Genomic DNA, 218,233 nt, shown 5'->3' on the forward strand with positions numbered 1-218,233 from the left:
GCTGCTGCAGAACCGCTATCGCTTCGGCTACATGGCCGTCAGCCTGGGCTATTTCGATACGCTGATGTCGTGCTCGGGGGCTTCAACCTCCAGCGAGCTGTCGGCCGAGGCTCGCGACCGCGCTGGCATCAGTCCAGGTCTGGTGCGGCTGTCGATCGGCATCACCGGGGGGCTGGAGCAGCGCTGGGCGCAGCTAGATGCGGCGCTCAGCGATGTCGGTCTGATCGTTCGTTCGACGTGATCCGGCGCGCTGCATGAACCGGCATGAATACCCGCTAGCCGCACAAGCGCAGCTTGGGCCGGCGTCGCTGCATCAGTCCGGAGACGAACTCGCTGAGCTCGGCCAGTTCCTGCAGCGACAGAAAATGCATTTCAAAGCTGCCCAGCGCGGCGTCGGGCTGCAAGGTCACGGTGACCGTGCTGCTGCTGGGCATGCGGGTCTCGGTTTGATCCAGCGCGTCCCACGGCCGACGCGCCTGCAGCGTGCGGCCGGCTCGATGCACTTCCTGCGTCGAGAAGCCGCAGCGATCGAAACAGTCGACCACGTCACTCAACAGCTCACGGTAGGCCGCGGCATCACGGCGCGCGGCGTTCAGCGCCACGCGGTATGGCTCGACCACGCGCCGCTGCAGATCGTGCGCGGCAGAGCGGACGTCGCGCAGCATCGAGAGGCGCGAGTGAATGGCCTGGCTGTAACTGCGCCGCTCGCCAAAGGCTTCAACCACCGGCCAGTCGCTGGCCTGGACAATCATGTCGCTGCCACGCCGGCTCGCCGTCAGGCAGCCGCGTTCCGGGGTCCAGAGGTGAATCAGGTCGATGCCGTCGTCGGCACGCCGGGCGCTGTAACCGTCGCCCAGTTCCATGCAGATCAAGCGGCAATAGGTTTCCAGATCAGGCTCGGCTGCCAGCCGCACCACGGTCGCATTCGTCGCATCCATGATCTGACCCTCGCAGGGACCCTTGCGGGTCGACGCAGATCAGTCTGGCGTGAGGCCGTTGGGCAGCAAGAGCGGTTTGGACCAGCGGGCGCTATTGGGGTGGCAACGGCGCGTCAGCCGACCAGCGGCAGCGGGCGCCGAGCACCCGGTCAGGACAGGGTGATGCCGTTGCTGCGGTGTCAGTGCACTTTGCGCGACTTGCCGGCGCGACGTTCGGCGTCCGGCTGCACCCTGCCACCGCCGTTGACATTGCCGCGGCCGTTACGGCCTCCGAAGCTCCAGGGCTCGGGTTTGCGCAATTTCTGTTTGAATGCGCCTTTGGTTTCATCCGGCGCGCCGGCTTCCGTGTCGGCTTCCGGCGCAGGAACTTTGGACTCAGGCTTTTTCGTGGACGTCATGGCTGTCTTGAACCGCTATGGGGTCGTCGCGCGGCGACGAATGCCCGGCATTCTAGGGCCTGTCGAGCCGCAATACATCGTATCCAGCGAGGATCAGGGATGAGGGTTACCACACCAGTCGTTCACCATACTGTTGACACAGTTGTGGACGAGATTCTGCGCCGCATCGGCAAGGACATCCGCCTGGGTCTTTCGCTGGGTCTGGGCAAGCCGGTCGAGCTGGTCAATGCGCTGTATCGTCGGGCCTGCGCCGATCCTTCGATCAAGCTGACGATTCTGAGTGCGCTGTCGCTGGAAAAACCCAGCGGGGCCAGTCCGCTGGAGCGCGCCTTTCTGCAGCCGTTCGTGGACCGCGTGTTCGCCGGCGTGCCGGACCTCGAATACGTGCGCGCGCAGCGCGACGGCAGCCTGCCGGCGAATGTCGAAGTCTGCGAATTCTTCTTCCGTCCCGGCAGCATGCTCGGCAACGCGCGCGCGCAGCAGAACTACATCAGCACCAACTACACCTTCGCCGCACGCGATGTGTTCGACCGCGGCTGCAATGTGGTGACGCAGATCGTATGCAAACGCGTGGTCGACGGCCGCACTTTCTTTAGCCTGTCGTGCAATCCGGACACCTCGCTGGAGCTGGCGCAACGGCTTGAGGAATCCGGGCGCCCTTACCTTGCGATCGCGGAGATCAACCAGAATCTGCCGTACATGGCCAACGACGCCGAAGTGCCGGACACGCTGTTTGATCTGGTGATCGACGATCCCAGCTGCACCACGCCTTTGTTCTCGACACCGAAGATGCCGGTGACGACGCCCGACGTCATGATCGGACTCGCGGCGAGCGCGCTGGTGCGTGACGGGGGCACGTTGCAGATCGGTATCGGTTCACTCGGCGACGCGATCGTCGATGCGTTGAAGCTGCGGGACGCAGATACGGCAAGTTATCGCGATGCACTGGCAGCCTCCGGCGTCGCCCGCGACAGCGCCGAGCTGATTGAGGCCATTGGTGGAACCGGGCCGTTCGAGCAGGGCCTGTACGGTGCGACCGAGATGTTTGTTGACGGGTTCTGGCATCTGCTGCGTGCCGGCATCCTGCGCCGGCGAGTCTACGATTTCTGGGCGCTGCAGCAGTTGATCAACGACGGCCGCTGCAAGCCCGAGGCACTGGACCCCGTGGTGCTGGAGCACATGGAGTCGCTGGGCGTGCGCGTGATCCGCACGCAGGACTTCGAGTGCCTGCAGCATCACGGCTTCTTCACCGACGACACACGCTACCAACATGGCTACATCGTCGCGCCGGACGGCGAACGCGCGGTGGCCAATGTGGCCGACCCGACGGCGCGTGCGCTGATGGCGCGCTGCATGGGTACGGCGCTGCGTCGCGGCATCGTGTTGCACGGGGGTTTCTTCCTCGGTCCGCGTGCGTTTTACGACGGCCTCAACGCGATGACGCAGGCCGAGCGCGACGCCATCTGCATGACCGGGGTGAACAAGATCAATCAGCTCGACGTCAATCCGCGGCTGTACCAGCACCAGCGGCGTGACGCGCGCTTCATCAACACCGGCATGATGGCAATGCTGTCCGGCGCGGTGGTGTCGGACGGTCTGGACGATCTGCGCGTGGTCTCCGGCGTTGGCGGTCAGTACAACTTCGTTGCGATGGCGCATCAGCTGCGCGACGGTCGTTCGATTCTGCTGGTGCGTGCGGTGCGCGACACCAATGGCGACAGCAACATCGTCTTCAACTACGGCCACACCACGATCCCGCGTCACCTGCGCGATATCGTCATCACCGAATACGGCATTGCGCAGCTGCGTGGGCGCAGTGACAGCGAAGTCGCGAAGGCGCTGATCAACATCGCGGACTCACGTCATCAGCCGTCACTGCTGGCACGCGCGCAACAGGCCGGCAAGATCGAACGCGGTTATCAGGTCCCCGAACGCCATCGCAACAACACGCCGGAGCGACTTGAGGCAGCGCTGGCACCGTTCCGGGCACGCGGCCTGTTTCCGGCCTTTCCGCTGGGCTGCGACTTCACCGACGAAGAGTTGATGCTGGCCAAGGCACTGAAGGCCGTGAAGGCACGTGCCGAGTCCACGCCGAAGTGGAAGCTGTTGCTGACGCATCTGCTGCACGGCCGCAGGGAAGCGCCAACCGAGATGCGCCATCACTTGCGCAGACTGAATCTGGAAGCACCGAAGACCTTGCAGGACGGCATCGCCCGCACGCTGCTGCTGCAGGCGCTAGCTGGCACCGCGTGATCGCAGCTCAGCTGCGTGTGGGCAGTTCCATCGGCTGCGGATCATGGCCTTGTGCGAGCAACCAGTCGCGCAAGGCCAGTCCGGTTGCCGCAGGCCAATAGCGCGCGCTTGCCGGCGCGATCCGCTTGAACTCGGAGAGTTCTTCGTTCAGCACGATCTCGCCTTCACCGATGACGTGGTAGGCGATGATCAGCTGGTTCATGCGCTCGAAGGTGTAATGGCCGATGAAGCTCGGGCTGTGCGCCTGCAAGCCCAGCTCTTCGTTGACCTCGCGCAGCACCGCTTCGGCCGGGTCTTCGTTGCGTTCCAGAAAGCCGGTGATCAGGCCAAAGAACCGTGTCGGCCACAGGGCGTTGCGCGCCAGCACGATGGCACCGTCGTGTTCCACCACCGCGGCAACCACCGGTGTCGGATTGTCCCAGTGCACATACCCGCAGGCCTGGTTGGGGCAGCTGTGGCGGACGAAGCCGCCCTGTTCGCGCGGGATCAGCGCCGTGGCGCAGCGGGGACAGAACTGGAACGCAGACGACATGGCATCACCGACAGAAGCGTACGGCCGCCATCGTAGCAGCCCGGCAAATTCAGGCCGACACAGTGTCGCCCGCAGCCTTCGGCGTGGCGACATAGACCCCGCGCACTTGCACCGCGTCGCCGCCGTCACTGTAGACGCGGCTGTCGATCTCGAGACGCGCGCGCTGGCCGTTGCGCAGCTGTTCGATGAATGCCTGCCATTGCGGCAACGGCAATCGGCTCTCCGCGTGCAGCTCGCCATTGCCGGGGCGCAGATAATCGAGCGTGCTGCGCCGCACGACCAGCGTGACATCGAGTGCCTGCTCGGCCAGGCCATGATGGACCACACACCAGCCGGCCAGAATGCCCAGCGCCGCGAGACTGCCACCAAATGCGGTGCCGTGATGATTCAGGTTCGGCGCCAGCGGCGCCGCCAGCCGGATCTGCGTTGCGTCCAGTTCGGCCACACGCACCTGTAGCGCCCGCGTCAGCGGGATGTTGTCGTGCAGGAACGCGGTGAATTCTTCTGCGGTCATGCGGCGGCGTTATTTGCCGATGCAGAAGCGGGAAAAGATCTCGCCGAGAAGATCGTCGCTGCTGATCTTGCCGGTGATCTCGCCGAGCGCGTCCTGCGCAAGACGGAGTTCTTCAGCCGCGAGTTCGACATCGGCGCCTTCGCGCAAACGCTGTTCGGCGTCCTGCACGAACGCCAGCGTGCGACGTAGCGCGTCAACATGACGGGTGCGCGCGGAAAAACTGCCCTCACGCGTTTCGCTGATGCCGGCCACGCGATGCAGCTCGTGAATCAAGCTGTCGATGCCACGCCCGTCCGCTGCGGACAGCGACAGATGCACCACGCCGCCTTCAACCCAGCGCTGTGGTGCGGTGTCGTTCAGCAAATCACTCTTGTTGTGCAGCACGATACGTTGCAGCGTTTGCGGCAGGCTGGCCAACAGCGCCGCATCTTCCGACGTCAGCCCCTGCGGGGCCTCGAGCAGAAACAGTGCGACCTCGGCGTGTTCCAGTGCGCGGCGTGCGCGACGCACGCCTTCCTGTTCGACCACGTCACTGGATTCACGCAGCCCGGCGGTGTCGACCACCGTCAGCGGCAGGCCGCCCAGATCGAGATTTTCGCGCAGCACGTCGCGGGTGGTGCCGGGAATGTCCGTGACAATGGCAACGTCGGCACCAGCCAGACGATTGAGCAAAGTCGATTTGCCAACGTTGGGACGACCCGTCAGCGCGACGGTCAGACCATCACGCAGCCGGCGACCCTGATCGGCTTCCTTGAGCAATTGCGCGATCTGTTGTCGCAGCGCTTCGACGCGTGCGCGCAGCCCGGCGTCGGCGAGCCAGTCGATGTCTTCGTCGGAAAAATCCAGAGCGCCTTCGACAAACACCCGCAGTGAAACCAGTTCCGCGGTCAGTTGTCCGACGCGGCGTGACAGTTCTCCGTCCAGCGAACGCATCGCGGCGCGCGCGGCATCGCGGGTGCCGGCGTCGATCAGATCAGCGATGGCTTCGGCCTGGGCGAGATCGAGGCGGTCGTTCAGAAAGGCGCGCTCGGAGAACTCTCCGGGCCGTGCGATGCGGGCGCCGGCAGCGCAGGTCGCTCGCAGCAGTGTGTCGAGCACGACCGGGCCGCCGTGGCTTTGCAGCTCGACGACGTCTTCGCCGGTAAACGAATGCGGTGCCGGAAAGTACAGTACCAGACCGCGGTCGATGGTGTTGCCATCAGCGTCACGAAACGAACGCAGGGCCGCCACGCGGGGTGACGGCAATGCACCGCAGAGGGTGTGCGCGATCTGCGCTGCGTCGGGTCCGGACAGGCGGACAACGCCGATCGCGCCCCTTCCGCTCGGGGTCGCGATCGCGGTGATGGTATCGGTCGTCGGGTTCGGGCTCACGCCCGCACTCTAGCGCTTGACCGCGGCCTTCGCGGCATCCGCACTTTCCAGCCGGCGCGTGATGATCCACTGCTGGGCGATACCGATCAGGTTGCTGACGAACCAGTACAGCACCAGACCCGACTGGAAGAAGGTGAAGAACGCCGTCAGCATGATCGGCATCAGCTGCATGATCTTCTGCTGTGTCGGATCGGCCACCTGCTGACCGGACAGCTTTTGCTGGATGAACATGCTGACGCCGAACAGCACCGGCAGCACGTAATAGGGGTCCGGCGAGGTCAGATCGTTGAGCCAGAAGATGAACGACGCCTGGCGCAGTTCAACCGATTCCAGCAGCACCCAGTACAGCGAAATGAAGACCGGGAACTGCACCAGCAGCGGCCAGCAACCGGCCAGCGGATTGAAACCCTCTTTCTTGTAGAGCTCCATCATCGCTTTCTGCATGCGCTCGCGATCGTCGCCGAAGCGTTCCTTCAGCTCCTGGATCTTCGGCGCGAACTTCTTCATCTTGGCCATCGAGCGGTACTGCGCTTCCGACAGCTTGTACATCATGACCTTGACCAGCAGGGTCAGCAGGATGATCGCGAAGCCCCAGTTGCCGGTCCAGCCATGCAGGTGCGACAGCAGCCAGAACAGCGGCTCGGAGATCGGCGTCAGGATGCCGTAGTCCAGGGTCAACTCGAAGCCCGGAACGATGTCGTCCAATCCGTCCTGCAACTTCGGACCGAGGTACAGCGGCGTATCGAAGCTGACCTGGGTCCCGGCGGCAATGGTCTGGGTCTGACCAACGTATTGCGCCATGTATGCCTGGCCCTGGGTCGGCTTGGCGGTATAGCTCGCGGTCTGATCCGGCGGCGGCAGAATCGCGGCAACGAAGTAGTGCTGCAGCATGGCGATCCAGCCGCCCGTCTGATTCGCCTCGTAGGCATCCTTGTTCAGCTTGTCGAGCTTGGTCTTCTTGTAGCGGTAGCCGTCACCGCCTTCCTTCTGCTCGTAAAAACCGACGCCGGTGAAGGTACTGGCGAAGCGGGGTTCGCCGCCCGCCTGGTAGTTGGTGCGCACCAATCGTGCGTAGGGGCTGGCAACGATGTCGGCGGCGCTGCTGTTGTCGAGTTCGTGAATCAGATCGATCTTGTAGCTGCCGCGCGTGAAACGGTAGATCTTGCGCGCGGAATAGCCGCTCGGATCGGTATAGCTGAGCACGACATCCAGCTGATCCTGCCCGGCAGCCATGTGGTACTCGGTCTGCGTGGCGGTGTAACGGGTCTTGTGCGTGATCAGCTGGGCCGTCGTGCCGGCAAGACCGCTCTGCAGTACAAAGTAATGTCCGTCGCGATCGTCCAGCAGCGCGAACTTTTCGTCCGGATTCTTCTTGGTCACCGAGTAGTCCTTCAGCGCCAGGCGCCGCAACTCGCCGCCCTCGGTGCTGATTTCCGCGGTCACCAGGTCGGTGTCGACAATGATGCGACTCTCAGGCGCTGTTCCAAGTCCGGCGTCCGGGGTCGGCGCAATGGCGGGAGTCTGTCCCGGCGTCGCGACGGGGACATCGACGTCGGCGACGGTTGCCGTGGCCGGCGCGGCACCGGTGGAGACGGCGGGCTGCGCCTGCGGACCGTAGTCCTGTTGCCAGGCCTGATAGGTGAAGAACAGGACAACGCCGATCAAGGCAATAAGAAAGAAGCGGCGGTTTTCCATGACGGATCGTTGACTAGGGTCGGTGGGTCGATTCGGGCACGGGATCATACCCGCCTGGGTTCAACGGGTGACAGCGCAGAATGCGTCTGATCGCGAGCCAGCTGCCACGCAGTGCGCCGTGCAGCCGCAAAGCGTCAATGGCGTAGTGCGAACAACTGGGATAGAAACGGCAACGCGGGCCGAGCAGAGGGCTCAGCACCAGCTGATACGCGCGGATCAGCAGGACGAGGCCGCGGCCTGGGACGCTGAGATGCGTCGCCACAGCGACTGCAGATTCGCGCGCAACTCCAGACTGCTCGCCTTCGTCGCGCCCGCTTTCGACAGGATCACAATGTCCACAGCAGGCAGTAGCTCCGCGCTGTTGCGGAACTGTTCGCGAATCTGCCGTTTGATGCGATTGCGTTCCACGGCCAGAGGAACCGTCTTCTTCGCAATCGCCAGACCTACACGCGGACAATCCAGCGTGTTGGCCGCATACACCGCCGTGAACCAGCGCTCGTGGATCCGCTTCCCCTTCGCAAAGGCGTTGCGGAACTCCGGAGGCTTGAGCAGGCGGGCGCGCCGCGGGAAGCGCGCCATGGGTCACTGCGCCGCCCGGCTCAGGCCGACAGCCGCTTGCGCCCCTTGGCGCGACGACGCGACAGCACCAGACGACCACCCTTGGTGGCCATGCGGGCGCGGAAACCGTGAGTACGCTTACGGCTCAGCTTTTTGGGTTGATATGTGCGCTTGGACATGACATCCCCCGAAAGGGTCTTTAAGCAAAAAGGGCGCGGAGTTTAGCGGCTGAAGCTTTTGTGTTCAAGCGGATAGATGGATCGCCTGTGGATAAGTGTGACGCGAAGCCGTAGACTGGCACACCGACGCGGTCGGGGGCCCGTCACCGAATCACCAAAAGAACTCCATGTATCAAAAGGAACTCTGGGCGCAATCCGTGCGCTGGCTGGAAGGCGAGCTATCGGATCGCGACATCAACACCTGGATTCGCCCGCTGCACCCGATTGCTACCGAGGGTCGTCTGCTGCTGCTGGCGCCCAATCGACTCGTGGTCGAGCGTGTGCGAGAAAACTTTCTCGCGCTGATCGAACGCGCGCTGCACGCGGTGGGAGGCGATGATGCGCCGGCCGTCGATGTCGGCGTCGGCTCGGCCGAGTCAGCCTCCGCGACAGCGACCACCCCGATGTCGGCGCCGCTTGCCGCGGTCGAGGAACCGAGCAGCGCAGTTATCACCGGCAAGCTCAATCCCGACTACACCTTCGTCAACTTTATTGAGGGGCGCTCGAATTCCCACGCGCGTGCCGCTGCCGAACATGTGGTCGAGACGCCGGGGCAGGAATACAACCCGCTGCTGATTTATGGGAGCTCCGGCCTGGGCAAGACCCATCTGATGCATGCCGTCGGCAATGCAATCCTCAACAGCAATCCGCGCGCGCGCATCGCCTACATGGGTGCTGAGCAGTGGATGAATCACTTCACCTCGGCGATCCGTCACGGCCGCACCGAAGAATTCAAGAACCTGTATCGCTCGGTCGATGCGCTGCTGATCGATGACGTGCATTTCTTTGCTCACAAGGAACGCACCCAGGAAGAGTTCTTCCATACGTTCAACGCGCTGATCGACGCGCATAAACAGATTGTGCTGACGTCCGATCGCTATCCCAAGGACGTCGATGGGATCGACGAGCGCCTGAAGTCCCGTTTCGCCTGGGGTCTGTCGGTGGCGGTCGAGCCCCCGGAGCTGGAAACCCGCATGGCGATCCTGATTGCCAAGGCCGAGGCCAACAATGTCCGGCTTCCGAAAGAAGTGGCTTTGTTTGTGGCACAGCGCGTGCGGTCCAACGTGCGTGAACTTGAAGGGGCTTTGCTGCGACTGACGGCCAGCTCGCGGCTGCGCGGTGAACCGCTGACGGTCGACTTTGCGCGCACCACGTTGAAGGATCTGCTGGCCGCTTATGAGCGCATGGTGACGATCGAGAACATCAAGCGCACGGTGGCCAACTACTACAACATCCGCGTAGCGGATCTGAGCTCGGCCCGGCGCACGCGTTCGTTGGCGCGCCCGCGCCAGATCGCGATGTCGCTGGCCAAGGAACTGACCCAGCACAGCTTGCCGGAAATCGGCGACGCGTTCGGCAAGGACCACACGACGGTATTGCACGCTTGCCGCAAGGTGACGGAGCTGCGTGGTGAAGACCTGAAAATTCGCGAGGATTATGAGAATCTGCAGCGACAACTGGGGGTCTGAAACCTTGTTGGCAGATACCCGGGTAAATCAGGGTGTATCGACACGAACAACATGTGGATAACAACTGTCATGAGGTTATCCACAGGAAAAGCGGGCTCAACTGCGGTGCTGAGTTAAGCTGGTTTTTTCGTCTAATTATTTGTTTTTTAAATAGTTTTAAAAGTTATTCAGTGCCAGGGCGACAGCTTACTACTGTTACTTATTTAAACATCTATACAGATATTGGAATCTGGTGACGTCATGAAACTGCAAGTGGGGAGAAACGAGCTGTTGTCCGCGCTGTCGGCCGTGATCGGTGTGGTCGAGCGTCGACAGACCTTGCCGGTGCTGTCGAACTTCCTGCTCGAACTCAAGGATGACGAACTGATCGTCACCGGAACCGATCTCGAGATCGAGCTTGAAGCGCGTGCCCGCGTCCAGAACCTGGCACCCGGTCGAGCCACGATCCCGGCACGCAAGTTGTTCGACATCTGCCGCGGTTTGCCGGAGGGTGCAGAGATCAGTCTGGAGCTCGGCGCCGAGAAAGCGCAGCTCAAGTCGGGTCGCAGTCGCTACTCGCTCGCCTGTCTGCGTGCCGAAGAGTTTCCGGCGATGGGACGTGTCGCGGAGGGCGTCAGCCTGACCTTGCAGCAGGGGCAGCTCAAACGCCTGATCGAGAAGACCCAGTTTGCGATGGCGCAGCAGGACGTGCGTTACTACCTCAACGGCATGCTGCTTGAGGTCAACAGCCAGCGTGTGCGGTCCGTTGCGACCGATGGTCATCGACTCGCGCTGAGCGAAGTCGCCATCGCAACTGGTTTCTCAGAAGTCAGTCAGGTCATTGTTCCGCGCAAGGCGGTGCTTGAACTGCAACGTCTGCTCGATGCCACTGAAGAGTCCGTGACGGTGAAGATCGGCGCGGGACAGATCGAAGTGGATCTCGACGTGGTTCGGATGACTTCAAAGCTGATCGATGGTCGCTTCCCGGATTACGAGCGCGTGGTTCCGGATTCAGGTGACAAGCAGGTCAATGCCGACCGCGAGATGGTCAAGCGTGCTTTGGCGCGCACCGCGATTCTGTCCAACGAGAAATTCCGCGGCGTGCGTCTGAGCCTGGACGGCGACAAGCTGAGCCTGCAGACGCATAACCCGGAGCACGAGGAAGCCGAAGAGGATCTTGAGGTCTCCTATGACGGCACACCGATGGAAATCGGCTTCAACGTGAACTATCTGCTGGATGCATTGAGTGCGCTGGATGGCGAGCGGTTCGTGATGCTGTTGAAGAACTCTGATTCGAGCGGTTTGATTCACGGTGCGGATGACGACTCCAGCAAGTACGTCGTCATGCCCATGCGGCTCTGATGGCGGAGCTGTGACAGCCAGACCGTTCCTGATCACGGCGGTCGTCGATGACGCTCGACGAACTTCGTAGCGACAACTTCCGGATGTTCGACAACTTGAGCCTGCAACCCCATTGCAGGCTCAACGTCGTTCTGGGGGTCAATGCTGCAGGCAAGTCCAGCCTGCTGGAATCGATCTATCTGCTGGGCCGCGGCAAGAGTTTCCGCGGCAGCTCGTTGCAGGAGTTGGCTGGACCTCGTGAGCGCCGATGGACGGTGTTTGGTCGGCTGTCAGAGTCACGGAACGGTCCGACCAGTACGCATGGTCTGGGCTGGGACGCGGAAAACGGATTGCAGATTCGCTGCGATGGATCGGCGGCGAATGTTCTGGATCTGGTCCAGCGGCTGCCTGTGCAGATACTTGATCCGGGTTTGCATCGGGTGCTTCAGGAGGGACCGACCTATCGGCGCAGCTTTCTTGACTGGGGAGTGTTCCACGTGGAACCTCTGTTTCTGCCCACCTGGCGTCGATACCGCCGTGCATTGCGTCAGCGCAACCACGCGTTGAGGTCCGGACAGTCCGAGCGCGAGGTCGCAGCGTGGGAGCCCGAGCTGGCTCAGAGTGGAGAGGCCTTACAGGCTTTTCGCTTGCGGCATCTGGAAGGGGTTCAACGGCTCGTCAGCGACTATCTTCGCGTGCTGTTGGGCGAAGGTGAGTGGAGCTTTGACCTGTCCAGTGGTTGGTCACGAACACAATCGCTGGCGGAGGCCCTGTTAGCGCATCGTGCTCAGGACATGCGGCTGGGCATGACTCATCAAGGCCCGCACCGCGCCGAATTGCGGATACGGGTGGGTAGTCATGCCGCGAAGAATCGAATCAGTCGTGGTCAGCAAAAGTTGCTGATCTCGGCTTTGGTTCTGGCTCAGTGCCACGAGATTGGGGAGGTCACCGAACGGTGGCCGATCGTGTTGGTGGATGATTTTGGCGCGGAGTTGGCCGAGCGCTATCAGTGCGCATTGATGGACGTTCTGGGCGAGTACCGCGGGCAGCTGTTCGTAACAGCGTTTGAATCGGCGAACGCTTTCGAGCGGGTTGCGGACAAGCGCATGTTCCACGTGGAACATGGGCGCGTGTCGTTATTGAGTTGATTTGAGGTCTCTGCGGGTGTTCCACGTGGAACATCGGGAGAGAGGGGATCAGTGTTAAAATTACGGACTTTTTGCAGGCTTCGAGCATGACACCAGACCAGAACGCCGCCGCATACGACGAATCCAGCATCCAGCAGCTCGAAGGGCTTGAGGCCGTACGAAAGCGGCCGGGCATGTACATCGGAGACACCTCCGATGGCACCGGTTTGCATCACATGGTTTTCGAGGTGGTCGACAACGCGATCGACGAAGCGCTGGCTGGGCATTGCGACGATATCGTTGTGACGATCCACAGCGACAACTCGATTTCGGTGACCGATAACGGTCGCGGTATTCCGGTCGGCATCAAGTTTGACGACAAGCACGAGCCCAAGCGCACTGCCGCCGAAATCGTCATGTGCGTGCTGCACGCTGGCGGCAAGTTCAACCAGAACAGCTACAAGGTGTCTGGTGGTCTGCACGGCGTCGGCGTGTCCTGCGTCAACGCGCTGTCCAAGTGGCTGAAGCTGACGATCCGTCGCGACGGCAAGAAATACATGATGGAGTTTCACCAGGGCAAGCCAGTCGATCGCCTGGTGGAAATTCAGAAAGGTGTCGAAGTTTCTCCGCTGAAAATCGTTGGCGACACCGATGCACGCGGAACCGAGGTGCACTTTCATGCCGACGAAGAAATTTTCGGCAATGTCGAATATCACTACGACATTCTGGCCAAGCGCCTGCGCGAACTGTCGTTCCTGAACAACGGCGTGCGTATCCGCCTGATCGACGAGCGCATCGGCAAGGAAGAGGATTTTGCATTCGCTGGTGGCGTGCAGGGTTTCGTCGAGTACATCAATCGCGCCAAGTCCGTGCTGCATCCAACGGTGTTTCATTCCACCGGTGTGGCCATGGTCAACACCGGTGGGCCGGAACTGATTCCGGTCACAGTGGAAGTGGCGATGCAGTGGAACGACAGCTACCAGGAACAGGTGCTGTGCTTCACCAACAATATTCCGCAGTCCGATGGCGGCACGCATCTGACCGGTTTGCGCGCCGCGATGACGCGCATCATCAACAAGTACATCGACGAGCATGAGTTCGCCAAGCGCGCGAAGGTCGACATCGCCGGTGATGACATGCGCGAAGGTCTGGCCTGCGTGCTGTCGGTCAAGATGCCGGACCCGAAGTTTTCCTCGCAAACCAAAATGAAACTGGTGTCCAGCGAGGCCCGCCCGGCAGTCGAAGAAGTGGTGGCGGACAAACTCGCGGAGTTCCTGCTGGAGCGTCCGAACGAAGCCAAGACCATCTGCAGCAAGATTGTTGAAGCTGCGGCAGCACGCGAGGCTGCGCGCCGTGCGCGCGAAATGACCCGGCGCAAAGGCGTCATGGATGGCATTGGCCTGCCGGGCAAACTTGCGGACTGCCAGGAAAAGGATCCGGCCAAATCCGAACTGTTTCTGGTCGAGGGTGATTCGGCAGGCGGTTCAGCCAAGCAGGGTCGCGATCGCCAATTCCAGGCGATCCTGCCGCTGAAGGGCAAGATCCTCAACGTCGAACGCGCGCGCCTGGAAAAGATGCTGTCGTCGCAGGAAGTCGCGACGCTGATTACTGCGCTGGGCTGCGGTATCGGCAAAGACGACTTCAAGCCGGAAAAGCTGCGTTACCACCGCATCATCATCATGACCGACGCCGATGTCGACGGCTCACATATTCGTACCTTGTTGCTGACCTTGTTCTATCGGCACATGTACGAGCTGGTCGAACGCGGACACATCTACATCGCGCAGCCGCCGCTGTACAAGCTGAAAGCGGGCAAGACCGAAACCTACGTCAAGGATGATGCCGAGCTGCGGAACTGGCTGATCTCGGCTGCGCTGGAGCAGGCGGTGCTGACGCCCGCCAATGCCGAGCCGCTGGAAGCCGGCGTATTGGAAGCGCTAATCCGCGAGTTTGCTTCGATTGAGGAGCTGGTTGAACGACTGGCCCGGCGCTATGACCTCAACGTGCTGAAGACCCTGGCTCGCCTTGCGCCGTTGGGTTACGACGAGAGTTCGCTGACGCAGTGGGCAGAGGGTTTCACACTGGCTCTCAATGGCGAGGGCCTGCACGGCACTTACACGGTGGAAGCCAAACTGGGTTCCGAAGGTCCGTTGCTGAAGGTTACTCGCGCGCTTCATGGAAACACGCAAGTGTTTAATTTCAGTAGTGATTTCTTTGCTGGGCCTGAATATCAGCGGATCGCGGCACTTCGCAAACAGGTGAACGATCTGGCAGGCAACGGCGTTCAAGTCAGCCGTGGTGAACGTAGTCAGACGGTAGATTCCTTCGACGCCGCCTACACCTGGCTGCTCAATGAAGCGCGCCGTGGACTGCACATTCAGCGCTACAAAGGTCTGGGTGAAATGAACCCGGAGCAGCTGCGTGAAACCACGCTGGATCCGAAGAACCGTCGCTTGGTTAAAGTTGATGTCGAAGACGTCGTTGCCGCCGATCAGATTTTTACGACCCTGATGGGTGAGCATGTTGAGCCGCGGCGCGAGTTCATTGAAAAGAACGCGCTACTGGTGGGCAACCTCGATCTCTGAGCCACCGCGGGTCGCCGCGGGCTCAGGCCGCCGGCTGTTCCGTCGTATCGGCGGCCGGCAGTTTGGCCCACGGTTCGCGCGCGGCTTCGTCGATCAGCCAGTTGCGGAATGCGACGATGGCAGGGTTGTTCAACGCGGCCGGGCGACAGACTGCGAAATACGACGTTCCCATCGTCAGACCGAGCTTGAAGGGCATCACCAGACGCCCGGCGGCGATATCGGCACCGGCGACGATCGGAATGCCCAGAATCACGCCGACACCGTCGACCGCAGCTTCCATCGCCGGGACCACGTGATTGAAAGTGATTCCGCGCGACACCTTGATGTCACGGAGCCCGGCGGCGCGTAGCCAGCTGCTCCAGGTCGGTCGACCGACATCCAGCGACGCGATATCGCTCTGGTAGTGCAGCAGCGTGTGAAAGCTCAGGTCCTCGGGCGTACGCAGTGGGTGCTCGCCCTGTAACAGACGCGGACTGCACATCGGCAGTGCCGTGGGCCGGAACAGTTCGTGAACCACCATGCCGTCATAATCGCCATCGCCGAGGCGGATCGCGATGTCGGCATCCTCGAGTAGACCCGGTGCCCCCGGCTCGCCATCCAGCGCCTTGTCGACCATCGACTGATGAACGGCAATGCGCAGCTCGATCTCGGGATGTCCCGCGGTAAATCCAGGCAAGCGCCCGACCAGCCACTTGGTGCCCAGCGCGGGCGGCACGCTGACGACAACTTTCCCGGCGCCGCGAAATTCATCGACTGCAGCGACGGCGTCCGCCAGCTGAGCGAAGGCGGCAGTGAGCTTGGGCAGGCAGGCCTGACCGGCGGGTGTCAGCTGGATGCGCCGTGGGAGCCGTGTGAACAGCGGCACGCCCAGATGCGTTTCGAGCATCTTGATCTGGTGACTGATGGCGGCCGAGGTGACGTGCAGCTCCTGTGCTGCCTTGGCAACACTGGCATGGCGTGCAGCGGCCTCAAAGGCACGCAGGCTATTCAGTGGGGGGAGTCTCACAGCGACAGTTTAGCTTTTCTAATCCGAAACCGGAAAATAAATCATTTGTTGCGCCGCAACATCCGGCGTATAAATATCACCGTCGGATCAAGGAACAGAGCGCAAGGCGCCTGACCAGGGTCCAAAAGGTCTCCTCCAGTCCCGCATTGCCGGGACCGCACTTTAGCCGCCCTCCCCCGGGCGGTTTTTTTATGGGCGAGAAAAAGGCAGTGTCCTGCGAAGCGCGTCCCGGAGCGGCTAAGCTCGCAGCTGAATTCCTGCCTGAATGCCTCAATGCCTGCTTCGACTCCAAATGTTCTGATCACCGGGTGCTCAACGGGTATTGGCCGTGCGCTGGCGCTGGCCTTTCACGCCCGCGGGTGTACCGTCTATGCAACCGCGCGACGGCCTGAACAGCTGGATGACCTAGCCCGACAAGGTATGCGCACGGCGGCGCTCGACGTCAATGATGCCGACAGTATCGGTTGCCTGAATGAACGGCTGCAGGCGGATGGGGCTGAAATCGATGTGCTGATCAACAATGCCGGCTACGGACAGATGGGGCCGCTTGCCGATACCGCCACCACCGCGCTGCGCCAGCAGTTTGAAACCAACGTCTTTGGCCTGATGGCGGTGACGCGGGCGTTGCTTCCGGGCATGGTGGCCCGCCGGCATGGCTGTGTCGTCAACATCGGCAGCGTATCCGGCGTGCTGGTGACCCCATTCGCGGGCGCCTACTGTGCGAGCAAGGCTGCCGTCCACGCATTGTCGGACGCGTTGCGAATGGAGCTCGCGCCCTTGGGCGTACACGTCATGACGGTGCAGCCTGGCGCCATACGTTCGCAGTTCGGTGCGACCGCACAAAGCGAGGTCGAACTGGTGCCGGACTCCTGGTATCGCGCGATTGCCGACCACGTCGCCGCACGTGCCGGTGCTTCGCAGCAGCATGCGACGGACGCAGCAGATTTTGCCGAAGCATTGGTCGCTGCTGTGCTGTCAACCCATCCGCCTGCGCTGCTGCGTATCGGCAACGGCAGTCGTGCGTTGCCGTTGATTGCGCGCTGGCTGCCACAACGGTTGCGGGATCGCATGCTGATGCGTCGCTTCGGCCTGCAGAAGCTCGCGAGCGGATGAGTGCCGAGTGATACACCCTGTGCCGTGTGCACGGGCCCGCACTGCGCTGGGCATAATACGCAGAGCGCCGTCGGCGCGAGGAGAACACTATGAGAATCGGCGTCGTAACCGACGCAAGCTGCGACCTGCCTGCGGAATTTCTGCGTCAGTATGACGTCGACGTTTTGCCCGTCACGATCCGGCTCGGCGACGAGCAGTTGATCGATGCGCGTGATCCTGAGCTCACACTCAAGTTCTATGCGCAGCAGCTCGCCGAAAAAGGCCTGGATGCGGAAACCCAGCCCTGTTCTGCAGAACAGATCCGCGACCGTTTTCTCGAAAGCATGGTCAGCCGCTACGACTACGTTTTCTGCATTACCGTCACCGCAACACGCAGCACGATATTCGAGAACGCAACCAAGGCGTCGTTTGCAATTCTCGGCGAGTACAAGGCAACCCGGGAAGCCGCTGGCGTCTCCGGTAGTTTCGCGCTGCGCGTTGTCGACTCCAAGAACATGTTCTGCGGCACGGGCGTCCTGGTGGCCGAAGCGGCCAAGCTGGCACGCAGCGGTGTTGCGCCCAACGAGGTCCGCAAGCGCATTGACGATCTGCGTGAGCACATCTGTGCCTACATGGTGCCGAGCGATCTCTACTACATCCGCAACCGCGGCATCAAGAAGGGTGAAAAAAGCGTCGGCTTCGTCGCCTATGCGCTGGGTTCGGCGCTCGACATCAAGCCGGTCATCCTGTCGTTCCGAGGGGAAACGCAGCCGGTGGCCAAAATCCGCTCGTATGAACGCGCGGTCGAGAAGATGTTCGAACACGTCGCACATCAGATCGAGGCCGGTATCGATACCCGCCATGTCTGCATCAGTTACGGCGGTGATCCGGCAGTGATCGAAACCCTTCCCGGTTATGCGCGACTGGCTGCGGCTGCCGAACGGACCGGGGTGGAGGTACTATCCAGCTTCATGTCCGCAACCGCGGCCGTCAACGTCGGCAGCGGTTGTGTTGCGGTGGCCTATGGCGGCGAGCTGCGCGCGTTCGGTCAATAGTCCGGAGCACGCGGCACCGCCCGTGCGAACAGCAGACCCGGGAGTACCCGATGAAGACGCTTGCGCTGCACAACCTCAAGGGGGGTGTTGGAAAATCCGCCGCCGCCGTGAATCTGGCCTATCTGGCCGCATCCAACGACGTGCCCACGTTGCTGTGGGACCTCGATTCGCAGGGCGCAGCCAGCTGGTATTTCCATGGTGAACCGGCCGCCGAAAAAACCAAGAGCGTGCTGTCGGGCAGCACGCCGGTGGGGCGCCTGGTCAAGCCCTCGCCGTACCGCAATCTCGATCTGATCCCGGCGGATTTCACCTACCGCTATCTCGACATCATGCTGAAGAAGGTCGAGCCGCCGCGCGAAGCCCTGGCACGACTGCTGAAGCCGTTTTCGGAACAGTATGCGCTGACGATTCTGGATTGCCCGCCGAGCCTGTCGTATCTGGCCGACAATATCTTTACTGCCGCGGATATCGTGGCCGCTCCGGTGGTGCCGACGTTCCTGTCACTGCGTGCGCTGGAGCAGGTGCAGGACTACCTGCGCGCGGAGAAACTCGAACCGCGCAAGCTGCGGCCGTTTTACTCGATGGCGGATCGGCGACGCTCGCTGCATCGCGAATTGATCGAGCAACCCCCGCCGGTGATGGCGCGTGGATTCGCGGCTGTGGTGCCGTACTCGTCGATGGTCGAGCGCATGGGCGAGCGTCGAGCGCCAATGGCGGTGTACGCCCCGTCGGAAGACCCTGCGCTGCTGGCCTATGCGGAGCTGTGGCTGGAGATCAAGGCGGCCTTGAAGCTCTAGGCACCGCAAGCCCCCTAGCCTTCTTCGGCGGTCCGGATCAGCGCCTGCAATGTCTGCAGGCGGCTCGCAAGCTCGTCGGCGTCCGCAGCGGTCACGGTGGCGTGACCCACCTTGCGCAGCGGCTTCGGTGTCTTGCCGTAGTGATGAATGTGCACGCCCGGCAGCGTCGCAAGCGCAGCGTTGTCGGGCGCGTCACCGATGAAGTTGACCATCGCGCTGGCGCCGCGCAATGCGGTCGACCCCAACGGCAGGCCGGCAATCGCACGCAGATGGTTCTCGAACTGCGAAACCTCGGCGCCTTCGATGCTCCAGTGTCCTGAGTTATGGACGCGCGGCGCGATCTCGTTGGCCAGCAGCTGGCCGTTGGCGACAAAAAACTCGAACGCCAGTACGCCGACATAACCCAGGTGCTCGGCGACGCGGCGCGCATAGTCCTCGGCCTGTGCCTGCAACGGGTCGGCCGCCTTCGGCGTCGCCACACGAAGGATGCCGTCACGATGGACATTCTCGACCACGGGATAGAACACCATCTGACCGTCCTGGCCGCGCACCGCCAGACAGGACAGCTCACGCTGGAATGGCACGAAGGCTTCCAAGATCAGCTTGGCCGGCCGGTCCGGTGTACCGCCCAGACGCTGCCACGCGGTATCCAGGTCCCCGGGGCTGCGCAGCACCGCCTGACCTTTGCCGTCGTAGCCCAGACGGCGCGTCTTCAGCACGGCGGGCAAGCCGATCGAACGCACGGCCAGATCCAGCGCCTCGCGCGTGGCCACCGGCATATACCGCGGGACCGCAATGCCGAGCTGGTCGAACAGCGTCTTTTCCGACAGCCGATCCTGCCCGACCGTCAGTGCCACCGGTGCCGGCAGCAGCGGAATGCGTTGTGCCACGTATTCTGCGGTCTTGGCCGGAACGTTCTCGAATTCATAAGTGGCGACATCGACGCTGACGCAGAACTCCGCCAGTGCGTGTTCGTCCTCGTATTCCGCGTGGATGTGTTCGCCCAGCGGTGCGGCGCAGGCTTCCGTCGCCGGATCGAGGAACACGAAGTCGAAATCCAGCGGAAAGCCCGCCAGTGCCAGCATGCGACCCAGCTGGCCTGCTCCAAGAATGCCGATCTTCATTTGAGGGAGAGGGGCTCGTCCTGCAGAACCTTTTCAGTCTGCTTGCGGCGGAATGTGGCCAGACGGCGACCGATTGCGGCATCGCCAAGCGCGACGATCGCCGCCGCCATCAGTGCCGCGTTGGTGGCACCGGCTTTGCCGATGGCCAGAGTCCCCACGGGAATGCCCGCCGGCATCTGCACGATCGACAGCAGCGAGTCGAGGCCGTTCAAGGCCTTTGACTGCACTGGCACGCCCAGAACCGGAACCGCGGTCTTTGCTGCGCACATGCCCGGCAGATGTGCCGCGCCGCCGGCGCCGGCAATGATGACCTTGAGCCCGCGCTTCTGCGCGGTTTCGGCGTATTCGAACAGCAGGTCGGGTGTGCGATGCGCGGAAACCACGCGCGCCTCATACGGCACGCCAAGATCTTCCAGCGTCTGCACGGCATGACTCATGGTGTCCCAATCGGAGCGGGACCCCATGATGACGCCAACCAAGGGAATGACTTTCTTGACCACGGCTTTGGTCTCATTAGGCCGGGGGAAAGCGGCGGATTATCTCACCGCCGCATGGCAAGTGCATGCCCGGACACGGGTTTTTCGTCTCTGGGAAGGCTAGGCGGAACATTGATTGTGATAATTTATACAACGAAAGTACAGACACAGCATAAAAATCTCAACTTCAGTTTGCTGCATCAAGAAACGCGCAAACACTCAGGGCAGCAGATCGAATTCCACATCGACCGCGGCCGGCACGCGGATTTCGCCGGTGGAGACGCCCATTTCCTGATTGCCGCTGTCGAACGACGCCTCGACGCGCATCGCCGCCGCTTTGTACATCACGGGTGCAGGCATCTGCTGCGCGGCACGCACCGAGCGGGCCGGCCCCAGCCGGGCGCCGAGCGTGGTCGCCAGCACCTTGGCCTTGGCTTCTGCATCCTTGGCGGCCTTGGCCAGTGCCTCGCGCTCGAGCTCGTCGGCACGGCTGGATTCCAGCACCGGCGCGCGGACCTGATTGACGCCAGCCGCCGTTGCTGAAAGGACGTAGTCACCCAGCTTGTCGAGATCGGTGATCAGGATCTGGATGTCACGGCGCACACGGTAGCCAACCAGTTTCTGCTGACGCAGCTTTTCGTCCCAGACGTATTCCGGCTGGATCGAGATCCCGGTGGTGCTGATCTGTTCCGCTTTGGCCCCAAGCTGTTTCGCCTCGACCAGATAGTCGCGCACCACCCGATTGACCACCGTCTCGGCCTTCTTCACTTCCAGATCCAGCGCATCCACCGCAAGACTCAGCCGTGCGCGGTCGGGCATGACACTCACTTCACCGCTGCCGCTGACCGCGACGGTGCGCGGGGGTGGTGCCTGCTCTTCGGCGGCACACAACGGGGCCTGCAGCAGCAACAGGGCGAACAGCGCGGCACTCAGGGCAAAGGTCTTCATACGGGACGGGATCCGACAATCTGCACGGGGTCCCCATGATGCAGGGTTTCGGCGCCGCGTACGACCACCCGGTCGTGTTCAGCCAGGGCGCCCGTCACCGCAATCCAGGCGCCGTCGGCGACGCCGGTGGTGACCGGCACGCGCTCGGCGGTCTGGTCGGCGTTGATCCGGTAGACCGCAGAGCCGTCGGCGCGGATCACCACGGCGTCGCGCGGGACGGCGAGCGCCTGCCGCGGGGCGTCCAGCGGCAGCACGACTTTGACGTCATGCCCGACGGTCAGCGCCGGGGCCGTTTGCGGCGCTTCGATCAGGGCTTCGAATGACTGCGAGCGCGCATCGCCGACCGGCACGATCGCACGCACGCGCGCCGGCACGTAAGAATCGCCGACAGAGATCTGAACAATGCCGCCCGGCCGGATTGCGCGCACGTGACGCAGCGGCAGGAACAGGCGGATTTCCAGTTCCTCGGTGTTGTACAGGCGCACGACCGGGGTGCCGCGGGTCAGCTCCTCGCCAGCGTTATGGACACGCTCTGCGATGACCCCCGCGAACGGCGCACGGATCTCGGCTTTTGACAGGCGCTCGTCGGTCTGACTCAAGGTGGCGCGATAAATCTGCACGTCGGCCGCGGCCAGATCGCGCGTGTTCTGCGCTTGATCCAACTGGAACCGACTGACCGCATTGCCCGAGGCCTGCAGGCGCTCGAGTTCACGCTGCGCCTGTTTCAGCGCGACCTGGCTGCGGGTCAGTCGCGCCGCCTGTTCGGTGCGTTGCAGTCGCAAGGCGTCGGTCTGCATGCGCGCGACGACCTCGCCGGCGACGACGAAAGTCCCGGGCTCCGCGATCCACTGCAGCTGACCCTCGACCGCAGTGGCAATGTCGGCCCCGGCGCGCGACTGTACGACGCCGGTTGCGGTCACTGTGGGTGACAGCTCCCGCAGTTGCGCTGCGGTGACTTCGACCGCGGCGGCTGGCGGGGGCTGGGACTGGGCGTAGCCGGAGGTGCATATCAGCAGGCTCAATCCCGCGGTCCCGAACAGGCGCAGAAATTTCATGGTCCGGACTCTCATTTGATGATTCATGTGACGGGCGCGCAGCATTGTGGCGGTCATTTCGCGGCCTCCGTTGCCGGTTCTGCGACGTTCATCGCGTGCGGCGAGACCGTCGCACCCAGGCGCAGCAGCGCCGGCATCAGGAACCAGGTGAATGCGGTCCCCAGCACCATGCCGCCGGCGACTACCGAGGCCAAACCGCGATAGATCTCGGCGCCGAGGCCCGGCATCACGATCAGCGGCAGCATGCCGAGCACCGCGGTCAGGGTTGACAGCACGATCGGACGCGCGCGTGTTTCCAGCGCCTGACGCACGGCTTGGTCGCGCGGTACACCGTCCCGCTCACGCGCTCGCGTCTGGTCCACCAGCAGAATCGCCGCATTGACGACCAGGCCAAGCAGGATGATGAAGCCGATCATCGTCAGCAGATCCAGCGCCTGAAAGCCGAACAGACCGATCACACGCAGCGCGACGATACCTCCGGCAATCGACACCGGCAGAATCAGCATGACCAGGAAGCTGTCCCAGATCGAACGGAACAGCGCGGCCATCAGCGCGAACAGAATCACCAGCGCGAGCACGAAGTTCTGCGCCATCGACTGCAGTGCTTCGTGCAGTTTGTTGGCCGAACCCGCATAGGTCATCTGCGCGCTGGCCGGCATCACTTCGCGAATCTTCGGTTCGACCTGGGTCTCGACCCGCTCGATCGCCTCGTCCAGCGACATGTCGGCCGGCGGCTCGAAATTGACCTGGACGGTGCGACGGCCATTGATGCGTGCGAGCTGCGAGGGCCCCACCGTCAGATCGATGCGGGTCAGATCGCCGACGGTCTGGATGCCGGCGCCCGGGGTCATCAATGGCAGCTCCGCAAGTTCCTCCGGCGAGTGCCAGTCATTGCCCTTCAGAATGATGTCGAGACGTTCATTCCCGTCGAAGTACTCGCCGGCCCAGAGCCCGCCGGTATAGGCGCGCAGTGCCGTCGCCAGCGCACCGCGGTCGAGGCCGGCGCGCGAGATGCGCCATTCGTCCGGCTGCAGCCGCATCTCCGGCTGGTTCAGCTCCAGCGACGGAAACGCCTGCGGGTAGGTGCCCGGAATCGCGGTCTCGATCGCGCCGATTGCGACCTGTGCGGTCTTCATCAGGCTGTCCAGGTCCGGCCCCTGGAAATTGAGCTGGACCTCGCGCTGGTTTTCCCCCTCCACGCTGAGCAGCGAGCCGCGCTGCACATAGATGCGGGTATCGGGAAAGCCGACCATGATCTCGTTGCGCAGCACGTCGACCATCGCGTCCATGTCGCGGGGGTCCTGCGGATAGATCACCGCGACACCCTCCTGGCCGGCCCACGACGACAGGTTGTAGTACTTCACCGCCGGTTTCTTGCTGCCATCCAGATACGGCCGCAGGCGTTCGATCACTGCCGGCGCGAACTCGTCGCGCACGGTTTCCAGATTGCCGCCCGGCGGCAGACGGAAGTTGTTCCAGATCAGATCGGTCTGCGCCACCGGCAGATAGTCGACCTTGGGCGCCAGCGCCCAGCTCAGCACGCAGGCGCCGGGCACCAGCACGGCGATCAGCGCCCAGCGCAGTGCCGGCAGGTGCGTCATGCGCATCGCCGCGGTGCTCATGCCCGTCCACCAGATCTGATGCGGGTCGTCGGGAATCGTCCGCGCCAGCGCCCAGCGATTGGCTGCGGGAATCACCGTCATCGCGACCAGCAGCGAGGCCGCATAGGACACTGACATCGTGATCGCCAGATCCTTGAACAGTTGCCCTTCGATCCCCTCCATGAACAGCACCGGCAGAAAGATCGCCACGCTGGTCAACATCGACGCCACTAGCGCCGGCATGACTTCCTGAGTGCCTTCAAGGGTCGCGCGCAGCGCGTCCTTGCCCTCCTGCACGTAACGAATGATGTTGCCCTGCACGATCAAGGCGGCGTCGATGACGATTCCGGTGGAGAACGCCAGACCGGCCAGCGAGATCACGTTCAAGGTGCGTCCCAGCGCCTGCAGGGTGATCACCGCAAAGCACAGCGACAGCGGAATCGACAGCCCCAGCACCAGCAGCGCGCGAGGGCCGCGCAGGAAATACCAGAGGCCGATCACGGCCAGGAAAATGCCGATGACCAGGCTTTCCTGCACAAAACTGATGGCGCGTTTGACGTAGATGCTGGCGTCCCACGACAGCTCGGCGAACAGCTGCTCCTTGGCCAGCGGTCCGGCGTTGAGTTCGGCCAATGCCTGCTTGACGCCCTCGATCAGGCTCACGGTGTTGGAATCGTTGGAGCGTTGCAGCGTGATGTAGTACCCGGGCACGCCGTTGCGGAACGAAAACCACTGCGCATCCTGGAAGGCGACGCCGATGTCCGCGACTTCACGCAGGTACAGCGGACGCTCATTGCTCCAGCCCACGATCAGATCGCCCAGCTGCGCGACCGCTTCCTTGCCGGCCAGGCGCACGGTGAACTGGCGGCGGCCAACGTTGACGAACCCGGCCGACGCATCCCGCGCCGAGATCACGGTCTGGGCGAGCTGCTGCGGCGTCAGTCCCAGTGCCGCCAGACGGTAGGCATCGAAACGGATCTGTACTTCACGTGGCCGCCCGCCTTCGAGATTGACCCGCGACACGCCGGGGACGCGTGACAGTCGCGGCTCCACTACTTCTTCCATCAGCTTCTGGTAGCGCGCCGCCAGATCTGCGGTGGTGTTGCCCGGCAGCGGCCGCACCAGCAGCGAACCGGCGTTGCTGCCCTGCCAGTTGTCGCCGGAGAACACCTGCGGTTCGTCGGCGTCGGGCGGCAGGGTCGGCAGGGTATTCAGGCGTGAGACGACGTCCAGCATCACCCGCGTCAGATCGGTGCCCACCTCGAACGTCAGTCCGACACCGCCCCCGCCGCGGCGCGACTGCGAGCGCATCTCCACCAGGCCGGGCAGTCCACGCATGGCGTCCTCGACCGGTTCGATCAGGGCTTCCTCGATTTCGGACGGCGCCGCTTCGCGCCAGCCGACATTGACCCACAGCTGCGGGCGCTTGGTATCCGGCAGCAGCTGGATCGGCAGCTTGGCCATCGACAGCAGACCGAACAGCACCAGAATCAACGCTGTAGCGGCAATAGCGGCCGGATTCGATTGGGAAAACTGGGTGATACGCATGCCTGGACTCCCCCGTGCGGCACGGCGAAAACAACGCCGCAGCACCGCCTCCACAGCGGCACTGCGATTGATTTGATGCGGCGCAGACCCCGGATGTTTAAACTTTGGGTCTTAGCCTCAAGATGCGCCGGAGACCGAAACCGTCGCATCTTCTCAAGATCGATCCCATGAGTGCGACCTACGAACCCGTTACCCTGACCCGGGATGTCATCGGCATCCTGATCCCGCAGGGCACCAAAGTCGAGCTGCCCGAAGGTGCGCAGGCGGCGATTACGCAGGCGCTGGGCGGCAGTTTCACCGTGCAGGTGGAGGGCCATCTGTTTCGTATCGATGGCCGTGACGCCGATGCCATCGGCAAGGAAGTGGTCAAGGGTCCGGACATCCCTGCCGACGCGGATGACGCGACGCTGGAAAAGGCCGTATGGGATCAGCTGCGCACCTGCTACGACCCCGAGATCCCGGTCGACATCGTCGAGCTCGGCTTGATTTACGAGTGCAAGGTCGAGCCGCTGGCCAATGGAGGCCGCAAGGCCAGCGTGACCATGACGCTGACCGCGCCCGGGTGCGGAATGGGCGACATCCTGGTCGAGGACGTCAAGAGCAAGGTGCTGGCGTTGCCGACGATTACCGAAGCTGATGTCGAGCTGGTGTTCGATCCGCCGTGGAATCAGTCGATGATGTCCGAGGCCGCGCAGCTTGCAACCGGCATGTTCTGACGCGGACGAACGCCACCATGTCTGACACGGTCACGCGCGGTATCCGCATCACCGTCAAGCCGCGGTATGTGGCCGAGCAGTCTGATCCTGACGCCCGGCAGTATCTGTTCGCCTATCACATCACCATTCGCAATCAGAGTGACGACACCGTTCAGCTGCTGTCGCGGCACTGGGTCATCACCAACGGCGAAGGACAGGTCGAGGAAGTGCGCGGTCCCGGTGTTGTCGGCTACCAGCCCGTGCTGGAACCGGGTGCCGACTTCGAGTACACCAGCGGGTGTCCGCTGACGACCCCGGTCGGCACCATGCACGGTGAATTCAATATGGTGGTGAAGGCCAGCGGCGTGCACTTCGATGCGCAGATCGAACCGTTCCGTCTGGCGATCCCGCGGGTGCTGAACTAGACCCCCGCTGTGCGGCGGAGTGGTTGCGCCCCTGCTGTGCCATCGCGCCGAACGACTGCCTGCTGGCACGCGGATGGCGTGACCCAGGTGCCAGCAGGGCGACACAATCAGATCGTGCGCTTAGCCATTGGGAGGCACGACGCCGGCATCGAGCTGACGTCGGGCCTTGCGCATGCGCGCGGCGGTGGTCAACTCGTCCCAGAAATACAGCACCAGGGCCTTGAGCGTGCCGCGGCCTTCGTCGGGCGCGAGGCCGTGGCCGAGGCGCATGATCTGCTGGTAATACCAACCCTGCTGGCCGAGCAGGTTCATGATTTTGATGAAGAAGATCGGCGAGGCGCCGGACAGCCAGCGGCTTTGCCCCAGCTTGACGGTCTTTTCGAAGCGCGGGGCTTCATTGATTTCGTGCGCCAGCAGGCGTTTGGCGAAATCGGTCTGCGTGCAGAACGGCCGGCCCAGGCCGATGACGTCGCAGGCGTTGTCGCGCAGGGCTTCTTCCATGCCCTCGCGAGTGCGAAAGCCGCCGGTGACCATCAGTGGCATCTTCGCGACCTTGCGGATCTTTTCGGCATAGTCGAGGAAGTAGGCCTCACGCTTGCGCGTGGTCTGGCGCTGAGGCTCGGCGGACGAGCCGCGGCCCTCGAATCCGAGCAGCTTCGGCTGTTCGTAGGTGCCGCCCGAGATCTCCAGCAGATCGACGCCTTCAGTGTTCAGCAGCTGCACCACCTGCAGGCAGTCCTCATTGGAGAAGCCGCCTTTGCGGAAGTCATCGGAGTTGAGTTTCACGCTGATCGGGAAGTCCGCGCCGACCGCCTTGCGTGTTGCCCGCAAGGTTTCGATCAGGAAGCGTGCGCGGTTCTGCACGCTGCCGCCCCAGGCGTCGCGGCGCATGTTGGTGACCGGCGAAAGGAACGAACTCAGCAGATAGCCGTGTGCGGAGTGGATCTGCACCCCGGTGAATCCGGTGGCGCGTGCGGTGGCAGCAGCGTGGGCGAAGCGCTGGATGAAGTCGAGAATCTCGTCCTCACGCAGTTCGCGCGGCGTCGCATAGTTGCCCAGCAGCGGCAGACGCACCGACGAGGGCGCGAGCGTGTGGTTGGTGATGTAGCGTGGCGACTGTCGTCCGGCGTGCGAGATCTGCATCCACAGATGATTGCCGGCCACAGTACCGGCCTTGGCCCAGGCTTTCAGCTGCTTGATGCCGTCATTGCGGTCGATAGCGACATTGCCCGGGCGCTCCAGCACGTTGCGGTCGATCTGCACGTTGCCGGTGAGCAGCAGCCCGGCGCCGCCTTCGCTCCAGCGACGGTACAAGGTCGCCAGCTCGGGTGTGGCGCGCAGCCAGGAATCGGCCAGGCCTTCCGTCATCGCGGCCTTGCACAGGCGGTTGGGCAGCGTTGCGCCGCAGGGCAGCGTAAATGGCTGGGCCAGTAGATCGGTCATCGTGAACTCCCCCTCATCGTTACATACCGTTCAGTATGTACGATGCGGCAGACGCTCACAATCGAGGCATGGACCAGCGTCGGATCACGGTGGGAACCAGAATCGCCAGCAACGCTGCGGCGTCCAGCGCCACCGCAGCGATCCAGCCGTGCTGCCAACACAGGGCCGCGTCCAGCGGTGCCCACACCAGCACGCCGATGATCAGCGCATCGGCGGCCCAGCGCTGGTTCTGACGCAGTCCGAACTGCACCAGGAAAAACATCAGCGCCCCCCAGCTCGCCACGGTCGGCCCGAACAGGGCGAGCGCCAGCCGCGCATCGGTGCTGCCCAGCGGCAGCCACGCATCCAGCCATGCCGTGCGCATCAGCATCAGTGGCAGCGCAAGGCCGACCGTCACGTGCAGCAGGGACAACCAAGTCAGCCAGCGATCGATCTTTGAGCTTGTCATGCCGGCACCTTAGCGGCATTGCCGCATCAGCGGCCAGCCGGGCGTTGCAGGATGGGCATCGCGGTTCGCGAGACCGCGGCGTATCGCGAGCAACGTGAACTCAGTGCGCACGGCGGCGTGTCAGGAATATTCAGATCCTGCTGATGGATGTTTTCGGGTGCGCGTATCCGGAAGACACCGCGTGGAATGTCGATCGCGACACGGCCCTGCGCTGCAAGCAGCGCGTCGCGGCCAACGTTGATCGCCTTGCCGCGGATCGGCCTTAAAGCCTGGGATCTTGATTCTGTTGCACCAGCATCGGGGAAAGCAGGCTGCGCCCTAGCGCTGGCACTGCGGGCAGTAAAACGATGAGCGCTGTCCGATCACCATGCATTTAATCGGCGTGGCGCAGACCCGGCACGGCTCACCGCTGCGGCCGTAGACGAACAACTGCTGCTGGAAATAGCCCGAGCCACCGTCGGCCCCGGCAAAATCGCGCAGTGTGGTGCCGCCCTGTTGGATCGCTTCAGCCAGGACATCGCGGATGGTCTGCGCCAGCCGCACGTACTGCGGTTGTGTCACGCGGCCGGCCGGTCTGGTGGGGCGGATGCCGGCACGGAACAGACTCTCTGCGGCATAGATGTTGCCGGCGCCGACGACCACGTGGCCATCCATGATGAAGTTCTTCACCGCAGCGCTGCGGCCGCGCGACAGCGCGTACAGATACTCGCCGTCGAATGCTTCACTGAAAGGCTCCGGTCCCATCTGCGCCAGCAGCGGATGTTCGGGTTCTCCTGCCGGCCACAGCAGCAACGCGCCAAAACGACGCGGGTCGTTGAAGCGGATCAACTTGCCATTGTCGAGTTCGAAGTCGATGTGATCGTGCTTCTTCAGCGGGGTGGATGGATCCAGCACGAACAGGCGTCCGGACATGCCCAGATGCAGGATCAGCCGGTCTCCCGAATCCAGGGTCACGATCAGATACTTGCCGCGCCGTTCCAGCTGGTCGACGCGCCGGCCGCGGGCGAGCGCCGGCAGCTCCGGCGGCACCGGCCAGCGCATCCGAGGCTCACGTACCTTGACCTGCGTGATGCGCCGATGCAGCCAATACGGTTCCAGACCGCGACGGACGGTTTCGACTTCGGGTAGTTCCGGCATGTGAGATGGCGGTCGGAGGGCGTGCTTGAATATGGGCGGCCACTGTAGCCGGCGCTTCGTGACATGCACAGCGCGCGATCGACTGGCGTGCAAAAGGCAACATGCGGACAGCGGTGCGCTGAAAATACTGACGTCGTGTCATCGAACCGACAATGCTGGTGGCGAGAATCTCGCGCCCCAGCAAACCGCTGTATCCGTCTGCATTAACACCGTGATCAAATTTCTATCGACCGTGCTACTCGGGGTCGGTGTGGCCGCTTGCGGTCAGCCAACGCCCGCTCCCATCAACGAACCTGCGCAAGTTCCCCCGAAAAACCCGACGGCCTGGACCGGCGTTGATCAAACCCTCGATGCATATCTGAAGAATGCAGGGGGTCCGCTCAGCGGTTACGGCTTCGCGGTATTCGACCGTAGCGGCATCCTGCATGACCGCTATGGCGGCGACTACGATCGCGACACCCGCGTCTGGCTCGCATCCGCAACCAAAGTGCCTTCGGCGGCGGCAATTCTGACCCTGGTCGACGCCGGCCTGCTGGATCTAGACGAGCCGATTGCGACCTATATCGAACAGGCCGGCAACCCGATCCTGTGGCCAGCCAACAAGCGCATGGTCACGATGCGCATGCTGCTGGCGCATACCTCGGGTTTGTCGGGCAACGGTCCGGCCCAGGCCAAGTGTCTGCTCAATGTGCTGACGATCACGCTGCAGCAATGCGCGCAGTTGATCGCACTGGCGCCGACCCTCCATGATCCAGGCAGTGCATTCAACTACGGTGGCGCCGACTATCAGCTGGCGGGCTATGTTGCGACCCTGATTGCGGGCGTGAGCTGGCAGGAGTTCTTCGACCAGGCGATTGCCCTGCCGTTGCAGCTGCGCAGCTTCAGCTACGGCGATCCCGAGCGGGTGCACAATCCACGAATCGCTGGCGGCGCAACGGCCAATCTGACCGACTATGTGCGGATCATGCAGATGCTGCAGAACGACGGGGAGTGGAACGGCGTGCGCGTGCTGTCGCACGCCGCCGTGGCGATGCTTCAGGCCAATCAGATCGTCGGCATGCCGGTGGTCTATGAACCGTTTTCATCCGAAGACCAGGCCAAGTTCGACGGCTATACGCTGGGCTTCTGGATCACCGATCCGCTGCAATATCCGGGTAGCCCCGGGCCGGAGTTCAGCGATCCGGGTTTGTTCGGAACAACGGCGTGGATCGACGCCGGCCTTGGCTATGGCGCGGTGATCTTGATAGAACACTCGATGCAGACCGGTTTGCAGATGTGGTCGGCGGTGCGTCCGTTGCTGATCAGCCAATTGCACTGACAATTCGCGAGACTTGAGGCGTGCGCCGCCCCAGCGTGTGATTTCCCCGGCGCAACCCGGATCGAAGGGCACCGTTTTGACGCAGTGTGGTGTTGCCAGGCGCTAGCCAGAAGTCAGCGTCACGTCTGCCGTCGTGTACGCATGATGTGCCGATGCTGCCCATCCGGTTCCAGACCGCGACGGACGGTTTCGACTTGTGGAAGTTCCGGCAAATCGGTTTATGCGTCCAGGGTCGGGCACTGTGGCCAGCGTAACGTGAGCTGCTCAACGGACTATCGGCTGGCACTCAAAACAGTCGATCGCACAGCCGGACGCGGAGATATCGGAGGCCTTGCTACAGAGCCGAGTCGGCAGTTGGCGAGGATTTTGCGCTGTAAAGACGAATTCGTCTCAATTCGTCTAAAACTTCCAATGAAATTTCTATCGGCCATGCTATTTGCGGTCGTGCTCACCGCGTGCGGCCAGCAGGCTCCCAATGCGCCCAACGAACCGGACCAAGTGGTTCCGGCCGATCCGGCCCGATGGTCGGCCGTCGATCAGACGCTGGATGCGTATCTGTTGAGCTCTGGTGGCCCGCTGGATGGCTACGGCTTTGCCGTATTCAACCGCGACGGCCTGCTGCACACCCGGTACGGGGGGCGCTATTCCGGCGAGACCGTGGTCATGCTGGCGTCCGCCAGCAAGGGACCGGCAGCCGCGGCGGTACTGACCCTGGTTGATGCAGGACTGCTGGATCTTGATGCACCGGTTGCACGCTACATTGAACAGGCTGGTGCGCCGATCATCTGGCCGGCCGACAAACAGGCGATCACGATGCGCATGTTGCTGGCGCATACTTCAGGCCTGGCGGGCAATGAGTTGGTGCAGGCGCCGTGCCTGTACGTCAGCGTCACAATAACGCTGCAGCAGTGCGCGCAGCAGATTGCGCAGGTGCCGATCCAACATGAGCCGGGGACCACATTCAGCTACGGCGGTGCGGATTATCAAGTTGCGGGCTACGTCGCCACGCTGATCGCCGGGATGGACTGGATCCCGTTTTTTGACCAAGCGATTGCTGCACCGCTGAATCTGGATACTTTCACCTACGGTGACCCCAAGAATGTGACGAATCCAAGGATCGCGGGGGGCGCTCGGTCCAATCTGGCGGACTATGCGCGGATCATGCAGATGCTGCACAACGACGGCGAACTCGACGGCATCCGCGTGATGTCACCTGCAACGGTGGCGATGCTGAAGGTCGATCAAATTGACGAAGCGACGTTTGCCTACGGACCGTTCTCGACCGAGGATCAGGCAAAGTTCAACGGCTATTCGCTGGGCTTCTGGATCAGCGATCCGCATCAACATCCCGGCAGCCGGGGTCCCGAGCTCAGCGATCCAGGCCTCTTCGGGACGACAGGGTGGATCGACGCGGATCCGGATTACGGCGCCGTGATTCTGATCGAGAGCAACACCAGCACAGGACTTGAAATGTGGTCGGCGGTGCGCCCGCAGCTGATCAGCCTGCTGCGCTGAAGCCTCCCGGCGGACGCATGGCCGCACTTTCCGGGCACGATCATTGCGGTGTTGGGTCACCAGGGTCGCGATGTGCACGACGGCGGTGCACAATGCGTCCCGGTGCTCCCCCCGCACTGCGCGCAAACAAGGATGTGAGCTGATGAGATACCTCCCGACTCTGCTGCTGACGCTGGGACTTGCGGCTTGTGCCCCATCCAGCGATCCCGCATCCAGCACCAGCAATCCGGCAACGCCCAAGTCTCCCAGTACCGCAGGGTCGTGGGCGGCGGTGGATCAGACCCTCGACAGCTACCTGCAGAGTGCGGGCGGCTCGCTGAGCGGCTACGGTTTCGCGGCGTTCGACCGCTCCGGTGTTCTGCACACCCGTTTCGCCGGGGATTACACCGCCGATACGGCAATCCGCATCGCATCGGCGACCAAGGTGCCTTCCGCAGCGGCGATTCTGACCCTGGTGGACGATGGGCTGCTGGATCTGGACGAACCGGTCGCCACCTACATCAAGCAGGCGGGTAATCCCATCGTCTGGTCGATCGACAAACGCAAGATCACGATGCGCATGCTGCTCGCGCATACCTCCGGCTTGCCCGGCAGCGGCAAAAGTGAACCGAACTGTCTCGACCAGGTGCTGTCGGTGACCTTGCAGCAATGCGCCGCACTGATCGCTGCGGTGCCGGTGGTGTCTCCGCCGGGTCGTTACTTCAACTACGGCGGCGCGGACTATCAGGTGGCCGGATACATCGCGACCCTGATCGCCGGGACCGACTGGCAGACATTCTTTAATGAAGCGATTGCCGCTCCGCTGAGTCTCCAACACTTCACGTACGGTGATCCGGCAGTGGTGACGAACCCGCGTATCGCCGGGGGTGCCAACACCGATGTCGGCGATTACGTCCGTATCATGCAGATGCTGCAGAACAACGGCAGGGTCGGCAGCACGCAGGTGCTGTCGCCGGCGTCGGTCGCCGTGCTGAAACAGAACCAGATCGAAGGTCTGCCAATCCTGTTTGCGCCGTTCACCATGAGCGCCCGCAGCAACTTTGACGGCTATACCCTGGGCTTCTGGATTTCGGATGCCAGCCAGTATCCCGGAAGCCCTGGCCCCGAGTTCAGCGATCCGGGCCTGTTCGGCACCACGCCGTGGATAGACGACGGCCTCGGCTACGGCGCCGTGATCCTGATTGATGACCGCACACAGACCGGTCTCGACATGTGGGCTGCCGTCCGGCCGCTGATCATCAGCATCATGCGGCAGTAAGCGGAACGGATACACAGACTACAGCGACCCTGGCAGGCTCCGGTGAGTCTCTTGAAGGCAGACCGGGGCCATATGGGCCGTCGTATCGGAGTTTCGATATTGTTCTGGCTCTTTTCGGCGGGTAGCGCGGCAGCCCAGGTGGACGTGAATACCTGCTCTCTGCAGTCAGATGTCGTCAGCCTGACTTTCTGTGAGGTGACGCCAGAGGTGTTGTGGCGTGGCGCGCAGCCGGATTCAGACGGCGCAGCTTGGCTGCTCAAAAATCAGGTCAGGACCATCGTGAATCTCGAGCTTGTACACGATGACCTGCCCGTGTTCGAGCAGCTTGAAATCGACGATGACCTCAATCAACGGATCGGCTATTTCCGCATTCGTGAGTGGGAACCGCTGCCATTGCTGGCGCCATTCATCGTCGACGCTCACGTTGCACACTTTCTGGCGGTTGTTGCGACGCAGCCGCCGCCGATCTTTGTCCACTGCCGCGCCGGCAGAAACCGAACCGGCGTCATGGTGGCGGCCTATCGAATACTGATCGAAGGACTGCCGGTTGAAGACGCCATTGCCGAATTGAAGCGCTTCCATGGCGCTTGGTCGAATGTCGGCGCCCATTACCTGCGCGGACTGAACCTGCAACGCCGCACCGCAATCCTGCGCGAGGTTGCGGAATGGAAAGTGAAGTTGGAACCGACCGCGTACATCACCTGTGTGAACGGCGGCTGTACGGTCACGCCGGACTGATACGACGGACTGAAGGCCGGCTGGATCAAGACAATGGGCGGACTCGTCCGCTGTGCCTGCGGAGTTTCAGAGGATCTCCACTACAATCGGCCCCTGATCGTTCTCCATTGTTTCGCATGTCGCCTGTGATCGTCGCCGCGCTCTACCACTTCGCCCGCTTGCCGGACTTTGCGCAGCTGCGTGAACCCTTGCACAGCGTGTGCGAGCAGTCGGGCATCAGGGGTTCGCTGCTACTGGCGTCGGAAGGCATCAACGGTACGATCGCGGGATCGCGCACCGGCATTGATGCGGTGTTGGCGTTTCTGCGTGCAGACCCGCGCTTTGCGAGCCTGGAGCACAAGGAATCGTTGGCGTCGCAGATGCCGTTCGCGCGTCTGAAGATCAAGCTCAAGCACGAGATCGTGACCATGGGCGTGCCGGGAGTCGATCCCGAGCATCTGGTAGGGACCTACGTTGACCCGCAGGACTGGAACGCCTTGATCGCCGACCCGAACGTGCTCGTCGTCGACACCCGCAATGCCTACGAGGTGAAAGTCGGCAGCTTCCGCAACGCCGTCTCTCCGGACACCGAAAGCTTCCGCCAGTTTCCCGATTACGTCGCCCGCGAGCTGCGTGGCCAGGAGCAGCGGCCGATCGCGATGTTCTGCACCGGCGGTATCCGCTGCGAAAAGGCTACGTCCTATCTGCGCGCCCAGGGCTTCGAAAAGGTCTATCACTTGCGCGGGGGCATCCTGAAGTACCTGGAGCAGGTGCCGGAGGAACAGAGCCTGTGGGATGGCGAATGCTATGTGTTCGACGAACGCGTCGCCGTCGGTCATGGCCTCAAGCCCGGACAGACGCGGCAATGCGATGCCTGCGGTCAGCCGCTGTCACCTGCAGAGCAGGCTTCACCGGATTTCGATCCCGGCATCAGTTGCCCGCACTGCATCGCGCAGCTGACGCCGCAGCGGCGCGCCGTGCTGGAAATGCGTCGGGCACAGCAGGCCGCGCAACACGGATCTGCCCCCGATTGCGATGACTGAAATGACAGCCGCCGGCGGTTTGCCGGTGCTGTATTCGTTCCGTCGCTGCCCCTATGCCCTGCGCGCACGCATGGCGCTGGCCGCGAGCCAAACCCCGGTGGAGCTGCGCGAAGTGCTGTTGCGTGACAAGCCGGCGGAGATGCTGGCTGTTTCGCCCAAGGGCACGGTGCCGGTACTGCAGCTCACCGACGGTCGCGTGCTCGATGAAAGTCTGGCGATCATGCTGTGGGCACTGCAGCGCATTGATCCGGATGCTTGGCTGGGCGGTGATCAGGCGGAGGGCGCAGCGCTGATCCAGCACAACGACACCGTCTTCAAGACGCAGCTGGATCGATACAAATATTTCGTGCGCTTTCCGGCGCAATCGCAGGCGCACTATCGCGCGCAGGCGGAAGACACGCTGCGGGACTGGGAACAGCGGATTGTCCGCACGGGTGGCGGGCTGGTCGATACGCAGCTGCGGCTGGCAGACGCCGCGGTGTTTCCATTTGTGCGCCAATTCGCAGGTGTCGAGCCGCAGTGGTGGGTGTCGGCACCGTATCCGGCGTTGCGGCAGTGGCTGAATCAGTGGACTGATTCGACGCGGTACCTTGCAGCGATGCTGCGCGTCGCCGGGTGGCAGCCCGGTGCGGGTTCGGTAGTGGTGGACTGGCGCTGAACGCTGCGTACCACCCTGGGGTCGCTATCCTTTAACAGACACGGCCCGCATCTGCGGGCCGTGTCTGTTGTGAAGTCGGGCGGGACGCTCAGTGGCGATAGCCCTTGACCCGCACCTTGAAGTCCATCGCCGGACCCGGCGTCGGCGCCGTCTTGGTCTTGAGAACATAGCCTGGGGGATCCAGCTCCAGATCCAGGCGATAGAAGAGACAGGCCATCGTCAGCGGCAACAGAATCTCCGCCGCGCTCTTGCCCAGACAGGTATGGGGGCCGCGCCCAAAGGGTGAGTAGGCACCGGACTGCATGTGCTCCGCGCGCTCCTTGCTGTAGCGGTCGATGTCGAAGGTCTTCGGATTCGGGAAATATTCCTCCATGAAGTGCGGCACCGAGGTGGCGATGTAGACCATCTCGCCCTTGTGGATCTGATGCCCCTCGAACACGAAGTCCTTGGTTGCGGTGCGCATCTGCGCCACGGCGATTGGATACATCCGCATGGTTTCCATCACCGCACCATGCAGCGAAGGAATGCGCTTGAGCAGGTCGCCGCCTTCCAGATTGCCCTCGGCAAACAGGGCATCGACCTCCTTGAGCACGCGCGCCTTGACCTCGGGATGCTTCAGCACGGTGTACAGGATGGCGGCGGTCGTGTTGGCGACGGTGTCGAGCCCGGCGACATAGGGGCCGGTCAGTGCAACGATCAGATCGGACGCCGGCATGATGTGGGGCGTCTTCAGATGGGCTTCGTAGATGTCGTCGACCAGAATCTTCTGGTCTTCCGGAATCTTGCCGGCGCGCGCCGCGACGTCACGGATCATCTTCTCGCCGAGTTCGAAGACACGCGCTTTGGCCTTTTTGTAGCGGGGGTCTTTCAGCAGAACCATCGGCCTCTGGCGCGTGACCAGCACGTTGAGGATGTACAGGATCATCGTGCGGATGTCCTTGATGTACTCCAGCGGCGCCGAGCCGGTGACGATGGTGCCGAGTTGCTCGGTCACCATGTACTGCATCGCTTCGACAACCGGCACGCTGCGTCCGACCGGCCAGTCACGCTCGATCGCATGATTGGTGAGCCCTACGAGTTCCTCGTATCGGCCCTTGAGCGCTTCCTTGGAATAGCCGTGGCGCATGATGTCGCGCAGCTCCTTGTGCGACTCGCCGTCCTCACCGGTGAGGATGCGAGTGGCGCCATATTCCTTGACCAGTCCTTCCCAGAACTCCTTCGAGCGCAGGCAGTCCTTGCCGGCGCGAGTGCCGAGAAAATTCGCCGCTTCAATGCCGGCGATGGTCACATAGGGTTTTCCGAGCACGCTGAGGCGGAACACCGGGCCGTACTTGCGGTAGCAGTCCACGAAGAATTGCGCGGGGTCCTTGGCGATGGCCGGCAGGCTGCCGATCAATGGCCAGCCAGGGACCTTCGGCGTCCGGTGGATGGCGTGATGCGGCGGTACGGTGTGGGCGGCGGTGTTCATGTGAAGTCCTCTCCAGGGAACGGCATCAAATTATGAGAAGCAGGTTCGCAAATTAAGGCGCGACAAACCCTTAAACGTGGGCGATGTCGCGGGGCTAAAGACGAAGAATGACGTGCGTGCGCAAATGCACTGCACGCGTAACAAGGCGAATGCGGAGGAATTGCATCGCAGGGATCAGCCGAAGCCGACCGAGAAATCGTGGCCCCACTGACTGACCGCGGTGGCCTCGAACACGTTGTGCCGGTCCCAGTCGATCACGGCGCCGCCGGTGCCAAACTCCAGTGCGAAGTTCGACGGTGTCAGCATGTAGAACGAGATCACCTGATCGTTGACGTGTCGTCCCAGCGTCGCCATCAGCTTGATGTCGTGTTTGAGCATGCGGTCGTAGGCGCGACCGACTTCGTCCATCGACGGCACCTCGACCATCGCGTGCACGCAGCCGCTCGGCACCTCGCCTTCGTACAGCGCGAGACTGTGATGGCGGCCGTTGGCACAGTGCGTGAAGTAGATCCGCTTCAGCGGTTCGGCCGGATCGCTGGTGTAACGATGGCGGTACAGATCGGCCAGGCCGAAGCCGAGCACGTCCTGGAAGAAGGCCCAGGTCGCGTCGAAGTGTGGCGCCGGTAGCACGGTGTGGCCCACGCCCAGGGTGCCGGTGACGAAGGCGGGCACGCCAACCGGCGATACGAAGCGTGTGAAGTCGGACTGATGCCCCCAGAATAGTTCGTGCTGATTGCCGGAGGGGTCGCGCAGCAACAGCAATGCTTGCACCTTGCGCGCATCGCACAGCTCGGCCGAGCCGCGCTCGAAGGCGGTACCGCTGCGCTGAAGAAATTCAGCCGCAGACTCGAAAGCATCTTCGTCGGCCAGCTGCCAGCCGGACGCGCGATAACGGTTTTCCGGTCCGCGTTGCACGGCGATGCGGTGACAGCGTTCGTCCATCTTGAGATACAGACCGCCGTCCGGCGCGTCGTGTGCAGACAGGCCGACGACGTCCTCGGCAAAGCGGCGCCAGCGTTCGGGTTCGTCGCACTCGGCGACGATGTAGGCGAGTTGCTTGATGCGGATCATTGGCGCGACCTCCTGCTCAGATGAAGAAGTCGGTGTTGTCGTGGCCCAGCAACACGCCGCCATAGTTGCGCGCGAACAGATCGGGATTGTTGGCGTAGTGCGTGCGGCCGGCGTGAATGTCGAGGAAGTGCCGGACCAGCGGGTTGTCGTTGAACAACCCGCGTGCCCCGGAGGTCACGAACAGGCGATAGACCAGTTGCGCGCAACGCTCGACCACCATCGCGGCCTGGTAGCGGTAGTGCAGGCGCGTCTCGATATCCAGTGAGATGCGCGCCTCGGCGGCGGCCATCAGGGACGCGAAGTTGCGCTGGAGCACCAGCTTCATTTCGTCGATCGCGACCGAGGCTTCCGCAACCGCCGTTTGGACCGGCGCCTGTTCCGCGGTGCGCGTGCCCATGTCACCGACACGGGTGGATGCGAAATCGCGGAATGACAGCAGCGCGCCCTGCAGTGCCCCGATCGCCGAAGACGACACCGCCCGCACGAAGATCTGCCCGAACGGCAGCCGATACAGCGGCGCAGTGTTGATCGCCAGCCCCGGGCTGGTGCCGGCGAAACCATCCGCCGACTTGTGCGTGCGGTGTTCGGGCACGAACGCATCCTTGACCACGACGTCGTGACTGCCGGTCGCGCGCAGGCCCATCGTGTCCCAGGTATCGAGCACTTCAATGTCCGCACGCGGCAGCAGGAAGGTGCGGTATTCCGGTGCGCCGCCCTCCTGTGCGGGCGGTACCAGCCCGCCAAGCAATACCCACTGGCAATGGTCGATGCCGCTGGAGTAGCCCCAGCGTCCGCTGAAGCGGAAGCCCCCCTCGACTTTCTGCACCTGTCCCTTGGGCATGTAGCTGGATGCAATCAGCACCGAGGTGTCGTCACCCCAGACGTCCTGACTGGCGCGGTCGTCGAGCAGCGCCATCTGCCAGTTGTGCACGGCGATTACGCCGTAGATCCAGGCGGTCGACATGCAGGCCTGTGCCAGGGCCATCTGGATTTCGTAAAACACATCCGGCGACATTTCGTAGCCGCCATAGCGGCGGGCCTGCAGTACACGGAACAGTCCGGCTTCCTGCATCTCGCGCACGGTCTGTTCCGGTACACGGCGCTGCTGTGCGGCGAGTGCCGCGCGTTCACGCAACACCGGCTGCAGTCTCTGCGCGCGGCGAATCAATTCCTGCGCCGTGGGTATTTCACGCGCGCTGGCGGAGTGCGTTGAAGGCACGGTCTGGGTGGCGGTCTGACTGTTCACGTGAAAACTCCGTCGGCAATTAAGGCGGGTTACTTATCGCTTTCAGTCTGACCGACGAACTCGTCCGAAGTGACTACCGCCGATTCATGCCCCGGCGCCGCTCCGGCGCCGCGACAAAGACTTAACATACTGAAAAACATGAAGTTTCATGGAGCATCGCGGGCGTGCGCGCTGATACTCCTGATGCACTGTACGGGTCATTGATCTGGATCAATCGCCAGAAGGCCCAACTCATTCGAACAGATGAGGTTTACCCCCAAGCGACGCCCGACAGTGCGAGCACGTCATCACCGGAGCCGCACATGTCCACCGTCATCAACTCGTCGCGAGCCACACAGACCGCCCAGCAAGCTGCGTATGAAATCCAGGCGGCCCCGCTGCCGGATCGCTACGCCCGTGGATGGCATTGCCTCGGTCTGGCCAGCACCTTCCGCGACGGCGAGCCGCACAGTGTCAGTGCCTTCGGCACGCGCATCGTTGTGTTCAAGGGTGAGGACGAGCAGCTGCGCGCGCTCAACGCCTGGTGCCCGCACATGGGTGCCGATCTCGGCATCGGCAAGGTCGAAGGCAACCGCGTCGTCTGCCGTTTTCACGGCTGGGCCTTCGGTGGCAACGGTTCCTGCGAGGACATTCCCTACAGCAAGACGATTCCGCCCAAGGCGCGCGTGCGCAGCTGGCCACTGCAGGAGCGCAACCAGCTGCTGTTCATCTGGAACGATGTCGAGGGCAATCCGCCGCCGCCGGAGCAGGACATTCCGCAGCTGCCGCAGGTCGGTTCACCCGAGTGGTCGGACTGGTCGTTGTCGCAGTGGGTGATCGACAACAACTGCCGCGAACTGGTCGACAACCTGTCGGACCTCGCGCACTTCGGTCCGGTACACGGCTCGTCCAACGTCAAGTACTTCGCCAACATCTTCGAAGGCTCGCGGGCAACGCAGGTGATGGTCGGGATCAATGAGCGCCTGGGCGGAACGCGCAATCACCTGACCACGGTCGCGACTTACTTCGGCCCCGCGACGCTGCTGTGCAAGATGACCGGAGAGTCCGACGGCATGCCGATCGAATCGATTCTGCTGGTGACGAATCTGCCGATTGACCAGATGCACTTCCAGCTCGGTTTCGGCGTGATGGTCAAACGCATTCCCGGTCTGAGCGAAGAACAGAATCAGGCCATGATCAAGCACTACGTCGACCTGACGATCCAAGCCTTCACCGAGGATGTTGCGGTCTGGCACAACAAGGTGCGCGTCGACAACCCACTGCTGTGTGCAGGCGACGGTCCGATCCTGCAGCTGCGCAACTGGTACTCGCAGTTTTACACCGATGCCGATGCGGTGCCGGCTGATCTGGCGCAGCGGCGTGTGGTCGAGATCAATCTCGGGCTCGATGCCCATCCCGAATTGCAGCACGCCTTTCAACACTGAAGCCTGAGTTCAGGCCCATCCGAATTTTCACAAACTAAGCATGACGCTGGAGGTAGCAACGATGTCCGCAATGACTGCTGAACACGATCGCCTGGTCTCGGTCGATTCCCATGTGCATTTCACCGACGAGTGGATCAAGGCGCGTTTGCGCAAGGAGCTGCATGCAGTCTGGGATGACGCCAACCAGAAAGCCGAGGAATACGCGGCCAAGGTGCTGCGTGGCGGCCAGAAGAATCTGGAGCTGGAGGATTTCGTCGATCCCGAGGCGTCGAAGGATCCCGGGCACTTCAATCCGAAAGGCAAGCTCGAGGCGATGGATCGCGACGGCGTCTTCGCCGAAGTGATCTTTCCGGAGCTGGCCGGCGCCAAGATCGTCAATCCCAGCCTGATGGGCAATGACTGGAAGGAAGTGTTCCAGGGCTACAACAACGCCATGGCAGACTTCGCCGCCTATGATCCGGTCCGCCTGATGACGGCGTACCAGCTGCCCCTGTATGACATCGACTTCGCGGTCAAGGAAGTCGAACGGCTGGCCAAGGAAAAGAAGGCGCGCTGCGTGCAGCTGACGCCGTTCCCCTCCGACTACGGTCTGCCGGACTTCTATCACGAGCGCTACGTGCCGCTGTGGAAGACGATTGAGGAAACCGGGCTGACGATCCTGAACCACCTGGATCTCAAGCTCAGCCTCTGGGATGTGTTCCGTCGCGATCCGACTCCTCAGAAGGGCATCTTCACCGGCCTCGCCTGGGCACCGCTGGCCGAGACCATCGCCATGTGGATCCTGACCGGAACGCTGGAGAAGTATCCGAAGATGAAGGTGTTGTTCGTTGAGCCGGGCCTGGGCTGGCTGCCGTGGTTCTTCGAGACGCTGCTCGATCCGCGTATGCATCAGCACTACGAGTTCCCCGGCGTGAAGCGTCCGCCGTCGGAAACCTTCAAGGCGCAGTGCGGCGCGACCTTCATGTACGAGCCGCTGGGCCTGAAAGCAGCGTACGACTACTTCGGCGCCGACTGCCTGTACTGGTCCACCGACTTCCCGCACCCGGCGACGTGCTGGCCGAACTCGCGCGAACAGGTGATCAGCCAGTTCAAGGAAGCCGGCATTCCCGACGCTGACCGTCGCAAGATCACGTCGGAGAACGGACTGAACGTATTCGGCTTGAAGTAGCCGAAGCGAGCTGCTTCACACAAACGGCCCGCATCAAGCGGGCCGTTTGTTGTTGAGGTGCAGCGTTCCGAACCCGTCACGGATCAGTGGGTTCCTCGGCGTCGGACGCCGGTGTCGCCGCTGGCGCGTTTTCAGCAGTGGGCGCCGCGATGCTGTAAGGAGCGGCACCGGGAGGCGGTGTTGGCGCCGGTTTCGGCAACGCCAGCAACTTGTCGGCATCCGCCTTCGACAGCGTGTAGCGCACGCCGTAAGCGGGACTGTCGATCACCAGCTGCGGGTCGATTTCGATCAGGCGCAGATCAAGCTCACCGTCGGCGAGCACGAGGCGGATCGGTTTGCCGGCGTCACCGGCGTCAGCCGGCCGCGCCGCGTTCCACATCGCATGTGCGCTGGTCCATGCGTTGACGAACTGGCTCAGTTGATCGGTGCTGGCGTCGCTGTGACCTTCGGCAACCCAGGCGCCGCTGCTGCGGTCGACGTCGAGCCCCGGCACTTCGATGCGCTGGATCCTGGCGTCCTTCGGCAGCAAGTCCTTGGAAACCAGGTCCGAATAGTCGGCGTCGAGCGCTGCGCTGGGCGGATCGGAAACCAGTGCGACCGTATCGCCATGCTTGATGTAGCGACGGAACTTGATCGGCTCGGCGTCGCCGAAGGCCAGCACCTGATCGTTCAGTGTGATCGTGTATTGCGGCGGATCAAGCTTGAGTTCCTTCTGGTCCACGTCAGTCAGCGCCAGACTGCGTTCGACGTCGAGTTCTGCCAGCCCCACCAAGCTGCTGACTTCGAACGGATCGGTCGGCGCGTCGACCGGTGCGGTGAGGCGCCAGTTGCCGTCCTGCCTGGCCAGCTTGATCTCGGGCGCGCCGGGATGCGCGATGCTGATCGATGTCACCGCGTCCTGTGCCAGCGGCGTCAGCGGCGGCAGCTTCTCCGGCTTGTCGCGTCCGACCCAGACCGCAACCGCAAGGCCGATCACGGCAGCGAACAGTCCGATGTTGAGTTGCATGCGTTTCATGGCGTGCTCCTCTATTTACGCCGACGGATCGCCCAGCGGGTGACGCCGAAGCCGATCAGCAACAGCGGCAGCACGCCGATGAAGCCCGCCCAGATCATGATCGAAGCCCAACCCGGCAGATACAGCTGCGTGTCGGGTGCCTTCTTGATGTCGATGTTGAGCTGGGCGTCGCGGCTGGCCAGCCACTGCACGATGTTCAGACCGAGCTGCTGGTTGCCGAGCTCGCCGATGTAGGCGTCGGACAGGAAGTCGGCGTCGCCGATCAGTGCAACGCGTTGCGGATGGCTCTTGTCGTCGACCGCCGGGGTGTTCTCGTCGCCACTTTTCGGCGCGTCGCCTTTGCCGGCATAGGTGCGGGTCAGCGTCATGCCGATGTTCAGCGGGCCCGGGATGTCAGTCGGATCCAGTTGCACGCGACCGGACTCGATGTCTCCGGTTTCCAGCCACGCCGACTCGGACGTCTGCAACATCGGTTGCGCGGTCCAGCCTGCAACGGCGCCGGTACTGATCAGCGAACGCACCAGCGGGAACAAGGTGACCATGTCCAGGCCCTGCGTCACCGGATTGGGCGGATAGCCGACCGCGGCGAAGAAGCCCGGGTGACCGGTACCGAGAATCTGGTATTCCGGCAGGATCGCGTAGCCGTTCTGCCACTCGATACCCAGATCCTTGGCGAGGTCGTCCATGCCGGCCGGAAAGTCCGGATCGGCCAGCCACAGCAGGTTGCCGCCGTTCTTGACGTAGTCGCGGATGATCTGGATCTCGCCGTCGAGCAGCTTGGAGCTGGGCGAGGCAATGACCAGTTCGCTGGTGTTGTCCGGAATGCTCGGATTCGACACCAGATTCAGGCCCTGCACTTTCAGACCTTTGTCCTTCAGTGCCTGCGCAAACCGCGCGTACGTGGTCGGGCCTTCACCGGTGATGGGACGTTCGCCATGCCCTTCGAGGAACACGACGTACTGATCGCCGGAATACGCCAGTCGCTGCAGCGCGGTGGTGATTGCCTGCTCGGTCGTCTGGCGCAGGTTCTCGCGCCGTCCCTGATATTCGACGACGACTTCACCGACGAAGTTGATGTTGAATTCGCGGACTTTCTGCGGCGAAGCGCTGGGGTCGACGAACTGGATCCCGATGTCGGACTTTTCCTTCTTGTACTTGCCGAGATCTTCCTCGACCACGCGGCGTGAGTCCGCGCCGCTGGGCTCGAACACATAGAAGGTGACCGGGTCCTTCATCGAGTCGAGCAGTTGCACGCTCGCTGCGGTCAGGGTGTTGCGCTTGTTGGCCGTCCAGTCCAGTTCGGTCTTGAAGCGGACCGACAGCACGCCGAGCAGCACGATCACGGCGAGGAACAGCGCGCCGCCGACCAGCTGTTGAATCAGAGTTTGTTTCTTGTTCATGTGTATTGGCCCCTGATCAATTGCGTTCCATGTCCAGCCGCAGTACCGCGAGCCATAGGAACAGCGCGGAGAACAGGACGTAGTAGATCGCGTCGGCGGTGTCGAAGACGCCGCGGCGCAGGCTTTCGTAGTGATCGATCAGCGACAGATACGAGAACACTTCCTTGAACGGGATGCTGTCGTTGTAGCCGAGGATGTTGATCAGCCAGACCACCAGCAGCAGGCCGAAGCTGCCGACCGCGGCGATGGTCGGTTCACGGGTCAGCGACGACACGAACAGGCCGGCGGCACCAAAGGCCATCATCAGCAGGAACAGCCCGAACAGCCCGGCGGCGATGCGGCCCCAGTCCAGATCGGTCGACCAGTTCAGTGACAGCGGCATCAAGGCCATCAGCACCACGATCGCGGCGATGAAGCCGAGCAGGCCGACGAACTTGCCGAGCACGATTTCGGTCAGCGACACCGGCGCCGAGAACAGCAAGGTGATCGAGCCGGATTTCCGTTCTTCCGAGAACAGCCGCATCGTCATCAGCGGCATGATCAGCAGCAGCAGGATCGTGGCAAAGCCATAGAGCGAGCCGCCGATGTAGTCGGAGACGCCGAACTCTTCCCCACTGCCCGGATTGTTGGCGAATTCGACCAGCAGGTTGATGAAGACGAAACCCATGATGAACTGCACGATCGCCAGCACCGACCAAGCTAGCGGCGACAGGAAGATGCGGCGCATCTCGTAGCGTGCAATGTTGAAAATGTTGCTCATGCGGCGCTCCTGACGTCGTCGCCGGAAGTCAGCTCGACGAAGATTTCTTCCAGGGTGTGGGTTTCGGCGCTGAGCTCGTACAGGCCCCAGTTGCCCTGCGTGGCGGCTTCGGCGATCGCATCACGCGGATCGGCCTCGGCGGCACAGCTGCAGCGGAAGAGCCCATCACCGAGGGCAGTCACCGACTTGATGCCGGCGATCCCGGCGAGGGCGCTCTGTTCCGGTGCCCGGCGCAATCCGACCCGCACATTGCGGAAGCGGTCCGAGCGGGTGGCTTCGAGCGAGTCGTTATAGACCACGCGGCCGCGCGCGATGATGATCACGCGTCCGCACACCGCCTGCACTTCCGGCAGGATGTGGCTGGACAGGATCACGCTGTGATTCTGGCCGAGCTGGGTGATCAGGCTGCGGATTTCGCGGATCTGGATCGGGTCCAGGCCGACGGTGGGTTCGTCGAGCACCACCACCGGCGGTCGGTGAATGATGGCCTGCGCGATGCCGACGCGCTGCTGGAAACCCTTGGACAGGTTGCCGACCAGACGACTGCCGACTTCCGTCAGTCCGCAGTCGCGCTTGGCCGAGTCGACCGCCGCTTCCCGGTTGGCCTTGGCGACGCCGTGCAGCGTGGCGCAGTAGCGCAGGTACTCGTCGACGGTCAGCTCCGGATACACCGGCGGCTGTTCCGGCAGATAGCCCAGCGAGCGCTTGGCCGCCTTGGCGTCATCGTGCATCGACTTGCCGCCGATCAGCACCTCGCCTTCCGTGGGCGCCAGGTTGCCGGTCAGCATTTTCATCGTGGTGGATTTGCCGGCGCCGTTCGGCCCCAGCAATCCCAGAATCTCCCCCTTCCGCAGCGTCAGACTCAGATTGTCGACAGCTACGGTCGGTCCATACCGGCGCGTCAGTCCGCGCGCCTCGATCAGGACTTCGCTTTCCATGATTTCCTTATTCTTGAGGTGAAGGAAAAAGACAGCGCAGCCTGTGACAGGCTGCGGATTGATGAGTTCCGACGGCCGGCGATTCTATGCTGTACCGCTACCGGACGTACGTTTGCTCCCCCAATGCCCCCTCATTCAGTAGAAGCGCGGCTGATCGGGCGGGCGCCGGCGATAGCGCTTGTAGCTCCACCAATATTGCTGTGGCCAGCGCCGGATCACGTCCTCGACGCCGCGATTGAGCGCAGCGACACCGGTTTCCGGGTCGCCGACGTCGGCCGGCGCCGGGATCAGGTGCAGTGCGTAGCCGCGACCGCGCGGTCTGCGCTCGGCAATGCAGAACCAGACCGGTGCACCGCTGCGTGCCGCGAGCTTGCTGACCAGCTCGGTGGTATGTGCCGGTATGCCGAACAGCGGCGCGAACTCGCCGGAACCGGGCGGTGGATCATGGTCCGGCAGGATGCCGATCATCTCCTTGTTCTTCAGCGCTGCGAGCAGGCTTTTCACGCCGGCCCCGGTCGTCGGCACCAAGGCCGCGCCGAGGCGACTGCGGCCCTCGCGCACCAGCGCATCAAATGCGCCCTTCTGCGGTTTGTACAGCGAGGTCATCGGACCGTTTGCTGAACAGAACAGGCCGGCGAGCTCCCAGGCTCCGATATGCGGACACAGCCAGATCACGCCCTTGTCCTGCGCGCGCAGTGCCTCGAGCTGGCGGCGCGCATCCGCGTCTTCGAGCCACGCCCGCAGCTGCGATTCGGGGCCGAACCACAGCACCGGTGCCTCGATGATGGCCTGCAGCATGTGCACCAGACTGCGTCGCTCGATCTGGCGCCGCTGCATGGCATCGAGATCCGGCAGGCAGCGTTCGAGATGCAGTCGCGTGATCTGCCGCTGTCGGTTGGGCAGCCATCCCAGCAGCGTGCCGAAGACCGCGGCGACGCCGTGCAACCCAGGCAGCGGCACGTGGCCGAGCAGTGTCAGCAAGCGGCGCAGCGCCGCCCGGGTCCGGTCTGAGTTCATGGCGCGCGATTTTGGCCGGGGCGCCGGGCAAAAAAAAGCCCGGCAAATGCCAGGCCTGAATTTAGGGAGGAAAAACCATGTGTATTGCCGCTGCGATACGATGGCAACGCCTCGACAACACGGCGCCAGTGTGCGGACTGAGCGGGGCGCTGGATGTCGGCGCAGTCACCACCGCCCACGTAAGAAATTTCTGATATTGAATGATCGGTATGTTGCAGCGGGTGACCTGGGCCGAGGTGCGGATCCAGGATGAGATCGTCGGGCGGATCGGGCCGGGCTTGCTGGTGCTGGTCGGCGTTCAGCGCGGCGACGGCACCGCGCAGGTGGAGCGGCTGCTGGAGCGGTTGCTGAGCTATCGGGTGTTTGCAGACGATGCCGGACGCATGAATCGCAGTCTGCGCGATACCGGGGGTGGTCTGCTGCTCGTCCCGCAGTTCACCTTGGCCGCGGATACTGACAAGGGCACGCGCGCAGGGTTCTCACGCGCGGCCGAACCGGCGCAGGCGCAGGCACTGTTCGAGGCTTTGGTCGACCGGGCCCGGCACCAGCATGCCGAGGTGGCGGCAGGCCGGTTCGGCGCGGATATGCAGGTTGGCCTGGTCAACGACGGTCCGGTGACCTTCTGGCTGGAGGCGCGTTAGCGTCGATAGCGCCAGCTGATGCGAGGGCCGCGCGTGCAGGTTCTGTCCCGCCGTTGCGGTGATGCTGGAACCCCGAATCCCGGCGGTCCGGGCGAGAAGCCTGAGCGGTGGTTCAAATCCGCGCAGGCCGGGAGTACCATTGGCGCCCCTTTTGCCCGGGCCGGCCATGCCAGCACGCACTGCCAGCGTCGAACGCGTCACTCAGGAGACGCAGATCCGCGTCGAGGTCAACCTCGACGGGACCGGCGTTGCGCGTTTCGAAACCGGCATTCCGTTCCTCGACCACATGCTGGATCAGGTGGCGCGGCATGGTCTGATCGACATCACGGTCGAGTGCAAGGGTGATCGCCACATCGATGACCACCACTCGGTCGAAGATATCGGCATCACGCTGGGCATGGCGATCGACAAGGCGGTCGGTGACAAGAAGGGGCTGGTCCGTTACGGCCATAGTTATGTGCCGCTGGACGAGGCGTTGTCGCGGGTGGTGATCGACCTGTCGGGTCGGCCGGGGCTGGAGTACACCCTCGAATTCCCGCGTGCGCGTATCGGTGAATTTGACGTCGACCTGTTCCGCGAATTTTTCCAGGGTTTCGTCAATCACTCGAAAACCACCCTGCACATCGACAATCTGCGCGGGCGCAATGCCCACCACATCATTGAAACCGTGTTCAAGGCGTTCGGCCGTGCCCTGCGCATGGCCGTGACGGTCGACCCGCGCATGGGCGACCGCACGCCGTCGACCAAGGGCAGCCTCTAGTTCGGCCGCTTCCGGTCGACGATCCACCTGCGACACCACTCCTTATGGCAGCAGCAATCGGCGTCATCGACTACGGCATGGGCAACCTGCACTCGCTCGGCAAGGCGCTTGAGCGCGTGTCGTCGTCGACCCGCGTGGTGATCAGCTACGACCCTGAAGAATTGCTGGCCTGCGATCGCATCGTGCTGCCGGGTGTCGGTGGCGTGCGTGAGTGCATGAACGAGCTGCGCCGGCTCGAACTCAATGAGATGGTGGTCGAAGCCGCGCGGACCAAGCCGATGCTGGGCATCTGCCTGGGCATGCAGGTGATGCTGGAGTGGAGCGACGAGAACGAAGGCGTACCGGCGCTGGGACTGTTCCCCGGCAAGGTGCAGCGCTTCCCCGAGCCGCCGGCCGACGCCCCCGAGCGGCTGAAAGTACCGCACATGGGCTGGAATCAGGTCAAACAGTCGCGCCCGCACCCGATCTGGGCCGGGGTGCCGGATGAGTCCTGGTTCTATTTCGTGCACAGCTATTACGCCAAGCCGGTCAATCCGGACCATGTACTGGGCACATCCGAGTACACGCATGAGTTTGCTGCTGCCATTGCGCGCGACAACATCGTGGCGTTCCAGTTTCACCCGGAAAAGTCTCAAAACCTGGGCATGATGCTGTTGGCCAACTTTTCCCATTGGGCCCCGTAGATCGCGTATATCGTTAAAATTGCCCGACAACGGCCCTTCCCGGGGTACGGCGGCTTGCCAGCGCCGCACCAATTGAGGCAGAGTTCAGCCCAGTCAGGAAACCGACGAAACGCTTCTTCCCAAGCACGGGCCGACATCCAGTTCACTACCGCCTCCACCTGACCATAGCCGCAGTCCGATGCTGTTGATTCCCGCGATTGATCTCAAGGGTGGCCAGTGCGTACGTCTACGCCAGGGCCGCATGGATGATGTGACCATTTTCTCCGGTGATCCGGTGACGATGGCCAAGAAATGGGCCGACGAGGGGGCGGAACGGCTGCATGTCGTTGACCTTGACGGTGCGGTCAAAGGCCAGCCGATGAACATCAAGGTGGTCGAGGAAATCGTTGCGGCCATCGATATCCCGGTCCAGGTCGGCGGCGGTATCCGCGACGAAGAAACCGTGCAGCGCTACCTGAATTCGGGCGTGCAGTACGTGATCATCGGCACCAAGGCCGTCAACGCCCCGCATTTCCTGCACGACCTCTGCCTGGAATTCCCGCGCCACATCATCGTCAGCCTGGACGCCAAGGATGGGCGCGTCGCTCTCAATGGCTGGGCCAAGCTGACCGGGCATGACGTCATCGAGACCGCAATTCACTGTGAGCGTGATGGTGTCGAGGCGATTGTCTACACCGATATCGCGCGCGATGGCATGCTGCAGGGCTTCAACGTTGAAGCCACGCGCAACCTGGCGCGCTCGCTGAAGACGCCGGTGCTGGCGTCCGGTGGTGTCAGCAGCCTCGACGATATCCGCGCGCTGGCCGAGCTGGAGCCCGATGGCGTCGCCGGTGCCGTGATCGGCCGTGCGATCTATGAAGGCCGGCTCGATTTCAAAGAAGCGATGAAGATCGCCCGCGGCGGCTGATTCGTCGTCGAGCTGCGTCCGCCGAACCTTACGCTGCGACTGCGCTCGCTCCTTTCCTTATCGCTGGGTTCCCATGCTCGCCAAACGCATTATTCCCTGCCTGGACATTGACCGCGGTCGCGTGGTCAAGGGCGTCAAGTTCGAGGATATCCAGGATGCCGGGGATCCGGTCGAGGTTGCGCGCAAGTACGACTACCAGGGTGCCGACGAGCTGGTGTTTCTCGACATCACCGCCAGCCACGAAGACCGGCCGACGCTGTTCCACACGGTTGAGCAGGTTGCTCGGGAAATCTACATTCCGCTGACCGTGGGTGGCGGTGTACGCAGCTGCGCCGATGTCCGCGCGCTGCTGTCTGCCGGGGCCGACAAGGTCAGCATCAATACCGCCGCGGTCGAGCGCCCCGAGCTGGTGACCGAAGCCGGCAGTCGCTACGGCGTCCAGTGCATTGTTGTGGCGATCGATGCCAAGCGGGTCAACAAGAAGAAAGAGCCGCTGCGCTGGGAGGTGTTCACTCATGGCGGCCGCCGCGCTACCGGACTCGATGCGATCGAGTGGGCCGCAAAGATGGTCAAGTACGGCGCCGGTGAACTGCTGGTGACGAGCATGGACCGCGACGGCACCAAGGCTGGTTATGACAATGAGCTGCTCAAGGCGATATCCGATGCCGTGTCGGTACCGCTGATCGCGTCCGGCGGCGTCGGTACGCTCGAGCACCTGTATCAGGGATTCAGCGTAGGTTGCGCCGACGCGGTCCTGGCCGCCAGCATCTTCCATCAGGGCACGCACACCGTCGGCGAAGCCAAGGCGTATCTGGAAAACAAGGGTATCCGCGTCCGTCGCTGAAGCGTCACGAGGACTGGCGTACACTGAGCGACCGCCAGTCATTCGAAACCATGAGCCCCGAGACCCAGACCACCGACGTACTCGCCGCGCTGTATAGCGTGCTGCAGTCGCGCAAAGCGGCCGATCCGGCGGCGTCGTACGTTTCCAGTCTGTATGCCAAGGGGACTGATGCGATCCTGAAGAAGATCGGCGAAGAAGCTGCGGAGACGCTGATCGCAGCCAAGAATGGCGACGACACCCCGCTGATGCATGAATTGGCGGATTTGTGGTTTCACACGCTGGTGCTGATGGCCCATCGGGATCTGCCGTTGTCGCGGCTGACCGACGAACTGCAGCGCCGCTTCGGTACTTCGGGCCACGCTGAAAAGGCTGCCCGATCGAAATCGTGAGGTTAGGACTATGGGTTCTCTGAGCATTGGACACTGGCTGATCGTATTGGTCATTGTGCTGTTGATCTTCGGCACCAAGAAGCTGCGCAACCTTGGTGGCGATCTCGGTGGTGCGATCAAGAACTTCAAGCAGTCGATGCGGGAAGGCGAAGGCGAAGCCGAGCAGTCCATCAATCAGCTGTCGTCGAACGCCGACGCGACCAAGAAGGTCGAACCGCAGACCCAAAGTCAGAACGACAAGGTCTGAGCGCCTACCCGGACGCGATCTGACGGTCGCGGGTGCCTATGTTCGATATCGGCTTCTCCGAACTGCTGATCTGCTTCATCATCGCGCTGGTGGTGCTGGGGCCAGAAAAGATGCCGGGCCTCGCGCGCACGATCGGGCGCTGGACGGGGCAGGCACGTGGCTATCTGCGCAATCTCACGGCGGAGCTGGACCGTGAGGCCAAACTGGCCGATCTGAAGCAGCAGCTGGAAGACGCCAAGCGCGCCGTGCGTGGCGAAACGCAGTCACTGCAGGACACGGTCAAGAACGTCGTTGCCGATGTGCAGAAGGCGGCGCCGTCAAAAGCAACGGAACCGTCGACACCGGCGCAATCGCCGCCCACTCCGCCCTCGCCCCCACCAGAAGCCTGATCCATGTCCGGCACCGAAGAATCTTCCGCCGAACAGCCGCTGATCGCGCATCTGCTGGAGTTGCGTGATCGCCTGCTGAAGATCCTCTACGGCGTCGGCCTGGTGTTCCTGCCGCTGATGTTCTTCGCCAAGGAACTCTACGCATGGCTGGCGCAGCCGCTGCTGAGCCTGATGCCTGTCGGCACCTCCATGATCGCGACGGAAGTCGCCTCACCGTTCTTCACGCCGATCAAGCTGGCCGCGATGGTGTCCCTGGTCATCGCAATGCCGTGGGTGCTGTACCAGATATGGGCCTTTGTTGCGCCGGGCTTGTACAAGAGTGAAAAGCGGCTGGTGATGCCATTGATGTTGTCCAGCACCATCCTGTTCTATTGCGGGATCGCCTTTGCGTATTTCCTGGTGATGCCGACGGTGTTTCATTTCGTCATCAAGGTCGCACCGGAAGGCGTGTCGGTGATGACGGACATCAGCAAGTATCTGGATTTCGTGCTCGGCATCTTCATCGCCTTCGGCCTCGCGTTCGAAACCCCGGTGGCGCAGGTGCTGTTGGTCAAGACCGGATTCGTCACGCCTGCCAAACTCGCGCAGAACCGGCAGTACGTCGTGGTCGGTGTGTTTGTGATCGCGGCGGTGGTGACGCCGCCGGATGTCGTGTCCCAGATCATGCTGGCCGTGCCCATGTATCTGCTGTTCGAGCTTGGCATCATCGCAGCCCGCATCATGGTGCCGGAAAGTCGCGAGGTCGAACGCCAGCAGGAGCAGTCCTGATGCGGATCCTGGTGGTCGAGGATCACGCCGATCTCGCGGCGACGGTTGGCGACTACCTGGCGGCACGCGGCCACACGGTCGATTTTGCCTACGACGGACGCAGTGCCTACACGACGGCCAGCGAAGCGCAATTTGATGTGATCGTGCTCGACCGTGTGATGCCGGCGATGGATGGCGCGACGGTGTGCCGCAAGCTGCGCGGTGAAGCCGGCGTGACCACGCCGGTGCTGATGCTGACCGCGCTCGACACCGTGACCAACCGGATCGAAGGCCTTGAAGCCGGCGCCGATGACTATCTGGTCAAGCCGTTTGCGATGGCTGAGCTGGAAGCGCGCCTGCAGGCGCTGCACCGTCGGGCCAGTGGCAGTGTTGTCAGCCGCAAGCTGGTCGTCGGCGATCTTGAATACGATCCGCAGACGCGCGAGGCCCACCGTGCCGGACAGCTAGTTACGCTGAACCCGACCACGCGCAAACTGCTGGAATTCCTGATGCGGCAGACGCATCGGGTGGTCAGTCGCGAGGAGCTTGAGCATCTGCTGTGGGGTGACGATCTGCCCGACGGCGATGTATTGCGTGCACACCTGCATGTGTTGCGTGCCGCCGTTGACCGGCCATTCACGCACAAGTTGCTACATACCGTGCGGGGTGCAGGCTATCGCCTTGCCGACGACGGGGAAACTGCAGAGACATGATTCGACAGCCGAGTGCGCTGCGCCGAAGGCTGACGTGGGCACTGACCGGGTTGACGATCGCCAGCGCGATGCTGGTGGGGCTCGCGCTGTGGAGCAGTGACACCTACATTGAAGACGCCGCCGTACGCGACCTGATGGAGCGGGAGCTGACTTCACTGGTTGGAGTCGATCCGAGTGGCACGGTTGAAGGCAGTTCGCACGACACCCTGCGTTACTATCGCGGCGATCAGATTCCGCCCGAACTGATCGGCCTGGGACCGGGGTTCCACGAGGAAGTCGCCATCGACGAGCGCGAATTCCACGTGCTGGTGCGCGAAATCGGTCCGAATAATCTGGCCTATCTGGCTTACGACATTTCCTTTGTCGAACATCGGGAATTTGCGCTTGGCCTGGCAACGACGCTGGTACTGCTGATTGTGGCACTCGGCGCCGCGGCACTGGCCGGACGCATCGCCGATCGCACCTTGCGACCGCTGGATGCCCTGGCGGCGCAGGTCCTGAATCTTGATCCCGAGCGGCGTGGCGTGCGTTTGAAGCTCGACAATCTGGACAATGAGCTGGGGGTGTTCGTCAACGCGATAAACACCTACATGCAGGAGCTCGACGCACTGGTCGAACGTGAGCGCGCGTTTGCTGCCGCCGCGAGTCATGAGCTACGGACGCCGCTTGCGGTGATCCAGGGTGCGGCCGAAACGCTGCAGCTGAGCACCGATACGCCGGCACTTGCACGGATCCGACGCGCGGTCGGCGATGCCCGGCATGAACTCGACGCGTTGCTTGCCTTGTCGCGGGTGCGCGAAACGCCGGTACATGAAAGCCTGGAGCTGGTGACTTTTCTGAAGTCGGTGGCCGAACCGTACATCACCGGTGGTACTGCGGTGCGCGTGCAGTGGGATACGCCGGAGGCGATGCAGATCGAGGCGCCGCAAGGCGCGGTCTCGGTCATTTTTTCCAATCTTCTGCGCAACGCGCTGCGCGCCTCGCGCGACGGCACGGTGCGTGTGCGCGTGCGGGAGCGCTGCATTGCCGTCATCGACGACGGCCCGGGCATTCCTGACGACGAACTGCAGCATGTTTTCGAGCCGCGTTTCCGCGGGCGTGATGGGGGGTCGGGCATGGGTCTGTATATCGCCCGGGTCCTGGCTCAGCGCCTGGGCTGGCGTCTTGAGCTCAGCAATCGCGCCGATGGGCGTGGCGCCTGCGCACGCATGCACTTGTCGCCCGACGTCCACCGTTTGACCGGTACAGCCGGAGATTTGACCCCGCGTTGACGCGGCGCTCGCTACAACCGCTTCATCCTTGGCGACAGCCGCTATGGACGGAGAGATCGGCCCGCATGCCTCGCAACACCCGCCATTCAGCCAGCCCGGCGATCGTCGCGTGTGAGGATGCGGATGCCGATCCGGCGTGCGCCGGACGCTACTGGTGTGCGAATGATCCGTTTCGTACGCGCTTCTATCAGACGATGTCGTTGATGGCGCCTGAGGCCGAACGCTTCTTCATCGCCAGCATTCGCGCCTACCTTGACGACATCGACGATCCCGGGCTGCGTGAACAATGCTGCCGTTTCATTCGCGAGGAGGCGCAGCACTCCCGGGTGCATCACGGACTCAACAGGCAGATTCACGCAGGCCTTGCCGATGCGACCGAATTGCTGCGGCCGGCGCGAGGCCTGCTGGACTGGGTGCAGCGCCACGGCTCGCGTCAGTTCAGGCTGGCGTTGACGGTGGCGGGCGAACATCTGTCGGCGATCATGTCGGAGCTGTTTCTGTGCGGCGGCCGCGCGCAGGAAATCAACAACGCGAGAATCCGCGAAGTCTATCTGTGGCACGCACGCGAAGAGATGGGCCACCGTGCGGTCGCGTTCGATCTGCTGAAACAGCGTGCCCATGCCAGCTACCTGCAGCGTGCAGCGGCATTGCTGCTGGTCAGTCTGGTTGCGCCGCTGGTTCTGGTGCCGCTGTTCGTGCGCCTGATGCGGGGAGACCGCGCCGGACGCCAGCCCGACACCTGGCGTCGTGGCCTGGGGTGGTTGCTCGGATGGCGGCAACCGGGTCCCGGGCCGGCACATCTGCTGCGCAACTACCTGCGCTACTTCAGGCCCGGCTTTCACCCGCGACAGATCGCGACACCCGCCTGAGCCGCACGCCGTGTCTACGGCATGTCGAATTCCGCGCCGATCAGCTGCACCCGACTGACACTGCCGCGCTGTGGATGCTCCACATCGAACACACGCACCGCCCAGCGTTGGCCGATACGTGTCAGCGCCAGCGCGCGATAGCGCCGGATCACGCCGCCATTCGCATCCAGCTGTTCGCTCAACAGGGGCAGGCCGATGTCGGCGGCGACGCACGCGCGCAGGCGTCGCGTTCCCGGAGTCGCCTCGCTCAGCTGCACAATCTGGCACTCGTGCTGCAGCAACGTCTGGCTGCCGAGCAGCCCGGTCACTGGCCACAGCCATTGTGGTCCGAGGAAATCCGCCAGTTCCAGATCGGTATCGAACAGCGGCGCCTCGAGTGCCGTTGCGGCCAGCGCCTGCTCGGCGCTCTTGTCATGCTGAGCGGTGATGATCAGCGGCTCACCGCCGGACGCGACGACGCGCAGGCGCTGGCCGCGCAATTCTGACGGTGCGGTCGCCAGTACATCGAAGCGATGCAGGGTACTCGTGCGCGAGCCCTTGATCAGCAGGCCGAGCGGCGTCGCTGCGGTGCTGGTTTCGACCAGCATGCGCACGCGGTAGTCCCCGTTCGGTTGTTGCTGCCGAACCAGAGCGACCAGTGCCTCGGCTTGCGCAATGGACGCGTCCGCGGTTGCTGCAGGAGGAATGCCTTCAGCGTCGGCGGTGGCGGCGTGCGCGGCAGTCAGTGCAGCCAGCAATGCGAGCGCTATTCCGCATGCAAGGCCGACGCGGGCTTGAGTCCGGATGCGCGAACCGCTGGATAGACACCGCCGACCAGGCCCAACGCCAGGGCCACGCCCAGCGCGTACCACACCAGACCCGCGGTGATCTGTGCGTCGATACGCCCACGAATCATGTCGCTCCATAGCAGCACCTCGACCGCGAGACTGCCGAGCACGACGCCAATGACGCCACCGGCCAGTCCCAACACCAGGGATTCGAGCAGAATCATGCGGATCACGCGATCACGGCGCCAGCCGACCGCAAGCAGAATCGCAATCTCTCGCGTGCGTTCGAAAACGCTCATCAGCATCGTGTTGAACACCCCCGCACCGCCGATCAGCACGGCCAGCACCGTCACCGCCCAGCTCATTGCCCGCGCCAGACGCACCATCACGTTCTGCTGAACCAGGTCACCCGAGGTGATCGCGAGATACCCCGGCAGCGCCTGCGCAACCGCTGCACGGAACTGTGTCAGCGTGGTCTCGTCACTGGCGTCGTTCAGGCGGACGTTGATCAGATTGACCCGGTTCAGGTGATCGGTGATGCGTTGCATCTGCGTCAGAGTCATCAGGGCTGCCCCGGTTTCAACCAGGGCCGGGCTGTCGAAGATGCCAACCAGCGCAAAGGGTTCGGCGTCGATGTAGACGGTGGCGCCGACGTGCTTGCCGAGCATGTCCGCGGCCAGACGCCCGAGTGCGACTTCGGCATGGCCGTTCTCGATCGGAAAACGCCCGGAAATCAATTTCAGATGGCGCCACAGAAAGCTGTCGGCCTGCCAGCCGAACACGAACATCGGCGGTGCGTCATCAACCGACATCAGTTCGCTCAACAGACCGGCGACTTCATAGACCTGCGGCAAGGTGCGTACGGTGTCGGCCACACGGGCGTCGAACGGCGACGGCAACGCGTTCTGGCTGGCGGTGCGGGTGACGACCGCGTCGGTGCCGCGCACTTCCGCCGCACGCTGCCAGCTGGCCTCGAAGCCCCAGGCCAGCGCGGTCAGCGCGACCACTGCGGCGACTGACAATGCGATCCCGATCAGGGTCAGCGCGCTGCGTGACGGGCGCGCCTGCAGGTTGCGCCAGGCGATGCCTGCGAGCGTCATGCCGCATGCTCCACTTCGGTGATGATGCGGCCATCCTGCATCCGCACCACGCGCTGCGCGTGACCGGCCACCTCGGCAGCATGGGTGACCACCACCAGGGTGGTGCCGAGTTCAGCATGCAGTTGTTCGAACAACTGCATCACCCGCGCCGCGTTGACGCTGTCGAGGCTGCCGGTGGGCTCGTCCGCCAGCAGCAGGGTCGGCTGATTGGCCAGCGCACGGGCGATCGCTACGCGCTGGCGCTCACCACCGGACAGCATCGACGGGCGGTCGTTACTGCGGTGATCCAGGCCGACCAGATGCAACAGCATGCGGGCGCGTTCGCGCCGCTGGCGCGACGAGCGCGTGGACTCGAACATCGGTACTTCGACGTTCTCGGCGGCACTCAGGGTCGGCAGCAGATGAAAGCTCTGGAATACGAAGCCGATGTGCTCGGCGCGGAACGCCGAAGCGCGGTGCGGCGGCGGAAACGGCTCGCCGTCGAATGACAGCGTGCCGGTCTGCGGCGCTTCCAGCGCGCCCAGCATCGCCAGCAAGGTGGATTTGCCGCAGCCGCTCGGGCCGACGATCGCGATGAACTCTCCGGCGGCGATCGACAGGTCGAGCCCACGCAGCGCGGCGATGCGGCCACCGTCATAGCTGCGCGTGAGCCCCTGTGCTTCGATGCGCGGGGTTTGACCCATCATTCACAGTCGCTCTGTTGGACTAAGCTGGTCACTGCACCCTCGACAAGAGCTCATGATGGACTCCAGCCTAGATCGATCGATGTCAGTACCGCGTCAAGTTTCACCGGCATCGCTGCGGGGCGTTCTGGTGCTGTCGCTCTTGCTGCTGGCGTCGGCCTGCGCGACGGTGACGCCGCCACGGACTGCGCAGACGGCGCAGTGTCGGACGTTTTTCACACAGATCGACAGCGCGGTCGCAAAGGCTGGCGTGAGCGATGGTGGTGCGGCCCGCGTCCCCGGCTATCCGTACCTGCGCGCCGACCGCGTGCTGGCGTCGTTCGCCGATGACAGCCTTACGGCCGAAGGTTTTGGTGCCTGGGTCGAACGGATGCGGCAACTGGATCTGGCGGCGCGTCGCAGTGAGCTGCGCAATCTGGACGCCGGCTCCGCCGATGCGCAGTGGCAGCGCGCAGAGCAGTGTGGTCGAACGCTGCGGTCGCTGGAACTGACGGATGACGCTGCGCGCAGCGCCTTGCGCGATCACGTGCGGGTCAGGGACGACTACTCGCTCGCGGCCCGCGGTTTCGGCCTGTATCCGCTGGCGGTGCCGTTTCTGAATCTGGGGATCAAGGGGTATCACCGCGAAGTGCGCGCCGATTACGCGCGCCCGCTGGCACAACTCGACAGTCCGGGCCCGTTGCTGCGCTGGACGCCGGCGCCGCCGACATCCGAGATCGCAGCGCTACCGACCGTTCCCCTGGCGCGCGATGCCTTGGGCGTGCCGCTGCTCAGCGACGCGCAATGGGCTGCGCTGGGCGCGCGTTATGCGCCGCAATGGTGGATCGAAACCGGCGGTGACTACGATCGGCCCGGTGCGCCGGTGCTGGGCGCCGACGGCACACCGTCGGTCGATCCGGCCGAACCCGTGGTTTACACCCTGCACGAGTTCACACGTTTCGGCGATCAGGTGTTGCCGGTACTGGTCTACGTCATCTGGTTCTCCGAGCGGCCATCCCAGAAGGCCATCGATTCCTATGCAGGCGCCCTGGATGGTCTGGTGTGGCGGGTGGTGCTCGATCCGCAGCTGCAGCCGTTGGTCTACGACACCATCCACCCGTGCGGCTGCTATCGCTACACCTTTCCGGTGCAGGCGTTGACGCAGATTCTGCGTGGTGGCTTCTGGCAGGAACCGGTGCTGTTTCCGCAGGGCGAGGTTCCGGCCGATGCGGTGGCGCTGCGCATCCAGTCCGAGACGCACTATCTGCGGCGCGTGGTTGCACCGGCGCTGGCCACCGGAGACGTGCATCACTACACACTGCGGCCCTATGCCGACCTGCTGAGCCTGCCAGCCGCCGACGGCGCGCGCCGCAGCCTCTTCGACACGGACGGCATCGTCGCCGGCACCCAGCGCGGTGAGCGCTGGTGGCTGTGGATCACCGGTGTGCCGGATCCGGGCGCGATGCGCCAATGGGGTCGCCACGCCACCAGCTTTGTCGGTCGCAGCCATTTCGACGACGCACGCTTTCTCGAACAGAATTTCTCTGTGCCGGACTGGGCAAAAACCCCCTAGTCGCCTGCCACGGCGGCACAGTCCTTGCTCCATCCCCGCGGGCTGTACACAAAACACGCTGGGGGCATGGGGATGCTGGGGAATCAGAGGACATGGGCGGCCGCGCTGTGCGTTGGCCTCGGGATGGTCTGTGGGTCGTCGGCGTTGGCACACACCAGTGGGCATGTGACGACGACGGCTAAGCTGGCCGCCGTGCGCGAAACCGCACACGCCGACGGCGTGCTGGAGCGCGACGAGGCCTGGTTCTGGGACGGCGAGACGCTCGACGGCCAGGTGCCGAGTGCCGCGCTGTGCGACACGATCGAACGCTGTCCGGTCTATACGCTGACGTTGGCCGAGGGCGGTGTGCGCCTGCGTGTCGGAATCGACACGCCGGAGCGCACCGATACCTTCGTCGTTGATGTGATCGATCCGGACGGCAACGTTGCCGGATCGGACAGCACGTCGAATCAGTTCAATTCCGAGGTGCTGGTCGAGCAGCCGGTGGCCGGAGACTGGACGGTGCGAGTCCGGCCCGACAATGTCAGTGCCGCATCATTCCGGTTGCGAGCGAAGCTGGAGACAGTGCGGCCGGAAGATCTGGCGAACCAGGGCGAACGCCATGTGCTGCTGCCGAATTTGCGCACGGTGCCGCCGTACGAGTTCACCTTCGTCGCGCCGGCCAACCCGCTGAACGGCCTGTATCCGCCGGACACGGTCAACCCACCGTTGGAAGTCGCCGGCATTGCGCCGCTGTCGTGCACCGCGGATGAAATGGCACCGGTGGAACTGGGCGGCGGCGGCGCCGTGCGCTGCCTGCGTTTCACCTCGGGGCCGATCAATCTCGGGCCGGGCATTTACGACATGCGCTTCAGCCTGCTCGAGGACGCCATTGCCGGCAACGCCTACCTGAATCCGCAGGAAGCGCTGTCGCGCACTGTGGTGGGGCCGAAGCTGCAGGCCTTGCATTACTCCGATGGATCGGTCGAGTTCGTCCCGGCGGGGACCTATTCGTTTCATCCGATCCATTTTCACTTCCACGACGACTATGTGCTGAGCTTCGAGCTCTATGCGGTGACCGATCCGGCACGGGGTGGTCTGCAGCGTGTCGGCGTCGGCTCCAAATCCGGTTTTTGTCCGGCCGACCAGTTGTTCGGGGACTGGTCCGCATTCATGCAGGGTTACGAAACGCCCGGCGGTGATACCCCGCTGGACAGCTGTTTCTCGCCCAGCAACGGCGTGATCGGGCTGTCGGTCGGCTGGGGCGATGTCTACCGCTGGCAGCGCCCTGGCATGTACGTCGAATTCGGCGGACAGCCGAATGGGCGCTACGTGGTGCGGTCGATCGTCGATGCCGAGAATCGCGCACTGGAGACCAACGACGGCGACAACCTCTCTTACGCCTACATCGAGGTCCAGGGCGACACCATCCAGCTGCTGGAACGTGGCTGGGGCCGTGATCCCTGGGATCCGGACAAGGTGGTGTTCTCTGGCCCCGGTCCGGCGCAGCGCGCCGACAAATCCGGTAGCGGCGCGGCTGACGATGCCGCAAGCACGACGGTGACCGTGGACGGCGGCGGTGCCTTCGACGCGCGCAGCCTGGTGCTTCTGGCGGCCTTGCCGTGGTGGTTGCGTCGCCGCCGGGGAGCGACCGTCGGCGGATGACACGGCGCTGTTCCCGCCGGCGAGATTGCCGGCGGGTAACACCGCATACCGGCAACGCGTCCTATCATGCCGTCCTCAGACCGGGGACAAGGCATGTACTCACTCAAGAACAAGGTTGCAGTCATTACCGGCGCCGGCTCCGGCATCGGCCGTGCGCTGGCGGTCGAACTGGCAGACAAGGGGTGCCGGCTGGCGCTGTCGGACGTCAATGCCGCGGGTCTGGCGGCAACCGCCGAGCTGCTGCCGGTCAAGCCGTTCACGCAGATTCTGGACGTGTCGGACCGCGACGCGGTCTATGCGCACGCCGATGCGGTCAAGCGCGAGTTCGGCACCGCGCACGTGGTCATCAACAATGCCGGCGTGGCACTGTCGCAGACCATTGAAGATCTCAGCTATGAAGACTTCGAATGGCTGATGGGCATCAATTTCTGGGGCGTGGTCTACGGCACCAAGGCGTTCCTGCCGATGCTGCGTGCGCAGAACGACGGTGTCATCGTCAACCTGTCGAGCATTTTCGGCATCGTCACGCTGCCGACCCAGGGCGCGTATCACGCCGCCAAGTTCGCCGTGCGCGGCTTCACCGAAACCCTGCGCCAGGAACTGGCCGGCACCGGAGTCTCCGCCGTGTGCGTGCATCCGGGCGGGATCAAGACCAACATCGCGCGCGCCGCGCGCTTCTATGTCAGCGCGACCGGCGACAGTGATCGCGACAAGGCTGCGCGCGACTTCGACAAGCTGGCACGAACCACGCCGGAGCAGGCTGCGCGCACCATCATCGAGGGCATCGAGAAGCGCAGTCCGCGGGTATTGATCGGTGCCGATGCGCGCCTGCTCGATCGTCTGCAGCGCTGGTTGCCGGTGGCCTATCCGAAGGTTCTGGCCAAGGTCGTATCGCTCAGCCGCCGCTGAGGTTCAGATCGCGCCTTCGTGCTCGATTTCGGGCTTCTTGGTCTGTGCTGCTTTGCGCTGTTTCTTGATCGCATACATCCGCTGATCGGCATCGCGCATCGCGGTTTCCAGCGCGCCCTCCTGCATTGGATCGACTGCCGCCGCGCCGATGCTGAAACGGACTTCGAACGGCAGCTGACGCAGTTCGCGAATGCCGCGTGCGCGTTGGCGCAATCGCTGGATCGTGTCTTCGCTGCTGCGCATCGAGCCGCTGACCAGCACACAGAACTCGTCGCCGCCAATGCGGCCGATGACGTCGCTGTCGCGGAATTCCGAACGCAGCACATCGGCGACGGTTCGGATCAGCGCGGACCCGGCTTCATGGCCCTGGCGGTCGTTGACGGTCTTGAGTCCGTCGATGTCGATGAAATACAGCGTCGCGGCGCCGGCATTGCGGCGTTCGCCACGCAGCATCTGTTCCGCCAGCACGGTAAATCCACGGCGGTTGCTGATGCCGGTGAGTTCGTCGGTCAGCGATGCGGTGCGCAATTCCGCTTCAAGATCGTTGATCCGGTGCGCCATCCACAGCACCAGCAGCAGGATCAGCATCGAAAGGATCGCCGCACGCAGCGCCGCGGCGTAGGCCGGATCCAGCCAGCCGCGTGCGACCACATAGGTCTGCGCGATGGCCAGCAGGACCGGCGTCAGCAGGCCCACCGGCAGTAACAGGCGCGCGATGCGGCTGCCGATGCCGATGCCGACCAGCACGTCGGAATAGCCCTGGCGCGCACGGCGCACGCCAAAGACAAACGCCATGCAGGCGAATCCGATCAGGGTTTGCGGTGACATCCGCGTCAGTGCATCTGTGCCGAACAGATGCGTGGCGTCGAACAGATAGCCTGCGGCGACGACGGAGACCAGACCCAGCACCAGGATCGACAGCGCATCGGATACCAGACCGCAGACGCCCTTCTCGAAGCGGATGCAGCCCAGCGTGATGCCAACCAGCAGAAAGCCGAAGCTGGTCTGAATCGACATCCGGCCCGGCCGCGTTGCGTAGGGATCGCGCACGGCCCACTGATCGATCGAAACCGGTAGCTGGGTGAACCATTCGGCTAGCGTTGCCGCCGAGAGCAACACGATTATCAAGGCCAGCAATCGTCCGATGTGGCCTTGCCGAGTGCTGGCGTCGGGGGATTGCAGTGCGGCGCTGGCCGCGCCGAGCAGCAGACAGGCGGCCGTGTTGAACTTCATCAGCTCCCAGCCCGGTGGCGCCCAGGTGCGCAGCACCGGGAACAGCCACAGCAATGCGGTGCCGCCGCCGAGCAGCGCGGCGCAGACCAGCACCGCGTGATCGGCGCGCCGCAGCTGCGCGATCAGCGCAAAGTCGGGACGATTGGACAGGGCTTTGGCAAGCATCCCATTAGTGTCTGCGCCCTCGGGGCAAACGGCAAAAGGCAGCGATGACAGGTGTCGGCCGCCTGCCGAACGCAAGGGGCCGCGTGCTGTGTAGGCTAGCCCTGCCGCAAGGCGGCGATCACCGGCGCCGTGTCCGGGCGCACTCCACGCCACAATTCGAACGCCGCGGCCGCTTGCCCCACCAGCATGCCGAGGCCGTCCGCGATGCGCGCCGCGCCCTGGCTTTCAGCCCAGGCGCGAAATGGCGCAAAGGCCTTGCCGTACGACAGGTCATAACAATCGCCGCCGTCAGCCAGCAGTTGTCCCGGCAGGCGTGGCGCTTCACCGCCGTGGCCGGCGGAAGTGGCGTTGATGATCAGATCGAAGCGGTCACCCTTCAGGGCCAGATGCGTGCTGGGCCGAATGGTGCCCAGCGGCCGGAACTGCTCGGCCAGGGCTTCTGGTTTCCAGGGGCTGCGACCGGAGACGACCAGCTCTGCCGGTGCGGCTGCAAGCAGCGGTTCGAGGATGCCGCGGACCGCGCCGCCGGCGCCCAGCACCAGCACGCGCCGACCGCTGACACCGTAGTCGAGGCGGTGCAGATCGCTGATGAAGCCTTCGCCGTCAGTGTTGTCGCCGCGCCAGCTGCTGTCGGTGCGGATCAGCGTGTTGACCGCACCGGCGCGTTGCGCGCGCTCGGAGACCGCTTCGCACAGCGCCATCACCGCGACCTTATGCGGCAGGGTTGCGTTGAGGCCGCGATATCCCTGCTCGTGCAGGGCCTGCAGCGCCACCGGCAGCACATCGGGCTCAACCTCGACCGCGTCGTAGCTCAGTGCCTGGCCGGTCTGGCGCGCGAACTGCGCATGGATGCGGGGCGACAGGCTGTGCGCGACCGGGTCGCCGATGACGGCATAACGATCGGTCATTGCGGGGTCCGGCGGTCGGTCGGTCGCTGTCCTCGGCCCGCCATCCTTACTCCGCCATCCACTGGGCAGCGTCTTTGGCGAAATAGGTCAGGATCGAGTCGGCACCGGCGCGGCGCAGGCACATCAGCGTTTCGAGCACGATCTTGCGTTCGTCGACCCAGCCGTTCATCGCGGCGCCCTTGATCATGCTGTACTCGCCGCTGACGTGGTACGCCGACACTGGGACGCCGAAGCGGTCCTTGATGCGGCGAATGATGTCCAGATACGGCACGCCGGGCTTGACCATGACGATGTCGGCGCCCTCCGCGAGATCCAGTGCGACCTCACGCAGCGCTTCGTCGCTGTTGGCCGGATCCATCTGGTAGGTCTCCTTGCCGCCCTTGCCGAGATTGGCGGACGAACCCACGGCATCGCGGAACGGGCCGTAGTAGGCCGATGCGTACTTGGCGGCATACGACAGGATGATGGTGTTGCGAAAGCCGTCGCGTTCCAGCACCTGACGGATCTGGCCGACGCGTCCGTCCATCATGTCCGAGGGCGCAACGACGTCGACGCCCGCGCGTGCGTACAACAGGGCCTGACGTCGCAGCACTTCGCACGTGGCGTCGTTGATGACGTATCCCTGCGCGTCCAGCAGGCCGTCCTGGCCGTGACTGGTGTACGGATCCAGCGCGACATCGGCGATCACGCCCAGGCCAGGAACCGCGGCCTTGATCGCCTTGATCGAGCGCACCATCAGGCTTTCGGGATTCAGTGCTTCGTCGCCGTTGGGCGTCTTCAGCTCGGCCGGGGTGACCGGGAACAGCGCGACCGCGCGGATGCCCAGTGCATACAAGGTCTCGCATTCGCGGACCAGCTCTTCCAGATCTAGCCGCGAAATGCCGGGCATGGCCCCGACGGGACCCTTGAGCTCGCCTTCAGCGACGAACAGTGGCTGGATCAGCTGCGACGGTGCCAGCTGGGTTTCGCGCACGAGGTCGCGCACGAACGGAGCCTGGCGTGTGCGGCGCAGGCGGGTGTTGGGAAAACTACCGATGGTCACGACGTCACTTCCGGGGGGAGAATGGAGCTACGTCATTATAAGCCTGCGCACGCCCGTCTCCGCGGTGCACCTGCGCTGTTTCCGAGGATGTCCATGATTGATTCGCTGCAGACGCCGACGGCCATCCGCCTGATGATTTTCATCGGGCTGATTGTCGTGTTGCTGCTGGCAGAGTCGCGGTGGCCGCGACGCGGTGGCGAGCGCCTGCGTGGACTGCGCTGGCCGGCCAACCTCGGTCTGGTGGTGATCGATTCGATCGCCGTGCGTTTGTTGCTCGGTGCCGGTGCGGTTGGGGTGGCGCTGTGGGCCGAGGCGCGACCGTTCGGCCTGTTTCCGCTGCTGGCGCTGCCGGCCTGGATCAGCGGCTTGCTCGGCATCGTTCTGCTGGATCTGCTGATCTATTTCCAGCATCGCGTCTTCCACGCGGTGCCGCCGCTGTGGCGCCTGCACCGGGTGCACCATAGCGATATCGAGTTCGACGTCACCACGGCGGTGCGCTTTCATCCGCTGGAGATCCTGGCGTCGATGCTGATCAAGATGGCGGCCGTCGCGCTGCTCGGGGTCCCGGCCTGGGCCGTGGTGGCGTTCGAGGCGCTGCTCAACGGCACGGCGATGTTCAATCACGCCAATCTGGCCTTGCCGTCATGGCTGGATCGCGGCCTGCGCTGGGTGGTGGTCACGCCGGACGTGCATCGCGTGCATCACTCGGTGCACCGGGACGAGACCGACTCCAATTTCGGCTTCAATGTGCCGTGGTGGGATCGCCTGTTCGGCACGTACCGGGAGCAGCCGCGTGACGGCCATGCGGCGATGCAGATCGGCCTTGAACGTTTCCGTGAGCCGCAGCGGCAACGCTTGCGGGCGCTGCTGGAACAGCCGCTGCGACCGGGCAGCTGAGCTAGGGGGCGACACCCGCCCGATTCCCGCTACACTGGCATCCAGGCCAATAACTCAAAAAATTCCATGGTTGATGCCGAACAGCTCGTGCGGCTGCTGCAGGCTACCGCGGGGGGAGACCAGAAAGCGTTTGCCGAGCTGTATACGGCGAGCAGCTCGCATCTGTTCGGGCTGTTGCTGCGTATTCTGAAAAGACGTGACTGGGCCGAGGAGGCATTGCAGGACTGCTACGTCAAGATCTGGCAGAAAGCGGACACCTACGCACCCGACAAGGGCGCGCCGCTGACCTGGATGATGACGGTCGCTCGATACCGCGCGCTGGACCTGTTGCGGGTCAAGCGTCCGGAAGTCGAAATGCCGGAAGACGAGGACGGTGTGGAAATCGGTTTTGCCGACGAAAGCAGCGGCATCGATCCGGAGGCGCGGGCGGTGGAAGGTGAAGGTCTGGGGCGGCTGGAAGGCTGCCTCGAAGGTTTGCAGGAAGAGCAGCGCAGGAGCGTATTGCTGGCGTACTACGAAGGCTATACCCACCAGGAACTGGCGTCGGTGCTGGATGCGCCGCTGGGAACGGTGAAAAGCTGGGTGCGTCGGGGATTGCAGCGATTGCGGGAGTGTCTAGGCGAATGAAGTATCAGGACGCGACAGTGAAACGGATGCTGGCAGCCGAGTATGTTCTCGGCACGCTGCATGGCCGTGCGCGCCGGCGCTTCGAACGTCTGGCCCGCGAGCGTGCCGATGTGCAGGCTGAAGTCCGTTATTGGGAAGACCGCCTCGCGCGGCTGCAGCACCGCTTCAAGCCGGTGACGCCGCGCGCCGTGGTCTGGGCGGCGATCGAACGCGAGATCGGCGTCGACAAGGTGGTGTCGCTGGACAGTCGGCGCGCCCCGGCGGCAGAAGCGTCGACCGCGCGCAGTCCGCGCTGGCTGCAGGCCTGGGCCGGCATGGCCACGGCCGCGTCGGTGGTGCTGTCGTTCGCCTTGTACCGCGAGGTCAATCGACCGCTGCCTCCGCCGCAGCTGGTGCGTGTCGAAGTGCCGGTGCCGCAGCCGCTGCCCTATGTGGCGATGCTGCATCCGCAGGGCGTCGACGCCGAGTGGCTGGTCACGGTGTCGCCCGAACGCAAGCTGATCCGCGTGTCGGCCAGCGGCAAGTATCCGATCAACCGCGCCAGCGAGTGCCTCGAGCTGTGGGTGCTGGGCGAGGACGGCAAGCCGCGCTCGCTGGGCGTACTGCCCAACGACGGCAGTTCCGATCTGCCAATGCCGCGTGGCGTGTCGATGCCCAAGGACCCGACCCTGGCGGTGTCGAAGGAACCGATCGGCGGCTCCCCGACCGGATCCCCGACCGGGCCGGTGATTCTGGCGACGCCGGCGCAGCGCGTCAGCTGAGTCCGGAGTGCCGGCGCACGCTTCAGCGTGCGTCGTTCAGCGACCAGTTGTACTCGTCGTTCTCGATCTTCTCGATGCCGCCCAGCTTCATGCGCAGGCCTTCGTTGGCGTAACGGCGCAGATGTTCGATGACGCCGGCATCGGTTCCGCCGAAATCGTCCTTGAACCACACGTAGATGCTGGAGACGATCAGATCGCAATCGTCGAAATGGGCGCCGCGGTGGTGATTGACGTAGGCCTTGGCCGCTGCGTCGAGCAGACGCTCCATGTTGTCGGCTGTGAACGCTTCGGCCTGCAGATTGGGACAGCCGAGCGAGGCGCAATTGACCGCGTAATGCGTGCGCGGATCGCGCCAGATCGGCCGCAGGATGCGGTGTTCGATATCGTCCAGCGAGACGGCCCGGCCTTCGATCTTCAGCAGCTTGGCGCCCCAGGGTCCGCGCGTGAACAGACCCGGTGAGATGCCGATTTTCAAAATACTGTCGACCGGATAATGCGTGAGGACCGTATTGATCGTGGTTGCGTTGTAGAGGTTGATCCAGTACGTCCGCTGCTGCGCGCGCGACAGCTTGGTCACCGTGATGCGCTGCAGGCCGTCGAGGTAGTTTTGCAGCTTTGCGCGATCGTCCGCGGTCACCGCGCCGTAGGCGACACGGTTGATGCCGTCGACCGAAGGCTTCACATAGGTTTTCAGCAGCGCATCCCAGGCCGCGTGATCAACAACCTGGGTTGCGCTTTCGTTGTGCGCGTTCCAGTACGGCCACAGCTCGGCCTTGGGTGCGGCCAAGGCCAGTCCGGGCAGGCACAGCAGCAGGGTGATCCACAGTTTGCGCATCAGAGTCTCCGACGCGCCGACGTCATCAAAACGCAGGCGCGCCTCAGGCGGGTTGCGGTGCAGCGCTTGGCGGTAACTGTGCTTCAAGCCAAGCGCACAGATCGGCACTGACTTCATCGCGACAGAGGTCGTTCAGCAGCTCGTGACGGCCCTGTGCGTAGAGCTTCAGCGTCACGTCGCTCAGACCGGCTTCGCGGTAGTTTCGTTCCAGGCTGCGCGCGCCCTGCGCGCCGCGGCAGGCCGGATCGTCGGTGCCGTTGATGGCAAGAATCGGCAGCGTCTTCGGGATGCGCGCCAGCCGTTGCGGATCGCGCAGGTGTCCGGCTGCGGACAGCAGATCGATCCACATCGCCACTGAACAACGGAAGCCGCACAGTGGATCGCTGATGTAACGATCCACTTCTTCGGTGTCGCGGGACAGCCAGTCGAAGCCGGTTCGGTTCGGTTTGAATTCGCGATTGAAGCTCTTGAAGCTCAGTGCTTCGGCCAGTGCGCTGCGATGCGCGCGTCCGGCCCACAGCGCTTCGAGTCGAAGCAGTCCCAGACCCACCGCGCGCAGGGGTCCGAGATCGGCACAGCCGGCCGAGAAGATGACACCGGCCAGTCCGTGGCCGTGCTCGACCACGTAGTCCTGCAACAGAAACGAGCCGCGACTGTGTCCGAGCATGAACAATGGCCGTCCGGGGTGTTCTTTTTCGATATGACCGCGTACGCCGTTGATGGCGGATAGCGTGATCGGCCAGCCATCCCACTCCGCGATATGGCCGAGTGTGTCGTCACGGTCGATGCTGCGCCCGTGGCCGGGAAGGTCCTGTGCATAGACGGCAAAGCCGGCTTCCGCCAGCTGTGCGCCGATACGCGCATAGCGGCCGGCATGTTCGGCCATGCCATGAATGATCTGCACGCAGCCCCGTGGTTCGGCGTCGGGCAGCCACGCATTGACGTGCGCGCGTTGGCCGCGGCCCCAGCCATGCTGGAATTGAATGCTGCGCATGTGTAACGTCCCCTGAGTATCGATGCAGACTTTAGATATTTGTACGTGCCGTCGCTGTTCGATGCCGCGACGGCCAAAGTGTGTCACATCAGGAGGAATCGGCTTATGACAATGCTGCTGGCGATTGACCAGGGCACCACCAGCACGCGCGCGATCGTGTTCGATCGCCACGGCAACAAGCATGCGGTGGCGCAGCGCGAACTGCCGCAGCATTTTCCGCAGCCCGGCTGGGTCGAGCACGACGCCGAGCAGATCTGGCAGGACACGGTCGCCTGTGTTCGCGATGCGCTGACCAGCGCCGGACTCGCGGCCGACGGCGTGGCCGCGATCGGCATCACCAATCAGCGCGAGACCACGGTGGTATGGGACCGCGCCACCGGCACGCCGATTCACCGGGCGATTGTGTGGCAGGACCGCCGCACCAGCGCGTTCTGCCAGCAGCATCAGGACCGTGGGACCTGGCTCAACGAAAAGACCGGCCTGCTGCTGGACCCGTATTTCTCCGCGACCAAGATCGCATGGATACTCGATGCGGTGCCGGGCGCGCGCGAACGCGCGGAAAAAGGCGAGCTGGCATTCGGCACCATCGACAGCTGGCTGCTGTGGAAGCTGACCGGCGGCACCGTGCACGCCACCGATGCGACCAATGCCTGCCGCACCGCGCTGTTCAATCTGCACACGCAGGACTGGGATGACGAACTGCTGGCGTTCTTCCAGGTCCCGCGCGCGTTGATGCCCCAGATCCGCGATTCAGCCAGCGACTTCGGCCGGACCGATCCTGCCCTGTTCGGCGCGCCGATCCAGATCGGCGGCATCGCCGGCGACCAGCAGGCCGCGACGGTCGGCCAGGCCTGCTTCTCGCCGGGCATGATCAAGTCCACCTACGGCACCGGCTGCTTCATGGTGCTGAACACCGGCGACGAGATCCGGCTGTCGAAGAATCGCCTGCTGACGACGGTGGCGTACCGGCTCGGAGGCAAGCCGACCTTCGCGCTCGAAGGCAGCATCTTCGTCGCTGGCGCCGCGGTGCAATGGCTGCGCGACGCGGTGCATCTGATCAAGGCCGCCGGTGACACCGAGGGTCTGGCCAAGTCGATCGACGACACCCAGGGCGTGTATCTGGTGCCGGCGTTCACCGGCCTCGGCGCGCCGTACTGGGACCCGGAAGCGCGTGGCGCGATCTTTGGTCTGACCCGCGATACCGGCATCGCGCACATCGTGCGCGCGGCGCTGGAGTCGGTCTGCTATCAGACCCGCGATCTGCTGATGGCGATGAACAATGACGCGGTGGCGCCGACCGAGCTGCGCGTCGACGGCGGCATGGTCGTCAACGACTGGCTGACGCAGGCGATGGCCGACATCCTGCAGATTCCGGTGGTGCGGCCGCAGACTGTCGAGACCACCGCGCTGGGTGCGGCCTTCCTCGCCGGCCTGCAGGCCGGGGTATATCAGTCGCTCGATGAGATTTCGGCGCTGTGGCAGGAGGAGCGCCAGTTCGCGCCGGCAATGCCGGCGCAGCGGGCCGACACGCTGTACGCGGGCTGGCAGGACGCGGTCGCGCGGGTGCGCAGCGCCAACGCGACCTAGGATCTGATCAAGCGCAACATCCGGGTCCGCTCGGACGCCAGGGCGATCTTGCGACCCGGCAGCACTCAGCCGTTGAGTTGATAGACCCGCTGCGCGTTGCCGTGCAGAAACGCGGCGCGCGTGTCGGCATCGAGGCCCAGCGTATCCAGATCCTTCAGCGCGTGCGCCGGCATGATCATCGGGTAGTTGCTGCCGAACAGCACCTTGTCGCGGCCATGGCTGCGCATGAACTCGACCAGCGCCGGCGGGTAGCGCTTGCAGGTGTAGGCCGAGGTGTCGATGTAGACGTTCTCGTGCTTGGTCGCGATGGCGATCGCCTCGTCGGTCCACGGATAGCCGATATGGCCGCCGACGAGGGTCAGTTCGGGGAAATCCAGCGCGACCTGATCGAGGTAGATCGGCCGGCCGACTTCGGACGGCATCAGCGGGCCGGTGTGACCGATCTGCGTGCAGAACGGCACGTTCATTTCGCAGCACGCGGTGTAGACCGGGTAATAGCGGCGGTCGGTCGGCGGTGCTTCCCACAGCCACGGCAGCAGTCGGATCGCCTTGAAGCCGAGCTGCTCGACGCAGCGCCGCACTTCGCGCACCGCCTGCATTGGCCTGGACAGATCCACCGAGCCGACGCCGATCAGGCGATCCGGTGCTTCGGCCACGAAGCCGGCGACTTCGTCGTTGGAGATCATCACGTTGCGCGGGGCGTACCACGCGCAGATCAGACTGCGGTCGATCCCGGCCAGGTCCATCATCGCGACGGTCATCGCCACCGGCGGTGCGACGCTCAGCGGCGGCGTCTTGGTCCAGCGCCGCAGCGAGTCGAAGATCGGGTCCTGCATCTGCCGCAGCGTCGGATGTTGCGCCCAGGCATCGATGATCATCGGCGGCTCCGTTTCAGGGTTCGACGAACTGCATGCCGGTCGGACCGGTGCCGGATTCCTGCACGACGGCGCCGTCTCGACCGCCCTCACTGAAATGGGGCGTCCCTGCCGGGATCACCAGGACGACGCCGGGGCCGTAATCCTGCAGCGCGGTGGAGTCGAAGGTCGAGCCGGCGCCGAAGCGGTAGATGCCTTCGAGCACGGTGACGATACGGGTGTCGGGATGCGTGTGCGGTGGCGTGCGTGCGCCAGGATCGAAGCGTGCACGCAGCAGATACGGCCCCTGTGTCGGGTCGCCATGAACCCGCGCCAGCCCGGTGCCCGGCAGTCGCGGGTCTTCGCGATAGTCGAGGGCGTCCGGCGTGATCGTCAGCACGGAGTCCGCGGCCGGTGCTGCGGTGACGGGCGCCACCAGTCCCAGCAGCAGCGATGCCAGCAGAGTGCACAGCTGATTCGAAGTCTGTCTTTGCATCGACGCTCCTTCACGGCGTGTCCGGCGTGATGCCGGATTCCGCCGCTGTTTTAGGGCATGCGGCGGAAGATCAGCGCGGTATTGATGCCGCCAAAGGCGAAGTTGTTGTTGACCACATACTCGGTTTCGAGCGGGCGGATCGTGTCAGTGACGAAATCCAGTTCGCCGCAGCGCGGATCGAGGTTGTGCAGGTTCAGCGTCGGCGCGAACCAGCCGCGGTTCATCATCTCGATCGCCCACCAGCTTTCGATCGCGCCACAGGCGCCGAGCGTGTGGCCAAGATGACCCTTCCACGACGCTGCCGGGATGGCGCGATTGAAATAGCGCCGCGTCATGTTGGATTCGGCGATGTCGCCCTGCTCGGTCGCAGTGCCGTGACAGGAAACAAAGCCGATCGCGTCCGGTGACAGGCCGGCATCGGCAAACGCACGGTCCATTGCGCCGCCCATCGTTTCCTGGTTCGGATGCGTGGCGTGATCGCCGTCGGAATTGCAGCCGTAGCCGACGATCTCGGCGTAGATCCTGGCGCCGCGCGCCTTGGCGTGTTCGTACTCTTCCAGTACCAGTGAACCCGCACCCTCGCCGATCACCAGGCCGTCGCGATCGCGATCGAACGGCGCCGGTGTGGTTTTCGGGGCGTCGTTCTTCACGCTGGCGGCGAACAGGGCGTCGAACACCGCGGCCTCGGACGGGCACAGTTCCTCGGCGCCACCGGCCAGCATCATCGGCTGCATGCCGTACTTGATCGCCTCGTAGGCGTAGCCGATGCCCTGGCTGCCGGAAGTGCAGGCCGAACAGGTGGGGATCACGCGTCCCTTCAGGCCGAAGAACAGGCCGACGTTGACGGCGGTGGTGTGGCTCATCATGCGCAGATAGGTCGTCGCATTGAACTTGCCGTGCTTGCCGGTCATCAGCAGGCTGCCGAATTCGCAGATCGCGTCGGTGCTGCCGGTGCAGGAGCCGTAGGACACCCCCATGGCGCCGCTGCTGATTTCCGGATCGTCGAGCAGGCCGGCCTGTTCCAGCGCCAGCTCGGATGCGCGCACCGAAAGTAGCGACACGCGGCCCATCGTGCGGGTCTTGCGCCGGGTGTAATGCGCTGGCAGCGTGAAATCTTTGACCGGGCCGCCGAGGCGCGTGTTGACCTCTTCGAATCGATCCCAGTCGGGCATGCGTTCGATGCCGCTGACATTGGCACGCAGATTGGCTTCGACCGTTGCCCAGTCCGATCCGAGCGCGGTAATGCCGGCCATGCCGGTGACAACGACTCGCTTCAAAACATCCCCCCGTTGACCGAAATCACCTGGCGCGTGACGTAGGCGGCGGCCGGCGACATCAGGAATGTCACTACCGCAGCAACCTCTTCGGGTTCCCCAACCCGACCCGCCGGCACCAGCTTCAAAGCCTGTTCGAGCGGCACCTCGTCGATCATGTCGGTCCGGATCAAGCCGGGGGCGACGCAATTGACGGTGATCCGCCGGCTGGCCAGTTCCACTGCCAGCGCCTTGGTCGCGCCAATGATACCTGCCTTGGCCGCCGAGTAATTGACCTGCCCGCGGTTGCCCATCAGGCCGGAAACCGAGGCAATGGTGACGATGCGGCCGGGCTGGCGCGTGCGGATCATCGGCATCGACAGCGGCTGCAGCACGTTGTAGAAACCGTCGAGATTGGTCCGCAGCACGCTGTCCCAATCCTCGCCGGACAGCGCCGGAAACGCTCCGTCGCGAGCGATCCCGGCGTTGCAGACCACGCCGTAATAGGCGCCGTGCTGCTCGATATCTGCGCCCAGGACCTCGGCGCACTGCGCGCGGTCGCTGACGTCGAAGCGCAGCACGCGTGCGCTGCGGCCGGCCGCTTCAACCCGGGCCAGCGTCTGATCGGCGTCGCGTCGGCAATGCACCACCAGATCGTAGCCGGCCTCCGCCAGGGCCACGGCGATCGCCTGGCCGATGCCGCGGTTGGCGCCGGTCACCAGCACGGTCTGTGTCATGCGCGCCGCTCCTGTGGCGTCGGACTTGCGTACAGCTGGTCGAGAAAACTCTGCATGTCGTCTGGTTGAAAGGCCTTGATGTCGGCGGTGGCGTAGACGGTCGCGCCGTCGTCGATGGTGCAGCGATAAACGCCAACGCCGCTGGCGTCGGTGACCAAAAGCTCGGCGACGACGTTCAGCCGGGTTCCCGGCGCAAAGTACGCCGCTTCGCAGTCGTAACTGCGGGTGCCCAGCAGCAGCCCCGGAACGATGTCGAGCCCGCGCTGCAGCCGCAGCCAGCCCGCGTGGACGCCAATCGTTTGTGCCATGTATTCGACGCCAACCCAGCCGGGAACGCCGGCGTCTGCCTCATAGAACGGGATTCCGGGCCGGATCTCGACAAGGCAGCGTGCGGTTTCCGCATCGCAGGCACTCAGGTGATCCAGCAGCATGAAGCCGGGACCATGGGCCAGCAGATCGGCAGGACGCAGTTTCGACGGATCGGACATCAGGATGCGGGGGCTTCGGCAGTCGTGGCAGCGGGTTGGATACGAGACGGGATACCGGACCGGGTACGGATATCGAGACTGTAGCCTGCGACAAAATTCGAAAGCCAGAGCCGTCCGTTCCACGGATCGGCGTCGGCGTAGTGCACCTCGGCGATGATGCGGCCGTTGCCGCTGACCCGGCGCAATCCGGCGCGCGGTTCGCTGACCTGCCATCCGCGCTTTTCCGCCGCGGCCGCCACCGCGTCCAGCGGCCAGAACGCGAGCTGGATGTCGGCCAGGATGTGCTGCGGATCGATCTGTTCCGGTGCGAAGGTCGAGCGCTCGCCGTCGATCTGCTCACCGTCATAGCGCAGGCTGAACACGCGTTGCCCGCTGGCGGTCAGGCCGACGACCTGCAGTGCATCGGCGTCGACGGTGACGATGCATCGCAGCGTCGACTCGCGTGCGCCATAGGCCGCGCTGAGCAGCTGTTCGGCGTCGACGCTGTAACCCAGCGTCGATGGCGCCAGCGGTGCAAACAGCGTTGGATCCGGCGCCGGGCTGCCGGCCGGCGGCGCCGCAGGCCCGGCGCCGGGGCTGACGCAGCCGGCCAGCGCGGCGCTCAGTGCCGCGACCCGCAGTGCGCGGCTAGAGCGCATGCGCATGCGCGGGCGCATCGCCTCGACACAGCTGCGCCAGCGTGTGCAGACGCTGCTTGGCGCGGCCGACGTAAGGGTTGGCGCTGTCCCAGGCATAGCCGGCGAGGATCGAGCAGATATAGCGCCGGATCTTCGGGTCCTGGCGCTCGAAATAGATCACGTCCTGCAGCGAACCGTCGTACCAGCCGTCGACGAAACCGCGGAAAGTTTCGACCCCGACGCGCAGCGGCGCTTCGAACTCGCTCGGCCAGTCCACCGCCTCACCGGCCAGCTGGCGGCCCAGCAGGGCTGCGGCCATGTGGGCAGACTTCAATGCGATGGTGACTCCGGACGAGAACACCGGATCGAGAAATTCGGCGGCATTGCCCAGCAGCGCAAAGCCCGGCCCGGTCATGGTCTTGACGTTGGCCGAATAGCCGCGCAGCAGGCCGGCCGGGAACACCGGTTCGGCATCCTTGAGCAATACGGCCAGTTCGGGATCTTCGCGCTGCAGCGTCCACAGCTTGTCGTCGTTGCTGCCGGCGTAGCTGTCGATGAAGGCCTCGCTGCCGACGACGCCGATTGACGCCTTGCCGTTGGAGAACGGAATCAGCCAGTACCAGACGTCGCGATGCCGCGGGTGCGTGGTGACCCGTATCTTCTGACGGTCGAAGGCCCCGGACGGAATGCGGTCGTGAATCTGGGTGTACAGCGCGTTGCGCACCGGCAGATGAGACGGCGTCTCCAGATCCAGCAGTCGCGGCAGCACGCGCCCGAAGCCGCTGGCGTCGAGCACGAAGCGTGGGGTGTAGACCTGCTCGCTGCCATCCAGCGCGCGCGCGGTAACCCGTGGCTGCGTGCCACTGAAGTCGGCGGCGATGATCTCGACTTCGAAACGCACCTCGGCACCCATGCGGATGGCTTCGTTGATCAGGATCTGATCGAATTCCGCGCGCGGTACCTGGTAGGTGAAGCCGGGACCCGGTGACGACTTCTCGGCGAAGTTGAACTGGGCATAGCGGCCGTTGCAGGCGAAAGCTGCGCCGTTCTTGTACTGGAAGCCCGCGGCCTGCACCGCCTCGAGCATGCCGGCCTGGTCCAGCAATTCGAGACTCTGCGCCAGCAGGCTTTCGCCGATCGAGAAGCGCGGAAACTTCTGCTTCTCCAGCACCAGTACCTTGAAGCCGCGCTGCACCAGCAGCGCTGCAGCCACCGCGCCGGAGGGGCCGGCACCAATGATGACGACGTCGATCACAGTGTTCTCCTGAAGAAACTCATTGTGGCACGCGCGGTTGTGGCGCGGCGCTCAGTGCGATGGCAATCAGCCAGGTGTAGGCGACGCCCAGCAGCGCGGCCAGCCCGAGGCTGCGGATGAAAGGTGTCGCCGACGCCGACAGGGTTCCAAAGGCCAGCACGGTGGTCACCGCGGCAGCGGAGATCGCCATGATCGTGACCTGCCGGCTTGCGGCGCCTTCGCGCAGGAACACCGTGTAGTCGACGCCCAGGCCGAGCACCAGCAACAGCGCCAGCACCGTGAACAGATTGCCGGGAATGCCGAGCAATCCGAGGGTCGCAAGCGTCAGCACGCAGCCGCCGACCGGCGCCAGCAGCAGGCGCGGACAGGCGCGCAGGCCGTAGCGCAGCGCCACGACCACGGCAATCGCCAGCAGTGCGGCCGCCAGGCCAAACAGTGCGATGCGTCGATAGTGCGCCAGCACCGTCGAGATATCGGCGACGCGATCAATCAGCCGCGCGGAATCCAGCCCCGCGGCGGTGGCGCGCAGGGTGTCGAGGTCGCGCACCCCGATCAGCGCGACCACGCTGGCGACACCGCGATCAGTGGTGCCGACCCAGAGGCCGCGATACGGTCCGGCCAGCGCGCTGTCCAGCCACTGCGGCAAGCTCAGGATGCGGTCATCGGCCGCGGCAAAATCCGCTTGCAGACGTTGATAGCTGTCGTCGGCGTAGCCGAGCCCGGCCAGCAGCGGGCGCAGCACGCCGTTGTCGCCGTAAACCTCGGTTGCGAGCAGGGCGCGATTCTGGCGCTGGCGCGCCGCTGACGGCACCGCGCGCGACAGTGCCAGATAGCCGGCCAGCTGCTGATCGGCGACCAGGCGATCCAGCCGCGTCCGCAGTTGCTCCTCGTGTTGCAATAACGCTTCGGTATCGCTGCCTTCGACCAGAAAGAAGCGTGTGTCGGTGCCGCCGCCCAGGCGTTGCTGCACCGCCGCTTCCTGCGCCAGCAGCGGCGCGGGTGAGGACTGCAGCGCGCGTACATCGTCGACGAAGCTGAGGCGGCTGAGGCCGAACGCGGCGGCGCCGATCAGCAGCAGCGCCGCGAGCGCGGCACTGCGTCCCTGCGGCGGCCGTCGCAGCGACAGCCAGCGCGCCGCGGCGGCCAGCGCGACCGGGGGCGGGCGTACGCTGTGTCCGGCCAGCAGCGGGAATGCCAGCAAGGCCGTCAATCCGGCGCTGAGCACGCCGACGACGCTGAATACAGCCATCTGCCGCAGCCCCGGAAACGGCGGCACGATCAGCGCCAGATAGCCCAGCGAGGTCGTCAGCATGCCCACCAGGATTGCGGTGCCGACATGGTCGACGGCTATCTGGCCGGACCAGGGGCGCACGCCACGAAAGCGGTCGCTGAAAAAATGAATCGCGTAGTCGACTGCGACCCCGATCAGGCTGGAGCCGAACACCAGCGCCAGCAGATGGATTTGGCCGAACAGCCACTGCACGGCGCTGATCGAAGCCAGCGTGCCGACGGCCAGCGTCATCAGCACCAGTGCCAGCGGACGCAATGAGCCGAAGCAGTACAGGCACACCAGGATCACGCCAAGCAAAGAGAGACTGCCGAAAACACTGATCTCGCGTTTGGCGCGTTCGCTGTTGGCGACGGCATGCTGCAATACGCCCGAGTTGTAGACCCGCACCTCCGCCGCGGCAGATCTTGCCGCCGCGCTGGCCGCGGCGACTGCGGCGCTGGCGCCGGTCTGGGCGCCGAGTGCAAACGGGCTGTCCTTGAGCGTGGCGGTGACCATCACACTGACACGGCCGTCTAGGGTGCTGGCCAGAACGCCGTCGCGCAGCTGCAGGGCCCCGGGGGCGGCGACCAGACTCTGCAGATAGTCGCCGTAGAGATTCAGGGGATCCTCGCCGAACGGGCGTGCGCGCATCAGCCCGGCCGGGGAATACAGCGCGCGCAGTGCTGTATCGGCCAGGGCCTGCGCATGGCCGGAGGCCAGCGCCGCGCGATCGGCGTCGGCCAGCAGGGTATGCCGATACGGGCCCAGCACGGCATCCAGCGCTTTGGCGTCGAGGCCGCGTTCGAACTCGACCTCGACAAAGGCGGGGGACTGGCGCAGCGCCGCGGTAAACGCAGCGGCGGCGGCGCGTGCCGATGCAAACGCATCGGCTTCGATCAGATAGACGTTGCGCCGTCCGGCGGCGGCAGCAAAGCGGTCCAGGGACTGTTCGACCACGGCATCCGGCGCGGTCTGCGGCAGCATCGCGGTGATGTCGGTTTCAATGCGCAGCTGCGGCAGCAGCCAGATTCCAGAACTGGCGAGCAACGCCAGCACCGCCGTCAGCCACAGCCCGAAGCGCAGCATCGGAGCGGACGGCTTGCTCATTAGGGGTGCTTGGGTGGGCTTGAGAACAGCGCGCGATCGGCTGCGTCCGGTGCATCCTGCGAGATCTGCACCTGCTGCAGGTCGATCCGCGTAAGGTCGCCGCTGGACTCGGTCAGCAGCACCTGTTCGACCTGTGCCGCCCCGTTGATCTGAATGCCGACAACACTGCCGGCGGCCTGCTTCGGCCGCAGGCCCAGAGACCAGCTGCCGTCGGCGTTGGCGCCGCCGTAGAGATCGAACAGGGATTCGAGCGTGTCGAAATCCAGTGAGAACACGGCGAAGAAGATCTCGGCAACCATCTGCAGCGCCGGCTGCTGCGCCGCCGAAACCAGGACTTCGTTGTCGCCTTCGCGCTGAATCAGGTGTTCGCGCGTGATCACCAGTTCCGATGCAAACGGTTCGATGGTGGTCCAGGCGATGCCGGTGTCACGCAGAAACAGAAAACGTCCCGAGGACGACAGCGGTCTGGGCAGTTCGTGCAGCTGCTTCTGCTGCCGATAGGCGCCGCGGATCGATTGCGCGCCCTGCAGCGGGCGCGTTGCCGGCGTGAGCGCAACCCGCAATGCCGTGATCGTGGCCGGATGCGCGAACACGTCGGCAGCCGGTTCCGGTGCAGCGCTGTGCGCCGGCATCTGCAGCAGCAGACACCCGATCAACGCCAGTGAGCGAAGCAGACGTTTCATCGAATGCCGAGCTTCTGCACCAGGATGTCCGGCGAGTTCAGCTGCATCTCGAACTCCGGCATCGTCACCGCGACCTGGATCGTGTGTCCTTTCGACAGGCGCTCGCCGCTGTCGGCGTCGGTGACTTCGTAGACCACCTTCAACCGGTACTCCCATTCGCTGATGCTGGCACGGACGCAAATGCGCTGGCCGCAACGAATCGCCTTGACGTAACGCACGTGCAGATCAATCACCGGCCAGGCGTAGCCGGAGTCCAGCATCTGCTGATAGCTGTAGTCGATCGTCTCCATCAGCTCGGCGCGGGCGACTTCGAAATAGCGCGCGTAGTTGCCGTGCCAGACCACACCCAGCGGGTCGCAGTCGTTGAATGGAATGCGCAGTGCGATCACGTGGCTGGGCAGCGGCGGGGTGGCGTCTATCGGGAGGACTCCAGCGGGCGGGCGGCAAAGCCCAGGCGCCGCAACAACAGCCGCGGCAGGCGCCACAGCATGCCGACGAACAAGCGCGCGTGCATCTGCGAGATGCGCAGGTTGTCGCGCCACAGATCGAAATGCGAAACGCCATCGAGCGGATAGGTCACCCGTGTCGGCAGCGAGATCACATCGACGCCGTCCCAGAACATCCGCACCATGATTTCGGTATCGAAGTCCATGCGGCGGCCGACATGCTGGCTGCGCCAGACCTGCAGCGCAGGCGCCAGCGGGTAAACCCGAAAGCCGAGCATGGAGTCACGGATGCGCAGCGACAGGGTGTTGATCCAGACCCAGACGTGGGTGACATAGCGGCCATACAGACGCGAGCGTGGAACGCTGGCGTCGTAGATCGGGATGCCGGTGATCAGCGCCTGCGGATGGCTCCGCGCCAGATCCAGCAGCGCGGGGATTGCTTCCGGATCGTGCTGGCCGTCGGCATCGATCTGCAGTGCGTGACTGTAGCCGGCGGCGCTCGCCGCTTCGAAGCCGGCCATGACCGCAGCGCCCTTGCCCTGATTCGGGCTCAGCCGGATCAGGGTGACCCAGTCGGCCTCGGCGGCGGCAACGGCATCCAGTGCCTGCGCGCAGGCGGCATGCGAGCCGTCATCGACCAGATAGGCCGGCACGCCATGCGGTTTGAGGCCGGCGACGGCCGTTGCGATGGCATCGGCGTGGTCGTAGACAGGAACGACGATGCAGGGCTTAAACACCGGAGGCATCGGTTCCGCACGCGCCGAACTGCAGGCGACCGCTGGAACAGCCGGTGTCGCCGCAGCGATAGCTGAAGCGGATTTCTCCGGGGGCCATGCGTTCCAGGCGCAGCGCGATGTCGGCACCGGGCCGGATCGGCTGCATGAATTTCAGCCCGACGATGCGGCGGGCGGCTCCGCTCACCGCGAATTCACGTCGCGCGGCATCGACCGCCCAGCCGATCTGCAAGACCCCGGGCAGCATCGGATAGTTGGGAAAGTGATCGGGGAAACACGCCAGGCTGGCGGGCACATTCAACGCAAGCTCGACCGCGCCGTCGACGCGCTCGACAGAGATCACCCGCGGTTCGAGCGCAGGCATCGGCTGGCGGGCTTTACTGCGGACTCGACGGCGTGGCCGGCACAGCCGCGAACAGCGATTCGACGGCCACCACCACATCGTTGACGCTGCGCACGTGCTTGAAATCTTCCGGACGCACCTTCTTGCCGGTGTAATCTTTCAGCTTCAGGATCAGGTCAATCGCATCGATGCTGTCGATTTCCAGATCCTCGTACAGCTTGGCTTCGAGCGTAATCTTGGCGGGATCGGTCTCGAACAGCTCGACCAGCAGAACTTTGATCTGCTCGAAAATTTCCGCTTGGGTGGGTGTGGACATGGTGTTCAATCTGGCCCTGACGGACTCTCGTAGACGGCGATCCCCGGAAGCCGGCCGTTGCGGCTCCCCCTGAAACGCCAATTGTCGCGGTCCGCACTACTGCGTCGCAAGTGCCGCAGCGGGTTCAGTGCTCGATTTTGCCGCTGAAAGCGTGCGTCCAGTCACGCGTCAGCCGCCGCGCCGCGATCGCCATGCCGGTGCCGTTGTCGAGATAGTGCGTTGCGGTATAGGGCTCGCCGACGGTGATGCAGAAATGCCCCGGCCGCGGCGGCACCCGGTACCACGGCGTGTTCTTGGTCAGCATGATGGGTTCGCAAGTGATCGTCACCGGCAGGATCGGTGCACCGGACTCCAGAGCAATGCGCGCGGTGCCGTGCGGGATCTGCAGCGGCCGGCCGGGGACCGAGCGCGTGCCTTCCGGAAAAATCAGCAGTGAGTTGCCGGCTTTCAGCGTGGCGGTGCAGTCGTCAATCAGCTGGGTCGGCGATGCGCCGTTGCCGCCACCATTGCTGATATAGCCGGCCCATTGGATCGGCAGGCGCGTGAACGGGTTGCGGAACAGCGCCTGCTTGACGATGCAATCGACCTGCGGGATGTAGCCGATCAGCAGCACCACGTCGATCAGCGTCGGGTGGTTGGCGATGATCATCTGTCCGCGCGTCCGCAGCTTTTCCGCCCCATGGATTTCCCAGGAGATCACGCCGACCGCGCGCATCAACTGCGAAAACAGGCGGAACCAGCGATGCACGATCCACTGTGCACGGCGTTTCGCGGTCTCGCGATTGCGTGCCGGCAGGCACACCAGCGGAAACAGCGTCAGGCCGAACACGATACCGCCGAGGCCGAACACCGTGAAACAGAAACCGGTGGCGAACTGGCGCCAGCGCGTGTCGAGCCAGCCGCCCGCGCTCACATTCGGGGCGGCGTCGACGCTCATGCGCGTGCGCCGGTGTAACGGTACAGCGCTTCGATCTCCAGGCTCAGATCGCTGCGACAGACGTCGCCATGCAGCGCCGTCACTGCAACCGCAGGCGGAAACGCGCGTTCGATCTGTGGCCAGACCGCGTCCAGCAGCTGCGGATCGCGCAGATACAGCTTGATTTGCTGCGGTTGCCACAGGCGAGCGTCGGCCAGACCCTGCGGCGCCGTGGCCTGCTGCAGCAGACTGTCGATATTGGCCAGGGTTTCGTCGAGCTGGCGCGCCGGATGGCCCGTGTGCAGCGTCCGGTGTCCGACGACGCTGGCCGTTCCGGACACCAGCAGCTCGGGGCCGTCTGCCCACGGCAGATACATCGCCCGCGAGAAGCTGGGGCTCTTCGGTCCGTATTCGCGCGGATAGTGGAAGGCGCTGACCTGCCGCGGATTCTCGATCTGCGTACCCGGTGTGCGCGCGGCCAGGAAATAGATCGTCAGACCATCGCCATGGGTGCCGATCGCGGTCGCTGCCGGCAGTTCACGTTCGAATCCCGGTTTCAGTGCCAGTGCCTTGTAGCGGCCGAGCACGAACTGACGATAACGCTCCTGATCGGCGTCGCCCTCACGGGCTTGGGCATGGATCTGCGCCATAAAATTCCACACCCGCAGCCACGCCGGATAGCCGTGGCGCTGCAGGAAACCGTCGAGCAGCGCATAGGTGTGAAATACCTCGCGATCGATGTCCGCGAGTTGGGCTTCGTTCAGGTGAATCTGTCCGAACAGCACCTGGCCGTTTTCGGCAAAGCGGATGTTCTGATCAACGCCATGGCGTACTGGCGTGGGGCTGGTCCATAGCTCGACCGCGGGGCCGCGCAGGGCGTCGAGCTGCACCTGAACATAGCGTGGGTCGGTCCCGGTCGGCGCGGGGCCGTGGCTGACACAGAACAGCACGTCGTCGCCGAGCGACTCCGGCAGGTGCTCGACAACACGTAGCCCATAGGGGCGCGGCGGCAGGCCGATGTCGGCGCGCGCGCTGGAATCCTGGGCACGATGTTCGGTGTGCTGCTGCATGGAATTTGTTCTAATACCGCGATGGCGCTTGCCGCGTTGGATGGGCGGCCCTGCCCGCACATTCTAGACCGCTTTGCAGCGCCCATTGCGTGCGCTGCTTGGCATCTGCGGCGCAAGGCACTCGGTGCAGGGAGCACCGGCGGCAGCATGCAGTCGACGATTCTTGGGGGATGACATGGCGGGACAAACCGACGCGGAACGCGAGCTGGCGGTTTTGCTGGTGCAGGCGCTGAATCTTGAAGACCGTGCGCCGGAATCCATCGATCCCGAAGCGCCGCTGTTCGGCGATCACGCCGCCGGCTGGGGGCTGGATTCGATCGACGCGCTGGAAATCGCGCTCGCGGTGCAGCAGAAGTATGGCGTTGAACTGAAGGCCGACAGCGAAGACACCAAGCGCGCGTTTGCATCGCTGCGCACTTTGTCCGCATACGTCGACGCCCAGCGTTCGTCGGCCGTGCACTGAACGATTCCGATCGATCAATCCTGATGGCTCCGCGGCGCGTGCTGATGCTGGCGCTGTTCCTGAGCTATCCGCTGCTGGTCCATCTCGGCGTGCTGTTCGAACAGCGCCCGCTGCAGTGGCTGGCCCTGCAGGCGCTGTTTGCCGCGATATTTTTCAATCTTTTGTCACAACTCCGCATCGCGATCTGGGTGCTGTGGCTGCTGTTTGCAGCGGTCACTGCCGCACTGATGGCCAGCGGCGGCGGCATCTACGCACTGTACGTGCCGCCGCTGGCCCTGCTGGCGCTGGCGTTCAGCGGTTTCGCGCAGTCGCTGGCGTCCGGGCGCACGCCGCTGGTGACGCAGATGGCGGTAGCCATACACGGCGAACTGTCACCCCCGCTGCTGCGGCACACGCGTCAGGTGACGCAGCTGTGGGCGATGAATCTGGCGGCCATGTTCGTCATCGCGCTGGTGCTGAGTGTGACCGGACCCCGTACGGTATGGTCCCTGTTCACCAACCTGATCAACTACCTGTGGATGGGCGCAATCTTCGCCGGAGAATATGCCTACCGCCGCTGGCGTTTTCCCGAGCATGACCGCGACGGCTTCATCGGCTACCTGCGCAAGCTGATTGGACAGGCGCATCGCTTCCGGAGCATGCGGTAATGCCGGTGTCGCTGCCGCTGTCGAGTGCCGAACGTCTGTTCGCGGTCGGGTCCGGCGCGGGCGATCGTGCAGATTTTCATGCGGCCGCCCGACAGTTCGCACAGCAGCTGCCGGCCACCGGTCCAATCGTCAATCTGTGTGCGGCGCGCCGCAGTTTTGCGCTGACGCTGGTGGCCGGCGCGATCTGCGGCCGGCCGTCGCTGCTGCCGTGGAGCCCCAGCGCCAATGTCGTACGCGACGTGGCCGCGGCACACGTCGCCGCGGTCGTGGTCGCGGACGAGACCTTGCCAGACCTCGGCGCGCTGCAGTGCTGCCGAGCGCCTGACCCGGGTGCCATCACTGACAACACCGGTTCAGCCGCCCCGGTCACGCTGGATCCCGCGCAGGTCGCGGTGGTGGCGTTCACTTCCGGCAGCACCGGCGCACCGCAGGCCCATGCCAAGACCTGGGGCACGCTGGCGGCAAGCTCGCAGCGTCTGGCGCAGCGCGTGCTCGACGGTCTGGTTGCCGCGCAGCTGGTGGCCACGGTGCCGCCACAGCATGTGTTCGGCCTGGAAACCACGATCCTGCTGCCCCTGTTCAGCGACTGCGCCTGTCTCGATGCGCGGCCGCTGTTCCCCGCCGACGTGCGCGCGGCGCTGGAATCGGTGGCGGCCCCACGTGTGCTGGTGACCACGCCGGTGCATTTGCGCGCATTGCTGGCGGCGGATGTGCAGCTGCCGCCGCTGGCGCGGATCGTATCGGCCACTGCACCGCTGGCGCCGCCTCTGGCCGCTGCCGCCGAAGCCCGCTTTGCCGCGCCGGTGCTGGAGATCTACGGCAGCACCGAAAGCGGTGCGATTGCCAGCCGGCGCACCGCCGAGGACACCGCATGGACGCCATTGCCGGACGTGCGTTTTGCCAGCGTGGAGGATGGCGCTGAAGTCAGTGCGCCGTATCTGCCGCAGCCGATTCGCCTGTCCGACCGCATCGAATGCATGGCCGATGGTCGCATCCGGTTGCTCGGGCGCAGCGCCGATCTGATCAAGGTTGCGGGCCGTCGCATCTCCGCCGCTGATCTGACCCAGCGTCTGCTGGCGGTTCCGGGGGTGGAAGACGCGATCGTGATCGTGCCCGAACCGGACCAGATCGACGGGCGTCCGGCGGCACTGGTGGTGGCGCCGGACATGGACGAGGCCGCCATCCTGGCGGCGCTGGCGACCCAGGTCGACGCCGTGTTTCTGCCGCGCCCGCTGCGCAAGGTTGCGGCGCTGCCGCGCAATGCAGTCGGCAAGCTGCCGCGTTCCGCCCTGCTGGAGTTGCTGCGTGGCTGAGATGCGCATCAGCGACCGTATCGGCGCGGACCACCCGAGTCTGCCGGGGCATTTTCCGGGGCATCCGATCGTGCCCGGCGTGGTGCTGCTGGACGCAGTGCGCGTGGCGGCGCAGCAGGCCCTGGCACCGGGCGTGCTGCTGGCGCTGCCGATGATCAAGTTCCTGCAGCCTGTCATGCCGGAACAGCCGTTCGAGATCGTGCTGCAGCCCGGTGCGGGCGGACGCATCGCGTTCCGGATCGAAATCGACGGCGCGATCGCAGTCCAGGGCAGTCTGCAGTTCGCATCGCCATGAGCGCCGACTGGGAGCGCCAGAATGAGCGCGCCAGCGGGTTCATGCTGCAGCTGCTGGTGACGATCGCGCGCTATCTCGGACGTTCGGTCGCCCGCCTGATCCTGTGGCCCAGCGTGGCCTACTTCCTGTTGACCGCGCGCGAGCAGCGGCGTGCCTCGCGTGCCTACCTGCGTCGGGTGCTGGGCCGCGCCCCGAGCCTGCGTGATCTGTGGCGGCACTTTCATACCTTCGGCATCTGCGCACTCGATCGCGTGTTCCTGCTTGCCGGTGTGTCCAATGCGATACGCGTGCAGGTTCATCGCGATGCCGCAGGCTATGCCTTGACCCGTGGCAGCGGCGGCTGCGTGGTGTTGCTGGCGCATGTCGGCAGCTTTGAAACGATCCGGGTCGAGGGCTCGGTCGAGCATCGCCTGCCGCTGAGCGTGGTGATGGATCGTGCGCATGGACGCATGTACTCCACCCTGCTGGAGCGGCTGAACCCGGAGATTGCCGCGCGCATCATCGACGCTTCGGCGCGCGGCCCGGACCTGGTGCTGAAGATGAAGGCTGCGCTGGAGCGCGGCGATCTGGTCTGCCTGATGGCCGACCGTGCGCGCGCGGGTGAACCCACGGTCGGCGTCGAACTGTTCGGTGCCACCGCGCAGCTGCCGCTGGCGCCGTGGGTCATCGCCAGTGCCCTGAAGGTGCCGGTGGTGATGGGGCTGGGTCTGTACCGCGGCAACGGTCAGTACGATGCCTACATTGAGGGACTGGCCGAGCGGGTCAGCCTTGATCGGCGCGACCGTGCCGCCTCGGCACAGGCGTATGCGCAGGCCTACGCCAATCGGCTGCAGGCCCATCTGCAATCGGCGCCGTACAATTGGGCCAACTTCTACGACTTCTGGGGAGAACAGTCGCAATGATGGCGCCGGTGCCGATCCGCGCGTATACCGCCACGACCGCACTGGGTGCCGGTCGTGCGGCACAGCTGGATGCGCTGCGCGCGCAGCGCACGGGTCTGCGGCGGCAGCGTTTCGACGCGTCGACCCTGGACTGCTGGATCGGCGCCGTCGACGGGCTGGATACGCCGTTGCCGCCACAATGGGCCGAGTGGGAATGCCGCAACAACCGGCTGTCAGCGCTGGCGCTGGCGCAGGATGGTTTCCGCGAGGCGGTTGCTGCGGCAGTGGCGCGGCATGGCGCCGATCGCATCGGCGTCTTCATCGGCACCAGTACCTCGGGCGTGCACAGCACCGAACTGGCGTACCGGCACCAGCAAGGTGACCCGCCGCATCTGCCGGCCAGCTTCATTCATCGCACCACGCACAATCCCCAGGCCGCCGCCGAATTCGTGCGCCTGTGCCTAGGACTGGACAGCCTGGCGATGGCGATCTGTACCGCGTGTTCGTCCAGCGCCAAGGTCTTCGCCGCGGCACAACGCGCGATGAGTGCCGGCATTTGCGATGCCGCCGTCATCGGCGGCGCCGACAGCCTGTGCCTGACCACCCTGCATGGCTTCAACTCACTGCAGCTGGTGTCCGCCGACATCTGCCGTCCGGCTGATGCCCAGCGCAACGGCATTTCGATCGGCGAGGCCGCGGGCTTCGCGCTGCTGGATGCCGGCGAACCCGGTGCTGACCTCGCGTTGCTCGGCTACGGTGAATCGTCCGATGCGTATCACATGTCCACGCCCGATCCGCAGGGCCACGGTGCCGCGCAGGCGATGCGCGATGCTCTGACCCGCGCGGGCCTGCAGCCGGCGCAGATCGACTACGTCAATCTGCATGGCACCGGAACCCAGGCCAACGACGCCTCCGAGGACCAGGCGCTGTGCGCGGTGCTCGGCACCGGGACGCCGGCCAGCTCGACCAAGGGATATACCGGGCACACGCTTGGCGCGGCCGGCATCGTCGAGGCGGTGTTCAGCCTGCTGGCGATCGAACACGGCTTTCGTCCGCCGAGCTTGAACACGCGGCAGCTCGATCCGGCGCTGCGTGGCAAGGTGCTGCTGGACGGTATCGAAGGACCGGTCGCCACCGTGCTGTCCAATTCTTTCGGCTTCGGTGGCAACAACGCCAGCCTGCTGTTCGGGCGCCGCGCATGATTTCGGTCCACCTGACCGCCATTGGCCTGGCTGCGCCGGGCCTGCCGGACTGGGTCCATGGGCGCGAAGTGCTGGCCGGGCGCGCCGCCTTCGTTCCCGCCGAATTGCCGCCGTATGCGCCGCGCCTGCTGCCGCCGAACGAGCGTCGCCGTGCGACCCCGGCGGTGCGTCAGGCCTTCCGTGCGGCCGAGGATGCCGTTGGCGAACGCGATCCGTCACAGCTGGCCACGGTGTTCGCCGGCTCGGACGGCGACATGGCCATCCTGCACCGCATCTGCGCCGCGCTGGCGCAACCGAACAAGGCGGTGTCGCCCACCGACTTCCACAACTCGGTGCACAACGCCGCCGCCGGCTACTGGGGCATCGCCACCGGCTGCCGCGCACCGTCAACGACGCTGGCCGGGTATGACGGCTCGTTTGCGCTGGGCCTGCTGGAGGCCGCCGTACAGACGGTGACGCAGAATCATCCGACCCTGCTGGTCAGCTTCGATGTGCCGGCGCCGCAACCGCTGTATGCCGCGCGCCCGCTGGGCGCCGCCGCCAGCTGCGCGCTGCTGCTGTCACCGGACGGCGTCAGCGGTTCCGTGGCGCGGCTGGGCATCGTGCAGAGCGAGGACGCGGAGACCCAACTCGACGACGCTGCGCTGGAGGTTCACCGGCGCGGCAATCCCGCCTTGCGCGCACTGCCGCTGCTGCGGCTGCTGGCCGCAGGCCAGTCCGGGCGCGTGGTGCTGCCGGGCTCGGGCGGGCGCAATCTGCAGGTCGAGGTCTTTACGTGACGCCGCTGCTCGATCGGGCGGCCATTGCATCGTTGATTCCGCACGCCGGCAGCATGTGCCTGTGGCATGCACTGTGGGAGGCTGACGACCAGCGTGTGCGGCTGACGACCGACAGCCACCGCGATCCGCAGAATCCCTTGCGCCGCGAGGGTCGCCTGGCGGCGCTGCATCTGCTCGAGTACGGCGCGCAGGCCATGGCGGTGCACGGCGGCTGGATGGCCCGCAGCGCCGGTGGTGGTGCGCAGCCGGGTGTGCTGGCCGCGGTGCGCGATCTGCAGCTGAAGGTCGAATGGCTGGAGAACCTGCCCGACCTGCTGACCTGCGAGGCGCAGCGGCTGGTCGCCAACGCCGGCGGCTGGATGTACAGCTTCGTTCTGCGGTGCGGGGAACGCGAGATCGCCAGCGGTCGCGCCTCCGTGATTCATCTGCCGACCTGATGCCGCCGGGACCATGAACGCAATCGACCAGATGCAGCTGCAGTTCAGTCCCGGCGCGGTGCTGGGCTTGCAGCTCATCCTGGCGATCATCGTGTTCGGCGTCGCGCTGGAACTGTCGTTCGCCGATTTCCGCCATCTGCTGCGCAAGCCGCGCGCGGTGTTCATCGGTCTGCTGTCACAGATGGTGGCGCTGCCGCTGCTGACCTTCGCGCTGGTGCAGATCGCCGATCCGACGCCGAGCATCGCACTGGGTCTGATGATGACCGCGGCCTGCCCCGGCGGAAACATGTCCAACGTACTGACGCACTGGGCACATGGCCGCACCGTGCTGTCGATGGCGATGACCACGGCGTCGAGTCTGGTGTCACCGCTGACCACCCCGCTGGTGTTCGGCGTGCTGGGCGGCTTGAATCCGGAAACGCGTTCGGCGCTGCGTCAGGTGCAGGTGCCGTACAGCGAGCTGGCATTGACCATCGGCCTCGCGCTGTTGCTGCCGTTGATCTGCGGCATGGGTCTGAAAAGCGCACGGCCGGCACTGGCCGCGCGTCTGCGTCATCCGCTGAAACAGTTCGGTCTGGTCGCGTTCTTCATGTTCGTGGTGCTCGCGGTCGCCGCCAACTACGCGCTGTTCTGGCAGGCGCTGACCACGATCTTCCTGCTGGTGCTGGTGCACAACTTGCTGGCGCTGGGGACCGGCGCGACGATTTCGCGACTGGCGCGCACCACGCCGCGCGATGGCCGCGCGATCGTGTTCGAGACCGGCATCCACAACACCGCGCTGGGGCTGACCCTGATCTTCACCTACTTCCAGCAGCTCGGCGGCATGGCGCTGGTGGTCGCGTGGTGGGGCGTGTGGCAGCTACTGACTGGTGGCCTGCTGGCACGCTACTGGGCCCGGCGCGTCCCGCCGCCGGTGCATTGACGCGCGGCGGTCTCGCGCCGCCGGGGAATCTCAGCCGTGTGCGGGCCGCTGCGCCTGCAATGCCGGGCGCGTGTTGTGCATGCGCTCGAGCCGCGCATCCTTGCGCAGCCAGATGCTGTTGATCCATTGCTGGAAGCGATGCCGGTATTCGGGATCGGTCTCGTAGTCGCCGCTCAGCAGTTCCTGCGGGATCGGCAGGACGTCGATATGCACCGACAGCTGATCCTGCTCACCGCAGCAGAAGCTCCACAGCAGCGGCTTGTTGGTCGCCCGGTAGCCGATGGTGACGTCAATGACGCCGGCAAACTGATCGCCCATCGCATTCAGCGTAAAGCTCATGCCGCCGGCCTTGGGCCGCAGCAGATGCCGGAACGGCGACTGCCGAGCGACGCGCTTGGCTTCGCTGAAGCGCGTGCCTTCGAGGAAGTTCACCACCGTCACCGGCTCGGTCCGGTACAGCTCGCAGGCGCGGCGCGTGGTGTCGAGATCCTGCGTGCGCAGTTCCGGATGCTCCGCGAGCGCCTGCTGGCTGTGCCGGCGCATGAACGGAAAGTCCATCGCCCAGCACGCCAGGCCGATGATCGGCACATAGATCAGTTCCCACTTCAGGAAGAAGCGCGGAAACGGTGTGCGCCCGTGAAACACGTCGAACAGCAGCAGGATGTCGGCCCAGGACTGGTGATTGGCGATCAGCAGATAGTTGCGATTGGCCTGCAGCGGCGTGCGCACGTCGATCTCCCATTGCACCGCGTGCAGCAGGCGGAAGATCAGCTTCAGGTAGGCGACCCAGTTGGTCGCGATCCACACGCAGTAGCGGCTGCAGGCGCGCTGCAGCGACGGCAGTGGAATCGGCTTGAGCGCAATGCCCGGCAGCAGCAGCAGGAACGCGGCAATCGTGATCGCCAGCACTGCGAGCGCAGTGATGGCGCCGACGACGATCGGAGGGAAGATGACGGAAAACATCGCCTGACCTCTTCATGCCCGCGCTGCGGGCCGCTGGATTATTCGTTGTGGTACTTCGGACTCAATGCTCTGACCGCTTCAATCATCACCGCCGCGTGCTCCGGCGGCGTCTGCTGCAGGATGCCATGTCCCAGATTGAACACGTGCCCGTTGCCGGGCCCGTATGACTCCAGTACGCGAGAAACCGCCGCTTCGATGCGCGCCGGCTCCGCCAGCAGGATCGTCGGGTCCAGATTGCCCTGCAATGCCACGCGATCACCGACGCGCGCCCGTGCGGTGGCGAGATCAATGGTCCAGTCGACGCCCAGCGCGTCGCAGCCGGTTTCGGCCATCGCTTCCAGATGCTGGCCGCCATTCTTGGTGAACAGGATCACCGGGACGTCTGGCGCAACACGCTTCAGGTGCTGGACGATGCGCGACATCGGCTCCAGCGAAAACTGCATGTAGTCGGCCGGCGCCAGCACGCCGCCCCAGGTGTCGAACACCATCAGTGCGTCGGCGCCGGCGGCGACCTGCGCTTCCAGATACAGGCTGACCGAGGCCGAGAGTTTCGCCAGCAGGCTGTCGAGCATTTCCGGCGCGTCGTAGGCCATGCGCTTGATCAGCGTGAAGTCCGAGCCGCCGGCGCCTTCGACCATGTAGGTCGCCAGCGTCCACGGGCTGCCGGAGAAACCGATCAGCGGCAGCCGCGAGCCCAGCGCGGAACGGATGGTGCGCACCGCGTCCATCACGTAGCGCAGTTCGCCTTCGGGGTCCGGCACGCCCAGGGCCTCGATCGCGTGCGCGTCGCGTACCGGGCGATCGAACACCGGACCTTCACCTTCGACGAAGCGCAGGCCCAGGCCCATCGCGTCGGGGATCGTCAGGATGTCGGAGAACAGGATCGCGGTATCCAGGCCGTAGCGATCCAGCGGCTGCAGGGTCACTTCGCAGCACAGTTCCGGATTGCGGCACAGCGACATGAAGTCGCCGGCCTTGGCACGCGAGGCGCGGTATTCGGGCAGGTAGCGGCCGGCCTGACGCATCATCCACACCGGAGTGCGTTCAACGCGCTGACGCTTCAGCGCGCGCAGAAACAGATCGTTGTCGAGAGCCATGGGCGTACCTTAATCCTTGTGACCGGCGCGGATCTGAACCGCGGCGGCAATCTCAGCCTGGATCGTCTGCGCCATCGCGCGCGGGTCGGCCGCGTCGCGAATCGGCCGGCCGATCACCAGATAGTCGGCACCGGCGGCAATTGCGGCCGTCGGCGTCATGATGCGTTTCTGATCCGCTTCGACGCGGTTTTCCACCGGGCGGATGCCCGGTGTCACGCAAATCAGTTCGCGCGGCGCCTCGCGCCGCAGGCGCTCGACTTCGAGCCCCGACGACACCACGCCATCGCAGCCGGCCTGCAAAGCGCGGCGTGCGCGCGACAGCACCAGCTCGGCGACATCGCACTGAAAACCGAGGTCTTCGATGTCGCCCTGGTCCAGGCTGGTCAGCGCGGTGACCGCGAGCACTTTCAGCGAGCCGGACTTGGCCGCGGCGGCGGCTTCCATGATCGACTGGTTGCCGTGCACGGTGCAGAAATCGGCGCCGCGCTCGGCGAGGTTACGTACCGCGCGCGCCACCGTTTCGGGAATGTCGAAGAACTTCAGGTCCACGAACACTTTTTTCTGTTCGCCGCGCAGCCACTCGAGCAGCTCGAAGAAGCCCGGCGCCATCAGCAGTTCCATGCCGATCTTGTAGAAGCTCACGCCGTCGCCGATGCGTCCGACCAATGCACGCGCGGCATCGGCGGTCGGTACGTCCAGGGCGGCAATCAGGCGGTCTTCGGTACGAATCATCAGGGGGCTCAGATCGGGCGTTCGGAAATTGTCGGCGGCGCGGCGGCGGCGGGCAACCGCTCAAGCGGACAGCGCGGCCTCAACCTTGGCCGCGGACGGCCCGTTTTGCGCACGCAATTCCTGTGCGAACAGCGCGATGCGCCATTCTTCGACGATCCAGCGCGCCGCATGAAAGGGGTCAGGCAGGCGCGCAACCCAGGGTGCGATTTGCCGTGTCAGGTCCTCATCGCGCGCGGGTTTGTTGCTCAGGCGTTCCAGCCGCACGTCGATCGCGCGCAGGTACAGCGCCATGCGCGACCACTGCGGCTCCGGAATGGCGCCGACAAAACCTTCGGCAAATAGCGTGTCGAGCTGATTGCGCAGATCGCCGGTGGACAATGGCCAGCGCTCGCCCAGTGCCTTGATGCGGGCGCGCAGCTCGCGTGCGCGGGCCAGCCAGCCGCTGAGGTCGTCGAGGCGTTGCTGTGCGTCGATCGACAATGCACCGCGCTTTTCCAGCGCCGCCTGGAAATCCGCGCGGGTACGGATCATGGCCGGCTGCATCACCGCATCGACGCAGCGCAGCGCCAGCGCCAGGCTGACAGCCTCGACATCCAGCCCGAACGCCGGCGCCAGCAGCGCCAGCTTGCTGCGCGTGCTCTTGGCCAGATCGCGCAGCCGTTCCGGCAGCTTCGCCAGCAGCAGTGCACGCACGCCGGCGCCGTGTGCTGCGGCAGCGGCGGCGGCGGATTCGAACAGGCGTAGATCGATGCGACCGTCGCGTACGGTCAGGGCCGGCCAGGCGCGCGCGCCGGTGCCCAGCGTGACGTGCTCCGGCAGATCGTCGAAGTCCCAGTCGCTGAGCTGTTCGCGGCTCCAGCGCTGCAGCACCGGATCGACCGCCGCCGCGGCATTCAGCGCCTTGCGCGCGGCGCCGCTGTGACGCTGCTGCAGCGCCTCCAGCCGGTCGGCGGTTCCAAGCACGGTGCCGCGCGCGTCTTCGAGCTGGAAGCGCGGTTTCAGATGCACGTCGATGCGTTCGGGATCGAAGTCTTCGGGCGTGACTGCAGTTCCGGTCATCGCCTGCAGCGCCTCGCACAGCCGCGTCAGCAGGTCACCTTGCGGGGGCTGTACCCGTGTGCTGGCGGCGTTGGCGAATTCGGCGGCCGGTGTGAATGCCCGGCGCAGTTTGTTCGGCAGACTGCGGATCAGGGCTTCGATCTTGGCCGCGAGCAGGCCCGGCACCAGCCACTCGAACGGTTCCGCGGGCAGTGCATGCGCCTGCGCCAGTGGAATGTGGAAGGTCACGCCATCATGTTCGGCACCGGGGTCGTGGTGGTACGACAGCGCGATGCGCACGCCCGCAATATCCAGATGATCCGGAAACGCGTCGCTGACATCGGCTGAGGCGCCGGGTTTCAGCGCGTCGGCAGGCTGCATCGTCAGCGCCGCAATGTGCTTGCGGCCTTCCGGACCGCCGAGCCAGCGTTTCAACGCGGCGGTGGTGCAGATGTCGACGGGAATGCGGGCGTCGTACCAGGCGTGGATCTGGGCGTCGTCGGCCAGCAGGTCCGGGCGCCGCAGGCGGATTTCCTTGTCGCGGATCTCGTCGATCAGACGGAAGTTGTGTTCGAGAAACTGCGGCTTCTTCGGAATCTCGCCGCCGACCAGCGCTTCGCGGATGAAGATCTCGCGGGCCTCGGCCGGATGGGTCGAGCCGTAGTGACGCTGGCGCTTGATCAGCGACAGTCCCAGCAGCGTGACGTGCTCGGTGGCGCTGACTTCGCCGCGCAGCGGATTCCAGGTGGGATGCAGCAGTGCGCGTTTGACCAGATGCGCACCGACCTGCTCCAGCCACGCCGGCTCCACCGCGGCATTGGTGCGTGCATACAGCCGCGTGGTCTGTGCCAGTTGCGCGCTCATGACCCAGGGCGGCGGTTTCTTCTGCAGCGCGGAGCCCGGATGCAGGCGGAAGCGCCGGCCCTTGGGCCCCTGGAACTCGGGCGCTTCCGGCATCTTCTGCCCGATGTGATCAATCAACCCGGCCAGCAAGGCCTGATGGATCGGTCCATACAGCGAATCCAGCGACTCCGGGGTCCAGCGGTGCTGCTGATCCTTGCGGTCGTGATCGAGCACATCGCAGACCTGTCGGTACACCGCTTCCCATTCCTCCATGCGCAGGAACGATACGAAGTGATCGCGGCACATACGGCGCAGCTGGCGGTTGGACGACGACGCGCTCCACTGTTGCCAGCGCAGCCACAGATTCAGCAACGACAGGAAATCGGATTTCTTGTCACGCCACAGCGCGTGTTTCTGCCGTGCGGCGTCCTGCGCGTCGGGCGGGACCTCATGCGGGTCCTGCACCGACAGCGCCGCCGCCAGCACGAACACCGGATCGGCTGCGGCGGTGCCAGCGCCGGCCAGCGCGATGCGTGCGATACGCGGGTCCAATGGCAGACGCCCGAGCTTGCGGCCCAGTGCGGTCAGCTCGCCGAACTCGTCGAAGGCGCCCAGGGTCGTCAGCACCCGCACCGCTTCGCTGACGTGGCGACCGTCCGGCGGGTCGACCCAGGGGAAGTCGTCGACGTGACCCAGGCCCAGAGTCGCCATCTGCAGGATCACGCCGGCCAGATTGGCGCGGCGGATTTCCGGATCGGTGAACGCCGGGCGCGCGACGAAATCCTCTTCGGCGTAGAGCCGGATGCAGATGCCGGGGCCGAGTCGTCCGCAGCGGCCGGCGCGCTGGTTCGCCGCCGCCTGCGATACCGGTTCGATCTGCAGTTGCTGCACACCGGTGCGCGGCGCGTAGCGGTTGATGCGCGCCGTGCCGGTATCGATCACGTAACGGATGCCCGGCACCGTCAGCGAGGTTTCGGCCACGTTGGTAGCCAGCACGATGCGTGGCGCCTTGGCCGGACTGAACACCTGATCCTGCGCGCCGGCGGCGAGCCGCGAATACAGCGGCAGTACTTCAGCGTGGGGGTAACGTCCGCCGAGTACGCGGGCGGCGTCACGGATTTCGCGTTCGCCCGGCAGGAAACACAGGATGTCGCCGCGGCCGTGGCGCCACAGTTCGGCGACGGCATCGGCGATCGCACTTTCGCTGTCGCCGTCATCGGCCGGTTCGCGATAGCGCGTTTCGACCGGATAGGTACGGCCGGAGACTTCGATGATCGGTGCGCCGCCGAAGTGCTTCGACAGACGTTCCGGATCCAGCGTTGCCGACGTCACGATGACTTTCAGGTCCGGACGTTGCGGCAGGATGCGGCGCAGCCAGCCGAGCAGGAAGTCGATGTTCAGACTGCGCTCGTGCGCCTCGTCGATGATGATGGTGTCGTAGGCGCTCAGCAGATGATCGCGACCCAGCTCGGCAAGCAGGATGCCGTCCGTCATCAGCTTGATCAGCGAGCGTTCCGACACGCGGCGGTCGAAGCGTGTCTCGTAGCCGACCAGCTCGCCGATGCGCGTCTGCAGTTCGCTGGCGATGCGGCTGGCAACACTGCGCGCGGCGAGCCGCCGGGGCTGCGTGTGTCCGATCAGGCCGCGCGTGCCGCGTCCCAGTTCCAGGCACAGCTTCGGCAGCTGCGTGGTCTTGCCGGATCCGGTCTCGCCGCAGACGACGATGACCTGGTGCGCGCGGATCGCCTCCAGCAATTCCTCGCGCGCCTGTACCACCGGCAGCTCTTCGGGAAACGCGATTGTCTCGGGCAGCAGGCGCCGTCGGTTCTCCGCGCGTAACTGCGCCTGCTGCAGATCGCGTTCGAAACGGGCGGTGTCGAAGCGTTGCGGCCGCGCACGCGACAGCTGCGCACGCAGGCGTGCGGCGTCACGGATCAGCAGATGTTCGGCAACGGCGTCGAGCCGTGCGCGCAGCCCGGAAAGATCGGCCACCGCAATTCAGGTCAGACAGGAAGGTGCGCATGATACGCGAGCGCCCCGGAATCCCGGGGCGCCGTCTGTCGTCGGTCCAACGCAGAGCCACGTCAGAGCTGCGCTGCTTTCCGATTGTCTCCGTGTTGGGATTCATTGATCAGCTGTCGGAGGATTTCCATCCAGCGCGGTACCTGCTGCACCATCTCGTGCCGTGAAAAGCGGATGTGCCAACGTGGATGGTCGATGTCACGCACTTCGATGAACAGTCCGCTGGATGCCTCGTTGGCCATGCGGATCTTGCGGTTGATGGAATCGGTCTGCGAGATCGAGTTGAGACGAAAATCCGCGTTGATCAGTTCGTTTCCGGTGTTGACCTTCGTTTCCCAGTTGCGGATCGCATCGAAGCCGTAGCGCTTGATCAGGGTTCCTTTCTTGAGCACGACGGCGCGTTGACTCGCGCTGATTGCGATGCCGTCTCCGTCGTAGGTGTAGCTGTAGTCCACCTGGTCCGGCCTCAGCTCGGTGATCCAGGCGCCGCTGTTGTCACCCAGACGCGGTTTGTGTTGGCGACCTGCGATCAGCGCGATCAGTACTCCGAGCCAGCTCAGGATGAAGCCGAAAATCGGCCATCCGTAACGTGCTAGGCGAAATTCGTCGTAGGCGCCAGAGCTTTTCCCGATCCTGTAAACGATGAATGCGGGCAGGAGGTTGAAGAAAAAAAGCGTCAGCAGGGTTTCCATGAGGGTTCTCCCGATAAAGGCTTCGCGGTCGGTGGTCGGGGCGGCTGAAAAGGGGCGCAGCGGATGCTGCGCCCCGACGTGCCACCCCGCGCCGGCTTGCGACCGACGGTCATGCGCCGGAATCCCTCCACTCCGGCCGTCGGTCGGGCCGTAGCGGAGGCGGCACGTTCAGGTGGGCAGTACGTCTGCCCGTCGTGGTTTCAGCTCAGCCGCCGAGCAGGCTGCTGTGGCCGCTCTGCTCCGAGCAGGACTTGTTCTTCAGCACATCGCTCGTCGTGAACAGAAAGGTGCAGATCTGGACTTCGACGGAATTGCCGAGGAAGGCGCCCGCGACCGGGATCCACGACTTGGAATTGGTCTTGGTAAACCGGTACACCAGCGCCTCTTCGTTTCCGGCGAACTGGCGGCCGCTGGGTTGGCCCAGAGCGGCGATGACGTCCTGCTTGCGAGTCTTGCCGGCTTCGAACTGCTGATAGGTCTGGGCCTCCACACGAGCGCCCTGGGTGCTACAGGCGGACATGAGGGCGGTCACGATGACGATGGCTGCGGATGCATGAAAACGCATGACTGTTTTCTCCGTGAGTGATGAGAGTGTCGACGGCTTGTCGGCGGCGGCAGACTGGGCCAGACTCAAAATCGAAGTCCTCACGCAGTTCCAACGAAGATCAAACGAGGAAAAAGGGATGGGGGATCAAGGAGATGGCGAAACGTCCGCGGACCAGCGCAGCGTTTTCGTCTGGCGTTTCAGCGAGGCAGAGTACGACGAGCGCAACGGGCGCTTGAGTGTCGGCGGGCAGGAGCGCGAGATGGAGCGCCGCCCGCTGGAGGTGTTGGCGTATCTGCTGCGCCACGCCGGCGAGGCTGTCACCAAGGACGAATTGCTGGAGGCCGCTTGGCCGGGCATGGTCACGGTCGATGCGGTGCTGACCAACGCGGTCGCCAAGTTGCGCAAAGCATTGGGAGACGAGAACCAGCAGATCATCGTGACCCTGCATCGGGTCGGCTACCGTCTGATGGGGCCGGTGCATCGCAAGCTGATTGCAGTGCAGCCGCAGTCGCTGAATCTCAACGAAGGGCAGCCAGTCCCGGGGCGGGACAACTTCAAGCTCAGGCGCCGACTGGATCTGTCGCGCAACAGTGAGGTCTGGCTGGCCGAACACGGCAAAACGCGCGAGCGTCGCGTGTTCAAGTTCTCTCCAGATGGCTTGCGTCTGTCGGCCTTGAAGCGCGAAGCCACGCTGTCCCGTGTTCTGCAGGACGCACTCGGGCAGGATCCCGCATTCGTACGCGTGATCGACTGGCAGTTCGACAGCGCGCCGTACTTCCTGGAATGTGAATACGGTGGCGAGAACTGGCTGGACTGGGCTGAAGCGCAAGGCGGACTACTGCAGGTGGCCATGACGCTGCGCCTGGATCTGATGGCGCAGCTCTGCGATGCCATTGCGAAGGCGCACTCCGCAGGCGTGCTGCACAAGGACATCAAACCGGCCAACACGTTGATTGACAGTGCCGGCGGCGGTCCTGTGGTGCGGGTGACCGACTTCGGCGCCGGCCGCGTCGACCCCGAGCGACTGCAGGAACTCGGCATCACCCAGATGGGCTTCACGCAGACGCAGGCGGTCAATGCGGCCACCAGCACCGGCACGCCGCTGTACATGGCACCGGAAGTGATTGCCGGACAGGCGCCGACGACACAGTCCGATGTCTACAGCCTCGGGGTCATGCTGTACCAGATGGTCGTAGGTGATCTGCGACGCCCGATGGCTCCGGGGTGGGAACGCGACGTCGACGACCCGCTGCTGCAGGAGGACATCCGCGATGCGGCGCAGGGGCATGCTGCGCAGCGCATCGCGACGGCCCAGGATCTGGCCCAGCGGCTGCGCGGGCTGGAAACGCGGCGCGTGCAGCGAAACGTCACGTTGGAAGCCGAAGCCAGAGCGGTTGCGGCCGAGCGGGCGCTGGAAAGGGCGCGCGCACGGCGCCCATACCTATGGGCGGCGATCGCCATTCTGGCTGTGGGTGTCGGGACGACCGGGTACTTCTATCTTCGCGCGGACGAAGCGCTGAAAGATGCTCAGCATCAGTATCGAATTTCGCAGGCCGTCAATCAGTTCATGAATCATGAGCTGATTGCACTCGGAAACCCAAAGCGAGGAGGGAATGCCGAGATCACGCTGCGAGACGCTCTGGCCGGATCGGTTGAGTCGATACCCAAGCGCTTTTCATCCGAGCCAGGCGTCGAAGTGTCGGTCCGAAACATGATGGGATTCGTGTTCGATACGCTTGCGGATTACGACCGCGGGCTTGAGCAATTTGAAAAGTCACTCACGCTGGCCGAGCGTGAATTCGGAGTCAGCTCGCCAGAAGCGCTGGCCTCGTGGTCCGGGAAAATGAACATCCTGGCGCGGACGGACAACGCTCAGGCGAGGCGGCTTCTTACGGATGCAGCCAGTCGATTTTCCGATATCCGGGCAATGCCATTGGCCAGTCAGTGGCAGTGGGCACAAACCAACGGATTGGTCGCATTCTTTGCCTATGACTGGCCAACGGCAGAATTCTGGACGCAGAAAGCGGCGGACCTCGTGATGAGGCTGCCCGACTACCCCCAGGAAGAGGTGTGGAACGCGAAGCTGCGCTGGGCCGAGGCAGCGGGGTGGAACGATCACTGGGATACCGCCGAGTCCACGATCGGGACGGTATTGAAGGAGCTCGATCTCGCTGGCCGCAAGCAGTCTACGCTTGGAATCCAGGCGAGACGTATGCTCGTGCGCCAGTATCGGAAGAAGGGGGCATACGTAGAAGCACTGAAAGCGAGTGCCGGCTTGTATGAAGACGCCGTATCGGTTTTCGGTGCTCAGCATGACTACCCCTTGGCCATGCTCAACGAGTTGGGTCAGGTCTATCTTGGACTGGAGGACTATCCGAATGCCGAGAAGGTGTTCCAGCAGGAATACGACGCCAGACTGCAGATGCAGGGCCGTTTTGCCCGTTACAGCATTCTGGCCCTCAACAATGTTGCCGTTGCGATCGAATCCGACGGGCGCCCGGATCGTGCTGCAGCGCTGCTGGACCAAGAGTTATCCGCAGCTTGGGACTCAGCTCAACCCGATCAGCGGCACCCGACGTTCCACCTGGCTGCTTACAACGCAGCGCGTTTGTGGGCGCTGTCTGGAAATTCCAAACGTGCCGCGTTCTGGTTGGATCGAATGGATCCGGAGGGTTATGCGGCCAGTTATCGAGCGTCCGGCACGGAGGGTCGCATCGCCTATGTCCGCGGGCTGATCTATCACCTCGAGGGGGACAACAGCTCAGCCAAAGTGGAATTCCAGAAGGCGATCGACGTGCTGACTGCAGACGACCCCGGGGATTACCGGATCGAGGAGAGCAGGAATTTGCTCGAGCAGCTGTAGGCCCCCGATGGCTTGGCGTCTGGGACCTGCGGCCACCGCGCTCTATCGACCGTTGGTCTGCCGAACGCGCTGAAGGAACCGAGCTGCGACATGCCTAAGTTTTGCATGTGCGCGCTCCTGAGAGCTGCCGCATGCGTCAGGAATCTCCATGATGCCGTCAATCGGGAATTCGTAACTCGCACTGCTCGCGCCGTTGGAATAGTCGGTCACCGTGACGCGGAGACGATCACCGTTGAACTCGACGACGGATGCGCGGATGTCCTCGGGCTCGATCGAATCGCCATGATCGGCGATGAGCATGCTCACATCGGCGCGACCAGCGCTGGCGGTGACTTCGTCGCCGATGAAGTTCATGACGACCGGCTCGGTGGTCTGTATCGAATAGTCACCGTCCAGGATGCAGGCTTCACCGTCGGCGTAGTTCAGGTCGCTACCGTGTCCGAACGCCCCGTTGTCGGTAAAGGTGATGGTGTCGAACCCGCTGCTCTGGGTATAGCGCATCAGAATGTCTGATTCGATCGTGTAGACGAGATTGCCGTTTCCGAGGTCCGCGTCGGCGCCGCCTGTGCGCACGGTGCCGCTGATCGATTTGCCGTAGTGAATTGCGTTGGTATCCGGTGTGGTGGTCCACTGAACGTCGCCGCTGAACCTGAAGTATCCGGTCGATGTTCCCGCGCCATTCCTGAAGTCGATCCGATGTTCACCGCTGACCGCGCCGTTGCTCAGCGCTGCTGCCAACGTGAAATCCTCGACGATGGTGTCGCCATCGGGTCGGTACTGGTAGTAAAGATAGCCGCTTTCAAAGACGGCGTTGCCACGCAGTGAGCTGGCGGACAGGCGACAGTCCGAAAGGTCCGCATTCAACAGGACGTAGCTCAGATTTCCTTCGCTGTCCTGGGTCGCATAACTGTCTGGGTCGACCTCGGCGGTTCCGCTCTGGCAGTCGATCGCCGGATCCAGCAGCGGACCGGAGAATGGTGATGAGCGGCCGTTGTCCTGCAGCGTCAGATTCGAATAGACGGCGCTGAACTGCGTGGGGTCGACGAGGTAGTTCAGCATCGCCGTGTACGCGGCGCTGAACGCGTAGTCGCGAAGGTCGATACTGCCGCCACCGCCACCGCCACCGCCACCGCCACCGCCGCAGGCGGCGAGGCTGAGGCTCAGAAGAAGAATGATGGTCGGCCAGGCTGTTGCGTGCCTCGTCCGGCGCTGCGATTCAATGTTGATGCTCCAGAAGTGCATGACCTGCTCCCTGTTGGGTGCCGACGAAAGCGTCGGTGGCAGGGAGCTTTGCGAGTGTGGATCATGAAGTCCTCACGCGCATGCAACGGAATTGCAACGCTCTGATTTTCTATGTGAAGCAACGACTTGTAGGCGTGGATTGCGCGGACTTAAGCGACGGACACGCAATTGCGCCCTTGTTCCTTGGCCGCGTAGAGCGCGCCGTCGGCAGCGGTCAGCGCCTGCGAAACGTCGCCCTGGCTGACGGCACTGACGCCGATGCTGACGGTAATGGTCAGCGTGTCGCGGCCATACGAGACCTCCATCGCCTCGACGGCGGCGCGCAGGCGTTCAGCCAACTGGGTGGCGCCAGTGACGTCGGTGTCCGGCAGCAGGATCCAGAATTCCTCACCGCCGACGCGGGCGAACAGGTCATCCGGGCGCAGCTGCATCGTCACTGTACGCGCGAAGTTGCGCAGCACGGCATCACCGGCGGCGTGACCATGGGTATCGTTCAAGCGCTTGAAGTGATCCAGATCCAGTGCCAGCAGCGCGGTGCTCTGTCCGCGCGGCAGGTCGGCCAGCAGTTCCAGCGTGCGGGCCAGGAAGGCGCGCCGGTTCAGTACGCCAGTCAGTTCGTCCTCGTTGGCCAGGCGATCGAGCCGCAGCTGCAGGCGCTGGCTGGTCAGCAGCAGAAAGCCGAACGGGCTCAGAAAAATGGCGGCCTGACTCGCAGCAAACCACAGCACCTGGATGACGCCGCCGGAGAACAGCTGGGTGTACTCCGGATCGATCAGCGCGTCGGTGGCGCGCACCAGTGTCGCGATGATGGAAATGACAAAGACCGTCGCCACAGCACCGTAAGTCAACTGTTGTGGACCCCGACTGGCGCGCAGCAGATCGCGCACGATCAATGCGCAGGCGATCACCATGGCGCCGCTGAATACGGCGACGCGGATGCGGATGTTGGGTGTGACCAGGCTCCAGTACGCCAGCGCCGCGGCGCTGGCGAGCGTGATGCCGATGGCGCTGCGCCAGAACACCGGACGGCGTGTGAACAGCGCGGTGCCGACATGCAGCATGAAGTAGCCGGCCATGATCAGCAGGTTGCCGATGACGATGGTCCAGAAATCCGGCAGCTTGTTGCGCAGGCCGACCAACACCGCGCCCGCGCCGAGCGCCAGAAATGCACCGCCCCAGAAACGCACCGCCAGCTCGCTGGAGTGCACGCGCCAGACGAAGAGCATCGCGACCATGGCATAGACCGCCGACAGGCCCGTATTCAACACCAGGGTCGGCATGTCGAGCATCAGGGTCATTGCGGCATTCTGGCGTGATCGCGGTGCTGAGGGCGTTGGGTGGCAGGAGCAGGGAAAAACGCTCGTGCACGAACCCTCACGCCGTGTCACGAAGCGCATCGGCTTCGATGATACGGCGGGGTGTCCGGCCTGCGCCGGTGTTGGTCAGTTCAGGGATGCCGGCTGTCGCTTCAGCGCGGGCTTGCGTCCGCCGGGTGCTGGCCTAGGCGTCGCTGTCGTCTGTGGGGCTGGTCGCCGGCCCCAGGCCGAGCTGGCGTTCCAGCTCCGAGACGCGTGCTTCGAGTGCGGCCAGGCGCTCGGCGAGCTGCGGATCGGCGCCGCGCGCAGCGGGTGCATCACTGATCGACACTTCAAACGGTGCAGACTCACTGACGCCGCACAGCGTGTGGGTGTAGCGGGCAGCCGACTGTCCCGGCGCCCGCGGCAGCAACACCACCAGGGGCTGTGCGCGGTCGGCCAGATCGTTCATCGCTGCGCTGAATGCCGCGGCGTCGCTGGGGCCACCGAGACTGCTGGCGTTGCTGCGCAGCTCGGCTGCGGTTTGCGGTCCGCGCAGCATCAGGGTCACCAGCAGCGCCTGCGTCGGCGGCTTCAGCATCATCTGGTACATGAACTGCTGGCGCCATTTCTGGGCGCGGGCGCTGAAGCTGTCACGGGTGACGAGCTTGAGTTCTTCCAGTGAATTCAGCGCGGAACCGACCTGCCCTTCGGTCAGGTTCATCACCGGGCTGCGTGCGGTCTTCTGATTCGACGCCATCATGATGCCGTTCACGGTCATCGGGTAGTACTGCGGCGTGGTGATCGATTTTTCGACCAGTACGGCGACAACGCGTGCCTGGTCAGGGCTGAGTATCAATTCGGACATGAGCGATCACTTCGAGTGCTTCCGGGGACGCGGATCGTAACGGTCCTGCGCCGTGGCGGCCAGCGCATAGCGCATCCGGATCACGCGCCGCGTCATGACCCCTGCGCCAAACCGACGCGCAGGATGCGACCGTCCGCTTCGTCCGTGAGCAGATACAGATAACCGTCCGGTCCCATGCGCACGTCACGGATGCGGCGCTTGATGCCGTCGAGCAGACGTTCATCATGCACGACCGTGTCGCCGTCGAGTTCGAGGCGCGCCAGCTGGCCGAACTTCAGCGAGCCGACAAACAGGTTGCCGCGCCACGCCTTGAAGCGCTCCCCGGTATAGAACGCCATGCCGCTGGGGGCGATCGACGGCACCCAGTAGTGCAGCGGCTGTTCCATGCCCTCCGCCGCGCTGCGACCGTCGCCGACCGCAAGCCCGGAATACTCGCGGCCGTAGGTGATGACCGGCCAGCCGTAGTTGCGGCCGGCACGCGCGATGTTGATCTCGTCGCCGCCCTTGGGGCCGTGTTCGTGCATCCACAGCTCGCCGCTGACGGGATGCAGCACCGCACCCTGCGCATTGCGGTGGCCGTAGGACCAGATCTCCGGGCGCGCGCCCTTGCGTCCGACAAAGGGATTGTCGTCCGGGATCGTGCCGTCGGCGCGAATGCGGATGACCTTGCCCAGATCGTTGTCCAGCGTCTGCGCCTGCGCGCGCCCCTTGTTGCGTTCGCCCAATGTCGCGTACAGCGTGCCGTCGTTCGCAAACACCAGCCGGCAGCCGAAGTGATGCCGGCTGTCCATACCGGGTTGCTGGCGGAAGATTGCGGTGACGTCGCTGATGCCGCTGTCGCCAAGGCGGGCATGGGCGATGGTGGTGCCGTTGGTGTCGCCGCGCGGCTCGCCGTAGCAGAAGTAGATGCGCCGCGACTGCGCGAAATCCGGTGCCAGCACCACATCGAGCAAGCCGCCTTGTCCACGCGCATAGACAGTGGGCACCCCACTCAGCGGTGCGGACACCGCGCCTGCTTGCGTGACAATGCGCAGGCGTCCAGGACGCTCCGTGACCAGCATGCGACCGTCCGGCAGAAACGCCAGCGACCACGGGTGTTCGAGGCCGTGGGCGATCTCGATCACATCGATGGCGCCGGCTTCACTGTTGAAACCTTGTGCGTGGGCTTGGGTCTGGGCCTGTGCCGGGCCGCACAGCAGTACCAGTAGCAAGCTCAGCATCGGAAAACGCCGCATCACATCACTCCGTCCGTCCGGGTCGGCACAGCCTAACCCGGCTCAGCGCGTGGACGTCAGCGGGTCGATACGATCGTGTGCGGCTTCCAGTTTCAGCGCGACGCCGGTCAGCTCGCGGCTGCGCGCGGTGCGCATCAGCCACGCCAAGGTGTCCGCCGCTGCTGCATGGCTCAGGCCGTCGGTGTGGATGTTGGAAATGCAGTTCCGAGCGGCGTCCGTGCAGCCGATCCGCGGCGCCCAGGTCAGATACACCCCGAGACTGTCGGCAACGGACAGGCCGGGGCGCTCGCCGATCAGCACCGCCACCATGCGCGCGCCGATGACCGCGCCGACTTCATCGCCGAGTGCCACGCGCGCCTGCTTTGCCAGCACCACCGGTGCGATCTTCCAGTCCGGCAGTCGCTGCAGGGTTTGTTCGATCACGGCGGCGGCATGCTGCTCGACGGCGGCGGACAGCCCGTCGGCAACGACGAACACCGCATCCCAGTCGCCGAGTTCGTGTTGCAGCTGCGCCAGATCGTCCGGCGCCACGCGGCGGCCGAGATCGGGGCGGCGCAGAAAGATCGCGCGGTCGGCGGCGCGTGAACGCAGCGACACGCAGCGATGCGGTGCGAGGGCGGTCGCGAGCCGATCGAAGTCCACGACTGCGTGCACGGCGTCGCGTGCGCGGCTGTGCGCGGCCTGGAACGCGAGCAGGGATTTCGTCGGCAGCGCGTCGCCGGCGCGGCCCAGACCGATGCGGGCCGGGGTGGTGCTGCGCAAGCGTGCGTAGAGATCGCTCGCTTCACTGTGATACGGGTCGGCGTCGGTGCCGGCAACGATGCCGGAATGAGAACGGCCTGTCGGTTTCATACCGATGCCCTCATGTCAGATCGTCCATGCCCAGCGCCAGCATGCGCTGCAGCGCGGGGGCTTGCGGTGGCAGGGTGCCGTCGGCATTCATCATCGCCATGCGCTGCAGCCAGGCTTCGAACTCCGGTGCCGGCTTGCGCTGCAGCAGGTGACGCAGCGCCAGCACGTCGTGGTAGGACAGACTTTGATAGCCGAGCATGACGTCGTCGGCGCCCGGCACCGCGATCAGGAAGTTCACGCCGGCGTTGCCGAGCAGCAGCGCCAGCGTATCCATGTCGTCCTGATCGGCTTCGGCGTGATTGGTGTAGCAGACGTCCACGCCCATCGGCACGCCCAGCAGCTTGCCGCAGCAATGATCCTCCAGGCCGGCGCGGATGATCTGCTTGGCGTCGTACAGATATTCGGGGCCGATGAAGCCGACCACGGTGTTGACGATCAGTGGCTCGAACTCCCGCGCAACTGCATAGGCGCGCACCTCCAGCGTCTGCTGGTCGACGCCGTGATGCGCGTCGGCGGACAGTGCGCTGCCCTGGCCGGTTTCGAAATACATCACGTTGTTGCCGACCGTACCGCGCTGCAGGCCGCGTGCGGCGTCCATGCCTTCGCGCAGCAGTGCGAGGTTCACGCCGAAGCTGCGGTTGGCGCCCTCGGTGCCGGCGATGGACTGGAACACCAGATCCAGCGGCGCGCCGCGTTCGATCGCCTGAATGCTGGTGGTGACGTGTGCGAGCACGCAGGACTGCGTCGGGATGTCGAGCCGCTGGCGCAGCGTGTCGAGCATCTGCAGCAGGCGCACGCAGTCCCGCACGCTGTCGCCGGCCGGATTGACGCCAATCACCGCATCGCCGATGCCGAACAGCAGTCCATCCAGGGTCGAGGCGGCGACGCCCTGCAGATCGTCGGTCGGATGATTCGGCTGCAGACGGCTGCCGAGCCGGCCCGGCAGTCCGAGCGTGCTGCGAAAGCCGGTGACGACACGGCATCTGGCGGCGACGCTGACCAGATCCTGATTGCGCATCAGCTTGGACACGGCCGCGACCATCTCCGGCGTCAGGCCCGGCGCCAGCGCCGCAAGGGCGTCCGGCGTCGCCGCATACGACAGCAGCCAGTCGCGGAACTCGCCGACGCTCATCCCCGCCACCGGCGCGAATGCGGCGGCGTCATGCCGGTCGAAGATCAGACGCGTGACCTCGTCGTCCGCATACGGAATCAGCGGCTCGTCCAGAAAGCGTTGCAGCGGCACGTCCGCCAGCGCATAGCGCGCGGCGACACGTTGCTCGTCCGACTCGGCCGCGATGCCGGCGAGTTCGTCGCCCGAGCGCTTCGGCGAGGCATAGGCCAGCAGCGACGCCAGATCATCGAAACGGTAGCTGCGGTGGCCGAGACGGCTGCGATAGCTCATGCGCGATATGCTCTGCGGCGCGGACGCGCGGAAACTCGTGGAGATTCGTATATCACTCAGCACGAATCCTGCCACACGCTGTCATAGGCCAGAACCGTCCGGCAGGTTCGTTGCATGCTGGAATCCTTTTCGCCCATACGTGTGTGCATGTCCCACGCCTTTGCAAACCTTGTGACGGAATTCGGCAACAGCGCGCTGTTGCTGGCACTGACTGGGCTGGTGGCCGCGTGGCTGCTGGCCACACGCCAGACGCGCGAAGCCGGGTTGTGGCTCGTCGTGGTGATCGCCTGTACTGGAATCATTGCGGCGCTGAAAATCTACTTCTCGGCCTGTCCGGTTGATGGCTGGGCATTGCACAGCCCCAGCGGACATGCGGGGTTCAGTGCCATGGTCTATGGCGGGATTGCCCACTTCACGCGGCATCGGCAACGGCCGCTCCAGACTTGGCTGCTGCGCGGACTGGTGTTGTTCCTGGTGCTGGCCATTGCCTGGTCGCGTCTGGCCCTGCATGCGCACAGTGGGTTTGAAGTTCTGCTGGGTCTGGGGATCGGGTCGGCGGCCTTGCTCGGCTTTGTGGTGCTCAGTCGCGCACAGCCGTTGCGGCCGTTGCCGCTGTGGCTGGTGATTCCCGGCGTGCTGCTGCTGGTGTGGCTGTGGCACGGTCATGCCGTCCAGTTCGAGGATTGGCTGGCGCAGATCGCGCGCAGCCTGAATCTGCGCACACTGTGGTGTGCCTCGGCGCATTGATGCGGCAGACTCTGCGCAACTTGCGCATCAACCATGCGTGCCAATGAACGACCGATATCTGCCTGGGGGCGGCCATGATTGACCTGTACTACTGGACCACGCCCAACGGGCACAAGATCACGATGTTCCTGGAAGAAACCGGGCTCGAATACCGCATCGTGCCGGTGCGCATTGGCCGCGGCGAACAGTTCACGCCCGAGTTTCTGGCGATCGCGCCGAACAACCGCATTCCGGCGATCGTCGATCACGCGCCGGCCGATGGCGGTGCGCCGCTGTCGCTGTTCGAGTCCGGTGCCATCCTGCAGTACTTGGCCGAAAAGACCGGACAGTTCCTGCCGACCGAAATCCGCGCGCGTGCGGAAACGCTGCAGTGGTTGTTCTGGCAGATGGCCGGCCTGGGGCCGATGGCGGGACAGAACCACCATTTCAAAAAATACGCAGCCGAAAAAATCCCGTACGCGATCGACCGCTACGTGAAGGAGACCAATCGGCTGTATGGCGTGCTGAACAAGCGACTGGCCGATCGCGAGTTCGTTTCCGGTGAATACTCCATCGCGGACATGGCGAGCTATCCGTGGATCGTGCCGCACGAAGCGCAGGGACAGTCGCTGGACGACTTCCCGCATCTGAAGCGCTGGTTCAACACCATCGCGGAACGCCCGGCCACGCAACGCGCCTACGCCGTGGCCAAGACCGTCAACACCGCACCGACGGTGGATGAAGAAGCCAAGCGTGTGCTGTTCGGACAGACCGCCAGCAACGTCGGGCCGCGCTGAACCGCTGGGCTGCAGGAAAAGTAACCACCGCCAGAAGAAATCCGCGTTCGGGTCGAGTAGCGCCTACAGGTGCGTATCGAGAGCTTCCGCTCGCGCCGCTGCAAGTTCTCGCAAAGCGGAGCTTCGCTTCAACCCACTAGATACGATCCAGCGGGCTGACCACGCCGCGCCCGCCGCGATTGAGCACGTGGGTATAGATCATCGTCGTGCTCACGTCGGAATGTCCAAGCAGCTCCTGCACTGTACGGATGTCGTAGCCCTCCTGAAGCAAATGCGTCGCAAACGAATGCCGCAGTACATGCGGAGAGCACGGCTTCGATATTTTTGCCGCACTTGATGCCGCCGCGACCGCTCGCTGAATGGAGTCAGGCTGAATGTGATGCCGCATCGTCGCTCCAGACCGCGGGTCGCGAGACAGTTGCCGAGAGGGAAATACGAACTGCCATCCCAGCGACCAGGCTGCTTTGGGGTACTTCGCCGCCAGCGCATGGGGCAGTCCAACCTGCCCGAATCCGTTCGCCAGGTCGGTGTCATGAATGGCCTTCACTCGGCTCAGCTGTTCCCGCAGTGGCAGCACGAGATTCTCGGGCAGTACCGTGATTCGATCTTTACCACCCTTACCCTCACGGACCACAATCTCTCGCCGATGGAGCTCAACGTCCTTGACCCGCAGGCGCAATCCCTCCATCAGTCGCATCCCGGTCCCATACAACAGTTGTGCGATCAACCCCGGCACGCCCTTCATTGACTGCAACAGGCGTTTAACCTCCGTCTGGGTGAGTACGACAGGTAGACGGTCGCGCGCCTTGGCCTGAACGACTTCGTCAAGCCAGCGCAGGTCCTGCTCCAGGACGTGTCGATACAAGAACAGGATGGCCGCCTTGGCTTGGTTCTGAGTGGGGGCGGAAACTTGTCTCTTGACCGCCAAATCCGACAGAAACGCCGTCACTTCGGCGGCGCCCATCTCGGCAGGATGCCGCTTGCCATTGGCGATCACAAAGCGGCGTATCCAGTCGCAGTAGGCCCGTTCGGTGCTCAAGCTGTAATGCCTGACCCGCAATGCACTCCGGACACGATCCATCAGCCTGGGTGTTTCCTGATTCATTGCGCAGTCTCATCCGGAAATATTTATCCAGCATAAATCGGACTTCCGCTGCTAAGTACCTGTCCAAATGGACAGGTAGTTTTTTTATCACCGCTGAGGCACCCTCCCTGACATCGGTATAAATCTAGTTGGGCGTCATGAACAGAATGGCCAAATCTGTGACATCTGGCACGGTTGCTGGCCTCGCGGTGTTCGTCGTGGCTTTCGTTCACAACTACCGCGAACTACAAGCCCATCAACCGGGCGTCGTGCCTCTTGATCAAGCTACAAGCTTTCCTCCGTCTGCGGCATGGATTGTGGCCGCTCCATGGGGCATAGCAGTGTTTGCGGTCGTTCTTGCGGGGGCGGCCATCGTTCAGCTGGCTCTTGCCAGAAAAGCGCATAAGGGGGCGTAATCATGTCGCCCAACCATTGCTTCCATCCGACCGGCCACTCGCTGCGCTCGCGGCCGGCGGCTGAAGCTGGGCGTTAGAGCCCAGAAATGAAATGGCGCGAGCCGTGGAAGGCCGTATTAAGATCGCAGGGGCGTTTTACCTTGCGTTCCATTGAACTGGTGAAGCACTGCGTTGCTTGGTGCGCTGTGCTTCTGGCCCTATCTCTCCTTGCGGGGATCTCAAGTAAGGGTTTTACCCTTCAAGCGCTGTCTCAAATCTGGCTCGTCATCCCATTTGGGCTATTTTTGGGCACATTCTTGTACATACTGGCGTGGTTTAGCCCCAGCGCAATATCGTCCGGACCCAGAGGCATTGTCAGAGCCAGGGGCGATGCTAGGACGCTTTATCCGTGGGCCGCCATCACACATTACGAATTCATTGATGAGCCATATGGAAAAGCCCTGAAACTTGTGCTCAACACCCAGGAAGTCAAACTATTTGTTCCTCCCACCCTGGACATAACATCGGTGCTCAAGGAGCTAAAAGATGAAACCAGCAGAGCACGTTCTGGGCTCTAACAACGCGCTCCAGGGCGACGACCTCGCCTCCGGCTCGGTCGCGCCTGAGCGCGGGCGTTATAAGTCACTGGAGAGAACAGTTTGATCCCCGACCAAGAAGAGCCGAGCACCTTCGGCTATGTCGTTGCCGCCTTCTCGTTCGTTCCTGGCATCGGAATCCTAATTGGACTGGTGGTCTGCCTTAGGGGCCTCATTTCCAAAGCGCCGAGCGCTAAGAAGCTTGCCCGCATCGCGCTCGGCGGCATTGCCTTCAACATCGTCATCTACTCAGCACTCTTCTATTTTGGCTTTGCCAAACGCGGCGGTGTCTACGACGATCTACGGGCCAAGATGGCCGCAAGCAACCTCACCACTCTTGTTCAGGCTATCGAGTTCTACAATGTTCAGAATGGGCGCTACCCGGATACCTTGCAGACCCTTCAGAAGTCATTGCCAAAAGACTCGCTGGTCTTTGTGTTCGACCCAACAGATGTGAAGCTTAGTGGCCAACCCCGTTTTTTCTACTACGAGCTCCTTGATCCGCAGCACTACTATCTCCGCAGCGTTGGCCCAGACGGCGTTCCGTTTACGGCCGATGACATTGTGCCGAACCTGAGCGCCCCGCCGGGCGGCAATGTCGGCTTGCTGATTGAGCGTGAAAAGAAGTGACTTATAACAAGGTGTTCCACGCGACGGTCCTCGCCCTGCGGGCTCGGCCCGCGCGTGAACACCGGCGTTAGAGGTGCTTATGAAGTCTCTCGCAGTCCTAACCTCGCTACTGGCGGCCGCCTTGCTTGCCTACGCGGTTTGGCGCGCTGACTTTGTAATTGCCTTCGCTCATGGTGACCCCACGATCGACCACGTCGCAAAGACCCTTGAGTCGGCCAAGGACCCTGACCTACTTAATATCTCTGCGGTAGCCCAAGCCCAACTTGCGAGCAAATGGTCAAAGATTGCGGGTAAATACATCCTTCTATTCCACTGCTCGCTCGCCGCTCTGGCGATTTCTTTGCTCGCCGTTGCCGCGCTTCTCTGGCGCACCTCTAACAATTCATTCAAGCCGAAGCGACGGTTCCTACGGTTTGGTGGACACCCTGAACTAACCCTTCAGGAGTCCTCAGATGCCGAAACCAGGTCCAAAACGACGTATCGATACAGCCGTGAATTCAAAGCCACCGCGGTTCGGCTGAGCCAGCTATCGGGAGTGTTGGTTAACGATGTTGCCGCCTCGCTTGCCATTCATCCGTACATGCTGTCTCGTTGGCGTAAGCAAGCACGAGAGGGCCTGATCGTGACCAAGGGCGTCGCCGTAGACAAAGAAGTAGCCGCTGAGCTCAAGGAGCTGCGCCGTGTGAAGAAGGCGTACGAGCAGCTGAAGATCGAGCACGACCTTTTAAAAAAAGCGATCGTCTTCACTTCCGAACGAAAAGCGAAATCTTCGCGTACATCCAAAGCCGACAAGGGGAACACTCCGTGAGGCAGATGTGCCGAATCTTCGGCGTCAGCTCCAGCGGCTACTACGCCTGGAACAGCAGGCCGTTGAGTGAGCGCGCCAAGGGTGACCAGGTACTGTTGGAGCAGGTCCGGCACGCACACCGATGCAGCGATGAAACCTACGGCAGCCCGCGAGTCCATGAGCAACTCAAGCGAGAAGGAATCGGGATCGGTCGCCGAAGAATCGAGCGTCTCATGCGGGAGAACGGCATCCAGGCGTGCTCGACGAAGTTGTACAAGCGCATCCCCGGCATCGGCCGCTTCTTCATCAGCGGCGACAACAAGATCCACAACCTGAAGATCGATCGGCCGGACCAGGTCTGGGTCGGTGACGTGACGTATCTCAAGGTCGCCGGAAGCTGGCGTTATCTGGCGACGGTCATGGACCGCTATTCGCGGCGCCTGATCGGCTGGGCGATCGGTCTGGAAAAGACAGCAGCACTCACGGGGCGTGCCCTGATGTCGGCACTCAGGCAGAGACACCCGGCGAGCCGGGTCATCTTCCACACGGATCGTGGCGTGGAGTATCTGGCCGCTGAATTTCGAAAGAAGCTATCCGCCGCCGGTGTGGATCAAAGCGTGAACCGTCCTCGTCGAATAACCGACAACGCGCACATGGAGTCCTGGAACAAATCCATGAAGTCCGACATGTATCACCGCAGAACCTTCAGCACCGACAAGGAACTGCGCCATGCCCTTCGTGAATATCTCGATTTCTACAATACCCGACGTTTACACTCATCTCTCGGGTACCGAACACCAGTGGAGTTTGAAGCGCTGTGCAGCTAACCAACGGGTGTCCACTTTTTCGTAGGAAGTCTCAGCCGCTTCGCGGCTCGGCTTAATTCAGGCGTTGGGCGCCATCGAAGAGCAAGGGCTTAGTCAAGCGATTAGTTGGCAGCAAATCCAAAAAATCATGCCCACCTGCGCGAGGAAGAACGTGGCACGTAACAGCACGAACGCTGGCGCAGTGCTGATTACGTGTGACACGCTCTGGCCCATGCGTGCGACCAAGATGAAGATCGCGAGACCATCTACCACAGCACTCTTGCCCATCAGCGCAGCGATCACTACGACTGCAGCGAAGAGCGGAAAGTTTTCTACGCAGTTCAGGTGTGCGCCTTTGGCACGGACCATGAAGGGCGGGTCTCGGTTGACCTCGGTGCGCTCCCAATCAGCGAACTTGCGATCACCAAGCATCGCCATCGGGACGCGGGGAAAAGCGTAGGCTAGCGTCAGCACTTGCATCCAGACCACGTACAGCAGTACAGCGATGAATCCCGTCACGGGTTACTCCCTGTTTATTGGATTGGGAGAAGCGGTTACGCACTGAGCCCGCCAACAGATGCAACATTCGTGGTCGTAGATTTGCGGAGGGAAGAAATATGAAGATGGTGCCCAACAACACGTTCCACTCCGACGTCCCAGCCGCCGCTTCGCGGCAGCCGGGCCGCGGGTGAACTTGGGCGTTGGGCATCAAGGAGAGTGCGGTGATTAGAGCGATGATTGTTACGTTGCTAGCCGTCGGAACAACTGGGTGCGCTACTGGCGAGGTCATACACAACTACAGAGAGGGCGCCCCCTTCTTCTTTGCCGGCACACGTCTTGATCTGGCCTCGCTCGTTGAAGATGAAGTTCAGTTGGAGCAATTTAGGAAATATGGAATGGATGCTCCACGGTATCCGCTGCTTGATCTGCCGTTTAGCGCTGCCACCGACGCGGTCATATCGTTTCCATGGCTTGTAACAAACAATACGTCAGCGTTTGATGGGCTTTCACGCTCATACAAAAAGGCTCAGAAGTGACACTTGTGCCCAACCAACGCTTCCACCCGACGTACCACTCGCTACGCTCGCGGCGGTCGGCTGAAGCGCGGCGTTGGGCGTCAAGAAATCATGGATAGCCGCGTAGCAGAATTTCAGCAGATGCTTCGGGCGGCCCTTGATGAGGCCAAGGCCGCAGGGCTGGTGAATGCTGCATCGCAATTGGAATTTCGCGCATTTGCAGCTTACACCACTTCATCTGAGCTTCTGGGTGAGACAGGCGTCGCCATCAAAGAGTTTTTGCAGACGGCGGGTCCCGCCATTCCGCCTCTCGTCGTTGTTAAATTAAATCTTTGCCTTACAGAGGTGCGCAAAGTATGGCCGCGTATATGAAGGAGCTGCTGCCCAACCGAGCACTCCAGCCGACGTATTTGCCTCCGCTTCGCTACGGCAAATCCGCGGCTGAAGGTTGGCGTTGGGCTCATTTCAGTTGCATCAAGTGCGTCGATGTCCGGTCTCATTGAGATTCCTCGTATCAATACTGTGGTGCACTGACTAAATCAAAGAGATGGAGGGGATGGATGAAACGAATTTGGTTCGTATCGGCAGCATGGTGTTTCGCTTTTCTAGCGGGATGCGGCGGAGGAGGCGGGGGTGATGATGCCATCTGTCAGTCGATCGTTTCCTCGAGTGGTTCCGGAGCTGTTAATTCGCGTTCAACTGGCTTAACGGTGGACAACGAAGGCCTCGCATTTGATGGCGATTTGGGAAGTGCGGCTCAGATGTATTCAATTACAGGGTCAGGAAACGCCGTTTTCGAGGCAACTGGCCGAACGGCTAACGGTGGGTTTGCTGGCGTTCTGTTGAAGCTGCCGGCTGGGCAGGTTACACAGGTCAGCGTGACCGCTCTTCAAGACGGAAATGTGGCCGCATCAGGCACCGCTGGTACAGACTCAAATAATTCGCAAGTCTGTCCAGGGCGGTGCCAGCGTAAAGACGGCTTTACGTTTTTTGGCATCCCGGTTAGCGGAGCTTTTGACACTATCCAAGCCAGCATCCAGATATCGGGAACGACGGAAGATACTTTGGTATACGAGCTGTGCACTCAAGGCTCGTAGCTCTGAGGCCCAACAAAGCGTTGCGGCGGACGTTTGACCCGCCGCCCATTTTTGCTGCCGCAAGAACGGACGTCGCCTCAAACGCCGCCGAACTCAGGCGTTAAGCGGCAGACGCTGCAAGCAATGCATCAGCCAATGAAAAGGCCGGACGTTTTTCAACGTCCGGCCTTGATGCTTTTGACAGCGTGCCGTTATGGATCAGCCGGCTTCACACACCCAGGTAGTCGAGGATGCCTTCCGCGGCTTCGCGGCCTTCAAAGACCGCGGTGACGACGAGGTCTGAGCCGCGCACCATATCGCCGCCGGCAAAGACCTTGGGGTTGGCGGTCTGGAACTTGTGCTTGGCCAGCACTTCGCCGTAGACCTTCATGCGGCCGTCGTCATGCAGCTTGAGATTGTGATCGGCAAACCACTCTGCCGGGCTGGGGCGGAAGCCGAAGGCGATGATGACGCGATCGGCTTCGATAATCTCTTCCGAGCCTTCGACCACTTCCGGACGGCGGCGGCCGCGGGCGTCGGGCTTGCCGAGCTGTGTGGTGACGAGCTTGACGCCTTCGACCTTGCCGTTGCCGATGATCTCGACCGGCTGGCGGTTCCACAGGAACTCGACGCCTTCTTCCTTGGCGTTGGCCACTTCGCGCTTGGAGCCGGGCATGTTGGCTTCGTCGCGGCGGTAGGCGCAGTGCACGCTCTCGGCGCCCTGGCGGATGGAGGTGCGGTTGCAGTCCATCGCGGTGTCGCCGCCGCCGAGCACGACCACGCGCTCGCCGTTGACGTCGTAGGCCATGTCGTCGTTCGTGCCCTGACCCAGCTGACGGTTGATGTTGGCGATCAGGAACGGCAGCGCTTCGTACACGCCCGGCAGGTCTTCACCGGGGAAGCCGCCCTTCATGTAGGTGTAGGTGCCCATGCCGAGGAACACGGCGTCGTAGTCGGCGAGCAGCTGCTCGAAGCTGATGTCTTTGCCGATCTCGGTGTTGAGGCGGAACTCGACGCCCATGCCTTCGAGAATGCTGCGGCGCGTCCTGACGACGTCCTTCTCGAGCTTGAACGGCGGGATGCCGTAGGTCAGCAGGCCGCCGACTTCGGCGTACTTGTCGAACACGATCGGCTTGACGCCGTTGCGCACGAGGATGTCGGCGCAGCCGAGGCCGGCCGGGCCGGCACCGACAATGGCGACGCGCTTCTTGGTCCATTTGACCTTGGACATGTCCGGGCGCCAGCCCTGCTTGAGCGCCTCGTCGGTGATGTACTTCTCGACGCTGCCGATGGTGACGGCGCCGAAGCCGTCTTCCAGCGTACAGGCGCCTTCGCACAGGCGATCCTGCGGGCAGATGCGGCCGCAGATTTCCGGCAGCGAGTTGGTCAGGTGCGAGAGCTCGGCGGCGGCGAACAGGTTGCCTTCTTCCAGCAGCTTGAGCCAGTTGGGAATGAAGTTGTGCACCGGGCACTTCCACTCGCAATAGGGGTTGCCGCAGGCGAGGCAGCGGCCGGCCTGCGACTTGGCCTGTTCCGGCTGGAACTTGCCGTAGATTTCCTTGAAATCATGCACGCGGACTTCGACCGGCAACTTGGCCGGGTCCTGCCGTGGCAGATCGAGAAACTGATTGACGTTCTTGGCGCCCATGTGTGTCTCCGAATTTCTGTTTGCGCGGGCCTTAAGCCGCTGCGCGGACCGAGTCGATCAGCGAACCGATCTCGGCGGCACGCGGCTTGACCAGCCAGAACTTGCCGACGTAATCGGCCCAGTCCGACAGGATCTGCTGCGCCCATTTCGAACCGGTGACCTTGGCGTAGTCCTCGATCATGCTGCGCAGGAAGTTCTCGTGCGCCTCCATCGACTCGGACACCACGCGGTGGATGTCGATCAGTTCGTGGTTGTAGCGGTCCACGAATGAACGCTTCTCGTCCAGCACGTAGGCGAAGCCGCCGGTCATGCCCGCGCCGAAGTTGACGCCGGTGCGGCCGAGAACGGTGACCACGCCGCCGGTCATGTATTCGCAGCCGTGATCGCCGCAACCCTCGACCACTGTATGGGCGCCGGAGTTGCGCACGGCGAAGCGTTCGCCGGCCATGCCGACCGCATACAAGGTGCCGCCGGTGGCGCCGTACAGGCAAGTGTTGCCGATGATCGCCGCTTCGCGGGTTTCGTAGCGCACACCCTTGGCCGGCTTGACCACGATGCGACCGCCGGCCATGCCCTTGCCGACGTAGTCGTTGGCATCGCCTTCGAGTTCCAGATGCAGGCCGCCGGCGTTCCACACGCCCAGCGACTGACCGGCTGTGCCCTTCAGCTTCAGCGTGATCGGGCGGTCGGACATGCCCAGATTGCCGTGACGCCGTGCGATCTCACCGGACAGGCGCGCGCCGATCGAACGGTGCCGGTTCTGCACGGTGTAATGGAATATCCCGCCGGTCTTGTGCTCGATCGCCGGCAGGCAGTCCTGCAGCATCGCTTCAGCGAGGTCGCCCTTGTCGAACGGCTCGTTGTTGAACATGCAGAACTGTGCGCTCGGCAGCGTCATGCCGGCCGAATCCAGGATCGGTTTCAGATCGAGGTTCTGCGCCTTGGCGTTCTCGGCCTCGTCGATCTCCAGCAGGTCGGTGCGTCCGATCAGCTCGGACAGCGAGTGCACGCCCAGCGAGGCCAGCCACTCGCGGGTCTCTTCGGCGACGAAGCGGAAATAGTTCATCACCATTTCCGGCAGGCCGATGAAGTGCTCCAGACGCAGCACCGGATTCTGTGTGGCAACGCCGGTGGCGCAGTTGTTCAGATGGCAGATGCGCAGGTATTTGCAGCCCAGTGCGACCATCGGCGCGGTGCCGAAACCGAACGACTCGGCGCCGAGGATCGCGGCCTTGATCACGTCGAGACCGGTCTTGAGGCCGCCGTCGGTCTGTACGCGGACCTTGTCGCGCAGGTTGTTCATGCGCAGGGTCTGATGCGTCTCCGACAGGCCGAGCTCCCACGGCGTGCCGGCGTACTTGACCGAGGTCAGCGGCGATGCGCCGGTGCCACCGTCGTAACCGGAGATCGTGATCAGGTCGGCATAGGCCTTGGCCACACCGGCGGCAATGGTGCCGACGCCGGGGCCGGAGACCAGCTTGACTGAAACCAGCGCCTGCGGATTGACCTGCTTGAGGTCGAAGATCAGCTGTGCGAGGTCTTCAATGGAATAGATGTCGTGATGCGGCGGCGGCGAGATCAGCGCAACGCCAGGCTTGGAGTAGCGTAGCTTGGCGATCATGTCGTTGACCTTGTCGCCGGGCAGCTGTCCGCCCTCGCCGGGCTTGGCGCCCTGCGCGACCTTGATCTGCAGCACTTCGGCATTGACCAGGTAGGCCGGGGTGACGCCGAAGCGCCCGGACGCGACCTGCTTGATCTTGGACATCTTCTCGGTGCCGTAGCGCACCGGGTCTTCGCCGCCTTCGCCGGAGTTGCTGCGGCCGCCGAGGCGGTTCATGGCGATCGCCAGCGCTTCATGGGCCTCCGGCGACAGCGCGCCCAGCGACATGCCCGCGGAGTCGAAGCGCTTCAGGATCGCTTCAACCGGCTCGACCTCGCTGACCGGAATCGGTTTGGCTGCCTTGAGCTTGAACAGATCGCGGATCGTTGCGACCGGACGCTCGTTGACGTGGGTCGCGTAGACCTTGTAGTCGGTGTAGTCGCCGGACTTCACCGCCTGCTGCAGCGTGCGGATCACATCCGGGTTGTAGGCGTGGTATTCGCCGCCGTGGATGTACTTGTACTGACCGCCCTGCTCGATCGGCTTGCGTGCACTCCACGCGATCTCGGCGAGGCGCTCCTGATCATGCTGCAGATCGGCGAAGCGCGCGCCCTGGATGCGCGATACGGTGCCTTCGAAGCAATACGAGATCACTTCCTCATGCAGGCCGACCGCCTCAAACAGCTGCGCGCCGCGATAGCTGGAGATCGTGCTGATCCCCATCTTCGAGATGATCTTGTACAGGCCCTTGTTGATGCCTTTGCGATACGACTGGCCGAGTTGCTCGGCCGGTTTGCCCTTGACCTGTCCGGAGCGGACCATTTCATACAAGGTCGCATACGCCAGATACGGATAGATCACGCTGGCGCCATAACCGATCAGGCAGGCGAAATGATGCGGATCGCGCGCGGTTGCGGTTTCGACCACGATGTTGCTGTCGCAGCGCAGGCCTTCGGCGATCAGGCGGTTGTTGACCGCGCCAACCGCGAGCATCGCGTGAATCGGCAGCTTGCCGCGCTCGATGGCGCGGTCTGACAGCACCAGCACCACCTTGCCGGAACGGACTGCGGCGACGGCTTCGTCGCAGATGCTTTCCAGCGCACGCTTCAGGCCGGTGGCCGGATCGAAATTCAGATCGATCTGATGGTGGGCATAGGCCGGGTTGTCGTTGCCGATCGCCAGCAGGCTTCGGAACTTGACCTCGGACAGCACCGGCGAGTCGATCAGCAGCCGCGCGCAACGGGCCTGCGTCTCTTCGAACATGCCGCTTTCAGCGCCGAGCTGGCATTCCAGCGACATCACGATCTGTTCGCGCAGCGGATCGATCGGCGGGTTGGTGACCTGCGCGAACATCTGGCGGAAGTAGTCGTAGACCGAACGCACCTGGTCCGACAGCACCGCGAACGGCGTGTCATCGCCCATCGAGCCGACCGCTTCCTGACCGGCCTGCGCGAGGGGGCGCAGAACCTGATCGCGTTCCTCGAAGCTGAGCTGGAACATCTTGTGGTAGGTCGCCACCATGTCCGGCGGCATCGCTTCCAGCGAGTTCGGATCGTCCGACAGACTGGCTTCAAGGCGTTTCATGTTGCCCTTGAGCCACTGCTTGTACGGACGACGCGAGGCCAGCATGCGGTCGATGTCTTCCGGACGCAGCAGCGCCCCGGTTTCAGTGTCGACCGCGAGAATCTCGCCCGGGCGCAGACGGCCTTTTTCGACCACGTCCTGCGGACGGTAGTCATGCACGCCGATTTCCGACGCCAGCACGATGTGGCGGTCGGCGGTGATTACGTAACGCGCGGGGCGCAGACCGTTGCGGTCCAGGCAGCACGCGGCGTAGCGGCCATCCATGATGACGACGCCAGCGGGGCCGTCCCACGGCTCCATGTTGACCGAGTTGTACTCGTAGAACGCGCGCACGTCGGGGTCCAGATCCTCGACGTTCTGCCATGCCGGCGGGATCAGCGCGCGCATCGCTGCAAATACGTCCATGCCGCCGGCCAGCAGCACTTCGAGCATGTTGTCGAGCGACTGCGAGTCCGAGCCGGACATGTTCACCAGCGGGGCGATTTCCTCGATGTCGGGCAGATCGGCGCACTGGAACTTCTTCGCACGAGCCTGCGCCCACTTGCGGTTGCCGGAGATGGTGTTGATCTCGCCGTTGTGCGCCAGATAGCGGAACGGATGGCACAGATTCCAGCGTGGCAGGGTGTTGGTCGAGAAGCGCTGATGGAAGACGCACATCGACGATTCCATGCCCGGATCGGCCAGGTCCGGATAGAAGTCCGGCAGATACTCCGGCATCACCAGGCCTTTATAGACCAGCACGCGGCAGGACAGGCTGGTGATGTAGAAGTCGCGGTCGCCCTCGGCTTCAACCGCCTTCTCGACGCGACGACGCGCCTTGTACAGCTTCAGCTCGAACGCGAACTTGTGCGTGCCCTTGGGCGCGCCGACGAAGATCTGTTCAATCTGCGGCAGCGACCGCAGCGCTTCTTCGCCCAGAGCGGAAACGTCGGTCGGAACCTCGCGGTAGCCGATCAGGTTCAGACCCTGCAGTTCCAGCGATTCGGCCAGCAGCTGCTTGGCTCGCGCGCGTTGCTTGTCGTCGCGCGAGAAGAAGATATTGCCGGCGCAGAAGTTGTCGTCCAGCTCGAATCCGAGCTTGGTCGCTTCGCGACGCAGGAAGCTGTCCGGCTTCTTCATCAGCAGGCCGCAACCGTCGCCGGTCTTGCCGTCCGCGGCGACGGCGCCGCGATGCGTCATCCGGTGCAGCGCGGTGACAGCGGTCTGAATCAGCTTGTGGCTGGGCTGATCGTCCATGTGGGCAATCAGGCCGAAGCCGCAGCTGTCTTTCTCGAATTCTGGGCGATAGAGGCCGTAGGGCTCGCGGTCCAACATTGTGCTCGCTCCGGTAGGACGCCCGGAATACGGGCATCGAAATCCAAACTCCCTGATCACAGGGGCGGAGCAGTGTGCAGCAGCGTAATGTTGCATCGCAAACCGACCGCTGCCGGTGTGGTGGCATTTCGGGCGACTATTAATTGAATCATGTACTTATCGCGAGTAGGATATGGCCATCTACATGGCCATGACGCGCGAGCCCCAGTGAAATCCGTCTCTATCGCCCAAGCCAAGAATGCGCTGGCCGAGCTGCTGCATCAGGTCGAGGCGGGCGATCCGGTGCGGGTGACACGGCGCGGCCGACCCGTTGCGGTGATGGTTTCCGAAGCCGAGTTCGAGCGGCTGAAAACGGCGGCTGCGTCGGCCGCGGACTTCGGCGCCTGGGTCCACGCCTGGCGCGGGCGCTTGCCGGAGGCGTTCGAGGGTGTCAGCGCGGACGAACTGAACCGGTGGAGCGAATTCTGAACAAGTACGGCATCGGGGTCTGAGTCCGCCATGGCCTCCTCCGCCCTCTACCTGCTGGATCTTGCGGTACTGGCCGAGTTGACCCGGCCGGCCGGAAACCGTCGGGTGCAGACCCTGTTTCGCGAGCATCAGCGCGTCAGCGCCATCGCCGCGCCCACGGCCTACGCGCTGCTGCGCGGGGTCGAGGCGGTGCCGGAAGGCGCCCGGCGGACGCAGTTGGCCGGCTTCGCCCACGAACTGGTCCGCAGCGGTCCCCCGGTCCTGCCGTTCGATCGCGATGCGGCCCTGTGGCTGGCGCGGGAGGCGCCACGCCGTGCCCGGCAGGGACGCAACTGGACGGCGCTCGAGGGCCAGCAGGCCGCAATCGCCGCGACCCAGGATATGGTGCTGGTGACCCGCACCCCGGCGACGTATGCGGGTGCTCAAAGTCTGAGGACCGAGGACTGGTTCAGGCCTTAGCGACTGGGGAATTCGGCGTGGCATCGAAGCGCCAGGCTCTCTGGGTGAAAGGCCCCTATTACCTCTTCGAATTGCGTGGGATAGACTGCTCCTGCCTCTGGGGAGGGGAAAATCATGTGGCGTTTTTTTTGCTGCGCTTTGCGCAGTGACGCTGATCGGCTGTACGTCGACACATATCATCAAGGCGCCGCTGCCAGCGGCTTCGCGTGATCATTTCGATCGCGGCGAACGGCTAGAACTGACAAAAAAAGACGGACAGATCATTACGCTGACGTTCGACTCGATCGATGCTGCGAATTTCATCGGATTCGACGGCAAACGTCGTGTCGCCGTTCCGCTCGATCAGATCCGAGATATCCGTCACCGCGATGTCAGCATTGGTAAATCCATTGGGACCACGGCGATTGCGCTGGGTGCGGCGTTCGTCCTGTACATCGCCATCATCCTGTCGCGACTCGATTGACTGCGTCGCGAGCGGATCGTACGGATGCCGGGGCCAAAATCGGAGAGCGGCATGCTCAGACTTCTTGCGGTGTATTGCCTGTCCGTTGTACTTGCTCTCACGAGCGGATGCGCGGCGACCTATGTGGTCGCCCCGGCGTCGCCGCGGGCGGCCAAGCAGCAGCTGAAAGTAGGACAGGAAGTTGTGATCAGGTTGAATGATGCCAAGAGCTATCGCGCAACCGTCGATTGCATATGCGATGACGGCCTGCACACCGATGTCGGAACCTTCGCGTATGCGGATATCCAGAGGGTGGAGGTACGCAAGGTCTCCCCCCTTCGAACGACTGGCGCGGTGATCGGAGCATTCCTGCTGATCTCGGTGGCAAGAGTTTTTGGCGCACCCTGACGGGGCTTGCGTGCGGGGTGGAAAGGTAGGGCGCCTCTGCACCCTGGGACCGCAGGGAATTTCTGCGCAATAAGCCGATCAGCGCAGGCGTCGCGGATCGAACAGACGTTCGTATTCGTCGAGCGCAAAGCGGTCCGTCATGCCGGCGATGTAGTCGGCGACAACGCGGGCGCGCCCCAATTCGGGATCGTCGCGTTCCTGTTGCTGCGTGGACGCATGAAAGTCCGGCGGCAGCAGGCGGGGATCGTCCATGAACCCGGCAAACAGTTCGCGAATCACGCGCTTGGCTTTGAACATCATGCGGTAGACGCGATGGTGCTGATACAAGTGCTCACGCAGGAAGCGCTTCAGCGTGTCATTTTCCGCACGTTGCTGGGGACTGAAGTCGATCAGCGGGTGCGGCAGTGCGCGAACGGCAGCGATGCTGTCGACACCGGCCTGCTGCAGCGCTGTGCGTGAGTGATCGAGCAGATCTGTGACCAGCGTGTTGATAATGCGGCGGATGGTCTCGTGACGCTGCTGTTTCGGCAGGATGTCGCCGTAGCGTTCGAGAACTTCGTCGTGATGTCGGCGGAACAGCGGCACCTCGCGCAGCTGCTCGAAGCTCAGCAGATTCGCGCGGATGCCGTCGTCGATGTCGTGATTGTTGTAGGCGATCTCGTCGGCGCGGTTTGCCAGCTGGGCTTCCAGACTGGGTTGGGTGCGCTGAAGAAAACGCTCGCCGACGTCCCCCAGCTGGCGCGCGCGCGTTGCTGAGCAGTGTTTGAGGATGCCCTCGCGCGTATCGAACATCAGGTTGAGTCCGCGAAACTCGGCGTACTTGTCTTCAAGTTCGTCGACCACGCGAAGTGACTGCGCGTTGTGCTCGAAGCCTCCGTACGGCTTCATGCAGTCGTTCAGTGCGTCCTGCCCGGCGTGTCCAAATGGGGTGTGACCGAGATCGTGTGCCAGCGAGATGGCTTCGCACAGATCCTCGTTGATGCTCAGTGCGCGCGCCATGGTGCGTGCGATCTGTGCAACTTCAATCGAATGCGTCAGCCGGGTCCGGAACAGGTCGCCCTCGTGATTGACGAAGACCTGGGTCTTGTATTCAAGGCGGCGGAACGCGGCCGAGTGAATGATGCGGTCGCGATCGCGCTGGTATTCGCTGCGATGCCCGGTGGTTGATTCCGGATGGCGACGGCCGCGTGAGCCAGCCGAAGTGGCGGCATAGGAGGCCAGCTCGCGCATGGCGATCAATGGTCCGCCCGTGGAAACGTGCTGAGCGTTTCGGCCAGCGCATCGTGGTCGAAATCCGCGGTCACGACCGCTTCGCCAAGCTGGCGCAGCAGAATCAGACGCAGGCGCCCGCTGGCAACTTTTTTGTCCAAGGCCATCAACCGTACAAAGTCTTCCGATCGCATCCCGGCAGGCAAAGTGACCGGCAGTCCGAAGCGGGCGATCAGTGCCGAGCAGCGATCTGCGTCGGCGCGGGAGATCCAGCCGCTGCGGGCCGACATGTCTGCCGCCATGCACAGGCCGGCGGCGACGGCTTCGCCGTGCAGCCACTGGGTGTAGCCGGTAAAGGTTTCGATCGCGTGCGCGAACGTGTGCCCCAGATTCAATAGCGCACGGATGCCGCCTTCGCGTTCGTCCTTGGCGACGATCTCGGCTTTCATTTCGCAGCTGCGTCGAATGGCATACGCGGTTGCTGCCGGATCGAGTGCCAGCAGTGGATCGATGTTGGTCTCAAGCCATTCGAAGAATCCGCGGTCGCCGAGCATGCCGTACTTGATGACCTCGGCTACGCCGGCGCGCAGCTCGCGCGGCGGCAGGGTGCCCAGGGCGTCGGTGTCCGCCAGGACCATGAGCGGCTGATGAAATGCGCCAATCATGTTTTTGCCGAGTGCGTGATTGACGCCGGTCTTGCCGCCCACCGAGGAATCAACCTGGGCCAGCAGGGTTGTCGGCACCTGCACAAAGTCGATGCCGCGCTGGTAGATCGCCGCGCTGAAGCCGACGAGATCGCCGATGACGCCGCCGCCAAGCGCGATAAGGACCCCGTCACGTGGCAGACGTGTCTGCAGCAGCCAGTCCTGAATGCTTCCCGCGGTGTTCCAGGTCTTGGTTGCTTCGCCGGCTGGAACCACACGCACCTGGTCGTCGTTCAGCGTCAGCAGGGTGCTCACGCGGGAAAGATAGTGAGTGGCGACGTTGCTGTCTGTCACCAGTCGCAATGGACGGTCGCGGATTGCGGACCACAAACTGGGGTTGTTCAGCACGCCGGTGCCGATGTGGATCGGATAGCTGCGGTCACCCAGAGCGACAGATAAGGTTTGCATGGACATGGGGTGGTGAAATCAGATTCCAGCGGGGCGATCGAGAAATTGCTCGATCTCGCGAATCACCGAGCGCGCGCTGCGATGGTCGGTCAGCACCGTCAGGTCGGCAATTTCCTGGTATAGCGGATCGCGGACTTCGAACAGCGCCTGAAGCGCGGCGCCTCGATCAGGGGCTTTGGACAACAGGGGCCGAGTATCGCTGCGCTGAGTCCGGGCCAGCTGCTGCATGACACTGGCATGCAGGTAGATCACCCGTCCGCGCGCACCCAGGGCCTGACGGTTGTTCGGATCCAGAATGGCACCGCCGCCGGTGGCAAGTACGATGCCAGGCTGTGCTGTGAGTTCGTCGATGACCTGCTTTTCGCGCCGACGAAAGCCGGCCTCGCCTTCCTTCTCGAAGATGTACGGAATGTCGACACCGGTACGGTGCTCAATCTCGTGGTCGGAGTCGACGAACTCCATGCCGCGCATTTCCGCCAGCTTGCGGCCAATGGTGGTCTTTCCCGCGCCCATCGGACCGATCAGAAAAATGCTTTGAGCGACCGCCACGGAATCAGGCCCGCCGCACAGCGCTGGCTGCGATGCGTCCGTGTCTGAATGCCGCTATGGGGTCGTCCATCAATGCCGCGTTGCGAAGAAATCGGGGAACGCAGTATAGCCCCAGCCGCGTAACCCTCGCGGCTGGGGGAATTGCTGAGGCTCTGAATTTCGGCGCTAGGGCGTTGAAAGGCCTTCCTGCAGGACCTTGGGGGTCACGAAGATCAGCAGCTCACGTTTGTTCTTGGACCGCGAGCTGTTGCGGAACAGGTGGCCAAGCAGGGGGATGTCTCCAAGCAGCGGCACCTTGGCGGTGGATTCCACGGTTTCTTCCTGGAATACCCCGCCCAGCACGACTGTTTCGCCGCTGCGGATCAGAACCTGGGTTTCGACCTTGCGGGTGTCGATTGCCGGCGCACTGCCGGTCCCGGTGGTCACGTTTTCTCCCTGCGAGTCGTTGCTGACCGACAGGTCCATCACAACCCGATTGTCCGGGGTGATTTGCGGCGTGACCGTCAGTGACAGCACCGCTTTCTTGAACTGGGTCTGCGTGCCCGTGTTGCCGCTGGAGGTTTGATACGGAATTTCGCGTCCCTGTTCAATGGTGGCCTGCTTGCCGTTGGCAGTGATGACCCGCGGGGTGGAGATGATCTCACCGCGGCCTTCCTGCTGCAGCGCGCTGAGTTCGAAATCCACCAGGAAGTCGGAACCCAGAATGGTCCACGCCAGACGACCGGCCGGACTGCTCGCGGTTGGCAAATTGACAACGTACGAATCGTTGAGCGCAGGGATGCCGCCGTTGGCAACGGTACGTGAGCCGGCATTGCTGCCGGATTGGCCGATAGTGGTATTTCCTGCGGTGCCGATGGTACTGGTTCCGAAACGGGTGCCCAGTTCGCGCGCGAAGTCGTCATTGGCGATGACGATGCGTGACTCGATCAGCACCTGACGTACAGGGACGTCGAGACGCGCGACCAGCTTGCGGACTTCGTCGATTTTCTCTCGGGTTTCCAGCACCAGCAGCGTATTGGTGCGTTCGTCTACCGACACGCGGCCGCGTTCGCTGAGCAGCGAGGTATCGGCGCTGGAAAGCAGTGCCTTGATATCGGTCGCCTTGGCGTAGTTGACCTGGATGATCTCGGAACGCAGAGGGGCGAGCTCGACCTTCTGCTTGAGCGCCTCAAGTTCAAGTTTTTCGCGCTGGGCAATTTCGCTGCTTGGCGCGACCAGCATCACGTTGCCCTGCTGCCGCATGCCCAGACCTTTGGTGCGCAGGATGATGTCAAGTGCCTGGTCCCAGGGCACGTTTTCCAAGCGCATCGCCATATCGCCGTTGACCGAGTCGCTGATCACGATATTGGTGCCGGCAACGTCGGCGATGATCTGCAGCAGGGAGCGGACGTTGATGCTCTGGAACGAGAGGCTGATGCGTTCGCCAGTGAACTGTGGCTGGCTCAGTTTGCGCTGTTCGACCTCGCTGGCCGTCAGCGGAATCAGCTCGACGGTGTACTGGTTGCCGGACTGGTACGCGGTCTGTTCATAGTCCTTGTTGCCTGCGATGGTCACCACGATCTCGGTGTCGTTGCCGGCGTGGAGCACGTCGACAAATTTCACCGGTGTGGCGAAGTCGAGGACGTCCATGCGCCGTGTCAGCGCGCTTGAAACCGAAGCATTGCGGAAACGGGTGATGATCTTGCCGCTCTCGTTCCGGGTATCGACCGGGATGTTGGGGTTCGAAAGACGAACGAGTACGCGTCCCTCGCCGTTGTCGCCGCGACGGAAGTCCACGCCCTCGATCTGCGCGCCCGCGCGTGCGGTGGCGGTTGCCATGCCCGACGGAGTGGACACCATGGCCCCGCCGCCGACGCGAATCAGCAGCGTGTTGCTGACCTGCTTGACGTCGTACTGTGCCGGGTTGTTGAGCTCGACCACCAGTCGCGTCCGCGTTTGTGATTCGGCCATGGCGACCGCGCGCACGTTGCCGATGTTGACCTTGCGGTAGCGCTCGGTCATCGCAAGACGGGTATCCGGCAGGTCAATCGACAGCCGTGCCGGTTGGTCGACGGAAAACACGGCAGGCTGCGGCGCCGGCTCGGACATGGTCAACGTGATCAGAACGCCTTGTCCTTCTTGGGCGACAAAGTCGATGGACTCGAGTGCGCGGTCAGCGGCCGGCTGGGCGTGTAGACCGACGGCAGCCAGCGCGAACACAAGTCCTCCCAGGAGTCGTCTGCGTCGTGCGGCGATGAGGTTGAACATAGTGATACTCCTGGGTGCTTTACTCGGCGAGCGTCAGGCTTGCAGGTCGTTGGGTCCAGCCGCCGAATCCGTCCGGGACCAGTTCCAGCAGGCTGATTTCGGATTCGGAGATGGCCACGACTTCGCCGTAGTTCTGTCCCATGTGGTTTTTACGTGTTACACGATGGATAACGCCGTCGGGTGCGCGGACCAGCGCAAACATGCCGTTCGGTGCCGCGATCGTTCCGACCATGCGAAGCGCATCAAGCGGGAATTCCTCCAAGGCTTCGCGGTTGCGATTCAGGTCTGGCCGCGGGCCGGACGAGACGATCGCCGTCGCAGGCTGGTCGTTGCGCAATTCCACGAACGGATCCCGGCGCTCGCCAGGGTCGTAGGCGAAGCTTTCGAACTGCTTCGGTTGCGGAATCGGGTCAATCGCCTTGGATTTGCGCGCCTTGACCTCGGCCACGTACTGCTCCAGATCGGACATATCGGAGCCGCAAGCCGTGAGCGACAGCACTACCGCCGCGACGAGACAGAAGCGGATCATTTCTTGCCCCCTTTCTTCTTGTTGTTCTTGGGTGCAGCTGCAGCGATCTCGTCGTCGTCAAGGTAACGGTAGGTTTGCGCGGTGGCGGTCATCCTCAGCCGGGTCGAATTGGCAGCGTTCTTGCCGCCAGAGGGACGAATTTCAACGTTCTCAATCGTCACGATCCGCGGCAGTGCGGCGACCGCGCTGACGAAGGTCCCCATCTCGTGGTAGTCACCGATCACGACGATGCGATTGGGGATCGCGGCGTAGAATTCCTTGGGAACTTCGCCCTGCGGCTGGAACAGTTCTTCTTCCAGTCCTGCTGCGACGCGTGCCTGCGAAATATCAATCAGCAGGTTGGCAACCTCGGCGCGGCTTGGCAGCTGTTTGAGCATTGCGCCGAACGAGCGTTCCATTTCGGCGAGTTGCTCGCGATAGGCGTCCAGTCCGGCGACCTTTCGTTGTTTGGCCTCCAGTTCCGTGCGCAGCGTTGCTTCCTGCGCTCGTGCCTTTTTTACTTCCTCGTAAATCGGCTTGATGCCGAACCAGAGGCCGGCTGCGATCAGCAGAATCGTCGTAAGCACCACCAGCGCCCAACGGGCCCAGCCCGGCCACGCGCCAGGATTCTGCATGTCCAGCGACTGCAGTTGCTGCAGGATCTCCTGGGGCTTCATTCGACCACCCCCTCGTCGGTGCCGTCGGCGGAGCCTTCGCTCTTCCCGGGCGTCGTCAGACGAGTGACCTGCAGCTTGAACTCCGCTTTGCGTCGCTTGTCCTTGTCTCCGGTCTTGATCACGATCAGTTTCGGATTCTGGAACCAGGGCGACGCGTCCAGATTCTTCATGTAAGTGGAGATGCGACCATTGGACTCGGCAATGCCGTCCAAAGTGACCTGACTGCCCTGCTGCTTCAGATTGGTCAGATTGACGCCTTCAGGCAGCGTATTGACGATCTCATCAAAGAAATGGACCGATGCCGAGCGGCTTGCCTGCAGCTCTTCGATCACGTGCATGCGCGCCAGCAGGTTGGTCTTGACGCGCTCAAGTTCCTGGATTTCCTTGATCTGTTGATCCATCTCCTTGATCTGCGTGCGCAGGTATTCGTTACGCGCTTGCTGGTAGCTCAGTTGCCCGTCGACGGCGGTCCAGGATGCCAGCAATGCCAAGCCTGCGGCGACGACCCCGAGGCCCATCATCGCGGCGAATTCCTTTTTGCGTCGTTCGCGCCGTTCCTTGCGCCAGTCCAGCAGGTTGATGCGGGTGGTCATGGGCGTGCTCCCGCTGCGGCGACGTGATTCGAGGCGACCATCACGCGTCGTCCTGATCGAACGCGCGCCATGCCAGGCCGCAGGCAATCAGCAATGATGATTCGTCCTGCGCCAAGGTGCTCGGTTTGGCCTTGGACGCAACGCTCATGGTGCTGAATGGGTGTGCAATGACCGTCGGAATCTGCAGACGCTCCTGGATCCGCGCTTCAACGCCAGGAATATGGGCGCAGCCTCCGGCAAGGATGATCTGATCAATGCTGTTGTAACGCGTTGCCGCAGAAAAGAAGAACTGCAACGAGCGATCGATCTGCTGCGCCATGTCGGATACGAAATGCTCCAATACTTCGGTTTCGTAGCCCTGCGGCAGCACGCCGGAGCGCTTGGCCTTGGTGGCGTCTTCAAATGACATCTGGTATGTGCGCATGATGTCTTCGGTCAGTTGACGACCGCCGAAGGCCTGGTCGCGTGTGTAGACCGACTGCAGATCATGCAGCACCAGGACAGATGTCGTGGTGGCGCCCATGTCGACGATTGCGATGGTTTTGCCATGGCCACCGTCCGGCATCTGGTGCTGGAGAAACTGACAGGCATTTTCCAGTGCCTGCGCTTCGATATCGACAACCTTGACGGTCAGGCCGGCAAGGTCGGCCGCGGCGCAGCGCTGTTCGACTTGCTCCTTGCGGCAGGCGGCGAGCATCACATCAAGCATTTCGGCGTTCTTGGGGCTGACGCCCAAGACCTGGAAGTCGAGGCTGACCTCGTCGATCGGGTATGGAATGAACTGATCGGCCTCGGCCTTGATCTGCTCCTCCATGTCGTCGTCCGACAGTGACGCTGGCATTTCGATGATCTTGGTGATGACCGATGCGCCGGCTACAGCAACGGCAGCCTGTCGGGTGCGGGTGCCTGCGCGGTTGACGGCGCGCGCAATTGCTTCCCCGACGAGCTTGGGATCGGTAATCTGTTTGTCCGTCACGGCGTTCGGCGGCAACGCTTCAATCGCGTAACCTTCGACGTGGTAACGGTTCCCCTTGCGCGAAAGCTCAAGCAGCTTGACCGAGCTGGAACTGATGTCCAGCCCGATGAGCTTCTGGCTTCCTCCGCCTAACAGCGATTGCAAGATGGCCATTTCGCCTCACGCCGCCTCGTTGACATTCCCCCACGGGACCGAAAGACTCTTCCCGCATCTGGCCGTACTATAACCCAATATTGCTACTGTGCAACTGGAAGTTCCGGCGGCAACTATCTGATCATGCAGCAAACATTCAATCTCAATCTTCATAATTCCTGACCCCGGATGGCGCACAAGAAAACTGGCTTGCGGGTGCTCGCGTGGCTCTCGCTCGCGGGACTGATCATCGGTACGGCGATTGCCGTCGTCGCCGCCGTCGCCATCTCGCAGATGCGTGCCGAGCTCCCTTCGGTCGACAGCCTGCGTCAGCTGCAGCTGTCTGAACCGCTTCGCATCTATACCCGCGACGGCCAGCTGATCGGCGAATTTGGCGCCGAACGGCGTGCAACGCTGACCTATGCGGAGCTTCCGCCCGGCTTGGTGCGTGCATTTCTCGCTGCGGAAGACGATCGTTTCTTCGAGCATCCAGGGGTGGATTGGCAGGGCTTGATGCGCGCGGTGGTCAAGCTCGCGCTGACTGGTGAGAAGTCGCAGGGCGGTAGCACCATCACGATGCAGCTGGCGCGCAACGTGTTTCTGAGCAGTGAACGTACGTATACGCGCAAGTTCAAGGAGATCTTGCTGGCTTTGAAGGTGGAAAAGGAGCTGACTAAGGAAGAAATCCTTGAGCTCTATCTCAACAAGATCTACCTCGGCGAGCGTGCCTACGGGGTGGGTGCGGCGGCGCTGGTGTATTTCGGCAAGCCTGTCGGCGAGCTGAGCCTGAGTCAGATTGCGGTGATCGCCGGCTTGCCCAAGGCGCCGTCGCGCGACAATCCGGTGGCAAATCCGAAGAAAGCGGTGGAGCGTCGCAATTACGTGCTCCGGCGCATGCGTGAGCTCGGAAACATTTCGGAGCTGGAGTATCAGGCGGCATTGGCCGAGCCAGTCGCGGTGCATCCCTATCAGGCCAAGGTCGATGTCGATGCGCACTACGTGGCCGAGATGGTCCGCGCCGAGCTCTTTGCCGAATATGGCGAGGACGCCTATACCCGTGGCCTGAATGTTGTTACCACGATCGATTCGAAGCGACAAAAGGCTGCCAATACCGCACTGCGCCATGCCTTGTTCGCCTATGACGAGCGCCACGGTTGGCGTGGGGCCGAGACGCGGATTCCGGATCAGATGCTGGCCGGCGGCGGTGGCGGTGAATTGACGGCCTTGCTCGACAGTTATGCCACTGTTGCTGGCTTGGTTCCTGCGGTAGTGACCGCATTCGCCCCAACAGGCATTGATCTGTTGACTGCCCAAGGGGCCGTCAAGCTCGCGCCCGCGGCGTTTGAATGGGCGGGTCTGTCGGCCAAGAAGCCGCTACAGCCCGGAGATGTGGTTCGCTTACGCCCGGAGGGCAATGACTATCGTCTGGCGCAATTGCCTCAGATTCAGGGTGCGTTCGTGGCCGTCGATCCGGATGACGGTGCGATTCAGGCTTTGGTCGGCGGCCTCGACTTTTTTGCCGGCAAGTTCAACCGTGTGATCCAGGCGCGGCGCCAGGCAGGATCCGGATTCAAACCCTTTCTGTATTCGGCAGCGATGAACTACGGATTTACGCCGGCATCGGTCATTCTTGATGCGCCGGTGGTGTTCGATGATTCAGCGCTGGAGTCTACCTGGCGGCCCGAGAACTACGGCGGTGATATCAAGGGACCGATGCGTTTGCGCGAGGCTTTGGTGCAGTCGCGCAATCTGGTCTCCATTCGTTTGTTGCAGGCCATTGGGCTGAACTATGCGCGGGACTACATTCCCCGGTTCGGCCTGCCGGCCGACCGATTGCCGAATGACCTGACCATGGCACTTGGGAGCGCCGTCTTTACGCCGCTGGAGATGGCGCGGGGGTATTCGACCATCGCCAATGGGGGATTCGTGATCGACCCCTATTTCATTGACAGCGTGCGTGACAATCACGGAAGCGAGCTGTTCCGGGCCAAGCCGAAGCGCGCGTGCGAAGCCTGTCTGGAACAGAATGTCGCAGGAGCCGCACAGTCACCCGAGTCGAGCGAAGATGCCGGCAGTGCGGTGCCTGCTCCGGATCAGAACTGGACCCCAGCGACGCGAACGATCGATCCACGGATCATCTGGCTGATCACCGACATCCTGCATGATGTTGCGACGCGAGGAACTGCCGCGAAGGTGCGGGAGCTGGGCCGCTCCGATCTGGGCGGGAAAACCGGAACCACCAATGATGAAACCGACGCCTGGTTCAGCGGATTCCAGCGCCATCTGGTCGCGGTAACCTGGGTTGGCTTCGATCAGCCGACGCCGCTGGGGCGTGGTGAAGTCGGAGGACGGGCAGCCTTGCCGGCGTGGATGGATTTCATGCGCACCGTGCTCAAGGACGTGCCGGAAGAAACGCTGCCGCGACCGGATGGACTGGTCAATGTGCGTATCGATCCCAATACCGGCCGGTTGGCCGCAGTTGGCGATCCGGATGCGATTTTCGAAACGGTGCAGCAGGACCACATTCCGGAACCCGACGATGCACCCCGATTCCAGCGCGAACAGCAAACTGACCTGCAGGATCTGTTTTAGCCGCCACCCAGCCGGCCTGGGAGCGATTTCGTGAACATGGGCTCGCGGCAGGCGATTGCGGAAGAAGCCGCACGCGTGATCTGCACCGAGCAGCTCACGGATTTTCACGCGGCCAAGCTCAAGGCGGTCGAGCACCTGGGTTTTCCTCCGCGTACGCCGTTGCCGGAGAACGCGGCGGTGCTGCAGGCGGTGATCGAGTATCAGCGTTTATTTGGTGGAGCAGCCTACCGGGAACGACTGCGCTCAATGCGCGCTGCTGCGCTGCAGGCGATGCGGCTACTGATGCCGTTTTCGCCGCGGCTGGTGGGGGGGGCGGTTACCGGCGCTGTGACACAGGCACATCATGTGCAGCTTCATGTATTTGCCGACTCGGCGGAAAGCGTCGACATTGATCTGCTCAACCGCGGGATTGACTTCGAACAGGACGAACGCCATTTCCGCTACGCCAACGGGCGCGAATTGCGCATTCCTCTGGTGCGTCTGACGCTAGGCGGCGAGCTGATCGACGTTGCGATCTTTGATGTCGAGGGACTGCACCGGCCCCCGATCAATCCGCTGGAGGGTCGCAGCTACCAGCGTCTCGATCTTGAGCAGGCCCAGGCATTGGTGGAAGGAAGGGGGGGCGCTGCTCAAAACGACTAGGCCCTCCGGAGAGGGCCTAGTGTTGGATTCAGGAAAAGCGCGGATCAGCGTTTTTCGATTGCACTGACGTTGCGTTCGCTGGCGCCGGTGTAAATCTGGCGGGGGCGTGCGATGCGCATCGTCGGGTCGGAGATCATTTCGATCCAGTGTGCGGCCCAGCCGACGGTGCGAGCGATCGCGAACATCGGCGTAAACATGTTGACCGGAATGCCGAGTGCCTTGTAGATGATGCCGGAATAGAAGTCGACGTTCGGGTACAGCTTGCGTTCCTTGAAGTAGTCGTCCGACAGTGCGATTTCTTCCAGCTTCATGGCCAGTTCGAGCTGTGGATCGTTTTCCTTGCCCAGGTGCCTTAGAACCTTGTGGCACTCGTCGCGGATGATCGTGGCGCGCGGGTCGAAGTTCTTGTAGACGCGATGGCCGAAGCCCATCAGGCGCACGCCGGAATTCTTGTCCTTGACCTTGTCCATGAAGCCCTGGACCTTGGACACGTCGCCGATTTCATTGAGCATCTTCAACACGGCTTCGTTGGCGCCGCCGTGTGCCGGTCCCCACAGCGCCGCGATGCCGGAGGCAATCGCCGCATAGGGATTGGTCCCGGTCGAGCCGGCCATGCGCACGGTCGAGGTCGAAGCATTCTGTTCGTGGTCGGCGTGCAGGATGAAGAGCACGTCGAGCGCACGCGCGGCCACCGGATTGACCTCATACGGTTCGGCTGGCACGGCGAACATCATGTGCAGCAGGTTCGAGCAGTAGTCGAGGCCATTCTGCGGATACATGAACGGCTGGCCGAAGTAACGCTTGTATGCGGCGGCGGCAATCGTCGGAATCTTCGCGATCATGCGATGCGCGAAAATCTTGCGATGCTCCGGGTCCTTGTTGTTGGTGGTGTCGTGATAGAACGCCGACAAGGAGCCGACCACGCCGGTGAGCATCGCCATCGGGTGGGCGTCATAGCGGAAGCCGTTGAACAGGCCGCGCAACGATTCGTTGATCATCGTGTGCTTGCGGATGTTCAGATCGAACTCGGTCAGCTGCTGTGCGTTCGGCAGCTCGCCGTTGAGGATCAGGTAGGCAACCTCGATGAACGAGCAGTGCTCGGCCAGCTGGGCGACCGGATAACCGCGATACAGCAGGACGCCGGCATCGCCGTCAATGTAGGTGATCGACGATTTGGTCGAGCAGGTCGACGAAAATCCCGGATCGTAGGTGAACACGTCCATCTGCCCATAGACCTTGCCGACATCAAGTCCAACGGGGCCGAGGGTGCCGGAGATGGCGGGCAGGTCGGTCTTTTCGCCGGTGGCGTTGTTGACCAAGCTGTAGCTGGGCGTGCTCATAGTTAATCTCTCGCTGGTTTCAACTCGGATAGTGCGACGGATACGGCGCTTTCGCCGCACCACTTGCAACAGCCGCACGCGCCACAGCAGGCGCGACGAGGTCGCGCAAACGGGGGTCGATTGGCTTGGGAATGATGTACTCGGGACCAAAGGATAGCGATTTTTGCCCGTAGGCTTCCAGCATCGCGGCCGGAACCGGCTCCCGCGCCAGCTGGGCCAGCGCGTGCACCGCGGCGATTTTCATCTCGCGGTTGATCATCCGCGCGCGGACATCCAGTGCCCCGCGAAACAGGAACGGAAAGCACAGGACGTTGTTGACCTGGTTCGGATAGTCGCTGCGGCCGGTAGCCATGATCAGATCATTGCGCACTTTCAGCGCGACTTCCGGCAGGATTTCCGGTTCCGGATTCGACAGCGCGAATACGATCGGGCGTTCGTTCATCAGCATCAGCCATTCCGACCGCATCAGGCCGGGCCCTGAAACGCCAATGAAGACGTCGGCCCCCGCCAGCGCACCGGCCAAGGTTCGGCGTTCGCTGGGCAGTGCCGCAAACTCGCGCTTTTCCTTGTTCAGCTTGTCAAAATCCTCGCGCTCCGTGTGGATCACACCCTTGCGGTCAACCAGCCACATATTCTCGCGACGCGCACCAAGATCGAGCGCCAGGCGCATCGAAGCAATTCCGGCGGCGCCCGCGCCGAGGCAGACGATGCGCGCGTCTTCGATGCGCTTGCCCTGCAAATCCAGCGCATTCAGCAATGCGGCGCCCATGACGATCGCGGTCCCGTGCTGATCGTCATGGAATACCGGAATGTCGCAGCGCTGGATCAACGCGTCCTCGATCTCGAAACAGGCAGGCGCCGCAATGTCTTCAAGATTGATGCCACCGAAGGTCGGAGCAATGCGCGCAACGGTATCGATGAATGCCTGAGGGTCCTTTTCGTCCACTTCGATATCAAACACATCGATGTCAGCGAACTTCTTGAACAGGACCGCCTTGCCTTCCATCACCGGTTTGCCCGCCAGCGCCCCGCAATCGCCCAGGCCCAGAACCGCGGTCCCGTTTGAGATTACGGCGACCAGATTGCCTTTCGCGGTATAGCGATATGCAGCCTCAGGATCCGCCTGGATCGCGCGTACCGGCTCGGCGACGCCCGGCGTATAGGCCAGAGCCAGATCGCTCGGGGTGGAAACGGATTTGGTGATGGAAATGCCGAGTTTTCCAGGTTGCGGAAACTCGTGATAGTCCAACGCGGACTGGTGGAGAGAGTCGTTCATTGTCTTGCGCAGTGCCTTCTGCCTGGATGCGCGCGGGGCTCGCGGGGGCGCAATCTTGCCCTCACGCCCTTCAAACGGCAATGACTGCAGCGACAGTCACCTGCCGAGCAACAAAAAAGCCGCGCCAATGCGCGGCTTTCTAAGGCAACGAAAAGGCTTATGCTGCCTTGCCGTAGCGCTTCTTGAACTTGTCGACACGTCCGCCGACGTCCAGCACCTTCTGCTTGCCGGTGTAGTACGGATGGCAGGATGAGCAGACTTCGACCTGCATGACATCGCTGCTGATCGTCGAGCGTGTATTGAATGAATTGCCGCAGCTGCACTGGACCGTCACAGCCTTGTAATCCGGATGAATGCCTTCTTTCATGGGAAACCCCGACAACGCTTGGGATCGCGAAATGCGAAAGGGCGCGAATTCTAAGGGAGGATGCGGCAGGATGCAACCGCTGCCCGTCCGGTGCTGTATGGCCGAGGGGTAGCGCCAAGGGATGAGGCCCGCTGCCGGGGCCTCATCCCTTCGCCGCTCACCCTAAAGGGCTACCTATCATTCTGCCTCGGTTCGTAGATGACTTCGCAGTTATCAAACGTCGTCCTATACGCCGGGCGATCTTCCGATGTGTAGAAATAGCCGTAGCTGCCGTAGCAGGTATCGGTACCGAGGCTGCCGTTCAGGCGATTGCGTTCATGAATCGCATCCCCGGTGTTCGGACCACCATTGCCCTCGCCATTGGCCACCAGGATATCGTTGCCGGGACCGCCGAACACGAAGTCGTTTCCGTTGCCGCCGACCAGGCAGTCGTCGCCAGCGCCGCCGTGGATCTTGTCGTCTCCCCCGAGTCCGAGGATCACATCGTTCCCCGCCGTGCCCAGGATCGAATCGTTGCCCTCGGTGCCAATGATGATGTTGGCTTCTTCGAAATCCGGCCCACATTCCTTCGGCACCCAAGTTTCCTGCTGGGCCATGGCGGGGAAGGCCAGGCCCGCTCCTAAAAAGACCGCTGCTGCGATCAGTGTCTTGTGTGTGGTGCGGGTCGAAATAGATCCTGTGTTGCGCCCATGATTAATCATCTTCAGCTCCTATATTGCCGCAGGGGGCAGAATTCGCCCCGAATTGAACAACTATCGACTCTCTCTGTGATTGACCTTACCTTTGAGAGGCATATGCGCAAATAAGTAATTATGCGTATGACTCCAGCTCACGGACCTCGCGCCGCGGCATGAGTCCGTTATGTGGGGGCCTTCAGTCGGGTGGTGCAGCGGTATTCGGAAGGGCGAGCTATTCCCGCTTGATCCCACAGGCTTCTCCATGCCTCTGCGGAGGGCGCAGAGCACCGCGTTGCTACTCAGTTATCGCAGGGAAATATCCAGATGAAAGAGGCCCGCATCTGCGGGCCTCTTTCATTGATCAGGATTAAAGACTTCTGGGTGGCTTACTCGCGCATTTCTCGCGGTTCGTAGACGACTTCGCAGTTGATAAACACGGTGTCGTAGCTCTCGCCGTACGCTGTCAGGTCGTAGTAGCCATAGCTTCCGTAGCAGATATCGCTGCCGCGGCTGCCGTTCAGGCGATCCCGGGAGTGAATCACGGGATTGCCGGTCATCTCGCCTCCGCCTTCGCCATCGGCGACCAGGACATCGTTGCCGGCACCGCCCATCAGGAAGTCGTTTCCGGGGCCGCCGATCAGGCAGTCATCGCCATTGCCCCCGTATATATTGTCGTTGCCGCCCAAGCCGAAGATCACGTCCCTGTCGCGTGTGCCGGAGATCGAATCGTCCCCTTCTGTGCCCATGATGATGTTGGCCTCTTCAAAGTCGGGGCCGCACTCTTCGGGAATCCATCCCTGCTGAGCTGTGGCAGGCAATGCCATGCAGGCGCCCAGTAGCGCCAGTACTGCGGTCAGTGCTTTGCGCGTTGAAACCGAAGGCTGATTCTGCGCGTAAGTGTGCATTTCCATCATTGACTCCCTCCATATGATTCCAGAGCGCTATGCGCTATGCGCTATGGATGTATCGTCTTGAGAGATAGAAACTACGCCTTCGGTCTCATCGCCGCAAGCACAGGAGCCCTGCGTGTCCCAGGCGGGTATTGGGCGCTGTGCCGAGTGATGCGCGGCAGTCAATGCGTTGCCGGGTAAAGCTGCAGACCCCTCGAATGCGAGGCGGAAAGTTGCCGAGGTTCCTGAGTTTGCGTGGTGATCTCGGAAAACGGAGCGCCACAGGAAAAAGAGGCCCGCATCTGCGGGCCTCTTGAGCTGCAGCAGGAAAGATCTCGCGATCAATCCGGGTACGGGTACATGGTCTGCTCGATCACGGTCTCGCAGTTGTCATAGGTCGTCCGGTAGGACGGGCCTTCGTAGTACGACGGGCCATTGCGCTTGCCGTAGTAGTAGTCCGTGCTGCCGTAGCAGGTGTCAGTGCCGCGGCTGCCGTTGAGACGATCACGGCTCTGCGAGGCAGGATTGGCGGGCATCATGCTCCCGGCAGCTTCGCCAGCGATCAGCACGTCGTTGCCGGCGCCGCCGAACAGATAGTCATTGCCGTAGCCGCCAATCAGGCAGTCGTCGCCGTTGCTGCCGTTGATGTTGTCGTCGCCGTCGAGGCCAAAGATCACGTCCTTGCCCGGCGTGCCGCTCAGCACGTCGTTGTCTTCGGTGCCGACGATGATGTTGGCGTCTTCAAAGCCGGGGCCGCACTCTTCCGGGATGATGCTGAGTTCTTCACCGGATACCAGCATCACGATGTTGTCGTCGGGAAAGCCTTGGGTTGCAATGTCGGTGATCTCGGGCAGCATGCATGTCGCCGCCGCAAGGTAGGTCGGACCCGTTTGCCCCGCCGAATTGGCGCCTGGGAAGAAATACGGCGCGCCGCCTGGTACGTGGATGTCAACAACCAGGTCCTCGGTTGTTGGATCCAGTACGGTGCCACTGACGGGGATGTCCATGAAAAACAGCGTGCCGTCGTTGACGGTGGCTGCTGCGCTGCCGATCGACGTCAGGTTGGCGAAAACAAGTGGCGCAGTGCTGGGGATCGAATACAGCCGAAGCTCGATCGGCTGGGATCCGCTGGTGCCAGCTTCTTGAACACCGATCCGCACCGTGTTGACCGTGAACGCGCCAGCAATGCCGTGGTCCGCATTGAGCAAGAAGCGGCGAATATGATCGTTTTCTGCGTAAGGACAGCTCGCCCCGGTCGAAGGGATCAGTGTTGTCGTATCTGTATTCTGAGTGATGATCGCCGGGCCTGGCAGTGTTGGGAGCACTGTTGCGGCTGAACCGGGATTGACCGCGCCGCCGCTGGAATTTGAAAGACTTGCTGCCGACGCGGTGCCAATGAGTCCTAGACCCAAGGTCACTATAATTGTTGCCAGCGCCTTGCGCCCTGAAGCCGCGCTGCGGCCTGATTGAATCTGGTTGTGTTGCATGAGAATCCCCTCCCTAACCCTTGATTGGAACCTATCCGCCGTCGCTGATAGCGCCCCGCGGTTGCGCCACGTTACTTTGTGTGGCGCGGCCGACTGCCTTTTAAGGGTAGTCAGTTTTCTGGTTGCCGTGCGTAGGAAATTGTCGTGTCGGGCGATGTGCGCCGTTTACTCCTGGAGCCCATGCAAAAGAGGCCCGCATCTGCGGGCCTCTCGAACTTCAGTTTGGATCAATCCGGGTACGGGTACATGGTCTGCTCGATGACGGTCTCGCAGTTGTCATACGTGGTTCGATAGGACGGACCCATGTAGGACGGGCCATTGCGCTTGCCGTAGTAGTAGTCCGTGCTGCCGTAGCAGGTGTCAGTGCCGCGGCTGCCGTTGAGGCGATCCCGACTCTGGCTGGCAGGATTGGTCACCATCGTTGCCTGTGGTTCATCGGCAATCAGCACATCGTTGCCAGCGCCACCGAACAGGAAGTCATTGCCATAACCGCCGATCAAGCAGTCATCGCCGTTGCTGCCGTTGATATTGTCGTCGCCGCCCAAGCCAAAGATCACATCTTTGCCAGCCGTACCCACCAGCAAATCGTTGCCCTCAGTGCCGATGATGATGTTGGCGTCTTCAAAGCCGGGGCCGCATTCCGCCGGAATCACGCTTTCTTCCTCGCCAGAGATTTCCATCAACAAGTGCATATTGGGGAAGCCCAAACTCGCGATATCGATCGGCTCCGCCGCCCCGCATTCCGGGGCGGCGAGATAGCTCGGATGTGACTGTCCATTCGCATTGGAGCCGAGGAACAGCAAGTAGCCCGATCCTGACCCGTTCGCGAGGTGGATCGAAACCACAAGATCCTGAGTTGTCGGATCGCTAATGGTGCCGGAGACACCAACATCCTGGAAATACTGGGTGCCATCGCCTACGTACACGGTGGAACTGCCGAGATAGGTCAGATTTGCAAAAGTCAGTGGATCAGTTGAAGCAATTGAATACAGAAGTACTTCAACCGGCTGAGAGCCGTCGATCCCGGCCGTTGCCGTTTCCACCGCGAAGCGGACAGCATTGACGGTAAAGCTGTTGACGATGCCTTCATCTGCATTCAGCAGGAAACGCCGGAAGTAATGGTTCTCGACATGATACGAGCCCGCATTACAGCTGACGGTGTTGCCCTCAGTAATCGTCGTGGTGTCGCTGTTTTGCGTGATGACCGTGGGGCCCGGCAGCACCATCGGAGATACCGGCGTCGATGCTGTGTCGGATGAGGTTGCCCCACTGGCTGACAACACCGGTGTGGCTGCCAGTGCTGGGCCAGCCAAACCGAGTCCAAATGCTAAATACATCGCAGCCAGCGTCTTGCGTGCAAGAACTGAAGCCGGCACGGTCTGATGCTCGAATTTGCCCATCGCGAATTCCCCCCAAAAGAAACCAATTATTAATGGCGCTTCTCGCCGATTAACTATCTCTGAACCGTCAAGCTACGCCACGATTCTTGCACTGGCAATCGACAATTTCCTACGTTGATGCAGGCGGCTCAGGCTGCTGCCTGACACTGCCATTGATTTCATAACACGTGAGGCGGCATTTGCTGCTAATTCCTCGGTGCAGCCTCTGAAGTGCTGACCGCAGACGAGGTTCGAAATCCAAGGGGTTTGCAGAAGCAAACCCCTTGCAAGAAACGAAGAGCCGGTCTGACGCTTACTTGTTCATCCCCGGTTGGTAGATGATTTCGCAGTTGTCGAACGTGGTGACGTAGGACGGACTCTCGTTATAGAAATAGCCGTAGCTGCCGTAGCAGGTATCGGTACCGCGGCTACCGTTCAGGCGATTGCGTTCATGGATCGCATCACCGGTAGCCGGACCGCCCTTGCCCTCGCCATTGGCCACCAGGATATCGTTGCCGGAGCCACCCAGCATGTAGTCGTTGCCGTTGCCGCCAATCAGACAGTCGTCGTCGGCGCCGCCATCGATCTTGTCATCGCCGCCCATGCCGAAGATCACATCCTTGCCGCGGGTGCCGGTCAGGGTGTCGTTGCCGTCGGTGCCGACGATGATGTTGGCATCTTCGAAGCCGGGGCCGCACTCTTCCGGAATCGGGGGGACTTCCTGGCCGGAGACTTCCATGACATACGCAAAAGTCGCATAGCCCAAGCCGGCCAGATCAACCGGTTCAGGGGCACCGCAGGTGCTCGAGGCAAGATAGCTCGGGCCAATCTGGCCGCCTTCGTTAACTGCCATGAAGAAGCGATTGCTGATCGCTTGTCCATCGGGAACGTGAATGGCAACCACCAGATCATATCCAACCGGGTCGCTAACGGTGCCGCTGACTGCACTTTCGACGAATCCCGTGCCATTGGGCACAGCTGCCGGGGCATCGCCGACGGGCACCAAATTCGCGAAAGTGAGCGCGGAGCCACTGGCGATCTGGAACAGCTCGACTTGAACATCCTGAACGCCTCCGCTTCCGGCAACCGCATCATAAACCGCGAAGCGGACGGCGTTGACCGTAAAGGCTCCATTAATCCCATGATCGGTGTTCAGCAGGAAGCGGCGCATCAAATAGGTCTCGAACGCGAAACCGTTGTTGCAGGTGATGCCGTTGCCGGGAAGGATCGAGCTTGTATCGAGATTTTGCGTGATCACCGTTGGGCCGGGGAGCACATTAGGAGTGGCGGCGCCGGAATTCGGTGTCGTGAGCGGCCCATCGGTTGCAGAAAGCGATAAGTTTGACGCGGAGGCTGAACCCAAGAGTCCGAAAGTGATGAGCGTCGCGGTCAGAAATTTGCGCCCGAAGGCCAAGCCCTTCCTGGGCTGGAATACTGTGCTGTCCATGTGCATCTCCCAAGCTTCGATAAAAAGGCTGTGGCCGGCGCCGAGTCGGCCTCATCCATCCTGTTCTCCGAATCCAAGCCCCAAGTTTCAGCGGTCACACGCAGACCTCTCCTCCTGCGCTGGCGCGGAGCCGCATTGAGTGCCTTTCATCGATGGACGGACTCGCAGCGGAGTTGGCAATTTGAACCAGGACGCGGAGACTTGCGTTGATCGACGTCAATCGAGAGAAAGCTTCAGATCCTGGCGGAGAGACTGGCGCCAAAATCGAAAAGTCTTGCACTCAGGAGGGTGCACCGTTCAGGAACAGACCCAGCAAAGCATTCAGGTAATTCAGGCCCTGTGCCGTGGCTCGAACATGAGTCGGACTCGTTGACAGCCAGCCCTGTTCGATGGCGCTGAGCACGGCGGGATCGGTGGGGTTCCAATCCGTCCCGGTGTGTTGCCGGTACAGCTCGACTTCGAATCCCCGGTTGAGGCGTAGCGCATTCATCAGGAATTCAAATGGACGGTCTTTTTCAGGGACTGCGTGCTGCTCCTGCACGCTCGCAGCAGTGCCGCTGCGCTCCATGTAGGTTCGGGGGTGTTTGTGGCGCGCACGTCGCGTGATGTTCAAACCGGATGCTGTACTTATGCTGCGCTTGGCGTGGGCGCCGGCGCCGATGCCCAGGTAGTCGCCGAAGGTCCAGTAGTTCACATTGTGTCGGGCCTTGCGACCCGCTTGTGCGTAGGCCGATATTTCGTACTGGCGGTAGCCTGCTGACGCCAAGCGCTCAACCCCGCCTTCCTGCATCGCCCAGGCTGTGTCATCGTCCGGTAAGGGCGGCGGGCGCAGGCCGAATTCTGTATTGGGTTCGAGCGTCAGCTGGTAGTACGACAGATGCTCGGGTGCGAGCGCGATGGCTGCGGCCAGATCGGCGGAGGCTTGCCGAGCGGTCTGGTCCGGCAGCGCATACATCAGATCGATATTGATGTTATCGAAACCGGCGCGGCGCGCGAGCTCGAACGCGCGTAGTGCTTCCTGACGGCCATGGATGCGACCCAGCCGCTTCAGCATGTCGTCGTCCAGACTCTGAAACCCCATCGATATCCGGTTGACACCGGCGCTGCGGTAGCCGGGAAAGTGCCCGGCCTCGGCGGTTCCGGGGTTGGCTTCCAGCGTGATCTCGATATCCGGTGCGAAATTAAGTCGACGGGCGATCGCGTCAAGCAGGCGTCCGATCGCTTCGGCCGAAAACAGACTGGGCGTACCGCCGCCCATGAAGATCGACTGCAGCGGACGCGGCTCCGGTGTTTCAGTCAGCTCGAAATCGAGATCGCGCAGCAGAGCATCGACGTATGCCTGCTCGGGAATTTCAGCACGCAGGGTGTGTGAGTTGAAGTCGCAGTAGGGACATTTGCGCACGCACCATGGAAAGTGCAGGTACAGCGACAGCGGAATGTCAGCCATGCAGCAGCTGCCGCAGCTGCGCGACGGCCTGGCCACGATGGCTGATGCGGTTCTTCACTGCGGCATCAAGATCGGCTGCGGAGCAGCCATGGTCGTCGACCCAGAACAAAGGGTCGTAGCCGAATCCGTTGGCGCCGCGCGGAGTTTCCAGAATCCGTCCGGGCCACAGGCCCTGAGCGATCAGCGGTACCGGATCGTCGGCGTGACGCAGGTACACCATGGTGCAGACGAAGCGCGCTGCGCGACGCGCCGGATCAACCCCATGCAGGGCTTCGAGCAACTTGCGGTTGTTGGCCGCATCGTTGCTCGGCTCCCCGGCGTAGCGCGCGGAACGCACGCCTGGAGCGCCGCCGAGATAATCGACTTCCAGGCCGGAGTCGTCAGCGATTGCCGGCAGGCCGGAAATTCTGCAGGCGTGACGGGCTTTGATCAGCGCATTCTCCACGAAGGTGGGCGCGGTTTCCTCGACATCGTCGGCGCCGAATTCGGAGATTGAACGCAAATCCAATCCCAGAGGGGACAGCAATGGCTGCAGCTCGCGAAGCTTCTTGGCGTTACGGCTGGCGACCACCAGCTGTGTCGGCGCTGCGCCCATCGTTCGTCAGCCCGCCAGAGCCTTGCGCTGCTGTTCGACCAATTCGCCGATGCCGGCGCTGGCCAGATCGAGCAAGGCGTCCAGTTCTTCCCGGCGGAAGGCATGGCCTTCGGCGGTGCCCTGGACTTCAATGAAATGCCCGGCGTCGTTCATCACGACGTTCATGTCGCACTCGCAGGCCGAATCCTCGGCATAGTCGAGATCGAGCACCGGTTGGCCTTTGTAAATGCCGACGGACACCGCGGCGATCTGGCCGAACAAAGGGTCACGCTTGATACGACCGTTCTTGCGCATCGCAGCAACAGCGTCTGCCAGCGCAACATAACCGCCGGTGATGGCCGCAGTGCGCGTTCCACCATCTGCCTGCAGGACATCGCAGTCGATGGTGACCGTATGGCTGCCGAGGGCGTCCATGTCGATGCAGGCGCGCAGACTACGGCCGATCAGGCGCTGGATTTCCTGGGTGCGTCCGGATTGCTTGCCCTGAGCTGCTTCGCGGCGACTGCGTGTGTGTGTCGCGCGCGGCAACATGCCGTATTCGGCGGTGACCCAGCCGCCATCGCGCTTCCATGCCGGGCCGCGTTCCTCGACGCTGGCGGTGCAGAGAACGCGGGTGTGACCGAACGTGACCAGCACCGAACCTTCGGCGTGACGGGTGAATCCGCGTTCGATGGTGATCGAACGGAGTTGATCGGGCGCGCGGCCTGAGGGTCGCATGGGGGTCGTTTGGGACGGGCGGTCGCGGAGTATAGCTGAGCGGTCGTGACGACCCTACCTGATTCGGCCGGATTGGCGCATGCTATCAACGCACGACGCGAATAAAAATTTCAGGGAATATCGGGTGTGTTGATCCTTAAAAGGATCGAAATCACCGCTACGGAGGGCGTGTGACCGCAGTGGCATTCGGAAGGAACCGACGAGTACGCCTGGCGTGGATTCTCTGCGTCGGCTTCCTCGGTTGCTGCTGGCTGTCCGTGGTTCGAGCGGGCGACATTGAAATTCTGGTTGCAGGCGAACGTCAGCAGCCTGATCTCGATCGCCGCCAGCTGCTGTCAGTCTATATAGGGCGGCTTACCACTTGGCGAGACGGGCGCCCGATTCGGGTGTTTGTTCTCCCGGATGACGACCCAGTGCACGAACAGTTCTGTCACCAGGTGCTGGGCACCTATCCCTATGTACTGCGTTCGGCCTGGGACAAGCTGGTCTATACCGGCACCGGGTTCGCGCCCACCGTCGTGCGCGACGTGCAGGAAATGCGGCGTCGGGTCGAATCGACGCCTGGCGCCATCGGCTATGCGCCGGCGCTGGCTCCGGACGATCTGCACCAGCGACCCCTCAATGATCAGAGTTCCCAACCGGGCGGAGTTCACCAATGAGCCATCGCAGGTTTCAACGTTGGCAAGTCATTTCGGCTCAGGTACTGGGAACGGTGGCCTGCTGCATAGCGACAACAGTGCAGGCGGCGCCCGATCTTCAGTACCAGCTGCATGGATTTGCTGCGCAGGCATACGCGCTTTCGGACGGCAACAACTATGTTGGTGATAGTCTCGATGGCAGTCTGGATTTCTACGAATTGGGCCTGAATGGTTCGGCTGGAATTGGCCCGGTGACGGTTTCGGCGCAGGGGCTGGTGCGCCGCTTTGGCGAGCAGGACAGCGGAGACTTGCGGCTCGATTATGGCTTTCTGGACTATCGCGCGGTCTCGACAATGGATGCCACCGCGGGTGTTCGGCTCGGCCGCGTCAAGAACTACTATGGTTTATTCAATGACACGCGCGACGTCGTCTTCACCCGTCCCGGAATCATGCTGCCATCGTCGGTCTATTTTGAAGGCACGGGCATTCGATCAATCCTGTTCTCATCCGATGGCGGACAGCTGTACGGCGGTTATGGATACGGCGATCACTACATCAGCCTGAATGTCACGCTAGCGCTTGACGACACTGCCAGCGCCGATGAGAAGCGCACGTTGTTCGGCGGCGGCACGAATTTTCCAGGCGATTTACAGATTAATGATCTGACCGTCGCGCGCCTGATGGACGAATGGGGCGGCGGAACTTGGCGTGCCGCGCTCAGCTTTGTACACGGAAAGATCGCAATAGACCCGGCGCCGGGTGTGCCGATTTCAGGTGCGATCAATACCGATCTCTACGTTGCTTCGTTGCGGCACAGCGGGGAAAAGTATGCGATCACGACCGAGTACATAGTGGCATCGGCGACCGGACAGTCGAATCCTGGCGGGCGCATCGATTCAAAATCCGACGGTCTGTATGTCCAGTTGGATTACCGCGTGACTGAACAGTGGACCGGCATGCTGCGCTATGACCTGTACTTCGCTGATCGCAATGACCGGAATGGCAACGACTATGTGGCCGAGACAGGGGGGGATCGCCACTCCCGTTACTCGCGTGATCTGACTTTTGGGGTCAACTGGCTGCCGGATCCGCATTGGGGTGTGTGGGCCGAATATCACCTGATTCAAGGCTCGGCGACGACGCCTCGGACTGAAAACCAGGGGCGCTCGATTGAGTCGGACGGATCGTTGTTGCTGCTGATGGTGGGTTACCATTTCTGAAGGGCTTGCTCGCGCGGATCGCATCTGATTTTTTATGAACGACCTTCCGCCTTCAGTGCGGGATGAACAGTACGAGCTGCCCAAGCGACGCGGCAGCTTGCGCTGGAAATCGTTTCTGGTTCTGCTGGCCCTGCTGGGTGGCGTGCATCTGTTTCTGGGCTACTTGAGCTATCGCTCGTTGGGTGCGCGGCATGAAAAGGACATTGCCGAGCGCTTCGCCGGCCTCAATCCAAGATTGCTGGCGCAACTGGACCAGTCCGCGGCGCAGATGTCGCGGTTGGCGTCGCAGCTGGCGACTGTTGCCTTTGATGATGCGGAGCCGACGTCGCTGGATCTGGCGCCGGAGATCCAGGCGGCCCTGACCCGGGTGGATTACTACACCGCAGACGGTCAATTGATCCGCAGTGCAATCGGTGATTCATTGAGCCCGTCAGCGACGCTGGTCGAACTCATACGCAAAGCTGCGGACATCGGGCATCCCCTTGATCTGGTTTCCTGCGCTGGCGAGTGTGAACACTGGGTGATGACCCCCGCGTTTGACCGACAGGGTAATGAGCTGGTTGTCGTGACCGGCGAGTCTATGGCCGGCCCCTTATTGACGTTTCAGCGTGACACTGGTGTTGATCTGGCACTGCTGAAAGTCGAATCGGGTCGTGAGCGTGTGGCCATGGTGACCAATGCCCCGACGCTGAGGCCTTTGCTGGAGCGGCATCAGGGTCAAGTACAGTCCAATATCCAGGCGCATGTGGATATTCATGAACTGGTTGACGGTGGCCGGCACTATCGCATGATGCACGAGCATCTGACGATGCCGAATACACCGGTTCCGATTCCGCTGATCTATTTGTATGACGACAGCGCGGAACTGGCTGCAATTGCGCGAGATGTCCGTACCGGGCTGCTGATCACCTTGGCGGGATTGGTTGCCTCGGCAGCGGCATTGTTCATGTTGATCGGGACCGCAGTACGGCGGTTGAATCAGATCACGCGTGCGTTGCCGTTGCTGGCCGAGCGTCGATTTGATGCCGTGCAGAAAGAACTGTCCGCGATTGCTCCCAGTCGCTTCGTGGCGGACGAAGTCGACATATTGCAGATCACTGCACGCCGGCTGGCCGAGCGCCTGCAACGCCTGGATCAAGCGGAAGCAGCGAGTGAGGCAAAGAGCCGGTTTCTTGCAGTAATGAGTCACGAGATTCGTACGCCGATGAATGGTGTGCTCGGCATGCTCGAACTGCTCGATCGCACGCGCCTTGATACCGAGCAGCATGAGTCCGTACGGGTGATTCGCGAATCGGCGCAGATGCTCTTGGGGGTGCTCAACGACATCCTTGATTTTTCCAAGATCGAAGCCGGTCGTGTGGATCTGGAGCAGATACCTCTGAGCATCGAAGATCTGGTGGATGGGGTACTTGATAGTGTCGCCGCCAGTATTCACGCCAAGCCGATCCGGCTGATTTCCGACATCGCGCCGGAGGTGCCGGAGCGGGTGATCGGAGATCCGACCCGTTTGCGCCAGGTGCTGCAGAACCTGTGCAGCAACGCCGCCAAGTTCACAGAACGGGGACGGATCTGTGTTCACGTCACTGCTCATACGGACGATGGCGAACACATCCAGTTGCGTTTCGAAGTTGAAGACAGCGGTATCGGAGTGCCCGACAACCTGAGCACGCAGCTGTTTCAGCCGTTCGGACAGGCCGAGACCTCAACCACCCGGCGCTTTGGTGGAACCGGCCTGGGATTGTCGATCTGCCGTGGCCTGGTTGAGCGCATGGGCGGTCGAATCGGCTATGACAGCGCCCCAGGGCGCGGCAGTACCTTCTGGTTCGAACTTGTGTTGCCTGTGGCAAAGGTCGATGCGGAGGAACCCGGCGTACGCAAGGTTGCCGAGGGCCTCCTGCAGTTGCAGCTGCAGTTGGGGGACGTTGCAGAGGCGCAGGCGTTGACGCGGTATGCCGTTGCCGCAGGCATCGAAGTGATCACGCTCCCGAGTCAGTGGCGCGCGCAAGCGATGCATCTGCGGCTCAGTGATTGGGTGGGGCCCTACCAGGACGTCGAATCAACGCAAAGTGCCGCCCATGTATTGAAGCTCGAGCGCGTCGACGGCGATCGCTCCAGTGAACTGTCTTTGCGCAGGCCGGTGGGACGCCGCAAATTGTTGCGGCGCATTTTCGAAATCTGTGGGTTCAGTGCTGCGCCGGGATACTCGCGTTCGAATGAGAGGACGCCGGGCAAGTTGCGCGGCCATGTACTGGTGGCTGAGGACCATCCGACCAATCAGACCGTCATTGAGCGGCAGCTGCAGATTCTGGGGCTGGATGTCGAGATGGTGGATGATGGCCAGTCGGCGCTGGAGCGACTCAAGATCCGCGATTACACCGCGCTGATCACCGATCTGCACATGCCGCGGCTTGACGGCTTTTCGTTGGCGCGGGAAGTGCGCGCACTGGAGCGCGCCGGCATGCGTCGCGGGCGTATCCCGATTATCGCCATGACCGCGGATGTGCTTGGCAGCGTCCCAACGCAGTGTCGCGACGCCGGCATGGATGACTGCATCTCCAAGCCGGTGACCCTGGCCGAATTGAGTGATCGCCTTGGCCGCTGGGTGTCCTCGGCGGGGCAATCGCCGGAGGTGCCGCTTGATCCGCAAGCCTTGAAGGATCTGGTCGGTGACGATCCCTTGGTGATCCAGCATCTGTTCGAGGAATTTCTGGCAGCGAATGATCCGGTTGTCGCTGCATTGCAGCCCGCCCTGGATGCGGGCGACTTCGAGACTTTGCGCGGCCATGTGCATCGCCTGCTGGGTTCATCGCGGACGCTGGGTGCACGGCCATTGACCGAAGCGCTCGAAGCGCTGCAAAGCGCAGCACGAGGCACGGATGTCGCATCCAGTGCCGACGATATCCAGCAGGTGTGCCGGGCTTACCAGCGCCTGCGGGACTACTTGCGCGTGGCCAGCCCGCTGTCGATGCGCGGGGACGCCCAGGCCGGTAACGCGGATGGGGGCATCGCCGGCGACAGCCAGTAGCCCTGGATGGCGTCGCAGCCGAGGTCGCGCAACAGCGCGAGCTGCTCCGCGGTCTCGACTCCCTCGGCAACGGTGAATAGCCCGAGGTCGCGCGCCAGGACCAGGCTCGAATGCAGAATGCTGCGAGCTTTGGCGTCGGTAGGCGCCATGATGACAAAGGACCGGTCCAGTTTCAGCTCAGTGAATGGCATCCGGTTGAGGCGCTCCAGCGATGAAAAGCCGGTGCCGAAATCATCCAGCGCGAGGCGGAAGCCGAGCAGGCGCAGTCGTGCAAGGACTTCAAGAATATCGGTTGCATCACCGCTGATGCCGCGCTCGGTGACTTCGAGCGTGATCTGGTCCGGGGACACTCCCGCGGCATGTGCCTGAGACAGCAGTTTTTCCGGAGCGTCCAGAGCGTACAGCGTTGCCGGTGACAGATTGATCGAGAGTCGTACCGGTAGCCCGATCTGAGCCCAATCTGCGGCGATGGCGAACGACTGCTTTACCACACTGTCGGTCAGTAGTTCGATCAGGTCAGACTGTTCTGCGAGTTCGATGAAGTCCTGTGTCGGAATCGGCCCAAACTCGGGATCGGTCCAGCGCGCCAGCGCTTCTGCGCCACAGATGCGTCCATCCTTGATCAGCGCCTGTGGTTGCAGGGCAATGGTGATCTGATTGTCTTCCAGCGCTTTGCGCAGACGCTCGGCGTCAATGGGAAGCGGGGCGATGATCGCTGAGGCGGGCTTGGTCGCCCGGGGGGTGTCGATGCCGTCGATCAACGTTCGTAAATCGATGGTCGACACCGGTTTGGTCAGGCTGCCGAGGACATGGATACCGCGTAGACGCGCGACGTCATCGGCAGCACGCAACAGTCGCGGGTCGACCCCGCTGATCAGGATGACGGCGGCTTGAGGCTGATTTTCGGCGACACTGCGCAGCAGCTGCAGCCCGTCTTCGCCGGGCATCTGCAGGTCGGTGATGACGATGTCGTAGGTGGCCTGAGCCAGCAACGCCCGCGCCTGTTCGCCACTCGCTGCGCCGGCCGAGCGCGCAACACCGAGTGTCGCCAGTTGCCGAAGCAACGTGCTACGGACGAAATCATCGTCATCAACCACCAGCACCGACACATCAGCATGCACGCCAGCGCCCTCCCGATCGGACAACGGATCGTATCCGTCGTCGCCATTGTTTGCCTACTGCCGGAAAGCATACACCTGCGTAATACGCGTGGCAGTGCTCAGCGATCGTGATTGCGCAGCCATTGCGGTAACTGCTCTGGCGGCATCGGGCGTGCAAAATGAAATCCCTGTCCGACATCGCAGCCGAGTGCGCGCATCAGCCGGGCATCCTCGTCAGTCTCGATGCCTTCGGCCACGGAGCGCAGCTTCAGGTCGTGGGCCAGGCGGATGCTGGATTCTACGATACGGCGGGCGTCTCGGTCCCGACGCGCGACCGAGACGAAGCTGCGGTCAATCTTGAGCTCGGTGAACGGGATATGGCGTAGCCGTTCCAGTGACGAGTAGCCGGTGCCAAAATCGTCGATCGACAGTTCCATTCCATGCAGCCGCAGCCGTGTCAGCACTTCGAGCGGGATCAGCAGATCAGTCGCCAGTCCGCTTTCGGTGATTTCGAGCACGATGCGACCTGGCTCGACTCGAAACAGCGATGCCATGGACACAATGCGGGCATGCAGGCCTGCGTCGACCACCACCGACGGGGAAATGTTGACGGAGATCCGCAGGTCAATGCCTTCGTCGAGCCACAGACGCACTGCGCGCATCGATTGCCGCATGACGGCATCGGTCAGCTCGGGCATCAGTCCCGCGGCGTCCATTGAAGGCAGAAAGTGATCCGGGGGGATCGTGGCGCCGTTGCCAGCTCTCCAGCGTACCAGCGCTTCGACGGCATCAACCGCACCGGTGAGCAGATCGATCTGTGGCTGAACAGCGATGAAGAATGCGTCTGTGCGCAACGCTTGGTGCAGGGCCTCGTCGGCGATCACCGTGCGTGCGGAACCTGCAGGGCGAACATTCGGTTGGCGCCGCATTCGGCCCACCAGCTCTTTGAATCCAGCCGGATGCAGGGGCTTTTGCAGGCTGCCGAGTACCGTCAGGCGACGATTCCGGGCAATCTGCTCGACGCTACGCAGCAAGCGCGTCTCGGCGCTGCTGATGAAAATCATGGCGGCGTCGGGACGCTGGTCGGCGATATCGCGCAGCAACTGGATCCCATCCGTGCCGGGGAGCATCAGATCACAGACGATCAGATCATAGGGTTGACTGCCGTGTAACAGCGCGCGCGCGCGGTCTCCGTCTTCGGCAACCATGATCGCTTCAATGCCCAGGGCTTCGAGGTGAAGCGCCACAACCTCACGGATGAACGCGTCATCGTCCACGATCAGTGCGCGGATCGGGGCCAGGGTCGGGATGTCAGTTGAGGCGTGCATGGGCACTGCTGCTGTGTGCTGCAGCTTGCCGGACCGGCGTCGCCGCGCCGGTGCGTGCGGCGATCCAGTCCGGAAGGTCGTCGACCGCGATGGCGGTTCCGACCAGCGGTCCCTGTATCGCAACACAGTCCAGACGTTCCACGGCTTCGGCCTGCGCGCGCGTGGCGACGCCGTCAGCGATGCACGGCAGTTCCAGCGTGCGCGCGGTCTGGACCGCGTGTTCCAGTAGGCGGGTGCCGACGCGATGGGCGCCCAGCAGGCGCCGGTCCAGACGAACCTCGCTGGCGGGAATCCGCTGCAGCCGCGTGAAGCCGCAGTGATTGCCGCTGAAGTCGTCGATGCAGACGCGCATCTCGCGCATCCGCAGTCGCGCCAGTACATCCAGTGCCGAGCAGTCGTCGCTGAGTGCTTGCTCCGGGATGCCGATACCGAACAGATTCTGCAGCACACCGGCCTGTCGCAGCCGGTGTTCGAGCTGATCCGGCAGATCGAGACGGTTCAGCGCGATGCCCGGCAGGCTGACACTGACTGAAATCGAGATGTGCTGGCGCCACAACTCAGCGGCGATGTCGATACCGAGCGTGACCAGTGACGCGGTTAGGCGTGAGGTCAAGCCATGTTGCAGCGCGGTGGCGAGCAGCTGGTCGTGATCATGCTCGTGTTCGCTGCCGTCCTCGTAAAGGTGGGCGCGAAGATCGACGCCATAAATGGTTTCTTCGCCTAGGCGAACGCAGGGCGACGCTCGCAGGTGTACCTTGCCGCGATCAAGGGCCTGCGCCAGCCCATCCGCACTGAGCCGGGGCCGGGGCTGCGTCGGCGCGGGCAGCTCGGTCATCAGGACTTCGATCAGTTCGCCGAGAATTTCCGCGCGCACCGGTTTGCGGATCGCGCCGAGCACCCGCAGCCCACGCTGGCGAGACAGGATGGCGACCGCGCGCAGCACGCTCTGCTCCGCAGAGCTGATCAACACCAGCGCGGCCGCCGGATTGCGCACGTTGAGTTCGCGCAGCATTTCGACGCCGTCCATGCCGGGCATCATCAGGTCCGCAATGATCAGATCAAAGCGCCGGCCGGCCCCGATCACCCGCAATGCCGTCGTCGCCTCGGGGGCGGTTTCGAGTTCCACGATGCCGAGCGTGCGCAACTGCGCACTGACGGTGGTGCGGACGAAATCGTCGTCGTCGATCAGCAGGACGGAGGGGGGGGTGGACATCGGACAGGGGCGGCGTCGGCAGGTGGCGGCAGTGAAGGACGAGGAAAGGTTGTTCCCGGTTAGCGGCTGAAGTGCACGCTTTCTGAAGGCCTTCCGCCGGAGCGCTATTCCGGGTGCGGGGTCGCAGCGCGTACCCTATGCGCATGGATGCCGATGAACTGATTGAAACCTTTGAATTCCTGGGTGACTGGGAAGAACGCTATCGCTACCTGATTGAACTGGGGCGTGAATTGCCGCCGCTGGCGCCAGAGGCGCACGTGGATGCCAACAAAGTCCGCGGTTGCATGTCGCAGGTCTGGCTGACGCATACCGTACAGCCGGGGCCGCCCGTAACCCTGGAATTTCAGGGCGATTCTGATGCGCACATCGTCAAGGGTTTGATTGCGCTGTTGTTCAAACTGCTGTCCGGGAAGACCCCGCAACAGATTCTGGAGACTGACGTCAACGGTGTTTTTGAGCGACTGGGGCTGGAAAGTCACATCTCGATGAACCGCCGCAATGGCTTCTATGCGATGGTCGAGCGGATCCGGCACATGGCAGCCGATCCGGCGTTCGCTGCGCGCTGAAGCGTCGGCTGCGTCACGGCCTGCAGCGACCTAAGCAGGCTAGAATCGCCTGAACGAACAAGGAGCTTGCCATGGGGACGATCGTTGCTTTCGCATTTGGACTCTTCCTGCTGGTCACGGCCTGGAAGGGTGTAGTCACCGTGCCGCAGGGCACCGAATACACGATCGAGCGTTTCGGCAAGTACCGGGCGACGTTTGAGCCGGGGTTCCACTGGCTGGTGCCCTACATCGACCGGATCGGGCGCAAGTTGTCGATGATGGAACAGGTGCTCGACGTGCCCTCGCAGGAAGTCATCACCAAGGACAATGCCATGGTCGGCGTCGACGGCGTGGTGTTCTTCCAGGTGCTGGATGCGCCGAAGGCGGCGTACGAAGTCCAGCAGCTCGAGGTCTCGATCATGCAGCTGACGATGACCAATTTGCGCACCGTGATGGGCTCGATGGATCTGGACGAGCTGCTGTCGCAACGCGATCACATCAACGCCAAGCTGTTGAGCGTGGTGGACGATGCCACCACCCCCTGGGGCATCAAGGTCACCCGCATCGAGATCAAGGACATTCGCCCGCCGACGGATCTGGTCACGGCGATGGCGCGGCAGATGAAGGCGGAGCGCGAAAAACGCGCCAACATCCTGGAGGCCGAGGGTTTCCGTCAGGCTGCAATTCTGAAGGCCGAGGGTGAGCGGCAGTCGCAGATCCTGGCGGCCGAGGCGCAGAAACAGGAACAGATTCTCGAAGCCGAAGGGCGCAAGGAAGCGGCGTTTCGTGATGCTGAGGCTCGGGAGCGCTTCGCCGAGGCTGAAGCGCGCGCGACGATGATGGTGTCGCAGGCGATCGAAAAGGGCGACATCCAGGCGATCAACTACTTCGTCGCGACCAAATACATCGAGGCGCTGTCGCGTATTGCGACCAGTCCAAACGAGAAGCTGGTGCTGATGCCGTTGGAAGCGTCCAGTGTGATCGGCGCGCTCGGTGGCATCAGCGAACTGGCGAAGAAGGCAGGTGTGGCGACAGGAGGGAGCGCCGCGTGAACATCGAATACTGGCACTGGCTGGTGCTGGGCTTCGCGCTGCTGGTCCTTGAGATGTTCCTGTCGACGGAGTTCATCTTCCTGTGGGTTGGCGCGGCGGCGGCAGTCGTGGGACTCATTGCCTGGTTGGTGCCGGGCCTGGGCTGGGAGATCGAGTTCGCCCTGTGGGGCGCGCTTTCAGTCATTGCGGTACTGGCATGGCGCAAGTTCAAACCCCTGGCGTTCGAGAGCGAACGCCCGACTCTTAATCGACGGGGTCATTCCTATGTCGGCCGTCAGTTCACGCTGGACGAGCCGATCGTCAACGGCATCGGCAAGCTGCGCGTCGATGACTCGCATTGGCGCATCAGTGGGGCGGATGCGCCGATCGGTGCTCAGGTGCGAGTGGTCGCGGCGGATGGGGCAACCTTGAACGTGGAGCGCATCGATTAAGCACGAACCACAAGGGCTGGGCCATCACCACCCCCATGAAGTGCTGGGGGTTGAAGTCTCCGACAAGCTGTATTCGTTTGGCGAAGAGCTGGCACACGCGATCACCCACGGTCTGGGCGTCGTTCTGTCGGTCATCGGCCTGACGGTTCTGGTCGCGCGGGCCAGTGTCTATGGGGACATCTGGCAGGTCACGGCAGTCAGCATCTTCGGCACCACGCTGGTTCTGATGTACACGGCCTCGACGCTGTATCACAGCATTCCGTTGCCGCGTGCCAAGCACATCCTGCGGGTGTTGGATCATTCGTTGATCTATTTCTTGATCGCCGGAACCTACACGCCGTTTACCTTGGTCACGCTCAAGGGCGCGTGGGGCTGGAGCCTGTTTGCGTTCACTTGGGGCCTGGCCATCATTGGCGTCGTGTTCAAGATTTTCGCGACCGGAAAATTCGAGAAGCTGTCGCTGGCGATCTATCTGGGGATGGGGTGGTGTGCAATTGCCGCCATCAAACCGCTGCTGCAGAACCTCGAGCCCGGAGGTCTTGCGTTGATGGTGGCCGGCGGCATCACCTACAGCGGTGGCGTCGCGTTCTACGTGTGGGAACGCCTGCGCTATCACCATGCGATCTGGCACCTGTTCGTTCTAGGCGGCAGCGTGCTGCACTTCTTTGCGATTCTTTTCTATGTAGTGTCCGGGCCGAATGGCTGATTTCCGGTACGCACACGCGAGCAAGCTTGCTGGAGTCGATCATGAGTCATGAATGGGTACATGGTCCGGATAGCCCCTACCGGGTGCCGCATGACGACGGCTTTACGCTGAAGGATTTTTCCACCGTGCCGCCGTCCGATGCACCGGACAAGTCAGAGCGGCAACAGAGGCTGGTGTCGTTCGTAGAAGAGATCGACGCGCTGCAGCGGGTGTTGTACGCCGACAATCGTCACGCGGTATTGCTGGTGTTCCAGGCGATGGACGCGGCGGGCAAGGACGGCACGATTCGCGCCGTGCTGTCCGGAGTCGATCCCGCGGGGTGCCAGGTCACCTCGTTCAAGCGACCCTCTGAAAACGAACTGGATCACGATTTTTTGTGGCGGCATGCGCGTTCATTACCCGAGCGTGGGCGCATCGGTGTGTTCAACCGCAGCTGGTACGAGGAAGTGCTGGCGGTGCGGGTGCACCCGGAGTTTCTCGAGCGCCAGCGCCTGCCGTGGCAACCGGATTCCCTCGATGCGCTGTGGCAGGAGCGCTACGAGTCGATCAACGGATTCGAGCGGCATCTGGCCCGCAACGGCACGCTGATTCTGAAATTCTGGCTCAATGTTTCGCGTGAGGAGCAGCGAGAGCGGCTGCTTGAGCGACTGAAAGAGCCGGACAAGAACTGGAAATTTGACATCAACGACATGGGTGAACGAGCGCGCTGGGATGACTTTCAGGTCGCCTATCACCACATGTTGAAGGAAACGTCCAAACCCTGGGCGCCTTGGTACGCGATTCCGGCCGACAGCAAGTCGTATATGCGCTGTGCGGTCGCTGAAATCATTGCTCAGGGGCTGCGCCGGCTGGACCTGAAGTACCCCGATGCGAGCCCGGAAGTGCGTCAGAAGCTGCGCGAACTGATTGGCGAACTGCGCGCAAAAAAAGGGGATTAAGCCCGGCGCTCATGCGATCGGGGGATGATTCGGCCAGCGCGGATGCGCATAATGCGGAGCTGGCCGCATTCGCGGCCGCCCAAAGCAAGGTCCTTCCGTCCCAGCCGCCATTCCGGCCAGCGGGTGATACATCCGCCCGGGTGCGTTGCGCCGGGAGCGCCCTGCTCGGGAGCTGACCATGGAACGGACACAGATGACCGAACAAAAAGCGACCAATGTGCATTGGCACGAAGGCGACGTCACGCGGGCCGATCGCGCGACGCTGCTGGGCCAGCGGGGTGCGACGATCTGGTTCACCGGCCTGTCCGGTTCGGGCAAGAGCACGGTGGCGGTCGCGCTGGAAAAGGCGCTGCACGCACAGGGCCGGCTGGTGTATCGCCTCGACGGCGACAACGTGCGCATGGGCATCAACAAGAATCTCGGCTTTTCCGCCGAGGATCGCGCCGAAAACATTCGTCGCATTGGCGAAGTCGCCAAACTATTTGTCGATGCCGGTGTGATCGTCCTGTCGAGCTTTGTCTCACCGTACCGTGCCGATCGTGACAAGGTGCGCGAGCTGCACGAGGCCGACGGCATGGACTTTGTCGAGGTCTACGTCGACGTGCCGTTGGAAGAGGCCGAAAAGCGAGATCCGAAAGGCCTGTACAAGAAGGCCCGCGCTGGTCAGATCAAGAATTTTACCGGCATCGACGATCCCTACGAGGCCCCGACGCAGCCCGAACTGATACTGCCCAGCCACTTGATGACCCTGGACGAGGAAGTCCAGGCGCTGATCGCGATGCTCAAATCCCGCCAGATCCTGCCGGCCTGAAGCCGCCGGACGCTGTTCCCCCCAACGCCACCGGTTTCTCCACGATGATTGCTCCTCACGGTTCCGATACCCTCAATCCGCGCTTCGTCTACGACACCACCAAGCATGAAGCGCTGCTGCACGAAGCGCAGAGCCTGCCGTCGCTGCTGCTGAATTCTGCCGCCGCAGCCAACGCCGTGATGCTGGGCGCGGGCTATTTCAATCCGCTGTCCGGTTACATGAATCTGGCGGATGCGCTGAGCGTGGCGGAGAAGCTGCACACGACCGATGGCTTGTTCTGGCCCGTGCCGGTGCTCAATCTGACCAAGGAAAGTGGAATTGTTGCCGGCAGCCGCATCGCGCTGCGCGACCCCAATGTCGAGGGGCATCCGGTGCTCGCGGTGATGGACGTCGAGGCGGTCGAGACCGTCAGCGATGAGCAGATCACGTTCATGGCCGAACAGATTTTCGGCACGCTCGACCCCAAGCATCCGGGGGTTGGAACCTTCACGGCGCTCGGCAACACGCTGCTGTCCGGCCCGATCCAGGTGCTGAACTTCAGCTACTTCCAGAGTGAATTCCCGGACACCTTCCGCACCGCCGTCGAGATCCGGAACGAGATCATCGAGCGCGGCTGGAAGACAGTCGTTGCATTCCAGACCCGCAACCCGATGCACCGCGCACACGAGGAACTGTGCCGCATGGCCAAGGAGCGGCTCGGTGCTGACGGCATCGTGATCCACATGCTGCTGGGCAAGCTCAAGTCCGGCGATATCCCGGCGGATGTGCGCGACGCCTGTATTCGCAAGATGGTCGAGGTCTACTTCGAACCGAATACGGTGATGATCACCGGCTACGGATTCGACATGCTCTACGCCGGTCCGCGTGAGGCGGTGCTGCACGCGGTGTTCCGTCAGAACATGGGGGCAACACATCTGATCGTCGGCCGCGACCATGCCGGTGTCGGTGATTATTACGGACCGTTCGATGCGCAGACGGTATTCGACACGCAGGTGCCGGACGGCGCCTTGAAGATTGAAATCTTCCGTGCCGACAACACCGCGTTCTCGAAGAAGCTGGGCCGAGTGGTGATGATGCGCGAGGCACCCGACCATACCAAGGACGACTTCATTGCCTTGTCCGGGACGAAGGTGCGCGAGATGCTGGGACAGGGCATTGCGCCGCCGCCGGAATTCTCGCGGCCCGAAGTCGCGAAGATCCTGATGGACTACTACCAGAAGCTCGACGCGCAATGAGTCGGCCCGATCTCGACGCGCTGGTTGCGATCGCACTCGATGCTGGCGCGGCGATCCTGCGCATCTACGCAAAGCTGCAGCCTGGTGATGCCAAGGCCAAGGGTGACGGCTCGCCGGTAACCGAAGCGGATACCCAGGCCGAGGCGATCATTCTCGCCGGTCTGGCCAAGACCACTCCGCAGATCGCGGTGGTGGCGGAAGAATCGGTCGCCGCCGGACGGATCCCGGAGACACAGGGGCAGCCGTTCTTCCTGGTTGATCCGCTCGACGGCACCAAGGAATTCATCAGCAAGAACGGTGATTTCACCGTCAATATCGCGTTGATCGAAGAGGGCGTGCCGGTGCTGGGTGTTGTCTATGCGCCCGCCATTGGCGAGCTGTATACCGGCGTCATCGGCGCCGGCGCGCGTCAGGCCAAGGTCGTCGACGGCGTTGTCGGGGCGTGGCAGCCGATTTGCGCGCGCACCGCTCCAGCGGATGGCGTCAAGGTTATCGCGAGTCGGTCGCATCTGTCGGACGAAACCAAGGCTTTCATCGACAAGTTCCAGGCCAGCGATTTCGTGTCTGCGGGTTCGTCGTTGAAGTTCTGCCGCGTGGCCGCGGGTCAGGCGGATTTGTACCCGCGACTGGCGCGCACGATGGAGTGGGACACGGCTGCCGCGGATGCCGTGCTGCGTGCCGCCGGAGGCATGGTCATGACCATGGATGGGCAGCCGCTGCGCTATGGCAAGCGCAACCAGGCAAGCGATACCGACTTCGCCAATCCGTGGTTTGTCGCCGCAGGGGATTGGGATCCGTTCGCCGTTGCCGGCGTCTGAAAACAGTGCGCACCGGAATCGTCCGGTGCTGATGGAGAGTTGAATTGAACAGCGAAATTTCGACCTGCGTGATCGTCGGCGCCGGCCAGGCCGGTTGTGAATTGGCTACTGCGCTGCGTCAGCAGGGCTTTGAAGGCCGTATCGTGATGATCGGCGACGAGCCCTATCTGCCGTATCGGCGCCCGCCGTTGTCGAAGACTTACTTGTCCGGTGAGGCCAAGCTGGAATCGCTGTTCATCAAGCCGCAGTCGACCTACGACAAGCTCAATGTCGAATGTCGCATCGGTGTCACGGTGCAGGCGATCGATCGAGCGGCGCATACCGTGAGCCTGTCCGATGGTGAAACGTTGACGTACACCAAGCTCGCATTGACCACCGGAGGTCGTGCGCGGCGTCTGAGCCTGGCCGGCGGCGACGCCGCCAATGTTCACTATGTTCGCAGCATCGCCGACATCGAGCGGTTGCAGGCCGATTTCGTGGCGGGCAAGCGTCTGGTGATCATTGGCGGGGGTTACATCGGGCTTGAGGCGGCTGCAGTTGGTATCAAGAAGGAATTGAAAGTCAGCGTGATCGAGGCGCTTCCACGCGTGCTCGCACGCGTCACGGCACCGGAAGTCTCGGCGTTCTACGAGCGTGTGCATCGTGAGCACGGCGTTGATCTGCGCACCGGCGTCGGCGTTGAGGCGCTGGAAACCCAGGGTGATCGCGTGACCGCGGTCAAGCTCGCTGACGGCACCGCAGTGCCGGCCGATCTGGTCATCGTCGGTATTGGCCTGATTCCAGGCACAGAACTGGCCGAGGCTGCCGGACTTGAAGTGTCGAATGGCATTGTCGTCGATGCGCATACGCAGACTTCCGACCCGGATATTCTCGCCGCCGGTGACTGCACCTTTCACGACAACGATTTCTTCGGGCGCAAGGTTCGGCTCGAATCGGTCCCCAATGCGATGGAGCAGGCGCGCGTTGCCGCTGCGACGATCTGTGGAAAGGATGTGCGCTATGCCGCAGTGCCGTGGTTCTGGTCTGATCAATACGATCTGAAGCTGCAGATGGTTGGACTGAATCAGGGCTATGACCAGATCGTCGTGCGCGGAGACATGGCAAGTAACAGTTTCTGTGCGTTCTATCTGCAGAACGGCGTCGTTATCGCGGCTGATGCAGTGACCCGTCCTCAGGACTTCATGGTTGCGAAGAAACTGGTTGCGGGGCGCGTCGCTGCTGATGCCGCCAAGCTCGCGGATGAGACGGTCGAGCTGAAGTCGCTGTTGCCGGCGGCCTGATTCCCTGCAGCGGGGATCAGTGCGGCAGGCGCAGACCCAGCCGGGTCGGCTGGTCCCCGGAAACTTCGCGCACGACCAGTTGAAGGTCGCCAAGTCGCAGTCGATCGCCGACGACGGGATGCGGCAGATGCTGGATCAGCAACTGCGCAACGGTGGACTCTGCGGCGCCGGGTGGCGGCTCAATGCCGTAAGCGGCGCAGAGTTCACCCACCGGCGCATCCGGATTGACGCTGAATTCACCAAAGAACAATCGCTCCGCGGGCGCCAGCGGCGCCTGCACCGACTCGAACAGTCGGTCCAGCACGGGCAGCTGACTTTGCGCAGTCAGCAGTGAAATATAGTCGCCTGCTTGCAGCCCACCCCATTCGCGGTAATGCAGCACGCGGCTGCCGCGGGAGATGCAGATGACCCGCGATACATCAGGCAACGGCAAGTCTTTGGGCCGCATATCGATCAGGCTGCTATTACGCGCGACGCGGTAGCTGACCACTTCGAATCCACGTTGTCCCGGCAGATCGATGTCAACGCGATGGATACGCGCCGACGTTGCAGGCACCTGCAGGCCCAGCAGGCGCGCAGCGCTGGCAACGGTCGTGCCCTGGATCAGCAGCGACACCAGCACGATGAAGAACGCGATATTGAAGAACAGATCCGCATGGTCGAGACCGGCAAGCCACGGATAGGTCGCCAGAAGAATGGGCACGGAACCGCGCAGGCCGACCCACGCGATATAGCCCTGCTCACGCAGCGGAAACCGAAATGGCAGCAGGCTGAGCCAGACCGCGATCGGGCGCGCAATCAAAATCAGTACGGCGGAAACCAACAATCCCGGCAGGACCAGCGGCAGCAGTCGATGGGGTGACGCCAGCAGGCCGAGAATCACGAACATGCCGATCTGCGCGGTCCAGGCGATACCATCATGGAAGCGCCGGATACCCGCAGCGGCACGTACCTGACGATTGCCGAGCAACAGTCCGGCCAGATACACCGCCAGAAAGCCGCTTCCGCCCAGAAGCGCGGTCAAACCGAAGATCAGCAAGCCGCCGAACAATGCCAGCAAGGGGTACAGCGAATCTCCCAGCGGCAGCCGATTGAGCGCGACCAGCAACAGCCAGCCGCCGGCCAGGCCCACTGCCGTACCGAGCAGCATCTGTTGCAGCAGCAGACTCAGTGCCGACAGCACGCCGAAGGTTTCGGGTGTTTGCAGAAAACTGATCAACGCCAGAGTGAGAAAAACCGCCATCGGATCGTTGGTGCCGGATTCGATCTCCAGTGCGGAGGTCACGCGCTGGTTCAGCGAGACCGAGCGCGTATGCAGCAGTGAAAACACCGCGGCGGCGTCGGTCGAACCGATGATGGCGCCGATCAACAGGCCTTCGGCAATCTCTAGGTTCAGAAGCCAGGCGCTGAACACGCCGACGATCGAAGTGGTGACCAGCACGCCGACGGTGGCCAGAGACAATGCCGGACGCAGTCCGACGCGGAAGCTGGCGAGCTGTGTGCGCATGCCGCCGTCGAACAGAACAACGGCCAATGCCGCGGTTGCGGCCAGATTGGCCAGGGGATAGTTGCTGAACGGGATGCCGCCGGGGCCGTCTTCGCCGGCCAGCATGCCGACGACCAGAAACACCAGCAACAATGGCACGCCCAGACGCGGCGTCACCGCACTTGCCAGGATGCTTGCCAGGAACAGAACGCCGGCCAGGAAGATCAGTTGATTGGTCAGCTCCATGGATGGAGTGTATCTGTTGGCGCGGCTTGCTCGAGCAAGCACACACGCGAAAAATTTGCGTTGCGCTAAATCAGAGAATGGCTAGGCTTCGTCTGGGGCTGCGGCTATACTTCGCCGTCTTTTCGGGGGCCGTCTCTGACGGGCGGTCCTAACACGCAAGAATAATTAGGAGCTCGCCCGTGGATCAAAACGGCCACGATAAAACGTTTTTTGCCAACTTCGGCATGGTCATGGCGGGACTGTTCGGGATTTTCTTCATCTGTGTGGTGGCGGCGCGTCTGCTCGTTGCCGACGAGCAGGAAGATCCGGCAGCTCTGGCCCGCGTCGAGGAGCGGATCAAGCCGGTGGCCACAGTGATTACCGATCCTGCGGCGTTGGTGAAAGTCGCCGCTGCAGCGCCGGCACGCGAGCCGATGACGGGCGAACAGGTCTACACCAAGCTTTGCGCCGGTTGTCACATGGCCGGTGTTCTGGCCGCGCCCAAGACGGACGATGCAGCGGCATGGTCAGCGCGCAAGACCGCTGCGGGTGGGGTGGACGGACTGGTCAATTCCGCGCTACACGGCAAGAACGCAATGCCGCCCAAGGGTGGCGATCCCAGCCTCAGTGACGATGAGGTCAAGGCGGCGGTCGAGTACATGTTGAAGCAATCGGGACTGTAGTCACGAGCAAAGACATTGGGCGGGATCCAGAAGGCCGGGGCGAAACCCCGGCCTTTTTATTGCAGAAGGCCATGCGCACCAAATTGGTGCGCATGAGTGATCTGTGCTTTGGCTTCCTGCAAGGATTAGCAATCTGATAGCTTCAAGCTGCGAGCTGGGGGCAGTCAAAAAGGTCAATCTTGCCGCCCCAAGCTTGGCGCAGCCGCCGCAGTTGGGGGGATTCCCCCAGTACTTGGCATGCGGCTTGCGTTAGGTCTCGTGGGCCGCAGCAGCATGGGAGTCTGCAGCGGAAGTTATCCACATTTTGAAAGAGGCTTTCAAATGGAATTCAAGCGTTCGGCTGTGAGCGCCGCTGTGCTCGGTGCTGCCCTGATGTCCGGCAGTGCATTGGCAGGTGTCAGTGGAAACGTTGGGGCGGTAAGCGAATATGTGTTCCGCGGCATTTCGCAGGGCTCGGGGGCGGCAGTGCAGGGCGGCGTCGACTACGCAGCCGACTCGGGCTTCTACGTGGGCCTGTGGGGTTCGAACATCAGCTGGGGCCCCGGCAGTGCGGAAACCGATGTCTATGCCGGCTTCTCCGGCGGCGATACGGTGACCTACGACCTCGGCGTGACCTACTACTACTACCCGGAAGAGGACGAAGCCGGCACCGATCCGACCGCAAATACCGTCGAAGCCTACTTTGGCCTTGGGTTTGGTCCGGTCTCCGTCAAGGCGTACTACTCACCGACGTATTTCGGCGCGACCGACCCCTCGGGCGACGACATTACCCAGCTGTACGTCAACGCTTCGGCCAGCTTCCCGATGTCGGATTCGCTGTCGCTGGACGCCGCAGTCGGCATGACCTCGCTGTCTGATGATGTGAACTTCGGTTATGAAACCACAGACAGCTACATCGACTACAGCGTTGCGCTGAGCAAGGCGATTGACGATACGATGAGCGCGAGCTTCTCGATCATCGGCACGGACCTGTCCGACGACGATCCGAAGTACGTGGTCAGCCTGTCCAAGTCGTTTGATCTGTAAGCAGCGACTGCAGCATCAAGAAGGGCCGCCGTGTGCGGCCCTTCTTCGTTTCAGGCTGCCGACACTCAGGCGCTGCGGTCGAAGCCACGGTAGCGCAGGGCTTCGGCGATCTGCGGTGCGCCGATGTCGGCGGTGTCGTGCAGATCGGCAATGGTCCGGGCGACGCGGAGAATGCGATGGTATCCGCGCGCCGACAGGCTCAGGCGTGCGGCTGCTTGTTGCAGCAGGACTTCGGCGTCGCGGTCGGGCCTGCAATACCGGTCCAGCTGGCTGCCGTGCAGCTCGGAGTTGAGCTGCTGCTGGCGGTCCAACTGGCGTCGACGCGCGAAAATCACGCGGCTGCGTACGGCTTCGCTGGGCTCTCCCGGCGCCTGCTCCCGAGCGAGAGCGAGATGCTCTACCCGATGCACGAACAGATGCAGGTCGATGCGGTCCAGCAACGGGCCGGAAATGCGGCCGCGATAGCGTTGCACCTGTTCCGGTGTGCAGCGGCACTTGCCGCTGGGATCACCGAGCCAGCCGCAGGGGCACGGGTTCATCGCCGCAACCAACTGAAACCGCGCAGGAAAATCGACCTGGCGTGCGGCGCGTGAGATGGTGATGCGACCGCTTTCCAGCGGTTCGCGCAGAACCTCCAGGACGCGGCGATCGAATTCCGGTAGTTCGTCCAGGAACAACACGCCGTGGTGGGCCAGCGTGATCTCACCGGGGCGTGGATTGCCGCCGCCACCGACCAGCGCGACGCCGGAAGCGGTGTGATGCGGGGCGCGAAAGGGGCGTCTTCCCCAGTCGCTGATCTGGAACCCGCGCGGGCCAATGGAAGCGACGGCGGCGGCTTCCAGTGCTTCGGTATCGGAGAGTGCCGGCAGAATGCCGGGAAGGCGTTGCGCCAGCATCGATTTGCCCGATCCCGGTGGGCCCGCCAGCAGCAGTGAATGGCCTCCGGCAGCAGCGACCTCCAGTGCGCGACGGGCACTGCCCTGGCCGCGTACGTCGGCCAGATCCAACAGGTTGTTGAAAGCTGCGCGGGGCGATTGTGCCGGTTCGGCGGTCCAGTGGCGCTGATGCAGGTTCGCGCACAGCGCGGCAAGGTTGTCGGCGCCGTAGATGCGCGCCTGCGGCGCCAACGTGGCTTCGGCGACATTGGCCGACGGAACCAGCAGAGCATGCCCGGCTGCGCGGGCTTTCAGTGCTGCCGGCAGGCAGCCAGGGACGGGTCGGATTTCGCCGGACAGCGACAACTCGCCAAGGACTTCGACGTCGTGCAGGGTTTCCAGCGGAATCTGACCGGATGCACCGAGAATGCCCAAGGCGATGGCCAGATCAAAACGGCTGCCGCTTTTGGGGAGATCGGCAGGGGCCAGATTGCAGGTGATGCGTTGCAAGGGAAAGCGGTAGCCGCAGGTGGTGATGGCGGCTTTGACGCGATCCTTGGCTTCGCGCACAGCGGCCTCGGGCAGGCCGACAATGTTCAGGCCCGGCAACCCTGGAGCCAGATGCACCTCAACCGTGACCGGGTCTGCCTCAAGCCCGTTTTGCGCACGCGCCCAAACGCTCGCCAGCTGCGTCATCGCAAGTCCCTCCCTTGCGCTGCGAAGTCTGTATTCCCTGCCGCCACAACGGCGGACTGATCCTTCGTCTACCGGGCAGACGTCGTGCCCGGATTGTGTTCAGCCTTGTCGCTGTTCCAGTGCCTGCAGGCGCTGCTCGAGTGCTGCGAGCTTGGTCTGAGTGCGCCGCAGCAGCTCGGCCTGAAGGTCAAAGCGCTCGCGCGACACCAGGTCCCACTTTTCCAGATTGGCTCTGAGCACCGCGCGGAAATTGTCCTCAAGCTCGTGGCGCAGGCCCTTGAGTCCCGGGGGCAGCATCTGCCCGAGCTTGGCGGCGAGGTCTTCGAGTTGGCGAGGTTCCATGACAGTCATCAATAGAGCGTGTGCAAAGCATACGACCCGACAGTCGCGGTGGCGAGCGTCATCAGTCCTGCCAGTCCTCAACCAGCATGCCGAGCTTGGCCGCTAGCCAGGGTGTGGTGGTGGCCTGCAGCAGAATCGTCACCAGAATCGCGATGAACGTCACTGCGCCGATGATTTCGGCGCCTGGGGCTTTCATGCCGGCGAGCAGGCCTGCCAGTGCCGCCGGAATGACGCCGGTTTCACGGGTCCAGCACATGAACAGACGCTCCTTGAAGGTCCAGCGCGCGCGACGGTCCGGCCAGGTGCAGATGAATACCGTCAGCGGCCGCGCGACGAACATGAAGATGCCGACCAGCATCAGGCCCTGGACCCAGTAGCGCTGCATCAGTGCGAAGTCGACCTGGGAGCCCAGCAGCACGAAGATCATCAGACGCATGATCAGCGCCATTTCGGCGACGAAGATCTCCATCTTCTCGGCCTCCATCGGCTGCATGCGGAAGCCGAAGGACTCCTTGTTGCCGATCAGGATGCCAAACACGAACACCGCCATGAAGCCGGAGGCGTGGTAATTGTCGGCGGCCAGGTAGGCACCGGCGACCGCCATCAGCGTCACGACCGGTCCGAATTCACCGAGAAACGCATATTTCTCGTGCGCCAGCAGTAGCGCTGCGGCATAGCCGACGACGCTGCCGATCAGGATGCCGAGGCTGGCCTGCTTCAGCAGTTCCAGAATCGAGCCGCTGAGCGAGAAAGAGCCCTGTCCCATCGCGATCGCCAGCACCGTGAACGTCAGGATCGCGCCGGTCGCGTCGTTGAACGCCGACTCTGACATCACCGTTTGCGAAATGCGCTCCTTGATGGGGATCTGCTTGAAGATCGGCACCAGGGTTGCCGGGTCGGTTGACGCCGTGGCGGCACCGAGCAGGGCTGCTACCACCAGCGGCAGGCCCATGATCCAGTGAGCCGCAGCAGTGGTCACGGCGGCCGTGATCAGCAGCCCGAGCGTCGCGATGATCGCAATGGTGACCCAGACCTCGCGCAACACGCGGAAGCGCAGCGAGGCGCCGCCGTCGAACAGGATGTAGCACGAGCCGAAGATCAGGATGATCTGATTGAGGCCGCTGTCGGCGTGGATGTCGATGGCGCCAAGGGCTTGTGGGCCCAGGGCGATGCCAACCAGCAGAAACACGGCGACATCAGGAATTCGCAATCGTTTGGCGATGACGCCACCGAGGCTGCCGGCGGCCAGAATGATGCCAAACGCGTGCAGCAGCTCTTTGGCCGCTGACAGCGAGGATGAAGCTTCCATCGTGGGGTGAATCCTGACGTCGCGGGGACGTCTGACGCTTGAGGGGTGCGTAGTGTAATCGCGACGCCGCGCGTTCGGGAGTGGGCACCAAAATAGAGCGCGACGCACCAGAATGAACGAGGGGAAAACCCGCAGCCACGCACCACAGTATGTTCTGAAGCGTTTGGCACGCTCCGTGCTTTGTTCCTCGCCGACCGCCGGAGTCAGAGGCTCCTCTGGCGGAACACGCTTTCCGACTCAGAGGAGTTATTCATGAAATTGATCGCAGCCATCATCAAGCCGTTCAAGCTGGACGAGGTGCGAGAGGCGCTCTCGGACCTGGGAGTGGCCGGTATCACGGTGACCGAAGTAAAGGGATTTGGCCGTCAGAAGGGTCATACCGAACTGTATCGCGGCGCCGAGTATGTCGTTGATTTTTTGCCGAAGGTGAAGATCGAGGTTGCCGTTGCTGACGACAAGCTCGACGGTGCCATCGACGCCATCAGCAAGGCGGCACACACCGGCAAGATCGGTGACGGCAAGATTTTCGTATTCACCCTTGACCAGGCCATCCGTATCCGTACGGGTGAATCCGGCAAGGACGCACTCTAAGGGGAGTTCAAACCAATGATGCGTAAATTTTTGACTGTCATGACGCTGGCCGCGTGCTGCGGTCTCGCGCCTGCGTGGGCGCAGGATGAGATGCCTGCTGCTGAGTCGGTTGCTGCAGAAACAACCGAAATGGCCGCCGATGCTCCAACAGATGCGGCTGTCGTCGTCGAGGAGACCGTAACCGAGACGGCCGCGCCAGCGGAAGAAGCGCCGGCGGAAGCGGCAGAAGAAGCGCCGACGCTGGACAGCGGTGACACCGCGTGGATGCTGACGTCAACGGCGCTGGTTCTGCTGATGACGATTCCGGGTCTGGCGTTGTTCTATGCCGGCATGGTTCGTTCGAAGAACGTCCTGTCGGTGATGATGCAATGCTTCGCCATCACCGCTCTGGTGTCGGTGCTGTGGACCATCTATGGCTATAGCATGGCTTTCGATACAACGGGCATGGAAGCTGGTGTCGTCAACTTCAACAGCATTGTCGGCGGCATGAGCAAGGCGTTCATGGCCGGCGTCGGCCTGGATAGTCTGACTGCAGCGATTCCGGAGTCGGTCTTCGCGACCTTCCAGATGACGTTTGCCATCATCACCCCCGCGCTGATCGTTGGCGCATTTGCAGAGCGCATGAAGTTTTCGTCTCTGCTGGTGTTCATGACCCTGTGGGTCACGGTCTGCTACTTCCCGATGGCACACATGGTGTGGAGTGGCGATGGCGGCTTGCTGTGGGATTGGGGCGTGCTTGATTTCGCTGGCGGCACTGTCGTGCACATCAATGCCGGTATCGCAGGTCTGGTCGCAGCAATCATGCTTGGCAAGCGCAAGGGTTACGGCAAGGAATCGATGGCGCCGAACAACCTTGGCTATACCGTCATGGGTGCGAGCATGCTGTGGGTTGGCTGGTTTGGATTCAACGCCGGCTCCGCAGTGGGTGCAAACGGCGCTGCGGGCATGGCGATGTTTGTGACCCAGGTTGCGACCGCCTCCTCGGCACTGGCCTGGATGTTCGCCGAGTGGATCACGCACAAGAAGCCATCAGTGCTCGGTATTGCGTCAGGCGCGGTTGCAGGCCTGGTTGCGGTTACGCCTGCATCCGGCACTGCGGGTCCGATTGGCGCACTGTGGATCGGTTTGGCAGCTGGCGTGATCTGCTTCCTGGCTTCGACCAAGTTGAAGAAAGCGGTGGGCTATGACGATTCTCTGGACGTGTTCGGTGTGCACTGCGTCGGCGGTATCGTCGGTGCGATCCTGACCGGCCTGTTCTGCTTCCCCTCCATGGGTGGCGTGTGGGAGCCGGGTGAAGGCGCCACGATCGGTAGCCAGCTGTGGATTCAGACCAAGGGCGTTCTGTTCACGCTGGTTTACACCGGTGTGCTGAGCGTTGTGTTGCTGATGATCACGAAGGTGGTAACGGGTGGTCTGCGTGTCACTGAAGAGGCTGAGACTGAAGGTCTCGATCTTACTCAGCACAACGAACGCGGCTACATCCTGTAATAACGCATCACATTTTTCTCCGGTGGGTTGGGGCGGACTTCACAGTCCGCCCCTTTTTTGTGCGCAGGCCTTCGACTTTTTCCCGGGGTCGCCCTAAACTCCGGCATTCGATTCGATCAAGGCTAACGTCATGAAAATGCTGGTTGCGGTTATCAAACCGTTCAAGCTCGATGCGGTGCGCGAAGCGCTTGCCGATCTCGGCGTACAGGGCATGACGGTCACCGAAGTACGGGGCTTTGGGCGCCAGAAAGGGCATACCGAGCTGTATCGCGGCGCCGAGTACACCGTCGACCTGCTCCCCAAGATCAAGCTCGAGCTGGCCGTGACACCGGAGATGGCGGACAAGGCGGTCGATGCCATTCTGAAAGCCGCCAAGACCGGCCAGATTGGCGACGGCAAGATTTTCATCTACGACCTCGAGCAGACGGTCCGCATCCGCACCGGCGAATCCGGGGTCGAAGCCGTCTGAGCTTCAGCCGTATCCCGTGCCTGCCGCGAACTGCATCGCGCGGTGGGCATTTTTGTGTCCGGGGGAGAATATGAAAACAAAAATTGCCGCAGCGATCGCACTGCTTTCGTCGCCTGTCTACGCGCAGGAGTCCGCGACGGCGCTTAACAGCGGGGATACCGCGTGGTTGCTGACTGCGACCGCGCTGGTGTTGTTCATGAGCCTGCCCGGACTGGCGCTGTTTTATGGCGGGCTGGTGCGCGCCAAGAACGTTCTGTCTGTTCTGGTGCAGTGCTTTGCGATCGTCTGTGTGGTGTCCGTGCTGTGGCTGATCTGCGGGTACAGCCTGGCCTTTGCCCCCGGCAGTGGATTCATCGGCGGCTGGTCGAAGGCGTTCTTCAACGGCGTTGGCGAGAGCACGCTGAGTGGAGGCGTGCCGGAGTCCGTCTTTGCCATGTTCCAGCTGACTTTCGCCGCGATCACGCCGGCGCTGGTTGTCGGCGGCTTTGCCGAGCGCATGAAGTTTTCCGCGATGCTGCTGTTCTCGACGCTGTGGGTGATGGCGGTCTATGTCCCGGTGTGTCATTGGGTCTGGGCGTCAGACGGCTGGCTATATCAGCGTGGTCTGCTCGATTTTGCCGGCGGTACCGTTGTGCACATCACCGCCGGCGTCGCGGCACTGGTCGCGGCGATGCAGCTGGGTCGGCGCAACGGCTTTCCACATACCGCAATGCTGCCACACAACATGACGATGACCGTGACCGGTGCCGGCATGTTGTGGGTCGGCTGGTTCGGTTTCAACGGGGGTTCGGCGCTGGCTGCTGACGGGAATGCCGGCATGGCGGTGCTGGTCACGCATACGTCTGCGGCCGCGGGCGCGCTGATGTGGAGCGCTATCGAGTGGTTCAAGTTCGGCAAACCCTCGGCGCTGGGTATTGTGACCGGGATGGTTGCGGGGCTTGGCACGATCACGCCGGCATCCGGCTTCGTCGGCCCTGGGGGCGCGCTGGTGATCGGACTCACTGCTGGTGCGGTTTGCTTTACCGCGACCCAGTGGCTGAAGCGGCGCATGAAGATCGACGACTCGCTGGACGTGTTCCCGGTACATGGCGTTGGCGGCATCCTCGGGACATTTGCGGTCGCGCTGTTTGCGTCCAGCGGGCTCGGTGTATTCAGCGGGCAGGGCTATGCCGAAGGCATGGATATGGGTCGCCAGTTCGCGGTGCAGATTACCGGCATTGTGGCGGTGGGTGCCTATACCGCGGTCTTGAGCTGGGGCCTGCTGAAGCTGGTCGACGTCATGGTCGGCGGTTTGCGCGTGACACCCGAAGAAGAAAACGCCGGCCTCGACACCACGCAGCACAACGAGCGCGGCTACGATCTGCAGAGCTTGTGATGCTGGAGCTAGCCGCCGCCTTCGGGCGGCGGCAGACGGTTATGGAAGCCGTCGCAGTGCGGTGCATGGCGCGTGTGCTTGCAGCCACACAACCATTGCGTGCCGCTGCGGCGAGTGACTTCAAAAGCCATGGGCTGCATGCCGCTGCCATCATGTGAGCCGTCGCAGAACGGCTGTGTGTTCGAACGGCCGCAGGCGCACCACAGATAGCGGCCCGGGGCGAGGTCGAGCACGTAGGCGCTGCGGCGCGCAATGATCGGGCAGGGGCGTGAATCGCTCACACGGATAGTTGGCGGCGCGCACGGAATGTACGCGCTGCCATGGTAGCGTCAATCGAACACGCGCTTGCGCTACTGATGCAGCTGCGGAATCAGCGTGGTGGTCAGTTCCAGCTTGCCGGAGATGACGCCGCGATTGGTGATCATCTTGTCGGCGATCAGCTGCAGCTGCGCCGCCGGGCCCTGCACCAGAATCACCTCCATCGTCTGCGAATGCATCAGGTGCACGTGCAGCGAGCTGATGATTTCGCGGATGTGTTGATGCTGCAGATCCGCCAGCAGCTTTTGCAGCCGCGGCGTCGAATGGTCGTACAACAAGGTGATGGTGCCTGCCATGATTTCGTTGCCGCGCTCTTTTTTGTGCGCGGTGATCTGATGGCTGATCATTTCAGCAATGGCTTGAGAGCGACTGTCGAAGCCGCGTTCGGCCACCATTTCATCGAGCTGCAGCAGCAGCGTCTCCGGCAAGGAGACGCTGATCCGGCTGACACCCCCGTTGTTCTGACTCATCGGTCTTGCGTGGTGTACTAGAACAGGTGGCTGTAGCGCTCGATTTCCCAGGCCGAGACGTGACGGTGGTAGGCCTCCCATTCGTTGCGCTTGTAACGCACGAACTCGTCGCGCAGTTCCTGCCCCAGGGTTTCGGTGACGAAGGGGTCGGCTTCGAAGGCATCGACCGCTTCGGCCAGCGTTTTCGGCAGGAACTCGATACCGCGCTCGGCGCGCTGTGCTTCGCTCAGTTCGTAGAGGTTGTCTTCCTGCGCCTTGCCCGGATCCAGACCTTCGCGGATGCCTTCAAGACCTGCGGCCAGAGCCAAGGTCGCGGCCAGATAGGGATTCAGCGCGCCATCGGCGTTGCGGGATTCGCAGCGGCCGCCGCCCATCGGCACGCGGATCGAATTGGTGCGATTGTTCGATCCGAACGAGTTGAATACCGGAGCCCAGGAGAAATACGCCATCTCGCCCTGACGCTGCAGGCGTTTGTAGCTGTTGACGGTCGGTGCGAACGCCGCGCACAGCGCCTTGCCGTGCTTGAGGATGCCGGCGATGAAGTGATAGCCGATCGGTGTCAGGCCCAGGCCGCGCGGATCTTCCTTCGGATCGCAGGCAAACACATTGGCGCCGGTCTTGAGGTCGTACAGCGACATGTTGAAATGCGCGCCATTGCCGGTTTTGTCGGCGAACGGTTTGGGCATGCAGGTGGCCAGCAGGCCTTCCTGCTTGGCGAACTCCTTGGCCATCAGGCGGAAGAAGATGAAGCGGTCGCAGCTGGTGATGGCGTCGGCGTACTTGAAGTCGAACTCGTACTGACCGTTGGCGTCTTCGTGGTCGAACGAGTACAGATCCCAGCCCAGCGCGTTGATCGTGGTGGCGACCTTGTCGAGCCAGTTGAACTGGTCGAGAAAGCCGCGCACGTCGTAGCAGGACTTGACCAGCTTGTCGTCGGGATTGGGCACCGAAAGCGAACCGTCCTCGCCCTGCTTGAGCACATAGATTTCGCACTCGATGCCGAGGTTCATGCCAAAGCCCATCGATGCGGCTTTCGCCAGCTGTTTCTTCAGGGCGACCCGCGTGTTCAACGGATAGGGCTCACCCTTGAAGGTGTTGTCCGCCGGCATCCACGCGACTTCCGGCTGCCACGGCAACTGGATGATGTGATCGAGGTCCGGCACCGAGGCGATTTCGTCGTCGTTCGGGCGCTGGCCGAGACCGTCGAGCGCATAGCCCGTATACAGCTCGGAACCGCGCGCCATCTGTGGCAAGTGAGAAATCGGCACGACCTTGCCCTTGGGAATGCCGTGGATGTCGACATAGGCGCCGATGCAATACTTCACACCTTTGGCTTCAAGGTCCTTCTGGATGCGTTGAATCTCTTCGTTGCTCTTCATCGTGTTGCTCGTTTCGTCGGGGGGGTCAGCCGTCGATGTCGACGGCCTGGAAATAGGAATGTGGCAGTGGCGGTTGCTCGGCCATGCCACGCAGCACGCGCCCGGACAGGTCTTCGACCATCCATGCGTACAGCTGCGCGCCGTCGGCGGCACTGGCGCGGCTGGGAAAACCGGTGACGCCGTTGCTGCTGGTGCGATTGACCGGATGCGAGAACACGCAGCCGTCGGTGCGGTCTGGATCGTCGGCCGCGGCGATGCGATCCTCGCGCACCATCGACGGTGCAATTGCCTGCATCAAGGCCGTCTCGGCGGCGTTCGCGTGCCAGTCCTCGGCGTCCTCGAAATGTTTCTCGCGCACGCGGTCGCTGATCAATGCAGTGCCGATCAGCGCCACCATCAGCTCGTCGTGTTCGGCGCGCAGCATCTCCAGTGCACAGCGCAGCGGGGCGGCGTTGGTGACGTGACCGTTGACCAAAAACAGGCGGCGGAAGCCGGAGGCATAGACCCAGTCGCCGATGTCCTTGACCACGTCGATCAGCGTCTTCGGCTGCAGCGCGATCGTGCCAGGCCAGCGCTTCGAGTGGCCGATCGAGCAGCCGTAGGGCAACAGCGGCAGCAGCGCCGCGCCGGTCCGATCGGCGACGTCACGGCACAGCTGCATCGAGATCTCGCTGTCCATGCCGCAGCCCAGATGCGGGCCGTGCTGCTCGGTCGCGCCGATCGGCAGGATCGCCGTGGTCATGCCGCCGCGTGCCAGCGCGCCGATCTCTTCCCAGGTCATTCGGTACCAGTCATGCATGGGGATTCACTCAGTAAACGTCAGGCACGACATCGTCGACGGCGACCATGCGCACCATGTTGAGGTGGTCTTCACTGAGACCGACGGTTTCGGTCTGCGGCGGATGGATCAGTTCTTCCAGCCGCGCCTTGGTGGCGAGAAATTCCGGACTCAGGAATTGCTGCGTCGAGCGCGGATGTGGCACTGGCACCTCGATCAGTTCCTGCACTTCGCCGGGATGCGCTTTCAGCACGAGGATGCGATCGGCAAGAAAGATCGCCTCGTCCAGGTCGTGCGTGATGAACAGGATCGTGACGTCGATGTTCTTCCAGATGTCGAGCAGGTAGCTCTGCATGCGACAGCGCGTCTGTGCATCTAGCGCGCCGAAGGGTTCGTCCATCAGCAGGATGCGCGGCTGGTTGGCGAGTGCGCGCGCAATCGCGACGCGCTGCTTCATGCCGCCGGAGAGCTGATGCGGATAGGCGTCGGCGAACTTGGACAGGCCGACCAGATCGATCCACTGCAGCGCGGTGGGTTCAGGCATGCCGCTGCGGCCGGAGACCTGCAGGCCAAACATCACGTTCTGCTTGACCGTCAGCCAAGGGAACAGCGTGTAGCCCTGGAACACCATGCCGCGGTCCGGGCCCGGGCCGCTGACCGGCTGGCCATCGAGTAGCACCTGGCCGCTGCTCTGCGTTTCGAGCCCGGCGAGCATGCGGATCAGCGTCGACTTGCCGCAGCCGCTGGGACCGATCACGCAGACGAACTCGCGCCGGTGCACGGTCAGGTTGATGTCGCGCAGCGCGGTGACAGTGCCCTGGCGCGATTCAAAGTTCTTGCCGAGGTTCTGCACTTCGAGAATCACCGGGCGCTGCTTCAGGCGCTCGAAGCGCGCGCGCACCTCGGGCGACTGCTCGCGATAACTGGGCAGTTGGATTTGGGTCATGGAACTTCGCGTGTGAATGAATCAGTGGGCGAGACTGCGTTGCCACGGGAAGATGCGGCGTCCGATCCAGGCCAGCAGCAGATCGGTCGTCAGGCCGAGTACGCCGATCATGAAGATCGCGGCGTAGACGTTTTCGAAATTCTTGTAACGCGCCTGCTGCGTGATGAACCAGGTGATGCCTGAGCTGGCGCCGATCATTTCGGCGACGATCAGGTAGGTCCAGGCCCAGCCGAGCAGGATGCGCTGATCCTTGTACAGATCCACGATGATGCCGGGGATGACCACGCGGAACAGCAGCGACATGCGTTTGGCGCCGAGCGTCATCGCCGCTTCCAGCAAGGATGGATCGAGCTTGCGCGTGGTGTTGGCGATCACCAGCACCTGCTGGAAGAAGGTGCCGATGACGATGATCGCGATCTTCGGCGCCTCGTTGATGCCGAGCACCGCAACCGCCAGGGCACCAAACGCGGGCGCCGGCAGATAGCGGAAGAACTCGACGAAGGGTTCGTTCAGCCGCGAGAACACGTCATAGGTCCCGGCCAGGATGCCTAGTGGCACGCCGAACAGTGACGAGATCAGGAAGCCCATCGCGATCACGTAGATGCTGTTGCCCAGGCTTTCGTGCAGCCACTTCTCGTCGCGACGCTTGGGTTCGGTGGTGAACGCGGTGTACATCGCCTTGGCAACCTGATGCGGTGCCGGGAGATAGATCGGGTTGGCGGATGTGCCGACGGGAACCGCTTCGCCCTTCTGTCTTGCGGCCTCGGCTTCGCGCTCGAACACCTCTTGTTCGAGCAGCATGCCCTGGGTGAAGTACGACACCGAACCGGGATCGCTGACCTCCACCATTGGATGCCAGATGAAGGGCACGTAACTGACCAGACACCAGATCGCCAGCGGAATCACGAAACTCAAGATGCCGAGGAACATGCGTCGCCGTGGCGACAGTTCCTTGCGGACAGCAAACCAGCTTTGAGCGGACATCGTCGTGAATTCCAGAACTGGGTAAGTGATCGGGTGTCTGGTCGGGTGTCGCGTGGACTTACAGGCCTGCCGTCAGTGAGCCATCGATGTAGCTGTCGACATCCTGTGCTTCCTTGTAGACATCGTTGGCGAGGTTGAACTCGTCGACGATCTTCGAAGAGCCGTACAGCGAACCGAAGCCGTCGCCCTTCTTGAAGAAGCCTTTGGCTTCGTCCAGCGTCAGGATCTTGGTGCCGGTGTAGAAACCTTCATATTCCTCGGGAGAGACACCGACGCGCGATGCCATGATCTTGATCGCATCGGCATGCGTCTTCGGATCGTGGATGTAGTCGACCGCGCGGTACCAGACCTTCACGACCTTTTCCCAGTCCGCCTTGCGCGTGGCCAGACTCACTGGCGACACCGCGAGCACGTCATAGATCAGGCCGGGTTCGTCGGCGCTGGTGTAGATCGGCTTGGAACCGGGGACCAGCTTCAGGGCGACGCCGGAGTTCGGCTGCCACGCCGCGATGGCGGAGACGTCACCGCTGGCGAGCACCTGTGGGGTTTCGTTGGTCGGCACGTTGACCAGGGTCACGTCCTTCTCGCTCATGCCGGCCTTCTTCAGGCCGTTGAGCAGCAGCAGGTGATCGACGAAACCGATCTCGACGCCGACCTTCTTGCCCTTCAGATCCTTCAGCGAGCTGATGCCCGGCTTGCCGACGATCATGTCGTTGCCGTTGCTGTAGTCGTTGATGATGATCATCACGCTCTTGGCGCCGGTGGCGCCGGTCACCAGCGCATCGCCGTTGGTCATCGTCACCGCGTCGAGCTTGCCGGCCGCGAAGGCGTCCATCGACGCGACGTAGTCGAACCATTCGAACGAGACGTCGACGCCAGCGTCCTTGAACCAGTTCTTCTCGATCGCGACCTGCCATGCGACCCAGCCCGGCCAGTCGCTGTAGCCGATTTTCAGGGGTTCCGCAGCCTGCGCGGACAGCGACAGCATCCACGCGCCCAGCGTTGCGGCAAACAGTTTCTTCATACCGATCTTCATCGCGGGTCCTCTTTGAAGTATTACGAACAGAGACATTCGTATTACTCACACAGCAAGTGCCGTGCCATTGCACTTGCGCCCCTCAGATTGCTGTCAAACCGGGGTTTGCGCGCATCGCGTCGGATCCATGGGGGTGTCGATGCTGTGTTCTGAGGCATGCCTGCGCGCCGAGACAGTGCGCCGCGCGATCGCATCGCGCATTCGTCAGAACGATCAGCGCTGCGCGATGAAGCGAGTGAAATGCGCGTGTTCGGTGTCGCCGACCCAGCGATTCAGATCCCACAGGTCGGCGACCGGCGCCCGCGTGAACGGCAGGCAGTGCAGGTAGCCGTCCGGTCCGAACTCCGGCGTCATCGTGGTGAGCGTCGTTCCGCCAGCGTGCTGCGCGTCCCAGATCAGTGTCCACCAGCGCTGGTGCGCCGCCAGCGCTTCGGCGAATTCCGGCGCAGCCGGATGCGGTACCTGCGGACCCTGGTCATAGCCGACGCGGGCGTGGATGTGGCGAACGTTGGGCGCGATGGCTTTGATGATGTCGAGCTCGCTGTCGATCAGCCGCTCGCAGACCACGCACCAGTGACTGAAATCGGCGGTGAGTGGAATTTGCGGCAGCGCGGCGACGACATCGCGCGTGATCCACGGATTGAACAGCGAACGCCCACGATGCGTCTCGAAACTCAGTGACAGGCCGTGCCGTCGTGCCAGCGCCATGCCGCCTTCGAAGAAGCGCAGCGAGTCCGCCAGCGGCCACGCGTCGCACCCGCCGATGCAGTTCACGTGCAGTGGATGAAGCGCCTGCGCACGCGACAGGCCGGCGTCGAGATCGCGCAGATGCTGCTCGACGCTGGCGTGGCGGTCGGGGACGTAACTGCCGGCGGTGGTGATCTCGGCGATGAACTGCAGTCCGTGGTCGTTCAGCGCCGCGCTCAGCTCGGCGAGCTGGGCGGGACTTTGTGGCGTTTGTCCCTCAAGACCGCCGAAGCCGGCGGCGTGTGCCTGCCCGGCGGCGGCGGCCAGCGATCCGTCGTGACCCCACAGCGTCTTGAACAGTTTCAGTTCCATGACTTCAGTGCGCCGTCAGGAACGACACGCCGAGCACGCCGATGAAATCCTGCGGCGCGCCGATCGCGTGGTCGGGCGCATCGCCATTCAGCACGCGCGCGACGCGGTGGCGGTGGTAGCTGCGCAGCAGCGCGGCAAATGGCAGGACGTGATCCGGCGTGCTCCCGGGTTGCGCACGATGCAGCGCCGGCAGTGCATGCCACGGCGTGCTGGGATGGATGTGATGCGCGTTGTGGTAACCGAAGTTCAGCATCAATCGATCAATCCAGGGATGTGTCGGCGCCAGCGGATTGGAGTAGGTGTTGCGCTGTTCGTAGGCACGGTCGCCGGCAGGGCGCTGCGGGGTGCCGTCGTCCAGTGTGGTCAGCACGGCATAGGTGTGCTGGTGCACGTCCATGAAGCGCAGTGCGTGCAGGAACAGCAGATACGCGAGCGCGTAATACAGCGGCGCCGTCGGCGTGATCCACGCCATGCCGACGAACAGGCTGCCGCGCACGACCAGATTGACCAGCACGCGCGTGCGGCGATCGCGGCGCTTCGGCGAGGTGAACGGCAGCACGATCACCAGCGCATGCATCAGCAGGTCGACTGCCGGGATGTAGGCCCACTCGGCCAGCTGCACCGCGCGCAGCCACCCCGGATGGCGCAGCAGCAGCGCACGGTAGTCGTAGGCGATGACGTCGGCGCGTTCGGAGTGATGGCGCAGATGCTTGCGCCGGATATCGTCGTAGCGACCATAACTGGCGCCGACCATCCAGCTCAGCACTGCGCCGAGCCGGCGATTGGCGGCCTGTGAGACGAAAATGCTGTTGTGCGCGCATTCGTGGATCAGATACGCGGCCACGACCAGGCTGTGCGCCAGCGCCAGGCATGCAATCCCTTGCAGCAGCATGGTGCCGGACAGCAGGCCGCCAATTGCTGCAGCGGTTACGCCCAGGGCGTAGCCCAGCGCCGCGAGTTGTGGCCAGTCCGCGCGGCCGCCGCGCAATGCCCAGTCCATCCTGCCGCTCCATGCCTGCGGCCAAGGCGCCGCAATGCAGGCCACTGCGCAATCGACGTGCCACGCCATCGCGGACCTTAGATAGGCATGAGGTAGGCATGGGGGTTTGTGCGATCCAGCGTGATGGCCGGTGGTGCACTATTTCGACGCATCGGTGCGCCATCGTGGCGCGGATGTGGTCACCGGACGCGCGCAGGCGGCGTCACAGCCGCGGCTTCGCCGTGGCATGTGTTGTGCTATATCTGCACTTGAGAGGGGTAGGCCGCGCTTCGGAAAACCGATGCCCGGCCCGCTGCTTCGAAGGGTGGCTAGGGTTCCGGTCCGCGGTGCGGATGCTGGTCCGAGAGCCGCCGGCCTCTGCGAGGCGGGCCTGTCCCGCGGATCGGATGCTGCACGGAGGGATAAAAGCCCGGGAGGATCGCTTTGATGTCAGGCGCTCTCTCGTTGTGCTTTCGATCTGACCCGCAGGAGGCTGCCGTGAACAAAATACTGAATCCCCAACCGCCCTCTCGCCCTACGTGCGGAGCGTGGCGATGACTGCGCTCTCACCGATCGCGCCGTCCGCGCTGCTGTGGCAGGAAACCGTGCCCGGGGGCTGTCACTGGTCCGGCCTGATGCGACGCGGCAGCGCGCTGCGCCTGACCGATCTCGACGGCGGCGCCAACGTCTCGGCGCTTTTCTTCAATCAGGAAGAGAAGCTCGAGCGCTACAACATGCCGGACTCGCTCAAGGCACAGCACACCGCGTTTCTGACCACCGGCAACGTACTGATGTCGGACATGGGCCGCGTGCTGTGCTCGATCATCGGTGACGAGCTCGGGTGGCACGACACCGTCTGCGGGCTGTCGGATGCGAATTCGATTCGTGAAAAGTACGGCGAGGCGCGGTACCAGACGCATCGCAACGCGATGCATCGCAGTGCGCGTGACGGGCTGCTGGTCGAACTCGGAAAGTGGGGACTGGGCAAGCGTGATCTGGTCGCCAACGCCAACTTCTTCAGCAAGGTGGTGCCGGATGCTGACGGCTATCTGGGCTACGTCACGGGGCATAGCCGCGCCGGCGCCGCGCTGGACCTGCGCTTCGACATGAACGTACTGGTGGTGCTGTCGACTGCGCCACATCCGCTGGCTCCTGCCGGAGCGTACCGGCCTGCGGCGGTCGAACTCAGCGCCTGGCACGCCGGTGTCGCTGCGCCCGACGACGTCTGCCGTTTGCACTGTCCGCAGAACCAGCGGGCGTTCACCAACACCGACCGCTACTTCGCGCAATAGGGAGTGCAGAGATGAGTCTGATCGTTGAAAGTCATCTGCGCCCGGAAACCGCGGTGCTGGATCAGGTCTGCGCTGCCGGTGAGCCGTGGATGGCGACGGTGCGCAAGGGCCAGGTGTTCCGCATTCTCGACCTCGAAGGCAACCAGGCCGTGGACACACTGTTCTACAGCGCGGCCGACGCGGAGGAACGCTACAGCGCGGTGGATACGATCCAGCGGCAGGCGCGCCTGTATCTGGAAGCAGGATCGGTGCTGTACTCCAGCGAAGGTCGACCGATGCTGACCATTGTCGCCGACACCTGCGGTCGCCACGACACCCTAGGGGGCGCCTGTGCGGCCGAAAGCAATACCGTGCGCTATGCACTGGACAAGCGACCGATGCACAGCTGCCGTGACAATTTCATGCACGCGCTGGCGCACTGCGACTGCGCGCATCACCTGAATCTGGGCAAGCGCGACATCGCACCGAATATCAATTTCTTCATGAACGTGCCGGTGACGCCGGACGGCGCACTGAAATTCGATGACGGCATTTCCGCCCCGGGCAAATACGTCGAGCTGCGAGCAGAGATGGACGTGGTGGTGCTGATCTCCAACTGCCCGCAGCTCAACAATCCCTGCAATGCCTACAACCCGACGCCGGTGCGGCTGTTGGTGTGGGACCCGGAATGAGCGGAATCTGATCCGGCGGTATCGCGGTAACACGACAGCGGGACGACCCGTTGCCGTCCTCACGCAGAAGCGGGACGACCCGTCGATGAGATCGATGTCATGTTCAACAAGGTCCTGATAGCCAATCGCGGTGCCATCGCCTGCCGCGTCATCCGCACGCTCAAGGCGCTCGGCGTGAAGTCGGTCGCGGTGTATTCGGAGGCCGATGCCAATGCGCTGCATGTGAGTCTGGCCGACGAAGCCGTATGCATCGGTCCGGCGCCGGCGACGGAGAGCTATCTGCGCGCTGAGCGCATTCTGGATGCAGCGCGCGCGACCGGTGCCGAAGCGATCCATCCAGGGTACGGCTTCCTCTCCGAGAATCCGGACTTTGCCGAAGCCTGTGCCGCAGCCGGCATCGCCTTCGTCGGGCCGACCCCGGAGCAGATGCGCGCGTTCGGCCTCAAGCACACCGCGCGCAGCCTGGCCGAGGACAGTGGCGTGCCGATGCTGCCCGGCAGCGGCCTGCTCAATGACGTCGGACATGCGCGCGCCGAGGCCGCACGCATCGGCTACCCGGTGATGCTCAAGAGCACTGCCGGTGGCGGTGGCATCGGCATGCGTCTGGTGTGGTCAGACGACGCGCTGGAGGAGGCCTATGCTTCGGTCGATCGTCTGGCGCGCGCCAATTTCAAGGAAGCCGGCATCTTCATCGAAAAATACGTCGAGGCCGCGCGCCATATCGAAGTGCAGGTCTTCGGCGATGGCGAAGGTCACGTCATCGCGCTGGGCGAGCGCGACTGCTCGGTCCAGCGGCGCAATCAGAAAGTGATCGAGGAAACGCCGGCCCCCGGCTTGAGCGACGCGCAGCGTGCGCAGCTGCACTCCGTCGCGGTGCGCTTGATGCAGTCGGTCAACTATCGCTCGGCCGGCACTGTCGAGTTTGTGATGGACGCGAGCACCGGCGCGTTCTATTTCCTGGAGGTCAACACGCGGCTGCAGGTCGAGCACGGTGTGACCGAACAGGTTGCCGGGGTCGATCTGGTGGCCTGGATGCTGCAGCTGGCTGCGGGCGATCTCCCGGCGTTGGACGGTTTGCAGCCACGCCTGCGCGGCGCGTCGATCCAGGTGCGTCTGTATGCCGAAGATCCGAACAAGGACTTCCAGCCGTCGTCGGGACTACTGACCGAAGTGGCGTTTCCGGCGGACGCGCGCATCGAAAGTGCGGTGGTTGGCGGCGCCGAGGTCACGCCGTACTACGATCCGATGCTGGCCAAGCTGATCGTCACCGCCGACACGCGTGATGCCGCGCTGGAAAAGCTGCAGGCGGCGCTGGCCGCGACGCGCATCGCCGGCATCGAAACCAATCTCGACTATCTGCGTCAGGTTGTTGGCGACCGCGTTTTTGCTGAAGGCCGCCAGACCACGCGCTACCTGAACAGCTTCCACTATCTGCCGTCCACGATCGACGTGATCGAACCCGGCGTGCAGACCTCGGTGCAGGACTGGCCCGGTCGTGTGGGCTACTGGGATGTTGGCGTACCGCCCTCCGGTCCGATGGACGCACTGGCGCTGCGCATCGGCAACCGGCTGCTCGGCAACGACGAAGGCAGCGCCGCACTCGAATGCACCATGAGCGGACCCAGCCTGCGTTTCAATTGCGACACCGTGTTTGCGCTGACTGGCGCAGAAACGGCGGCGACGCTGGATGGCGCACCGCTGGCGTACTGGCAGACGCATCGCGTCCGCGCCGGCAGCGTACTCACTATCGGTGCGGTCAAGGACGCCGGCTGTCGCAGTTATCTGTGCGTGCGGGGTGGGTTCGACGTGCCGGATTATCTCGGCGCCAAGGCCACCTTCACGCTGGGCCAATTCGGCGGGCACGCCGGTCGCACGCTGCGAGGCGGCGATGTGCTGCATCTGTGTCCGGCCGCGGAACCCTCGATCGCCGCTGACGCGCACTGGCCGGCAGCGGCGCGACCGCAGCATGCGCGGCACTGGCAGATCGGCGTGCTCTACGGTCCGCATGGCGCCCCGGACTTTTTCACCGACCCGGACATCGAGCGCTTCTTCGCGACCGATTGGGAAGTGCACTACAACTCCAGCCGCACCGGCGTGCGTCTGATCGGACCCAAGCCGGAATGGGCGCGCAGCGACGGCGGCGAAGCCGGCCTGCATCCGTCCAACATCCACGACAATGCTTACGCCATTGGCGCGATCGACTTCACTGGCGACATGCCGGTGATTCTCGGGCCTGATGGCCCCAGTCTCGGCGGCTTCGTGTGTCCGGCCGTGGTGGTGCAGGCCGAGCTGTGGAAGCTGGGGCAGCTGCGTCCGGGCGACACCTTGCGGTTTGTCCCGGTCGGGGCGGAGCAGGCGGCGCAGATGCTGGAGGCCCAGGCGGCAAGCCTGAGCTGCGGTGCGCCGCTGGCGCAGCCGCAGACCGAGGCGCTGACGTCTCCGATCCTGATGCAGCGTGCCGCTGCGGGTGAGCATCCGCAGGTGATCTATCGGCAGGCCGGCGATGCCTATCTGCTGGTCGAGTACGGGCCGCTGGAACTGGACCTGACACTGCGCTTCCGAGCGCACGCGCTGATGGAAGCGCTGCAGGGCTGGCGTGATACCCAGGACAACAGCGGCATCATCGATCTGACGCCGGGCATCCGCTCACTGCAGGTGCATTACGATCCGCGCCGACTGGCCCGCACGGCCCTGCTTGAACGCCTGCAGCAGATCGAGGATGCGTTGCCGGCGATCGACGAGAACAGTGTGCCGACACGCATCGTGCATCTTCCGTTGTCCTGGGACGATGCCGCGACGAAACTCGCGATCGACAAGTACATGCAGTCGGTGCGCAAGGACGCGCCGTGGTGTCCGAGCAATATCGAATTCATCCGTCGTATCAACGGGCTCGACAGCGTCGACGCGGTCAAGCGCATCGTGTTCGATGCCGCGTATCTGGTGCTGGGCCTCGGCGACGTCTATCTCGGCGCGCCGGTGGCGACCCCGCTGGACCCGCGGCATCGACTGGTCACCACCAAGTACAACCCGGCGCGCACCTGGACGCCGGAGAATGCCGTCGGTATCGGCGGTGCCTATCTGTGCGTCTACGGCATGGAAGGGCCGGGCGGCTACCAGTTTGTCGGTCGCACCGTGCAGATGTGGAACCGCTGGCGCCAGACGGCCGATTTCGCCAAACCCTGGCTGCTGCGTTTCTTCGACCAGATCCGTTTCTACGAAGTCGGCGCCGATGAGCTGCTGCAGCTGCGGCAGGATTTCGTCGCTGGGCGCTTCCAGCTGAAGATCGAGCACAGTCGATTCAACCTGGCCGACTACACCCGCTTTCTCGGTGACAACGCTGCGGAGATTTCCAGCTTCAAGACGCAGCAGCAATCCGCCTTCGACGCGGAACGTGAACGCTGGCGCGCGGCCGGTCAGGCCGAATACGTCAGCGAGGCCGAGGTCGCCGCAGCCGGCCCCGATAGCGAACTCGACCTGCCGCCCGGCGCGCGCATGGTCACTGCGCACGTGCCGGGCAGTGTCTGGAAGGTGCTGGTGCAGCCGGGTCAGCGCGTCGCCGCTGGCGAGACCCTGGTGATCGTGGAATCGATGAAGATGGAATTCAGTGTGGTGGCGCCCGAAGCCGGCGAGGTCCTGACGGTGCTGTGCCGCGAAGGTGCGCCGGTATCGGCGGGCCAGGATGTGCTGACCCTGCAAGTCTCATGAGCCGGAGCCCGCGATGAGCGACCAGATTCCTGACAGTCTCGACCTGGACACGCTGCGCGCCGCGTATCGCGCGGGTCTCAAGCCCAGCGTGCTGCTCGAGGCCCTGCTGGAACGCGCCGAAAACGATACACGGCATTGCTGGATCGCCTTGACGCCGGTCGAGCAGCTGCGCGCGCTGGCGAGCGCGCTGGATGCGCAAGCGCCGGACTCGCTGCCGTTGTACGGCGTGCCGTTCGCGATCAAGGACAACATTGATCTCGAAGGGCTGCCGACGACGGCGGCGTGCCCCGATTTTGCCTACATGCCCGAGCGCAGCGCCGAAGTCGTCGAACGCCTGATCGCGGCCGGGGCGTTGCCGCTGGGCAAAACCAATCTGGACCAGTTCGCCACCGGCCTCAACGGCACGCGTTCGCCCTACGGGGTCTGCCTCAACGCCTTCGATCCGGCCTATGTCTCCGGCGGGTCCAGCTCGGGTTCCGCGGTCAGTGTCGCAACCGCTCAGGTCAGTTTTTCGTTGGGCACCGACACCGCGGGGTCCGGTCGGGTCCCGGCCGCGTTCAACAATCTGGTGGGGCTGAAGCCGACGCGCGGCCTGATTTCGACGCGGGGCGTGGTGCCGGCGTGCCGCTCACTCGATTGCGTCTCGATTTTCGCGCTGACGGCGGAAGACGCCGAGCGGGTCTACGGCGTGGCGCTGGGCGGTGACGGTGATCCGGCGTACGCGCGGGCTGCCGAGCCGCATGGCTTCGATTTCGGACGTGCGCAGGGCTTCCGCTTCGGCGTGCCGCGCGCGGAGCAGCTCCAGTTCTTTGGTGACGCGGCCTACGAGGCGCTGTTCGCTGAAGCCGTCACCCGACTCGAGGCGCTGGGCGGGACGCGCTGCGAGATCGATTTCGCGCCGTTTCTCGATGCCGCCCGACTGCTCTACGACGGGCCGTGGGTCGCCGAGCGCTATCACGCAATCCGCGAATTTATCGAGCGCCAGCCGGAATCTCTGCTGCCGGTGATCCGGCAGATCGTCGGTGCCGCGGCATCCCTGCGCAGCGTTGATGCCTTCGACGCGTTCTATCAGCTGGCAGCGCTGAAGCGCAGCGCCGATGCCATCTGGAAGGATGTCGATGTGGTGCTGACGCCGACCGCCGGCTTCATCCCGACGATCGAGGCGACCCTTGCCGAGCCGGTACGCCTCAACAGCGATCTCGGGTACTACACCAACTTCATGAACCTGCTGGATTACGCCGCGGTGGCAATGCCGGCGGGTTTTCGCGCCGACGGCCTGCCGTTTGGCGTCACGCTGTTCGCGCCGGCGCATCAGGACGTGCCGCTGCTGCATCTGGCCGCGCGCTGGCAGCGCGCGGGCGCGGTGACCTTGGGTGCCACCGCGCAACCGATGCCGCCGCTGGCCGCGGTGGCGCCGGCCGTGCCCAGCGGGCAGGTCCAGCTCGCCGTCTGCGGTGCGCACATGGCGGGTCTGCCGTTGAATCATCAGCTCACCGAGCGCGGTGCGCGCCTGGTGTGCGCGACGCAGTCGGCGCCGGCCTATCGTTTTTATGCACTGGCCGGCGGGCCGCCGTTCCGGCCGGGCATGATCCGCGTCGCCGAAGGTGGTGCTGCGATCGAGGTCGAAGTGTGGGAGCTGCCGGCGCGCCTGTTCGGCAGCTTTGTGGCCGCAATCCCGGCGCCGCTGGGGATCGGCAAGCTGGAGCTGGCCGACGGTCGCTGGGTGCCGGGTTTCATCTGCGAGCCGGGGGGTGTGGTTGGCGCTGCCGACATCACGCATCACGGCGGCTGGCGCGCCTATCTGGCTCAGCGGTAGTGTTCGAGGCCGTTCGCGGATCGGCCTGCGCGGTGCGTGCTGCTAGACTCGGAGCCGGTTCAGCTGAACGAGAGTCGCCATGAGAGGCAAGTCACTGCTGATGGCTGCGATGCTGTGCGCGGCCACGTCTATTGCTCTGGGCGGGCCTGTTTACAAATGGGTCGACACGCAGGGGCGGTATCACTACGGCGATCAGCCGCTTCCGGGCTGGACGCGCGTCGACGTCAAGCCGATCGGTGGCGGTGCCACGGAGCCGGAACCCACCCCCACTCCCGCGCCGGTCGACGACGCGCCGGCTGGGGAAGATCCCGTGAAGGCGGTGAACGACGCAGCCGCAAGCGCGCGGCTGCGGGCGGACGAATGCAAGCGGCGCAGGGAGCAGCTGGAAACCTACCGCAACGCGCCGCGCATCATCGAGCGCGATGAAAAAGGCCAGGAACGCGAGTACAACGAGGCGCAGAGGCTGCAGTTGCTCGAACAGACCCAGCGACAGGTCACCGAGCTGTGTCGGGACCCGTCCGGGTAGCGGGGTCGATTCAGGCCTTCAGCGCGCGCCGCATGAAGTTCGGCAGCGCAAACGCACCGCGATGGATCTCGGCGTTGTAGTACTGCGTGTCCAGCGCGTCCAGCGCCGCCGGATCGAGACGCTCGGCCAGCGCGCCGGCCTGCTTGCAGGCGATCGAGCCTGACCACCAGCCCGACGGATAGATCGGCTGCGGAAAGTGCAACAGATGCGTCTGGGCAAAGCCGGCGTCGCGCATGGCCTGATGCATTTCGGTTATCAGATCCTGATGCAGCAGCGGCGATTCGGATTGCTGCACCAGCATGCCGTCCGCACGCAGCGCACGGATGCAGTCCAGATAGAAGCGCTTGCCGAACAGACCTTCGGCCGGGCCGACCGGGTCGGTCGAATCGATGATGATCAGGTCGATCGAGCCTTCCGGGGCGTCCTTCATCCACTGGATGCCGTCGCCGAAGAACAGCGTCGCGCGCGGGTCGTTGTTCTTGTCGCACAGCTCCGGGAAATACTGCTCCGACAGTCGCGTCACGCGCTCGTCGATCTCGACCTGGGTTGCGGACTCGACCTCCGGGTGCTTCAGCACTTCGCGCAAGGTGCCGCAGTCGCCGCCGCCGACGACCACCACGTTGCGGGGGTTCGGGTGCGAGTTCAGCGCCGGATGCGACATCATCTCGTGATAGAGGAAATTGTCGCGCGTCGTGACCATGGTGCAGCCGTCGATGGTCATCAGATACCCGAACGTCTCGGTCTTCCAGATCTCGATGGACTGGAAGGGCGTGCGCTCCTCGTGGACCTTTTCGGCCTTGAGAGAAAATGCGCTGCCGGTGGCGTCAACGGCTTCAGTGAACCAGCTGCGATCGAGTGTCATCGGGAGTTTCCTGAGAAGGCTCTAGAATGGCGGAAAATTAGCGGCGCGAGTATATCGAGTGACGACTTCCGATGAATGACAATCGCCCGGCGTGGACCGCCGCCCAGGCGCGCGACCTGTACAACACCGCCCAGTGGGGCGAGGGCTACTTTGACGTCAGCGACGACGGCCACCTGCTGGTGCGCCCGTTTCGCGAGCGCTCGCCGGTGGCGATCGACCTGTACGCGCTGGCGCGACGCCTGCCGGGCGAGGGCCTGGCGCTGCCGGTGCTGCTGCGCTTCTCCAACATCCTGCACGACCGCGTCGACGCGCTGACCGGCGCCTTCGCCGAGGTCATTGACGAACTCGGCTATACCGGCAGCTATACCGCGGTTTACCCGATCAAGGTCAACCAGCAGGAAGACGTCATCCGCGAGATCGTCCGCCATGGCGGCGCGCGCGTCGGCCTGGAGGCGGGCTCGAAGCCGGAGCTGGCGGCGGTGCTGGGCATGGCGCGGCCGGGCAGTATCGTCGTCTGCAACGGCTACAAGGACCGGGCCTACATCCGCCGTGCGCTGATCGGGCAGAAGCTCGGGCACAGGGTCTACATCGTCGTCGAAAAGCTGTCCGAGCTGCCGCTGGTGATCGCTGAATCGCGTGCGCTGGGCGTCGCGCCGGTCATCGGTCTGCGCGTGCGCCTGTCCGCCAACTTCACCAGCACCCAGCAGAACACCGGTGGCGAAAAGGCCAAGTTCGGCCTGACTTCGCCGCAGGTGCTCGAAGCCGTCGAGATGCTGCGTGCGGCCGGGCATATTGCTGCAGTGCAGATGGTGCATTTCCATCTGGGTTCGCAGGTCGCCAATGTGCAGGACGTCGCGAAGGGGCTGCGTGAGGCGGCGCGCTTCTACGTCGAGCTGCGCAGACTCGGTGCCCCGGTCAATGTGGTGGACGTCGGCGGCGGGCTGGGCGTCGATTACGAGGGCACCCGCAGCCGCTCGTTCTGTTCGATGAACTACTCGCAGCGCGAGTACGCACGCAACATCCTGCGCACCCTGCAGGAAGTCTGTGCCGAGTACGACGAGCCGCAGCCCAATGTGATCTCCGAGTCCGGTCGCGCGCTGACTGCGCATCATGCGGTGCTGATCGCCGATGTCGTCGATCGCGATGAACTGCCGACGCGCGAGATCGAGCCGCCGGCTGATGACGCGCCGGTGGTCCTGAGCGAGCTGTATGCGCTGTTCGAGCAGATCGATGTGCAGGGTCCGATCGAGAGCCTGCATGATGCCGCGCAGTTCTTCTCCGACGCGCAGGTGCAATACACGCTGGGCCAGCTGAGCCTGCGCGAGCGCGCCTATGCCGAGCGCGCGTATTACGCGCTGGCGCATGCGGTGTTGCCGAAGCTCGATCCGACCATCCGCGCGCAGCGTGACGCGATCGACGAGGTGCGCGACAAGCTGGCGGCCAAATACTTCTGCAATTTTTCGGTGTTCCAGTCGGTGCCGGATGCCTGGGCGATCGATCAGGTGTTTCCGATCATGCCGATCCATCGCCTCGACGAGCGTCCGGATGTGCGCGCGCGGTTGTGTGATCTCACCTGCGATTCCGATGGCCGTCTGGATCAGTACGTTGATCGTGAAGGCCTGATGCCGACGCTTGCGCTGCATTCGCTGAACGACGGCGAACCCTATCTGATGGGGTTCTTCATGGTCGGCGCCTACCAGGAAATCCTGGGCGACATGCACAACCTGTTCGGCGACACCAACGCCGTCAACGTCATGCTCGACGGCAACGGCGGCTGGACGCTGACCGACGCCGAGCTGGGTGACCGCACAGACGAGCTGTTGCGCTACGTGCATCTGGAACCGGAGCGGCTGATCGACACCTACCGCGAAAAGATCGCCGCCGCCGGGCTGCCGGCGGATGAGGCGGCGGCGCTGCTGGCCGAGCTGGAAGCCGGCCTGACCGGATATACCTACCTGTCGGAGTAGCCGCCGCAGACGCCGACTCCGCGGTTTGGCGGGGGCGCCCGGAGGTCTTCAATCATCCGGGCCGCTTGCCGTAGTCGGAGTGCCGCCTTGCGCGTGCGGCGGCAGGTCCGTGACTCAGGGCGCTGCGCTACCGGCGCCCGAACCTGCTGAGTCGGGTCAGGCGTTGAGAAAGCGCCGCAACTCGCGGCCAAAACGGCGCGGCGCTTCAAACGGAATGGCGTGACCGCAGCGCGAGAACGTCACCATCTGTGCATGCGGCACCAGATCGGCGATGGTGCGCTGGCCCGCGGCCGGATACATCACCGAATCCTCGCCGATCAGCACCGTCATCGGCACCTTCATCTGTGGCAGGCTCGGACGCCAGTCGTAGTCGTCTTCCAGATACGAGCGCACGCAGTCGAGATAGATCGACCAGTTCTGCGTCGGCGCGACGCGACGGATCAGCTGTTCGTAACGTGCCAGTCGGCCGATGGCTTTCCATCCGCGGTGATGGAAGGCGTGATCGAAGAATTCGCTGAGGCTGTGCCAGAGCTGTCTGCGCAGCGCAGGCGGCAAGGTTTCGTAGTCGGCGCCACGGTAGGGTTCGAGTTCGCCCATCAGCGCCTTCCAGCCCACCATGCGCTGTTGCTGCTCCGTGCCGAGCAGACCGTGCTGCCAGTCGGCGTCATTGCGCACGCGCGGTGACTGGTCAATGTGCAGATAGCGATCGATACGCTCGAAGCCGTGCAGGCGGTGGTACTGGAGCGCGGTACAGGCGCCCATCGACAGCCCCCCGAGCCGAACGCCGTGCAGATCCAGCGCGTCGAGCAGGTCCGCCAGATCATCCGCATGCTGGCTGAGCAGACACGACTGACTCAGTGCGGTGGAATGAGAGCCGCCGAAGCCACGCAGGTCGGGCAGGATGAAGCGATAGCGATGGGCCAGCGGCAAGGCGAACGGCAGCCACAGCGCAGCCGGCATCGCAAAGCCGTGCAGCAGGACGACCGGCTCACCGCGTCCGATGTCGTGATAGTGCAGTCTGGCGCCGTCGCGCGTACGGAGGTAGGGCATGCCTGTGCACTCTAGCGACAATCGCGATTGTTGGAAGCGCCAGAAAAAGCTTGTGTATCGCCGGCTCAATTCAACCGGCAACGGCGATCAAATCAGCGTGAACCAGTGTCTGCGCGGACCACGACCGGACCGCTCTGTTCAGCCTGCTGCGGTGGTGCGGATGTGCGCGGCCGGGCGTTTGCGCTGGGCGGGTGCATACGTGGCCAGTGCTTCGTAGTCACGGCGGATCGATTCCAGATGCCGACCGATCCGGGTCTGGATGCGCACCATTTCCAGCTTGGGCCACGCGGCTCGTTCGCCCATGGCGATCAGCTCGGCGATCTCGGCTTCGGACAGATGCGTCAGCAGGCGCACCGGGTTGTAGAACTTGTAGGGCGGAAGAATGTTGATATCGCCGGCATAGTCCTGATTCAGCACGGACAGTACGATGTTGGTCGCACGATTGAGGCGAGGTCGTCGCGACAGCGGTCGGCTCAGCAGCGTCGCTCCGGCGTTGAGCCACACACGTGCGGTGCGAGTCGCGGCGATCCTTAGAACATTGCCGATCTCGTTTCTGCGTCTGGCGTCGCTGATGAACGGAATGACATGTGGATTGGTCTGGCTGACGATGAAGTGATTCACGCCATAGAGTCGCGCGAGACGTTTGGCGGGCAGGTCGTCGCTGACCGCACCGTCGACCCAGCGCCGTGTTGGCAGATACTGCTTTTTCTTTCCGTCCTTGTCCTTGGCCGCAAGTGTGACCGGCGGGTAAACACCGGGAACTGCGGCGGAGGCGAGGATCGCTTCGCGGATCAGCACATTGGGCGACGTCACCGCATTGAGCAGACGGGAGGTCTGATGGGCTTCCGCGGGTGAAATCGAAATGTTCAGATGACGGCCGGTCTTGTCGTAGGCCTCCTGGAACGTCATGTCCGGTACCAGACGGGCGATGATCGCCTTGATTTCGCTGACCTGAAGCACGGGCTGGCGCAGGCGCTGCAGAATTCCCGGAGGTTGCTCGCCCGGATCAATCTTGTGCACCAGATAATTCGGGTCAAAGATCTTTTGCAGCTCGGCGTCCGTGTGGGTTGCCACGATGCTGCCGACGAAGGAGCCGCCACTGGAACCGGACAGCACCGTGGGCAACAGGCCCTGTTCCCACAGTGCTTTGACCACGCCGATGTGGAAATACAGCAGCATGCCGGAGCCGCTCATCATCAATGCTGACTGGCCGAAGCAGTGATGGGCACGCCGGAAGAAGTCGAGCTTGTCTTCGATGCTGATGTCATCAATGTCCGGATCGGCAATGACATCCAGGGCATCGACGATCGCATCAACGTATTCGACGATCAGCTGTTTGGTTCCGAAGCGCGCACGATGGTACAGCTCCAGGCGTCCCATCCCGCCCATGTTGCCGTGTATGCCTTCGTTGAGATCGAATAGCAGCCCGTGGTGATCACCGGATGCGATCAGTTCACGCAGGCGTTCCACCCGTGTGCGGATGGCGCGGTAATCGTATTGGCTCGACTGATCCGTCGCCTTCCAGCGCTGGTGGCCCGCTAGTTCGTCGTAAGCCTGCGCCGCGTCGCTCCACTGTGCGTAGTTGCGAGCCTCATGCATGGCTTTGCGGGCGTTGCGGATTGCTGGGGTTGGCATGGTGCGTGGCGATTCGGCGGGTTTGGTTTAGAAGAATTCTGCGCAGTTCGTGCCTGGAAGGACTGTGCTTCAAACTGAGCAGGATGCCCTTAGGGCTCAACAACGATGATACGGAAACGCCGCATTAAGTTGGAACTGGAATGCGGAAACCTGACTACTTCGGCGGTAATCGCTGCAAGCTGAGTGATTCAGATTGACAGTGGGTACCAACGTGATGCGGAAAATCCGGATGGATTGAAATATGGATGGCAGCCGGCGTTGCGTCACTATGGACAAGGATTGCTGATATGCGAGCATTTAGCTGAGCGGCCTTCCGGCAGAGAATCCCAAATATAAATTGCTGACAGCTTCGAGCGCCGTCGATCAAGAACTCTTGATGACAAAGGTGCTGGGCCAGCTGAGTGCGCATTCAAACAAGAGGAGAGCTGGTTCATGTCAATGGCGGAACTGCCGGCGTATGCGCGCGGGTGCTGTTTGGCACTTGTTGCTTCACTACTTGCGTGTCCAGTGCATGTGGCCGCCCAGACGTATGATTTGGACTACTTGCTTGAGGACGAATCCGCCTCGGGGACAGAGAAATCAAGCACGACGGACGACGCCACTGATTCGCCTAGCGCCCCGGAGGCCGACACTGGCTCCGATGACACACAAGGTCGATCGGAACCTTCACTTGACGAATCGCCAGCGCCTTATGCGCAAAGCCTGCCTGTTGAGCCGATAGTCGCCGAAGAGGCTCCGCGCAAGGCGGCAGTTCGGAAGCCGCAAGCAAGGCTTGAGGAAATTATTGTTACTGCGCAGAAGCGAGCAGAAGATGTACGCGATGTGCCAATCGCGATATCGGTGATGTCTGGCGAGGACATGAAGAAGGCTGCCATCTCCAGCTTCGACGAAATGGCGCGCCTGATCCCCAATGTGTCCTTCAACACGGACTTTAATTCGCTGTATATGAGGGGCATCGGCACAGCCGAACTCAACATTATTTCGGAACAGGCTGTGTCGTATGTGTTGGACGGAGTCTATGTATCGCGACTGGACTACCTCAAGCCCGGTTTCATGGATGTTCAGCGCATCGAGGTTCTCAAAGGTCCGCAGGGCACGTTGTACGGACGTAATGCGACGGCAGGCGTCATCAACGTGACATACGGCGAGCCAACCGAGGAGTGGGAATCTTCGGTGTCGATCAGCGGTGGCTCAAGAAATTTGAGGAAAGTTGAGGCAGCCGTATCCGGACCGATCAGTGATGATTTGGGCTTTCGCCTCGCTGGGAACCTAACGCGTGAAGACGGACATACATTGAACCTCACGGACGGCAATACCCTTGGGGACAAAGATATCAGGCAAGCGCGCGCGAAGTTTCACTACCGCATCACGGACGATCTTGATGTATCGCTGGGAGCAAGCTACTTCGACTACTTTATCGGTGTCTGGGGGGGCGCGGAGACCTTTCGGTCGGCCGAACCATTCCGCTCAGCGATTACGCTTCTCGATCCGAACTTTGAATATCAACTGGATCGCCGTAGTACGGCCAATCGCCAGAACGCATCGAACGGTGAAGGCATCATTGTTCCGCTCCAGTTCACGCTGGACTATTGGAATCACAGCTTCTCTTCAATCACAGCATATTCCCGGCTGGATGATTTTCAGGGCGGCGATATTGACGGCAGCGCGGCCATGATTGCCGAGATGCCGGTCTATTCAAAGTCACATGCCATCAGTCAGGAGTTCCGTGTCGTGTCCCCGCCGGGCGATATTGAGTACGTTGGCGGTGTCTTTCTGTATCAGTCGGAATTCAGTGCCGATCTCGACATCGCGGTACTGCCAAATTTCGGTCTTAATACAATTTCGGGAGTCGGCCTGCTGACCCCGCTGATTGACTTAATTGGTGCCGATACGCTCGATCCGCTGACCGATTTGGTGTTCCCGGCGGGCAATATTGATAACCTGAACGGCGAAGCATCGGTAAGGGTCAATTCGCTGGGTCTCTTTGGTCAAGCGACATGGCATATCAGCGATTCGCTGGCATTGTTGTTGGGGGGGCGTTATTCGAAGGATGATCGTCGCGGAAAGGCTGTCGAGAGTAGTGATGGTCCCGTACCGTTCTGGGCGGTGGTTACGCTTGGAGGATTCAGTGTTGATCGGAAGGCCGATGACGAAAACTTTTCGCCTAAGGTTTCACTTACGTGGGAAATGCTCGACGAAGTCACGCTGTATGGTACCTATGCCAAAGGATTTCGAGCGGGAAGTTTCAACATTGCCGCGATCGGCGGCCCGGATGACTTCGAATTCAAGGGGGAAGATTCGACGACATACGAAGCAGGCTTTAAGACCGAGTTTCTGGGGGGGCTGATACGCTTCAATCTGGGGGGCTTTGCGACAGTGTACAAAGACTACCAATTGGCAACGTTTAATGGTCTGGGTTACTCGATCGCCAACGCCGAAGAAGTGACAAGCAGGGGTATAGAGTCCGATCTGACGGCGATGATCTATCCAGGGCTGATCGCTACAGCCGCCGTGGGGTATAACAAGGGCCAGTTTGAAAAATACACGCAGGGTGGTTGCCCGTCGGTGGGCCTTCTGGAGCCGGGCGGACTACCGCCACAGGGCATCGCCGCTTTGCCACCGAATAAGATTTGCGATTTGTCTGGTCGCCCACTATTTCGTGCTCCGGAATGGACCGGTAATCTCGGCTTGAACTATGCGGCGCCCCTGTTCGACTGGTCTATGGATCTCGTTGCCGGAGTCAACGCCACATATAAAGGCTTTGAATACATGGACTCCGATCTTGACCCTGTGGATGGACAGGATGCCTATTGGCTGTACAACGCGCACCTTGGATTGAAGGATGCAGACGATCGGTGGAGTGTCGTGGTTCACGGCAAGAACTTGACCGACGAACTGGTGAAGACGTTCAGCGGCGATATTCCAATTCAGCCAGGCTCGCATTGGGCGTTGACCAATCCCCCCCGCTCATTTTCAATGACGCTGACCGTCAATTTCTAGGGCGTTGCAAAGTAGGTCCCCAAGCTTTGGAATCCGGTATGATCGGACGATGGCAAGTGCGAGTATTACCCGCGTTGTAATGTCGAGGCAGGAATTGATCTGTGCGGGGGGACAATGACAGTCTCGTCCACTCAATGGATGCAGCTCAAGAGACTTTTCGCCCAGTTTGCTCCGCATGACGCCGCGGTCGCCGAGCGGTTTGACGATCTGGTCGAGCGCGCCAAGGGTGCCCCACTTTGCGAGCAACACAGGCTTACTGCAGAGCTGACTGATTTGCTGGGCGAGCTCCCCACCGCCCAGGATTTAGCTTTTTTTCTTGGAAGGCATATGCCGATCACGGCATATGGCGACATGGCGCTTGCCAGCAAGATCGCGCCCAACTTTGATGCTGCGCTACGGCTATTGAGCAAGTTTCATAGCCGCGCGGCACCGCTGGTCTTGTATACCTACACCAGTGATGTGCATGAGGGGCGATTCGGAGTCGGCTTTCGAGCGCCGGTGAGTAGTCGTGGTCAGGCTTTTGTGCTGGGAGCCGCGGCCGCTGTGTTAAGTATTGAACTGACGCGCTTCGCGGGGGCTGGCTCCAAGTTGGAGCGGATTGAGCTGACATCCGATTGCGAAGGCTGGAAGTCAGCGTATTTGCGTCACTTAGGCGTTAGTCCGAGTACTGGACATGATCACAACATGTTTGTGATCAGGCGCGCAGCACTAGACGCTTCGAATCCTATTGGCGATGCAGAAACTTTTGAGAGTCTGGTTGCAGAGTATTCGAGGCGTGTCGATCTGGAGGAATCCGGGATAAGTGCTAGTGTGAAGGTATGCGAACTGCTCATTGCGAATATCGTCGATGTTCCGACGCTGAGTGCTCTGGCAAAAAATTTGCACATGACGCCTAGACAGCTACGGCTGGCTCTGCAGCGCGAGGCTACCAGTTATCGAGAACTTGTCCGGCAGTGCCGAATCAAGTATGCGAGTGCTTTGATCAAGGATGTTACGTTGCCGGTGTCGCAGATCGCATATCGTCTGGGCTATGCAGATCTGTCGTCTTTCACGCATAGCTTCAAGCGCTGGACCGGCAAGACTCCATCCGAACTGCGCCAAGCATCGCTTGAACGCCGGCAGTAGCCGGCGTCATTGCGAGCAAACAATCGTAGTTTGAGATCATTTCGAGATGCGCACTTATTGCGTAGCTTTGTCAACGCTGATGCGGTCGCATTGGCTTCGACGAAAGCAGCCAGGAGTCGCGCATGCCCCCAGTCCTTAGCTCGACCGCACAGACATTGTCTCAAACGCCATACGACATCAATGTGCGTGCAGACTTGAAATGGGATTTTTCGAAAGTCGGCAAGCAGTTTGTAGATGGCGATCCATTGATTAGCTGCCTGTGGGCCGCATTTTCGATTGGCGCTCCGGTCATTGAACGGTTCTTCATTAAGGCGCTGAAGCCCACCGTCGACACCATTGTTGGAGATGAAAAGCTAATTGACGACGTCAGATGCATGATTGCTCAAGAAGTGCATCACTCGGCGGCGCATATCGTGTTCAACAAGCACCTCGAGAGCCTCGGCTTCGACGTCAAAGCGGTAACCAAGCAAATGGAAGCCACTGTGCAGGTCATGACCCGAGACATGACTCCGATTGACATGCTCGGCATCGTTGCTGCCGGTGAGCATGCGCTCTATTCCTTTGCCCAGGTTTTCATCCGCTCAAACCAAGTTCGTAAGACCATGCATCCGCAAGTCGAGCGCCTGTTTCTCTATCACATGCTTGAAGAGGCTGAGCACGGCGCTGTGAGTCATGATCAGTACCGCTATTTTGCCGGCAATGATTATTTCCATCGCCTCCGGACGGCTAGCAGAGCACGGCATTTATTTTCATTGTTGACTGATGCAGTGAGCACACTGTCCGGCCAGCTGGATGTGGAAATCACCGCTAAGAACTGGATCGCTTTGCATCGCTATCTTTGGGGAAATCCGGGACTGTTTCGGCTCATGATTGGAAATCTGGCGGGGTATCTGGCGCCTTGGTATCAGCTCACTTTTACACACGAGGATGAGGCTGATATCAAGCGCTGGAATGACGAGCTGTACGCCGGACAACCGTAATAAATACCGTAACGATCGGCATTGCCTCCATGCGCCGTTCATCGGCCTGCTCAGTATCAGTAATGTCCCCTTTTGGCTAGAGCCAAAAGGGGGCTATGCGGCAAGTGCGAGTTTCTGGATGGGAGTGATGCCACCGAGCACCATGTTCGGACGCTCATGGTTGTACGTCCATAGCCCGCGGGTGGCTTTGTCCTGCACCTGCTCAGTCGTATTGAATAGCGCTCCGTCCGTTTGCAGTGTTCAACGCAGGCGTTCTGTTGTGGCTCGCACGGATGGATGTGTCCGATGCTAATACTTTCCATTCTGCCCACGCCAACTGCGCGGCGCAGATGTACTCGGGACTGTCGTCGGAGCGAATTCTCCGTCGATTGCCGAGCCACCAACGATCTCTCCAACGCACGGAGCAAACTAGCTGCAGGCAACGACAGGTTCACTTCGACGGTTAGGCCGTCGCGATTTACGTCGTTCAGCACGTTGAAAAGTCGAAAGCTACGGCCATCGGCAGCTGGTTATGCATGAAATCAATCGGCCAAACGTGGTTGATTGTTCCCGGCACCGTCAGGGGTTCAGGCTTCTCTCAGACGACAGACCTTCGGTGTGTCATTTGCTGAGGATATGAATCGCCAGTGCCGCTTCTTCAATGCCCTGTAGGCCGCCGCCATTTTCTTGGATAGCATGCCGAGCGCCCTCTACTTGCCGCGCTCCTGCTTCGCCACGTAGCTGAGTAACCAATTCGTATAGCTGCCCAATGCCAGTGGCGCCCAAGGGATGCCCCTTCGATTCTAGGCCGCCGGATGGGTTGATCGGGATACGCCCGCCAACGGTGAACTCACCACGTTCGGCTGCTGGTCCGCCTTGACCAAAAGGTACTAATCCCAAGTTCTCGGCCTGGATAATTTCGCCCATCGCCGACGCATCGTGGACTTCAGCCACGTCAATGTCCTCGGGTCCCAGGCCTGCCTGCTCGTAGGCTTGCAGTGCGGACAGATGGCCGACACTTTTCCGAGGTTCGTCCAAGCTCCGGTGGGAAAAGCTGCGCATAACACTGGCCGCAACCTTGATGCAGCGGCTCTTGTCGGTGCCAATGCGCTTGAGACCTTCGGCGGTGCACAGAATTGCGGCGGCCGCGCCATCGGATAATGGGGCGCACATCGGTAGCGTGATTGGATAGGTGATCGGCGGCGCCGCCAAGACGTCTTCGATCGTGAAACTCTGGCGGAACTGCGAGTAGGGGTTGTGCACCGAATGCTGATGATTCTTCGCGCATACTGCTGCGATCTGCCGCTGTGTCGTGCCCCAGGTCTTCATGTGATTGCGGCACAGCGCGGCATAGATGGACATGAAGCGGCTGTATGGCTTGTCGGATTCAGAGCCTGGCGGTGGCTCGATGCCTTCGCCCATCTTGGCCAGGGTGGCAAAGTTTTCCTCGGCTCGACCGACATCCCAGCCGGCCTCGAAGATCGAGAACGCCTTGACCTTGTCCGGGATATTCATCTTCTCGGCGCCCAGGGCCAAGGCGACATCCGTAGCCCCTGCCTTGAGTGACTGCATCGCCAGGTGCACGGCAGTCGAGCCCGAAGCGCATGCGTTCTCGACGTTGTAGATCGGGATTGAATCCAGGCCAACCTGTGCCAGCACGACCTGACCGGGAATGGCGATCTGACCCTGCAGTGGACCATTGGTCATGCCGGCATAAAACGCTGCGCCGATGTCGGAGGCTTTGGCCCCGGCATCCTTGAGTGCGCCATTGAAGGCTTCACTGGCCATATCTGCCAGCGAGCGTTCCTTGTGACGACCGAAGACAGTCATGGCGATGCCAGCAATGTAGATATTGCTCATCTGGAATTCCTTTAGTTCGCCAGGCGTTTCACGATGGCGGGATAGTGATTCGGCAGCAGGCGGCTCAGCCAGTACAAAGAGGTGGACTTGTTTCCGGTAATGATGCGTTTCCGACCCCGCTCCACTCCGCGCACGATGTCGGTGGCACAAACCTCGGGCGGCGTCGTCAGCATCGTTGCAGCTTGGCTGGAGAACCCAGCTTCTTCATTGCCCGCAGCCCTGCAACGACGCCCCTGCGCTTCGATGTTGGTCTTGATGCCGCCGGGATGGACAACAACCGCTTCGACGCCAGTTCCGTCCAGTTCGGACCAAAGGCACTCGGTCAGTCCACGGACACCAAATTTTGAGATGTTGTACGCACCCTGAGTCGGGAAGGACACCAGGCCGAACACGCTGGAGATGTTGACGATGCGACCTTCGCGTTGCTCCAGAAAAATCGGCAGAAACGCTTTGGTGCCGTAGATCACTCCCCAGAGGTTGATGCTGAGCTGCCACTCGATTTCTTCAATACTCATGTGCGCGATGGTGCCAATGACTGTCACGCCAGCATTGTTGATGACGCAGTCAGCACGCCCGAAGTCCTGTTTGACCTGCGCGGCATGCGCAAAGACTACTTCGCGGTCCGACACATCCACTGCGTAGGTCCGGCATTCACACTTCGCTGACAAGCGTCTGCCGAGCGCGACCAGCTCTTGCGTGTTTCTCTCATCCGACAGTGCGAGGCGCGCGCCTTTGGAGGCCAGGTTTTCCGCCAGCGCGCGCCCGATGCCCGAACTCGCGCCGGTGATGACGACGACCTTGTTCTTGAACTCGTAGGCGGACATGAAGCGTCTCCTCAGATCTTGCGATCGCTGTTCTGCCAGTAAGTAGCGCGCAAGTCTTTCTTGAGTACCTTGCCCACCGGGCTGCGCGGCAGTGATTCGACGAAGTCGACGCTCTTCGGTGCCTTGATTGAACCCAGCTTTTCCTTGCACAAGGCAACCAGTTCCTCAGCAGTCACACTCTTTCCCGCGTTGAGCTCGACCACCGCCTTGACCGTCTCGCCCCATTCGGGGTGCGGCACCCCGATCACCGCGCAGTCCTGCACTGCCGGGTGGCCCCAGAGCACTTGCTCGACCTCGCTGGGGTACACGTTGAACCCGCCGGAGATGATCATGTCCTTCTTGCGGTCGGTGATGTGCAGATAGCCTTCGGCATCGATATGACCGACGTCACCGGTGTGCAGCCAGCCATCAATGATGGTTTCCGCGGTCTTATCTGGTGCCTTGTAGTAGCCCTTCATCACGAGGTCGCCGCGCACGCAGATTTCGCCGGTCGCGCCGTTCTCCAGGATGCGATTCTCGTCATCCATGATCTCGACCCGAACCAGGGGGTTGGGCCGGCCCACGGACGACAGTCGCTCATCGGAAGCGATGCGCCCATCGGTGAAGTGCTCGTCGGGTGGCAGGAAGGCGATGGAGGCGGGACACTCGGTCTGGCCATAGCCGCCAGTCATAATCGGGCCGAAGACTTCGATCGCCTGCTTCAGCTTCTCGATCGACATTGGCGCTGCCCCGTACATCAGATAGCGCAACGAGGAGAAGTCGACTTTGTCCTTCAAGCCCGGCACTTCCAGCAGGCGGTAGATCACCGTCGGGGGCAGGAAGAACTCGGTCACGCGGTACTGCGGGATCGCGCCGAGCAATACCGCTGGATCGGGTTTGGTGACAATGACCACCGTGCCGCCGCGCGCCGTGCATGGCAGCGACAGAATGCCCGATGTATGCGTCATCGGTGCCGCCGCCAGATTGACCGGATACTCGGCGCCGTCGTAGCGACACGACAGCATGAAATGAGCACAGAAAGTCTGCAGCGAGCGATGGGTGTTCATCACCCCCTTGGGCTTGCCGGTGGTGCCGCCCGTGGAGGACAGCATGACGACATTGTCCAGGTCGACCGGCAACTCCGGTCGGCTCACCGGCTGATCACGGGTCCAGTCGGCCAGCGACCGTGCGCCCTGGACCTCAGGTGCGTCGCCGTCCAGACAGATCCACAGCATCACCTTCGGCAGGCGCGGTTGCAGTTCGGCGATCACCGAAGCGAATTGCTGCTGGAAGAACAGCACCTCGCAGTCGAAGGTTTCAAGGAGATAGTGGTTCTCTTCCGCAGCATTGCTGGCGCTGATCGGAATCCAGCACAGGTTTGCCCGCCACAGTCCCAGGGTGCAGGTCCAGGCCGCGACGTCGTTCTTGGCCCAGACCGCTCCCTTGCTTTGCCCGGCAAAGCCGGACGCGAGCAGGCCATTGGCAACCTGGCAGGACAACTCGCCGACCTGCTGAAAGCCATGCTCATGGCCATCCTGGATGTAGGCGACGCCCTGGGGATTGATCCGCCAGCCGCGATCGAAGAAATCAATGATGGCCATGGCCGCTCTCCTCCTGATCGCCCGTCTTAGAGCTGCTGCACGGTCGCGCGAGCTAGGCCGCGCTGTTCGAGGAAGCCCAGCAGGTAGCGGTGATCCAGCGCCTGGCAGGCCGAAGCAAACCCGACTTTCCGGGTGTCGTTGTCAATCAGCTTGATCGCAGCGGCTGTCTGCAAGGCGCCGGTCGAGATATAAGAGGTGATTCCGTGAACGGTGGCGCGCACAGCGGCCATTTGGCCGCGTCCGATGGCAAAATCCACGGTCCGCTGCGTGGTGGTGCGTTCCCGCGGCGGCATGCTTGGCGTGGTGGACTCGACGATGCCCTTGATGACCGCGTCCTGATGTTCCTTGGGCAGATCTTTGTATTCGGCATCCCATTTTTGACCGAGAGCATGCACGGTCTTCATGACGTCGTTATCGTAAAAGCCCACATAGGAGATACAGCTGCGGACGCGTGGATCATCCTTAAAGAACAGCGGCAGTGAGGTCCCTCCCCAAGGCAGCGAAAAGACCGGCTGGACAAAATTTGGGTCGACGATGTTGACCTGGGTGCCGAACGCGTGCTCGACCAGTTCGTTTTCCCACAGATAGCAATGCTTCTGGCGATACAGCTCAAAGATTGATGCGGTGGAGCCAACGGTCACGCCCGAGGCGGTGAAGCGTGGGCCACGGCACAGCGCAGCGGTTTCCAGGGCGTCAATTCCGGGCGTCTCCAACGCCAGCTGCGCCGCGATCTCGGAGAAGGTGTACATGTAGGCGGTCGACGGCGCCAGAAGCAGGCCGGCCTGGCGATATAGCTCGCCGAAGCGTTCGCGTGCTTCGGTCATGAAACCCTGCTCGCCGGTGGTGTCCAGATAGTGGCAACCCGCGTTCAGCGCCGCCTCGATGGTGGTCAGGCCGAAGTTACAGAACGGGCCGACGGTATTGCAAACGACCTTTGCACCCTTGAATGCCCTGCTCAGTGATTCGACGCTGTGTTCGGTTTCGATGATTTCGTAGGCCGCTGATTCCAGGCGGACCACGCGTTCAGCCATCATCTCTTTGATGCGCGCCGCGCTGCGGCCGACGGCAGTGAAAGGAATCTGCTGGTCGATCAGCCAGTCCATGGTGAGCATGCCGGTGTAGCCGCTGGCGCCATAGACCACAACAGGATATTTAGCCATTTGAGTCTCCTGGAATTCGATTCAAGTTAAATAGGCGCTGGTGCTGCAGCGAAGATCAGTTCTGTGCCCAGCCTTCGGCGTATAACTGCTGGGCAAGAAAGCCCAGTCGCATCGTCAGCAGGTTGTTTTCACCGTCCTCGATCAGAGCGGCACGCGTGTCGCGGAACAATTTCTCGATCGGATATTCGAGCGACGTTCCTGCGCCGCCGTAGAGCTGCATGGCCTCATCGACGACCTTCATTGCTTCCTGCGTGATCGTGACTTTCGCGGACGCCGTGGCGTATGCATGTCCCTCGGGGGTCATGCGCGCGTACGCAAGTGACCGGCGCGCAACGCCGCGGCACAGCTCCACGCGGCGCAGCATGTCGCCAATGCGGAAGCGGGTAAGTTGATGGTTGATCAGTAGGTCGCCGCCCTGCTTGCGCTCATGCACATATTGCAGGGCCATCTCGAATGCGGCGCGGGCGACCCCGGTGAAGGTTTGCCCCATGTGGGTTCCAGCGTAGGACCAAGCCGAGGTATGGTTTCCGTAGTACTCATCCTTCAGAGCCACAGCAAAGCGCTTGGGAATCTTCACGTTGTCAAAATAGATTTCGCCCTGAGGCAGCGAACGCTGGCCGATCTTGCGCAACGGCTTGCCTTTGGACACGCCGGGCAGGTCCAGAGGGATGATCGCGGCCACGCCATTTGGGCGTCCATCTTCCGCAAAATATCCGTCACCGTAATCGGCGCCCAGATAACCCAGAGCAACCTGCGCAACGGCCCCGTTCGAGACCCACGCCGAGCATTGACCGTTGATGACGATTTCGTCCTTGCCGACGGTCGCCAGCATGTTGCCCTTGTTGCCGGGGGCGCCTTTCGCCCAGTCGCGCTGGACGTCATAGGTCGTGACGTCGCTGCCCTTGTTGGGATGCGTGATCATCCAGCAGCCGATCTTGCCGGCGCAGAGATCCATGAGCTCTTGATTGCCCACTGCGCGGGCCATTTCCAGAGGGAATCCGGCAGCGGCGAGCGAAATGGCGAGGCCGGGGTCGCCCCAGCCCATTTCCTCACCAATCAGGGATTCGACGCGCACCGCCATCTCGGGGGGCAATTGTTCGAGCAAACTGGAATCGAGTCCCAGCTTGGCGGCTTCGGCAAAAACGCTGTAGTACGGAGATCCGGGCGCGATCACTTCTTCCGCAGAAAGTTTGTCGAGTTCTTGGCCTAGGGGGCGCAGAACATTTTTGGCAAACAGATGCACGCTGTTCTGGATCGCAAGCTCTTCTGTACTGAGCGGCGTTTCGAAGCCCGTCATGCTGATGGACGGCAACTTGAGTTCCTTGCTCAATCTCATTTCGGTATCTCCTCGCCCGCTGTGCGGGACATCTGATGTTCTTTCTGATGAACGCCATTTTGAGAAGCTGAGCGGCGGCGTGTTTCAGGAAATGAGCGTATGTTTGTCAGAATCTGATCATTGGATCTCGGATGGAATACTGGCTCAGCGTGCGGAAGGATCTGCGGGTGTCGCCCGTGGTTGAGGGCTTGATCCAGGGTGATAGCCCGATCTATGTGGAGCGCTACTTTTTTAAGAGCGTCGATCGTTCGGTTAAGGGTTTGGGCGGTTGTGGGCTTGTGATTGATCTCGACGGTGCCCGCGTCCGCGAAGGTGAGACAGGGCAATGGCGCGCCGAATTTATTCCCGGCCAGAGTGCGCTCGTGCCGCCGCGCTGCCAGACGCACTGGCACTACTCCGGCCCCGTTGATTTTGTGGTGATCTATTTCCCGGTGCAGGCAGCCGGCGTACTCGAAGGATTGCGCCGTTTGGCACAGGCGAAATGCCAGCCCATCACCTTTGCTGATCCAGTCGTTACTGCTGTAGCTCGGACTCTGTCTGATGAACTCAATAAGGGACTCGGAGCGGAGGAGCATTTCTTGCAACTGCTAGCAGCTACGATGTTGCAGCAGACGTACCGTGTATTGACCGCACCCGCAGTGAGACTCCTCGGTCCGCGTCATTTGCACTTCGAGCGGATTAACCGCGTCCTGAAGCTGATCCGTGATCATCTAGGAGAACGTCTCTCACTGGAACAGTTGGCGTCCGAAGCTGGAATCAGCGCGCCGCACTTCCGCCGAATCTTCCGGGAAGCGATGGGAATCCCGGTTCACCGGTTTGTCCTGATGGCCCGCATCGAACAAGCGCGAAAGCTCCTCGCAACCACGCAGATGCCGATTTCTCGCATCGCCGACGAGTGTGGATTCAGCAGCCAGAGTCACCTTACGGACTCCTTCCGCTCGGCTCACGCAGCAACGCCGTCAGAATTTCGGGCAATGCACCGCTAGGGCATCGTGGCGTGACTGGTCTGAGTGGCGTCCGATAGTGGCAGTGGCCGTGATGGAGAACGTAAAGGTTTCGCCTCGTGCGCGGGAACGCTGCATCAGCAAGCCAACGATGCTTGTTGACGCAAGGTTAAATCCGCCTTGCAGTGGCGGAATCGAATACTGTAATGGTGTTTGACTGTCAAAGCGACCAAGAAAAGGACATGTCTGGCCGTTCTTAATAAATAATTTGAGAGAGCACTATCGAGGAACTTGAAAAAGGGGCTATCGCCGTGTCTCTCGATAAGAATGTTGTCGAATTTCAGTATCGCAGCGCCCGCGTTGAACTGGCTTGCTTATGGAGTTTTCCAGTTGCCATGGCCCTCGTTTTTGGGGGGGTATGGCTCGCCGGAATGTTCCCCCCTCTGTCTCCATCAAGCAGTTCGATGGAAGTGCAAGAGTTTTTTCGTGATAGCCCCAATAAGATTCGTGCGGGCATGATTTTATCGATGCTTGGATGTGCCGTCGCTGGTCTGTTCGTCGCAGTTATATCTACACAAATGAAGCGCGTCGAAGGCGCATTTTCACCGCTTGCTTACACGCAGCTGCTGGCCGGGCTCATATCAAACATGCTTGGAGTTCTTCCATTTGCATTTATACAGATCGGTGCCTTTCGTGCTGACCGTATGCCAGAAATACTCCAGCTCCTATACGATTCATCATGGTTGATGAATCTGGGAATCATATTTCCAACGGTTCTCGAAATTTCAGTAATTGGCGCCTGTGCTTTCATGGATAGGTCTGAAAGAATATTTCCTCGCTGGTATGCATGGATCTGTACTTGGGTTGCATTCGTCATGTGTGCGGATGTTCTGGTGTTCTTTTTTAAGGCGGGCCCGTTTGCATTTAACGGGATAATCAGTTTTTGGTTGGAGCTGTCCGTATTTGCCATCTGGCTTCTTATAACATTCCTAATATTGCGCAAGAGCATCAATAAATCCATTGCAGAAATGTCAACTATTGACAGTAGTGGCGCGCATTTCTCAAGCAGTGTAATAAGCTGATGAAAACGATCGAGGAACGCTCAAATCCGTATTTTGCCAACACGCATGCAAAGGATGTGACTGGCGGCTCCAGCAAAGGCGAGAAGCGTATTCCTGGAGAGCTTGGAATATGGTTCTTTATTTTCGGCGACATGCTGATGTTTGCGGCTCTCTTCGGAGTCTTTCTGCACGATCGATCTAGTAACTTGCTGATTTTCAACTTATCTCAAGAAAATCTGCATGGGTTCTATGGTTTTGTGAACACGCTGATTCTCTTGAGCAGTTCCATTTGTGTCGTGTTGGCGATTCGCGCAATGCGGCATGAGATGCGTGCCAATGCATCTTTCCTGATACTGATGGCGATAGGGTGTGGACTTTCTTTTGCGTGCATTAAGTGTTTTGAGTATTCGGAAAAGATATCATCAGGGATTCTGTTAACGACGAATTTATTTTGGACATATTATTACGTAATAACTGGAGTCCATCTTTTTCACTTGTTAATTGGACTCGGCGTGCTGTCATTTTGCTATATGCAGGCCCGGCAAGGCCGTCTGAGTGTGGAACGTTTGCGACTTGTTGAGGGTGGTGCGTGCTTTTGGCACATGGTTGACTTGCTTTGGATTGTAATATTTCCTCTTCTTTATCTGGTGAGATAAGCGGGCGATGTCTGGAAGTATGAAAATTGTCGCCATCTGGATGTTCTTGGTGGCGGCAACTATATTTTTCTGGTTTTTATGGCCGGAACACAAGTCGATGACCGATGATTGGCGGGTGTTGGCGACAATACTCACTATTGTCGTGTCGACCATTAAAATTCGCTTTGTTGGTCTTTGGTTTATGGAGCTTCGCGATGCGGTACTTCCTCTGCGACTCGCATTTGAGCTCTATGCACTAGGTGTCGGGGCAATGATGATATTTCTTTATATGTAGACGTTCTGCGCCCCGCCGCAACTGGGCCAGCAAGACAATCTATTCGTCGAAAGCAGACATTGCTGTCGCCAATGAGCGAGGGTCTATCAGCGACTCTGAGGAGCAATTTGCGCTGGGCCGGTGTAATGCTGGTAGATCACTTATGGATTACGCCAGTGAAGGCATGGACTGTTGCTGCAAGCTAATAAATCTGGTCAGAGATTATTTTTGAATGTCACTGGTTTATTCATTTTGCTGATCGTTTTTGAATGAAAATTGATGCATCAATTTCGGTGCAGCGCTGTTGTCATAAATACGATGAATTTTGGATTTGGATGTGGCATCAAAGTGCGAAGAGGATACGAAATGGAGAACTGTGAAAGCAGCCATGCATGACTTATTGATTTACGGCGCCAACGGGTACACAGGAGAGCTGATTGCCCGAGAAGCGGAACTACGTGGGTTGAGGCCAATCTTGGCTGGCCGCAGTGCTTCAAAACTGGAGGCGCTGGCCGCAGAGCTTGGCGTGTCTTTTCGCGCATTTGATTTGGCAAATACTGCCACGGTTGCTCAGCACCTTCGGGGGGTCAAAGTTGTATTGAACTGCGCTGGCCCGTTTTCCGCCACCAGTGTCCCCATGATCGAAGGGTGCCTGCAGGTTGGCGCGCACTATCTAGACATCACTGGCGAGATCGGTGTGTTTGAACACGTGCATTCCCTTCATGATCAGGCTGTAAGGGCCGGCGTAGTGCTCTGCTCCGGGGTAGGGTTTGACGTAATTCCATCTGATTGCGTTGCAGCGCGGTTAAAGGAGGCACTGCCGGACGCTACCCATCTGGCGTTGGGATTCGACACCCGCTCTAGCTTTTCACCTGGGACAATAAAGACGACCGTCGAAGGTTTGGGGCAGGGTGGCAAAGTGAGGCGCGATGGCAGGATCGTGCGAACACCTTTGGCACACTCTGTTCGTAAGATCGACTTCGGCGACGGCGAAAAGCTGGCCATGACCATTCCTTGGGGCGATGTGTCTACCGCCTACCACTCGACCGGCATTCCCAATGTAGAGTTCTACATTCCCAGCCCACCGACCATGATCATAGGCGCCAAGTGTGCCAATCATCTGCGTTGGCTCCTGGGTAGGGAGGTGGTGCAGAAGACTCTCAAAAAAAAGGCCGGCGAAACGCGCGGTCCCAGCGACGTAGTGCGGGCCATGATGCCGGCTTACGTTTGGGGGGAAGCGAGGAACGCTGCGCGCGAGATCAAGACGGCTCGAGTTAAGACAGCCAATGTTTATTCGCTAACCGCCACGGGTGCGCTCGCCGTTGCTAAGTTCGTACTGGAATGTCCAGTGGATGGCGGTAGCTACACGCCATCGAAACTCTGCGGAAGTGATCTCGTAGAGAATCTGCCGGGTAGCAGTAGCATTACGATTTGCTGACCGCTAAACGCAGATCGGTGCGACGAAACTTCTGTTCCCCAAAGTTTACGCAGCCCGCTGATTGCTTGCCGCGACTTGTTCGGACATTACTTGCACTCCTTTTATGCGTGTGCAAGCGGCAGCGAAAATATTGGAGTGGACTGGACGTGATTTTGTGATTGGTACGAGCGACTAATTCAAAGAAGGATCTTGCGTGTTTAAAGGAAAGGTTGCGGTTATTACTGGAGCCGGGTCAGGCATTGGTCGTGCACTTGCACAGCAGCTCGCGACGCTAGGGGCAAATCTGGCGCTCTCGGATATCAACCGTGCATCTCTGGACGAGACCCTTGCGTCGCTGCCCGCATCATCTGCGAAGACACGAACCTATTATCTGGACGTCTCAGATCGGGAGGCAATTTTCCAGCATGCCGAGCAGGTGGTCGCTGACTTTGGCGAGGTTCACTTTGTCTTCAACAATGCGGGAGCCACCATCGTTGGCACGATCGAGCACCTGTCGGTTGCAGAGATAGACTGGCAACTTGGCGTCAATCTTTGGGGCGTGATTTGTGGGACAAAGGCATTTCTCCCGTACATGCTAAAGCAACGGCAGGGATGCATTATCAACATATCTAGTGTATTCGGCATTGTTGGGTTTCCGACGCAGGGCGCCTATAACATTTCGAAGTTCGGTGTGCGCGGTCTTACTGAGTGCCTTTGGTCAGAGCTTGAGGGGACTGGAGTGAGAGCGGTCTGCGTGCATCCGGGTGGTATCCGGACCGCTATTGGCCAGGCTGCATTGCGCTGCGCTGCGGCGGATGAAACAGAGGCTGAATTTGACAAGTTTGCCGCGAATTTGCTGCGTACTTCGCCGCAGCACTGTGCAGCAGACATACTGAAAGGCGTGCGCAAAGGAAAGAAGCGAATTATCACCGGATATCGTGCTTCAGAAATTTTCTGGATGTCGCGACTAATCCCGAACGGGTATCCCTGGTTGCTTAAGAAGTTGGCGCGATAGACGTGTGTCGCGAACCGCGCTGCTGCTAGCGAATTGCTGTGGGAGTGGTGTCAAGATCGACGCTGTGGTTCTCGGTGGGCAATACGAATGCCGAGACTGTTGATACTTAGGGAGTTGAGTCCGATGTCGTGGCGTTGGGCTGGCCAGTCCACCAACTCTAGCAGCAACACCCCGCGGATACGCTTCGCACAAGCCACGGACAGGGTCTCCTGTAGTGAGATCGTGCGCGATATCCGAGTCGAACAGGCGGAGTAGCTAATTTGTGATATTTGGTTGCCGGTGCCCAATACGACTGAGCGTTTGGCATTCGGACATGGCTGGATTTGCCACAACCTCGGGAGGTGGACGGTACGGCCCCGCCAGACCCCGCAAATCTTGATGAGTAGATGCATTTGGAAGGGTTCATTGTCGCTCTGGACAAGAATGTGTGCGTTTCGCGCATTGCTGCGCAGGGGGTGAAACTTCACGATGGGCATCGTCTAGATGGCAAAGGTGCGGGAGGAAATGGTGAACGACGCAGCTCCGGGAGGAAGCGTGGAGACGCTTTCACAGACCCCGTTCAAGATCAACGTGCGAAAAGATATCGTCTGGGATTTTTCACAGGTGCCAGTTCAGTTTGACAGCACGGACAAGATTGTCAGTTACATGTGGGCTGGCTTAGTCGTCGCCGGGCCACCGGTTGAGCGGTTCTTCATCAAGGCATTGAAGCCTACGCTTGATACCATCAAGGGAGATCCGAAGCTCAAGCAGGATGTGGAGGACATGATTGCGCAGGAGGTTCAGCACTCAGCAGCGCATATCAAACTGACCAAACAGCTTGAGGCCATCGGCTATGACTGCAAGAAAGCGACCGCGTACATCGAAGATGTATTGAAGGATTTGACGCTTGGTCTCAGTCCGGTTGATATGCTCGGAGTAGTGGCTGCGGGTGAGCATTCGCTCTATGCGATTGCCAGCGTCTTCATCGATGCGAAAGAGGTGCGTGAACGTATGCATCCTCAGGTTGAGCGCCTGTTTCTGTATCACTTCCTTGAGGAGGCGGAGCACGGTGCAGTGAGTCACGACCAGTATCGCTATTTCATGGGTAACAGTTACTGGCATCGCATCCGGATGGCGTACCGCGCTCGCCATGTCTTCAGGATGTTGACCGGCGTCGTCGATATTTTTGCCGCAGGCTTTGGGCAAAAACTGACCGCGGCGGATCACATGCGGCTTTGGCATTACCAGTGGGTGTATCCGGGAATGATGCGAAAAATGAGTGGTCGTTTGGCGGAGTATCTCTCGCCGACGTACAAACTGACGTTCAAGCATGAGGATCTGGATTTGCTTGATCGCTGGAACGCCGAACTTTATGCCGGGCAAGCGAAGTAGGTTTAGCCGCGTTTGCGTCTTTCTGCTGGGCGGATGGGTGCTGTTAGGCACCTTCGCTACAGCAGGGGACGCGGCCATACCTGATTGGACGCTGGTGCGGGACCGTGAGGGCATTCAGGTCTTTACGCGCGAGGTCTCTGGCTCACCGCTTCGCGCGGTGCGTGCGGTAGCTCGCGTCAAGGCTTCCGCAACGCAGGTCGTGGCGTTACTCCGAGACGTGCCAGAGCGGCCGTCCTGGGATGCAACCTGTGCGTCGGCAGAGGTGATTGGTCATGACGCCAACGGGGCGGAGAAGGTCTACGTCCACAGTCGGCTGCCGTGGCCTGTCAAGGATCGCGACATGGTTCTGCGCGCCAGCTGGTCCGTTGATGCGGGCTCCAAAACGATATCGATGACAGCACAGGCGATTTCAGGTGGTGTTGATATCCGCCCCGATCGTGTACGGATCGTTGAGGCCAGCAATGTCTGGTACATCAAGTCCCTTGGCGAATCGGAAAGCGAAATCGTGACTGAAATTCATCTGGATCCGGGCGGCCAGCTGCCGGCATGGCTATTGAATTATCTGTCAGAAGAGGCGCCTTTTGATTCGCTCCACAAGATTCGGCAAATCGTTGAGTCGGGGCGCTACAAGAGTGTGCACGGGGCACTTAATCCGTTGGTTACGGTCGAGTGAGCATTGACAATAGCGCGTGAAAATCTGGAGCGGATACTGGTCCAGATCATCGGCGGTTTGCTCGCTGCCGCAGGGGTGCTCTACTGCTTGCTTCCTGTGCGTCTGTTTGCATTGGGCGGTGAAGTTTTGTCCGTTCCGTCTGCCGTAACCGATGTGCGTGCGACCTATGGTGGGATCCAGATTGCCCTTGGGATTCTGGTCCTGAGTTATGCCCGGAGTTCGCAGGGTTTGAAACCGGCACGTGCGTTACTGGTTCTGGTACTGGGGAGTGTCGGATCGCTGCGTTTGCTTGGGGCCGCTGTCGATGGTGGCGAGCAATCTGTCAATGCCGTTGCAGCCGTCGTGGAGATCCTTTCTGCCATTTTGGTCTGGAATGTCGTTGGGCGAGGCGGTGCGCAGCCGCGATGAGATGTGGCGTCTTCTAGCCGACACTAGCTGCCAACGGGATCTACTGTCTTTTTACCGGTTTGTCACATAACACATGTGTTTTGCTTACGCGCAAGCACGGAGGAGAAATTGGATGAGGCATAAATTGCAGGGCGCATGTCTGGTGGCCTGCGGCGCGACGATCTGCGGAATGCAGTTTGCTAATGCGTCCACCGTCCCTGACGTCATCACCGCCGGCGAGACCTGGCTGGTCGCGCAGGTAGACAGTCAGAAGAAGGTGGACGCACTGGGCGAGCAGCGCCGCGACCTGCAAGGCGAGTACCGTGCAGTGCTGCGCGAGATTGAAGGGCTGGACGCGTACAACCGCCAGCTGGAGCGTCAGCTGCAACTGCAGCGAGACGAGATGTCCGAACTGGACAACAGCATCAGCCAGGCAACGACAGTGGACCGGCAGATCCTGCCGCTGATGCTGCGCATGACCGGCGCGCTGGAACAGTTCATTGCGCTGGACCTGCCGTTTCTGGCGAGCGAGCGCGCCGAGCGCCTGAAGTTCGTCAAGGACGCGATTGATCGCGTCGACGTGACGGTGGCGGAGAAGTTCCGGCAGGTGCTGGAGGCGTACCAGATCGAACTGGAATTCGGACGCACGATCGAAGCGTATACAGGGATGGAAACGATCGACGGCCAGAAGCTGGAAGTTGACTTCCTGCGGGTGGGGCGGATCGGGCTGTACTACCAGAGCCTGGACGGCACGCAGAGCGGACGCTGGGACGCCAAGGCCAAGCAGTGGGTGTCGCTGCCGGCGACGTACCGCAACCCGCTGCGGGATGCGATCAAGGTGGCGCGCAAGCTGGTGGCGCCGGACCTGCTGACCCTGCCGCTGCCGACGCCGGGAGCCGGCGCATGAAGAGCCCGAGCATGAACCTTCTGAACAAGACCCTGCTGGCGAGCGTTGTCGCCGCCGGCACCCTGCTGCTGACCCCGGCGTATGCGCAGGAATCCAACATCGACCCGGCCGCCGAACAGCATCAGGCCGACACGCTGGACCAGCTGCTGGACATGGTGCGCAGCAAGACGCTGCAGGACCGCAGCGAACTGCAACAGCGCGAAGCCGAGTTTGCCCAGGCGCGCGACGACCAGGCCAAACTGCTGGCGCAGGCCAAGGCCCGGCGCGACGCCGCCGAAGCACGCTCCAAGACACTGGAACAGAACTTTGACAGCAACAAGCTGACGATCAAGGAAAAGGAAGAACAGCTCAACAACAAGCTGGGCGCCTTGAAGGAACTGTTCGGCATCTTCCAGCAGACCGCGGGGGATCTGCAGGGCATCTTCCACAACAGCCCGGTGTCAGCGCAGTACCCGGGGCGCAACGACTTCCTCGAAGCCTTTGCCAAGAAGATGAGCAGGGCCTCGCAGATCAGCACCATCGACGAGATCGAACAGCTGTGGTTCGAACTGCAGCGCGAGATGACCGAAGGCGGCAAGATCGCCACGTTCGAAGCGCCGGTACTGACCGCCGAAGGGCGTGAAGTCACCAAGAAAGTGGTCCGCGTCGGCGAATTCGACGTCGTCACCAACGACCCGGATCCGCGGTATCTGGCCTGGCGCGGCGACCAGCAGACGCTGGCCGAACTCAAGCGCCAGCCGGACGGCCGCTACCTGAGCATGATCGACGACTACGTCGACAGCCGCGAACCGGCGGAAAGCTTTGGCCTGGACCCGACCGGCGGCTCGCTGCTGGCGCGACTGGTCGAAGCCCCGCGCCTGAACGATCGCATCCAGCAGGGCGGCACCGTCGGCTACGTCATCATCGCGCTGGGCGCCGTCGCGCTGCTGGTGGCGCTGGAACGCATCATCATGCTGACGATCGTCGCCGCCAAGGTGCGTCGCCAGAAAGCCCAGGTCGAAGCGCCGAGCAACGCCAACCCGCTGGGAAGAGTGCTCAACGCCTATCACGCCAACCAGGGCGTCGACGCCGAGACCCTGGAAATGAAACTGGGCGAAGCGATCCTCAAGGAAACCCCGAGCATCAACCGCGCGCTGACGTTCCTGAAGATCGTCTCCGTCGCCGCGCCGCTGCTGGGACTTCTGGGTACCGTCACCGGCATGATCAACACCTTCCAGGCGATCACCCTGTTCGGCACCGGCGATCCCAAGACCATGGCCGGCGGTATCAGCCAGGCGCTGGTGACCACGGTCGAAGGCCTGTGCGTGGCGATCCCGGTGGTGTTCCTGCACTCGGCGGCGTCGAGCCGGGCCAAGGCGATCATCCACATGCTGCATGAACAGAGCGCCGGACTGATCGCCGAATACATG

At 62.6% G+C, this 218,233-nt stretch carries 207 protein-coding genes, 2 pseudogenes and 1 riboswitch (1 of these 210 cut by a window edge); of the genes and pseudogenes, 100 read left to right on the forward strand and 109 right to left on the reverse strand.

The genetic code is table 11. The annotated features are described in order from the left end of the window. Nucleotides 1-241, forward strand: the end of a protein-coding gene (locus E4T66_RS16090) for an aminotransferase class I/II-fold pyridoxal phosphate-dependent enzyme (protein WP_136850090.1). 1,007 nt of this gene lie to the left of the window's left edge; the window shows 241 of its 1,248 coding nt (coding positions 1,008-1,248); its start codon lies off the left edge, out of view; it ends in the stop codon at nucleotides 239-241. A 34-nt stretch (nucleotides 242-275) separates the two neighbouring features. On the opposite strand, the gene E4T66_RS16095 is transcribed toward E4T66_RS16090, so the two are convergent. Both E4T66_RS16095 and E4T66_RS16100 read right to left on the reverse strand, forming a co-directional pair. Then, on the reverse strand, nucleotides 276-938 hold the full coding sequence (locus tag E4T66_RS16095) for a hypothetical protein (protein ID WP_136850091.1): 663 nt from the start codon (nucleotides 936-938) through the stop codon (nucleotides 276-278). Between the two features lie 179 nt (nucleotides 939-1,117). Then, nucleotides 1,118-1,336: a hypothetical protein gene (locus E4T66_RS16100; RefSeq protein ID WP_136850092.1), complete on the reverse strand. Its 219-nt coding sequence runs from the start codon at nucleotides 1,334-1,336 to the stop codon at nucleotides 1,118-1,120. Nucleotides 1,337-1,480: 144 nt separating this feature from the next. Here E4T66_RS16100 and E4T66_RS16105 point away from each other — a divergent pair, with 144 nt between their 5' ends. Continuing rightward, nucleotides 1,481-3,589, forward strand: coding sequence for an acetyl-CoA hydrolase/transferase C-terminal domain-containing protein (locus E4T66_RS16105; RefSeq protein WP_248679760.1), 2,109 nt, complete (start codon nucleotides 1,481-1,483; stop codon nucleotides 3,587-3,589). A 7-nt stretch (nucleotides 3,590-3,596) separates the two neighbouring features. Here the strand turns inward: E4T66_RS16105 and E4T66_RS16110 are convergent, their stop codons facing one another. Genes E4T66_RS16110 through rpmH form a run of 7 tightly spaced genes read right to left on the reverse strand, consistent with a single transcriptional unit; the run spans nucleotide 3,597 to nucleotide 8,438 of the window. Next, entirely contained in the window at nucleotides 3,597-4,121 is a 525-nt protein-coding gene (locus tag E4T66_RS16110) for an NUDIX domain-containing protein (RefSeq protein ID WP_136850094.1), read from the reverse strand. Nucleotides 4,122-4,170: 49 nt separating this feature from the next. Next, nucleotides 4,171-4,635, reverse strand: coding sequence for a YiiD C-terminal domain-containing protein (locus E4T66_RS16115; RefSeq protein WP_136850095.1), 465 nt, complete (start codon nucleotides 4,633-4,635; stop codon nucleotides 4,171-4,173). A 9-nt stretch (nucleotides 4,636-4,644) separates the two neighbouring features. Next, on the reverse strand, nucleotides 4,645-6,006 hold the full coding sequence (mnmE, locus tag E4T66_RS16120) for a tRNA uridine-5-carboxymethylaminomethyl(34) synthesis GTPase MnmE (protein WP_136850096.1): 1,362 nt from the start codon (nucleotides 6,004-6,006) through the stop codon (nucleotides 4,645-4,647). 9 nt (nucleotides 6,007-6,015) lie between these two features. Next, nucleotides 6,016-7,701, reverse strand: a complete 1,686-nt coding sequence (yidC, locus tag E4T66_RS16125) for a membrane protein insertase YidC (protein WP_136850097.1) — start codon at nucleotides 7,699-7,701, stop codon at nucleotides 6,016-6,018. A 13-nt stretch (nucleotides 7,702-7,714) separates the two neighbouring features. Then, nucleotides 7,715-7,963 carry a membrane protein insertion efficiency factor YidD gene (gene yidD, locus E4T66_RS16130; protein ID WP_136850098.1) on the reverse strand — a complete coding sequence of 83 codons (249 nt, stop codon included), beginning with the start codon at nucleotides 7,961-7,963 and terminating at the stop codon, nucleotides 7,715-7,717. Beyond that, nucleotides 7,918-8,280, reverse strand: a complete 363-nt coding sequence (gene rnpA, locus E4T66_RS16135; protein WP_136850099.1) for a ribonuclease P protein component — start codon at nucleotides 8,278-8,280, stop codon at nucleotides 7,918-7,920. The genes yidD and rnpA overlap by 46 nt, the downstream gene beginning before the upstream one ends. 20 nt (nucleotides 8,281-8,300) lie before the next feature. Beyond that, on the reverse strand, nucleotides 8,301-8,438 hold the full coding sequence (gene rpmH, locus E4T66_RS16140) for a 50S ribosomal protein L34 (RefSeq protein WP_136850100.1): 138 nt from the start codon (nucleotides 8,436-8,438) through the stop codon (nucleotides 8,301-8,303). 167 nt (nucleotides 8,439-8,605) lie between these two features. On the opposite strand from rpmH, the gene dnaA reads away from it, so the two are divergent. From dnaA to gyrB, 4 genes are all read left to right on the forward strand, one after another. Next, on the forward strand, nucleotides 8,606-9,946 hold the full coding sequence (dnaA, locus tag E4T66_RS16145; protein WP_136850101.1) for a chromosomal replication initiator protein DnaA: 1,341 nt from the start codon (nucleotides 8,606-8,608) through the stop codon (nucleotides 9,944-9,946). 240 nt (nucleotides 9,947-10,186) lie between these two features. Then, nucleotides 10,187-11,287 (forward strand): DNA polymerase III subunit beta, encoded by a 1,101-nt coding sequence (gene dnaN, locus E4T66_RS16150; protein WP_136850102.1) that lies wholly within the window; start codon nucleotides 10,187-10,189, stop codon nucleotides 11,285-11,287. Between the two features lie 47 nt (nucleotides 11,288-11,334). Then, nucleotides 11,335-12,414 (forward strand): DNA replication/repair protein RecF, encoded by a 1,080-nt coding sequence (gene recF, locus E4T66_RS16155; protein WP_136850103.1) that lies wholly within the window; start codon nucleotides 11,335-11,337, stop codon nucleotides 12,412-12,414. An 86-nt stretch (nucleotides 12,415-12,500) separates the two neighbouring features. Then, entirely contained in the window at nucleotides 12,501-14,978 is a 2,478-nt protein-coding gene (gyrB, locus tag E4T66_RS16160) for a DNA topoisomerase (ATP-hydrolyzing) subunit B (RefSeq protein ID WP_136850109.1), read from the forward strand. A gap of 22 nt (nucleotides 14,979-15,000) precedes the next feature. On the opposite strand, the gene gcvA is transcribed toward gyrB, so the two are convergent. Continuing rightward, the gene (gene gcvA / locus E4T66_RS16165) at nucleotides 15,001-15,984 is read right to left on the reverse strand and encodes a transcriptional regulator GcvA (protein WP_136850111.1); all 984 of its coding nucleotides are present in this window, start codon (nucleotides 15,982-15,984) and stop codon (nucleotides 15,001-15,003) included. Nucleotides 15,985-16,257: 273 nt separating this feature from the next. On the opposite strand from gcvA, the gene E4T66_RS16170 reads away from it, so the two are divergent. From E4T66_RS16170 to E4T66_RS16180, 3 genes are all read left to right on the forward strand, one after another. Next, on the forward strand, nucleotides 16,258-17,097 hold the full coding sequence (locus E4T66_RS16170) for an SDR family oxidoreductase (RefSeq protein ID WP_136850113.1): 840 nt from the start codon (nucleotides 16,258-16,260) through the stop codon (nucleotides 17,095-17,097). An 89-nt stretch (nucleotides 17,098-17,186) separates the two neighbouring features. Further along, nucleotides 17,187-18,131: a DegV family protein gene (locus E4T66_RS16175; protein WP_136850115.1), complete on the forward strand. Its 945-nt coding sequence runs from the start codon at nucleotides 17,187-17,189 to the stop codon at nucleotides 18,129-18,131. A 50-nt stretch (nucleotides 18,132-18,181) separates the two neighbouring features. After that, entirely contained in the window at nucleotides 18,182-18,928 is a 747-nt protein-coding gene (locus E4T66_RS16180) for a ParA family protein (RefSeq protein ID WP_136850117.1), read from the forward strand. 14 nt (nucleotides 18,929-18,942) lie between these two features. On the opposite strand, the gene E4T66_RS16185 is transcribed toward E4T66_RS16180, so the two are convergent. The 5 genes from E4T66_RS16185 to E4T66_RS16205 form a co-directional block, all read right to left on the reverse strand. Beyond that, nucleotides 18,943-20,052: a 5-(carboxyamino)imidazole ribonucleotide synthase gene (locus E4T66_RS16185; RefSeq protein WP_136850119.1), complete on the reverse strand. Its 1,110-nt coding sequence runs from the start codon at nucleotides 20,050-20,052 to the stop codon at nucleotides 18,943-18,945. After that, a complete protein-coding gene (gene purE, locus E4T66_RS16190) occupies nucleotides 20,049-20,516 on the reverse strand; it encodes a 5-(carboxyamino)imidazole ribonucleotide mutase (protein ID WP_136850478.1) in 468 nt (155 codons plus the stop codon). Before purE ends, E4T66_RS16185 begins: the two co-directional genes overlap by 4 nt. Before the next feature lie 231 nt (nucleotides 20,517-20,747). Next, nucleotides 20,748-21,476: an SIMPL domain-containing protein gene (locus E4T66_RS16195; RefSeq protein WP_136850121.1), complete on the reverse strand. Its 729-nt coding sequence runs from the start codon at nucleotides 21,474-21,476 to the stop codon at nucleotides 20,748-20,750. Then, nucleotides 21,473-22,531: an efflux RND transporter periplasmic adaptor subunit gene (locus E4T66_RS16200; protein WP_169577666.1), complete on the reverse strand. Its 1,059-nt coding sequence runs from the start codon at nucleotides 22,529-22,531 to the stop codon at nucleotides 21,473-21,475. Before E4T66_RS16200 ends, E4T66_RS16195 begins: the two co-directional genes overlap by 4 nt. Nucleotides 22,532-22,584: 53 nt before the next feature. Then, nucleotides 22,585-25,680 carry an efflux RND transporter permease subunit gene (locus E4T66_RS16205; protein WP_136850125.1) on the reverse strand — a complete coding sequence of 1,032 codons (3,096 nt, stop codon included), beginning with the start codon at nucleotides 25,678-25,680 and terminating at the stop codon, nucleotides 22,585-22,587. Between the two features lie 167 nt (nucleotides 25,681-25,847). On the opposite strand from E4T66_RS16205, the gene sufT reads away from it, so the two are divergent. Both sufT and apaG read left to right on the forward strand, forming a co-directional pair. Next, entirely contained in the window at nucleotides 25,848-26,396 is a 549-nt protein-coding gene (gene sufT, locus E4T66_RS16210; RefSeq protein WP_136850127.1) for a putative Fe-S cluster assembly protein SufT, read from the forward strand. Nucleotides 26,397-26,413: 17 nt separating this feature from the next. Next, nucleotides 26,414-26,800: a Co2+/Mg2+ efflux protein ApaG gene (gene apaG, locus E4T66_RS16215; protein ID WP_136850129.1), complete on the forward strand. Its 387-nt coding sequence runs from the start codon at nucleotides 26,414-26,416 to the stop codon at nucleotides 26,798-26,800. A 120-nt stretch (nucleotides 26,801-26,920) separates the two neighbouring features. Here the strand turns inward: apaG and E4T66_RS16220 are convergent, their stop codons facing one another. From E4T66_RS16220 to mutM, 3 genes are all read right to left on the reverse strand, one after another. Then, on the reverse strand, nucleotides 26,921-28,243 hold the full coding sequence (locus E4T66_RS16220) for an NADH:flavin oxidoreductase/NADH oxidase family protein (protein WP_136850131.1): 1,323 nt from the start codon (nucleotides 28,241-28,243) through the stop codon (nucleotides 26,921-26,923). Nucleotides 28,244-28,298: 55 nt separating this feature from the next. Further along, a complete protein-coding gene (locus tag E4T66_RS16225; protein WP_136850133.1) occupies nucleotides 28,299-28,691 on the reverse strand; it encodes a hypothetical protein in 393 nt (130 codons plus the stop codon). A 318-nt stretch (nucleotides 28,692-29,009) separates the two neighbouring features. Further along, a complete protein-coding gene (gene mutM / locus E4T66_RS16230; RefSeq protein WP_136850135.1) occupies nucleotides 29,010-29,828 on the reverse strand; it encodes a bifunctional DNA-formamidopyrimidine glycosylase/DNA-(apurinic or apyrimidinic site) lyase in 819 nt (272 codons plus the stop codon). A 211-nt stretch (nucleotides 29,829-30,039) separates the two neighbouring features. Here mutM and E4T66_RS16235 point away from each other — a divergent pair, with 211 nt between their 5' ends. The 6 genes from E4T66_RS16235 to E4T66_RS16260 all read left to right on the forward strand — a co-directional run bounded on the left by E4T66_RS16235 (nucleotide 30,040) and on the right by E4T66_RS16260 (nucleotide 36,337). After that, complete coding sequence (locus tag E4T66_RS16235; RefSeq protein ID WP_169577667.1) at nucleotides 30,040-31,146, forward strand: serine hydrolase domain-containing protein; 1,107 nt, start codon at nucleotides 30,040-30,042, stop codon at nucleotides 31,144-31,146. A 411-nt stretch (nucleotides 31,147-31,557) separates the two neighbouring features. Next, nucleotides 31,558-32,661, forward strand: a complete 1,104-nt coding sequence (locus tag E4T66_RS16240) for a serine hydrolase domain-containing protein (protein WP_169577668.1) — start codon at nucleotides 31,558-31,560, stop codon at nucleotides 32,659-32,661. Nucleotides 32,662-32,803: 142 nt separating this feature from the next. Continuing rightward, the gene (locus tag E4T66_RS16245; RefSeq protein WP_169577669.1) at nucleotides 32,804-33,919 is read left to right on the forward strand and encodes a serine hydrolase domain-containing protein; all 1,116 of its coding nucleotides are present in this window, start codon (nucleotides 32,804-32,806) and stop codon (nucleotides 33,917-33,919) included. A gap of 144 nt (nucleotides 33,920-34,063) precedes the next feature. Further along, nucleotides 34,064-34,657 (forward strand): fused DSP-PTPase phosphatase/NAD kinase-like protein, encoded by a 594-nt coding sequence (locus E4T66_RS16250; RefSeq protein ID WP_169577670.1) that lies wholly within the window; start codon nucleotides 34,064-34,066, stop codon nucleotides 34,655-34,657. Between the two features lie 116 nt (nucleotides 34,658-34,773). Continuing rightward, the gene (gene trhO, locus E4T66_RS16255; protein ID WP_136850145.1) at nucleotides 34,774-35,679 is read left to right on the forward strand and encodes an oxygen-dependent tRNA uridine(34) hydroxylase TrhO; all 906 of its coding nucleotides are present in this window, start codon (nucleotides 34,774-34,776) and stop codon (nucleotides 35,677-35,679) included. Continuing rightward, complete coding sequence (locus E4T66_RS16260; protein WP_211242979.1) at nucleotides 35,672-36,337, forward strand: glutathione S-transferase; 666 nt, start codon at nucleotides 35,672-35,674, stop codon at nucleotides 36,335-36,337. The genes trhO and E4T66_RS16260 overlap by 8 nt, the downstream gene beginning before the upstream one ends. A gap of 88 nt (nucleotides 36,338-36,425) precedes the next feature. Here E4T66_RS16260 and E4T66_RS16265 read toward each other — a convergent pair whose 3' ends face one another. The 3 genes from E4T66_RS16265 to E4T66_RS16275 form a co-directional block, all read right to left on the reverse strand. Next, a complete protein-coding gene (locus E4T66_RS16265) occupies nucleotides 36,426-37,805 on the reverse strand; it encodes a cytochrome P450 (RefSeq protein ID WP_136850147.1) in 1,380 nt (459 codons plus the stop codon). Nucleotides 37,806-37,979: 174 nt separating this feature from the next. Then, nucleotides 37,980-38,876 carry a VOC family protein gene (locus E4T66_RS16270; RefSeq protein WP_136850149.1) on the reverse strand — a complete coding sequence of 299 codons (897 nt, stop codon included), beginning with the start codon at nucleotides 38,874-38,876 and terminating at the stop codon, nucleotides 37,980-37,982. A gap of 16 nt (nucleotides 38,877-38,892) precedes the next feature. Then, a complete protein-coding gene (locus E4T66_RS16275; protein ID WP_136850482.1) occupies nucleotides 38,893-40,095 on the reverse strand; it encodes a flavin-dependent monooxygenase in 1,203 nt (400 codons plus the stop codon). Nucleotides 40,096-40,424: 329 nt separating this feature from the next. Here E4T66_RS16275 and E4T66_RS16280 point away from each other — a divergent pair, with 329 nt between their 5' ends. Continuing rightward, nucleotides 40,425-41,546, forward strand: a complete 1,122-nt coding sequence (locus E4T66_RS16280) for a Rieske 2Fe-2S domain-containing protein (RefSeq protein WP_136850151.1) — start codon at nucleotides 40,425-40,427, stop codon at nucleotides 41,544-41,546. Nucleotides 41,547-41,607: 61 nt separating this feature from the next. Further along, the gene (locus E4T66_RS16285) at nucleotides 41,608-42,714 is read left to right on the forward strand and encodes an amidohydrolase family protein (RefSeq protein WP_248679764.1); all 1,107 of its coding nucleotides are present in this window, start codon (nucleotides 41,608-41,610) and stop codon (nucleotides 42,712-42,714) included. Between the two features lie 76 nt (nucleotides 42,715-42,790). Here E4T66_RS16285 and E4T66_RS16290 read toward each other — a convergent pair whose 3' ends face one another. The 5 genes from E4T66_RS16290 to E4T66_RS16310 form a co-directional block, all read right to left on the reverse strand. Next, nucleotides 42,791-43,729 carry a DUF4340 domain-containing protein gene (locus tag E4T66_RS16290; RefSeq protein WP_136850155.1) on the reverse strand — a complete coding sequence of 313 codons (939 nt, stop codon included), beginning with the start codon at nucleotides 43,727-43,729 and terminating at the stop codon, nucleotides 42,791-42,793. 11 nt (nucleotides 43,730-43,740) lie between these two features. Next, nucleotides 43,741-45,129: a GldG family protein gene (locus E4T66_RS16295; RefSeq protein ID WP_136850157.1), complete on the reverse strand. Its 1,389-nt coding sequence runs from the start codon at nucleotides 45,127-45,129 to the stop codon at nucleotides 43,741-43,743. 16 nt (nucleotides 45,130-45,145) lie between these two features. Further along, nucleotides 45,146-45,889, reverse strand: coding sequence for an ABC transporter permease (locus E4T66_RS16300; protein WP_136850159.1), 744 nt, complete (start codon nucleotides 45,887-45,889; stop codon nucleotides 45,146-45,148). After that, the gene (locus tag E4T66_RS16305; protein ID WP_136850161.1) at nucleotides 45,886-46,827 is read right to left on the reverse strand and encodes an ABC transporter ATP-binding protein; all 942 of its coding nucleotides are present in this window, start codon (nucleotides 46,825-46,827) and stop codon (nucleotides 45,886-45,888) included. The genes E4T66_RS16300 and E4T66_RS16305 overlap by 4 nt, the downstream gene beginning before the upstream one ends. 135 nt (nucleotides 46,828-46,962) lie before the next feature. Continuing rightward, entirely contained in the window at nucleotides 46,963-47,844 is an 882-nt protein-coding gene (locus tag E4T66_RS16310; RefSeq protein ID WP_136850163.1) for a lysophospholipid acyltransferase family protein, read from the reverse strand. Between the two features lie 200 nt (nucleotides 47,845-48,044). Between E4T66_RS16310 and dtd the strand changes: the two genes are divergently transcribed. The 12 genes from dtd to E4T66_RS16370 all read left to right on the forward strand — a co-directional run bounded on the left by dtd (nucleotide 48,045) and on the right by E4T66_RS16370 (nucleotide 56,304). Then, nucleotides 48,045-48,485 carry a D-aminoacyl-tRNA deacylase gene (gene dtd, locus E4T66_RS16315; RefSeq protein ID WP_136850165.1) on the forward strand — a complete coding sequence of 147 codons (441 nt, stop codon included), beginning with the start codon at nucleotides 48,045-48,047 and terminating at the stop codon, nucleotides 48,483-48,485. A gap of 166 nt (nucleotides 48,486-48,651) precedes the next feature. Next, nucleotides 48,652-49,245, forward strand: coding sequence for an imidazoleglycerol-phosphate dehydratase HisB (gene hisB, locus E4T66_RS16320; RefSeq protein ID WP_136850167.1), 594 nt, complete (start codon nucleotides 48,652-48,654; stop codon nucleotides 49,243-49,245). 44 nt (nucleotides 49,246-49,289) lie between these two features. Continuing rightward, nucleotides 49,290-49,928 (forward strand): imidazole glycerol phosphate synthase subunit HisH, encoded by a 639-nt coding sequence (gene hisH / locus E4T66_RS16325; protein ID WP_136850169.1) that lies wholly within the window; start codon nucleotides 49,290-49,292, stop codon nucleotides 49,926-49,928. A 178-nt stretch (nucleotides 49,929-50,106) separates the two neighbouring features. After that, on the forward strand, nucleotides 50,107-50,835 hold the full coding sequence (hisA, locus tag E4T66_RS16330) for a 1-(5-phosphoribosyl)-5-[(5-phosphoribosylamino)methylideneamino]imidazole-4-carboxamide isomerase (RefSeq protein WP_136850171.1): 729 nt from the start codon (nucleotides 50,107-50,109) through the stop codon (nucleotides 50,833-50,835). A 73-nt stretch (nucleotides 50,836-50,908) separates the two neighbouring features. Continuing rightward, on the forward strand, nucleotides 50,909-51,679 hold the full coding sequence (gene hisF, locus E4T66_RS16335) for an imidazole glycerol phosphate synthase subunit HisF (RefSeq protein WP_136850173.1): 771 nt from the start codon (nucleotides 50,909-50,911) through the stop codon (nucleotides 51,677-51,679). A 50-nt stretch (nucleotides 51,680-51,729) separates the two neighbouring features. Further along, entirely contained in the window at nucleotides 51,730-52,068 is a 339-nt protein-coding gene (locus tag E4T66_RS16340) for a phosphoribosyl-ATP diphosphatase (protein ID WP_136850175.1), read from the forward strand. Between the two features lie 10 nt (nucleotides 52,069-52,078). Then, nucleotides 52,079-52,315, forward strand: a complete 237-nt coding sequence (gene tatA, locus E4T66_RS16345) for a Sec-independent protein translocase subunit TatA (RefSeq protein WP_136850177.1) — start codon at nucleotides 52,079-52,081, stop codon at nucleotides 52,313-52,315. Nucleotides 52,316-52,353: 38 nt separating this feature from the next. Beyond that, complete coding sequence (gene tatB / locus E4T66_RS16350; protein WP_136850179.1) at nucleotides 52,354-52,704, forward strand: Sec-independent protein translocase protein TatB; 351 nt, start codon at nucleotides 52,354-52,356, stop codon at nucleotides 52,702-52,704. Between the two features lie 3 nt (nucleotides 52,705-52,707). Further along, a complete protein-coding gene (gene tatC, locus E4T66_RS16355) occupies nucleotides 52,708-53,472 on the forward strand; it encodes a twin-arginine translocase subunit TatC (RefSeq protein ID WP_136850181.1) in 765 nt (254 codons plus the stop codon). Continuing rightward, entirely contained in the window at nucleotides 53,472-54,164 is a 693-nt protein-coding gene (locus tag E4T66_RS16360) for a response regulator transcription factor (protein ID WP_136850183.1), read from the forward strand. Before tatC ends, E4T66_RS16360 begins: the two co-directional genes overlap by 1 nt. Continuing rightward, a complete protein-coding gene (locus E4T66_RS16365; RefSeq protein ID WP_136850185.1) occupies nucleotides 54,161-55,435 on the forward strand; it encodes a sensor histidine kinase in 1,275 nt (424 codons plus the stop codon). Before E4T66_RS16360 ends, E4T66_RS16365 begins: the two co-directional genes overlap by 4 nt. A gap of 65 nt (nucleotides 55,436-55,500) precedes the next feature. Further along, on the forward strand, nucleotides 55,501-56,304 hold the full coding sequence (locus E4T66_RS16370; protein ID WP_136850187.1) for a metal-dependent hydrolase: 804 nt from the start codon (nucleotides 55,501-55,503) through the stop codon (nucleotides 56,302-56,304). A 14-nt stretch (nucleotides 56,305-56,318) separates the two neighbouring features. On the opposite strand, the gene E4T66_RS16375 is transcribed toward E4T66_RS16370, so the two are convergent. From E4T66_RS16375 to E4T66_RS16385, 3 genes are read right to left on the reverse strand one after another with little or no spacing between them, the layout of a single operon-like run. After that, nucleotides 56,319-57,041, reverse strand: coding sequence for a LolA-like protein (locus E4T66_RS16375; protein WP_136850189.1), 723 nt, complete (start codon nucleotides 57,039-57,041; stop codon nucleotides 56,319-56,321). Nucleotides 57,042-57,049: 8 nt separating this feature from the next. After that, entirely contained in the window at nucleotides 57,050-58,171 is a 1,122-nt protein-coding gene (locus E4T66_RS16380; RefSeq protein WP_136850191.1) for an ABC transporter permease, read from the reverse strand. After that, nucleotides 58,168-58,854 (reverse strand): ABC transporter ATP-binding protein, encoded by a 687-nt coding sequence (locus E4T66_RS16385; RefSeq protein WP_136850484.1) that lies wholly within the window; start codon nucleotides 58,852-58,854, stop codon nucleotides 58,168-58,170. The genes E4T66_RS16380 and E4T66_RS16385 overlap by 4 nt, the downstream gene beginning before the upstream one ends. A gap of 130 nt (nucleotides 58,855-58,984) precedes the next feature. Here E4T66_RS16385 and E4T66_RS16390 point away from each other — a divergent pair, with 130 nt between their 5' ends. From E4T66_RS16390 to E4T66_RS16400, 3 genes are all read left to right on the forward strand, one after another. Further along, nucleotides 58,985-60,406, forward strand: coding sequence for a hypothetical protein (locus E4T66_RS16390; RefSeq protein WP_211242981.1), 1,422 nt, complete (start codon nucleotides 58,985-58,987; stop codon nucleotides 60,404-60,406). Between the two features lie 165 nt (nucleotides 60,407-60,571). After that, nucleotides 60,572-62,050 (forward strand): hypothetical protein, encoded by a 1,479-nt coding sequence (locus E4T66_RS16395; protein WP_169577671.1) that lies wholly within the window; start codon nucleotides 60,572-60,574, stop codon nucleotides 62,048-62,050. A gap of 93 nt (nucleotides 62,051-62,143) precedes the next feature. Then, nucleotides 62,144-62,959: an SDR family NAD(P)-dependent oxidoreductase gene (locus tag E4T66_RS16400; protein WP_136850197.1), complete on the forward strand. Its 816-nt coding sequence runs from the start codon at nucleotides 62,144-62,146 to the stop codon at nucleotides 62,957-62,959. A gap of 3 nt (nucleotides 62,960-62,962) precedes the next feature. Here E4T66_RS16400 and E4T66_RS16405 read toward each other — a convergent pair whose 3' ends face one another. The 3 genes from E4T66_RS16405 to hemB form a co-directional block, all read right to left on the reverse strand. Continuing rightward, nucleotides 62,963-64,357, reverse strand: coding sequence for a GGDEF domain-containing protein (locus tag E4T66_RS16405; protein ID WP_136850199.1), 1,395 nt, complete (start codon nucleotides 64,355-64,357; stop codon nucleotides 62,963-62,965). Nucleotides 64,358-64,452: 95 nt separating this feature from the next. Beyond that, entirely contained in the window at nucleotides 64,453-65,265 is an 813-nt protein-coding gene (gene aroE / locus E4T66_RS16410; protein WP_136850201.1) for a shikimate dehydrogenase, read from the reverse strand. Nucleotides 65,266-65,311: 46 nt separating this feature from the next. Further along, complete coding sequence (gene hemB / locus E4T66_RS16415) at nucleotides 65,312-66,307, reverse strand: porphobilinogen synthase (RefSeq protein ID WP_136850203.1); 996 nt, start codon at nucleotides 66,305-66,307, stop codon at nucleotides 65,312-65,314. A gap of 93 nt (nucleotides 66,308-66,400) precedes the next feature. On the opposite strand from hemB, the gene E4T66_RS16420 reads away from it, so the two are divergent. From E4T66_RS16420 to E4T66_RS16430, 3 genes are all read left to right on the forward strand, one after another. Next, nucleotides 66,401-67,204 carry a sterol desaturase family protein gene (locus E4T66_RS16420; protein ID WP_136850205.1) on the forward strand — a complete coding sequence of 268 codons (804 nt, stop codon included), beginning with the start codon at nucleotides 66,401-66,403 and terminating at the stop codon, nucleotides 67,202-67,204. Nucleotides 67,205-67,270: 66 nt separating this feature from the next. After that, complete coding sequence (locus E4T66_RS16425; RefSeq protein WP_136850207.1) at nucleotides 67,271-67,831, forward strand: sigma-70 family RNA polymerase sigma factor; 561 nt, start codon at nucleotides 67,271-67,273, stop codon at nucleotides 67,829-67,831. 26 nt (nucleotides 67,832-67,857) lie between these two features. After that, on the forward strand, nucleotides 67,858-68,592 hold the full coding sequence (locus tag E4T66_RS16430; RefSeq protein ID WP_248679782.1) for an anti-sigma factor: 735 nt from the start codon (nucleotides 67,858-67,860) through the stop codon (nucleotides 68,590-68,592). A gap of 22 nt (nucleotides 68,593-68,614) precedes the next feature. Here the strand turns inward: E4T66_RS16430 and E4T66_RS16435 are convergent, their stop codons facing one another. Then, nucleotides 68,615-69,427 (reverse strand): DUF547 domain-containing protein, encoded by an 813-nt coding sequence (locus E4T66_RS16435; RefSeq protein ID WP_136850211.1) that lies wholly within the window; start codon nucleotides 69,425-69,427, stop codon nucleotides 68,615-68,617. Between the two features lie 43 nt (nucleotides 69,428-69,470). Continuing rightward, nucleotides 69,471-70,421, reverse strand: a complete 951-nt coding sequence (locus E4T66_RS16440) for an alpha/beta hydrolase (RefSeq protein WP_169577672.1) — start codon at nucleotides 70,419-70,421, stop codon at nucleotides 69,471-69,473. 105 nt (nucleotides 70,422-70,526) lie between these two features. On the opposite strand from E4T66_RS16440, the gene glpK reads away from it, so the two are divergent. Continuing rightward, on the forward strand, nucleotides 70,527-72,008 hold the full coding sequence (glpK, locus tag E4T66_RS16445) for a glycerol kinase GlpK (protein ID WP_136850215.1): 1,482 nt from the start codon (nucleotides 70,527-70,529) through the stop codon (nucleotides 72,006-72,008). 65 nt (nucleotides 72,009-72,073) lie between these two features. Here glpK and E4T66_RS16450 read toward each other — a convergent pair whose 3' ends face one another. The 15 genes from E4T66_RS16450 to E4T66_RS16520 all read right to left on the reverse strand — a co-directional run bounded on the left by E4T66_RS16450 (nucleotide 72,074) and on the right by E4T66_RS16520 (nucleotide 84,593). Then, complete coding sequence (locus E4T66_RS16450; protein ID WP_136850217.1) at nucleotides 72,074-72,886, reverse strand: amidohydrolase family protein; 813 nt, start codon at nucleotides 72,884-72,886, stop codon at nucleotides 72,074-72,076. 13 nt (nucleotides 72,887-72,899) lie between these two features. After that, nucleotides 72,900-73,358 (reverse strand): cupin domain-containing protein, encoded by a 459-nt coding sequence (locus E4T66_RS16455; RefSeq protein ID WP_136850219.1) that lies wholly within the window; start codon nucleotides 73,356-73,358, stop codon nucleotides 72,900-72,902. Between the two features lie 50 nt (nucleotides 73,359-73,408). Next, on the reverse strand, nucleotides 73,409-74,635 hold the full coding sequence (locus E4T66_RS16460; RefSeq protein ID WP_136850221.1) for a beta-ketoacyl-ACP synthase: 1,227 nt from the start codon (nucleotides 74,633-74,635) through the stop codon (nucleotides 73,409-73,411). Further along, entirely contained in the window at nucleotides 74,632-75,348 is a 717-nt protein-coding gene (locus tag E4T66_RS16465) for a 3-ketoacyl-ACP reductase FabG2 (RefSeq protein WP_136850223.1), read from the reverse strand. Before E4T66_RS16465 ends, E4T66_RS16460 begins: the two co-directional genes overlap by 4 nt. Continuing rightward, a complete protein-coding gene (locus E4T66_RS16470) occupies nucleotides 75,345-75,836 on the reverse strand; it encodes a hotdog family protein (RefSeq protein WP_136850225.1) in 492 nt (163 codons plus the stop codon). The genes E4T66_RS16465 and E4T66_RS16470 overlap by 4 nt, the downstream gene beginning before the upstream one ends. Then, a complete protein-coding gene (locus E4T66_RS16475) occupies nucleotides 75,836-76,480 on the reverse strand; it encodes a DUF3261 domain-containing protein (protein WP_169577673.1) in 645 nt (214 codons plus the stop codon). The genes E4T66_RS16470 and E4T66_RS16475 overlap by 1 nt, the downstream gene beginning before the upstream one ends. Beyond that, nucleotides 76,464-77,708 carry an NAD(P)/FAD-dependent oxidoreductase gene (locus tag E4T66_RS16480; protein ID WP_136850229.1) on the reverse strand — a complete coding sequence of 415 codons (1,245 nt, stop codon included), beginning with the start codon at nucleotides 77,706-77,708 and terminating at the stop codon, nucleotides 76,464-76,466. The genes E4T66_RS16475 and E4T66_RS16480 overlap by 17 nt, the downstream gene beginning before the upstream one ends. A gap of 19 nt (nucleotides 77,709-77,727) precedes the next feature. Continuing rightward, nucleotides 77,728-80,085 carry an MMPL family transporter gene (locus E4T66_RS16485; protein ID WP_136850231.1) on the reverse strand — a complete coding sequence of 786 codons (2,358 nt, stop codon included), beginning with the start codon at nucleotides 80,083-80,085 and terminating at the stop codon, nucleotides 77,728-77,730. Next, complete coding sequence (locus tag E4T66_RS16490; RefSeq protein ID WP_136850233.1) at nucleotides 80,085-80,768, reverse strand: outer membrane lipoprotein carrier protein LolA; 684 nt, start codon at nucleotides 80,766-80,768, stop codon at nucleotides 80,085-80,087. Before E4T66_RS16490 ends, E4T66_RS16485 begins: the two co-directional genes overlap by 1 nt. Continuing rightward, nucleotides 80,765-81,157, reverse strand: coding sequence for an acyl-CoA thioesterase (locus E4T66_RS16495; protein ID WP_248679766.1), 393 nt, complete (start codon nucleotides 81,155-81,157; stop codon nucleotides 80,765-80,767). The genes E4T66_RS16490 and E4T66_RS16495 overlap by 4 nt, the downstream gene beginning before the upstream one ends. Before the next feature lie 26 nt (nucleotides 81,158-81,183). Then, nucleotides 81,184-81,960 (reverse strand): glycosyltransferase family 2 protein, encoded by a 777-nt coding sequence (locus E4T66_RS16500; protein ID WP_136850235.1) that lies wholly within the window; start codon nucleotides 81,958-81,960, stop codon nucleotides 81,184-81,186. After that, on the reverse strand, nucleotides 81,944-82,312 hold the full coding sequence (locus tag E4T66_RS16505) for an ApeI family dehydratase (RefSeq protein ID WP_136850237.1): 369 nt from the start codon (nucleotides 82,310-82,312) through the stop codon (nucleotides 81,944-81,946). Before E4T66_RS16505 ends, E4T66_RS16500 begins: the two co-directional genes overlap by 17 nt. 13 nt (nucleotides 82,313-82,325) lie before the next feature. Continuing rightward, on the reverse strand, nucleotides 82,326-82,607 hold the full coding sequence (locus tag E4T66_RS16510; RefSeq protein ID WP_136850239.1) for an acyl carrier protein: 282 nt from the start codon (nucleotides 82,605-82,607) through the stop codon (nucleotides 82,326-82,328). Between the two features lie 124 nt (nucleotides 82,608-82,731). Then, nucleotides 82,732-83,544, reverse strand: coding sequence for a lysophospholipid acyltransferase family protein (locus E4T66_RS16515; protein WP_136850241.1), 813 nt, complete (start codon nucleotides 83,542-83,544; stop codon nucleotides 82,732-82,734). Continuing rightward, nucleotides 83,541-84,593, reverse strand: coding sequence for a chorismate transformation FkbO/Hyg5 family protein (locus tag E4T66_RS16520; protein ID WP_136850243.1), 1,053 nt, complete (start codon nucleotides 84,591-84,593; stop codon nucleotides 83,541-83,543). The genes E4T66_RS16515 and E4T66_RS16520 overlap by 4 nt, the downstream gene beginning before the upstream one ends. Before the next feature lie 175 nt (nucleotides 84,594-84,768). On the opposite strand from E4T66_RS16520, the gene E4T66_RS16525 reads away from it, so the two are divergent. The 9 genes from E4T66_RS16525 to E4T66_RS16565 are packed head-to-tail and all read left to right on the forward strand — an operon-like array spanning nucleotide 84,769 to nucleotide 91,532. Beyond that, nucleotides 84,769-85,056: a phosphopantetheine-binding protein gene (locus E4T66_RS16525; protein ID WP_136850245.1), complete on the forward strand. Its 288-nt coding sequence runs from the start codon at nucleotides 84,769-84,771 to the stop codon at nucleotides 85,054-85,056. 23 nt (nucleotides 85,057-85,079) lie between these two features. Next, a complete protein-coding gene (locus E4T66_RS16530; RefSeq protein WP_136850247.1) occupies nucleotides 85,080-85,703 on the forward strand; it encodes a COG4648 family protein in 624 nt (207 codons plus the stop codon). Then, nucleotides 85,703-87,016, forward strand: coding sequence for an AMP-binding protein (locus tag E4T66_RS16535; protein ID WP_136850250.1), 1,314 nt, complete (start codon nucleotides 85,703-85,705; stop codon nucleotides 87,014-87,016). Before E4T66_RS16530 ends, E4T66_RS16535 begins: the two co-directional genes overlap by 1 nt. A 1-nt stretch (nucleotide 87,017) precedes the next feature. Continuing rightward, nucleotides 87,018-87,311, forward strand: a complete 294-nt coding sequence (locus E4T66_RS16540; protein ID WP_136850488.1) for a hypothetical protein — start codon at nucleotides 87,018-87,020, stop codon at nucleotides 87,309-87,311. Beyond that, a complete protein-coding gene (locus E4T66_RS16545) occupies nucleotides 87,308-88,213 on the forward strand; it encodes a lipid A biosynthesis acyltransferase (protein ID WP_136850252.1) in 906 nt (301 codons plus the stop codon). The genes E4T66_RS16540 and E4T66_RS16545 overlap by 4 nt, the downstream gene beginning before the upstream one ends. Further along, the gene (locus E4T66_RS16550; RefSeq protein WP_248679768.1) at nucleotides 88,210-89,394 is read left to right on the forward strand and encodes a beta-ketoacyl-[acyl-carrier-protein] synthase family protein; all 1,185 of its coding nucleotides are present in this window, start codon (nucleotides 88,210-88,212) and stop codon (nucleotides 89,392-89,394) included. The genes E4T66_RS16545 and E4T66_RS16550 overlap by 4 nt, the downstream gene beginning before the upstream one ends. Then, nucleotides 89,391-90,173 (forward strand): beta-ketoacyl synthase chain length factor, encoded by a 783-nt coding sequence (locus E4T66_RS16555; protein WP_136850254.1) that lies wholly within the window; start codon nucleotides 89,391-89,393, stop codon nucleotides 90,171-90,173. The genes E4T66_RS16550 and E4T66_RS16555 overlap by 4 nt, the downstream gene beginning before the upstream one ends. 5 nt (nucleotides 90,174-90,178) lie before the next feature. Further along, on the forward strand, nucleotides 90,179-90,610 hold the full coding sequence (locus E4T66_RS16560) for a hotdog family protein (protein ID WP_136850492.1): 432 nt from the start codon (nucleotides 90,179-90,181) through the stop codon (nucleotides 90,608-90,610). A 13-nt stretch (nucleotides 90,611-90,623) separates the two neighbouring features. After that, nucleotides 90,624-91,532, forward strand: a complete 909-nt coding sequence (locus E4T66_RS16565; RefSeq protein ID WP_136850256.1) for a bile acid:sodium symporter family protein — start codon at nucleotides 90,624-90,626, stop codon at nucleotides 91,530-91,532. 30 nt (nucleotides 91,533-91,562) lie between these two features. On the opposite strand, the gene E4T66_RS16570 is transcribed toward E4T66_RS16565, so the two are convergent. From E4T66_RS16570 to E4T66_RS16595, 6 genes are all read right to left on the reverse strand, one after another. Further along, on the reverse strand, nucleotides 91,563-92,495 hold the full coding sequence (locus E4T66_RS16570) for an acyltransferase (protein ID WP_136850258.1): 933 nt from the start codon (nucleotides 92,493-92,495) through the stop codon (nucleotides 91,563-91,565). 38 nt (nucleotides 92,496-92,533) lie between these two features. After that, entirely contained in the window at nucleotides 92,534-93,592 is a 1,059-nt protein-coding gene (gene hemE / locus E4T66_RS16575; RefSeq protein ID WP_136850260.1) for a uroporphyrinogen decarboxylase, read from the reverse strand. 9 nt (nucleotides 93,593-93,601) lie between these two features. Beyond that, on the reverse strand, nucleotides 93,602-94,324 hold the full coding sequence (gene pyrF, locus E4T66_RS16580; RefSeq protein ID WP_136850262.1) for an orotidine-5'-phosphate decarboxylase: 723 nt from the start codon (nucleotides 94,322-94,324) through the stop codon (nucleotides 93,602-93,604). Nucleotides 94,325-94,384: 60 nt separating this feature from the next. Further along, nucleotides 94,385-98,197, reverse strand: coding sequence for an ATP-dependent RNA helicase HrpA (hrpA, locus tag E4T66_RS16585; protein ID WP_169577674.1), 3,813 nt, complete (start codon nucleotides 98,195-98,197; stop codon nucleotides 94,385-94,387). Nucleotides 98,198-98,289: 92 nt separating this feature from the next. Further along, the gene (locus tag E4T66_RS16590; RefSeq protein ID WP_136850266.1) at nucleotides 98,290-98,919 is read right to left on the reverse strand and encodes a DUF4755 domain-containing protein; all 630 of its coding nucleotides are present in this window, start codon (nucleotides 98,917-98,919) and stop codon (nucleotides 98,290-98,292) included. A 205-nt stretch (nucleotides 98,920-99,124) separates the two neighbouring features. After that, nucleotides 99,125-99,484, reverse strand: a complete 360-nt coding sequence (locus E4T66_RS16595; protein WP_136850268.1) for a hypothetical protein — start codon at nucleotides 99,482-99,484, stop codon at nucleotides 99,125-99,127. Between the two features lie 118 nt (nucleotides 99,485-99,602). Here E4T66_RS16595 and E4T66_RS16600 point away from each other — a divergent pair, with 118 nt between their 5' ends. After that, entirely contained in the window at nucleotides 99,603-102,329 is a 2,727-nt protein-coding gene (locus tag E4T66_RS16600) for a protein kinase domain-containing protein (protein WP_169577675.1), read from the forward strand. A 42-nt stretch (nucleotides 102,330-102,371) separates the two neighbouring features. On the opposite strand, the gene E4T66_RS16605 is transcribed toward E4T66_RS16600, so the two are convergent. The 6 genes from E4T66_RS16605 to E4T66_RS16630 all read right to left on the reverse strand — a co-directional run bounded on the left by E4T66_RS16605 (nucleotide 102,372) and on the right by E4T66_RS16630 (nucleotide 109,223). Next, a complete protein-coding gene (locus E4T66_RS16605) occupies nucleotides 102,372-103,571 on the reverse strand; it encodes a hypothetical protein (protein ID WP_136850273.1) in 1,200 nt (399 codons plus the stop codon). 149 nt (nucleotides 103,572-103,720) lie between these two features. Continuing rightward, nucleotides 103,721-104,869: a GGDEF domain-containing protein gene (locus E4T66_RS16610; RefSeq protein ID WP_169577676.1), complete on the reverse strand. Its 1,149-nt coding sequence runs from the start codon at nucleotides 104,867-104,869 to the stop codon at nucleotides 103,721-103,723. A 202-nt stretch (nucleotides 104,870-105,071) separates the two neighbouring features. Next, a complete protein-coding gene (locus E4T66_RS16615; RefSeq protein WP_136850277.1) occupies nucleotides 105,072-105,734 on the reverse strand; it encodes a YceH family protein in 663 nt (220 codons plus the stop codon). Between the two features lie 92 nt (nucleotides 105,735-105,826). Then, the gene (locus E4T66_RS16620) at nucleotides 105,827-106,969 is read right to left on the reverse strand and encodes a PQQ-dependent sugar dehydrogenase (RefSeq protein WP_136850279.1); all 1,143 of its coding nucleotides are present in this window, start codon (nucleotides 106,967-106,969) and stop codon (nucleotides 105,827-105,829) included. Nucleotides 106,970-107,011: 42 nt separating this feature from the next. Then, on the reverse strand, nucleotides 107,012-107,821 hold the full coding sequence (gene eutC / locus E4T66_RS16625) for an ethanolamine ammonia-lyase subunit EutC (RefSeq protein ID WP_136850281.1): 810 nt from the start codon (nucleotides 107,819-107,821) through the stop codon (nucleotides 107,012-107,014). Nucleotides 107,822-107,831: 10 nt separating this feature from the next. Continuing rightward, nucleotides 107,832-109,223 carry an ethanolamine ammonia-lyase subunit EutB gene (locus tag E4T66_RS16630; RefSeq protein ID WP_136850283.1) on the reverse strand — a complete coding sequence of 464 codons (1,392 nt, stop codon included), beginning with the start codon at nucleotides 109,221-109,223 and terminating at the stop codon, nucleotides 107,832-107,834. Nucleotides 109,224-109,370: 147 nt separating this feature from the next. On the opposite strand from E4T66_RS16630, the gene E4T66_RS16635 reads away from it, so the two are divergent. Together E4T66_RS16635 and E4T66_RS16640 are read left to right on the forward strand one after the other, a co-directional pair. After that, a complete protein-coding gene (locus tag E4T66_RS16635) occupies nucleotides 109,371-109,970 on the forward strand; it encodes a phosphatase PAP2 family protein (RefSeq protein ID WP_169577677.1) in 600 nt (199 codons plus the stop codon). Nucleotides 109,971-110,044: 74 nt separating this feature from the next. After that, nucleotides 110,045-110,746 (forward strand): glutathione binding-like protein, encoded by a 702-nt coding sequence (locus E4T66_RS16640; protein ID WP_136850289.1) that lies wholly within the window; start codon nucleotides 110,045-110,047, stop codon nucleotides 110,744-110,746. Nucleotides 110,747-110,882: 136 nt separating this feature from the next. On the opposite strand, the gene E4T66_RS16645 is transcribed toward E4T66_RS16640, so the two are convergent. Continuing rightward, nucleotides 110,883-111,851, reverse strand: a complete 969-nt coding sequence (locus tag E4T66_RS16645; RefSeq protein ID WP_136850291.1) for an integron integrase — start codon at nucleotides 111,849-111,851, stop codon at nucleotides 110,883-110,885. 1,033 nt (nucleotides 111,852-112,884) lie between these two features. On the opposite strand from E4T66_RS16645, the gene E4T66_RS16650 reads away from it, so the two are divergent. From E4T66_RS16650 to E4T66_RS16660, 3 genes and pseudogenes are all read left to right on the forward strand, one after another. Next, a complete protein-coding gene (locus E4T66_RS16650) occupies nucleotides 112,885-113,451 on the forward strand; it encodes a type II secretion system protein GspG (RefSeq protein WP_136850294.1) in 567 nt (188 codons plus the stop codon). 79 nt (nucleotides 113,452-113,530) lie between these two features. Continuing rightward, nucleotides 113,531-114,259 (forward strand): transposase, encoded by a 729-nt coding sequence (locus E4T66_RS16655; RefSeq protein ID WP_136850297.1) that lies wholly within the window; start codon nucleotides 113,531-113,533, stop codon nucleotides 114,257-114,259. Beyond that, nucleotides 114,214-115,065, forward strand: a pseudogene (locus E4T66_RS16660) (IS3 family transposase); the annotation flags it as partial. The gene E4T66_RS16655 and the pseudogene E4T66_RS16660, both read left to right, overlap by 46 nt. Nucleotides 115,066-115,158: 93 nt before the next feature. Here E4T66_RS16660 and E4T66_RS16665 read toward each other — a convergent pair. Continuing rightward, entirely contained in the window at nucleotides 115,159-115,563 is a 405-nt protein-coding gene (locus E4T66_RS16665; RefSeq protein WP_136850302.1) for an MAPEG family protein, read from the reverse strand. 203 nt (nucleotides 115,564-115,766) lie between these two features. Between E4T66_RS16665 and E4T66_RS16670 the strand changes: the two genes are divergently transcribed. The 3 genes from E4T66_RS16670 to E4T66_RS21425 all read left to right on the forward strand — a co-directional run bounded on the left by E4T66_RS16670 (nucleotide 115,767) and on the right by E4T66_RS21425 (nucleotide 117,157). Next, a complete protein-coding gene (locus tag E4T66_RS16670) occupies nucleotides 115,767-116,081 on the forward strand; it encodes a YceK/YidQ family lipoprotein (RefSeq protein ID WP_136850304.1) in 315 nt (104 codons plus the stop codon). A 90-nt stretch (nucleotides 116,082-116,171) separates the two neighbouring features. Continuing rightward, entirely contained in the window at nucleotides 116,172-116,432 is a 261-nt protein-coding gene (locus E4T66_RS16675; RefSeq protein ID WP_136850306.1) for a hypothetical protein, read from the forward strand. Between the two features lie 188 nt (nucleotides 116,433-116,620). After that, on the forward strand, nucleotides 116,621-117,157 hold the full coding sequence (locus E4T66_RS21425; protein WP_169577678.1) for a hypothetical protein: 537 nt from the start codon (nucleotides 116,621-116,623) through the stop codon (nucleotides 117,155-117,157). A gap of 208 nt (nucleotides 117,158-117,365) precedes the next feature. Here the strand turns inward: E4T66_RS21425 and E4T66_RS16680 are convergent, their stop codons facing one another. Both E4T66_RS16680 and gltB read right to left on the reverse strand, forming a co-directional pair. Beyond that, nucleotides 117,366-118,784, reverse strand: coding sequence for an FAD-dependent oxidoreductase (locus tag E4T66_RS16680; protein WP_136850308.1), 1,419 nt, complete (start codon nucleotides 118,782-118,784; stop codon nucleotides 117,366-117,368). Nucleotides 118,785-118,815: 31 nt separating this feature from the next. Next, nucleotides 118,816-123,282, reverse strand: coding sequence for a glutamate synthase large subunit (gene gltB, locus E4T66_RS16685; protein ID WP_136850310.1), 4,467 nt, complete (start codon nucleotides 123,280-123,282; stop codon nucleotides 118,816-118,818). A gap of 207 nt (nucleotides 123,283-123,489) precedes the next feature. On the opposite strand from gltB, the gene E4T66_RS16690 reads away from it, so the two are divergent. The 4 genes from E4T66_RS16690 (at nucleotide 123,490) to E4T66_RS16705 (ending at nucleotide 125,059) form a co-directional block, all read left to right on the forward strand. Next, on the forward strand, nucleotides 123,490-123,750 hold the full coding sequence (locus tag E4T66_RS16690; RefSeq protein WP_136850313.1) for a type II toxin-antitoxin system Phd/YefM family antitoxin: 261 nt from the start codon (nucleotides 123,490-123,492) through the stop codon (nucleotides 123,748-123,750). Nucleotides 123,751-123,780: 30 nt separating this feature from the next. Further along, nucleotides 123,781-124,209: a PIN domain-containing protein gene (locus tag E4T66_RS16695; protein ID WP_136850315.1), complete on the forward strand. Its 429-nt coding sequence runs from the start codon at nucleotides 123,781-123,783 to the stop codon at nucleotides 124,207-124,209. Nucleotides 124,210-124,354: 145 nt separating this feature from the next. Beyond that, nucleotides 124,355-124,672 (forward strand): hypothetical protein, encoded by a 318-nt coding sequence (locus E4T66_RS16700; RefSeq protein ID WP_136850317.1) that lies wholly within the window; start codon nucleotides 124,355-124,357, stop codon nucleotides 124,670-124,672. Nucleotides 124,673-124,723: 51 nt separating this feature from the next. Beyond that, on the forward strand, nucleotides 124,724-125,059 hold the full coding sequence (locus E4T66_RS16705; protein ID WP_136850319.1) for a hypothetical protein: 336 nt from the start codon (nucleotides 124,724-124,726) through the stop codon (nucleotides 125,057-125,059). A 78-nt stretch (nucleotides 125,060-125,137) separates the two neighbouring features. On the opposite strand, the gene E4T66_RS16710 is transcribed toward E4T66_RS16705, so the two are convergent. The 8 genes from E4T66_RS16710 to E4T66_RS16745 form a co-directional block, all read right to left on the reverse strand. Continuing rightward, nucleotides 125,138-126,289: a deoxyguanosinetriphosphate triphosphohydrolase gene (locus E4T66_RS16710; RefSeq protein WP_136850321.1), complete on the reverse strand. Its 1,152-nt coding sequence runs from the start codon at nucleotides 126,287-126,289 to the stop codon at nucleotides 125,138-125,140. Between the two features lie 5 nt (nucleotides 126,290-126,294). Further along, nucleotides 126,295-127,380 (reverse strand): 3-dehydroquinate synthase, encoded by a 1,086-nt coding sequence (aroB, locus tag E4T66_RS16715; RefSeq protein ID WP_136850494.1) that lies wholly within the window; start codon nucleotides 127,378-127,380, stop codon nucleotides 126,295-126,297. An 18-nt stretch (nucleotides 127,381-127,398) separates the two neighbouring features. Next, nucleotides 127,399-127,929, reverse strand: a complete 531-nt coding sequence (gene aroK / locus E4T66_RS16720) for a shikimate kinase AroK (RefSeq protein ID WP_136850323.1) — start codon at nucleotides 127,927-127,929, stop codon at nucleotides 127,399-127,401. A gap of 165 nt (nucleotides 127,930-128,094) precedes the next feature. Beyond that, entirely contained in the window at nucleotides 128,095-130,176 is a 2,082-nt protein-coding gene (gene pilQ, locus E4T66_RS16725) for a type IV pilus secretin PilQ (protein ID WP_136850325.1), read from the reverse strand. Nucleotides 130,177-130,195: 19 nt separating this feature from the next. Further along, nucleotides 130,196-130,705: a pilus assembly protein PilP gene (locus E4T66_RS16730; RefSeq protein ID WP_136850327.1), complete on the reverse strand. Its 510-nt coding sequence runs from the start codon at nucleotides 130,703-130,705 to the stop codon at nucleotides 130,196-130,198. Beyond that, nucleotides 130,702-131,361, reverse strand: coding sequence for a type IV pilus inner membrane component PilO (locus tag E4T66_RS16735; RefSeq protein ID WP_136850329.1), 660 nt, complete (start codon nucleotides 131,359-131,361; stop codon nucleotides 130,702-130,704). The genes E4T66_RS16730 and E4T66_RS16735 overlap by 4 nt, the downstream gene beginning before the upstream one ends. Then, on the reverse strand, nucleotides 131,358-131,954 hold the full coding sequence (locus tag E4T66_RS16740) for a PilN domain-containing protein (protein WP_136850331.1): 597 nt from the start codon (nucleotides 131,952-131,954) through the stop codon (nucleotides 131,358-131,360). Before E4T66_RS16740 ends, E4T66_RS16735 begins: the two co-directional genes overlap by 4 nt. Nucleotides 131,955-131,994: 40 nt before the next feature. Then, nucleotides 131,995-133,083 carry a pilus assembly protein PilM gene (locus E4T66_RS16745; RefSeq protein ID WP_136850333.1) on the reverse strand — a complete coding sequence of 363 codons (1,089 nt, stop codon included), beginning with the start codon at nucleotides 133,081-133,083 and terminating at the stop codon, nucleotides 131,995-131,997. A gap of 168 nt (nucleotides 133,084-133,251) precedes the next feature. Between E4T66_RS16745 and E4T66_RS16750 the strand changes: the two genes are divergently transcribed. Then, entirely contained in the window at nucleotides 133,252-135,654 is a 2,403-nt protein-coding gene (locus tag E4T66_RS16750; RefSeq protein WP_136850335.1) for a penicillin-binding protein 1A, read from the forward strand. Nucleotides 135,655-135,690: 36 nt separating this feature from the next. Continuing rightward, nucleotides 135,691-136,296, forward strand: coding sequence for a hypothetical protein (locus E4T66_RS16755; protein WP_248679786.1), 606 nt, complete (start codon nucleotides 135,691-135,693; stop codon nucleotides 136,294-136,296). Between the two features lie 44 nt (nucleotides 136,297-136,340). Here E4T66_RS16755 and E4T66_RS16760 read toward each other — a convergent pair whose 3' ends face one another. The 11 genes from E4T66_RS16760 to rph form a co-directional block, all read right to left on the reverse strand. Further along, entirely contained in the window at nucleotides 136,341-137,636 is a 1,296-nt protein-coding gene (locus E4T66_RS16760) for a citrate synthase (protein ID WP_136850339.1), read from the reverse strand. Between the two features lie 19 nt (nucleotides 137,637-137,655). Further along, nucleotides 137,656-138,912 (reverse strand): malic enzyme-like NAD(P)-binding protein, encoded by a 1,257-nt coding sequence (locus E4T66_RS16765; protein WP_136850341.1) that lies wholly within the window; start codon nucleotides 138,910-138,912, stop codon nucleotides 137,656-137,658. Nucleotides 138,913-139,069: 157 nt separating this feature from the next. Beyond that, nucleotides 139,070-139,279 (reverse strand): 50S ribosomal protein L31, encoded by a 210-nt coding sequence (gene rpmE, locus E4T66_RS16770; protein WP_136850343.1) that lies wholly within the window; start codon nucleotides 139,277-139,279, stop codon nucleotides 139,070-139,072. A gap of 170 nt (nucleotides 139,280-139,449) precedes the next feature. Further along, the gene (locus E4T66_RS16775; RefSeq protein WP_136850345.1) at nucleotides 139,450-139,980 is read right to left on the reverse strand and encodes a calcium-binding protein; all 531 of its coding nucleotides are present in this window, start codon (nucleotides 139,978-139,980) and stop codon (nucleotides 139,450-139,452) included. Nucleotides 139,981-140,342: 362 nt separating this feature from the next. Beyond that, complete coding sequence (locus E4T66_RS16780; protein ID WP_211242985.1) at nucleotides 140,343-140,867, reverse strand: calcium-binding protein; 525 nt, start codon at nucleotides 140,865-140,867, stop codon at nucleotides 140,343-140,345. Between the two features lie 320 nt (nucleotides 140,868-141,187). Further along, nucleotides 141,188-142,054, reverse strand: a complete 867-nt coding sequence (locus tag E4T66_RS16785; protein ID WP_211242986.1) for a calcium-binding protein — start codon at nucleotides 142,052-142,054, stop codon at nucleotides 141,188-141,190. 506 nt (nucleotides 142,055-142,560) lie between these two features. Continuing rightward, nucleotides 142,561-143,733, reverse strand: a complete 1,173-nt coding sequence (locus E4T66_RS16790) for a calcium-binding protein (RefSeq protein WP_136850349.1) — start codon at nucleotides 143,731-143,733, stop codon at nucleotides 142,561-142,563. Between the two features lie 292 nt (nucleotides 143,734-144,025). Further along, on the reverse strand, nucleotides 144,026-145,159 hold the full coding sequence (locus tag E4T66_RS16795; protein ID WP_211242987.1) for a calcium-binding protein: 1,134 nt from the start codon (nucleotides 145,157-145,159) through the stop codon (nucleotides 144,026-144,028). Nucleotides 145,160-145,439: 280 nt separating this feature from the next. Further along, a complete protein-coding gene (gene hemW / locus E4T66_RS16800) occupies nucleotides 145,440-146,606 on the reverse strand; it encodes a radical SAM family heme chaperone HemW (protein WP_136850353.1) in 1,167 nt (388 codons plus the stop codon). Beyond that, nucleotides 146,599-147,201 (reverse strand): RdgB/HAM1 family non-canonical purine NTP pyrophosphatase, encoded by a 603-nt coding sequence (gene rdgB / locus E4T66_RS16805; RefSeq protein WP_136850355.1) that lies wholly within the window; start codon nucleotides 147,199-147,201, stop codon nucleotides 146,599-146,601. The genes hemW and rdgB overlap by 8 nt, the downstream gene beginning before the upstream one ends. A gap of 6 nt (nucleotides 147,202-147,207) precedes the next feature. Beyond that, nucleotides 147,208-147,918, reverse strand: coding sequence for a ribonuclease PH (rph, locus tag E4T66_RS16810; protein ID WP_136850357.1), 711 nt, complete (start codon nucleotides 147,916-147,918; stop codon nucleotides 147,208-147,210). A 413-nt stretch (nucleotides 147,919-148,331) separates the two neighbouring features. Between rph and E4T66_RS21620 the strand changes: the two genes are divergently transcribed. From E4T66_RS21620 to E4T66_RS16825, 3 genes are read left to right on the forward strand one after another with little or no spacing between them, the layout of a single operon-like run. Further along, nucleotides 148,332-148,577 (forward strand): hypothetical protein, encoded by a 246-nt coding sequence (locus E4T66_RS21620; protein WP_211242988.1) that lies wholly within the window; start codon nucleotides 148,332-148,334, stop codon nucleotides 148,575-148,577. Continuing rightward, a complete protein-coding gene (locus tag E4T66_RS16820) occupies nucleotides 148,574-149,776 on the forward strand; it encodes a porin (RefSeq protein WP_136850359.1) in 1,203 nt (400 codons plus the stop codon). The genes E4T66_RS21620 and E4T66_RS16820 overlap by 4 nt, the downstream gene beginning before the upstream one ends. Nucleotides 149,777-149,810: 34 nt before the next feature. Continuing rightward, nucleotides 149,811-152,801 carry an ATP-binding protein gene (locus E4T66_RS16825; RefSeq protein WP_136850361.1) on the forward strand — a complete coding sequence of 997 codons (2,991 nt, stop codon included), beginning with the start codon at nucleotides 149,811-149,813 and terminating at the stop codon, nucleotides 152,799-152,801. On the opposite strand, the gene E4T66_RS16830 is transcribed toward E4T66_RS16825, so the two are convergent. The 3 genes from E4T66_RS16830 to E4T66_RS16840 all read right to left on the reverse strand — a co-directional run bounded on the left by E4T66_RS16830 (nucleotide 152,714) and on the right by E4T66_RS16840 (nucleotide 156,442). Next, entirely contained in the window at nucleotides 152,714-153,946 is a 1,233-nt protein-coding gene (locus tag E4T66_RS16830; protein ID WP_136850363.1) for an EAL domain-containing response regulator, read from the reverse strand. The genes E4T66_RS16825 and E4T66_RS16830 overlap by 88 nt on opposite strands. 74 nt (nucleotides 153,947-154,020) lie before the next feature. Next, a complete protein-coding gene (locus E4T66_RS16835) occupies nucleotides 154,021-155,229 on the reverse strand; it encodes an EAL domain-containing response regulator (RefSeq protein WP_136850365.1) in 1,209 nt (402 codons plus the stop codon). Continuing rightward, nucleotides 155,213-156,442: an EAL domain-containing protein gene (locus tag E4T66_RS16840; RefSeq protein ID WP_136850367.1), complete on the reverse strand. Its 1,230-nt coding sequence runs from the start codon at nucleotides 156,440-156,442 to the stop codon at nucleotides 155,213-155,215. The genes E4T66_RS16835 and E4T66_RS16840 overlap by 17 nt, the downstream gene beginning before the upstream one ends. Nucleotides 156,443-156,585: 143 nt before the next feature. Here E4T66_RS16840 and E4T66_RS16845 point away from each other — a divergent pair, with 143 nt between their 5' ends. The 9 genes from E4T66_RS16845 (at nucleotide 156,586) to E4T66_RS16885 (ending at nucleotide 164,258) form a co-directional block, all read left to right on the forward strand. Continuing rightward, nucleotides 156,586-157,008 (forward strand): SufE family protein, encoded by a 423-nt coding sequence (locus E4T66_RS16845; protein ID WP_136850500.1) that lies wholly within the window; start codon nucleotides 156,586-156,588, stop codon nucleotides 157,006-157,008. 71 nt (nucleotides 157,009-157,079) lie between these two features. Further along, the gene (locus E4T66_RS16850; protein WP_136850370.1) at nucleotides 157,080-158,039 is read left to right on the forward strand and encodes an SPFH domain-containing protein; all 960 of its coding nucleotides are present in this window, start codon (nucleotides 157,080-157,082) and stop codon (nucleotides 158,037-158,039) included. Further along, a complete protein-coding gene (locus E4T66_RS16855; protein WP_248679770.1) occupies nucleotides 158,036-158,470 on the forward strand; it encodes an NfeD family protein in 435 nt (144 codons plus the stop codon). The genes E4T66_RS16850 and E4T66_RS16855 overlap by 4 nt, the downstream gene beginning before the upstream one ends. 40 nt (nucleotides 158,471-158,510) lie before the next feature. After that, on the forward strand, nucleotides 158,511-159,176 hold the full coding sequence (gene trhA / locus E4T66_RS16860; protein ID WP_248679772.1) for a PAQR family membrane homeostasis protein TrhA: 666 nt from the start codon (nucleotides 158,511-158,513) through the stop codon (nucleotides 159,174-159,176). A 41-nt stretch (nucleotides 159,177-159,217) separates the two neighbouring features. Beyond that, complete coding sequence (locus tag E4T66_RS16865; protein WP_136850372.1) at nucleotides 159,218-160,114, forward strand: PPK2 family polyphosphate kinase; 897 nt, start codon at nucleotides 159,218-159,220, stop codon at nucleotides 160,112-160,114. 193 nt (nucleotides 160,115-160,307) lie between these two features. Further along, the gene (cysC, locus tag E4T66_RS16870; protein WP_136850506.1) at nucleotides 160,308-160,925 is read left to right on the forward strand and encodes an adenylyl-sulfate kinase; all 618 of its coding nucleotides are present in this window, start codon (nucleotides 160,308-160,310) and stop codon (nucleotides 160,923-160,925) included. A gap of 44 nt (nucleotides 160,926-160,969) precedes the next feature. Next, nucleotides 160,970-162,160, forward strand: a complete 1,191-nt coding sequence (gene sat / locus E4T66_RS16875) for a sulfate adenylyltransferase (RefSeq protein WP_136850374.1) — start codon at nucleotides 160,970-160,972, stop codon at nucleotides 162,158-162,160. Then, nucleotides 162,157-162,978, forward strand: coding sequence for a 3'(2'),5'-bisphosphate nucleotidase CysQ (cysQ, locus tag E4T66_RS16880; RefSeq protein ID WP_136850376.1), 822 nt, complete (start codon nucleotides 162,157-162,159; stop codon nucleotides 162,976-162,978). The genes sat and cysQ overlap by 4 nt, the downstream gene beginning before the upstream one ends. Nucleotides 162,979-163,022: 44 nt before the next feature. Further along, nucleotides 163,023-164,258 (forward strand): NAD(P)/FAD-dependent oxidoreductase, encoded by a 1,236-nt coding sequence (locus tag E4T66_RS16885; RefSeq protein ID WP_136850378.1) that lies wholly within the window; start codon nucleotides 163,023-163,025, stop codon nucleotides 164,256-164,258. Nucleotides 164,259-164,274: 16 nt separating this feature from the next. On the opposite strand, the gene E4T66_RS16890 is transcribed toward E4T66_RS16885, so the two are convergent. Then, entirely contained in the window at nucleotides 164,275-165,990 is a 1,716-nt protein-coding gene (locus E4T66_RS16890) for a potassium/proton antiporter (RefSeq protein WP_136850380.1), read from the reverse strand. Nucleotides 165,991-166,169: 179 nt separating this feature from the next. Here E4T66_RS16890 and E4T66_RS16895 point away from each other — a divergent pair, with 179 nt between their 5' ends. Together E4T66_RS16895 and E4T66_RS16900 are read left to right on the forward strand one after the other, a co-directional pair. Next, nucleotides 166,170-166,652: a c-type cytochrome gene (locus E4T66_RS16895; RefSeq protein ID WP_248679776.1), complete on the forward strand. Its 483-nt coding sequence runs from the start codon at nucleotides 166,170-166,172 to the stop codon at nucleotides 166,650-166,652. A gap of 321 nt (nucleotides 166,653-166,973) precedes the next feature. Then, a complete protein-coding gene (locus E4T66_RS16900) occupies nucleotides 166,974-167,678 on the forward strand; it encodes a TorF family putative porin (protein WP_169577679.1) in 705 nt (234 codons plus the stop codon). A gap of 65 nt (nucleotides 167,679-167,743) precedes the next feature. Here E4T66_RS16900 and E4T66_RS16905 read toward each other — a convergent pair whose 3' ends face one another. The 3 genes from E4T66_RS16905 to E4T66_RS16915 all read right to left on the reverse strand — a co-directional run bounded on the left by E4T66_RS16905 (nucleotide 167,744) and on the right by E4T66_RS16915 (nucleotide 170,900). Further along, nucleotides 167,744-169,249: a YifB family Mg chelatase-like AAA ATPase gene (locus tag E4T66_RS16905; protein WP_136850384.1), complete on the reverse strand. Its 1,506-nt coding sequence runs from the start codon at nucleotides 169,247-169,249 to the stop codon at nucleotides 167,744-167,746. A gap of 99 nt (nucleotides 169,250-169,348) precedes the next feature. Continuing rightward, on the reverse strand, nucleotides 169,349-169,591 hold the full coding sequence (locus E4T66_RS16910; RefSeq protein ID WP_136850386.1) for an accessory factor UbiK family protein: 243 nt from the start codon (nucleotides 169,589-169,591) through the stop codon (nucleotides 169,349-169,351). Between the two features lie 61 nt (nucleotides 169,592-169,652). Next, on the reverse strand, nucleotides 169,653-170,900 hold the full coding sequence (locus E4T66_RS16915) for a cation:proton antiporter (protein ID WP_136850388.1): 1,248 nt from the start codon (nucleotides 170,898-170,900) through the stop codon (nucleotides 169,653-169,655). 252 nt (nucleotides 170,901-171,152) lie between these two features. Between E4T66_RS16915 and glnK the strand changes: the two genes are divergently transcribed. The 4 genes from glnK to E4T66_RS16935 all read left to right on the forward strand — a co-directional run bounded on the left by glnK (nucleotide 171,153) and on the right by E4T66_RS16935 (nucleotide 174,823). Continuing rightward, on the forward strand, nucleotides 171,153-171,491 hold the full coding sequence (gene glnK, locus E4T66_RS16920) for a P-II family nitrogen regulator (protein WP_136850390.1): 339 nt from the start codon (nucleotides 171,153-171,155) through the stop codon (nucleotides 171,489-171,491). Nucleotides 171,492-171,755: 264 nt separating this feature from the next. Beyond that, a complete protein-coding gene (locus E4T66_RS16925; RefSeq protein WP_367396765.1) occupies nucleotides 171,756-172,979 on the forward strand; it encodes an ammonium transporter in 1,224 nt (407 codons plus the stop codon). 130 nt (nucleotides 172,980-173,109) lie between these two features. Beyond that, nucleotides 173,110-173,448 (forward strand): P-II family nitrogen regulator, encoded by a 339-nt coding sequence (locus E4T66_RS16930; RefSeq protein ID WP_136850392.1) that lies wholly within the window; start codon nucleotides 173,110-173,112, stop codon nucleotides 173,446-173,448. 70 nt (nucleotides 173,449-173,518) lie between these two features. Next, nucleotides 173,519-174,823 (forward strand): ammonium transporter, encoded by a 1,305-nt coding sequence (locus tag E4T66_RS16935; protein WP_136850394.1) that lies wholly within the window; start codon nucleotides 173,519-173,521, stop codon nucleotides 174,821-174,823. Between the two features lie 8 nt (nucleotides 174,824-174,831). Here E4T66_RS16935 and E4T66_RS16940 read toward each other — a convergent pair whose 3' ends face one another. From E4T66_RS16940 to E4T66_RS16980, 9 genes are all read right to left on the reverse strand, one after another. Next, nucleotides 174,832-175,104, reverse strand: a complete 273-nt coding sequence (locus E4T66_RS16940) for a CDGSH iron-sulfur domain-containing protein (RefSeq protein WP_136850396.1) — start codon at nucleotides 175,102-175,104, stop codon at nucleotides 174,832-174,834. Nucleotides 175,105-175,173: 69 nt separating this feature from the next. Beyond that, entirely contained in the window at nucleotides 175,174-175,611 is a 438-nt protein-coding gene (nikR, locus tag E4T66_RS16945; protein ID WP_136850398.1) for a nickel-responsive transcriptional regulator NikR, read from the reverse strand. Nucleotides 175,612-175,628: 17 nt separating this feature from the next. Beyond that, nucleotides 175,629-176,990 (reverse strand): type III glutamate--ammonia ligase, encoded by a 1,362-nt coding sequence (gene glnT, locus E4T66_RS16950; RefSeq protein WP_136850400.1) that lies wholly within the window; start codon nucleotides 176,988-176,990, stop codon nucleotides 175,629-175,631. Between the two features lie 25 nt (nucleotides 176,991-177,015). After that, the gene (locus E4T66_RS16955) at nucleotides 177,016-177,789 is read right to left on the reverse strand and encodes a creatininase family protein (RefSeq protein ID WP_136850402.1); all 774 of its coding nucleotides are present in this window, start codon (nucleotides 177,787-177,789) and stop codon (nucleotides 177,016-177,018) included. Nucleotides 177,790-177,799: 10 nt separating this feature from the next. Then, on the reverse strand, nucleotides 177,800-178,714 hold the full coding sequence (locus E4T66_RS16960) for an ABC transporter ATP-binding protein (RefSeq protein ID WP_136850404.1): 915 nt from the start codon (nucleotides 178,712-178,714) through the stop codon (nucleotides 177,800-177,802). A gap of 21 nt (nucleotides 178,715-178,735) precedes the next feature. Next, a complete protein-coding gene (locus E4T66_RS16965) occupies nucleotides 178,736-179,698 on the reverse strand; it encodes an ABC transporter permease (protein ID WP_136850406.1) in 963 nt (320 codons plus the stop codon). A 58-nt stretch (nucleotides 179,699-179,756) separates the two neighbouring features. Continuing rightward, nucleotides 179,757-180,722 carry an ABC transporter substrate-binding protein gene (locus E4T66_RS16970; RefSeq protein WP_367396767.1) on the reverse strand — a complete coding sequence of 322 codons (966 nt, stop codon included), beginning with the start codon at nucleotides 180,720-180,722 and terminating at the stop codon, nucleotides 179,757-179,759. 225 nt (nucleotides 180,723-180,947) lie between these two features. Next, a complete protein-coding gene (locus E4T66_RS16975; RefSeq protein ID WP_136850410.1) occupies nucleotides 180,948-181,793 on the reverse strand; it encodes a sugar phosphate isomerase/epimerase family protein in 846 nt (281 codons plus the stop codon). 4 nt (nucleotides 181,794-181,797) lie between these two features. Beyond that, the gene (locus tag E4T66_RS16980; protein WP_136850412.1) at nucleotides 181,798-182,793 is read right to left on the reverse strand and encodes a fatty acid desaturase family protein; all 996 of its coding nucleotides are present in this window, start codon (nucleotides 182,791-182,793) and stop codon (nucleotides 181,798-181,800) included. 297 nt (nucleotides 182,794-183,090) lie between these two features. Further along, nucleotides 183,091-183,211: riboswitch (guanidine-I (ykkC/yxkD leader) on the forward strand. Between the two features lie 115 nt (nucleotides 183,212-183,326). Between E4T66_RS16980 and E4T66_RS16985 the strand changes: the two genes are divergently transcribed. From E4T66_RS16985 to E4T66_RS17005, 5 genes are all read left to right on the forward strand, one after another. Next, nucleotides 183,327-184,064: an urea amidolyase associated protein UAAP1 gene (locus E4T66_RS16985; RefSeq protein ID WP_136850414.1), complete on the forward strand. Its 738-nt coding sequence runs from the start codon at nucleotides 183,327-183,329 to the stop codon at nucleotides 184,062-184,064. 11 nt (nucleotides 184,065-184,075) lie between these two features. Beyond that, nucleotides 184,076-184,735 carry an urea amidolyase associated protein UAAP2 gene (locus E4T66_RS16990; protein WP_136850416.1) on the forward strand — a complete coding sequence of 220 codons (660 nt, stop codon included), beginning with the start codon at nucleotides 184,076-184,078 and terminating at the stop codon, nucleotides 184,733-184,735. A gap of 99 nt (nucleotides 184,736-184,834) precedes the next feature. Continuing rightward, nucleotides 184,835-188,440 (forward strand): urea carboxylase, encoded by a 3,606-nt coding sequence (gene uca, locus E4T66_RS16995; protein WP_136850418.1) that lies wholly within the window; start codon nucleotides 184,835-184,837, stop codon nucleotides 188,438-188,440. Nucleotides 188,441-188,453: 13 nt separating this feature from the next. Then, complete coding sequence (gene atzF / locus E4T66_RS17000) at nucleotides 188,454-190,256, forward strand: allophanate hydrolase (RefSeq protein ID WP_136850420.1); 1,803 nt, start codon at nucleotides 188,454-188,456, stop codon at nucleotides 190,254-190,256. A gap of 79 nt (nucleotides 190,257-190,335) precedes the next feature. Next, nucleotides 190,336-190,782 carry a DUF4124 domain-containing protein gene (locus tag E4T66_RS17005; RefSeq protein ID WP_136850422.1) on the forward strand — a complete coding sequence of 149 codons (447 nt, stop codon included), beginning with the start codon at nucleotides 190,336-190,338 and terminating at the stop codon, nucleotides 190,780-190,782. Nucleotides 190,783-190,792: 10 nt separating this feature from the next. Here the strand turns inward: E4T66_RS17005 and speE are convergent, their stop codons facing one another. Beyond that, nucleotides 190,793-191,644 (reverse strand): polyamine aminopropyltransferase, encoded by an 852-nt coding sequence (speE, locus tag E4T66_RS17010; protein ID WP_136850424.1) that lies wholly within the window; start codon nucleotides 191,642-191,644, stop codon nucleotides 190,793-190,795. A 71-nt stretch (nucleotides 191,645-191,715) separates the two neighbouring features. On the opposite strand from speE, the gene speA reads away from it, so the two are divergent. Continuing rightward, the gene (gene speA / locus E4T66_RS17015; protein WP_136850426.1) at nucleotides 191,716-193,611 is read left to right on the forward strand and encodes a biosynthetic arginine decarboxylase; all 1,896 of its coding nucleotides are present in this window, start codon (nucleotides 191,716-191,718) and stop codon (nucleotides 193,609-193,611) included. 156 nt (nucleotides 193,612-193,767) lie between these two features. On the opposite strand, the gene E4T66_RS17020 is transcribed toward speA, so the two are convergent. Continuing rightward, the gene (locus E4T66_RS17020) at nucleotides 193,768-194,661 is read right to left on the reverse strand and encodes an alpha/beta fold hydrolase (protein WP_136850429.1); all 894 of its coding nucleotides are present in this window, start codon (nucleotides 194,659-194,661) and stop codon (nucleotides 193,768-193,770) included. Between the two features lie 138 nt (nucleotides 194,662-194,799). Then, on the reverse strand, nucleotides 194,800-196,296 hold the full coding sequence (locus tag E4T66_RS17025; RefSeq protein WP_136850431.1) for a DUF3336 domain-containing protein: 1,497 nt from the start codon (nucleotides 196,294-196,296) through the stop codon (nucleotides 194,800-194,802). 432 nt (nucleotides 196,297-196,728) lie between these two features. Here E4T66_RS17025 and E4T66_RS17030 point away from each other — a divergent pair, with 432 nt between their 5' ends. The 3 genes from E4T66_RS17030 (at nucleotide 196,729) to E4T66_RS17040 (ending at nucleotide 201,401) form a co-directional block, all read left to right on the forward strand. Next, on the forward strand, nucleotides 196,729-199,296 hold the full coding sequence (locus tag E4T66_RS17030) for a TonB-dependent receptor (protein WP_136850433.1): 2,568 nt from the start codon (nucleotides 196,729-196,731) through the stop codon (nucleotides 199,294-199,296). Between the two features lie 114 nt (nucleotides 199,297-199,410). Next, a complete protein-coding gene (locus E4T66_RS17035; RefSeq protein ID WP_136850435.1) occupies nucleotides 199,411-200,421 on the forward strand; it encodes a helix-turn-helix transcriptional regulator in 1,011 nt (336 codons plus the stop codon). A 122-nt stretch (nucleotides 200,422-200,543) separates the two neighbouring features. Further along, the gene (locus E4T66_RS17040) at nucleotides 200,544-201,401 is read left to right on the forward strand and encodes a metal-dependent hydrolase (RefSeq protein WP_136850437.1); all 858 of its coding nucleotides are present in this window, start codon (nucleotides 200,544-200,546) and stop codon (nucleotides 201,399-201,401) included. Nucleotides 201,402-201,494: 93 nt separating this feature from the next. On the opposite strand, the pseudogene E4T66_RS21750 reads toward E4T66_RS17040, so the two are convergent. From E4T66_RS21750 to E4T66_RS17065, 6 genes and pseudogenes are all read right to left on the reverse strand, one after another. Beyond that, nucleotides 201,495-201,978, reverse strand: a pseudogene (locus E4T66_RS21750) (transposase family protein); the annotation flags it as partial. Nucleotides 201,979-202,001: 23 nt separating this feature from the next. Further along, entirely contained in the window at nucleotides 202,002-203,240 is a 1,239-nt protein-coding gene (locus tag E4T66_RS17045; RefSeq protein ID WP_136850439.1) for a thiolase family protein, read from the reverse strand. 11 nt (nucleotides 203,241-203,251) lie between these two features. Continuing rightward, nucleotides 203,252-204,064 carry an SDR family NAD(P)-dependent oxidoreductase gene (locus E4T66_RS17050; protein ID WP_136850441.1) on the reverse strand — a complete coding sequence of 271 codons (813 nt, stop codon included), beginning with the start codon at nucleotides 204,062-204,064 and terminating at the stop codon, nucleotides 203,252-203,254. A gap of 11 nt (nucleotides 204,065-204,075) precedes the next feature. Beyond that, on the reverse strand, nucleotides 204,076-205,644 hold the full coding sequence (locus tag E4T66_RS17055; protein ID WP_136850443.1) for a class I adenylate-forming enzyme family protein: 1,569 nt from the start codon (nucleotides 205,642-205,644) through the stop codon (nucleotides 204,076-204,078). A 26-nt stretch (nucleotides 205,645-205,670) separates the two neighbouring features. Further along, nucleotides 205,671-206,804, reverse strand: a complete 1,134-nt coding sequence (locus E4T66_RS17060) for a saccharopine dehydrogenase family protein (RefSeq protein WP_136850445.1) — start codon at nucleotides 206,802-206,804, stop codon at nucleotides 205,671-205,673. A gap of 55 nt (nucleotides 206,805-206,859) precedes the next feature. Continuing rightward, a complete protein-coding gene (locus E4T66_RS17065; protein WP_136850447.1) occupies nucleotides 206,860-208,140 on the reverse strand; it encodes an acyl-CoA dehydrogenase family protein in 1,281 nt (426 codons plus the stop codon). A 131-nt stretch (nucleotides 208,141-208,271) separates the two neighbouring features. Between E4T66_RS17065 and E4T66_RS17070 the strand changes: the two genes are divergently transcribed. From E4T66_RS17070 to E4T66_RS17120, 11 genes are all read left to right on the forward strand, one after another. Next, nucleotides 208,272-209,126 carry a helix-turn-helix domain-containing protein gene (locus tag E4T66_RS17070; protein WP_136850449.1) on the forward strand — a complete coding sequence of 285 codons (855 nt, stop codon included), beginning with the start codon at nucleotides 208,272-208,274 and terminating at the stop codon, nucleotides 209,124-209,126. Between the two features lie 269 nt (nucleotides 209,127-209,395). After that, nucleotides 209,396-210,166 (forward strand): hypothetical protein, encoded by a 771-nt coding sequence (locus tag E4T66_RS17075; RefSeq protein ID WP_136850451.1) that lies wholly within the window; start codon nucleotides 209,396-209,398, stop codon nucleotides 210,164-210,166. Then, nucleotides 210,166-210,801: a cytochrome c oxidase subunit 3 family protein gene (locus E4T66_RS17080; RefSeq protein ID WP_136850452.1), complete on the forward strand. Its 636-nt coding sequence runs from the start codon at nucleotides 210,166-210,168 to the stop codon at nucleotides 210,799-210,801. Before E4T66_RS17075 ends, E4T66_RS17080 begins: the two co-directional genes overlap by 1 nt. A 7-nt stretch (nucleotides 210,802-210,808) precedes the next feature. Further along, nucleotides 210,809-211,075 carry a hypothetical protein gene (locus E4T66_RS17085; RefSeq protein ID WP_136850454.1) on the forward strand — a complete coding sequence of 89 codons (267 nt, stop codon included), beginning with the start codon at nucleotides 210,809-210,811 and terminating at the stop codon, nucleotides 211,073-211,075. A 367-nt stretch (nucleotides 211,076-211,442) separates the two neighbouring features. Next, nucleotides 211,443-212,492, forward strand: coding sequence for a saccharopine dehydrogenase family protein (locus tag E4T66_RS17090; protein WP_136850512.1), 1,050 nt, complete (start codon nucleotides 211,443-211,445; stop codon nucleotides 212,490-212,492). Nucleotides 212,493-212,685: 193 nt separating this feature from the next. Then, a complete protein-coding gene (locus E4T66_RS17095; RefSeq protein WP_136850455.1) occupies nucleotides 212,686-213,486 on the forward strand; it encodes an SDR family NAD(P)-dependent oxidoreductase in 801 nt (266 codons plus the stop codon). Nucleotides 213,487-213,969: 483 nt separating this feature from the next. Beyond that, nucleotides 213,970-214,857, forward strand: a complete 888-nt coding sequence (locus tag E4T66_RS17100; RefSeq protein ID WP_136850457.1) for a metal-dependent hydrolase — start codon at nucleotides 213,970-213,972, stop codon at nucleotides 214,855-214,857. A 37-nt stretch (nucleotides 214,858-214,894) separates the two neighbouring features. Beyond that, entirely contained in the window at nucleotides 214,895-215,530 is a 636-nt protein-coding gene (locus E4T66_RS17105) for an START domain-containing protein (protein WP_211242991.1), read from the forward strand. A 3-nt stretch (nucleotides 215,531-215,533) separates the two neighbouring features. Beyond that, nucleotides 215,534-215,938, forward strand: coding sequence for a DUF4345 family protein (locus tag E4T66_RS17110; protein WP_136850460.1), 405 nt, complete (start codon nucleotides 215,534-215,536; stop codon nucleotides 215,936-215,938). A gap of 112 nt (nucleotides 215,939-216,050) precedes the next feature. Further along, on the forward strand, nucleotides 216,051-216,824 hold the full coding sequence (locus E4T66_RS17115) for a DUF3450 domain-containing protein (protein WP_169577681.1): 774 nt from the start codon (nucleotides 216,051-216,053) through the stop codon (nucleotides 216,822-216,824). Then, the coding region (locus E4T66_RS17120; protein ID WP_211242992.1) for a MotA/TolQ/ExbB proton channel family protein at nucleotides 216,821-218,233 on the forward strand (1,413 nt) is incomplete at its 3' end. The genes E4T66_RS17115 and E4T66_RS17120, both read left to right, overlap by 4 nt.

It is taken from the genome of Sinimarinibacterium arenosum, assembly GCF_005047655.1.
Taxonomy (GTDB): domain Bacteria; phylum Pseudomonadota; class Gammaproteobacteria; order Nevskiales; family Nevskiaceae; genus Solimonas.

Coding starts and splice junctions, on each gene's coding strand:
- E4T66_RS16095 (WP_136850091.1), bottom strand. CDS start 938: ATGGATGCGACGAATGCGACCGTGGTGCGGCTGGCAGCCGAGCCTGAT.
- E4T66_RS16100 (WP_136850092.1), bottom strand. CDS start 1,336: ATGACGTCCACGAAAAAGCCTGAGTCCAAAGTTCCTGCGCCGGAAGCC.
- E4T66_RS16110 (WP_136850094.1), bottom strand. CDS start 4,121: ATGTCGTCTGCGTTCCAGTTCTGTCCCCGCTGCGCCACGGCGCTGATC.
- E4T66_RS16115 (WP_136850095.1), bottom strand. CDS start 4,635: ATGACCGCAGAAGAATTCACCGCGTTCCTGCACGACAACATCCCGCTG.
- yidC (WP_136850097.1), bottom strand. CDS start 7,701: ATGGAAAACCGCCGCTTCTTTCTTATTGCCTTGATCGGCGTTGTCCTG.
- rnpA (WP_136850099.1), bottom strand. CDS start 8,280: ATGGCGCGCTTCCCGCGGCGCGCCCGCCTGCTCAAGCCTCCGGAGTTC.
- rpmH (WP_136850100.1), bottom strand. CDS start 8,438: ATGTCCAAGCGCACATATCAACCCAAAAAGCTGAGCCGTAAGCGTACT.
- dnaA (WP_136850101.1), top strand. CDS start 8,606: ATGTATCAAAAGGAACTCTGGGCGCAATCCGTGCGCTGGCTGGAAGGC.
- dnaN (WP_136850102.1), top strand. CDS start 10,187: ATGAAACTGCAAGTGGGGAGAAACGAGCTGTTGTCCGCGCTGTCGGCC.
- recF (WP_136850103.1), top strand. CDS start 11,335: ATGACGCTCGACGAACTTCGTAGCGACAACTTCCGGATGTTCGACAAC.
- gyrB (WP_136850109.1), top strand. CDS start 12,501: ATGACACCAGACCAGAACGCCGCCGCATACGACGAATCCAGCATCCAG.
- E4T66_RS16170 (WP_136850113.1), top strand. CDS start 16,258: ATGCCTGCTTCGACTCCAAATGTTCTGATCACCGGGTGCTCAACGGGT.
- E4T66_RS16175 (WP_136850115.1), top strand. CDS start 17,187: ATGAGAATCGGCGTCGTAACCGACGCAAGCTGCGACCTGCCTGCGGAA.
- E4T66_RS16180 (WP_136850117.1), top strand. CDS start 18,182: ATGAAGACGCTTGCGCTGCACAACCTCAAGGGGGGTGTTGGAAAATCC.
- E4T66_RS16185 (WP_136850119.1), bottom strand. CDS start 20,052: ATGAAGATCGGCATTCTTGGAGCAGGCCAGCTGGGTCGCATGCTGGCA.
- purE (WP_136850478.1), bottom strand. CDS start 20,516: ATGGGGTCCCGCTCCGATTGGGACACCATGAGTCATGCCGTGCAGACG.
- E4T66_RS16195 (WP_136850121.1), bottom strand. CDS start 21,476: ATGAAGACCTTTGCCCTGAGTGCCGCGCTGTTCGCCCTGTTGCTGCTG.
- E4T66_RS16200 (WP_169577666.1), bottom strand. CDS start 22,531: ATGAAATTTCTGCGCCTGTTCGGGACCGCGGGATTGAGCCTGCTGATA.
- E4T66_RS16205 (WP_136850125.1), bottom strand. CDS start 25,680: ATGCGTATCACCCAGTTTTCCCAATCGAATCCGGCCGCTATTGCCGCT.
- sufT (WP_136850127.1), top strand. CDS start 25,848: ATGAGTGCGACCTACGAACCCGTTACCCTGACCCGGGATGTCATCGGC.
- apaG (WP_136850129.1), top strand. CDS start 26,414: ATGTCTGACACGGTCACGCGCGGTATCCGCATCACCGTCAAGCCGCGG.
- E4T66_RS16220 (WP_136850131.1), bottom strand. CDS start 28,243: ATGACCGATCTACTGGCCCAGCCATTTACGCTGCCCTGCGGCGCAACG.
- E4T66_RS16225 (WP_136850133.1), bottom strand. CDS start 28,691: ATGACAAGCTCAAAGATCGATCGCTGGCTGACTTGGTTGTCCCTGCTG.
- mutM (WP_136850135.1), bottom strand. CDS start 29,828: ATGCCGGAACTACCCGAAGTCGAAACCGTCCGTCGCGGTCTGGAACCG.
- E4T66_RS16240 (WP_169577668.1), top strand. CDS start 31,558: ATGAAATTTCTATCGGCCATGCTATTTGCGGTCGTGCTCACCGCGTGC.
- E4T66_RS16245 (WP_169577669.1), top strand. CDS start 32,804: ATGAGATACCTCCCGACTCTGCTGCTGACGCTGGGACTTGCGGCTTGT.
- trhO (WP_136850145.1), top strand. CDS start 34,774: ATGTCGCCTGTGATCGTCGCCGCGCTCTACCACTTCGCCCGCTTGCCG.
- E4T66_RS16260 (WP_211242979.1), top strand. CDS start 35,672: ATGACTGAAATGACAGCCGCCGGCGGTTTGCCGGTGCTGTATTCGTTC.
- E4T66_RS16265 (WP_136850147.1), bottom strand. CDS start 37,805: ATGAACACCGCCGCCCACACCGTACCGCCGCATCACGCCATCCACCGG.
- E4T66_RS16270 (WP_136850149.1), bottom strand. CDS start 38,876: ATGATCCGCATCAAGCAACTCGCCTACATCGTCGCCGAGTGCGACGAA.
- E4T66_RS16280 (WP_136850151.1), top strand. CDS start 40,425: ATGTCCACCGTCATCAACTCGTCGCGAGCCACACAGACCGCCCAGCAA.
- E4T66_RS16285 (WP_248679764.1), top strand. CDS start 41,608: ATGTCCGCAATGACTGCTGAACACGATCGCCTGGTCTCGGTCGATTCC.
- E4T66_RS16290 (WP_136850155.1), bottom strand. CDS start 43,729: ATGAAACGCATGCAACTCAACATCGGACTGTTCGCTGCCGTGATCGGC.
- E4T66_RS16295 (WP_136850157.1), bottom strand. CDS start 45,129: ATGAACAAGAAACAAACTCTGATTCAACAGCTGGTCGGCGGCGCGCTG.
- E4T66_RS16300 (WP_136850159.1), bottom strand. CDS start 45,889: ATGAGCAACATTTTCAACATTGCACGCTACGAGATGCGCCGCATCTTC.
- E4T66_RS16305 (WP_136850161.1), bottom strand. CDS start 46,827: ATGGAAAGCGAAGTCCTGATCGAGGCGCGCGGACTGACGCGCCGGTAT.
- E4T66_RS16310 (WP_136850163.1), bottom strand. CDS start 47,844: ATGAACTCAGACCGGACCCGGGCGGCGCTGCGCCGCTTGCTGACACTG.
- dtd (WP_136850165.1), top strand. CDS start 48,045: ATGATCGGTATGTTGCAGCGGGTGACCTGGGCCGAGGTGCGGATCCAG.
- hisB (WP_136850167.1), top strand. CDS start 48,652: ATGCCAGCACGCACTGCCAGCGTCGAACGCGTCACTCAGGAGACGCAG.
- hisH (WP_136850169.1), top strand. CDS start 49,290: ATGGCAGCAGCAATCGGCGTCATCGACTACGGCATGGGCAACCTGCAC.
- hisA (WP_136850171.1), top strand. CDS start 50,107: ATGCTGTTGATTCCCGCGATTGATCTCAAGGGTGGCCAGTGCGTACGT.
- hisF (WP_136850173.1), top strand. CDS start 50,909: ATGCTCGCCAAACGCATTATTCCCTGCCTGGACATTGACCGCGGTCGC.
- E4T66_RS16340 (WP_136850175.1), top strand. CDS start 51,730: ATGAGCCCCGAGACCCAGACCACCGACGTACTCGCCGCGCTGTATAGC.
- tatA (WP_136850177.1), top strand. CDS start 52,079: ATGGGTTCTCTGAGCATTGGACACTGGCTGATCGTATTGGTCATTGTG.
- tatB (WP_136850179.1), top strand. CDS start 52,354: ATGTTCGATATCGGCTTCTCCGAACTGCTGATCTGCTTCATCATCGCG.
- tatC (WP_136850181.1), top strand. CDS start 52,708: ATGTCCGGCACCGAAGAATCTTCCGCCGAACAGCCGCTGATCGCGCAT.
- E4T66_RS16360 (WP_136850183.1), top strand. CDS start 53,472: ATGCGGATCCTGGTGGTCGAGGATCACGCCGATCTCGCGGCGACGGTT.
- E4T66_RS16365 (WP_136850185.1), top strand. CDS start 54,161: ATGATTCGACAGCCGAGTGCGCTGCGCCGAAGGCTGACGTGGGCACTG.
- E4T66_RS16370 (WP_136850187.1), top strand. CDS start 55,501: ATGCCTCGCAACACCCGCCATTCAGCCAGCCCGGCGATCGTCGCGTGT.
- E4T66_RS16380 (WP_136850191.1), bottom strand. CDS start 58,171: ATGACGCTCGCAGGCATCGCCTGGCGCAACCTGCAGGCGCGCCCGTCA.
- E4T66_RS16385 (WP_136850484.1), bottom strand. CDS start 58,854: ATGGGTCAAACCCCGCGCATCGAAGCACAGGGGCTCACGCGCAGCTAT.
- E4T66_RS16400 (WP_136850197.1), top strand. CDS start 62,144: ATGTACTCACTCAAGAACAAGGTTGCAGTCATTACCGGCGCCGGCTCC.
- E4T66_RS16405 (WP_136850199.1), bottom strand. CDS start 64,357: ATGCTTGCCAAAGCCCTGTCCAATCGTCCCGACTTTGCGCTGATCGCG.
- aroE (WP_136850201.1), bottom strand. CDS start 65,265: ATGACCGATCGTTATGCCGTCATCGGCGACCCGGTCGCGCACAGCCTG.
- E4T66_RS16420 (WP_136850205.1), top strand. CDS start 66,401: ATGATTGATTCGCTGCAGACGCCGACGGCCATCCGCCTGATGATTTTC.
- E4T66_RS16425 (WP_136850207.1), top strand. CDS start 67,271: ATGGTTGATGCCGAACAGCTCGTGCGGCTGCTGCAGGCTACCGCGGGG.
- E4T66_RS16430 (WP_248679782.1), top strand. CDS start 67,858: ATGCTGGCAGCCGAGTATGTTCTCGGCACGCTGCATGGCCGTGCGCGC.
- E4T66_RS16435 (WP_136850211.1), bottom strand. CDS start 69,427: ATGCGCAAACTGTGGATCACCCTGCTGCTGTGCCTGCCCGGACTGGCC.
- E4T66_RS16440 (WP_169577672.1), bottom strand. CDS start 70,421: ATGCGCAGCATTCAATTCCAGCATGGCTGGGGCCGCGGCCAACGCGCG.
- glpK (WP_136850215.1), top strand. CDS start 70,527: ATGACAATGCTGCTGGCGATTGACCAGGGCACCACCAGCACGCGCGCG.
- E4T66_RS16450 (WP_136850217.1), bottom strand. CDS start 72,886: ATGATCATCGATGCCTGGGCGCAACATCCGACGCTGCGGCAGATGCAG.
- E4T66_RS16455 (WP_136850219.1), bottom strand. CDS start 73,358: ATGCAAAGACAGACTTCGAATCAGCTGTGCACTCTGCTGGCATCGCTG.
- E4T66_RS16465 (WP_136850223.1), bottom strand. CDS start 75,348: ATGACACAGACCGTGCTGGTGACCGGCGCCAACCGCGGCATCGGCCAG.
- E4T66_RS16470 (WP_136850225.1), bottom strand. CDS start 75,836: ATGTCCGATCCGTCGAAACTGCGTCCTGCCGATCTGCTGGCCCATGGT.
- E4T66_RS16475 (WP_169577673.1), bottom strand. CDS start 76,480: ATGCGCATGCGCTCTAGCCGCGCACTGCGGGTCGCGGCACTGAGCGCC.
- E4T66_RS16485 (WP_136850231.1), bottom strand. CDS start 80,085: ATGAGCAAGCCGTCCGCTCCGATGCTGCGCTTCGGGCTGTGGCTGACG.
- E4T66_RS16490 (WP_136850233.1), bottom strand. CDS start 80,768: ATGAAACGTCTGCTTCGCTCACTGGCGTTGATCGGGTGTCTGCTGCTG.
- E4T66_RS16500 (WP_136850235.1), bottom strand. CDS start 81,960: ATGCCTCCGGTGTTTAAGCCCTGCATCGTCGTTCCTGTCTACGACCAC.
- E4T66_RS16505 (WP_136850237.1), bottom strand. CDS start 82,312: ATGCCTGCGCTCGAACCGCGGGTGATCTCTGTCGAGCGCGTCGACGGC.
- E4T66_RS16510 (WP_136850239.1), bottom strand. CDS start 82,607: ATGTCCACACCCACCCAAGCGGAAATTTTCGAGCAGATCAAAGTTCTG.
- E4T66_RS16515 (WP_136850241.1), bottom strand. CDS start 83,544: ATGAGCGTCGACGCCGCCCCGAATGTGAGCGCGGGCGGCTGGCTCGAC.
- E4T66_RS16520 (WP_136850243.1), bottom strand. CDS start 84,593: ATGCAGCAGCACACCGAACATCGTGCCCAGGATTCCAGCGCGCGCGCC.
- E4T66_RS16525 (WP_136850245.1), top strand. CDS start 84,769: ATGGCGGGACAAACCGACGCGGAACGCGAGCTGGCGGTTTTGCTGGTG.
- E4T66_RS16530 (WP_136850247.1), top strand. CDS start 85,080: ATGGCTCCGCGGCGCGTGCTGATGCTGGCGCTGTTCCTGAGCTATCCG.
- E4T66_RS16535 (WP_136850250.1), top strand. CDS start 85,703: ATGCCGGTGTCGCTGCCGCTGTCGAGTGCCGAACGTCTGTTCGCGGTC.
- E4T66_RS16540 (WP_136850488.1), top strand. CDS start 87,018: ATGCGCATCAGCGACCGTATCGGCGCGGACCACCCGAGTCTGCCGGGG.
- E4T66_RS16545 (WP_136850252.1), top strand. CDS start 87,308: ATGAGCGCCGACTGGGAGCGCCAGAATGAGCGCGCCAGCGGGTTCATG.
- E4T66_RS16550 (WP_248679768.1), top strand. CDS start 88,210: ATGATGGCGCCGGTGCCGATCCGCGCGTATACCGCCACGACCGCACTG.
- E4T66_RS16555 (WP_136850254.1), top strand. CDS start 89,391: ATGATTTCGGTCCACCTGACCGCCATTGGCCTGGCTGCGCCGGGCCTG.
- E4T66_RS16565 (WP_136850256.1), top strand. CDS start 90,624: ATGAACGCAATCGACCAGATGCAGCTGCAGTTCAGTCCCGGCGCGGTG.
- E4T66_RS16570 (WP_136850258.1), bottom strand. CDS start 92,495: ATGTTTTCCGTCATCTTCCCTCCGATCGTCGTCGGCGCCATCACTGCG.
- hemE (WP_136850260.1), bottom strand. CDS start 93,592: ATGGCTCTCGACAACGATCTGTTTCTGCGCGCGCTGAAGCGTCAGCGC.
- pyrF (WP_136850262.1), bottom strand. CDS start 94,324: ATGATTCGTACCGAAGACCGCCTGATTGCCGCCCTGGACGTACCGACC.
- E4T66_RS16590 (WP_136850266.1), bottom strand. CDS start 98,919: ATGGAAACCCTGCTGACGCTTTTTTTCTTCAACCTCCTGCCCGCATTC.
- E4T66_RS16595 (WP_136850268.1), bottom strand. CDS start 99,484: ATGCGTTTTCATGCATCCGCAGCCATCGTCATCGTGACCGCCCTCATG.
- E4T66_RS16600 (WP_169577675.1), top strand. CDS start 99,603: ATGGGGGATCAAGGAGATGGCGAAACGTCCGCGGACCAGCGCAGCGTT.
- E4T66_RS16605 (WP_136850273.1), bottom strand. CDS start 103,571: ATGCACTTCTGGAGCATCAACATTGAATCGCAGCGCCGGACGAGGCAC.
- E4T66_RS16610 (WP_169577676.1), bottom strand. CDS start 104,869: ATGACCCTGATGCTCGACATGCCGACCCTGGTGTTGAATACGGGCCTG.
- E4T66_RS16615 (WP_136850277.1), bottom strand. CDS start 105,734: ATGTCCGAATTGATACTCAGCCCTGACCAGGCACGCGTTGTCGCCGTA.
- E4T66_RS16620 (WP_136850279.1), bottom strand. CDS start 106,969: ATGCGGCGTTTTCCGATGCTGAGCTTGCTACTGGTACTGCTGTGCGGC.
- eutC (WP_136850281.1), bottom strand. CDS start 107,821: ATGAAACCGACAGGCCGTTCTCATTCCGGCATCGTTGCCGGCACCGAC.
- E4T66_RS16630 (WP_136850283.1), bottom strand. CDS start 109,223: ATGAGCTATCGCAGCCGTCTCGGCCACCGCAGCTACCGTTTCGATGAT.
- E4T66_RS16635 (WP_169577677.1), top strand. CDS start 109,371: ATGTCCCACGCCTTTGCAAACCTTGTGACGGAATTCGGCAACAGCGCG.
- E4T66_RS16640 (WP_136850289.1), top strand. CDS start 110,045: ATGATTGACCTGTACTACTGGACCACGCCCAACGGGCACAAGATCACG.
- E4T66_RS16645 (WP_136850291.1), bottom strand. CDS start 111,851: ATGAATCAGGAAACACCCAGGCTGATGGATCGTGTCCGGAGTGCATTG.
- E4T66_RS16655 (WP_136850297.1), top strand. CDS start 113,531: ATGAAGTCTCTCGCAGTCCTAACCTCGCTACTGGCGGCCGCCTTGCTT.
- E4T66_RS16675 (WP_136850306.1), top strand. CDS start 116,172: ATGGATAGCCGCGTAGCAGAATTTCAGCAGATGCTTCGGGCGGCCCTT.
- E4T66_RS21425 (WP_169577678.1), top strand. CDS start 116,621: ATGAAACGAATTTGGTTCGTATCGGCAGCATGGTGTTTCGCTTTTCTA.
- E4T66_RS16680 (WP_136850308.1), bottom strand. CDS start 118,784: ATGGGCGCCAAGAACGTCAATCAGTTTCTCGATCTGCCACGGCAGGAC.
- gltB (WP_136850310.1), bottom strand. CDS start 123,282: ATGTTGGACCGCGAGCCCTACGGCCTCTATCGCCCAGAATTCGAGAAA.
- E4T66_RS16695 (WP_136850315.1), top strand. CDS start 123,781: ATGGCCTCCTCCGCCCTCTACCTGCTGGATCTTGCGGTACTGGCCGAG.
- E4T66_RS16705 (WP_136850319.1), top strand. CDS start 124,724: ATGCTCAGACTTCTTGCGGTGTATTGCCTGTCCGTTGTACTTGCTCTC.
- E4T66_RS16710 (WP_136850321.1), bottom strand. CDS start 126,289: ATGCGCGAGCTGGCCTCCTATGCCGCCACTTCGGCTGGCTCACGCGGC.
- aroB (WP_136850494.1), bottom strand. CDS start 127,380: ATGCAAACCTTATCTGTCGCTCTGGGTGACCGCAGCTATCCGATCCAC.
- pilQ (WP_136850325.1), bottom strand. CDS start 130,176: ATGTTCAACCTCATCGCCGCACGACGCAGACGACTCCTGGGAGGACTT.
- E4T66_RS16730 (WP_136850327.1), bottom strand. CDS start 130,705: ATGATCCGCTTCTGTCTCGTCGCGGCGGTAGTGCTGTCGCTCACGGCT.
- E4T66_RS16735 (WP_136850329.1), bottom strand. CDS start 131,361: ATGAAGCCCCAGGAGATCCTGCAGCAACTGCAGTCGCTGGACATGCAG.
- E4T66_RS16740 (WP_136850331.1), bottom strand. CDS start 131,954: ATGACCACCCGCATCAACCTGCTGGACTGGCGCAAGGAACGGCGCGAA.
- E4T66_RS16745 (WP_136850333.1), bottom strand. CDS start 133,083: ATGGCCATCTTGCAATCGCTGTTAGGCGGAGGAAGCCAGAAGCTCATC.
- E4T66_RS16750 (WP_136850335.1), top strand. CDS start 133,252: ATGGCGCACAAGAAAACTGGCTTGCGGGTGCTCGCGTGGCTCTCGCTC.
- E4T66_RS16755 (WP_248679786.1), top strand. CDS start 135,691: ATGGGCTCGCGGCAGGCGATTGCGGAAGAAGCCGCACGCGTGATCTGC.
- E4T66_RS16760 (WP_136850339.1), bottom strand. CDS start 137,636: ATGAGCACGCCCAGCTACAGCTTGGTCAACAACGCCACCGGCGAAAAG.
- E4T66_RS16765 (WP_136850341.1), bottom strand. CDS start 138,912: ATGAACGACTCTCTCCACCAGTCCGCGTTGGACTATCACGAGTTTCCG.
- rpmE (WP_136850343.1), bottom strand. CDS start 139,279: ATGAAAGAAGGCATTCATCCGGATTACAAGGCTGTGACGGTCCAGTGC.
- E4T66_RS16775 (WP_136850345.1), bottom strand. CDS start 139,980: ATGATTAATCATGGGCGCAACACAGGATCTATTTCGACCCGCACCACA.
- E4T66_RS16780 (WP_211242985.1), bottom strand. CDS start 140,867: ATGGAAATGCACACTTACGCGCAGAATCAGCCTTCGGTTTCAACGCGC.
- E4T66_RS16790 (WP_136850349.1), bottom strand. CDS start 143,733: ATGGGCAAATTCGAGCATCAGACCGTGCCGGCTTCAGTTCTTGCACGC.
- E4T66_RS16795 (WP_211242987.1), bottom strand. CDS start 145,159: ATGGACAGCACAGTATTCCAGCCCAGGAAGGGCTTGGCCTTCGGGCGC.
- hemW (WP_136850353.1), bottom strand. CDS start 146,606: ATGGCTGACATTCCGCTGTCGCTGTACCTGCACTTTCCATGGTGCGTG.
- rdgB (WP_136850355.1), bottom strand. CDS start 147,201: ATGGGCGCAGCGCCGACACAGCTGGTGGTCGCCAGCCGTAACGCCAAG.
- rph (WP_136850357.1), bottom strand. CDS start 147,918: ATGCGACCCTCAGGCCGCGCGCCCGATCAACTCCGTTCGATCACCATC.
- E4T66_RS16820 (WP_136850359.1), top strand. CDS start 148,574: ATGAGCCATCGCAGGTTTCAACGTTGGCAAGTCATTTCGGCTCAGGTA.
- E4T66_RS16825 (WP_136850361.1), top strand. CDS start 149,811: ATGAACGACCTTCCGCCTTCAGTGCGGGATGAACAGTACGAGCTGCCC.
- E4T66_RS16835 (WP_136850365.1), bottom strand. CDS start 155,229: ATGCACGCCTCAACTGACATCCCGACCCTGGCCCCGATCCGCGCACTG.
- E4T66_RS16840 (WP_136850367.1), bottom strand. CDS start 156,442: ATGTCCACCCCCCCCTCCGTCCTGCTGATCGACGACGACGATTTCGTC.
- E4T66_RS16845 (WP_136850500.1), top strand. CDS start 156,586: ATGGATGCCGATGAACTGATTGAAACCTTTGAATTCCTGGGTGACTGG.
- E4T66_RS16850 (WP_136850370.1), top strand. CDS start 157,080: ATGGGGACGATCGTTGCTTTCGCATTTGGACTCTTCCTGCTGGTCACG.
- E4T66_RS16865 (WP_136850372.1), top strand. CDS start 159,218: ATGAGTCATGAATGGGTACATGGTCCGGATAGCCCCTACCGGGTGCCG.
- cysC (WP_136850506.1), top strand. CDS start 160,308: ATGACCGAACAAAAAGCGACCAATGTGCATTGGCACGAAGGCGACGTC.
- sat (WP_136850374.1), top strand. CDS start 160,970: ATGATTGCTCCTCACGGTTCCGATACCCTCAATCCGCGCTTCGTCTAC.
- cysQ (WP_136850376.1), top strand. CDS start 162,157: ATGAGTCGGCCCGATCTCGACGCGCTGGTTGCGATCGCACTCGATGCT.
- E4T66_RS16890 (WP_136850380.1), bottom strand. CDS start 165,990: ATGGAGCTGACCAATCAACTGATCTTCCTGGCCGGCGTTCTGTTCCTG.
- E4T66_RS16900 (WP_169577679.1), top strand. CDS start 166,974: ATGGAATTCAAGCGTTCGGCTGTGAGCGCCGCTGTGCTCGGTGCTGCC.
- E4T66_RS16905 (WP_136850384.1), bottom strand. CDS start 169,249: ATGACGCAGCTGGCGAGCGTTTGGGCGCGTGCGCAAAACGGGCTTGAG.
- E4T66_RS16910 (WP_136850386.1), bottom strand. CDS start 169,591: ATGGAACCTCGCCAACTCGAAGACCTCGCCGCCAAGCTCGGGCAGATG.
- E4T66_RS16915 (WP_136850388.1), bottom strand. CDS start 170,900: ATGGAAGCTTCATCCTCGCTGTCAGCGGCCAAAGAGCTGCTGCACGCG.
- glnK (WP_136850390.1), top strand. CDS start 171,153: ATGAAATTGATCGCAGCCATCATCAAGCCGTTCAAGCTGGACGAGGTG.
- E4T66_RS16925 (WP_367396765.1), top strand. CDS start 171,756: ATGCTGACGTCAACGGCGCTGGTTCTGCTGATGACGATTCCGGGTCTG.
- E4T66_RS16930 (WP_136850392.1), top strand. CDS start 173,110: ATGAAAATGCTGGTTGCGGTTATCAAACCGTTCAAGCTCGATGCGGTG.
- E4T66_RS16935 (WP_136850394.1), top strand. CDS start 173,519: ATGAAAACAAAAATTGCCGCAGCGATCGCACTGCTTTCGTCGCCTGTC.
- nikR (WP_136850398.1), bottom strand. CDS start 175,611: ATGAGTCAGAACAACGGGGGTGTCAGCCGGATCAGCGTCTCCTTGCCG.
- glnT (WP_136850400.1), bottom strand. CDS start 176,990: ATGAAGAGCAACGAAGAGATTCAACGCATCCAGAAGGACCTTGAAGCC.
- E4T66_RS16955 (WP_136850402.1), bottom strand. CDS start 177,789: ATGCATGACTGGTACCGAATGACCTGGGAAGAGATCGGCGCGCTGGCA.
- E4T66_RS16960 (WP_136850404.1), bottom strand. CDS start 178,714: ATGACCCAAATCCAACTGCCCAGTTATCGCGAGCAGTCGCCCGAGGTG.
- E4T66_RS16965 (WP_136850406.1), bottom strand. CDS start 179,698: ATGTCCGCTCAAAGCTGGTTTGCTGTCCGCAAGGAACTGTCGCCACGG.
- E4T66_RS16970 (WP_367396767.1), bottom strand. CDS start 180,722: ATGAAGAAACTGTTTGCCGCAACGCTGGGCGCGTGGATGCTGTCGCTG.
- E4T66_RS16975 (WP_136850410.1), bottom strand. CDS start 181,793: ATGGAACTGAAACTGTTCAAGACGCTGTGGGGTCACGACGGATCGCTG.
- E4T66_RS16980 (WP_136850412.1), bottom strand. CDS start 182,793: ATGGACTGGGCATTGCGCGGCGGCCGCGCGGACTGGCCACAACTCGCG.
- E4T66_RS16985 (WP_136850414.1), top strand. CDS start 183,327: ATGACTGCGCTCTCACCGATCGCGCCGTCCGCGCTGCTGTGGCAGGAA.
- E4T66_RS16990 (WP_136850416.1), top strand. CDS start 184,076: ATGAGTCTGATCGTTGAAAGTCATCTGCGCCCGGAAACCGCGGTGCTG.
- uca (WP_136850418.1), top strand. CDS start 184,835: ATGTTCAACAAGGTCCTGATAGCCAATCGCGGTGCCATCGCCTGCCGC.
- atzF (WP_136850420.1), top strand. CDS start 188,454: ATGAGCGACCAGATTCCTGACAGTCTCGACCTGGACACGCTGCGCGCC.
- E4T66_RS17005 (WP_136850422.1), top strand. CDS start 190,336: ATGAGAGGCAAGTCACTGCTGATGGCTGCGATGCTGTGCGCGGCCACG.
- speE (WP_136850424.1), bottom strand. CDS start 191,644: ATGACACTCGATCGCAGCTGGTTCACTGAAGCCGTTGACGCCACCGGC.
- speA (WP_136850426.1), top strand. CDS start 191,716: ATGAATGACAATCGCCCGGCGTGGACCGCCGCCCAGGCGCGCGACCTG.
- E4T66_RS17020 (WP_136850429.1), bottom strand. CDS start 194,661: ATGCCCTACCTCCGTACGCGCGACGGCGCCAGACTGCACTATCACGAC.
- E4T66_RS17025 (WP_136850431.1), bottom strand. CDS start 196,296: ATGCCAACCCCAGCAATCCGCAACGCCCGCAAAGCCATGCATGAGGCT.
- E4T66_RS17030 (WP_136850433.1), top strand. CDS start 196,729: ATGTCAATGGCGGAACTGCCGGCGTATGCGCGCGGGTGCTGTTTGGCA.
- E4T66_RS17035 (WP_136850435.1), top strand. CDS start 199,411: ATGACAGTCTCGTCCACTCAATGGATGCAGCTCAAGAGACTTTTCGCC.
- E4T66_RS17040 (WP_136850437.1), top strand. CDS start 200,544: ATGCCCCCAGTCCTTAGCTCGACCGCACAGACATTGTCTCAAACGCCA.
- E4T66_RS17045 (WP_136850439.1), bottom strand. CDS start 203,240: ATGAGCAATATCTACATTGCTGGCATCGCCATGACTGTCTTCGGTCGT.
- E4T66_RS17050 (WP_136850441.1), bottom strand. CDS start 204,064: ATGTCCGCCTACGAGTTCAAGAACAAGGTCGTCGTCATCACCGGCGCG.
- E4T66_RS17055 (WP_136850443.1), bottom strand. CDS start 205,644: ATGGCCATCATTGATTTCTTCGATCGCGGCTGGCGGATCAATCCCCAG.
- E4T66_RS17060 (WP_136850445.1), bottom strand. CDS start 206,804: ATGGCTAAATATCCTGTTGTGGTCTATGGCGCCAGCGGCTACACCGGC.
- E4T66_RS17065 (WP_136850447.1), bottom strand. CDS start 208,140: ATGAGATTGAGCAAGGAACTCAAGTTGCCGTCCATCAGCATGACGGGC.
- E4T66_RS17070 (WP_136850449.1), top strand. CDS start 208,272: ATGGAATACTGGCTCAGCGTGCGGAAGGATCTGCGGGTGTCGCCCGTG.
- E4T66_RS17080 (WP_136850452.1), top strand. CDS start 210,166: ATGAAAACGATCGAGGAACGCTCAAATCCGTATTTTGCCAACACGCAT.
- E4T66_RS17085 (WP_136850454.1), top strand. CDS start 210,809: ATGTCTGGAAGTATGAAAATTGTCGCCATCTGGATGTTCTTGGTGGCG.
- E4T66_RS17090 (WP_136850512.1), top strand. CDS start 211,443: ATGCATGACTTATTGATTTACGGCGCCAACGGGTACACAGGAGAGCTG.
- E4T66_RS17100 (WP_136850457.1), top strand. CDS start 213,970: ATGGCAAAGGTGCGGGAGGAAATGGTGAACGACGCAGCTCCGGGAGGA.
- E4T66_RS17115 (WP_169577681.1), top strand. CDS start 216,051: ATGAGGCATAAATTGCAGGGCGCATGTCTGGTGGCCTGCGGCGCGACG.